Origin of the sequence: Collinsella sp. HCP28S3_G2 (assembly GCF_052065125.1) — a bacterium.
Lineage (GTDB): Bacteria > Actinomycetota > Coriobacteriia > Coriobacteriales > Coriobacteriaceae > Collinsella.
The window spans coordinates 55461-286146 of record NZ_JBQHUO010000001.1; the positions used below are offsets into that span (position 1 = coordinate 55461).

201 protein-coding genes, 6 tRNA genes, 1 other RNA gene, 1 pseudogene and 1 riboswitch (1 of these 210 running past the window's edge) are annotated in these 230686 nt (G+C 60.7%); of the genes and pseudogenes, 164 read left to right on the forward strand and 45 right to left on the reverse strand.

From position 1 onward, the window contains the following. A protein-coding gene (dapA, locus tag ACTNB2_RS00290) for a 4-hydroxy-tetrahydrodipicolinate synthase (protein ID WP_441040964.1) crosses the window boundary here: on the reverse strand, positions 1 to 2221 show its 5' portion. Its footprint begins 89 nt before the window's first position; 2221 of the gene's 2310 nt are visible here — the first part of the coding sequence; it begins with the start codon at positions 2219 to 2221; its stop codon lies beyond the left edge, outside the window. A 65-nt stretch (positions 2222 to 2286) separates the two neighbouring features. Beyond that, positions 2287 to 2455, reverse strand: a riboswitch (Lysine riboswitch). A 144-nt stretch (positions 2456 to 2599) separates the two neighbouring features. Here dapA and ACTNB2_RS00295 point away from each other — a divergent pair. The 3 genes from ACTNB2_RS00295 (at position 2600) to ACTNB2_RS00305 (ending at position 4482) form a co-directional block, all read left to right on the forward strand. After that, a complete protein-coding gene (locus ACTNB2_RS00295; RefSeq protein WP_441040963.1) occupies positions 2600 to 3787 on the forward strand; it encodes an N-acetyldiaminopimelate deacetylase in 1188 nt (395 codons plus the stop codon). 100 nt (positions 3788 to 3887) lie between these two features. Beyond that, positions 3888 to 4169: a type II toxin-antitoxin system RelE/ParE family toxin gene (locus ACTNB2_RS00300; RefSeq protein WP_427747940.1), complete on the forward strand. Its 282-nt coding sequence runs from the start codon at positions 3888 to 3890 to the stop codon at positions 4167 to 4169. Beyond that, positions 4141 to 4482: a HigA family addiction module antitoxin gene (locus ACTNB2_RS00305; protein WP_427727846.1), complete on the forward strand. Its 342-nt coding sequence runs from the start codon at positions 4141 to 4143 to the stop codon at positions 4480 to 4482. The genes ACTNB2_RS00300 and ACTNB2_RS00305 overlap by 29 nt, the downstream gene beginning before the upstream one ends. A gap of 415 nt (positions 4483 to 4897) precedes the next feature. Here the strand turns inward: ACTNB2_RS00305 and ACTNB2_RS00310 are convergent, their stop codons facing one another. Continuing rightward, the gene (locus ACTNB2_RS00310) at positions 4898 to 5191 is read right to left on the reverse strand and encodes a hypothetical protein (protein ID WP_427794863.1); all 294 of its coding nucleotides are present in this window, start codon (positions 5189 to 5191) and stop codon (positions 4898 to 4900) included. A gap of 131 nt (positions 5192 to 5322) precedes the next feature. Here ACTNB2_RS00310 and ACTNB2_RS00315 point away from each other — a divergent pair, with 131 nt between their 5' ends. From ACTNB2_RS00315 to ACTNB2_RS00330, 4 genes are all read left to right on the forward strand, one after another. Then, positions 5323 to 5817, forward strand: a complete 495-nt coding sequence (locus ACTNB2_RS00315; RefSeq protein WP_427794864.1) for a hypothetical protein — start codon at positions 5323 to 5325, stop codon at positions 5815 to 5817. A 599-nt stretch (positions 5818 to 6416) separates the two neighbouring features. Further along, positions 6417 to 6959, forward strand: a complete 543-nt coding sequence (locus tag ACTNB2_RS00320) for a DUF4352 domain-containing protein (protein WP_154517316.1) — start codon at positions 6417 to 6419, stop codon at positions 6957 to 6959. Between the two features lie 39 nt (positions 6960 to 6998). Next, positions 6999 to 7421: an XRE family transcriptional regulator gene (locus ACTNB2_RS00325; RefSeq protein ID WP_441031579.1), complete on the forward strand. Its 423-nt coding sequence runs from the start codon at positions 6999 to 7001 to the stop codon at positions 7419 to 7421. Positions 7422 to 7519: 98 nt separating this feature from the next. Beyond that, entirely contained in the window at positions 7520 to 8899 is a 1380-nt protein-coding gene (locus ACTNB2_RS00330; RefSeq protein ID WP_441040959.1) for a serine/threonine protein kinase, read from the forward strand. A gap of 37 nt (positions 8900 to 8936) precedes the next feature. On the opposite strand, the gene ACTNB2_RS00335 is transcribed toward ACTNB2_RS00330, so the two are convergent. Both ACTNB2_RS00335 and ACTNB2_RS00340 read right to left on the reverse strand, forming a co-directional pair. Then, positions 8937 to 10070, reverse strand: coding sequence for a coiled-coil domain-containing protein (locus tag ACTNB2_RS00335; RefSeq protein ID WP_441040957.1), 1134 nt, complete (start codon positions 10068 to 10070; stop codon positions 8937 to 8939). A 234-nt stretch (positions 10071 to 10304) separates the two neighbouring features. Continuing rightward, positions 10305 to 10640, reverse strand: coding sequence for a hypothetical protein (locus ACTNB2_RS00340; RefSeq protein WP_427727861.1), 336 nt, complete (start codon positions 10638 to 10640; stop codon positions 10305 to 10307). 220 nt (positions 10641 to 10860) lie between these two features. Between ACTNB2_RS00340 and ACTNB2_RS00345 the strand changes: the two genes are divergently transcribed. Both ACTNB2_RS00345 and ACTNB2_RS00350 read left to right on the forward strand, forming a co-directional pair. Then, a complete protein-coding gene (locus tag ACTNB2_RS00345) occupies positions 10861 to 12117 on the forward strand; it encodes an ATP-grasp domain-containing protein (protein WP_427748222.1) in 1257 nt (418 codons plus the stop codon). An 85-nt stretch (positions 12118 to 12202) separates the two neighbouring features. After that, a complete protein-coding gene (locus ACTNB2_RS00350; RefSeq protein ID WP_441040956.1) occupies positions 12203 to 12949 on the forward strand; it encodes an aspartate/glutamate racemase family protein in 747 nt (248 codons plus the stop codon). A gap of 195 nt (positions 12950 to 13144) precedes the next feature. Here the strand turns inward: ACTNB2_RS00350 and ACTNB2_RS00355 are convergent, their stop codons facing one another. The 5 genes from ACTNB2_RS00355 to ACTNB2_RS00375 form a co-directional block, all read right to left on the reverse strand. Next, a complete protein-coding gene (locus tag ACTNB2_RS00355; RefSeq protein ID WP_441040954.1) occupies positions 13145 to 13891 on the reverse strand; it encodes an energy-coupling factor transporter transmembrane component T family protein in 747 nt (248 codons plus the stop codon). Beyond that, entirely contained in the window at positions 13884 to 15650 is a 1767-nt protein-coding gene (locus ACTNB2_RS00360; RefSeq protein ID WP_441031568.1) for an ABC transporter ATP-binding protein, read from the reverse strand. The genes ACTNB2_RS00355 and ACTNB2_RS00360 overlap by 8 nt, the downstream gene beginning before the upstream one ends. A gap of 162 nt (positions 15651 to 15812) precedes the next feature. Next, positions 15813 to 16382, reverse strand: coding sequence for a tryptophan transporter (locus tag ACTNB2_RS00365; RefSeq protein WP_441040952.1), 570 nt, complete (start codon positions 16380 to 16382; stop codon positions 15813 to 15815). Between the two features lie 144 nt (positions 16383 to 16526). Beyond that, the gene (locus tag ACTNB2_RS00370) at positions 16527 to 16757 is read right to left on the reverse strand and encodes a hypothetical protein (RefSeq protein WP_441015732.1); all 231 of its coding nucleotides are present in this window, start codon (positions 16755 to 16757) and stop codon (positions 16527 to 16529) included. A gap of 261 nt (positions 16758 to 17018) precedes the next feature. Continuing rightward, positions 17019 to 17936, reverse strand: coding sequence for a diacylglycerol/lipid kinase family protein (locus ACTNB2_RS00375; RefSeq protein ID WP_427727874.1), 918 nt, complete (start codon positions 17934 to 17936; stop codon positions 17019 to 17021). A 98-nt stretch (positions 17937 to 18034) separates the two neighbouring features. Here ACTNB2_RS00375 and rnd point away from each other — a divergent pair, with 98 nt between their 5' ends. The 7 genes from rnd to ACTNB2_RS00410 all read left to right on the forward strand — a co-directional run bounded on the left by rnd (position 18035) and on the right by ACTNB2_RS00410 (position 25146). Beyond that, positions 18035 to 19168 carry a ribonuclease D gene (rnd, locus tag ACTNB2_RS00380; protein ID WP_154517283.1) on the forward strand — a complete coding sequence of 378 codons (1134 nt, stop codon included), beginning with the start codon at positions 18035 to 18037 and terminating at the stop codon, positions 19166 to 19168. A gap of 238 nt (positions 19169 to 19406) precedes the next feature. Then, positions 19407 to 20111 carry a zinc metallopeptidase gene (locus ACTNB2_RS00385; protein ID WP_441040951.1) on the forward strand — a complete coding sequence of 235 codons (705 nt, stop codon included), beginning with the start codon at positions 19407 to 19409 and terminating at the stop codon, positions 20109 to 20111. 115 nt (positions 20112 to 20226) lie between these two features. Continuing rightward, positions 20227 to 21678: an exodeoxyribonuclease VII large subunit gene (xseA, locus tag ACTNB2_RS00390; protein WP_441040950.1), complete on the forward strand. Its 1452-nt coding sequence runs from the start codon at positions 20227 to 20229 to the stop codon at positions 21676 to 21678. Positions 21679 to 21720: 42 nt separating this feature from the next. Continuing rightward, entirely contained in the window at positions 21721 to 21987 is a 267-nt protein-coding gene (xseB, locus tag ACTNB2_RS00395; RefSeq protein WP_006234311.1) for an exodeoxyribonuclease VII small subunit, read from the forward strand. Positions 21988 to 22142: 155 nt separating this feature from the next. Next, positions 22143 to 22478 (forward strand): histidine triad nucleotide-binding protein, encoded by a 336-nt coding sequence (locus tag ACTNB2_RS00400; RefSeq protein WP_035137921.1) that lies wholly within the window; start codon positions 22143 to 22145, stop codon positions 22476 to 22478. Between the two features lie 147 nt (positions 22479 to 22625). After that, entirely contained in the window at positions 22626 to 23804 is a 1179-nt protein-coding gene (locus ACTNB2_RS00405) for an acetate/propionate family kinase (protein ID WP_006234305.1), read from the forward strand. A gap of 163 nt (positions 23805 to 23967) precedes the next feature. Next, complete coding sequence (locus ACTNB2_RS00410) at positions 23968 to 25146, forward strand: acetate/propionate family kinase (RefSeq protein ID WP_441040948.1); 1179 nt, start codon at positions 23968 to 23970, stop codon at positions 25144 to 25146. A 553-nt stretch (positions 25147 to 25699) separates the two neighbouring features. Here the strand turns inward: ACTNB2_RS00410 and pta are convergent. After that, positions 25700 to 26680, reverse strand: a complete 981-nt coding sequence (pta, locus tag ACTNB2_RS00415) for a phosphate acetyltransferase (protein WP_427718446.1) — start codon at positions 26678 to 26680, stop codon at positions 25700 to 25702. A gap of 231 nt (positions 26681 to 26911) precedes the next feature. Between pta and glf the strand changes: the two genes are divergently transcribed. Both glf and ACTNB2_RS00425 read left to right on the forward strand, forming a co-directional pair. Next, positions 26912 to 28114, forward strand: a complete 1203-nt coding sequence (gene glf / locus ACTNB2_RS00420; protein ID WP_441040946.1) for a UDP-galactopyranose mutase — start codon at positions 26912 to 26914, stop codon at positions 28112 to 28114. Then, entirely contained in the window at positions 28107 to 29138 is a 1032-nt protein-coding gene (locus tag ACTNB2_RS00425) for a glycosyltransferase family 2 protein (protein ID WP_441040945.1), read from the forward strand. The genes glf and ACTNB2_RS00425 overlap by 8 nt, the downstream gene beginning before the upstream one ends. 373 nt (positions 29139 to 29511) lie before the next feature. Here the strand turns inward: ACTNB2_RS00425 and ACTNB2_RS00430 are convergent, their stop codons facing one another. The 3 genes from ACTNB2_RS00430 to ACTNB2_RS00440 all read right to left on the reverse strand — a co-directional run bounded on the left by ACTNB2_RS00430 (position 29512) and on the right by ACTNB2_RS00440 (position 31734). Continuing rightward, positions 29512 to 30513 carry a P1 family peptidase gene (locus tag ACTNB2_RS00430; protein ID WP_441040943.1) on the reverse strand — a complete coding sequence of 334 codons (1002 nt, stop codon included), beginning with the start codon at positions 30511 to 30513 and terminating at the stop codon, positions 29512 to 29514. Positions 30514 to 30613: 100 nt separating this feature from the next. Beyond that, complete coding sequence (locus ACTNB2_RS00435) at positions 30614 to 31195, reverse strand: Maf family protein (RefSeq protein ID WP_154517256.1); 582 nt, start codon at positions 31193 to 31195, stop codon at positions 30614 to 30616. Beyond that, positions 31192 to 31734: a DJ-1 family glyoxalase III gene (locus tag ACTNB2_RS00440; RefSeq protein ID WP_427718432.1), complete on the reverse strand. Its 543-nt coding sequence runs from the start codon at positions 31732 to 31734 to the stop codon at positions 31192 to 31194. The genes ACTNB2_RS00435 and ACTNB2_RS00440 overlap by 4 nt, the downstream gene beginning before the upstream one ends. Before the next feature lie 580 nt (positions 31735 to 32314). On the opposite strand from ACTNB2_RS00440, the gene ACTNB2_RS00445 reads away from it, so the two are divergent. From ACTNB2_RS00445 to ACTNB2_RS00455, 3 genes are all read left to right on the forward strand, one after another. Next, entirely contained in the window at positions 32315 to 33295 is a 981-nt protein-coding gene (locus ACTNB2_RS00445) for an EamA/RhaT family transporter (protein WP_441044764.1), read from the forward strand. A gap of 123 nt (positions 33296 to 33418) precedes the next feature. Next, the gene (locus ACTNB2_RS00450) at positions 33419 to 34849 is read left to right on the forward strand and encodes a 6-phospho-beta-glucosidase (RefSeq protein ID WP_441044763.1); all 1431 of its coding nucleotides are present in this window, start codon (positions 33419 to 33421) and stop codon (positions 34847 to 34849) included. Between the two features lie 31 nt (positions 34850 to 34880). Further along, positions 34881 to 36329: a PTS transporter subunit EIIC gene (locus ACTNB2_RS00455; protein ID WP_441044762.1), complete on the forward strand. Its 1449-nt coding sequence runs from the start codon at positions 34881 to 34883 to the stop codon at positions 36327 to 36329. 252 nt (positions 36330 to 36581) lie between these two features. Here the strand turns inward: ACTNB2_RS00455 and rlmD are convergent, their stop codons facing one another. Together rlmD and ppk1 are read right to left on the reverse strand one after the other, a co-directional pair. Further along, on the reverse strand, positions 36582 to 37910 hold the full coding sequence (rlmD, locus tag ACTNB2_RS00460; RefSeq protein WP_441044761.1) for a 23S rRNA (uracil(1939)-C(5))-methyltransferase RlmD: 1329 nt from the start codon (positions 37908 to 37910) through the stop codon (positions 36582 to 36584). Positions 37911 to 37996: 86 nt separating this feature from the next. Further along, the gene (ppk1, locus tag ACTNB2_RS00465) at positions 37997 to 40405 is read right to left on the reverse strand and encodes a polyphosphate kinase 1 (protein ID WP_441044760.1); all 2409 of its coding nucleotides are present in this window, start codon (positions 40403 to 40405) and stop codon (positions 37997 to 37999) included. A gap of 548 nt (positions 40406 to 40953) precedes the next feature. On the opposite strand from ppk1, the gene arcA (ACTNB2_RS00470) reads away from it, so the two are divergent. The 32 genes from arcA (ACTNB2_RS00470) to ACTNB2_RS00625 all read left to right on the forward strand — a co-directional run bounded on the left by arcA (ACTNB2_RS00470) (position 40954) and on the right by ACTNB2_RS00625 (position 77560). After that, entirely contained in the window at positions 40954 to 42195 is a 1242-nt protein-coding gene (arcA, locus tag ACTNB2_RS00470; protein WP_427719164.1) for an arginine deiminase, read from the forward strand. A 262-nt stretch (positions 42196 to 42457) separates the two neighbouring features. Next, positions 42458 to 43582, forward strand: a complete 1125-nt coding sequence (locus tag ACTNB2_RS00475; protein WP_441044759.1) for an aminotransferase — start codon at positions 42458 to 42460, stop codon at positions 43580 to 43582. A 579-nt stretch (positions 43583 to 44161) separates the two neighbouring features. Next, complete coding sequence (gene arcA / locus ACTNB2_RS00480) at positions 44162 to 45403, forward strand: arginine deiminase (protein ID WP_427719164.1); 1242 nt, start codon at positions 44162 to 44164, stop codon at positions 45401 to 45403. A 104-nt stretch (positions 45404 to 45507) separates the two neighbouring features. Further along, positions 45508 to 46503 carry an ornithine carbamoyltransferase gene (gene argF, locus ACTNB2_RS00485; RefSeq protein ID WP_154515223.1) on the forward strand — a complete coding sequence of 332 codons (996 nt, stop codon included), beginning with the start codon at positions 45508 to 45510 and terminating at the stop codon, positions 46501 to 46503. A gap of 138 nt (positions 46504 to 46641) precedes the next feature. Continuing rightward, a complete protein-coding gene (locus tag ACTNB2_RS00490; RefSeq protein ID WP_370450555.1) occupies positions 46642 to 48129 on the forward strand; it encodes a YfcC family protein in 1488 nt (495 codons plus the stop codon). A gap of 500 nt (positions 48130 to 48629) precedes the next feature. Beyond that, positions 48630 to 50111: a DUF1846 domain-containing protein gene (locus ACTNB2_RS00495; protein WP_154515227.1), complete on the forward strand. Its 1482-nt coding sequence runs from the start codon at positions 48630 to 48632 to the stop codon at positions 50109 to 50111. A gap of 193 nt (positions 50112 to 50304) precedes the next feature. Then, positions 50305 to 50688 carry a hypothetical protein gene (locus ACTNB2_RS00500; protein WP_441044758.1) on the forward strand — a complete coding sequence of 128 codons (384 nt, stop codon included), beginning with the start codon at positions 50305 to 50307 and terminating at the stop codon, positions 50686 to 50688. A 180-nt stretch (positions 50689 to 50868) separates the two neighbouring features. Further along, positions 50869 to 52530, forward strand: coding sequence for a CTP synthase (locus tag ACTNB2_RS00505; RefSeq protein ID WP_441044757.1), 1662 nt, complete (start codon positions 50869 to 50871; stop codon positions 52528 to 52530). Between the two features lie 2 nt (positions 52531 to 52532). After that, positions 52533 to 53474, forward strand: coding sequence for a site-specific tyrosine recombinase XerD (gene xerD / locus ACTNB2_RS00510; protein ID WP_441045689.1), 942 nt, complete (start codon positions 52533 to 52535; stop codon positions 53472 to 53474). A 464-nt stretch (positions 53475 to 53938) separates the two neighbouring features. Next, complete coding sequence (locus ACTNB2_RS00515; protein WP_441044755.1) at positions 53939 to 54373, forward strand: division/cell wall cluster transcriptional repressor MraZ; 435 nt, start codon at positions 53939 to 53941, stop codon at positions 54371 to 54373. Positions 54374 to 54393: 20 nt separating this feature from the next. Continuing rightward, complete coding sequence (gene rsmH / locus ACTNB2_RS00520; RefSeq protein WP_154515233.1) at positions 54394 to 55359, forward strand: 16S rRNA (cytosine(1402)-N(4))-methyltransferase RsmH; 966 nt, start codon at positions 54394 to 54396, stop codon at positions 55357 to 55359. Positions 55360 to 55449: 90 nt separating this feature from the next. Further along, complete coding sequence (locus ACTNB2_RS00525) at positions 55450 to 55920, forward strand: hypothetical protein (protein ID WP_441044754.1); 471 nt, start codon at positions 55450 to 55452, stop codon at positions 55918 to 55920. 260 nt (positions 55921 to 56180) lie between these two features. Beyond that, a complete protein-coding gene (locus tag ACTNB2_RS00530; RefSeq protein WP_427727628.1) occupies positions 56181 to 57803 on the forward strand; it encodes a peptidoglycan D,D-transpeptidase FtsI family protein in 1623 nt (540 codons plus the stop codon). A gap of 124 nt (positions 57804 to 57927) precedes the next feature. Continuing rightward, on the forward strand, positions 57928 to 59352 hold the full coding sequence (locus tag ACTNB2_RS00535; protein ID WP_427719184.1) for a UDP-N-acetylmuramoyl-tripeptide--D-alanyl-D-alanine ligase: 1425 nt from the start codon (positions 57928 to 57930) through the stop codon (positions 59350 to 59352). Between the two features lie 3 nt (positions 59353 to 59355). Then, positions 59356 to 60375: a phospho-N-acetylmuramoyl-pentapeptide-transferase gene (gene mraY / locus ACTNB2_RS00540; protein ID WP_154515238.1), complete on the forward strand. Its 1020-nt coding sequence runs from the start codon at positions 59356 to 59358 to the stop codon at positions 60373 to 60375. Between the two features lie 9 nt (positions 60376 to 60384). Continuing rightward, the gene (gene murD / locus ACTNB2_RS00545; protein WP_441044753.1) at positions 60385 to 61791 is read left to right on the forward strand and encodes a UDP-N-acetylmuramoyl-L-alanine--D-glutamate ligase; all 1407 of its coding nucleotides are present in this window, start codon (positions 60385 to 60387) and stop codon (positions 61789 to 61791) included. Between the two features lie 36 nt (positions 61792 to 61827). Further along, positions 61828 to 63321: a putative lipid II flippase FtsW gene (gene ftsW, locus ACTNB2_RS00550; protein WP_441044752.1), complete on the forward strand. Its 1494-nt coding sequence runs from the start codon at positions 61828 to 61830 to the stop codon at positions 63319 to 63321. Then, positions 63311 to 64426 carry an undecaprenyldiphospho-muramoylpentapeptide beta-N-acetylglucosaminyltransferase gene (murG, locus tag ACTNB2_RS00555; RefSeq protein WP_441044751.1) on the forward strand — a complete coding sequence of 372 codons (1116 nt, stop codon included), beginning with the start codon at positions 63311 to 63313 and terminating at the stop codon, positions 64424 to 64426. The genes ftsW and murG overlap by 11 nt, the downstream gene beginning before the upstream one ends. Positions 64427 to 64522: 96 nt before the next feature. Then, entirely contained in the window at positions 64523 to 65941 is a 1419-nt protein-coding gene (gene murC / locus ACTNB2_RS00560; protein ID WP_441044750.1) for a UDP-N-acetylmuramate--L-alanine ligase, read from the forward strand. Between the two features lie 5 nt (positions 65942 to 65946). Beyond that, positions 65947 to 66858, forward strand: coding sequence for a UDP-N-acetylmuramate dehydrogenase (gene murB / locus ACTNB2_RS00565; RefSeq protein WP_154515248.1), 912 nt, complete (start codon positions 65947 to 65949; stop codon positions 66856 to 66858). Between the two features lie 187 nt (positions 66859 to 67045). Continuing rightward, positions 67046 to 68080, forward strand: a complete 1035-nt coding sequence (locus ACTNB2_RS00570) for a cell division protein FtsQ/DivIB (RefSeq protein WP_441016687.1) — start codon at positions 67046 to 67048, stop codon at positions 68078 to 68080. A gap of 200 nt (positions 68081 to 68280) precedes the next feature. Next, complete coding sequence (ftsZ, locus tag ACTNB2_RS00575; protein WP_427727619.1) at positions 68281 to 69432, forward strand: cell division protein FtsZ; 1152 nt, start codon at positions 68281 to 68283, stop codon at positions 69430 to 69432. A 210-nt stretch (positions 69433 to 69642) separates the two neighbouring features. Then, complete coding sequence (locus tag ACTNB2_RS00580; RefSeq protein WP_441044749.1) at positions 69643 to 70443, forward strand: polyphenol oxidase family protein; 801 nt, start codon at positions 69643 to 69645, stop codon at positions 70441 to 70443. Further along, on the forward strand, positions 70440 to 71276 hold the full coding sequence (locus tag ACTNB2_RS00585) for a phosphate ABC transporter substrate-binding protein (protein ID WP_154515256.1): 837 nt from the start codon (positions 70440 to 70442) through the stop codon (positions 71274 to 71276). Before ACTNB2_RS00580 ends, ACTNB2_RS00585 begins: the two co-directional genes overlap by 4 nt. A 1-nt stretch (position 71277) precedes the next feature. Continuing rightward, on the forward strand, positions 71278 to 72204 hold the full coding sequence (pstC, locus tag ACTNB2_RS00590; RefSeq protein WP_441033191.1) for a phosphate ABC transporter permease subunit PstC: 927 nt from the start codon (positions 71278 to 71280) through the stop codon (positions 72202 to 72204). A 3-nt stretch (positions 72205 to 72207) separates the two neighbouring features. Further along, complete coding sequence (gene pstA, locus ACTNB2_RS00595; protein ID WP_427727613.1) at positions 72208 to 73113, forward strand: phosphate ABC transporter permease PstA; 906 nt, start codon at positions 72208 to 72210, stop codon at positions 73111 to 73113. A gap of 12 nt (positions 73114 to 73125) precedes the next feature. After that, the gene (pstB, locus tag ACTNB2_RS00600; protein WP_089571588.1) at positions 73126 to 73929 is read left to right on the forward strand and encodes a phosphate ABC transporter ATP-binding protein PstB; all 804 of its coding nucleotides are present in this window, start codon (positions 73126 to 73128) and stop codon (positions 73927 to 73929) included. Positions 73930 to 74021: 92 nt separating this feature from the next. Beyond that, on the forward strand, positions 74022 to 74879 hold the full coding sequence (locus ACTNB2_RS00605; RefSeq protein WP_427719211.1) for a phosphate signaling complex PhoU family protein: 858 nt from the start codon (positions 74022 to 74024) through the stop codon (positions 74877 to 74879). A gap of 120 nt (positions 74880 to 74999) precedes the next feature. Beyond that, positions 75000 to 75737, forward strand: a complete 738-nt coding sequence (locus tag ACTNB2_RS00610) for a YggS family pyridoxal phosphate-dependent enzyme (protein ID WP_441044748.1) — start codon at positions 75000 to 75002, stop codon at positions 75735 to 75737. A 60-nt stretch (positions 75738 to 75797) separates the two neighbouring features. Beyond that, the gene (gene sepF / locus ACTNB2_RS00615; RefSeq protein ID WP_154515266.1) at positions 75798 to 76526 is read left to right on the forward strand and encodes a cell division protein SepF; all 729 of its coding nucleotides are present in this window, start codon (positions 75798 to 75800) and stop codon (positions 76524 to 76526) included. A gap of 57 nt (positions 76527 to 76583) precedes the next feature. Continuing rightward, positions 76584 to 76829, forward strand: a complete 246-nt coding sequence (locus tag ACTNB2_RS00620; protein ID WP_154515268.1) for a YggT family protein — start codon at positions 76584 to 76586, stop codon at positions 76827 to 76829. A 62-nt stretch (positions 76830 to 76891) separates the two neighbouring features. Beyond that, the gene (locus tag ACTNB2_RS00625; protein ID WP_154515270.1) at positions 76892 to 77560 is read left to right on the forward strand and encodes a DivIVA domain-containing protein; all 669 of its coding nucleotides are present in this window, start codon (positions 76892 to 76894) and stop codon (positions 77558 to 77560) included. A 165-nt stretch (positions 77561 to 77725) separates the two neighbouring features. Here the strand turns inward: ACTNB2_RS00625 and ACTNB2_RS00630 are convergent, their stop codons facing one another. From ACTNB2_RS00630 to ACTNB2_RS00640, 3 genes are all read right to left on the reverse strand, one after another. Further along, positions 77726 to 78256, reverse strand: coding sequence for a nitroreductase family protein (locus tag ACTNB2_RS00630; protein ID WP_154515272.1), 531 nt, complete (start codon positions 78254 to 78256; stop codon positions 77726 to 77728). Positions 78257 to 78542: 286 nt separating this feature from the next. Continuing rightward, positions 78543 to 79166, reverse strand: coding sequence for a DUF47 domain-containing protein (locus ACTNB2_RS00635; RefSeq protein WP_441044747.1), 624 nt, complete (start codon positions 79164 to 79166; stop codon positions 78543 to 78545). Positions 79167 to 79232: 66 nt separating this feature from the next. Further along, positions 79233 to 80282 (reverse strand): anion permease, encoded by a 1050-nt coding sequence (locus ACTNB2_RS00640; protein WP_441016702.1) that lies wholly within the window; start codon positions 80280 to 80282, stop codon positions 79233 to 79235. Between the two features lie 285 nt (positions 80283 to 80567). Between ACTNB2_RS00640 and ACTNB2_RS00645 the strand changes: the two genes are divergently transcribed. The 4 genes from ACTNB2_RS00645 (at position 80568) to ACTNB2_RS00660 (ending at position 83636) form a co-directional block, all read left to right on the forward strand. Then, on the forward strand, positions 80568 to 80870 hold the full coding sequence (locus tag ACTNB2_RS00645; protein ID WP_195838523.1) for a hypothetical protein: 303 nt from the start codon (positions 80568 to 80570) through the stop codon (positions 80868 to 80870). Positions 80871 to 80950: 80 nt separating this feature from the next. Continuing rightward, positions 80951 to 81646 (forward strand): Bax inhibitor-1 family protein, encoded by a 696-nt coding sequence (locus ACTNB2_RS00650; RefSeq protein WP_154515280.1) that lies wholly within the window; start codon positions 80951 to 80953, stop codon positions 81644 to 81646. A 136-nt stretch (positions 81647 to 81782) separates the two neighbouring features. Then, entirely contained in the window at positions 81783 to 82898 is a 1116-nt protein-coding gene (locus ACTNB2_RS00655; RefSeq protein WP_441044745.1) for a TIGR02452 family protein, read from the forward strand. Between the two features lie 78 nt (positions 82899 to 82976). Further along, complete coding sequence (locus tag ACTNB2_RS00660) at positions 82977 to 83636, forward strand: SGNH/GDSL hydrolase family protein (protein ID WP_427747774.1); 660 nt, start codon at positions 82977 to 82979, stop codon at positions 83634 to 83636. Between the two features lie 73 nt (positions 83637 to 83709). Here ACTNB2_RS00660 and thiD read toward each other — a convergent pair whose 3' ends face one another. Together thiD and thiC are read right to left on the reverse strand one after the other, a co-directional pair. Then, positions 83710 to 84540, reverse strand: a complete 831-nt coding sequence (gene thiD / locus ACTNB2_RS00665) for a bifunctional hydroxymethylpyrimidine kinase/phosphomethylpyrimidine kinase (protein WP_441041697.1) — start codon at positions 84538 to 84540, stop codon at positions 83710 to 83712. 180 nt (positions 84541 to 84720) lie between these two features. Further along, positions 84721 to 86055, reverse strand: coding sequence for a phosphomethylpyrimidine synthase ThiC (thiC, locus tag ACTNB2_RS00670; protein WP_099431544.1), 1335 nt, complete (start codon positions 86053 to 86055; stop codon positions 84721 to 84723). A 171-nt stretch (positions 86056 to 86226) separates the two neighbouring features. On the opposite strand from thiC, the gene ACTNB2_RS00675 reads away from it, so the two are divergent. Further along, a complete protein-coding gene (locus ACTNB2_RS00675; protein ID WP_441044744.1) occupies positions 86227 to 86742 on the forward strand; it encodes a hypothetical protein in 516 nt (171 codons plus the stop codon). 40 nt (positions 86743 to 86782) lie between these two features. Here ACTNB2_RS00675 and ACTNB2_RS00680 read toward each other — a convergent pair whose 3' ends face one another. Then, complete coding sequence (locus tag ACTNB2_RS00680; RefSeq protein ID WP_427727597.1) at positions 86783 to 87592, reverse strand: YaaA family protein; 810 nt, start codon at positions 87590 to 87592, stop codon at positions 86783 to 86785. Between the two features lie 103 nt (positions 87593 to 87695). Then, positions 87696 to 89093 (reverse strand): aminopeptidase, encoded by a 1398-nt coding sequence (locus ACTNB2_RS00685; protein WP_427794724.1) that lies wholly within the window; start codon positions 89091 to 89093, stop codon positions 87696 to 87698. A gap of 166 nt (positions 89094 to 89259) precedes the next feature. On the opposite strand from ACTNB2_RS00685, the gene polA reads away from it, so the two are divergent. Continuing rightward, positions 89260 to 92010, forward strand: coding sequence for a DNA polymerase I (gene polA / locus ACTNB2_RS00690; protein ID WP_441044743.1), 2751 nt, complete (start codon positions 89260 to 89262; stop codon positions 92008 to 92010). A gap of 272 nt (positions 92011 to 92282) precedes the next feature. On the opposite strand, the gene ACTNB2_RS00695 is transcribed toward polA, so the two are convergent. Further along, positions 92283 to 93110 carry a Cof-type HAD-IIB family hydrolase gene (locus ACTNB2_RS00695; protein WP_441044742.1) on the reverse strand — a complete coding sequence of 276 codons (828 nt, stop codon included), beginning with the start codon at positions 93108 to 93110 and terminating at the stop codon, positions 92283 to 92285. Between the two features lie 554 nt (positions 93111 to 93664). On the opposite strand from ACTNB2_RS00695, the gene ACTNB2_RS00700 reads away from it, so the two are divergent. The 4 genes from ACTNB2_RS00700 (at position 93665) to ndk (ending at position 97635) form a co-directional block, all read left to right on the forward strand. Continuing rightward, complete coding sequence (locus ACTNB2_RS00700; RefSeq protein ID WP_441044741.1) at positions 93665 to 94891, forward strand: argininosuccinate synthase; 1227 nt, start codon at positions 93665 to 93667, stop codon at positions 94889 to 94891. 234 nt (positions 94892 to 95125) lie between these two features. After that, positions 95126 to 95296 carry a hypothetical protein gene (locus ACTNB2_RS00705; protein WP_441044740.1) on the forward strand — a complete coding sequence of 57 codons (171 nt, stop codon included), beginning with the start codon at positions 95126 to 95128 and terminating at the stop codon, positions 95294 to 95296. A gap of 118 nt (positions 95297 to 95414) precedes the next feature. Beyond that, positions 95415 to 96845, forward strand: a complete 1431-nt coding sequence (gene argH, locus ACTNB2_RS00710; RefSeq protein WP_441044739.1) for an argininosuccinate lyase — start codon at positions 95415 to 95417, stop codon at positions 96843 to 96845. Positions 96846 to 97230: 385 nt separating this feature from the next. Then, a complete protein-coding gene (gene ndk / locus ACTNB2_RS00715; RefSeq protein ID WP_432317366.1) occupies positions 97231 to 97635 on the forward strand; it encodes a nucleoside-diphosphate kinase in 405 nt (134 codons plus the stop codon). A 177-nt stretch (positions 97636 to 97812) separates the two neighbouring features. On the opposite strand, the gene rpiB is transcribed toward ndk, so the two are convergent. After that, on the reverse strand, positions 97813 to 98280 hold the full coding sequence (rpiB, locus tag ACTNB2_RS00720) for a ribose 5-phosphate isomerase B (RefSeq protein WP_441044738.1): 468 nt from the start codon (positions 98278 to 98280) through the stop codon (positions 97813 to 97815). Positions 98281 to 98549: 269 nt separating this feature from the next. Here rpiB and ACTNB2_RS00725 point away from each other — a divergent pair, with 269 nt between their 5' ends. Beyond that, on the forward strand, positions 98550 to 99872 hold the full coding sequence (locus tag ACTNB2_RS00725; protein WP_441041684.1) for an L-cysteine desulfidase family protein: 1323 nt from the start codon (positions 98550 to 98552) through the stop codon (positions 99870 to 99872). 366 nt (positions 99873 to 100238) lie between these two features. On the opposite strand, the pseudogene ACTNB2_RS00730 reads toward ACTNB2_RS00725, so the two are convergent. The 5 genes and pseudogenes from ACTNB2_RS00730 to ACTNB2_RS00750 form a co-directional block, all read right to left on the reverse strand. Beyond that, positions 100239 to 100409 (reverse strand): annotated as a pseudogene (locus ACTNB2_RS00730) (helix-turn-helix transcriptional regulator); the annotation flags it as partial. Between the two features lie 146 nt (positions 100410 to 100555). Further along, positions 100556 to 100909: a hypothetical protein gene (locus ACTNB2_RS00735; protein WP_441031854.1), complete on the reverse strand. Its 354-nt coding sequence runs from the start codon at positions 100907 to 100909 to the stop codon at positions 100556 to 100558. Positions 100910 to 101009: 100 nt separating this feature from the next. Continuing rightward, a complete protein-coding gene (locus tag ACTNB2_RS00740) occupies positions 101010 to 101630 on the reverse strand; it encodes a helix-turn-helix domain-containing protein (protein WP_117762863.1) in 621 nt (206 codons plus the stop codon). Between the two features lie 344 nt (positions 101631 to 101974). After that, complete coding sequence (locus ACTNB2_RS00745; protein WP_117734980.1) at positions 101975 to 102166, reverse strand: Arc family DNA binding domain-containing protein; 192 nt, start codon at positions 102164 to 102166, stop codon at positions 101975 to 101977. 64 nt (positions 102167 to 102230) lie between these two features. Beyond that, positions 102231 to 103250 carry an SPFH domain-containing protein gene (locus ACTNB2_RS00750; protein ID WP_117734981.1) on the reverse strand — a complete coding sequence of 340 codons (1020 nt, stop codon included), beginning with the start codon at positions 103248 to 103250 and terminating at the stop codon, positions 102231 to 102233. 388 nt (positions 103251 to 103638) lie between these two features. On the opposite strand from ACTNB2_RS00750, the gene ACTNB2_RS00755 reads away from it, so the two are divergent. Next, a complete protein-coding gene (locus tag ACTNB2_RS00755) occupies positions 103639 to 104889 on the forward strand; it encodes an MFS transporter (RefSeq protein WP_427719692.1) in 1251 nt (416 codons plus the stop codon). A gap of 1407 nt (positions 104890 to 106296) precedes the next feature. Here the strand turns inward: ACTNB2_RS00755 and ACTNB2_RS00760 are convergent. The 3 genes from ACTNB2_RS00760 to trpS are packed head-to-tail and all read right to left on the reverse strand — an operon-like array spanning position 106297 to position 108562. Beyond that, positions 106297 to 106629 carry an MGMT family protein gene (locus ACTNB2_RS00760; protein ID WP_441041682.1) on the reverse strand — a complete coding sequence of 111 codons (333 nt, stop codon included), beginning with the start codon at positions 106627 to 106629 and terminating at the stop codon, positions 106297 to 106299. A gap of 51 nt (positions 106630 to 106680) precedes the next feature. Further along, entirely contained in the window at positions 106681 to 107511 is an 831-nt protein-coding gene (locus ACTNB2_RS00765) for an HAD-IIB family hydrolase (RefSeq protein WP_427719690.1), read from the reverse strand. A gap of 1 nt (position 107512) precedes the next feature. Then, positions 107513 to 108562 carry a tryptophan--tRNA ligase gene (gene trpS / locus ACTNB2_RS00770; RefSeq protein WP_427719689.1) on the reverse strand — a complete coding sequence of 350 codons (1050 nt, stop codon included), beginning with the start codon at positions 108560 to 108562 and terminating at the stop codon, positions 107513 to 107515. A 298-nt stretch (positions 108563 to 108860) separates the two neighbouring features. Between trpS and ACTNB2_RS00775 the strand changes: the two genes are divergently transcribed. Continuing rightward, positions 108861 to 109250, forward strand: coding sequence for a hypothetical protein (locus ACTNB2_RS00775; RefSeq protein ID WP_118098410.1), 390 nt, complete (start codon positions 108861 to 108863; stop codon positions 109248 to 109250). An 87-nt stretch (positions 109251 to 109337) separates the two neighbouring features. Here the strand turns inward: ACTNB2_RS00775 and ACTNB2_RS00780 are convergent, their stop codons facing one another. Continuing rightward, a complete protein-coding gene (locus ACTNB2_RS00780) occupies positions 109338 to 110096 on the reverse strand; it encodes an HAD family hydrolase (protein ID WP_427747762.1) in 759 nt (252 codons plus the stop codon). Between the two features lie 313 nt (positions 110097 to 110409). On the opposite strand from ACTNB2_RS00780, the gene rpsA reads away from it, so the two are divergent. The 3 genes from rpsA (at position 110410) to ACTNB2_RS00795 (ending at position 113273) form a co-directional block, all read left to right on the forward strand. Further along, entirely contained in the window at positions 110410 to 111576 is a 1167-nt protein-coding gene (gene rpsA, locus ACTNB2_RS00785) for a 30S ribosomal protein S1 (protein WP_154515317.1), read from the forward strand. Between the two features lie 341 nt (positions 111577 to 111917). Continuing rightward, positions 111918 to 112279: RNase P RNA component class A (gene rnpB, locus ACTNB2_RS00790), an RNA gene on the forward strand. Positions 112280 to 112634: 355 nt separating this feature from the next. Then, a complete protein-coding gene (locus tag ACTNB2_RS00795) occupies positions 112635 to 113273 on the forward strand; it encodes a YigZ family protein (RefSeq protein WP_441041679.1) in 639 nt (212 codons plus the stop codon). 67 nt (positions 113274 to 113340) lie between these two features. On the opposite strand, the gene ACTNB2_RS00800 is transcribed toward ACTNB2_RS00795, so the two are convergent. After that, a complete protein-coding gene (locus ACTNB2_RS00800; RefSeq protein ID WP_154515321.1) occupies positions 113341 to 113787 on the reverse strand; it encodes a C-GCAxxG-C-C family protein in 447 nt (148 codons plus the stop codon). Between the two features lie 230 nt (positions 113788 to 114017). On the opposite strand from ACTNB2_RS00800, the gene ACTNB2_RS00805 reads away from it, so the two are divergent. The 4 genes from ACTNB2_RS00805 to ACTNB2_RS00820 all read left to right on the forward strand — a co-directional run bounded on the left by ACTNB2_RS00805 (position 114018) and on the right by ACTNB2_RS00820 (position 116814). Further along, a complete protein-coding gene (locus ACTNB2_RS00805) occupies positions 114018 to 115301 on the forward strand; it encodes an O-acetylhomoserine aminocarboxypropyltransferase/cysteine synthase family protein (RefSeq protein ID WP_441044736.1) in 1284 nt (427 codons plus the stop codon). A 141-nt stretch (positions 115302 to 115442) separates the two neighbouring features. Next, complete coding sequence (locus ACTNB2_RS00810) at positions 115443 to 115814, forward strand: hypothetical protein (RefSeq protein ID WP_441041676.1); 372 nt, start codon at positions 115443 to 115445, stop codon at positions 115812 to 115814. Further along, complete coding sequence (locus ACTNB2_RS00815) at positions 115772 to 116350, forward strand: xanthine phosphoribosyltransferase (RefSeq protein WP_427795791.1); 579 nt, start codon at positions 115772 to 115774, stop codon at positions 116348 to 116350. The genes ACTNB2_RS00810 and ACTNB2_RS00815 overlap by 43 nt, the downstream gene beginning before the upstream one ends. An 83-nt stretch (positions 116351 to 116433) precedes the next feature. Then, positions 116434 to 116814 carry a peptide chain release factor-like protein gene (locus tag ACTNB2_RS00820; RefSeq protein ID WP_441041675.1) on the forward strand — a complete coding sequence of 127 codons (381 nt, stop codon included), beginning with the start codon at positions 116434 to 116436 and terminating at the stop codon, positions 116812 to 116814. 87 nt (positions 116815 to 116901) lie between these two features. Here ACTNB2_RS00820 and ACTNB2_RS00825 read toward each other — a convergent pair whose 3' ends face one another. Together ACTNB2_RS00825 and ACTNB2_RS00830 are read right to left on the reverse strand one after the other, a co-directional pair. After that, a complete protein-coding gene (locus ACTNB2_RS00825) occupies positions 116902 to 117864 on the reverse strand; it encodes a diacylglycerol/lipid kinase family protein (RefSeq protein ID WP_441041674.1) in 963 nt (320 codons plus the stop codon). An 86-nt stretch (positions 117865 to 117950) separates the two neighbouring features. Then, complete coding sequence (locus tag ACTNB2_RS00830; RefSeq protein WP_441041672.1) at positions 117951 to 119372, reverse strand: chloride channel protein; 1422 nt, start codon at positions 119370 to 119372, stop codon at positions 117951 to 117953. Between the two features lie 210 nt (positions 119373 to 119582). On the opposite strand from ACTNB2_RS00830, the gene ACTNB2_RS00835 reads away from it, so the two are divergent. The 29 genes from ACTNB2_RS00835 (at position 119583) to ACTNB2_RS00975 (ending at position 151538) form a co-directional block, all read left to right on the forward strand. Then, positions 119583 to 120845, forward strand: a complete 1263-nt coding sequence (locus ACTNB2_RS00835) for a molybdopterin molybdotransferase MoeA (protein WP_441041670.1) — start codon at positions 119583 to 119585, stop codon at positions 120843 to 120845. Positions 120846 to 120855: 10 nt separating this feature from the next. Further along, entirely contained in the window at positions 120856 to 121335 is a 480-nt protein-coding gene (locus ACTNB2_RS00840) for a MogA/MoaB family molybdenum cofactor biosynthesis protein (RefSeq protein WP_427794485.1), read from the forward strand. Positions 121336 to 121539: 204 nt separating this feature from the next. Then, positions 121540 to 122412 (forward strand): molybdate ABC transporter substrate-binding protein, encoded by an 873-nt coding sequence (gene modA, locus ACTNB2_RS00845; RefSeq protein WP_441041668.1) that lies wholly within the window; start codon positions 121540 to 121542, stop codon positions 122410 to 122412. 115 nt (positions 122413 to 122527) lie between these two features. Beyond that, a complete protein-coding gene (gene modB / locus ACTNB2_RS00850; RefSeq protein WP_441041666.1) occupies positions 122528 to 124009 on the forward strand; it encodes a molybdate ABC transporter permease subunit in 1482 nt (493 codons plus the stop codon). 3 nt (positions 124010 to 124012) lie between these two features. Next, a complete protein-coding gene (locus ACTNB2_RS00855) occupies positions 124013 to 125083 on the forward strand; it encodes a sulfate/molybdate ABC transporter ATP-binding protein (protein ID WP_441041664.1) in 1071 nt (356 codons plus the stop codon). Between the two features lie 116 nt (positions 125084 to 125199). Continuing rightward, positions 125200 to 126228 (forward strand): double-cubane-cluster-containing anaerobic reductase, encoded by a 1029-nt coding sequence (locus ACTNB2_RS00860; protein ID WP_441041663.1) that lies wholly within the window; start codon positions 125200 to 125202, stop codon positions 126226 to 126228. A 155-nt stretch (positions 126229 to 126383) separates the two neighbouring features. Further along, positions 126384 to 127148 (forward strand): acyl-CoA dehydratase activase, encoded by a 765-nt coding sequence (locus ACTNB2_RS00865; protein ID WP_441041662.1) that lies wholly within the window; start codon positions 126384 to 126386, stop codon positions 127146 to 127148. Positions 127149 to 127218: 70 nt separating this feature from the next. Continuing rightward, on the forward strand, positions 127219 to 128268 hold the full coding sequence (selD, locus tag ACTNB2_RS00870; protein WP_441041660.1) for a selenide, water dikinase SelD: 1050 nt from the start codon (positions 127219 to 127221) through the stop codon (positions 128266 to 128268). 60 nt (positions 128269 to 128328) lie between these two features. Next, on the forward strand, positions 128329 to 128955 hold the full coding sequence (gene yedF / locus ACTNB2_RS00875) for a sulfurtransferase-like selenium metabolism protein YedF (protein WP_154515345.1): 627 nt from the start codon (positions 128329 to 128331) through the stop codon (positions 128953 to 128955). 19 nt (positions 128956 to 128974) lie between these two features. Further along, on the forward strand, positions 128975 to 129226 hold the full coding sequence (locus ACTNB2_RS00880) for a DUF3343 domain-containing protein (RefSeq protein ID WP_441041658.1): 252 nt from the start codon (positions 128975 to 128977) through the stop codon (positions 129224 to 129226). After that, positions 129223 to 130362 carry an aminotransferase class V-fold PLP-dependent enzyme gene (locus ACTNB2_RS00885; protein ID WP_441041656.1) on the forward strand — a complete coding sequence of 380 codons (1140 nt, stop codon included), beginning with the start codon at positions 129223 to 129225 and terminating at the stop codon, positions 130360 to 130362. Before ACTNB2_RS00880 ends, ACTNB2_RS00885 begins: the two co-directional genes overlap by 4 nt. Before the next feature lie 67 nt (positions 130363 to 130429). Further along, entirely contained in the window at positions 130430 to 131788 is a 1359-nt protein-coding gene (brnQ, locus tag ACTNB2_RS00890) for a branched-chain amino acid transport system II carrier protein (protein WP_441041654.1), read from the forward strand. A gap of 91 nt (positions 131789 to 131879) precedes the next feature. After that, positions 131880 to 131956: transfer RNA gene (locus ACTNB2_RS00895), tRNA-Pro, on the forward strand. A gap of 6 nt (positions 131957 to 131962) precedes the next feature. After that, positions 131963 to 132036: transfer RNA gene (locus ACTNB2_RS00900), tRNA-Gly, on the forward strand. 316 nt (positions 132037 to 132352) lie between these two features. Then, entirely contained in the window at positions 132353 to 132607 is a 255-nt protein-coding gene (locus ACTNB2_RS00905) for a hypothetical protein (protein ID WP_427727528.1), read from the forward strand. A gap of 11 nt (positions 132608 to 132618) precedes the next feature. Beyond that, positions 132619 to 132819 carry a hypothetical protein gene (locus ACTNB2_RS00910; protein ID WP_441041652.1) on the forward strand — a complete coding sequence of 67 codons (201 nt, stop codon included), beginning with the start codon at positions 132619 to 132621 and terminating at the stop codon, positions 132817 to 132819. Positions 132820 to 132858: 39 nt separating this feature from the next. After that, positions 132859 to 133698: a formate/nitrite transporter family protein gene (locus ACTNB2_RS00915; protein WP_441041650.1), complete on the forward strand. Its 840-nt coding sequence runs from the start codon at positions 132859 to 132861 to the stop codon at positions 133696 to 133698. Between the two features lie 140 nt (positions 133699 to 133838). Further along, entirely contained in the window at positions 133839 to 135296 is a 1458-nt protein-coding gene (gene selA / locus ACTNB2_RS00920) for an L-seryl-tRNA(Sec) selenium transferase (RefSeq protein ID WP_441041648.1), read from the forward strand. Beyond that, positions 135293 to 137260 carry a selenocysteine-specific translation elongation factor gene (selB, locus tag ACTNB2_RS00925; RefSeq protein WP_441041647.1) on the forward strand — a complete coding sequence of 656 codons (1968 nt, stop codon included), beginning with the start codon at positions 135293 to 135295 and terminating at the stop codon, positions 137258 to 137260. The genes selA and selB overlap by 4 nt, the downstream gene beginning before the upstream one ends. A gap of 36 nt (positions 137261 to 137296) precedes the next feature. Beyond that, a tRNA-Sec gene (locus ACTNB2_RS00930) sits at positions 137297 to 137393 on the forward strand. Between the two features lie 350 nt (positions 137394 to 137743). Next, positions 137744 to 139099: an NADP-specific glutamate dehydrogenase gene (gene gdhA / locus ACTNB2_RS00935; RefSeq protein ID WP_154515369.1), complete on the forward strand. Its 1356-nt coding sequence runs from the start codon at positions 137744 to 137746 to the stop codon at positions 139097 to 139099. Between the two features lie 133 nt (positions 139100 to 139232). Further along, positions 139233 to 140135: an FAD binding domain-containing protein gene (locus ACTNB2_RS00940; RefSeq protein ID WP_441041645.1), complete on the forward strand. Its 903-nt coding sequence runs from the start codon at positions 139233 to 139235 to the stop codon at positions 140133 to 140135. Then, complete coding sequence (locus ACTNB2_RS00945) at positions 140135 to 142966, forward strand: molybdopterin-dependent oxidoreductase (protein WP_441041643.1); 2832 nt, start codon at positions 140135 to 140137, stop codon at positions 142964 to 142966. The genes ACTNB2_RS00940 and ACTNB2_RS00945 overlap by 1 nt, the downstream gene beginning before the upstream one ends. Before the next feature lie 270 nt (positions 142967 to 143236). After that, positions 143237 to 143320, forward strand: a tRNA-Leu gene (locus tag ACTNB2_RS00950). Positions 143321 to 143408: 88 nt separating this feature from the next. Further along, the gene (tig, locus tag ACTNB2_RS00955) at positions 143409 to 144710 is read left to right on the forward strand and encodes a trigger factor (protein ID WP_370450562.1); all 1302 of its coding nucleotides are present in this window, start codon (positions 143409 to 143411) and stop codon (positions 144708 to 144710) included. 163 nt (positions 144711 to 144873) lie between these two features. Further along, positions 144874 to 145494 carry an ATP-dependent Clp protease proteolytic subunit gene (locus tag ACTNB2_RS00960; RefSeq protein WP_022095182.1) on the forward strand — a complete coding sequence of 207 codons (621 nt, stop codon included), beginning with the start codon at positions 144874 to 144876 and terminating at the stop codon, positions 145492 to 145494. Between the two features lies 1 nt (position 145495). Further along, complete coding sequence (gene clpX, locus ACTNB2_RS00965) at positions 145496 to 146911, forward strand: ATP-dependent Clp protease ATP-binding subunit ClpX (protein ID WP_427794736.1); 1416 nt, start codon at positions 145496 to 145498, stop codon at positions 146909 to 146911. Positions 146912 to 147220: 309 nt separating this feature from the next. After that, positions 147221 to 149917 (forward strand): valine--tRNA ligase, encoded by a 2697-nt coding sequence (locus ACTNB2_RS00970; protein ID WP_441041185.1) that lies wholly within the window; start codon positions 147221 to 147223, stop codon positions 149915 to 149917. A gap of 277 nt (positions 149918 to 150194) precedes the next feature. Continuing rightward, a complete protein-coding gene (locus ACTNB2_RS00975) occupies positions 150195 to 151538 on the forward strand; it encodes a bifunctional folylpolyglutamate synthase/dihydrofolate synthase (protein WP_441041184.1) in 1344 nt (447 codons plus the stop codon). A gap of 239 nt (positions 151539 to 151777) precedes the next feature. On the opposite strand, the gene ACTNB2_RS00980 is transcribed toward ACTNB2_RS00975, so the two are convergent. From ACTNB2_RS00980 to ACTNB2_RS00995, 4 genes are all read right to left on the reverse strand, one after another. Further along, positions 151778 to 152866 (reverse strand): M24 family metallopeptidase, encoded by a 1089-nt coding sequence (locus ACTNB2_RS00980; RefSeq protein ID WP_427796221.1) that lies wholly within the window; start codon positions 152864 to 152866, stop codon positions 151778 to 151780. Between the two features lie 466 nt (positions 152867 to 153332). Beyond that, a complete protein-coding gene (locus ACTNB2_RS00985; RefSeq protein WP_441041182.1) occupies positions 153333 to 153731 on the reverse strand; it encodes a DUF1667 domain-containing protein in 399 nt (132 codons plus the stop codon). Between the two features lie 2 nt (positions 153732 to 153733). After that, positions 153734 to 155155 carry an NAD(P)/FAD-dependent oxidoreductase gene (locus tag ACTNB2_RS00990; RefSeq protein ID WP_441041181.1) on the reverse strand — a complete coding sequence of 474 codons (1422 nt, stop codon included), beginning with the start codon at positions 155153 to 155155 and terminating at the stop codon, positions 153734 to 153736. Position 155156: 1 nt separating this feature from the next. Then, the gene (locus tag ACTNB2_RS00995; protein ID WP_441044779.1) at positions 155157 to 156629 is read right to left on the reverse strand and encodes an NAD(P)/FAD-dependent oxidoreductase; all 1473 of its coding nucleotides are present in this window, start codon (positions 156627 to 156629) and stop codon (positions 155157 to 155159) included. A 797-nt stretch (positions 156630 to 157426) separates the two neighbouring features. Here ACTNB2_RS00995 and ACTNB2_RS01000 point away from each other — a divergent pair. The 4 genes from ACTNB2_RS01000 to ACTNB2_RS01015 all read left to right on the forward strand — a co-directional run bounded on the left by ACTNB2_RS01000 (position 157427) and on the right by ACTNB2_RS01015 (position 161186). Continuing rightward, positions 157427 to 157858, forward strand: coding sequence for a double zinc ribbon domain-containing protein (locus ACTNB2_RS01000; protein ID WP_441041178.1), 432 nt, complete (start codon positions 157427 to 157429; stop codon positions 157856 to 157858). A 259-nt stretch (positions 157859 to 158117) separates the two neighbouring features. Continuing rightward, a complete protein-coding gene (gene thrS / locus ACTNB2_RS01005; protein WP_441041176.1) occupies positions 158118 to 159881 on the forward strand; it encodes a threonine--tRNA ligase in 1764 nt (587 codons plus the stop codon). Positions 159882 to 159939: 58 nt separating this feature from the next. Continuing rightward, a complete protein-coding gene (locus ACTNB2_RS01010; RefSeq protein ID WP_441041174.1) occupies positions 159940 to 160098 on the forward strand; it encodes a GH32 C-terminal domain-containing protein in 159 nt (52 codons plus the stop codon). Between the two features lie 95 nt (positions 160099 to 160193). Continuing rightward, positions 160194 to 161186 carry a PLP-dependent transferase gene (locus ACTNB2_RS01015; protein WP_441041172.1) on the forward strand — a complete coding sequence of 331 codons (993 nt, stop codon included), beginning with the start codon at positions 160194 to 160196 and terminating at the stop codon, positions 161184 to 161186. A 101-nt stretch (positions 161187 to 161287) separates the two neighbouring features. Here ACTNB2_RS01015 and ACTNB2_RS01020 read toward each other — a convergent pair whose 3' ends face one another. After that, positions 161288 to 161632 carry a winged helix-turn-helix domain-containing protein gene (locus tag ACTNB2_RS01020; RefSeq protein ID WP_427719637.1) on the reverse strand — a complete coding sequence of 115 codons (345 nt, stop codon included), beginning with the start codon at positions 161630 to 161632 and terminating at the stop codon, positions 161288 to 161290. Between the two features lie 193 nt (positions 161633 to 161825). On the opposite strand from ACTNB2_RS01020, the gene ACTNB2_RS01025 reads away from it, so the two are divergent. The 27 genes from ACTNB2_RS01025 (at position 161826) to ffh (ending at position 193514) form a co-directional block, all read left to right on the forward strand. After that, positions 161826 to 163337 carry an IMP dehydrogenase gene (locus tag ACTNB2_RS01025; RefSeq protein ID WP_154515410.1) on the forward strand — a complete coding sequence of 504 codons (1512 nt, stop codon included), beginning with the start codon at positions 161826 to 161828 and terminating at the stop codon, positions 163335 to 163337. Positions 163338 to 163596: 259 nt separating this feature from the next. Further along, a complete protein-coding gene (gene leuS / locus ACTNB2_RS01030) occupies positions 163597 to 166173 on the forward strand; it encodes a leucine--tRNA ligase (RefSeq protein ID WP_441041168.1) in 2577 nt (858 codons plus the stop codon). 256 nt (positions 166174 to 166429) lie between these two features. Then, positions 166430 to 166924 (forward strand): ribosome maturation factor RimP, encoded by a 495-nt coding sequence (gene rimP, locus ACTNB2_RS01035; RefSeq protein ID WP_441033500.1) that lies wholly within the window; start codon positions 166430 to 166432, stop codon positions 166922 to 166924. A 1-nt stretch (position 166925) separates the two neighbouring features. After that, a complete protein-coding gene (gene nusA, locus ACTNB2_RS01040; protein WP_154515419.1) occupies positions 166926 to 168173 on the forward strand; it encodes a transcription termination factor NusA in 1248 nt (415 codons plus the stop codon). Positions 168174 to 168264: 91 nt separating this feature from the next. Further along, positions 168265 to 170940, forward strand: a complete 2676-nt coding sequence (infB, locus tag ACTNB2_RS01045) for a translation initiation factor IF-2 (protein ID WP_427747321.1) — start codon at positions 168265 to 168267, stop codon at positions 170938 to 170940. A gap of 11 nt (positions 170941 to 170951) precedes the next feature. Then, positions 170952 to 171362 carry a 30S ribosome-binding factor RbfA gene (rbfA, locus tag ACTNB2_RS01050; RefSeq protein ID WP_006234038.1) on the forward strand — a complete coding sequence of 137 codons (411 nt, stop codon included), beginning with the start codon at positions 170952 to 170954 and terminating at the stop codon, positions 171360 to 171362. Next, positions 171355 to 172398, forward strand: a complete 1044-nt coding sequence (locus tag ACTNB2_RS01055) for a DHH family phosphoesterase (protein ID WP_441041166.1) — start codon at positions 171355 to 171357, stop codon at positions 172396 to 172398. The genes rbfA and ACTNB2_RS01055 overlap by 8 nt, the downstream gene beginning before the upstream one ends. 15 nt (positions 172399 to 172413) lie before the next feature. Next, on the forward strand, positions 172414 to 173346 hold the full coding sequence (truB, locus tag ACTNB2_RS01060) for a tRNA pseudouridine(55) synthase TruB (RefSeq protein ID WP_441041164.1): 933 nt from the start codon (positions 172414 to 172416) through the stop codon (positions 173344 to 173346). Further along, positions 173343 to 174350 carry a riboflavin biosynthesis protein RibF gene (gene ribF / locus ACTNB2_RS01065; RefSeq protein WP_441041163.1) on the forward strand — a complete coding sequence of 336 codons (1008 nt, stop codon included), beginning with the start codon at positions 173343 to 173345 and terminating at the stop codon, positions 174348 to 174350. Before truB ends, ribF begins: the two co-directional genes overlap by 4 nt. Beyond that, positions 174343 to 176451, forward strand: a complete 2109-nt coding sequence (gene dnaG, locus ACTNB2_RS01070; protein ID WP_441041162.1) for a DNA primase — start codon at positions 174343 to 174345, stop codon at positions 176449 to 176451. The genes ribF and dnaG overlap by 8 nt, the downstream gene beginning before the upstream one ends. Before the next feature lie 110 nt (positions 176452 to 176561). Continuing rightward, a complete protein-coding gene (rpoD, locus tag ACTNB2_RS01075; protein ID WP_370450567.1) occupies positions 176562 to 177905 on the forward strand; it encodes an RNA polymerase sigma factor RpoD in 1344 nt (447 codons plus the stop codon). Positions 177906 to 178246: 341 nt separating this feature from the next. After that, a tRNA-Asn gene (locus ACTNB2_RS01080) sits at positions 178247 to 178321 on the forward strand. A gap of 33 nt (positions 178322 to 178354) precedes the next feature. Continuing rightward, a tRNA-Asn gene (locus ACTNB2_RS01085) sits at positions 178355 to 178429 on the forward strand. Between the two features lie 161 nt (positions 178430 to 178590). After that, the gene (locus tag ACTNB2_RS01090) at positions 178591 to 178980 is read left to right on the forward strand and encodes an Asp23/Gls24 family envelope stress response protein (RefSeq protein WP_187361832.1); all 390 of its coding nucleotides are present in this window, start codon (positions 178591 to 178593) and stop codon (positions 178978 to 178980) included. Positions 178981 to 179007: 27 nt separating this feature from the next. Next, entirely contained in the window at positions 179008 to 180669 is a 1662-nt protein-coding gene (locus tag ACTNB2_RS01095) for a DAK2 domain-containing protein (RefSeq protein ID WP_441041160.1), read from the forward strand. A 10-nt stretch (positions 180670 to 180679) separates the two neighbouring features. After that, positions 180680 to 182857 (forward strand): ATP-dependent DNA helicase RecG, encoded by a 2178-nt coding sequence (gene recG, locus ACTNB2_RS01100; protein WP_441041158.1) that lies wholly within the window; start codon positions 180680 to 180682, stop codon positions 182855 to 182857. Continuing rightward, positions 182854 to 183498 carry a 16S rRNA (guanine(966)-N(2))-methyltransferase RsmD gene (gene rsmD, locus ACTNB2_RS01105; RefSeq protein ID WP_441041156.1) on the forward strand — a complete coding sequence of 215 codons (645 nt, stop codon included), beginning with the start codon at positions 182854 to 182856 and terminating at the stop codon, positions 183496 to 183498. Before recG ends, rsmD begins: the two co-directional genes overlap by 4 nt. After that, positions 183491 to 183988 (forward strand): pantetheine-phosphate adenylyltransferase, encoded by a 498-nt coding sequence (coaD, locus tag ACTNB2_RS01110; protein WP_154515440.1) that lies wholly within the window; start codon positions 183491 to 183493, stop codon positions 183986 to 183988. Before rsmD ends, coaD begins: the two co-directional genes overlap by 8 nt. A gap of 68 nt (positions 183989 to 184056) precedes the next feature. Then, positions 184057 to 184554, forward strand: coding sequence for an ATPase (locus tag ACTNB2_RS01115; RefSeq protein ID WP_441041155.1), 498 nt, complete (start codon positions 184057 to 184059; stop codon positions 184552 to 184554). Further along, positions 184554 to 185108: a YceD family protein gene (locus tag ACTNB2_RS01120; protein ID WP_441041153.1), complete on the forward strand. Its 555-nt coding sequence runs from the start codon at positions 184554 to 184556 to the stop codon at positions 185106 to 185108. The genes ACTNB2_RS01115 and ACTNB2_RS01120 overlap by 1 nt, the downstream gene beginning before the upstream one ends. A gap of 64 nt (positions 185109 to 185172) precedes the next feature. Further along, entirely contained in the window at positions 185173 to 185352 is a 180-nt protein-coding gene (gene rpmF / locus ACTNB2_RS01125; protein ID WP_022094017.1) for a 50S ribosomal protein L32, read from the forward strand. Between the two features lie 88 nt (positions 185353 to 185440). Beyond that, entirely contained in the window at positions 185441 to 186457 is a 1017-nt protein-coding gene (gene plsX / locus ACTNB2_RS01130) for a phosphate acyltransferase PlsX (protein WP_154515449.1), read from the forward strand. Between the two features lie 117 nt (positions 186458 to 186574). Continuing rightward, a complete protein-coding gene (locus tag ACTNB2_RS01135) occupies positions 186575 to 186817 on the forward strand; it encodes an acyl carrier protein (protein ID WP_154515452.1) in 243 nt (80 codons plus the stop codon). A 3-nt stretch (positions 186818 to 186820) separates the two neighbouring features. Continuing rightward, complete coding sequence (gene rnc / locus ACTNB2_RS01140; protein ID WP_154515455.1) at positions 186821 to 187546, forward strand: ribonuclease III; 726 nt, start codon at positions 186821 to 186823, stop codon at positions 187544 to 187546. A 10-nt stretch (positions 187547 to 187556) separates the two neighbouring features. Continuing rightward, a complete protein-coding gene (gene smc, locus ACTNB2_RS01145) occupies positions 187557 to 191093 on the forward strand; it encodes a chromosome segregation protein SMC (protein ID WP_441044778.1) in 3537 nt (1178 codons plus the stop codon). Next, positions 191093 to 192010 (forward strand): signal recognition particle-docking protein FtsY, encoded by a 918-nt coding sequence (gene ftsY / locus ACTNB2_RS01150; RefSeq protein WP_271807278.1) that lies wholly within the window; start codon positions 191093 to 191095, stop codon positions 192008 to 192010. The genes smc and ftsY overlap by 1 nt, the downstream gene beginning before the upstream one ends. A gap of 10 nt (positions 192011 to 192020) precedes the next feature. Then, entirely contained in the window at positions 192021 to 193514 is a 1494-nt protein-coding gene (gene ffh, locus ACTNB2_RS01155) for a signal recognition particle protein (protein WP_441041149.1), read from the forward strand. 116 nt (positions 193515 to 193630) lie between these two features. On the opposite strand, the gene ACTNB2_RS01160 is transcribed toward ffh, so the two are convergent. After that, positions 193631 to 194395, reverse strand: a complete 765-nt coding sequence (locus ACTNB2_RS01160) for a NifB/NifX family molybdenum-iron cluster-binding protein (RefSeq protein WP_441041147.1) — start codon at positions 194393 to 194395, stop codon at positions 193631 to 193633. Positions 194396 to 194611: 216 nt separating this feature from the next. On the opposite strand from ACTNB2_RS01160, the gene thyA reads away from it, so the two are divergent. From thyA to ACTNB2_RS01180, 4 genes are all read left to right on the forward strand, one after another. Next, positions 194612 to 195460, forward strand: a complete 849-nt coding sequence (thyA, locus tag ACTNB2_RS01165; protein ID WP_441041146.1) for a thymidylate synthase — start codon at positions 194612 to 194614, stop codon at positions 195458 to 195460. 9 nt (positions 195461 to 195469) lie between these two features. After that, positions 195470 to 195988: a dihydrofolate reductase gene (locus tag ACTNB2_RS01170; RefSeq protein WP_441041144.1), complete on the forward strand. Its 519-nt coding sequence runs from the start codon at positions 195470 to 195472 to the stop codon at positions 195986 to 195988. 109 nt (positions 195989 to 196097) lie between these two features. After that, positions 196098 to 197012 carry a TrmH family RNA methyltransferase gene (locus ACTNB2_RS01175; protein WP_441041142.1) on the forward strand — a complete coding sequence of 305 codons (915 nt, stop codon included), beginning with the start codon at positions 196098 to 196100 and terminating at the stop codon, positions 197010 to 197012. Between the two features lie 126 nt (positions 197013 to 197138). Beyond that, positions 197139 to 198488 carry an MATE family efflux transporter gene (locus ACTNB2_RS01180; protein ID WP_441041140.1) on the forward strand — a complete coding sequence of 450 codons (1350 nt, stop codon included), beginning with the start codon at positions 197139 to 197141 and terminating at the stop codon, positions 198486 to 198488. 85 nt (positions 198489 to 198573) lie between these two features. On the opposite strand, the gene ACTNB2_RS01185 is transcribed toward ACTNB2_RS01180, so the two are convergent. Continuing rightward, a complete protein-coding gene (locus ACTNB2_RS01185) occupies positions 198574 to 199059 on the reverse strand; it encodes a cob(I)yrinic acid a,c-diamide adenosyltransferase (protein ID WP_154515476.1) in 486 nt (161 codons plus the stop codon). Positions 199060 to 199151: 92 nt separating this feature from the next. Here ACTNB2_RS01185 and ftsH point away from each other — a divergent pair, with 92 nt between their 5' ends. Both ftsH and ACTNB2_RS01195 read left to right on the forward strand, forming a co-directional pair. Continuing rightward, positions 199152 to 201044: an ATP-dependent zinc metalloprotease FtsH gene (ftsH, locus tag ACTNB2_RS01190; protein WP_195838531.1), complete on the forward strand. Its 1893-nt coding sequence runs from the start codon at positions 199152 to 199154 to the stop codon at positions 201042 to 201044. Between the two features lie 75 nt (positions 201045 to 201119). Beyond that, a complete protein-coding gene (locus tag ACTNB2_RS01195) occupies positions 201120 to 201572 on the forward strand; it encodes a DUF523 domain-containing protein (RefSeq protein WP_441044777.1) in 453 nt (150 codons plus the stop codon). Between the two features lie 130 nt (positions 201573 to 201702). Here ACTNB2_RS01195 and ACTNB2_RS01200 read toward each other — a convergent pair whose 3' ends face one another. Beyond that, the gene (locus tag ACTNB2_RS01200) at positions 201703 to 202791 is read right to left on the reverse strand and encodes an iron-containing alcohol dehydrogenase family protein (protein WP_441041136.1); all 1089 of its coding nucleotides are present in this window, start codon (positions 202789 to 202791) and stop codon (positions 201703 to 201705) included. A gap of 510 nt (positions 202792 to 203301) precedes the next feature. Between ACTNB2_RS01200 and ileS the strand changes: the two genes are divergently transcribed. From ileS to ACTNB2_RS01325, 25 genes are all read left to right on the forward strand, one after another. Further along, on the forward strand, positions 203302 to 206079 hold the full coding sequence (gene ileS / locus ACTNB2_RS01205) for an isoleucine--tRNA ligase (protein ID WP_441041190.1): 2778 nt from the start codon (positions 203302 to 203304) through the stop codon (positions 206077 to 206079). A gap of 493 nt (positions 206080 to 206572) precedes the next feature. Further along, positions 206573 to 207112: a signal peptidase II gene (lspA, locus tag ACTNB2_RS01210; protein ID WP_441041134.1), complete on the forward strand. Its 540-nt coding sequence runs from the start codon at positions 206573 to 206575 to the stop codon at positions 207110 to 207112. Next, the gene (locus ACTNB2_RS01215; protein ID WP_441041132.1) at positions 207112 to 208125 is read left to right on the forward strand and encodes an RluA family pseudouridine synthase; all 1014 of its coding nucleotides are present in this window, start codon (positions 207112 to 207114) and stop codon (positions 208123 to 208125) included. Before lspA ends, ACTNB2_RS01215 begins: the two co-directional genes overlap by 1 nt. Before the next feature lie 82 nt (positions 208126 to 208207). Further along, positions 208208 to 209503 (forward strand): glycosyltransferase family 2 protein, encoded by a 1296-nt coding sequence (locus ACTNB2_RS01220; protein ID WP_441041130.1) that lies wholly within the window; start codon positions 208208 to 208210, stop codon positions 209501 to 209503. A gap of 77 nt (positions 209504 to 209580) precedes the next feature. Continuing rightward, on the forward strand, positions 209581 to 210003 hold the full coding sequence (locus tag ACTNB2_RS01225; RefSeq protein ID WP_441041128.1) for a prepilin peptidase: 423 nt from the start codon (positions 209581 to 209583) through the stop codon (positions 210001 to 210003). Positions 210004 to 210034: 31 nt separating this feature from the next. Then, entirely contained in the window at positions 210035 to 211282 is a 1248-nt protein-coding gene (locus ACTNB2_RS01230; protein ID WP_441041126.1) for a deoxyguanosinetriphosphate triphosphohydrolase family protein, read from the forward strand. 60 nt (positions 211283 to 211342) lie between these two features. Continuing rightward, positions 211343 to 212692, forward strand: a complete 1350-nt coding sequence (locus tag ACTNB2_RS01235) for a replication-associated recombination protein A (protein WP_441041124.1) — start codon at positions 211343 to 211345, stop codon at positions 212690 to 212692. Between the two features lie 100 nt (positions 212693 to 212792). Then, the gene (locus ACTNB2_RS01240) at positions 212793 to 213383 is read left to right on the forward strand and encodes a hypothetical protein (protein WP_441041122.1); all 591 of its coding nucleotides are present in this window, start codon (positions 212793 to 212795) and stop codon (positions 213381 to 213383) included. Beyond that, positions 213376 to 213753: an ATP-binding protein gene (locus ACTNB2_RS01245; protein ID WP_154515503.1), complete on the forward strand. Its 378-nt coding sequence runs from the start codon at positions 213376 to 213378 to the stop codon at positions 213751 to 213753. Before ACTNB2_RS01240 ends, ACTNB2_RS01245 begins: the two co-directional genes overlap by 8 nt. 1 nt (position 213754) lies before the next feature. After that, positions 213755 to 214546: an RNA polymerase sigma factor SigF gene (locus ACTNB2_RS01250; RefSeq protein WP_427717298.1), complete on the forward strand. Its 792-nt coding sequence runs from the start codon at positions 213755 to 213757 to the stop codon at positions 214544 to 214546. Then, a complete protein-coding gene (locus ACTNB2_RS01255; protein WP_441041121.1) occupies positions 214543 to 215955 on the forward strand; it encodes an AI-2E family transporter in 1413 nt (470 codons plus the stop codon). Before ACTNB2_RS01250 ends, ACTNB2_RS01255 begins: the two co-directional genes overlap by 4 nt. A 440-nt stretch (positions 215956 to 216395) precedes the next feature. After that, positions 216396 to 219053, forward strand: a complete 2658-nt coding sequence (alaS, locus tag ACTNB2_RS01260; protein ID WP_441041120.1) for an alanine--tRNA ligase — start codon at positions 216396 to 216398, stop codon at positions 219051 to 219053. Between the two features lie 17 nt (positions 219054 to 219070). After that, positions 219071 to 219499 (forward strand): Holliday junction resolvase RuvX, encoded by a 429-nt coding sequence (gene ruvX, locus ACTNB2_RS01265; RefSeq protein ID WP_441041118.1) that lies wholly within the window; start codon positions 219071 to 219073, stop codon positions 219497 to 219499. After that, on the forward strand, positions 219492 to 220925 hold the full coding sequence (mltG, locus tag ACTNB2_RS01270) for an endolytic transglycosylase MltG (RefSeq protein WP_441041116.1): 1434 nt from the start codon (positions 219492 to 219494) through the stop codon (positions 220923 to 220925). Before ruvX ends, mltG begins: the two co-directional genes overlap by 8 nt. A gap of 2 nt (positions 220926 to 220927) precedes the next feature. Then, positions 220928 to 221425 (forward strand): YqeG family HAD IIIA-type phosphatase, encoded by a 498-nt coding sequence (locus tag ACTNB2_RS01275; RefSeq protein WP_117646451.1) that lies wholly within the window; start codon positions 220928 to 220930, stop codon positions 221423 to 221425. Between the two features lie 8 nt (positions 221426 to 221433). Further along, positions 221434 to 221967, forward strand: a complete 534-nt coding sequence (locus tag ACTNB2_RS01280) for a shikimate kinase (protein WP_154515515.1) — start codon at positions 221434 to 221436, stop codon at positions 221965 to 221967. Further along, entirely contained in the window at positions 221964 to 223073 is a 1110-nt protein-coding gene (locus ACTNB2_RS01285) for a hypothetical protein (RefSeq protein ID WP_441041114.1), read from the forward strand. Before ACTNB2_RS01280 ends, ACTNB2_RS01285 begins: the two co-directional genes overlap by 4 nt. 132 nt (positions 223074 to 223205) lie before the next feature. Continuing rightward, a complete protein-coding gene (locus tag ACTNB2_RS01290; RefSeq protein ID WP_154515521.1) occupies positions 223206 to 224336 on the forward strand; it encodes a M24 family metallopeptidase in 1131 nt (376 codons plus the stop codon). Positions 224337 to 224495: 159 nt separating this feature from the next. Beyond that, on the forward strand, positions 224496 to 225059 hold the full coding sequence (efp, locus tag ACTNB2_RS01295; RefSeq protein WP_154515524.1) for an elongation factor P: 564 nt from the start codon (positions 224496 to 224498) through the stop codon (positions 225057 to 225059). 24 nt (positions 225060 to 225083) lie between these two features. Next, positions 225084 to 225446 (forward strand): Asp23/Gls24 family envelope stress response protein, encoded by a 363-nt coding sequence (locus ACTNB2_RS01300; protein WP_154515527.1) that lies wholly within the window; start codon positions 225084 to 225086, stop codon positions 225444 to 225446. Between the two features lie 3 nt (positions 225447 to 225449). Beyond that, positions 225450 to 226034, forward strand: coding sequence for a transcription antitermination factor NusB (gene nusB / locus ACTNB2_RS01305; protein WP_427717322.1), 585 nt, complete (start codon positions 225450 to 225452; stop codon positions 226032 to 226034). A gap of 2 nt (positions 226035 to 226036) precedes the next feature. After that, on the forward strand, positions 226037 to 226303 hold the full coding sequence (locus ACTNB2_RS01310) for an exodeoxyribonuclease VII small subunit (protein ID WP_441041112.1): 267 nt from the start codon (positions 226037 to 226039) through the stop codon (positions 226301 to 226303). A gap of 8 nt (positions 226304 to 226311) precedes the next feature. Then, positions 226312 to 227115: a TlyA family RNA methyltransferase gene (locus tag ACTNB2_RS01315; RefSeq protein WP_441041188.1), complete on the forward strand. Its 804-nt coding sequence runs from the start codon at positions 226312 to 226314 to the stop codon at positions 227113 to 227115. After that, positions 227112 to 227972, forward strand: a complete 861-nt coding sequence (locus ACTNB2_RS01320; protein ID WP_441041111.1) for an NAD(+)/NADH kinase — start codon at positions 227112 to 227114, stop codon at positions 227970 to 227972. The genes ACTNB2_RS01315 and ACTNB2_RS01320 overlap by 4 nt, the downstream gene beginning before the upstream one ends. Further along, positions 227962 to 229590, forward strand: coding sequence for a DNA repair protein RecN (locus ACTNB2_RS01325; RefSeq protein WP_441041109.1), 1629 nt, complete (start codon positions 227962 to 227964; stop codon positions 229588 to 229590). The genes ACTNB2_RS01320 and ACTNB2_RS01325 overlap by 11 nt, the downstream gene beginning before the upstream one ends. Before the next feature lie 220 nt (positions 229591 to 229810). On the opposite strand, the gene ACTNB2_RS01330 is transcribed toward ACTNB2_RS01325, so the two are convergent. Continuing rightward, the gene (locus tag ACTNB2_RS01330) at positions 229811 to 230668 is read right to left on the reverse strand and encodes a MurR/RpiR family transcriptional regulator (RefSeq protein ID WP_441041108.1); all 858 of its coding nucleotides are present in this window, start codon (positions 230666 to 230668) and stop codon (positions 229811 to 229813) included. Positions 230669 to 230686: the final 18 nt, after the last annotated feature.

The window sequence follows — 230686 nt, forward strand, 5'->3', positions numbered from 1 at the left end:
CCTCGATCATACCCATCTGGGCGAGCGCTTCCTTGACGGGGATGGGGTTGACCTCGCTAAAGAGGGCATTGATGAGCGGCTGGCCGGCAATCTGGATATCGCGGGCACGTGCCACGTCACCGTCCAGATAGGCGCGGCACATGTCATGTACGAGCTGCGGCTGCACGTCGGCCCACACGCTGATGGTGCCCGAAGCACCCAGACTCATGAGCGGCACGGTGAGCGCGTCCTCGCCCGAGTACATGCGGAAGTCGTCGGACAGCAGGTGGGCGATCTTGGCAGCGTAGGCGACGTTGCCCGAGGCTTCCTTAATACCCATGATGTTGGGGTGCGCGGCCAAGCGCTCCACGTTGCGCTCGCTGATGCCGCAGCCACAGCGGCCGGGGATGTTGTACAGGATGCAGGGGATGTCTACGGCATCGGCGACGGTCTTAAAGTGCTGGTAGATACCCTCTTCGTTGGATTTGTTGTAGTAGGGGGTAATGAGCAGCAGGCCGTCGGCTCCCAAGCCCTGGTAAGTGAGCGACTTGGTGAGCATGGTCTGCGTGGAGTTGGAGCCCGAGCCGGCGATGACGGGGACGCGTCCTGCAACTTGCTTGACCACCGCGGCGACGACGGAGTTGTCCTCGTCGTCGGTCATCGTGGCGCTCTCGCCGGTGGTGCCCAGGGCGAGGATGGCGTCGGTGCCATTTTGCAGGTGGAAATCGATAAGGCGCTCGAGCGCATCAAAGTCGACACTGCCGTCCTTTTTAAACGGCGTAACCAGGGCGACGATTGAGCCCTCGAGATTGCGGATGTCCATGTTCTTCTCCTTCGCTTCGGCGATCTGGATGCGCTTGTTCCATTGGGCGGCGACTGCTAGGCGCTCGTCTTGGGCGCGGTGGCGGGCACTTTCGGCGCGCGACTTGGCCAACAGCTCTCGGCCGCACGGCAGCACGTCGAGCGTGGCAAAGTAATCGCCCGGGCGCTCCGCGCGGCGGATGAGGTCGGCCGCGCCATCGGGGCGCAGCAGGACCTCGGCGGAGCGCAGCCGTCCGTTGTAGTTGTAGCCCATGGAGTAGCCATGCGCACCGGTATCGTGGATTACAAGCAGGTCGCCCATGTCGATATGCGGTAGCTCGCGATCGATGGCGAACTTGTCGTTGTTCTCGCACAGATTGCCCGTGATGTCATAGGTGTTCGTGACGGGCGCTGTGCCCTTGTCGGCGCCGCCCGGCTGACCCATCACCGTAATGTGGTGGTAGGCACCATACATGGCGGGGCGGATCAAATCGACGGCGCTTGCATCGACACCGATATAGTCCTTGTAGATCTGCTTCTCGTGGATGGCCTTGGTGACCAGGCAGCCGTAGGGGCCCATCATAAAGCGGCCCATCTCGGTGTAGATTGCCACATCGCCCATGCCTGCGGGGACCAGGATCTCGTCGTATGCCGCGTGCACTCCCTCGCCGATGGCGTGAATGTCGTTGGCCTGCTGCTCGGGCAGGTAGGGGATGCCGACGCCGCCGGATAGATTGATGAAGGCGACGTGTGCGCCGGTCTCGCGCTCCAGGCGCACGGCAAGCTCAAAGAGGATGCGCGCGAGCTTGGGGTAGTAGTCGTTGGTGACGGTGTTGCTGGCAAGGAAGGCGTGGATGCCAAAGTCCTCGGCACCCTTGGTCTTGAGCATACGGAAGGCCTCGAAGAGTTGCTCGGTGGTCATGCCGTATTTGGAGTCGCCGGGGTTGTCCATGATGCCGTTGGAGAGCTGGAACAGGCCGCCCGGATTAAAGCGGCAGCTGACCGTCTTGGGGATGGGTCCCGCAACACGCTCAAAGAACTCGATGTGGCTGATGTCGTCAAAGTTGACGATGGCACCCAGCTTGTCGGCGAGCTCAAAGTCCGCAGCCGGCGTGTCGTTGGACGAGAACATGATGTCGTGTCCCGTGATACCCAGCGAGCGGGCGATCATGAGCTCGGTATAGCTCGAGCAATCGCAGCCGCAGCCGTATTCGTTGAGAATGGAGATGAGTGCCGGGTTGGGGTTGGCCTTGACGGCAAAGTATTCCTTAAAGCCCGGGTTCCACGCAAAGGCGTCGCGCACCTCTTGCATGTTGCGGCGGATGCCCGCCTCGTCGTATAGATGAAACGGCGTGGGGAACTGCTCGACGATATGCTCGAGCGTCTCCTTGTCCACAAACGGCTGCTTGGCCGCATATGCCTCGTTGGGGGTCAATGCCATGTCCCGTAAACCTCGCTATCCAGACGGCGCCATCTGCGCATCGAATCCGCATAGCGTGGACCCAATGTCCGGATAGCGCTCCCGCATTGCTGCAGACAGTCCTGTGGGTGTTTCCCACAGGCCCACCAGGTTGTTCGTGCCCGAAAAACCCAGTTCGGCGGGTTTCGCCTCCCCGCGGGGTCAAAGCCTGCCGGCTCACCCGCGGCTCTTCGTGCCCGCGCCTCTATCAAGTGGTAAAGACCCTATCACGTTGCACTTTACCAAACAAGAGTATTCGTATATAACGTTTAAAAAATGCAGGGATATGCTGGAAACATGTGCGCCACAATCCTGTATCACAATAAGTTGCAACAAATGTGCCTCACGAAGGGATCCTCTATGACCGAGCTCCAAGAACTCCGTCGCTATCGCCGCGATCTCCATCGCATTCCGGAGCTCGATTTCGATCTTCCGCAAACCATTGCCTATATCGAGGGCGTGCTGGCACCGCTCACCTGCGAAGTGACCCATCCGTGCCCCAGCTGCGTCTGCGCTTTCTTCGACGCCGGCGTTGATGCCGCGCATGCCACGGCGATTCGCGCCGATATGGATGCGCTGCCCATTGAGGAGGCGACAGGGGCGGCCTTTGCCTCGACCCATCCCGGCAAGATGCACGCTTGCGGACATGACGGTCACATGGCCATGGCACTTGCCGCCGCGACGTATGTCGACCGTACGATTCGCGAGCAGCCGGGCGCCATGAGGCGCAACGTGCTCTTTGTGTTCCAGCCGGCCGAGGAAACGACCGGTGGTGCCAAGACGGTATGCGAGAGCGGCGTGTTCGAGCGCTATGGGGTCGACCGCATTTTTGGCTTCCATGTGTGGCCCGATCTGCCTGCCGGCACGTTGGCGAGCTGTTCCGGTCCGCTGTTGGCGCGTTCGAGCGAGACGCATATCTATATTCACGGTACGAGCATCCATATTGCTAAGACCTATGGCGTGCCGGTCGAGGAGTCGCACGATGCCGCGTTGGCGGCAGCGAAGTTTTTGGTTGCCGAGCGCGAGCTGATGGACGAACTGGGCACCGACGAGCCCTGTATCGGCAAGTTTGGTCTGCTGCAGGCCGGTACGGTTTGCAACGCGGTGGCGGGGGAGGCCCATGTGGCCGGAAGCCTGCGTGTGTTTACGGACGACATGTTCGACCGGGCGCGCGAAGGCGTGCGCCGCGTGCTGGACGATGCCTGTGCCGCAACGGGCTGCACGTACGATCTCGACTTTGCCGAGGGCTATCCGCCGGTCGACAACGACCCCGAGTTGTTTGCCAGCGTCGCGCCTGCCTTGCCCGGCCTGCAGCTTGTGGAGGAGCCGCTGTTAATTGCCGAGGACTTTGCGTTCTATCAGCGCCATCTGCCGGGCGTGTTCTTCTTGCTGGGCACGGGTGTGCCAGAGGGTCAAGAAAACCCGAGCGATTCGGATGGCTGTCCTGCCTATGCCACGAGCGCCCTTCACACCGATACCATGCTCTTTGACGAGGAAATCCTACTCAAGGGCCTCGATGTCTACAAACGATTGCTTTTGCTTGGTTAATCGGCGCGGGCGCATGTTCTAGAAAATACGAACAAATGTACGGTATAATAGAGATGTATGTCTGTAGAAACGTTTGACGTTATTAACGTAAGGCGATACTATGATTGCATCGTACAAAGATGAGGATACCGAACGTTTTGCAATGGGTGTGCGGGTCAGGAGGTTCGTGCCCTTTGAGCGGGTCGCATTGAGGAAGATTCGTCAACTGCAGGTTTGTGCTTCACTTGATGACCTTCGCGTTCCTCCGGGCAATCGTCTTGAAGCGTTGAAGGGCGATCGCGCCGGCCAATATAGTATCCGTGTTAATGAGCGCTATCGGGTCTGCTTTGAGTGGAGACAGGGGATGGCTTGGAATGTCGAAATCGTCGATTATCACAAGTGATGAGACCGCGCCCGATTTGCTGTCACCGGTGACTCCTGGTGAACTTCTCAAAGAGGAATTTCTTGTTCCTATGGGCATTTCTCAATATCGTCTTGCTAAGGAGACCGGGATTCCGGCACAGCGTATTGGGCAGATTATTTTGGGGAGGCGTCGTGTTACGGCTGACACCGATCTTCGCCTTTGCCGCTACTTTGGCCTAACGGATGGTTATTGGCTGCGCGCCCAGATAGCGTTTGACCTCGAGGCGGAAAAGAGGCGCATCGAGCCGGAACTGGATAAGATCGTTCCTGTTCAGCAGGCTATCGCATTGTAGTGTTCAAAGATGTTGAGGTTGGAGTGACGATGGGGCGACGCCGACAGTCTGCCGTTTATAGTCCCGGTTGGTGTGGATGCGGCTTGTTGTTGCTTCCGGTTATTGCTGTGAGCATTGGCGTTATGTTTGCGCTTGCCGGGTTGGCGGCAGCGGCAGTTTGCTGTTGATCGTGGCTATTGGCGTGACGATTTGGCTCTGCCGCAATCGTGAGCAACGCCGTGCCGACGGTAAAACCAATGTCGGCGGGGGTCGTCTTCCTGATTATTGCGTACCCGCTGAGTGTCAGCTGCCTGGTGTTCTTTGTCCTGTTGATGATCAGTGCCTTTACCGGGGAATCCGTAACGGTGGGGTAGGCTTCGACGAGCTTCTTGAGGATGAAGCGAGGGGGCGGACCCTGAATGAACCGCGCCCCGCATCAACAAGTTTCATTCGTTGTGTAGCAATCCGAATGCGCAAGCGTTTGGCGCGAGAGCACCGCCGCCAGCAACACGGGGATGCAGGCCGCAATCGCCAGCCCCCATGCCAGCCCATCGCAAAAGCGCGTCAACGTCGAGCCTGACCACGGCCATTTCCTGCTCGAGTTTGTAGGCTCGCTCGATGTGAGCTCGTCGATCTTGAGCTCCATAACCGCGCGGCTGCGCGAGTTGGACTCGACCACTCCGATCGGTGTTGCAGTGACGCCGATGAGCGTCACTGCAATAGACTCCACTGGATCTCCTGGCAGGACATAGGTCAACTTGCGAGTGCATTATCCGCTGTGGTCACAAATCAGCTGGCAACTGAGTAATCGGCCTAAAGCACGGGGTAAAATACGCCAAAGAGGAAGGAATGGAGGCTGAAATGGAAGAGTTCGAGTTCAAGGACGAGCAGCAGGAAGAGAGCGTGAAGACAACGCTGACGGAAACCGACCTTGAGCTTGACGATGCGGAAAAGAAGCCTCTCATGCAGGCCACCCGAGAAAAGGTGGAAGCCATTCCCGATATCGTTAAGGAGGGCGCAGCGAAAGCCGTCCAATTCGTCAAAGAACATAAGAAGGGGATTGCCTGGGCGGCTGCCATTGGGGCTGTCGCCTACGTTGCCAACAACTCGCATGAGAAAGATCAGCTGCTGGAAAAGAATACTCGGCTGACGGAAGAAAACGCTCAGCTGTCAGACGATCTCGTAATAGAGCGCGAGGTCTCAGACCGTTTGGCATCGCGAGTGGTGGAGCTCGAGAATCTCTGCGATGAGAAAGACGACTATTTCCGAGAGACGATTTCGGACGGACTGCGTCATGGAAGTTCCCTCGCCGGAAAGCACATGGCCGACCGAAGGCAATATCTCAATGAGGGGTAGGCCGGTTCTTGCTACGCGCCATTACGCCCAACGCCTAGCCTGCAACGCTGGGGCGGCGCACTCATTCCCGGCAGCAGCGCAGGAAAGACGTCTGCGCAGCCGTCAGGGGTGCTATTTGGTTCAGTTCCAAGCCTCATCCAGCCGTCAGCTAACCCGCCTGCCCCTCGCCGTCGTCGCGGCGTATCGCGCCCATCGTCTGCTTTGAGCCGCAGGCCGTGTCATTGCCGCCCACGATGGCCTTGTGGTTGTTGAATGTGGTCGGGCCCATGCGACCCTTGGGCGGTTCTCAGCCCGCATCTACCAGGATTCTGTCGAGCTCGTGCGAGCATCGAGCGTGCAGGGCATGCTCGAGAGCGTCGTCGTCCGTATGGACCACGCCGTGCAGGTTCGCCATGTCGGAAATCGAGGCAAGGCGCTGCAGGCGTAGAACCAGTAGTTCAAATCGATGTTGGTAAGCCTCGAGGTGTCATCGGCGATGGACACGCGCTTCATGCTCTTCTATATGGCAACCTTAGCTCTCAGCTAATGAATTCAAGTTTAATCCTTCCTACGATGTGCTGTGTACCGGCGCGGTAGCCGGATCGTAGGAAGGATGCATAATGAAAAAGCTCGAAAACGAAGTGCTGCTGAGCCGTCGCGCTGCACTTGGCGCATTCGCCACCGTCGCCTTGGGGACTGCCGGTCTTCTTGCCGGTTGTGGTAGCGATAAGGCGACCGTCACCGAGGACGCTGGCGATGGCGACAAGAAGGAAGAGGCGAAGAAGGAAGAGCAGCCTACGACTGACCTGGCGGTTGGCACGACGGTGACCACAGCTGCCGGTCTTTCCGTCGTCGTCGATTCCGTCCAGCCCGGCCTTACAAATTATGACGGTTCGACCATGACGGGCATTCACGTCACGTACGTCAACAATGGCGATGAGGGCGCAGATTACAATATCTACGACTGGAAGGGCGAGGACGCCAACGGTGCCCAACAGAATCAGGGTTACTACAGTGAGGGCTCCGATGAGCTGCAGTCTGGTACCCTTTCCGCCGGTGGCTCCGTGGCGGGCAATATCTACTTTGATGGCGATATCAAGAAGGCACTGTATTTTGCCAACATGTTTGATAAGTCTGCCACTGCAAGCTGGGTGCTGGCCTAGCATGTCGCTACCGTTGCGCCGGATGGGAGGTGAAGTCGTATGCCCGATAAAAAGCTGACCGAGGAGTTGCTCAATGAGCTTCTCGATGCGCCGAACATCGATGGCTATATCAGGGAGCACGACTTTGCCGCCCCGTCGCTTTCGGATTACCTGAAGCAGCTACTGCAGGAAAAGGACTTGGAGCGCTCGCGCGTGGTTCGTATGGCCGATCTCAATGAGACCTTTGGCTATCAGATCTTTACCGGTGCGCGTCATCCGAGTCGCAATAAGGTGCTGCAGATTGCCTTCGCGATGGCGCTGACGCTCAAAGAGACCAACCGTGCGCTGACGGCTGCCGGGGTAAGCGTCCTTAACTGCAAGGACCGCCGCGATGCGATTATCATCTTTTGCATCGATCGCGGGTGCAGCCTCCAAAAGGTCAACGAGGAGCTGTATCGCTTTGGCGAGGAGACGGTGAATTAGCCGCTGATATCTGAGCCGGCGGAGCTGTCGAACAACGATGTAAACGAACGGGGCGCGGATGCCATGGGGTGTCTGCGCCCTGCGCTATGATGGAGGCTATGGATACTCAGACCCCAACATATTCCAATGACGAGCTGACCGCAGCGCTTGCCGAGCACCTGGCGTCGCTCGATCGCGACGACAGCTATCGCGTGGAGCGTGTACTTAAGCGCTCGTCCGTTGAAACAACCGAGCTCGTGTACTTTGAAGGAACCGGCGGTGGTTCGCTCGGTCCCTTTGTCCGTAAACGCATCGATGCTTCGGCTCAAATCGGCGGGGCATACGAGCGTCTGTTTGCCGCTCAGCGGGCAGGCAGGCGTTTTGAGCACCTGCCCAGAATCGTCGATTGTCGTCGTGCGGGCGACGAGCTCAACGTGGTTATGGAATACATAGAAGGGGAGACACTCGGGGCACTGGTGGACCGTCTGGGATCCGCTCCCGATTATGCGCGTGAATTGTATCCTGTCCTTTGCGACGCCGTGGGCGAGCTCCATGCCGGTTTTGCAATGGCGGGGGAGGCTTCGGCGCCGGTGATCCATCGCGACCTCAAGCCGTCGAATATCATCGTGACAGGTGCCAACTATACGCCTGATGACGGCCTGACGTTTTCATCGATGGTGATTATCGACTTGGGGATCGCGCGCGTGTGGCGCGATGGCGCCGATGCCGATACTGTCAAGTTTGGGACACGGCCCTATGCGCCGCCCGAGCAGTATGGGTTTGGGCAGACGAGCGTGCGAAGCGACGTCTACGCGCTCGGTGCCCTGCTGTTCTTTTGTTTGACGGGAGTCGACCCTAAACCAGGGCTCGACATGCGCGAGCAATGCGAGGTGCGCGGCATTCCCACTCCACTTGCCGATGTCGTTTGCATGGCGATGGCGCTCGATCCGGCCAAGCGTTTTGCGAGTGCGGAAGCATTGGGACGGGCGACGCGCGCGGCATACGATCTGAGTCGCCCCGTGCGGCCTCCTGCGCCTGCGCCTGTCCGTACTCCGGCCTCGGAGACGTTGTTGACGCCCCAAGGGCTCCAGAACCCCGCAAGGCTTCCTAGGCCTGCCACCTCCGCTGCATGCGGTCTGCTCTCTCGCGTTCCGGAGTCCCTGGGGCGCATTTGGAATACGCTCGTCTGCTTCTCGCTGCTTGTGTTCTTTGCCGGAAGTCACTTTGCCGTCTTTCAACCCACGGGAGCAAACCAAAGCTACCCGACGTGGCTTCTCATAATCGAGTATTTTTTCTTTGTCGATGGCCTTATGGCGCTTACGCATTTTGCGCTGCTCGATAAGCGCCGTCTTCGTCGGCGATTCGCACTGCTCGACAGCTATCGCGGCAAGAAGCTCGCGAAACTCTGGCTCAAGGCATTGGGTGTGCTGCTCCTATGCATGATCGTCATAGTCGCGGTTGCCAATGCGACCGGCGTCGTCGATACCTCCGCTACCTAAAAGAAAAGGGCCCCATTGGGGCCCTTTGCAGTTGCACTTAGATGCGGTTCATCTGAGCGGCGACTTTGTTGTACCAGTCCTGCCACGTGGGTGGGCAGTACTTTTTGGCCGCAGCCGGGGTAAGGGTGGAGCCGTAGTTGGCGCCCAGATAGGCAACGTGAGCGAAGATGCCCTCGCTCCAGCTGCCAAAGCTGCGCCAACCGCCGCCACGTGCACTCCAGCCCCAGGCGTTGTAAGAATTGGCGCAATAAGCACCCTTGGTGCTCTCGATGCAGGCGATGGCGGGGGACCAACGGGGGTCGACGCCGGTATTCCAAGCGGCGACGGCAAAGTTATAGCCCTGGCCTGCCATAGGGGAGCCGGCGAGGTAATTGTCGATGCGGCTCGTCCACTCATTAATGAACGAATCGTAATCGGAACTACCGGTGTTGGCGTTGTTCACCGTGGTGTCGATGGTGGTGTTGGCGTTGGTGGCCTGGCTGCTGGAATTGCTGCCGCTCACGCCCTCGCCCGAGAGCTTCTCGGCGGCAGCGGCCTTATCGGCCTCAAGCTTGGCAAGCTCGGCGGCATTTTCCTGCTCGGCTTTTGCCTGTGCCTCGCTGCGGAGCCGCTGGGCCTGCGCCAGCGCATCCTCGGCGTTTTTCTGCTCTGCCTCAAGCTGAGACTTGGCCTGCTGGAGCTCGGCCTTGTTCTGCTCGAGTTCGGTTTGCATGTTATTGAGCTCTTCGATCTCGTCGACGCTCGAGCTTGTGATCTGGTTGGTGTATTTGCAGGTCGTGATGAACTCACCCAGGCTCTGTGCGTTGACCAGGAAGCTCACGATGGGGTTGGTGCCCTTCTGGTACTTGTACAGATCGCGCATGGCGGTGCATGCCTTTTCCTGCTGATCGGGAAGCTTCGCCTCGATCTTTTCGATACTTGCCTCGTTGGCGTCAATCTGCTTCTGCAGATCGCCGAGCTTGGTGCGGGCATCGTTGTAGGCGCTCGTGGCGGCTTCGATCTTCTGCTGGGCGGCGGCAAGCTGATCCTGCGTTGCCTGCGAGGCGGCATACGCCGCGACGGGGGAGAGCATCGGCGTGGCCGTCAACGCAACGGCGAGCGCGGCGCTCGTGATGATACGAGCCGGCTTCGACGCGATGAGCGCTGCGGTGCGATGATTCGAATGCTGCATCCAGTCCCTCTGCAATCAATCGTAGGTTATTGTTCCTCAGGTATTCTACTACTGCTTTCGACCTCAACTTGAACCTTAAAGGTTTTAAAGGGTCAAGTTGAACTTGAGACTTTGGCTTTGACCTGCAGTTATATCGAATTGTTGAGAAACCATAGAGTTCAACTTTAACGTTACGGGGGCCTGTTTGGGACGGGCTTTGGACTGTGAAGGCTATCTCAACGTTGGGGTTTGTGGCTATAAGGTCCCATTGCGGCGAGCTTGCCCTACTTCGTTGAGCGCCTGGGCGGGGGTGAACGAACAGGTGCCGTCGCCGAGTTTGATTACCCTGATGTTGTCCCCGGCGTGGGCATCGGAGACGAGGCCAAACTGCTCGATGGCGGTATCGTGTCCGCCGGCGACGGGCGTCTTGCGCGTGCCTTTGTGCGCCGATGTATCGATGGAGGTGATGTAGGCGGCACCGTCGTAAGCGTCGTTTGCGGTGCGCAGAGGAGCAGTCGCTTGCGCGCGCGGCGCCAACTCGCGTTTTGCGGCATCGAGGATGGGGTTATCGGTTGGAAGGTCCTGGAGCACGCGTGCGCCTTTCACTCGGGGGTATCAATATGCTGAACCCTACAACAACGGTGGGTTCATTGCCGTTTGTCATACGGCGGTGAGTGCGGCCTTCATGCTGGATAATTGCGTTGATTGTCATAGATACAGTGGAGCTTTAGGAGGAAACGGTCCGGCACGCTAAAATAAACAGGTTGCATAAAGACCGCCCGTCGTGGGCAGTTCTAGATAGGAAGTTTCCATGGCATTGCAGTTTACAGAGCGCGAGTTTATCCCCGTGCTGCTCGGTGGCGACATCAACGCCTATTCGGTGGCGCGCGCCTTTTACGAGGAGTATCAGGTCAAGAGCCTGGTCTTTGGCAAGTACCAGACCGGTCCTGCGTACCGCAGCCAGATTATCGACTACACGCCCAATGTTGATATCGACACCATGCCGGTCATGATCGAGACCATTAACGGTGTCGCGCAGGCCAATCCCGATAAGAAGATTATTCTCATGGGCTGCGGCGACAACTATGTCGCGCTTGCCGCACAGGCTCAGGATGCCGGCGAGCTTGCCTCAAACGTCATCGCGCCCTATGCGCCCTACAGCATGCTCGAACAGTGCCAGAAGAAGGAAATCTTCTACGAGCTGTGCGAGAAACACGGTGTTCCCTATCCGCATACGTTTACCTTTACCATGGCCATGCTCAACGCCCAGGGCGAGGCTCCTGCCGAGGTGCTCGACCAGATCGATTTTCCCTTCCCGATGATCCTGAAGCCTTCCGACGGCATCATGTGGTGGGAGCATGAGTTCGAGGGCCAGAAGAAGGCCTACGAGATCGCCGATCGCGCCGAGCTGGAGCAGGTCATTCGCGATGTATATGCGAGTGGCTACACCGATGATCTGATCCTGCAGGATCGCGTGCCCGGCAACGACGAGTACATGCGCGTGCTTACCAGCTATTCCGACCGTAACGGCAAGGTGCGCATGATGTGCCTGGGCCACGTGCTGCTCGAGGAGCACCAGCCTCACGGCGTTGGCAACCACGCCTGCATCATCACCGAGCCCAATGACGAGCTCATGGGCGGCGTGCGCAAGTTGCTCGAGGACCTCAAGTTTACGGGCTTCTCCAACTTTGACGTCAAATACGACGAGCGCGACGGTTCGTTTAAGTTCTTCGACTTCAACACTCGCCAGGGCCGCAGTAACTACTACGTCACCAACAGTGGCTTTAACGTTGCCAAGTACGTAGTGGACGAGTATGTGTACAACCGCCCGTTTGAGCCCGAGTTTGTGACGGCGCAGAACGAGGCACTGTGGATGGTTGTCCCCATGGGCGTGGTCGATAAATACGTCAAGGATCCCGAGCTGCGCGCTAAGGCGCATCGCCTGGTCAAGGAGGGTAAGGCCGCCGACCCCTCGTTTATGAAGGGCGACTTTGTCTTTAACCGCTGGCTGCGCATGTGGCACACCAAGCTGCGTCACTTTAAGCTGTTTAAGACGTATTACAAATAGGATGAACGTCGCGCCCGCCCGGTTTGTATCGGACGGGCGCGGGTATGATACGCGCAATGGTGCGAGCGTCACCAAGGAGGCGGCGATGGAAAAGCTGGGAGTTATCGGCGGTATGGGCGCCGAGGCCACGTCGTATTACTACGACCAGGTGGTGCGTCACACGGCGGCCGCCCGCGATCAGGAACATATCGACATGGTGGTGCTCTCTAAGTCGACCATGCCCGACCGCACGCTGGCCATTAAGACCGGCGACCATACCGAGCTGCTGGCGACCATGAAGGAATGTGCGCAGGCGCTCGAGACGCTGGGCTGCGCGCACATTGCCATTCCCTGCAACACGTCACACTACTTCTACGATCAGATTCAGTCGTTTACCTCGGTCCCCATCATCCATATGCCGCGCGAGTCGGTGCGCTATGCGCTTGCCGGCGTGGTGATGGGGGAGTGTGAGTTCGACCCCAACTTGAGCATGCCGGCCGAGCCGGTGCGCAAGATCGGCATCATGGGTACCGATGGCACCGTGGGTGCCGGCGTCTACGGTCGCGAGTGCGAGGCGGCGGGCGTCGAAGTCGTTTATCTCAGCGAGAAGCGCCAGGCCGATGTGATGTCGCTGATTTACGATGACGTGAAGGCAGGACGCGAGCCCGATATGGATAAGTTTGACCGAGTGATGTGGGAGTTTGCCCGCAGCGGCTGCGACCGCGTCATTCTGGCCTGCACGGAGCTTTCGGTGCTGCAAAAGTATCGCGAGATGCCCGAGATCACCCTCGACGCCATGGACGTTTTGGTACGCGAATCCATCATCCGCAGCGGCGCCCCCTACCGCCTGTAGCTCTCGACCTGCCAAAAAGGGACAGGTTTATTTTGGTAGGTTTTATCTGGGAAAACAGTAAAGGCCTCGGCTCGTTTAATGCGAGCCGGGGCCTTTTGCATTTTGCGGTTGCTGCTTGGTGCTGGAGCTTAAAGGACGAGACTGACATTTGCCCATATAAAACCGACCAAAATAAACCTGTCCCTTTTTGGCAGGTTAGAACAAGAATCCGAGGACGATGAGGGCAATGCTGGCAATAAGTATGGCAATGTCCATGCCCTTAATGGGATAGCGCTTGTACGAGCTCGCGCGCGTACGCAGATAAAAGCCACGTTGCTCGGCCGCCAGGGCAGTGGCATCGGTCTTGCCCACGGAGCTCACCAGCAGCGGCACGCAGAGCGGTAGCATGAGCTGGATCTTCTTGAGGGGGTTCTTGGTGTCGTATTCAACGCCGCGTGCGGTCTGCGCCTCCATGATGGCGTTCATCTCCTGGCTAAAGACCGGTACAAAGCGCAGTGCCGTGGTAAACGTGAACGCATAGCGGTACGGCACGTGCAGCACCTCCACGCAAGCGTTAGCGAGATCGCCGAGCTGCGTGATGGTGAGCATGAGGATGAGCGGCAGCGCCACGCCGAGCAGGCGAAGCGCCGCCTTGGTGCCGGTGATAAGACCATCTGTGGTAATCCAGGCAAAGATGGGGGCTCCGGTGCGGATAAAGGCGGTCTGCAGGACCAGCATGATTAGTGAGAGCGGCACCATGAGCTTGACGAGCGAGACGAGGCCTGCGGCCGATTTGGCGTAGATGCCCAAGATAAAAGTCAGCACAAGCAGGGCGATCAGGAGCACATAAGTGTCGCCGAGGAAGGTCGCCAAGATAATAGCCGCGGCCAGGGCTAGCTTGGTCACGGGGTTCAGCCGGTGCAGCAGTGAGTCTCCGGGCACGTAGTCGATCACGTTAGTCATGCTTGAGCATCTCCTTTACCAGGTCGACCAGATCGGAGACCTGACTGATTCCGGCGAATCGGGGCGAAACGTCGCGCGCGAGTTCTTTGGACAGGGCCACAACCTGCGGTGGCTCCACGTAGGCGGCGCGCATGAGGGCATCGTCGGCGAAGATCCGGTTCGCGTCGCCGCGCTCGAGGATGCGTCCGTCTGCCATGACTACCAGGCGCTGGGCAAAGTCCGAGACGACCTCCATGTCGTGGCACACCATGATCACGGCGCAGCCGCGCTCGGCCATCTCGCTCACCGTCTCCATCACGGTCATGCACTCGCGGTAATCAAGGCCGCTCGTGGGCTCATCGAGCAGAACCACCTGTGGGTCGAGCACAACCACGGACGCTAGGGCGACCATCTGTCGCTGTCCGCGCGAAAGCGAGAACGGCGATTCGTCCAAGGGGAGCCCAAAGCGCTCCGCCGCCACCCGTGCACGCTGGCGGGCCTCGTCGGTGCCGACACCGTGCAGTTCAAGACCAAAGGCAACCTCGTCGAGTACGGTGTCGCGGCAGAGCTGGCGGTCGGGGTTCTGGAACAGCGTCGCGCATTTTGCAGCGATCGCGCTGGTGGGGACGTCGGCGGTGTTCATCCCCGCCATACGCACGGTTCCCGACGCTGGATGTAGAAGGCCGTTCAACAGCTTGGTGAGCGTGGTCTTGCCAGCACCGTTCTGGCCGATGATGCCTACGAGCTCGCCGGGATAGACGCACATGTTGAGGTTGCTGACCGAGGCACCGCCATGGGGGTAGGCAAAGGTCACATCGGTGAGTTCGACTACTGGCTCCTGATTGACGCCGCGGGGGACCGCCGGGATATGGGGAGAGGTCTCGGGCACATCGGCGGGCGCGTCCTTGCTCGTTGCATCCGCAAGTAAGGACGAGATAAGCTGGTGCGCTTCGGAAACATTGAGGCAGGGCGCCTGATCGCTCGGCAACAGACCCACTTCTGCCAGGCTGTTCGCGATGCGCGCGACGCGGGGACTGTCGACGCCCATCTGGCGCAGCTCGCTTGCGTGGGCAAAGACCTGGTGAGGTTCGCCGTCAAACGCGAGCTTGCCGTCTGCCATGACGAGGACGCGGCTGCAGTATTTCGACAACAGCGCGACCTTCTGCTCGATAACAACCACGGTGATACCGTGTTCGCGGTTGATCTGGCGCAGCGTGTCAAAAACGAGCGTGGAGCTTGCCGGGTCGAGCGCTGCCGTGGGCTCGTCGAGCACGAGCACGTTGGGCGCCATGGCGATGATCGCGGCGATTGCGACTTTCTGCTTCTGCCCGCCCGAAAGCGTGGCAATCTCGCGGTGGCGCAGGTCGCTAATGCCGACGGTCGTCAGCGTCTGGCTGATGCGCTCCTCGATTTGATCGTGCGGTATGCCAAAGTTCTCGAGGCCAAAGAGCATCTCGTCTTCAACGATGGGCGCAACCATCTGGGCATCGATGTCCTGCAGCACGCTTCCCACCACGCGCGAGATATCCGTGAGGGTGATCTCGCAGGTGTCGCGGTCATCGACGAGCGTGGCTCCAAAGAGCTGGCCGGTGTAATGGTGGGGGATGGCTCCGCTCATAACGGCGGCAAGCGTCGATTTGCCGGCGCCTGAGGGGCCGATGACGCCCACAAACTCACCCTTTTCGATGGCGAGTGAGACGTGATCGAGGGCATTCTGCGCCTCGTGCCCATAGGAAAATGAGACGTCATCGAGCTTGATGATGGTATTGCTGGAGCTCATGGGGGCCTTTCTATCGTAAAAGAGCACCGGCCGCAAAACGACCGGCGGTCTACATGGTAGCAAGTATTACTACTTGGAGAAGACCTTCTTGAGCGGAACGCTGAGGGCCTGGACCAGGATGGCGTTGAAGACGGCGGTGCCTGCGTGTGGCTTGTCGGCTACTTAGTCGTTGAGCTTGAGGGCCTTCTTGATGGGGATGTAGAGGGCGGTCACGATGATGGCGTTGGCAACACCGGTGGCGGCGACGACAGGAGCCATGACGCCCATGAAAGCCGGGTTGTTCATGACGCCAAAGGAGAAGATCGCCGCGTAGATCATGCCGGAGATGAAGGTGACAACAAAGGTGCTGACGAGCGGGAGCAGGCCCTTGACCTTGGAGTCGGCGAGCACGGAGACGAGCAGAGCCATGACCATGGCGGCGACAGGCTCGGCGATCAGGTCGGGGCCCTTGACGGAGGCGGTGATTTGGATTACCACGCCGGCGAGGAGGCCGATAATCGCGGATTGGCCGATGTTGGGCTTGACGATGAGAATCTCGAGGCAGAAAGCCGCGATGATGAACTCGGGCGAGAGGAAGCCTCCGGTGAGGCCGCTAAAGAACTTGGAGACGGTCATGTTGAGGACGAAACCGGCGGCGAGGAGGATGGCATAGAGAGTGAGTGCCTTGAGGTCGAGTTTGCCGCGGTCAGTGGTCTGGGCGGTGCGGGGCTGGGCGGTGGTGTTCTGAGACATGTTGAAAATCCTTTCGGAAGGGGAGTGCAAGGGAAAAGCGGAGGCGCGTGATGCGAATGCGATCGGGCTCGAGATAGAAAAAGGCCCCCGGTCGAAACCGGAGGCCTTTCAATCACCTAGAGCGCAAAAACAGGCGTGAGGGACTCACTGTCGACCGATCGTATTCGCATCACGCCACCACCAGTTGTTGAGGGACTTCATCGCGTTCTTCATCTTGGTGGCTCCTTTCGTGATGCCATGGCGCAGTCGCACCTTGTTTCTGTTGCGTTGCACTATAGCACAGCAAAGTGTTTGCGGGGAATCTTTTTTGAAAGATTTCAGCGACGTTTCCCGCCGGTCGAAGGGGCGGGCTGAGCGGGGGGCGACCTTGGCCATCCCGCCCGCGCCTTAAGGTGTGGGGTTCTTAGGCCTTCTTGCGACGATAGATCACGAAGCCACAGACACCGATGATGATGGCGCCAACACCCATGGCGGCCATGTTGTTGCCCTTGGACTTCTCCTCGGTGATTGGATGAATATCATACCAATGTGGATTTACTTCTTTCGGCGGTGAATCAGGTTGATGGCGTAGCCCACGAGCAGGGCCAGAACGATGACGATAAAGCCAAGGATAGGGTTGTCGTTCACGGGGTTCTCCTATTTTCCGAGTGGTGAGAATTCGTCGACGATGAGGTCGAGGCATTGCGGAAGCGCGCGGGCGCCAAAGACACCGGAGTTGCTGGAGATGATCTCGCCATCGAACTGCATGCCCAGCGACGGCGTGCAGGTAATCTTGGCTTCCTTGGTCTGGATAATCTTAAACTGCGGGCGGCCGAGCACCTTGCCGGCGGGGTCGAGCGCGGCGGTGATCACCGTGGGGAGCAGCTGCACCGTGCGCACGGGTTCAATAACGACGATGTCGACCATGCCGTCGTTCATGCGGCAGTTGGGGAACAGGTTGATGTCGTTTTGGATGACTGAGGTATTGCCCGCCATGCAGCAGATGCCGTCGAGCTCCTCGACCATGCCGTCGTGTTCAATGGTAAAGTGCGCCACCGTGGGGTTGGGCGTGGCGAGCGCGGAGAGGAAGTAGGCGATCTCGCCAATGTCGTTTTTGGTGGGGGCGGCCTTCATCATGATCTCGGCGTCGAAGCCCGAGCCGGCGATGATGATAAAGCCGTGGCGCTTCTCGTTACCGTTCTCGTCGATCCAAAAGAGCTCACCCATGTCCACCTTGACCGTGCGGCCGGCGCGGCAAGCCTTGGCAAGCGCCGCCGCCTCGGGGGCATTACCGATGTTGTTAAAGAACAGGCAGGCCGTGCCGGAGGGGAAGATGAGCGTAGGGACACCGCACCCGCGCATCTGGTCGAGCACGTTGGAGACGGTGCCGTCGCCGCCCGAAACGACTACGCGGTCGAACTCACGAACGTCCGCTACCGCGTCCTCGGGCTCCATGCCATCGCCGATAAAGCGCATTACGACCTCGTCGCCGCCCTGCGCAAGAGCGTGCGTGAATGCGTAGATTTCATCGGAGCTGGGACCCGATGCCGGGTTGTGGATGATAAGGCAGCGCATACTTACGTTCCCGTTCTGTGACTAACCGAGTATAGTTGTAGGGCAATGCCGATATCCTACCCGTGTTTTTCGGGCCTAACCTTATTCGATGGGTTGATATGTACATTTCCACACATCAGGCTCTACTCGACTTTTGTCAGCGCGCTCGTGAGTTCGATGCGATTGCCGTCGATACCGAGTTTTTGCGCGAGCGCACGTTTCATCCGCGCCTGTGCCTGGTTCAGATTGCCACCCCTGCCGAGAGCGTCGCGGTCGATCCGTTGGTGATCGACGACTTATCGCCGCTGGCCGAGCTTATGGCCGACGAGAGCGTGGTCAAGGTCTTCCACGCCTGCTCGCAGGATATGGAGGTCATGCTCCACACCGTGGGCGCGCTGCCGCGACCGATTTTTGACACACAGGTCGCCGCCGCCTTTTTGGGCGAGCGCCAGCAGATTTCCTACGGCGCGCTCGTTCAGACGTTCTGCGGCGTATCGCTGCCCAAGACCGAGTCGCTGACCGATTGGTCGCGCCGCCCGCTGAGCGATAAGCAGATTGAGTACGCGATCGATGACGTCAAGTATCTGATCGTCGCCTATACCGAGATGATGAGCCGCCTGCGCGAGCTTGGCCGCGTGGACTGGGTGCTCGACGAGTTGCGCCCGCTGGCAGACGAGTCGCACTACCGCGCCGACCGGCATGAGGCATTCCGCAAGGTCAAGCGCATCAACTCGTGTAGCCGCCATCAGCTGGGCATTGCGCGCGAGCTTGCCGCCTGGCGCGAGGACCGCGCCGAGCGCCGCAACATCCCGCGCAAGTGGGTCATGTCCGACGACACGCTGCTGGCGCTCGTCAAGCGCAATCCTGTGCGCGTTGAGGAGTTCCGCAGCATCCGCGGCACCGATCAACTGGGGGAGCGCGATGTGGACGGCGCGCTCATGGCCATTAAGCGCGGCGCGAGCTGCCCGCACGATCGCCTGCCGCTCATGGTGCGCGGACATCGCCAGATCTCTCCGGAGCTGGAGAGCGTGACGGATCTCATGTACGCGCTCATTCGCCTGGTTGCCGAGCGTTCGGGCGTGGCGACCTCGGTCATTGCCTCGCGCGATGACCTAGCCGACTATATTGAGCATCCCGAGCAGAGCCCTTTGCGCGAAGGTTGGCGCTTTGAGCTTGTGGGCTCGCGCCTGGACGATCTGCTCTCGGGCAACATGGGGTTGACGGTGAAGGACGGCAAAATCGAGCTCCTGTAGGTATATGGTTACGCGGTTTTACCAAACCGCGTAACAGCTCGACGCTGCAAACAGCCGAGAGTGGCAATCTGACGTTCAATCGTCGCTCGCGTACCAAAGTACGCGTCGCTTCTCTTTCACGTCACCTTGCTCGCTCTCGGCCGTTTTCGCTGACATTGCCAATACATCGATGCTGTCTCGTTGGCTGGGCGAGTGGGTAGAATGCCTCCAACGTGTAACTCGATTCGGAGGAATTCGCATGCCCTATTACTATGGTTATGGCTTTGGCATCGACCCGCTGTACCTGCTGGTCGTCCTTGTTTGTACGGTGCTCGGTCTTGCCGCGCAGAGCTATATCAACTCGACGTATAAAACCTGGTCCAAGGTTCGCTCGGACGGCGACACGGGCGCTGCGGTCGCGCGCCGCATGCTCGACGCCAGCGGTTGCAATGCCGTGGGTATCAAGGGCGTCGCCGGTGAGCTCACCGACCATTACAACCCGCAGGATAACAACCTGTATCTCTCGGATGCCAACCGTTCGGGCGGATCGGTCGCAAGCGTTGCCGTCGCCTGCCACGAGGCGGGCCACGCCGCCCAGCGCCAAAGCGGCTATGCCATGATGAAGGTGCGCACTGCCCTGGTCCCGGTCGTCAACTTTACCCAGAACACCTGGACCATCGTGTTGCTCTTGGGCCTGTTTATGAACATCGCGGGACTCACGACCCTCGCGCTGATCTTCTTCTCGTTTAGTGTGTTGTTCCAGCTGGTTACGCTGCCGGTCGAGATTGATGCCAGTCGCCGCGCCGTGGCGTATATCGAGCAGTCGGGCATGAGTTCCAAGCAGGTCAACGGTGCCAAGAAGGTCCTGACGGCAGCCGCGCTTACCTATGTGGCCGCAGCGCTCACCTCGATCATTCAGCTGCTCTACCTGATGGCTCGCTACAACAGAAACTCCAACCGATAACAAATTGGCTTGACAGGCGCCGCGGGGATTTGTGTCCCCGCGGCGCTGTACTATGTGTTGGACTTGAATTTGCGCAGGGCTGGAGCCTTTGTGCACGATAACGAAAGGAGGCTGCGTGGCAGGCTGGAATCTAACCGGCAATGCTGTTTCCGCCGAGTTTGACGGCTCGGACGATCAGGAGCGCAAGGAACTCAGCGTGAGCCAGGCGGTGGAGATCGCCGCCGGTGCACTCGATGCTATTCCGCAGCTGAGTGTCTTGGGCGAGGTCACGGGCTTCCGTGGCCCCAATGCCCGAAGCGGCCACTGCTACTTCCAGATTAAGGACGATTCGGCCGCCGTTGACTGCATCATTTGGAAGGGTGCCTATCTCAAGCGCACGTTCGATCTGCGCGACGGCATGCAGGTGAGCTTTAAGGGTAGCTTCAATCTCTATAAGCCCACGGGCCGCATGAGTTTTGTCGCCCGCTCGTTTTCGCTGGCGGGGGAGGGTCTGCTGCGTCAACAAGTGGCACAACTGGCCGAAAAGCTGAGCCGCGAGGGCCTGATGGACGAAGCGCGCAAGCGCCGCATCCCGGTGTTCTGCTCGCGTGTGGCGGTCGTCACCTCGCTTTCGGGTGCCGTAATCGATGACGTCAAGCGCACATTGCGTCGTCGCAACCCACTCGTCGAGCTCGTTTGCGTGGGTGCCAAGGTTCAAGGCGAGGGTGCGCCGGCAGAGCTCATTGAGGGTTTGCGTCGCGCCGCTTCCATTACGCCGGCGCCCGATTGCATTTTGCTGGTGCGCGGCGGCGGTTCCTTCGAGGACCTCATGACCTTTAATGACGAGGAGCTTGCCCGCGCGGTGGCGGCTTGTCCTGTGCCCGTGGTGACCGGCATTGGCCATGAGCCCGATACCTCGATCTGCGACATGGTGAGCGATCGCCGCGCCTCCACGCCCACGGCGGCGGCCGAATCGGTGGCGCCGGCTATGACGGAGTTGGCCGACGTGCTTGAGACGCGCCATCAGCGTCTGGGCGCCGCGATGGCTTCGATGATCGGGTCGGATCAGGTCGATCTGGAAATGCTCGACCAGCGCGGTCGCCGTGCCTGGGACACCTATACAGCTCGTCTGGGCGACGCGCTCGATGCGGCCGCGTGCCGCCCGTGCCTCAACGATCCAACATTTATGGTCGAGCGTCGCGAGTCCGAGCTTGCCCTGACTGCCGATCGTCTGTCCGGCGCTGTAACGCGTTCGGTTGGGGCCTTCCGCTCCAACTTTGAGCGTCTGCCCGAGCGCTTGATCGCAAGCACCTCGGGGCTCGATGGCAAGCGCCATGCGCTCACGCTTGCGAGCTCCCGTCTGGAGCATCAGGGGCGCACGATGTTCAGCAAGCCCGCGTCCGACCTGGGCCGAGCTGCTGCGTCGCTCGATGCCTTGTCGCCGCTCAAGGTGCTTGCCCGCGGTTACTCCATCGCGTACAGCGAGGACGGTGTGGCTACGAGCGCCAAGACCTTTAAGCCGGGCGACGCTATTCGCGTGCGCATGGCGGACGGCAACGTGGCAGCAACCGTCAACGCGGTCGAGTAGACCTCGTTTCACAGTGATAGACCCTTAGGAAAGGAAACAGATATGGCAGAGAAGACCCCGGTCGAGCAGCTTACGTACAAGCAGGCCTCGCAGGAGCTGGAGCTCATCATCCGCAGCCTGGAATCGGGCGACATGGAGCTCGAGGAGTCGCTCGAGAGCTATACCCGCGGCGTCGAGCTCCTCAAGAGCCTGCGTACCCGCTTGTCCGATGCCGAGCAGAAGGTCTCGGTGCTCCTGAAGGACGTCGACGGCAACGACGTGCTCGCCGACGGCGAAGCCGCCAACACCGACGACAACCTCTCGTTCTAACCACCTCGCAGCCTACTTTGGGGTAGTCTTTTTGGGACGGGGCTTTTTTGACTACTTTTTCGCAAGCGCAGGCACCTGGCGAGCCGTCGCGCAAGGGTAGTCAAAAAAGCCCCGTCCCAAAAAGACTACCTTGGTCTGTGAGAAAGGAACCAACCATGTGTGATTGCATCTTCTGCAAAATTGCCAATCATGAGATCCCCTCGACCGTCGTTTACGAGGACGATCAGGTCATCGCCTTCGACGACCTCAACCCCCAGGCGCCGGTCCACACCCTCGTGATTCCCAAGAAGCACTACAGCGACATCGCCGACAACGTACCTGCCGAGACCATGGGCGCCATGGCTCACGCCATCCAGGAGGTCGCTAAGGCCAAGGGCTTGGAGGACGGTTTCCGCGTCATCTCCAACAAGGGCGTCAACGCCGGTCAGACCGTCATGCACTTCCACATGCATGTCCTCGGCGGCAAGAACCTGGGCGAGAACCTCATCTGAGGGCGCTTCTTCCGTGGGATGAGGCGAAAGCTTAGGCACCGATAACTTATATATCAACGCAATAAACCCGAGCGCGAGGGCGTTTGGGTTTATTATTGAAGCGTATGTAACCTGGCGGCGCCACACCGCCTGTTAGTAGGGAGACACATGAACGTTCTGGTCGTCAACGCTGGATCTTCGACCCTTAAGTATCAGGTCATCGATACCAAGTCCCACAAGGTGTCCGCAAAGGGCTCCTGCGAGCGCGTCTGCTTTACCGGCGGTACCTTCACCCACGCTGCCAACGGTTCCAAGAAGGTGACCGAGAACATCGAGTTCCCCGACCACAAGGTCGCCATCGAGGTCGTCCTGAAGGACCTCGAGGCCAACGGCGTCAAGATCGAGGGCATCGGCCACCGTATCGTTCAGGGCGGTTGGTACTTCGGCGATTCCTCCCTCGTCGACGAGGACGTCCTCGCCAAGATCCGCGAGGTCGCTCCGCTCGCCCCGCTGCACAACAACCCCGAGGCCAACGTTATCGAGTACTGCCTCGAGCAGTATCCCGACCTGCCCAACGTCACGGTCTACGACACTGCTTTCCACTTCAATATGCCCGAGGTCGCCAAGACCTACGCCCTGCCCAAGGACGTCTGCGACAAGCTGCACATCCGTAAGTACGGCGCCCACGGCACCAGCTACCGCTACATCTCCAAGAAGGTTGCCGAGATGACCAACGGCGAGGCTCGCAAGGTCGTCGTGTGCCACATCGGTTCCGGCGCTTCCCTGTGCGCTATCGAGGACGGTAAGTGCATGGACACCACCATGGGCTTGACGCCGCTCGACGGTGTCATGATGGGCACCCGCTGCGGCTCCATCGACCCGGCTACCGTGTGCTACCTGCAGCGCGAGGGTGGCTACACCTTCGACGAGGTCGACGAGATGATGAACAAGAAGTCCGGCCTTTTGGCTGTGACCGGCGGCAAGACCAACGACTGCCGCAACGTTGAGGAGCTCGCCGCTGCCGGCGACCCCGAGGCCCAGCTCGCCTTCGATATGTTCGTCTACAAGATTGCCGCCAAGGCCGCCGAGATGGCCACTTCCATGTGCGGCATGGACACCCTGGTCTTTACCGCCGGCATCGGCGAGCACGCTCCGGCCGTTCGCGCCGGCGTGGCCGATCGTCTGGCCTTTATGGGCGTTAAGATGGATCACGCCCGCAACGCCCTGCGTGGCGACGGCGCCTGGTGCCTGTCCGCCAAGGATTCCAAGGTCAAGATCTTCGTCATCCCCACGGACGAGGAGTTCATGATCGCTTCCGACGTCGAGCGCATCGTCAACGGCAAGTAATTGCAAGAGGGGAGGGGCTGGACGACCGAGCGCCGTTCGGCCCCTCTTTTGCGCTCGTTGGGCGATATGCCTGATAGCTATTTATCAAGTTGTGATAACTCTTATTAACATACGGCCACCTTAAGGGGTCTGCGCCGACCATATCGCACTGCAAAGGAGTCTCATGAACGTACTTGTTGTCAACGCCGGTAGCTCAAGCCTTAAATATCAGCTTTTGGATACCGATACCCGCAAGGTTTTCGCCAAGGGCAACTGCGAGCGTATCGGATCGGACATGGGCATCTTTGGCCACTCCGAGAACGGTGGCGCCAAGCAGACCGAGGAGGTCCCTTTCCCCGATCATCGCTCTGCTATCGCTCGTGTGCTCGAGGAGCTTGAGAAGACCGACTTTACGATTGATGGCATTGGGCATCGTATCGTTCAGGGCGGCTGGCACTTCGATGATTCCGCGGTCGTCGACGACGAGGTTATGGCCAAGATTCTTGAGGTGGCACCGCTTGCTCCGCTGCACAACTACGGCGAGGCCGCGGCAATCGAATATTGCCGCGAGAAGTATCCGGAGCTGCCCAACGTGGCCGTCTTCGACACCTCGTTCCACATGACCATGCCCGAGGTCGCCTACACCTACGCGCTGCCCAAGGACGTGTGCGACAAGTACCACGTGCGCAAGTACGGCGCACACGGTACGAGCCACCGCTACGAGTGGATGATGGCCAAGGAGATCCTGGGCTCGCGCTGCCACCGTCTGCTTTCGTGCCATCTGGGCAACGGTGCTTCGCTCGCCGCCATCGAGGACGGCGTGTGCCGCGACACCACGATGGGCCTCACGCCGCTCGATGGCCTGATGATGGGCACCCGTTGTGGTTCCATTGACCCGGCCACCGTGTGCTACCTCCAGCGCGAGGGCGGCTACAGCTATCAGGAAGTCGATGACATGATGAACAAGCAGTCTGGTCTGCTTGCCATCTCGGGTATCTCCAACGACGCCCGCGACATCCGCACGCGCGCCTCCGAGGGCGATGAGCGCTGCCTGCTCGCCTTCGACATGTTCGCCTACAAGGCCATGCAGCAGGCCGGTTCCATGATCGCATCCATGGCGGGCGTGGACACCATCACCTTTACCGCCGGTATCGGCGAGAACGACTGGTCGATCCGCAAGGCCATCTGCGACTGCTTTGAGTGGCTGGGCGTACGCATCGACAACAACAAGAACCGCGAGGCCGTGGGCAACGGCCCGCAGGTCATCAGCGCCGCCGGTTCCGCCGTCACCGTCATGGTCATCCCCACCGATGAGGAATACATGATCGCCCACGACGTCGAGCGTCTGACCAAGAACAACTAACGCGCGCATTTGCATTTAAACGAAAGGCCTCCGAAGCAACAGCTCCGGAGGCCTTTTTTACTAGCAGAAGGACAGCGGAAACTCCATCCCGTTTCGAGCACAAATTCTGGGACACGCTTTCCGGTTGAGGCACGTTGCGGAAAGTGCGACCCACAATAAAGCAAAATTCCGTCCCACAGTTTCCCAAACAAGCCCCAAGCGGAAGCTGCATCCCACAATCCGCCTTCAAACCGGGACACACTTTCCGGCAGAATGGCCGCCGAGGCCCTATAAGCCTTTCAAATCCAAAGTGACCATATCCGCATCGTTTGCCCCCCAGCAACGGCACCCATCCATTCAGATTCTCAGCCCCTGCCCGTAGCCAAGCCGCCGTCCACTCCAGATGCCCTGATTGCTGCGTTGCGGTAGAAGGCCGTACGGGCTAACCCCTGAAAACAATCCGCAGACCAGAAACGCCCCCGTTCGTAGCTCCGAAGGAGCAGAACGGGGGCGTTTCATTGGTCGAGGACGTTTTCAGGGGTTAGCCCGTACGGCCTTCGGGCGAGTGCGTCCGCTACTCAGCCATCTGAGCCTGGACGGCGGTGATGGCTACGACACCCACGATGTCGTCGGCAGAGCAGCCGCGCGAAAGGTCGTTAACCGGCTTGGCGATGCCCTGCAGGATGGGGCCGTAGGCGTCGGCGCCGGCGAAGCGCTGGACCAGCTTGTAGCCGATGTTGCCGGCCTCGAGGTCGGGAAACACGAGCACGTTGGCCTTGCCGGCAACGGAGGAGCCGGGAGCCTTGAGCTGGGCGACGTTGGGGACGATGGCGGCGTCGAGCTGCAGGTCGCCATCGATGGCGAGCTCGGGGGCCTTCTCCTTGCAGAACTTCACGGCCTCCTGGACCTTCTTGGCGACTTCGCCGCCGGCGGAACCCATGGTGGAGTAGGAGAGCATGGCCACGTGCGGCTCAACGTTGCCCATGAAGGTGGACCAGGAGTGAGCGGAGGCGATGGCGATCTCGGAGAGCTCATCGGAGGACGGGTTGATGTTGAGGCCGCAGTCGGCGAAGATCAGCGTGCCGTCGGTGCCGAACTGCGGGGTGTCGGTGCACATCACAAAGAAGGCCGAGACCAGCTTGGTGCCCGGGGCGGTCTTGAGGATCTGCAGCGCGGGGCGCAGAGTGTCGGCGGTGGAGTGGCAGGCGCCGGAGACCAGGCCATCGGCATCGCCCATCTTGACCATCATGGTGCCAAAGTAGGTGGCGTCCATCACCTGGGCGCGAGCCTGCTCGATGGTGACGCCCTTCTTGGCGCGGAGCTCGGCAAACTTCTGCGCGTACTCCTCGTGCTTCTCGGCATTGCGCGGGTCGATGACGGTAGCGCCGGGAACGTTGATCTCGTCGGGGTTGCCCAAGATGACGATCTTTGCCAAGCCCTCCTCGATGATCTTGGTAGCTGCGATGATGGTGCGCGGATCTTCGCCCTCGGGCAGGACGATCGTCTTAAGGTCGGCCTTGGCAGCAGACTTCATACGGTTTAGGAAATCGCTCATGTTACTCCTTACAAGCGTTTCGCTAAGCTCCAGGCACCCGGCTGTCCACGAATAAACCCGCTGCTAGCGGGTTTACCTTTTAAATATGTACGCCGGGGTGCTTGAGCTTTCCTTGTGTGGCAAGCTCATTATAGGACGCATTAGCGCTATAATCGCTCTGATAAATATGTCTCGAAGAATGTTCGAGAAAAGCCCAGCTAACGAGCCCGTGGCTTTTGACAAGGAGTATCGATGCAGATTACCTCAGGCCTGCCTGAAGGCTTTAACGCCGGCGCATACGACATGATTGTCGTCGGTGCCGGGTATGCCGGTGCCGTTTGTGCCCGCCGTCTTGCCGAGACTATCGGCTATCGCGTTGCCGTTTTGGAGCGCCGTGGCCACATTGCGGGCAATGCTTACGATTGCTTTGATGAGGCCGGGATCCTGGTCCACGAGTATGGTCCGCACATTTACCATACCTTTAACGAGCGCGTCCACAATTTTCTGTCGCGCTTTACCAAGTGGACGGACTACCAGCACAAGGTGCTCGCCAACATCAACGGCACCCTTATGCCCGTGCCCTTTAACCACGCGAGCCTCAAGCTCGCCTTTGGCGATGAGCGCGGCGAGGAGCTGTATCAGAAGCTCGTGGAGACCTTTGGCAAGGACGTCAAGGTGCCCATCATGGAGCTGCGCAAGAAGAACGACCCGGATCTTGCCGAGGTCGCCGATTACGTCTACGAGAACGTCTTTTTGCATTACACCATGAAGCAGTGGGGCCAGACGCCCGACCAGATCGATCCCTCGATCACCGGCCGCGTTCCCGTCTTTGTGGGCGACGATGACCGCTATTTCCCGCAGGCCCCCTTCCAGGGCATGCCGCAGGACGGCTATACCGCGTTGTTCGAGCATATGCTCGACCACGATCTGATTGATGTGTTCTGCAACGTGGACGCCCGCGACCTCTTTGAGATTGACGAGACCACCGTCAAGATCGACGGCAAGGTCTATGGCGGCGAGATCGTCTACACCGGTCCGCTCGACGAGCTGTTCAACCTCGACTTGGGCGCTCTGCCGTACCGTACGCTCGACATGAAGTTCGAGACGCTCGATATGGACCAGTTCCAGCCCGTGGGCACCGTCAACTACACCACGAGCGAGGATTACACGCGTATCACCGAGTTCAAGAACATGACTGGTCAGGTCCTGCCCGGCAAGACCACCATCATGAAGGAGTATTCCAAGGCCTATACGCCCGGCTCGGGCGAGACGCCCTATTACGCCATTCTGGAGCCCGAGAACCGCGAGCTCTATGAGCGCTATCTTGAGCGCGTCCAGAACCTGACGAACTTCCACCCGGTGGGTCGCCTGGCCGAGTATCGTTACTACGATATGGATGCCGTGACCAACTCTGCCCTCGATCTTTCGGATGAGATTATCGCCTGCCATGCATAAAGTCATATCATTCGGTATTCCCTCGTATAACGCCGCCAAGGACATGGACCATTGCATCACCTCCATTCTGGAGGGGAGCAATTACGCCACCGATATCGAGATCATCATCGTCGATGACGGTTCCAAGGACGAGACGGCAGCTAAGGCCGATGAGTGGGAGGCGCGTTACCCCGGTATCATCCGCGCGGTGCATCAGGAGAACGGCGGTCACGGCATGGCCGTCCTCTCGGGCCTGCGCGAGGCGCAGGGCACCTACTACAAGGTCGTCGACTCGGACGACTGGCTCGACGGTGCGGCGCTTTCGACCATGCTTTCGATTCTGCGTGGCTTTGAGGAGCGCGACCAGCGCGTCGATCTGTTTATCTCGAACTATGTGTACGAGAAGGTTTATGAGGGTACGCATACCGCTATTGGTTACAAGTTTGCCCTGCCGCGCAAAAAGATCTTTACCTGGGACCAGATTGGCCATTTCCGCCCGGACCAGAATTTGCTCATGCACAGCCTGTGTTATCGCACGGATGTGCTGCGCGCGTCCAATCTGCCTATGCCGCCGCACACGTTCTATGTCGACAATATCTACGCCTATGTGCCGCTGCCGCGCTGCAAGACCATGTACTACGCCGACATCGACCTCTATCGTTACTTTATCGGTCGCGAGGGCCAGAGCGTCAACGAGGCCACGATGGTCAAACGTCTGGACCAGCAGTTTCGCGTGACGCGCATTATGATGGAGTCGTTCCATCTGTACAGCGATGTCGAGTCGTCGCGTCTGCGCGCGTACATGATGGGCTATTTCACCATGATGATGGCAATTTGTTCGGTGCTTACCAAGCTTTCCGATGAGGATTGCGCCGACGAGCGCCTGACGACATTGTGGAGTGATTTGAAGGCCTACGACGAGCGTATGTATCGTCGTGCACGCTACGGTGTGATCGGCTTCTTTACCAACCTGCACGGGCGGGCTGGAGACAAAACCACACTCGGCCTATACCGTCTTGCCTCAAAGATCTTCAAATTCAACTAGCTGTTGAGTAATCGCTGCTGATAGGTTGACTGGGCCCCTTGGCCTTTAGTTTGCTACTGCGAACAGTCCTGATCGCACGGAAAGCACATTAAGTGCTTTCCGGCTCGTGCGGAACTTGTATCAAACTAAAGGCCAAGGGGCCTTTGCTATAAGAATCGATTGTCAGGCTGCCTGAATTTGAAGATCTTGGACGCGCGGTACACAGGGGCCTGGGCTGAAAGAGATCTTATTGAGTAGGTTGCCCGGTTGGTCTTGGTTATGTTTGTCGCGAGTTCCGCACGAGCCGAAGAGCACTTAATGTGCTCTTCGTGCGAGCCAGGACTGTAGAGCAGCAAACATAACCAAGACCAACCGGGCAACCGGACGAGCTAGTTTACTTCGCAACGCCGGGGATGCCGTGGGATGTTTTGGCGGTTTTGGCTCCGTTTACGATGGCGGTTTCCAGGGCCCTTACGGCGAGCATGCCCAGCAGGTCTAGGGGAACGGCGGCGCTTGCCTGGCTGCCCAGCTTGCCGCTGGCAAGGGTGTAGATGGTGTCACCGTCGTTGGTGGTGTGTGTGGGGCGGATGGCGTGTGCATAGGCGTCTGCGGCCATCTGGGAGACCTTGGTGGCCTGTGCCTTAGTGAGCTCCACGTTGGTGACGATGCAGCTGATGGTGGTGTTGGTGCGGTCGAGTGGCATTTTCATAGAGCCGGCGGCGGCAAGGGCGGCGAGCTCCATGTCGACAATCTGGTCGCTATCGGCTGCGGCGCGCATGCCGGCCACCCACTCGCCGGTGGTCGGGTCGACCACGTTGCCACAGGCGTTGACCGAGACCACGGCGCCCACCTTGACGGTGCCGAGTGCCACGGCAGCAGCTCCCAGGCCAGCCTTCATGCAGGTGGCGGGCCCCATGAGCTTGCCTACGGTGGCGCCGGTGCCGGCACCTACATTGCCCTGCTCGAGTGTGGTGGGGGTATGGTCGAGCGCCTCGCGCACGGCGGCGATACCGGCCTCAATGTCGGGACGCACGGTGGGATCGCCAAAGGCGAGGTCGAAGATGCAGCTGGAACAAACGATGGGCACCTGCGTGGGGCCGACGGGCAGGCCGATGTCGCGGCTCTCGAGTTCGCGGGCCACGCCGCTTGCCGCTTCGAGACCAAAGGCCGAACCACCCGAAAGGCAGACGGCGTGGACCTTATCGACGGTGTTCTCGGGACGCAGCAGATCGGTCTCGCGCGAAGCGGGAGCGCCACCACGCACGTCAACGCCGCCGGTGGCACCCTCGGGCGCCACGATTACGGTGCAGCCGGTGCCGGCCTCCTCGTCTGTATAGTTGCCAAAGCAAAAGCCATCGACATCGCAAACGTCAATGGCTTCGAACAGTGTGTCCATGTTTTCTCCTATCGGTTTTCCGCCGGGCCTTATGCTCGGTCGGGATCCGTACGGTACGGCAAAATTGTAGGCGCCGGGGGATACCCAGCGCCAGATGCAATTACGAGAGTTTTTGAATCGCGCGTGCGACGCGAGCGATGGGTAAGCCCACCACGTTGTAGAAGTCGCCCGAAATGTCATGCACGAGCATGCGGCCGCCTGTGCCCTGGATACCGTAGGCTCCGGCCTTGTCCATGGGTTCGCCGGAGGCAACATAGTGCCCGATCTGCTCCTCGGTAAGCTCATAGAACGTCACGTCGGTCACATCGACAAACGACAGACTTTCGGCGGCATGCGGAGCTGCAGCGTCGCCGGCTTTAACGATGCAGACGCCGGTTGCCACCTGGTGCGTGCGGCCCGAAAGCTCGCGGAGCATGGTGCGTGCCTCGTCTTCGTCTGCCGGCTTGCCCAAAATTTGCCCGTCAAAGGTGACAATGGTATCGGCTGCGACAGTCAGTTCGTTGGGTTCGGCGTGCTCGGAGGCAACGGCAGCGGCTTTGGCGCGTGCCAAACGTTCGACAAGCGTAAGCGGAGCTTCGCCATCAAAAGGCGTTTCGTCGATATCTGCGGGAATTACGCGAACGTCATAGCCCGCCTCGCGCATCAGCTCTATGCGGCGCGGCGATTGCGAAGCCAAAATCATAGCTGGATGCCCTCGGCAACCTTCTCGACGGCCTTGTCGCCGGCGAGTGTGCGCAGCAGCTCCAAGGCAAAGGGAAGTGACTGTGCCATGCCGCTGGCAGTGATGATGTTGCCGTCTTGCGTGACCTTCTCGCCGGTATAAGCACCCTCGGGGAAGCTCTTCTCAAAGCCGGGGAAGCACGTGGCTCGGCGTCCCTCGAGCAGACCAAGCTCGCCCAGGATAAACGGGGCGGCGCAGATGGCGGCAACGTGCTTGGTTGCGGCGAACTCACAGACTACATCGCAGACACGCTGGTCGGCGCGCAAGTTGGTGGCTCCGGGCAGGCCGCCGGGCAGCACGATGCAGTCGTACTCCTCAAAGTTGATTTCGTCAAAGAGCGCATCGCAGGTCACGGGAATCTGCAGCGAGCTCACGACCTCGCGTGTGGGCATGATCGAGACGAGCGTGGCGCGCACGCCGCCGCGACGCATGACATCGACCATGGTCAGGCATTCAATAGTTTCAAAGCCATCGGCGGCGAGAACGGCAACGCTGGGCATGAGAGTTCCTTTCGTAAGGCGGATACAATTAGCCGTCTTATACCCCGAAGACCTATGCTTGCCACGCTCGATTTCCCAATGTTTAAAAAGGGACGGGGCTATTTTAGCTACCCTCACCCATCCTCAACAATCTCAATCTGTAACATCTAGACCCACTTTTGACCCCTAACTGTTACAGATCAAGACAAACGGAAACCGCCCCGACAAAACGTCTAAATCTGTAACATCTACGGACTAAAACCGGATCTTACTGTTACAGATCGAGACAGTCCCCAACGCACCGCCCCGTTCGGGGAACGACCGCCACAGGTACGGCGGGCAGAGACTCACTATTTTCCTCGGTTTTTCTTGACGGAATCTCACCTGTTGTAGTATTTTGTCTCAGTCTAAAAACGCGTGGACTTTTCTGGGCGCTAGCCACCTTTTTGCCACGCAACCGAGCAGTCGGTTGCGTGGCTTTTTTCGTCTTGGCAGCAGGTGCCACATGCACCGCCAGAAGACCGCACGAGCCCACCTTCCGACTGCAGGGAACAGACGCACGAGACGTGCATCTGCAAGACAGCAGATGGAAGGGAGCCTAATGGCAGGAACAAACACAATCAAGCAACAGGCCGCCGAGGCAGGAGCCACGGGCGCGGGACAGGCCAAGGCGGCGCTCCAGGTCTTTGCGGGCGGCGCCTGCTACGGCGCGATGGCCACGACCTACAAGCTCGCCTACGCCGCGGGCTTCACCTCGGCGCAGGTGGTGGCGAGCCAGGCGTGGTTCGGCTGCCTCTTCTTCGCTCTCGCCACACTCGCGGGCCACGCACTCGGGCACCGATGGCAGCGCGTGGGCTGGAAGCTCGCCCTTAAGCTCATGGGCCTGGGAGCCCTCACCTGCCTCACCTCAATCCTCTACTGCTACGCCATGAGCGTGCTGCCCGCCCCGGTGGCACTCACGCTCCTCTTCCAGTTCACGTGGCTGGGGCTCCTGTGGCAGACCGTCATGACGCGCCGACCGCCGAGGGCCCTCCAAGTGGTCTCCGCCTTGGTCATCGTCTTCGGAACGGTGTTCGCCAGCGGCGTTTACAAGACCGGCATCACCGGGTACGACCCCGTGGCCCTGCTCTGCGCGCTGGGGGCGGCCGTGTCCTGCTCCCTCTTTGTCACCCTCTCCGGCAAGGTCGAGGCCCCCTGCTCGTCCGAGCAGCGTGGCGTCATCGTATGCGCGGGCTCCGTGGTCATGTCGCTCACGGTGTGCCCGGACTACGTCGTCTCGGGCGTCCTCGCCCAGGGCATCCTGCCCTTTGCCGTCATCGCCGGCTTCTTTGGCATGCTCTGCCCGGTCCTGCTCTTCGGCATGGGCTCTCCGCACCTGCCCGCGGGCCTCTCCACTGTCATGGCCGCCGCGGAACTCCCTGCCGGCCTACTCATCGCCATGATCGTCCTCGGCGAGCCGCTCGGCGTCGTCGAGTGGCTGGGCGTCGCCATCATCCTCGCCGGCGTGTGCCTGGCGCAGGTCCCCTCCCTGCTTGGAGGCCGGGAGGCACGTCGCGCCGCCGCAGGACAAGCCGTCAGCTAGTCATCCCTTCACAGGCGGCCCGCGCGCATCAGGGAAAGGGCCACGGGCCCGGCGCGTGAGGTCGCAAGGACGTTATTAAAGCGTCCCCCGCAGAGGTGGGGACGCCAGAGAGAAGGAGGCACCATGCCATTTCCAAAAGGGTTCCTTTGGGGAGGAGCCACCGCCGCCAACCAATGCGAGGGAGGTTATGACGAGGGCGGCCGCGGCCTTGCCAATGTCGACGTCATCCCACACGGGCCGGAGCGCAACGACGTGAGTCGCGGCCTGAGGCGCATGCTCGACTTCGAGCCCGGGTACTACTACCCGGCCCAGACGGGCATCGACTTCTACCACCGCTACCGCGAGGACATAGCCCTCTTCGCGGAGATGGGCTTCAAGGTCTTTCGCCTCTCCATCGCCTGGAGCCGCATCTTTCCCAACGGCGACGAGGAGGAGCCCAACGAGGCCGGGCTCGCCTTCTACGAGGACGTGTTCCGCTGCTGCCGCGAGCACGGGATCGAGCCCCTCGTGACCATCACGCACTTCGACTGCCCCATCCACCTCGTCAAGAAGTACGGCGCCTGGCGAAACCGCACCCTCATCGAGCTCTACAAGCGGCTCGTGACGGTGCTCTTCAACCGCTACCGCGGCCTCGTGCGCTGGTGGATCACGTTCAACGAGATGAACATGATCTTGCACCGTCCCTTTATGGGTGCCGGCATCGTCCTCGAGCCCGGGGAGAACGCCCGCGAGGCCGAGTACCGCGCCGCGCACAACGAGCTCGTGGCCAGCGCCTGGGCCACCAAGATCGCCCACGAGGTCGACCCGGAGAACAAGGTGGGCTGCATGCTCGCCGCGGGAAGCTACTACCCCTACTCCTGCCGCCCCGAGGACGTCCGCGCGGCGCAGGTCAAGAACCAGGAGGACCTCTTCTTCGTGGACGTGCAGGCGCGCGGGCACTACCCCGGCTACGCGCTCAAGATGCTCGAGCGCGAGGGCATCGACGTGGGCATGACCGCCGAGGACGAGCGCATCCTTGCGGAGAACACCGTCGACTTCATCTCGTTTAGCTACTACTCCTCGCGCTGCACCGCGGGCGACCCCGATTCCGTGGGCGGCGTCGCCGAGGGCAACGCCTTCGCCGGCGTGGAGAACCCCTACGTGCGCACGAGCGACTGGGGCTGGGTCATCGACCCGCTGGGATTCCGCATCACGATCAACGACCTCTGGGACCGCTACCAAAAGCCGCTCTTTGTGGTGGAGAACGGCCTCGGCGCCTATGACGAGGTGCTTCCCGACGGCACGATCGAGGACGACTACCGTATCGCCTACCTGCGCGAGCACATCGAGGCCATGCGCGACGCCATCGAGCAGGACGGCGTCGAGATGCTCGGCTACACCACCTGGGGGCCGATCGACCTCGTGAGCGCGGGCTCCGGCGAGATGGAGAAGCGCTACGGCTTCATCTACGTGGACCGCGACAACCTGGGCAACGGCACGCTCGAGCGCAGGCGCAAGAAGAGCTTCTACTGGTACCGACAGGCCATCGCCACCAACGGAGGCGACCTGGGCTAGCCGCCCGGGCAATATCACTAAGGAGAAAATAATGGCTGAAAAATACGACGATCTGGCCAGATCCATACTCGAGAACGTAGGCGGCGCCGAGAACGTCGCCAGCGTCGCGCACTGCATCACGCGTGTGCGCTTCAAGCTCAAGGACGAGTCCCGCGCCAACACGGCCAAGATAGAGGCCCTCAAGGGCGTCATCCAGGTCATCCAGGCCAACGGCCAGTACCAGGTGGTCGTGGGTAACATCGTCGAGGACGTCTACGACGCGGTCCTGGAGGCCGGTAACTTCTCGGGCGGCGCAAGCGCCGACGACGAGCCCCAGGGCGATAAGACCGTTGCCTCCGTCATCATCGACCTCATCTCTGGCATCTTCCAGCCCATCCTGGGACCGCTTGCCGCCGCAGGCATCATGAAGGGACTGCTTGCCCTCATCACCTACTTCGTCCCGGCCTTTGCAAACGACGGCCTCTACACGCTGCTCTACACCGTGGCTGACGGCTTCTTCTACTTCCTTCCCGTCGCCCTGGCGTTCAGTGCCGCGCGCAAGTTCCGTATGAACGAGTTCACCGGCGTGGCAATCGGCGTGGCGCTCCTCTACCCGACGATGGTCGCCCTGACCTCGGGCGAGGCGCTCGGCAGCATCGACCTCGGCGTGGCCGGCACGTTCTCGTGGTACGCCACCGCCCTCGGGGTCCCCATCATCATGCCCGTGTCCGGCTACGTGAGCTCGGTGATTCCCGTCCTTCTCATGGTGTGGTTCGGCTCTATCATTGAGCGCTGGCTCAAGAGCTGGATGCCGGCTGCGCTCAAGATGTTCCTCGTCCCGCTCGCCACGATGACGGTCTCCATCGTCTTGGGCTACCTCGTCATCGGCCCGGTGGCCACCCTCATCACCAACCTGCTGAGCGCGGCGTTCTCGTTCATTTTCCAGCTTCCCGTGGTTGGTTCCGTCTTGGGCAGCGCCCTGGTCGGCGGACTGTGGATGTGCCTTGTCATCTTTGGCTTCCACTGGAGCCTCATCCCCATCTCCATCATGAACCTGAACACCCTCGGCCACGACAGCGTGCTCGCCGCCACCGTCGGCCACGGGTTCGCGCTCGGAGCGGTTATCTTTGCCATGTATCTCAGAAACAAGGACGAGCGCTTCCGCGGCATCGCCCTTCCCGCGATGATCTCCGCCTTCTTCTTCGGCGTCACCGAGCCGGGCATCTACGGCATCGCCCTCCCCAACAAGCGCGCGTTCGTCGTGGCATGCCTGAGCTCCGCCGTGGGCGGCGCCATCGTGGGAATGACGGGCGCCCTCATGTACATCTCGGGTGGCCTCGGTGTCTTCAACCTGCTCAACTTCATCGACGGGACCCCTGGTGGCGCCGGAATCTCCCACATGATCTTCGCGATCATCGCCTCGCTCGTCTCTGCCGTCCTGGCCTTTGTTATCGAGTTCATTACCTACCGGCCCAACGACGACGAGGAAGGCGCCCGCTAGCTTGGGCCCTTCTCGACCAGCTCTATGTAGTTGAGGGCAGTTGAGGTGGGTGAGGGCCGAGGACGGTTGAGGCGGCCGCCCTCGGCCCGGGACAACCTGCCAGAAGGCGTTTAGCTTTCTCGGGCGGCAGTTCAATGTCCAAGAAATGGGGGGCGGTTTAATTTCGGGACGGGGATTAAATAATCATTCGGAACAAATTTATTTTTATCCCCGTCCCAGAAAAATCATCGGGTGTGGTCTTGGGCAAACAGTCTAGTTGCGCTTGAGATGGACGACGGTTTCGCAGTGGAAGGTTTGCGGGAACAGGTCGACCGGCGTGATCTTGACGGGGGAGAAGGTACCTTCCTCGACAAAGCGCTTAAGATCGCGTGCCAGAGTCGCCGGATCGCAGCTCACGTAGGCCACGTCGCGGGCACTCGTGCTGGCGATGAGATCGATTGCCTCGGGTGCCAGACCTGCACGCGGCGGGTCGACCACCAGGACATCGGCATCCTGGTCGGGGAACTCGCGCACGGCATCGCCGCCGATGACATCGACGTTATCGAGCTTGTTGATCTCGAGGTTGCGGCGCAGGTCGCGCACGGCCGGGCCGTAGGCCTCGACGGCGGCAACAAAATCACAGCGGCGGGCGAGCGGTAGGGTAAAGGTGCCGGCGCCGCAGTACAGGTCCATGGCAAGCTCATCTTCTTGCGGGTCGAGCGCCTCCATGACAAGCTCGATCAAAATCTCGGCGCCCTTGGTGTTGACCTGGAAAAACGATGGGGCAGAAAGGCGCATCTGGCCGTCGGCGATGTTCTCGGTCCAGGAGCCCTCGCCGGCGAGCATCTCCACCTTGGAGACGCGGCGGGCCTTCTTCTCTCCCTTGCTCATGACGCGCACTACGCTCGTGGGGCGAGCGGCGTCTGCCAACACGCGCGAGACCTGCGAGCGCGGGAAGGAGCCCGTGGGCGTCCAAAGTGCGACCTCGAGTGCCTTGGTGCGACGCGAAGCGCGAATGCCCACGCGCTCCAGACCCAGATCGTGACTGCCGCTCAGATAGTTGAGCGCGCCGACGACCGATTTGAGCGCCTTGGGAAAACGCTTATCGAACAGCGGGCACGAATCTACGGTGACGATCTTGCTGGGATCGACGCCGTGCATGCCAAGGCGAACGCGGCCGTTAACGAGGGTGGGCTCCAGCTCAATCTTGTTGCGGTAGCCCCAGTCGTCCTTGGTGTGGCGGATGGGCTGGACAAGATCGTTGACCTGCTCGGGGGCGAACTTGCCAATGCGCTCGAGCGTGGAGCGCAGGTTTTGCTCTTTGGCGGCAAGCTGCGCGATGCGCGAGAGATTGCCCCACGAACAACCGCCGCAGACGCCCACGAAGGGGCAGGGGGGCTGAATGCGATCGGGGCCCGGCTCCAGAATCTCGGTCGTGCGGGCGCGCATAAACGACTTGCCGTCCTGCACGATCTCGGCCTCGACGGTGTCGCCTGCCACGGCGCCCTGCACAAAGACGGCCTTGCCGTTGTCGGCGTGCGCCAGTCCGTCGGTGCCGTAGGTCATCGATTCTATGGTGAGCTTCATGTTCCTGCCTGTCATTCGCGGTATTGTTCGCAACCATGGTAGCAGTGAAAAGCGCCCCGTATTTGGGGTATTCCTCAAATACGGGGCGCTTCTACAAACGTCTATTTCGTCTTGCCGGTAATGAGCGTCTTAAGGCCTAGGCCGATCAGGCCCAGTCCCATGCGCACGCGACCGGGGCGATGGCGCTCGATGGTCTTGGTCTTGCCAGCGGGCTTCTCGCGGCGGGCGCCCTTCTCGGACGCGGGGTTGGCCGTCTGCGGTTGGGGCCGAGGAGCAGGCTCGGACTCAGGCTCTATGACGGTTGCCTGAACCTTCTGGACCTCGGGTGCGGCCGGCTGCGGTTCGAGCTCAGGCTTGGATGCGAGCGTAGGTTCTGTCTTGGCGACGGCCTCGGCGTTGCGATAGGCATGCTCCAGCAGAGCTTCCTGCGAGTTGAAGGGCTTCTCGCCTTCTTTGCGCTCCACGGGAATCCAGGTGCCGTCACTCGTCAGACTGCGTGCCTTCACGTTGTCGCGCAGCTGCATGCCCATGTACTCGTGCACCTGGGCGCGGCAGGTGGGGTCGAGCACGGGGAAGGCGATCTCCACGCGGTGCTCGGTGTTGCGCGTCATCATGTCTGCCGAGCTCAGGTAGATCATATCCGAGTCCACGCCAAAGGCATAGACGCGCGCATGCTCCAAAAAGCGTCCGACGATGGAGCGCACGTGCACGTTCTCGGTCTTGCCCGGAACACCGGGCTTGAGGCACGAGATGCCGCGGATGATCATGTCCACGCGCACACCGGCACACGATGCCTCGGCGATCTTGTCGATGACCTCGCGGTCGGTAAGCGAGTTGAGCTTAAAGAACACGCGGGCGGGCTCGCCGACAAGGGCACGCTGAATCTCGCGGTCCAGGCCGCGCATGATGAGCGGCTTGAGGCCCACGGGCGCCACGCCCAGGAAGCGGTAGTCGCCGCGCAGGTTGCCCAGCGACAGGTTGCGGAAGAACAGGTTGGCGTCCTCGCCGATGCCGGGATGCGCGGTCATGAGCATAAAGTCGCTGTAGAGCTTGGCCGTCTTCTCGTTAAAGTTGCCGGTACCCAAAAGCGTCAGACGGGTAAGCGCCATGCCCTCGCGATAGGTGAGCTGGCAGATCTTGGAATGGCATTTAAAGCCCTCGGAGCCGTAGATAACGGTGCAGCCGGCCTCTTCCAGCCGCTCGGCCCATTCGATGTTGTTTTGCTCGTCAAAGCGGGCGCGGAGCTCCATGAGCACTGTAACCTCTTTGCCGTTTTCGGCAGCATCGATGAGCGACTCGCACAGGCGGCTTTGTTTGGCCACGCGGTAGAGCGTGATGCGAAGCGAGATGCACTCGGGGTCGTAGGCTGCTTCGTGCACCAGGTCCAAGAACGGGTTCATGGTCTCGTAAGGGTAAAAGAGCAGCTTGTCGTGCTGCAGCACCTGGTCGCGGATGGAGCGGGTCATATCGATGGTGGGGTTGGGCTGCGGCCTAAACGGCGTAAAGAGCAACTCGTTTCGTAGATGCTCGGGTATTTTGCCCTCAATGCTAAAGACATAGCCCAGGTTGAGCGGGATATCGCAGGTAAAAACCGAGCGGCGCGAAAGCTCGAGCGCTTTGCGGATGGTCTTGAGCGTTGGCTTTTCGAGCGAGCCCGATACGGCGAGCACCACCGGCTGCAGGCGCAGGCGCTTCTTGAGGATGCGCTTCATGTGCTGGCGGTAATCCTCTTCCTCCTCGACGCCTTCGCCGTCCGGATCGATGTCGGCGTTGCGGGTGACGCGGATGAGCGCGCGGTCGAGCGGCTTATAGGAGCCGAAGCAGCTGTCCAGGCAGGCGAGGATGACGTCCTCGAGCAGAATGTAGGAGTAGGTGCCGGTGGGCGAGGGGATTTCGACCACGCGGTTCATCGAGGCGGGAATCTCGATAAGGCCCAGCAGGCTCTCCTCGTCGGTGATGCCGTCCAGGCCACAAGCCAGATAGAGCGCGCCGTTGCGCAGGTTGGGGAAGGGATGGCGCGGATCGATGACCAGCGGCGAGATGACCGGTGATACGTAGGCCTGGAAGTAGCGGGTTACAAAGGTATGTTCCTCGGGCGTAAGCGAATCGATGCGGGCGCGGTGAACGCCCAAAGCGTCGAGCTTGTCCTCGATGCTCTTAAAGATCGACTCCCAGCGGGTAAGGAGCCCGGGCAGCTCTGCCATGACAGCATCGACCTGTTCGGAGGCGGTCATATTGCTCTTGTTGTCGACGGGCTGTTTTTTGAGCTCCGCCAGATCGGACAAGCCGCCCACGCGCACCATGAGAAACTCGTCGAGGTTTGACTCGAAGATCGAGACGAACTTAAGGCGCTCGAACAGTGGCACAGACTCATCGAAGGCTTCGTCGAGTACGCGGTTATCAAAGCGCAGCCAGCTAAGCTCTCGATTTTGCGTATACGAGAAATCGCGCGGTTTCTTGCGCAGCTTGGCGGCGTTCTGCTTCTTTTCGATTTTGCTCGGCATATGCATCTGTCCGTTCAGTCCCCAAAGGGACGGTAGCCTAACACTGTTTGCTATTGTCTCAATTTAGTCGACCTATGGCGCGGACGTATCGCGCGAACGGTATCTTTACCTACTTATTACGCTGACGATCCGAAGCACTAACGTCCGGTGCTTTGAACAAGCGATCTATATCCTCACTCAACTGGTGAGAATGTATGAATAAGAATGATAGCAAGCTGAATATAATCGAATTTAGGTCGAATCGAGGACAAGCGTCATTTATATGCAGAAAACCGTTTTCGCTATGCAATTTTGAATCATGGATAACTTTGAGTGTTCAATCTTGATTTCCTAGAAAAATAACGTTTACCTAGGAAAATCTGCTTTACGAAACTGAAGTGCATCATGGGAAATCATATGCGATATACCGTTCATCGTACTTTGTTGACCGTTCGGGGGCGAGGTGGAATTGCGGGTGGAAATTGGATATAACTAGAGCTGTCAGCAAGCAGCGCTCCATACGGAGGGGCGCTGATACATTCGGCCAGTAAGGCCCGAAAGAAAGGTAGGAGGCCATGACGAAAGGTCTGCACGTGCCTTCCGAGATCGGCAAGCTCAGGAAGGTCTGCCTGCACCGTCCCGGCGACGAGCTCCTCAACCTGCCGCCCGACGAGCTCGAGCGGCTCCTGTTCGACGACGTCCCGTTCCTGGAGGTCGCGCAGCAGGAGCACGACACCTTCGCCCAGATCCTGAGGGACCAGGGCGTCGAGGTGCTCTACCTCGAGAACCTCGTCGCCGAGGTGTTCGACCAGGTCCCCGGCGCCCGCGACGAGTTCACCGACCAGTACATCGCCGAGGCCGGCATCCGCGGGAAGCACATGCCGCAGATCGTCCGCGAGAAGCTGGACTCCATCGAGGACAACCTCGAGTTCGTCAAGAAGACCATGGCCGGCATGACCAAGGCCGAGATCGAGATGCCCCTCACGGCCTCCACGACCCTCGACTCCCTGGTCAACTCCGAGTCCGAGTCCGACCTGATCATCGACCCGATGCCCAACCTCTACTTCACCCGCGACCCGTTCGCGGTCGTCGGCGAGGGCGTCAACCTCAACCGCATGTACTCGGTCACCCGCAACCGCGAGACCCTGTACGGCAAGTACGTCTTCAAGTACCACCCCGACTACAAGGACGTCTCCCTGTACTTCCGCCGCGACTGCCAGTTCCACACCGAGGGCGGCGACGTGCTGAACATCAACGAGAAGACCCTCGCCGTCGGCATCTCCCAGCGCACCCAGGCCGCCGCTATCGACGTCATGGCCCAGAACATCTTCTGGAACTCCGACTCCAAGGTCGAGCGCATCCTGGCCTTCGACATCCCGGTCTCGCGCGCCTTCATGCACCTCGACACGGTCTTCACCCAGATCGACGTCGATAAGTTCACGATCCACCCCGCCATCATGGGCACCCTGCGCGTCTACGAGCTGACCGCCGGCAAGAACCCGGGCGACGTGAACATCCGCCTGATCGAGGACACCCTCGAGCACGTCCTGGAGGACGCCACCGGCGTCGACCAGGTCAAGCTGATCCCCTGCGGCGGCGGCGACCCGATCGCGGCCTCCCGCGAGCAGTGGAACGACGGCTCCAACACCCTGTGCGTCGAGCCCGGCAAGATCTGCGTCTACGCCCGCAACACCGTCACCAACGACGTGCTGTACAAGGAGGGCCTGGACCTTCTCGTCGTGCCCTCCGCCGAGCTCTCCCGCGGCCGTGGCGGCCCGCGCTGCATGAGCATGCCCTTCTGGCGCGAGGACCTCTAAGGTTTTCAAAGACCCGTACAGGTCTTAAAACAAACATCTAGCTGCCATTAGATGTCTCCCATTGGGGCGGTGCGGATCTTTCGCACCGCCCCATTCTTGTTTAATGAAGCTTAATTAACATCAGATAAGGCGGCCCATATGACTAGGGGCAGTCACGTTGATACCCCCCAACGGTGTCGGCTTCTTTGCCTTTTGGGCATCATCTCCATTCCCATGACCTTCGCCGGCATCATCCCCGTGTTCTAGCGATTGGAGCCTAGCCATGGATATCAAGACAATCGGCGTTGAGGAATGGCTCAACGTTTGGGAGAAGAGCGCCACGTGGGATATCGCCCAGTCGACGATCTCGTCGCTTACCATGGGTGAGCTGCGCGCGCTCGACGAGCAGGACGGCGCTACCTTCTACGAGCGCCTGGATCGCGAGAAGATGAACTACGGCTGGATCGAGGGTTCACCGGAGTTTAAGGCTGAAGTCGCCAAGCTCTATCGTCGCGAGGTCAATCCCGATCACATTCTGCAGACCAACGGCTGCACGGGTGCCAACCTCAACGCCATCATGGCCGTGGTCGAGCCCGGCGATCATGTCATCGCCGAGTGGCCTACCTATGCGCCGCTCTACGAGATCCCGCGTACACTGGGCGCCGAGGTCGAGTATTGGGAGCTTCGCGAGGAGCTTGGCTGGAAACCCGATATCGAGGAACTCAAGCGCCTGGTTCGCCCCAACACGAAACTCATCTGCATCAATAACGCATCGAACCCCATTGGTACGGTGCTTGATGCCGATACGCTCGGTCAGATTGCCGAGATTGCCCGTTCAGTGGGCGCCTACGTGCTGTGTGACGAGGTATATCTGCCGCTCGAGAACACCGAGTCCTTTATGTCGATGGCCGACGTGTATGAGAAGGCCATTGTCACCAACTCGGTATCTAAGACCTATTCGACGCCTGCAGCCCGCGTGGGTTGGGTCGTGACCGACGAAGAGGTGTCCAATCGCATCCGTACCTATCGCGATTACACTATGATCTGCGGCGGCGTGTTCAACGATGCCCTGGCGACCTATGTGCTTGAGCACAAGGACAAGATTCTCGAGCGCAACCGCAAGATCGTGTCTGGCAATCGCGATATCGCGCAGGCTTGGATCGATACGCAACATCGCGTTTCCTGGACGGCCCCGCAGGGCGTGTCTACCTCGTTTATCCAGCTTGATATTCCCGAGGACGACGAGGAGTTCTGCAAGCGTCTGTTGTCCGAGAGGGGAGTGCTGCTGGTGCCCGGCAGCCGTTTTGAGCTTCCCTGCGGCGCACGCCTGGGCTACTGCGCGAGCGAAAATGTTCTTCGCAAGGGCTTGAGGCTTCTGGGCGATGCACTGGCCGAGTTCGATCGCTAATCCCTTGAGGCCCTCGAAGGCCTAAACCTTACTTGGCCCTAGGTGTACCGAATGCAGACCCGCCCCTTTTGGGGAGCGGGTCTGCATGTCTTTGCCGCCGGAAAAGTCAAGTTGTTACAAATGGAGACGCAAGATCGATCGGGTATTCGACGGGCCTTATACTAAGCTTCCGGTGAACGGTATCCAACGTCTGGTAAACGGTAATCTGTTTGCTAAAAATGAATAGGACAAACTTTTTTATGAATAAAAATCAAAATGGTTGAGACACAGCAAGAATTGCGAATTCTATTCATATCGTTGCACGAAATATGCAATCTGAGGGTGGTTTAATAAAGTTTAGTTCCATTTGATTTTTGGATTGAAAACGCGTTTAAGCACGTAAATACACTTTATTAAGATGAAGTGTGCCATGCGTGAAGTATATGTGTATGCCGTTCACCCCCTATAAAAAACCGTTCGGGGGCAAGGTGGAAGTATGGGTTGATTTTGGATATAAATATGTCGTCAGCAATAACGCCTCACACGGAGGGGCGCTAACGAATCGGCCCTGACAAGGGCCCGAAAGAAAGGTAGGAGGCCATGACGAAAGGTCTGCACGTGCCTTCCGAGATCGGCAAGCTCAGGAAGGTCTGCCTACACCGTCCCGGCGACGAGCTCCTCAACCTGCCGCCCGACGAGCTCGAGCGGCTCCTGTTCGACGACGTCCCGTTCCTGGAGGTCGCGCAGCAGGAGCACGACACCTTCGCCCAGATCCTGAGGGACCAGGGCGTCGAGGTGCTCTACCTCGAGAACCTCGTCGCCGAGGTGTTCGACCAGGTCCCCGGCGCCCGCGACGAGTTCACCGACCAGTACATCGCCGAGGCCGGCATCCGCGGGAAGCACATGCCGCAGATCGTCCGCGAGAAGCTGGACTCCATCGAGGACAACCTCGAGTTCGTCAAGAAGACCATGGCCGGCATGACCAAGGCCGAGATCGAGATGCCCCTCACGGCCTCCACGACCCTCGACTCCCTGGTCAACTCCGAGTCCGAGTCCGACCTGATCATCGACCCGATGCCCAACCTCTACTTCACCCGCGACCCGTTCGCGGTCGTCGGCGAGGGCGTCAACCTCAACCGCATGTACTCGGTCACCCGCAACCGCGAGACCCTGTACGGCAAGTACGTCTTCAAGTACCACCCCGACTACAAGGACGTCTCCCTGTACTTCCGCCGCGACTGCCAGTTCCACACCGAGGGCGGCGACGTGCTGAACATCAACGAGAAGACCCTCGCCGTCGGCATCTCCCAGCGCACCCAGGCCGCCGCTATCGACGTCATGGCCCAGAACATCTTCTGGAACTCCGACTCCAAGGTCGAGCGCATCCTGGCCTTCGACATCCCGGTCTCGCGCGCCTTCATGCACCTCGACACGGTCTTCACCCAGATCGACGTCGATAAGTTCACGATCCACCCCGCCATCATGGGCACCCTGCGCGTCTACGAGCTGACCGCCGGCAAGAACCCGGGCGACGTGAACATCCGCCTGATCGAGGACACCCTCGAGCACGTCCTGGAGGACGCCACCGGCGTCGACCAGGTCAAGCTGATCCCCTGCGGCGGCGGCGACCCGATCGCGGCCTCCCGCGAGCAGTGGAACGACGGCTCCAACACCCTGTGCGTCGAGCCCGGCAAGATCTGCGTCTACGCCCGCAACACCGTCACCAACGACGTGCTGTACAAGGAGGGCCTGGACCTTCTCGTCGTGCCCTCCGCCGAGCTCTCCCGCGGCCGTGGCGGCCCGCGCTGCATGAGCATGCCCTTCTGGCGCGAGGACCTCTAAGTCTTTCCGTTTCCGGTGCGGTCCCCCTACAACCGCACCGGTTTTGCCCGTCAAACGGGCAACACGAATACTTGCGTAATTCATTTTTCGAAAGGAAACGAACCATGGGTGTTAACCTCTCCGGCCGTAGCTTCCTCAAGCTCCTCGACCTCACCACCGAGGAGATCGAGTACCTGCTCAAGCTCTCCAAGAACTTCAAGGACATGAAGCGCGCTGGCGTTCCGCATCGCTATCTCGAGGGCAAGAACATCGTTCTGCTCTTCCAGAAGACCTCCACTCGTACCCGCTGCGCCTTCGAGGTCGGCGGCATGGATCTGGGCATGGGCGTCACCTACCTCGATCCGGGTTCGTCGCAGATGGGCAAGAAGGAGTCCATCGAGGACACCGCCCGCGTTCTCGGCCGCATGTATGACGGCATCGAGTTCCGTGGTTTTGCCCAGGACGACGTCGAGGAGCTCGCCGCTAAGTCCGGCGTGCCCGTGTGGAACGGCCTGACCACTGAGTGGCATCCCACCCAGATGCTCGCCGACATCCTGACCGTCCAGGAGAACTTCAACTACGACATCAAGGGCAAGACCCTCGTCTTCATGGGCGACTGCAAGAACAACGTTGCTCGCTCCCTCATGGTTGTCTGCTCCAAGCTCGGCATGAATTTCGTGGCCTGTGGCCCCGAGGAGTGCATGCCCGCTGACGACGTCATCGAGGCCTGCAAGCCTATCGCCGAGGCTAACGACTGCACCATCAAGCTGACCACCGACGTCAAGGACGGCGTCACCGGTGCCGACGTTATCTACACCGACGTGTGGGTCTCCATGGGCGAGCCTGACGAGGTTTGGGCCGAGCGCATCGCTCAGCTCACCCCGTATCGTGTCACCTCCGAGGTCATGGCTATGGCCAACCCGGGTGCCATCTTCCTGCACTGCCTGCCCAGCTTCCACGACACCAACACCACGATTGGCGCCGAGAAGTGCGAGCAGTTCGGCATTACCGAGCAGGAGGTCACCGACGAGGTCTTCGAGAGCCCCGCTTCCAAGGTTTTCGACGAGGCCGAGAACCGCATGCACACCATCAAGGCTGTCATGTACGCAACGCTCAAGTAAGAGCCTTTAAGCATTTCGCTCGGGGTGTATTGCTGCACACCCCGAGCGGTTTGTCTGGTAAATATCTTGCGTCGGGCGGTGGGCACGGCACGGAAGATCCGCTTCGCGCGAGAAAGTTAAATGATTTATGAAGGGGGGATGAGAACTATGACTGAGACCGCTAAGAAAAAGCGCGGTATGCCTTCATCGTTCACCATTCTTCTAGCTCTGCTGGCAATTGTTGCAGTGATTACCGTTATCGTCTCCGGCACGTCCGGCGGCGCTGTTACTGCAGCCCGTCTGAGCGATTTCTGCACCGCCCCGATCCTGGGCTTCGCTGACGCTCTGCCCGTCTGCCTCTTCGTTATGATCCTGGGCGGCTTCCTCGGTATGATGACCGAGACTGGCGCTCTGGACAACGGCATCGCCGTTCTGGTGCAGAAGCTTAAGGGCAACGAGATCATGCTCGTTCCTGTCCTTATGCTCATCTTCTCCCTCGGTGGTACCACCTATGGTATGTGCGAGGAGACCGTTCCCTTCTACGCCCTGCTCGCCGCTACCATGATGGCTGCCGGCTTCGACCCCATGGTCGGCGCCGCTACCGTCCTGCTCGGCGCTGGCTGCGGCTGCCTGGGCTCCACGGTTAACCCGTTCGCCGTCGGCGCTGCCGTCGACGCTCTGACCGGCGTTGGCATTGAGGTCAACCAGTCCATCATCATCGGCCTCGGTGCCGTCCTGTGGATTGTTACCACGGCCATTTCCATCTTCTTCGTCATGGGCTATGCCAAGAAGGTCAAGGCTGACAAGGGTTCCACCATCCTGTCGATGCAGGAGCTCAAGGACGCCGAAGAGGCTCACGGCAAGGCTGCTTCCGAGGTTAACAAGGAGGTCAAGCTCACCGGTCGTCAGAAGGGTGTTCTGATCGCCTTTGCCTTCACCTTCGTCGTCATGATCGTCGGCTTCATTCCGCTGGCCGACCTCAACGAGGGCGTTGCCAACTTCTTTGACGCTGGCGCTGTCTACGATGCCGACGGTAACACCGTCGTCCAGGGCTGGTCTGCCCTGATCACCGGCCTGCCCATTGGCCAGTGGTACTTCGACGAGGCTTCCACCTGGTTCTTCCTCATGGCTATCCTGATCGGTATCATCGGTGGCCTGTCCGAGAAGCAGATCGTTAACACCTTCATCACCGGCGCTGCCGACATGATGTCCGTTGTTCTCGTCATCGCCCTCGCCCGTGGCATCTCCGTCCTCATGGCCAACACCGGTCTCGACGTCTACGTCCTCGACGCTGCCGCCAGTGCCCTGGCTGGTCTGTCCGGCGTGATCTTCGCTCCCATGAGCTTCCTGGTCTACTTCGGCCTGTCCTTCCTGATCCCGTCGACCTCTGGTATGGCTACCGTCTCCATGCCCATCATGGGACCGCTGGCTGTTAAGCTCGGCTTCTCGCCCGAGGTCATGGTCATGATCTTCTCCGCCGCCATCGGTGTCGTGAACCTGTTCACCCCGACCTCCGGTGCCATCATGGGCGGTCTCGCCCTGGCCAAGATCGAGTGGACGACCTGGCTCAAGTTTGCCCTTAAGCTCATCGTCGTTCTCTCCGTCGTCTGCGCCATCATCCTGACCGTCGCCTGCGTGTTGATCTAAGTACCCAACGGGTGCCCCACGGAAACCTTGACGATCCTGTAGAGGATCACTTGGTCATCGTCTGTCCGGTGGGGTCAACCCACCGGTAGACTCCTACCTTTAGCCCCCTCCCGTTCCGTGCGCGGGAGGGGGCGCTCTTATGTTGCGCGGTTCTACGAACCGCGCAACCAGTTGACGCTGCGCGCCGCCCAGAACGACAATTTGTCATTCAAAAGGCAAGGCATGACCAAAAGGTCTATGCCTTGCCTTTTTCATGCCAACTTGTACGTTCTGGACGGCGCTCGCTGACTTATGCTCAACCTGCGATGTTGCCATTGTTGGTGCAGGGGAAGTGCGTTTGGGGCAGCTAATTTGGGACGGGGCTTTTTTGACTACCCCCACATAAAGGGTAGTCAAAAAAGCCCCGTCCCAAATTAGCTGCCCCGGCCTCGTCGGTGGGGGAGGGTCTGCTCCGCTATAATCGCCTAGGACATTAAATGGAAACGGGACGGGAGCCATACATGCGCCAGGGTTTCGACAACGCGAAGTATATCGAGCTGCAGGCTGCTCACATTAAGGAGCGCATCTCGCAGTTTGGCGGCAAGCTGTATTTGGAGTTTGGCGGCAAGCTGTTCGATGACTATCATGCGAGCCGCGTGCTGCCGGGTTTTGAACCGGACAGCAAGTTCCGCATGCTCAAGAGCATTGCCGACGACGTCGAGGTCATCATCGCAATCAATGCGAACCATATCGAGAAGAACAAGGCCCGTGGCGACTTGGGCATTACCTATGACGAGGACGTCCTGCGTCTGGTCGATCTGTTCCGCGGGAACGGATTTGCCGTTGCCGCCGTGGTCATCACGCAGTATGCCGGTCAGCCCGCTGCCGACGTCTTCCGCAATCGTCTAAACGCGCTCGGCATTCCCGCCAAGCTGCACTATCCCATCGAGGGCTATCCGCACGATGTTGACCTGATCGTTTCTGATGAAGGCTACGGCAAGAACGAGTTTGTCGAGACCACGCGTCCGCTCGTTGTCGTGACGGCGCCCGGCCCTGGCTCGGGTAAGCTCGCCACCTGCCTGTCGCAGCTGTATCACGAGCACAAGCATGGCACCGCTGCCGGCTATGCCAAGTTCGAGACCTTCCCGGTCTGGAATCTCCCCCTTACGCATCCGGTGAACATTGCCTATGAGGCTGCCACGGCAGACCTCGATGACGCCAACATCATCGACTCGTTCCACCTTGAGGCATATAACAAGACCACGGTCAACTACAACCGAGACGTTGAGGCGTTCCCGGTTGTTCGCGCCCTGATGGAAAAGATCTTGGGCGAGAGCCCCTATCAGAGCCCTACGGACATGGGCGTCAATATGGTCGGTTTTGCCATTACCGATGACGATGCATGCCGAGATGCCTCCAAGATGGAGATCGTGCGCCGCTATTTTGCCGCGGTTGAAAGCGTGCGCCGTACTGGCGTGGGCGATGAGCAGGTCGACCGTCTCAAACTCATTATGAAAAAAGCCGGCATCGACAAGAACTATTCGCCGGCACGCTCGGCTGCTCTCACCAGGGAGCAACTGACGGGCGGTCCCGTGGGTGCCATGGTGATGCCGGACGGTTCGGTAGTGACCGGAAAGACCTCAACGCGTCTGGGTGCCGCGAGCTCGCTCATCATGAACGCGCTTAAGCATGTTTCGGGCGTCGATCTTGAGCTCGAGGTCATCAGCGATGAGGCGATTGAGCCTATCAGCAAGCTCAAGACGCATTTCCTTGGCAGCAAAAACCCGCGTCTCCACACCGACGAGACGCTCATGGCGCTCTCTATCACCTCGGCCACGAGCGAGACGGCTACTCGTGTTCTTTCGGGTCTTGAGCAACTGCGCGGCTGCGATGCCTTCTTTAGCGTGATTATCTCGCCTACGGACGAGACGGTGCTGCGCAAGCTGGGCATTAACGTGTGCTGTGAGCCCAAGTTTGAGCGACGCGGTTTCTTCCATCGCTAAGATTGAGATGAGACGCCGCATCGGAGTGCGCACCCGATGCGGCGCTTAGGGGTATTTAGGGCTTAATTTGCCGAAATTTAGGCCGTTTACCTGCCCAAAAGCGATTTGCGCGGTATACAATTACCTCAGTGGATACATCCTTTGCGGGGCTACCCATGATGGATGTTGCCGGCCATCGAGGGATGCGCCGGTCATGCGCGGTGCTTTTGATGCTCGTGCTCGGTTTGAGGAGGCTGCCATGGCGGGCAAGGGTCGTGCGAGTGTCAACGATATGAAGCGTGTCGAGGTGCTGGTGCTGATGGAGATCGATCGGCAATCTAAGGGAAACGGTGTGCCGTACGGTTTCTCGCGCAAGACACTCTCCGAGTGCGTAGGGGTTTCGCCGTATCGTGCCCGCGCTGCAATCGACCGTTTGGATTCTGATGGCCTTATCGAGGTCGTTTCTCGTTATAACGATGATGGCGGCCAGCTTGCAAACGGCATATGCCTGACCGGGCGAGGCGAGTGGTACCTTAAGGGTGTTCGTGCCGGCATGCTTGTTCAAGATATGTTGAAGGATGAGACTGCCGATCGGTAACAACACGGCAGTTTCGACGAGCCTGCACCGCCCAAAGCTACTTGGGCGGTGTTTTGTTTCGAGATGGAGAAATGCGGGCATGCGGGTGAAAAATAGCGAGCGGCTTGCTTTTCGAGTATTACAATGAAGACCCGTAAGATGTGAATGGAAAACTTCTACGGGAAGCGCAGGTAATTCAATATGACCAAGCATGTGTTTGTAACCGGCGGCGTAGTTTCGTCCTTGGGTAAGGGCATCACCGCGGCCTCGTTGGGCCGTCTGCTCAAATCGCGCGGCTACAAGGTGACGATGCAGAAGGCCGACCCGTATCTGAACGTCGACCCCGGCACCATGAGCCCGTTTCAGCATGGTGAGGTCTTCGTGACCGAGGATGGCTACGAGTCCGACCTGGACCTGGGCCATTATGAGCGCTTTATTGACGAGAATCTGACCCGTGATTCCAACTTTACGACCGGCGCTATCTACAAGAGCCTGATTGCCCGCGAGCGTCGCGGTGACTTTTTAGGCGGCACCGTTCAGGTGATTCCGCACGTCACCAACGCCATTAAGGATAAGTTCCGCCGCATCGAGGAGCAGACCGGTTCCGACGTGGTCATCACCGAGCTGGGCGGCACGATTGGCGATATCGAGTCGCAGCCGTTCGTGGAGGCCATCCGCCAGTACCGTAAAGAGGCCGGTCCCGAGAACGTCTGCTACATCCACGTGTCGCTCGTCCCCTATATCGCCGCCGCGCACGAGGTCAAGACCAAGCCCACGCAGCATTCGGTCAAGGAGCTTCGCAGCTTTGGCATTCAGCCCGACATCATTGTGCTGCGTTCTGATCACCATATCGACGATGCCATCCGTGGCAAGATCGCAAGCTTCTGCGACGTCGATACCGACTGCGTCTTTACCAACGAAGATTGCGCGAGTATTTACGATGTGCCGCAGCTGCTCGCCGAGCAGGACTTTGACCTGCGCATTTGCGAGCGCCTGGGCTTGGACCCGCGCGAGCGCGACATGAGCGAGTGGAACGAGTTCCTGCGCAAACAGAATCATGCCAACCACCATGCCGACAAGGTCAAGATCGCCGTTGTGGGCAAGTATACCCAGCTCCCCGATGCCTACCTGTCGGTTATCGAGGCCCTGCATCATGCAGGCGTTTTCTATGATCGTCATGTGGACGTGCAGCTGGTCGACGGCGAGAGCCTCGACGAGCAGAACGTCTCCGAGGTGTTAGGCGACGCATCGGGCATTTTGGTGCCCGGCGGCTTTGGCAAGCGTGCCCTGGAGGGCAAGATTCTTGCTGCCGAGTTTGCTCGCGAGCATAAGATTCCGTATCTGGGCATTTGTCTGGGCATGCAGGTCGCCGTGTGCGAGTTTGCCCGCAACGTGGTCGGCCTTGCCGGCGCTAGCTCCTCCGAGTTCGATCCGGACGGTCCGTTTAGCGTAATTGACCTGATGAGCTCGCAGGAGGACGTGACCGAGAAGGGCGGCACCATGCGCCTGGGCGCCTATCCGTGCAAGCTCGCCGCCGATACCCTTGCGCGCGAGGCCTATGGCGAGGAGCTTGTCTATGAACGCCACCGTCATCGCTTTGAGTTCAACAATGCCTTCCGCGACCAGCTCGAGGACGCGGGTTTGGTTATCTCGGGTCTTTCGCCTGACGAGCGTCTGGTCGAGATGGTCGAGCTGCCGCGTGACGTGCATCCGTGGTATGTGGCCACCCAGGCCCACCCCGAGTTTAAGAGCCGTCCGACCAAGCCGCAGCCTCTGTTCCGCGAGTTCGTGCGCGCTTCGATTGGCCAGCACGAGGGTATCGATCGCCTGCAGGTGACGCCCATGAACCTCGCGACGGACTAAGGGTGCCAGCGAACGAAAGACATACCGAAGATACTCCCTCGTTGCTCGATACGGTGGCGGGGGAGTATCTTGATTACCTTGCGGTCGAGCGAGGCTTGGCGCGCAATACGATCGCGGCATATCGTCGTGACTTGACGACTTACTGTTCCTACCTGCAGCGGGCCGGTGTTGAGTCCTTTGAAGGCGTGAACCGTCAGATAATAGAGGGTTTTGTCGGTGATCGGCGCGACGGGGGCTACTCCGATGCCTCGGTGGAGCGTGCAGTTGCGGCCGTGAAAGGTTTGCATGCCTTTTTGGTTCGCGATGGGATCGTCGCCCAAAACCCGACGGCTGCACTGCGCCTGCCCAAAAAGGCGGAGCGCCTTCCGGAGTATCTCTCGGTAGGGGATGTCTCGGCGCTCCTCGACCAAGATTTCCCGGAAGGGGAGATGGGTTTGCGGGACCATGCCATTTTGGAAGTGCTCTATGGATGTGGCCTGCGCGTGAGCGAGTTGGTGGGGCTCGATGTGGGCGACGTCCATTTTGACGACGGCTTTGTGCTGGTGCGCGGCAAGGGCTCGAAGGAGCGGCTTGCCCCACTCGTGGGAAGTGCCGCACGGGCTATGGCTCAATATATTGCTGATGGGCGTCGGCGCCTGGCCGCTCATGCCCGCGGGTCAAAGACGCCGGCAGTCTTTTTAAATAAGAACGGTGGTCGCCTGTCGCGTCAGAGTGTTCATGTCATATGCGAGCGATACGGGCGTCAGGTGGGACTGGTGGGACTTCATCCTCATACCTTGCGTCACTCCTTTGCGACCCATATGCTTGCGGGCGGTGCCGACCTGCGCGTGCTACAGGAGATTTTGGGACATGCCGACATTTCGACCACACAGGTCTACACGCATGTCGACCGCACGCAGCTGACCGAGGTCTACCTGGCGGCTCATCCGTTGGCGCATCGCTAGCGACTCTTTGACCTGCATATTTACAACTAATGGGGGACGGACCCCAGGTTGTCGTGACGCGGTTTTGTGCGCGTATCGGCAATCTGGGGTCCGCCCCATCTTTTGTCTTGCGCCGATGCGCCGGTGGGTCGCGTGTGACGTTGGTGGGGAAGTTTGGGGGGGCGATGTGAACGGCGCGTAAAGGGACACAAAATTCGCCTCAAGGTCAACTTGAAGGTTGAGGTTGAAAGCCGGGCTGCTACAGATGGCATCTCGGCTTTGCTGTAAACACAACATATTGTGTTTTCGAACATATGAACGAGGGTGTTTTACAGCATATAGAGGGTGGAGTGGTGGGGTGTTGTGGGGGAAGGTGTGGGGAAAGATGTTGAAAAATGGGGCAGTTCCCCATATTATTAATGACGTCGACAGGCGGGGTGGTTCCCCGCGTACGTGCCATCTGAGTAACCGAGGGGAGGGCGCACATGGGAATGACGGGTGCATACGAGCGCAATCTCGATGCAAAAGGTCGTCTGTCCCTGCCTGCACCCCTTCGCGAGGAGCTTGGAGAGCATGTTCGCGTGTTCAAAGCCCTGGATGTCGATGCTCTGTACGTGTTCTCTGCCGAGGCCTTCGATAAGTGGGTCGAAGGACTCTTCGCGGGTCGTGAGGGCCACGAGGGTTTTAACCCGCGTGACATCAACGACCAGAAACTCATGAGGGCGATCAACAAGCGCACCACCTCGATGGATGTGGACAGCGCCGGTCGTATCGGTCTTTCTGAGTCTCTCCGCAAGCAGGCGAAGCTCGACCGCGAGGTCACGGTTGTGGGCAACTACGACCACCTCGAGGTTTGGGACCGTGCTACGGCCGATGAGGACGATGACGATGAGGCTCTGCTGGACCTCTTCTTCTCGTAAGGGCAAGGCATGAGTAACGGATGGAGCGTGGGATCTTGACACAAGAATATCGGCATGAACCTGTCATGCTCGGCGAAGTGCTTGAGTCGCTGCAGCTAAAGAGCGGATCTGTCGTCTGCGATTGCACCCTTGGCGGTGCCGGTCATTCGGTAAAGATGGCCGCGCAGGTGGGGGAGACGGGTCTTTTGCTTGGCGTCGATCAGGACGACATGGCCCTCGAGGCCGCTGGTGCCCGTCTGGACCGCGAGGTCCCCGGTGTCCCGCATCAGCTGCTGAAGGGCAACTTTGGCGACTTGGACGAGCTGCTTTGCTCGGCCGAGGTGCCCGGGGTCGATGGCTTCCTGTTCGACTTGGGCGTTTCGTCACCGCAACTCGATATCCCTGGCAGGGGCTTTTCGTATAACGAAGATGCCCCATTGGACATGCGGATGGATCCGGGTAACAACACCCTAAACGCAGCTGAGGTCATCAACACCTATAACGAACACGACCTCGCCCGGATTCTACGCGTCTATGGCGAAGAGAAGTTCGCCTCGCAGATCGCACGCGAGATCGTGCGTCGCCGCGAGTCCGAACCGATTGAAACCACCGGTCAGTTTGTCGAGATCATCAAGGCTGGCATTCCGGCTGCCGCTCGTCGGCATGGCGGACACCCGGCCAAGAAAAGTTTCCAGGCCATTCGCATCGAGGTCAATCATGAACTCGATGTGCTCGAGAGAGGACTTGACGCCGCCACCAGGTGGCTCAACCCGGGCGGACGCATCTGCGTCATCTCGTATCACTCGCTCGAGGACCGTATCGTAAAGAATCACTTTAAGGAGATGAGCCAGGGGTGCACGTGTCCGCCGGAGATTCCGGTGTGCGTGTGCGGCAACGTGCCGATACTCAAGGTCATCACCCGCAAACCCTTGGTTGCCCAACCCGATGAGGTTGCGCGCAACCCTCGGGCGAGATCAGCCAAAATCCGCGTGGCGGAGCGCTTGTAGCGTTACGCGCGCGATATTGGACCTCCCGCTCGCACCATAAACGAAGCTTAAACACACTACCAACGTACTCGGGATGGGAGGCGGCATATCATGGGCTACAACACCTCAAACGCAGCACTCGCCTATGATATGAACGCCATGCCCGCCTACCGCGAGGCACCGCAGGCGCCCGCTGCTCCTCGTGAGCAGCGCACACCGCGCTTTGATGTCTACACGGGCGCGGGCCGTCAGGCAAACCAGGCGGTAAGCCCGGTTTTCATGAGCGTTCTTAAAACGTTTTGCATCATTGCGGCTATCTTCATGACGATTGGCGTCGCCCGCGTGGCGCTTGCAAGCGTTACGGCCCAGGTGCTCAACAGCAACGCCGAGCTTACCAGCACGCTCGAGAAGGCGACCGATGAGAGCTCTGACCTTGAGGTCATGCACTCTGTTTATGGTGCCGATACGCGCATTCGCGATCTTGCGGGCGCTTATGGCATGGTGGAGCCCAGCGAGAGCGTTACACTTGATTTTTCGCAGGATGCAGCCGCGGGCGCTAGCTCGGCTGCGGCTGTCCAGTAATAAGACGGTAGCTGAGTATGACAAATGATTATCGCCGCGGTCCAGACGGGAGTCGCGGGCAGGGACGTCCCTCTTCGCGGGGACGTTCTGGTTATCAAGGATCGGGTCGGTCATCTTACAACTTGGGGCCGAATCGTGGCAACGACCCAACGTCGCGCCTTCGCGGCTCGGATGACCCTCAAGTACGCAATAGCAGATCGAATAGACGATCTTCGACCGAATGGCTTACGGGGACGCCATTGCCTCGCCGTAATGTCGTCATGGGTTGTATCGGTTTGGGCCTGGCTGCGGGCGCCATCCGCCTTGCCGACTACCAGATCGTAAATGCCGATGAGTTGCGCGGGCGCGCCGATGCTCGACGCCTGCTTGCGGAGACGCTTTACGCCAAACGCGGCACGATCTACGACCGAAACGGCAACGTGCTGACGTCGTCGGTCGAGTGCAGCAATGTCGCCGTGAATCCACAGCTGATTGAGGATGTCGACAAAACGGTATCGGCCTTGGTTAAGGCGACTGGAATCGATAAGAAGACTTGCCGCAAGCTGGTTCAGTCCGACGGCACCTGGGTGTATATCAAGCGCCAGGTGGACGAGGACGATGCCGCGGCATTGAAGAAGAAAAATCTGCCCGGCGTGCTCTTTGAGCAGGCGATGAAGCGGGTGTATCCATACGGCAATCTGGCTTCGCAGGTTCTAGGCGTGGTGAACGTTGACAACGTGGGCCTAACGGGCCTTGAAAAGCAATATGACAAATTGCTGACCGGAACAAACGGCACGCTGGTACGAGAGCGTGCGAGGGACGATAGCTATATTGCGGGTGGCGCCTATAAAAAGGTTGCCGCCATCGATGGCGTTGACATCGTGACGACGCTGGATGTCAATATCCAGCGTGCAGCAGAGGACGCTCTGGCGGAGGCGGTCGAGAAGACCAAAGCCAAGAACGGTTCGGCTTTGGTGACAGACCCTACTACCGGCGAGATTCTGGCCGCCTGTTCGTATCCGACCTACGACCCGACCAATTTGGAGAACGCCAAGACCGAGGATATGAACTTGCGCTTGGTCACCGATGCGTATGAACCCGGTTCGGTCTTTAAGACGCTCGTTGCAGGTGCGGGTTTCGACTTGGGCGTCGTGCGCTCGAGTACGTCGTTTGAGGTGCCGGCGAGCATTAAGGTCGGCGACGATACCGTCACCGATGCCGATAAGCGTGACTACGCCATGACCATGGATGTGCGCGAGATGATGCGCCGCTCATCCAATGTTGGCTTTGTATTGGTCGGGCATAAGATCGGCGCGGACGATTTTGCCGCGTACGTGGACAAATGGGGCGTTGGACACAGTTCGGGCATCGATTTTCCCGGCGAGAGCCTTGGCATTGTCAAGGAGCGTGACCAGTATGACGGTGCCACGTTGGGCTCGATGAGTTTTGGCCAAGCGCTGTCTGTCTCGCCGATCGAGATTGCGCGCGCCGTGGGTGGCATTGCCAACGACGGCGTGATGATGACGCCGCACTTTTATAAATCCAGCAAAGGCGAGGAGAAGGACTGGGGCGAGGGCGAGCAGGCGATTTCTGAGGATGCCGCCGCCCAGGTGACATCGTGCATGCAGACGGTCGTTTCCGAGGGCACGGGTGTCGGGGGCGCCGTCGACGGTTACGACGTGGCGGGTAAGACCGGTACGGCCGAGCGCGCCGATGAAAAAGGCGGCTACCTCAAAGCGAGCTATATGTCGTCCTTTATGGGGTTTGCCCCGGCGCAAGCACCCAAGGTTTTGTGCTATATCACGCTCGACGGAACGCCGAGCGGTTCGGATGCCGCCGCCGTGCCGTTCCAGGTCATTATGGCTAACGCGCTCGATGTGTTGGGTATCCCACGCACCAAGTAGGGGGTTACAATCCTGAAAAGGGCTGTCGATTAATCTGGAGGGTGTTCACATGCCCTGCACCACGCATGCGCGGCGCTGGGATACAATACGCCGATAGCATTATTAGGTTTACAGGGGAGCTGCAATGATAGAGATCGCCGTCAACAACCTCGCGGCCGCAACAGGGGCCCGGACCGTGACGGGAGAAGCCGATCGGGTATGCCGTGGGTGCGTTATCGACTCGCGCCAGGTTGAGGAAGGCACGATTTTTGTTGCCTTTCCGGGTGAAAAAGTCGACGGCAACGATTTTGCTTCCCGCGCCATCGAATCGGGCGCCGGCGCTGTTGTGATGACGCGCGAGCCCAATGCCGAGCTTGTATCGCTGGCTCAGCGTAAGGGCTGCGCCATCCTACACACCGATGATCCCGAGGAATTTTTGCTGCGCCTGGCACATGCCTATCGCACGCAGCTTGGCTGCCTAGTAGTTGGCATTACCGGCTCTATCGGTAAGACGACGACCAAGGATGTCCTTGCGGCAGTGCTTGCCAAGCGCTATCGCGTTTGGGCCACCAAGGGTAATTTCAACAATCTGATCGGTATGCCGCTCACGGTTTTGGCCGCTCCTGCCGACACCGAGGTGCTGGTTCTCGAGATGGGTATGAACCATTTTCACGAGATCGAGCGCCTTTCTCGGTCCGCCAATCCCAACCTTGCCATCGTGACCAAGATCGGCACCTCTCATATTGGAATCCTGGGAAGTCGCGAGAATATCGCCCGCGCTAAGTCCGAGATTGTTGGGGGCATGTGTGCCGCCGACGACCTTCTCCCGTTGCTGGTTTTGGGCGGCGAAGACGACTTCACCCCGTTCATTCGTGAGACGTTTGCCGAGCCCGCGGGTATCGACGTGATGCTGGCGGGTGTTTCGGATGTTGATGAGGTTTGCGCCCGCGGCATTCACATTGATGATGAGGGTCGTCCGGTCTTTACGCTTGACTTTGGTATGGGTGAGTCCGTTGACACCATGCTCGCCATTCCCGGCGTCCAGTCCGTTCCCAATGCCGTTAAGGCCGCCGCAGTTGCCTATCGTTTGGGTGTGACCCCCGAGCAGATCGATGCTGCCTTTAGGGGTATCGCGATTACCGGTCATCGTCAGGAGATCAAACACGCCAAGAGCGGTGCCCGCATTATCGACGACTCGTATAACGCCAGCGCCGAATCCATGGCTGCTGGCCTTGACCTGCTGTGCTCGCTTTCGTGTTCTGGCTCTCGAATGGCGATTCTGGGCGAGATGGGCGAAATGGGCGACGAGGCCCCCCGCATGCATGAGCTGGTGGGCGCCTATGCCGCGGCTAAGAAGCTCGATATGCTGGCGTGCGTGGGCGGTGAGCTGGCCGCTCGTATGGCCGAAGCCGCGCGCATGATGGGCATGGACGAGGACCGCATCCAGGTGTTCTCCGATTATCAGCAGGTGCTCGACCGTATGGCCGGCGCACTTGAGAAACATGATGTTGTGCTGGTCAAGGGCTCTCGCTTTGTCGAGCTCGACCGCTTTGTGGAAGGTGTGTGCTAGCCCATGTTCGGGAACCCCGCGTATCCTACATACCAGGCCTTTTTGGGACTTGGCATCGCCGCCGCCATTGCGCTGCTGCTCATGCCGTGGTGGATCAAGCTTCTTAAGGTCGAGGGTATCGGCCAGCAGGTCCGCGCCGATGGACCCAAACGCCACCTGATTAAGCAAGGCACGCCCACCATGGGCGGCGTTGTCATTCTCGTAGCCGTTTCGCTGACGTGCCTTTTGATGGGCAAGCTCACCACCGAGCTTGTGCTCGTGCTGCTTGCCACGCTTGCAACCGGCGTTCTGGGCCTTATCGACGATTTGACCTCTGTCACGCACGGTCGTTCGCTCGGCCTGACGCCCCACGCCAAGATGATCGGTCTCACCATCATCTGCGTCACGTTTACCGTGCTTGCCGTCAGCTGGTGCGGCGTTGCCCCCGAGATTCGTTTTCCCGGCGGTCTGACGATTGACCTCGGTATCTTCTCGACCACCATTGGTGGCCTTACCTTTCCGTGGCTCTACATCGTCTTTTGCTGGTTGATGATCGCCGGTCTTTCTAATGCCGTGAACCTGACCGATGGCCTGGACGGCCTTGCCGGTGGCACCTCCATGATTGCCATGCTTGCCATGGCTGCCATGGCGTTTTTGCACGGTGACGTAAACCTGTCTATCTTCTGTACCGCATGTGCTGGTGCTTGCCTGGGCTTCCTTTGGTTCAACTGCTATCCGGCGAGCATCTTTATGGGTGATACCGGCTCTCTTGCCTTGGGTGCGGCCTTTGCCTGCACGTCCATTATGACCAACACCGAGGTCGTCTCGCTCATCATCGGCGGCCTGTTTATCGTCGAGACCCTGTCGGTCATGATTCAGGTCGTCTACTTCCACTTTACGCATAAGCGCGTCTTCCTTATGGCGCCCATTCATCATCATTTCGAGAAGAAGGGATGGGCCGAGACTAAGGTCGTCATCCGTTTTTGGATTGTCGCTGCCGCTTTTGGCGCTCTGGGCCTTGCCCTGTTTTTCCAGTTGGGATAGTGGTTTTTCATGCCTCTTGCAGATTCCTTTAGCCTGCTCGTCTTGGGCCAGGGTAAGTCCGGTCTTGATGTCGCTCGCTGGGCGCTTGCGCACCCCGAGCGCGTGAGTACCGTTACCGTGTACGGTGGCGGCACGTCCGAGCCCAATGATGCCACGCGCTCGCTCGAGGCGCGCGGGGTATCGTTTGTCTACGGAACCGAGCAGGTCGAGGGCGCGTTTGATGTATGCGTGACGTGTCCGGGCATCTCGGAGTTCTCGTCATTCTTTAAGGCTGGCCGCGATCACGCTGTCCAGATCATGGGTGAGCCCGAGTTTGCCTACCGCCTGTCTCCCCAAAATTGGATCGCCATTACGGGCACCAATGGCAAGACGACCACCACGTCGCTGACCGACTACCTGCTTAAGGCAGCGGGCGAGGCGAGCGTTGCTGTCGGTAATATCGGTGAGCCTCCGGTGAACGAAATCGACGACCGCGCGCATAACGAGTGGTTTGTAGCTGAGCTTTCGAGCTATCAGATCGCAACGACCCAGGAGCTTCACCCCCGTGTGGCGGTGCTGCTCAACATCACCCCCGACCATCTGGGCTGGCACAAGAGCCATAAGAACTATGCGCTCGCCAAGATTAAGCTCTTCGAGAATATGGTCGATGATGACCTTGTGGTTATCGACGTCGAGGATGCCGGTATCCATGAATTCGATGAGTATGTCTACACGCCGGGTCGTCGCATCTGCAAGGTCGCCTTTGACGAGCCTGCGGGCGAGGACGCCGCATTTGTGCGCGATGGCAAGATGGTCATTCGCCTGAAGGGCGTCGAGGCCCCGCTCATCGCCACGTCCGAGCTCAAAATCTCCGGACATCACAATGTCATCAATGCCCTGTGCGCTGCCACGGCTGCCCTGGCCGTCGGTGCCGATGTCGACGGTGTGTGTCGCGGCCTGGCCTCATTCCAGCCGCTGGAGCACCGCGTTGAGCCCTGTGGCGAGATCGATGGCGTGCGCTACGTCAACGATTCCAAGGCAACGAACACCGATGCGGTCGAAAAAGCCCTGACGGCGTTTCCCGACGACGACGTGATCTTGCTGCTCGGTGGTCACGATAAGGGCACGCCACTCGAGTCCTTCGCCCGCGTTGTCATGGACAACGTGCGATCGGTCGTCTGCTTTGGCGATGCGCGCGAGCGCTTTACCGCCGCTATGGACGAGGCCGATGTCGATGGTGATGTTGATATCGCTCAGGCAGACGACCTGCGCGACGCCGTCGACGTTGCCCGTTCGCTGTCGAGCCGAGGCGACGTGATCCTGCTTTCTCCCGCCTGTTCTTCGTTCGATGAGTTCTCGGGCTACGAGGAGCGCGGCCGCGTGTTTAAGGACTACGTGGCCCAGCTTGCCGCCGCAGCGAAATCGCAAATGGAATAGGGGCCGCCGGTGAGAGAGGAGAGCCCCCGACAAGGTATGAGGAGGCCCGACTCGGACCGTGCTTCCTCGCAACGCAGTACGCCGCGTTCCGGTCGCGGCGGGCAGACGCTCAGCGAACGCTATATTGCCGGCGTCCCCGCCCGCATCATGCGCCCTCGTTTGATATTCATGGCGTGCCTGTTTACTTTAGTGTGCTTTGGTCTGCTGATGGTGTACTCGGCGTCATCGGTCGAGGCATTGCACGAGAACGGCTCGGCGACGTTTTTCCTGGTTCGACAGGCTACCTTTGCCGGAGTTGGCGTGCTTGCCATGGTTGCGATCGTTCACGTCTTGCCGGACAGCTGGTTTGGGGAAAATGTACTTAGGATCTTCCTTATCGGCATGATTCTCTTGCTGTTTGCGGTATTTCTTGTCGGCAGTGGCAGCCGTGGCGCCACGCGCTGGCTCAACATCGCCGGTATTCAGTTCCAGCCTTCTGAGTTTTTAAAGCCGTTTGCCATCGCGTATTCGGCCATCATACTCGACCGTTTCTTTTCGCCCGGTGGCAACATCAACGAGTTCCTTCGTAAGATGGTCGTCTACTTGGGCATTTCGCTCTTTTTGATCTTTATCCAGCCCGATTATGGCACCGTCTTGATCATCTCACTGACCCTCATGTGTATGGCGTTATTTGCGGGCCTAGACCCCAAGTTTATCATCGGCGTGATCATTCTCGTCATTGTCATGAGTGTGTTTGCGCTTGTTGCAGAGCCGTACCGCATGGTGCGTGTTCAGGTTGCCCTGAACCCTTGGGCCGACGAGTATGGCGATGGCTATCAGGCAACGCTTGCCATCATGGCGTTTGCTTCGGGCGGCTTGTTCGGCCGTGGCATCGGTAACTCCACCATGAAGTATTCGTATCTGCCCGAGGCACACAACGACTATATTCTGGCCATTATCGGCGAGGAGGTCGGTTTTGTCGGGACCGCGCTGCTCTTCCTGGTCTTTGCGATGCTGATTTACTCAGCGTTTCGCATTGCCGAACAGGCTGCGGACCGTCGCGGAGCGCTCATGGCATCGGGTTCCGCAGTCATTCTCGCGGTACAGTTTTTGATCAATGCGCTGGGCATCCTCAACGTGTTTCCCATGACGGGTAAGCCGCTGCCGTTTATCAGCTACGGCGGTTCGTCGATTATCGTATCGCTTATGCTTGCGGGGCTGATCTTGCGCGTCTCGCACGAGAGCGCCCGTCGTGATGAGTACGACCGTCGCCGCGAGAGCTTTGCCGTTATGGACGAGAGCACCGCCGGCGTGCCCCATGTGCGCGGCGATCGCCCTTCGCGCAACGGTTTTACCGTCTTGGATGGCTCTGCGTCCGAGCCGTCGGCTCGTCCGCGCCCGCGAACGGCTCCGCAGGGGCGTCCCCAACGCCCGAACCCCCGAAGCTCGGGCGGCGGATATAATCGAATCAATTTGAATTCGGACCCATCGGCGCGTCTGCGCACCGACGATCAGGGACCGCGCGTACGAAGGGATTTTCATGACCGATAAGATGACCGTTGCTATCGCAGCCGGCGGCACGGCGGGACATATCAACCCTGCGCTTGCCTTGGCTGAGGAGTTGCACGACCGCGGACATCATGTTGTGTTCGTGGGCCAGTCGCACAAGCTCGAGGGTCGTTTGGTTCCCGAGGCCGGGTTCGATTTTATACCTATCACGGTCACGGGCTTCGACCGCTCCCGTCCTTGGACCGCGCTGAGCTCGCTGTGGCGCGTCAATAAGGCCAAGCGCTCGCTCGCCAGCCATTTCTCAAAGGTTGTCAAGCCCGATGCTGCCATCGGTTTTGGTGCCTACGTCGAGGTCCCGCTGCTGGGCTGGTGCAAGGATGCGGGCGTTCCGTATCTGCTGCACGAGCAGAACTCTGTTCCGGGCCTGGCCAATAAGATGATGAGCTCCCATGCCGCCCGCGTGTGTATCTCGGTGCCGGCTGCGCGCTCTGTCTTTGAGCGCGGGGGCGACCCCGAGCATGTGCTCATGACCGGTAATCCGGTGCGCCGCTCGGTCATTGAGGGCGATCGCGCCCGCGGCCGCGAGGCACTTGACGTGCCCGAGGATGCGACGCTTCTGCTCGTCTTTGGTGGTTCGCTCGGTGCCCAGCATCTCAACGAGCGCGTAGCCTCGCTCAAGAGTGAGCTGCTGACCCGCGAGAATCTCTACATTTTGCATTCGACGGGAGCCGACGGCTTTGAGGACACCGAGCGTGCTTTGGCGCTGACGTCCGATGAGACGAAGCGCTATCGCGTCCAGCCCTACATTGACAACATGGGCGACATGCTAGCTGCAGCTGACCTGGTGCTCTCGCGCTCCGGCGCCTCGAGCGTGGCCGAGATTGCCGCCCTCGCCGTGCCTTCGGTGCTCGTGCCGTATCCGCATGCCACGGCCGACCACCAGACGACCAATGCGCGTTATCTGGTCGATGCCGGCGCCGGCGTGCTTTGTGCCGATGCCGATATCGATGCTCCGGCGTTTGCCGAGGAGCTGCTGCATCTGGTCGATGACGCCGCAGCGCGCGATGCCATGCGTCAGGCGGCGCGCGGGTTGGCTCAGGACCGCGCCGCCGCACTTTTGGCCGATGCGGTAGAGGGTTTGCGTTAGTTAGACGGGATATCGAGCTTGCGCTCGCGCGGATGAGGTAGGTGCGGTACAGTTAACGGGTTACAGGCAGTGTTTACGCAAGGAGTACACGAGCACATGGCTGATTCCCAGACTGCAACCTCCGCGCCCGAGTTCAAGAGCGCCCACTTTATCGGTATCGGTGGCGCCGGCATGAGCGGCATCGCTCTCGTTTTGCACGAGCGTGGCTATGCCGTTACCGGTTCCGACCTTAAGACCTCGCGCTACATTCGTCAGCTTACCCGTGCTGGCGTGAAGGTTCATGTGGGCCACGAGGCCGCCACGATCGATGAGGTCAAGCCCGACGTGGTCGTGGTCTCTACCGCTATTCCTGAGTCCAACCCCGAGCTTGTGCGTGCTCGCGAGCTCGGTATTCCTGTGTGGCCCCGCGCCAAGATGCTCTCGGCTCTGGGCCACGGCTACACCACCATCGCTGTTGCCGGTACGCACGGCAAGACCACGACGTCCTCGATGTGTGCCACCATGCTCGACCGCATGGGTCTGGATCCCAGCTTTTTGATCGGCGGCATCGTTGAGGGTTACGATACCAACGGAAAGAACGGCTCGGGTGACTACTTTGTCGCCGAGGCCGATGAGTCCGACAGCTCGTTCCTGTTCCTGAACCCCAACGTGGTCATCGTGACCAACGTCGAGGCCGACCATCTCGACCACTACTCGGGCATCGAGGAGATCGAGGCCACCTTTGCCAAGTTTATGGGCCTGGTTGGAGAGAGCGGTACCGTCATCGTTTGCGGTGAGGACCCGCATCTGGTCGAACTCGCCAAGTCGACGGGTCGCCACGTGCTTTCCTATGGCTTTGCCGAAACCAACGACGTCGTCTGCGTGCATCCGGATGTCAAGGGCATTCAGAGCGACTTTATCGTTCGCCTTGAGGATGGGACCGAGCATGCTGTCGAGATCAAGAGCAACCCCGGTCGCCACAACATGCTCAACGCCACGGCAGTGCTAACCGTTGCCCATGTCCTGGGTCTCGACGTCGATGCCGCAGCCGAGGCGCTTTCGAGCTTTGAGGGCGTCCGCCGCCGCTTTACCCATGTGGGCGATATTGACGGCATCACCGTGGTCGATGACTACGGCCATCACCCCACCGAGATCAAGGCGACGCTTGCCGCCGCCTCGTCGCTGGGCTATAAGCATGTTGACGTCGTGTTCCAGCCGCACCGCTATTCGCGTTTGCAGGCGCTGTGCGATGACTTTGCCGATGCCTTCGCCAATGCCGATAAGCTGCTGCTCATCGATGTGTTCTCTGCCGGCGAGATGCCGATTCCGGGCGTTACCTCCAAGATGCTCGCTGATACTGTGCGCGCCAAGCACCCTGGCAAGGAGGTCGTGTACTGCTCCAGCCGTCTCGAGCTCAATCGTGAGCTCGAGAAAATGGTAGGTGAGGGCGATCTGCTGCTTACTATGGGCGCCGGCGACGTTACGACCGTTGGCCCTGAGTTCATCGAGTATCTGACTGCCAAGAAAGACGCTTAGCCCCTATGGGTCTGTTTAACGCCGTCATGGCGCTTTCGGGCATGATTGACACGGATGTAGTCGAGGATGAACGCCTTGCGCGTCATACGAGTTATCGTATCGGCGGCAAGGCCGACCTCTTCGTGACGTGCCATAGCTATCATGCCCTTCGTCGTGCCGTGGCAGTACTCGACCGTGAGCAGGTGCCGTGGGTCATTATCGGCAAGGGATCTAATCTGCTCGTTGCCGATGCGGGCTATCGCGGCGCCGTCATTTCGCTGGGGCGTGAGTTTCAGCGCACCGTTGTTGCCGAGGACGGTTGCACGCTGACCGTTGGCGCGGGCGTTATGTTCGCACGTTTGGTCAACGATGCCCTGTCGCGCGGGCTTTCGGGCCTTGAGTTTGCGGTTGGCATCCCCGGCTCGGTCGGCGGCGCCGTATCTATGAACGCCGGTACGCGTACCGAGTGGATAGGTTCGCTTGTCGAGGATGTGGTCACGTTTGACCCGGCATCCGGCATTAAGCATTATGCGGGGTCCGAGATTGCCTGGGGCTACCGTGAGTGCAGCCTGCCGCGTAACGAGATTATTCTCGAGTGCGTGCTTAAGCTCAAGCCTGCGCCTAAGGCCGACATTCGCGAGCGTATGGAGCGGTACCTGACGAGGCGCAAACGCACGCAGCCCATGGGTCGCGCTTCTTGCGGGTCGGTCTTTCGCAATCCACCCGACGCGAGCGTTGGCAAGCTGATTGAGGATTGTGGATTAAAGGGTTTTTCGGTTGGCGGTGCGGAAGTTTCGCCCGTACACGCTAATTTTATCGTTAATAACGGTACCGCCTCGGCCGATGACGTGGCCGCGGTTATCAGGCATGTGCACGGAAAGGTGAGGGAGGCGTATGGCATCGAGCTCAGACCGGAAGTCAAATTCCTCGGCTTCTAGAGCATCGAAACCTACCTTCCGCCGCGCCGGAGGGCGTTCCGGCGCACCCGTCCAGCCTCAACGCAAGCCCCCTGTGTCCTCCAAGCCCGCTGGATCCGTACGGTCCGCCAAACGTCCGGTCGTCGGCTCGCAACTTGGTGGACGCCCTGCCGCAAAAAAGACGGTTCACCCGGCTCCGCGCCCCTCGGTGACGTCTAAGTCGGCGATGGGTGCCAAGCCCTCTCGCCCCATAGTGACGCCCAAGCCCTCGCTGGGGGCTAAAGCGACGCATCCCGGTCGTACGTTGGGCGCTGCCAAGCCGCGCTCGTTGACGTCGGTGCCCGCCACTAAGGCACCTGCGACCAATAAGGGTATCAATCCGCTGTCGTCGCTTGGCGCCATGGCGAGTAAGACGTCCGAGGCCGCCTCTGCCGTTAAGGGCAAGGGCAAAATCGTGGGCGGAATCTTGGCGGCTGTGGCCGTGCTTGCCGTCGTTGCCATCGTCGTTATCAATTCCGGCCTGTTTGCCGCTACCGATATTCAGATCGAGGGCAGCGAGCATGTGACCAAGCACGATGCCATGCAGCTGATCAGTCTGCCCGAGAACACATCGCTCTTCAACGTAAATCCCGACCAGATCACCGAAGATCTCAAGCAGAACCCGTGGGTTTCGGGCGTGGACGTTCAACGGCAGTTTCCCCACACGCTCGTCATTACGCCGACGGAGCGCAAGGTCACCGCGATCGCTTATATAAGTTCCGACGATCTTGCCTGGGCCATCGGCGACGATGACACCTGGATCGCACCGCTTTCGACCTCTGTGGAGGTGGACGACCAGGGAAATGTCGTCACTTCGGGTGAGGGCGCCAACACATTGAGCGGTATCGATGCTGCGTTGGCGCTGGCCAAGCACTACGGGGCCGTGCTGCTTACCGATGTCTCGGCTGATGTCGAGCCGGTCTCGGGGCGGGCTGTTTCTTCCAAGGCCGTTAAAGCGGGCCTGGATTACGTGCGTGGTTTTTCCGGCGAATTCTTGGCGCAGATCAAGGATATTTCTATACCTTCGGTCGAGGCCATCTCGGCGAATCTTGATAATGGCGTTGAGGTCTCACTGGGCGATTCTGATGATATCGCCAAGAAGGAACGCGTCGTGACCAAGCTTCTGTCGCAGGTAGAGGGCGTAACCTACATTAACGTTCGGTCTCCCGGCAACTATACGTTTAGAAACGCACCGACCGCTTAGCGTCGGTGCGTGGCTTTGTTGAGGGGCCATACCACGCCGTTTATCTGGTTTGTTTGGTTTTCACGGTCAATTATTTGACTGATACGTTCATAATGTGCAAACATAATACGGTTTACCTTTGCATTTACTTTCAACCTGAAGGTTAATGTGCGCAGGGGTCAACCCATGCTATGGCTATAACCTTTGTTCGGAGGACCGACATGCACGAGACAGAGATCAACAACTACCTTGCCGTCATTAAGGTGGTCGGCGTCGGCGGCGGCGGTACCAACGCGGTCAATCGAATGATCGAAGAGGGCATTCGTGGCGTCGAGTTTGTTGCCATCAACACCGATGCTCAGGCGCTCGCGATCTCTGATGCCGATATCAAGGTCCACATCGGTACCGACCTTACCCGCGGCCTGGGCGCTGGCGCCAACCCCGAGGTTGGTCGCAAGGCTGCCGATGAGTCCCGCGATGACATTGCCGAGGCGCTCGCTGGCGCCGACATGGTGTTCATCACCTGCGGTGAGGGCGGTGGCACCGGCACCGGCGCCGCTCCCATCGTTGCCGATATCGCGATGAACGAGGTCGGTGCGCTGACCGTCGCCGTCGTGACCAAGCCCTTCACCTTCGAGGGCCGCAAGCGTAAGAAGAGCGCCGAAGAGGGCATTAAGACCCTTTCCGATTGCGTCGACACCATGATCGTTATCCCTAACGACAAGCTGCTCGACATCGCCGAGAAGAAGACCACCATGCTCGAGGCCTTCGCGATTGCCGATGGCGTCCTTTCCCAGGGCACCCAGGGCATCACCGACCTCATCACCGTCCCGGGCATCATCAACCTGGACTTCGCTGATGTTAAGACCATCATGAAGCAGGCCGGCACCGCCATGATGGGTATCGGTACTTCTTCTGGGGACACCCGTGCCGTCGACGCCGCCCAGCAGGCTATTTCCAGCCCGCTGCTCGAGAGCTCTATCGATGGTGCTACGCGCGTCCTGCTCTCCATCGCCGGCTCCAAGGATCTGGGCATCCAAGAGATCAGCGACGCTGCCGACGTTGTCGCCAACGCCGTCGATCCCGAGGCCAACATCATCTTCGGTACCGTTGTCGACGAGTCCCTGGGCGATCAGGTGCGCATCACCGTTATCGCTACGGGCTTCTCCGACTCTAATGTCAACCGTCAGGACGAGCTCTTCGCTGCCCAGCAGTCCCAGAGCAAGGCTTCCGTTGCCGAGCCTCAGCGTACCGCTCCCGCTGCAAGCTCGGCTCAGTCTGCCCCGACCCGCAATGTCGGCGGTACGGAGCTTCCCAATTTTGGTAACGACCAGTTCGAGCTTCCCGACTTCCTTAAGCGTGGTAGCTTCTAGTTCGTTTTTCTCAACAACCTGCACGGGGTGTGTCCATTTGGATGCACCCCGTTTTGTTTCTCGTTTGTAAACGAAAGTCTCCAATCTCTTTACGTTCCCCTTACGTTTGGTCCCTACCGCTGCGGGTATCCTTTTGTAGAAGTATGGCAGCCGTATGGCACGGACTGCTGCGGCTTGGCCGCGATACTCGTGTTATTAGGAGGCTTTAGTATGGCAGCACGTGCGGACAACGTTTCGCGTGTCGACCATGATGGAGTTACGTTGGTAGAGGGCGCGACGCACGATGTCCGCTTTGCCTTCACCGAACGCACTGGCGGTGTTTCCGAAGATGCGTACTCCTCACTCAATCTGGGCTCGCATGTTGGCGATGACCCCTTTGCCGTTCAAGAAAATCGTCGCCGCGTACTCGAGGCCATGGGTGTTGCCGAGTGCGAGCACAACCTGCTTGTCCCCAATCAGGTACACGGTGACAATGTCGTGACGGTGACCTCGAACGGCGCCGATGATCTCGAGAACATTCGCGAGCAGATTGCCGAGGGCTGCGATGCCCTCGTCTGCACGGCGCATGAGGTGCCCGTGATGCTTTGCTTTGCCGATTGTGTTCCCGTTGTGCTGGTGGCTCCCGGCGGCTTTGCCGTGGTGCATTCTGGCTGGAAGGGCACGATTGCGCGCATTTCCGCCAAGGCGTGCCAAGCGCTCTGCGAGGCGGCTGGCTGCAAGCCAGACGACATCTCTGCCTATATTGGGCCCCATATCCTGGGTGACGAGTACGAGGTGTCCCAAGAACTTATGGACCGCTTTGCCTCCGAGTTCGCGTGCATCGATGCTGCCGCTTCTCGTATGATCGATCTTTCCGCCCCCATTCGCGAGGCGCTGATGGACGCCGGCGTCGAAGCGAACGGCATTGTGGACACCAAGCTCTCCACCGTTCGTCAGAACGACCGCTTTTATTCCTACCGCAACGAGGGCGGCACCTGTGGGCGCCATGCTGCGATCGGCGTGATGCTATGAGAAAGATCGCATCGGTCCTAAGCGCGGCAGTGCTCACGCTTACGCTGTGTGCCTGCTCCTCGGGATCTTCCACGTCTTCTATCACCGTGGCCGGCTCGACCACCTGCCTTCCCATTGCCGAGATTGCGGCCGAGGGCTTTAAGGAGGAGACCGGCACCGACGTGCTCGTCTCTGGCCTTGGCTCTTCTGCCGGTATCGAGGCCGTCAGCAACGGCACGGCTGACATCGCCAGCTCGTCTCGTGGCCTCAATGCCGACGAGCAGAATCTGGGCCTGACCCCGATTGTAATCGCGCACGACGGCATCGCAGTCATCGTGAACGACGATAATCCGGTCGACAACCTCTCGACCGAGCAGCTTCGCGACATATACGCCGGTAAGATTACCAACTGGAAGGAAGTCGGCGGAGAGGACCTGAAGATTCAGGTTATTAACCGCGATGAGGCGTCCGGTACGCGCGAGGCCTTCCGTACCATCGTGATGGACGGCACGCCGTTCGATCGTCGCTCTGCCGTTCTTTCGGGCACGGGCCAGGTACGCGATGTCGTGTCCCGTTCGCGTGGTGCCATTGGCTACATCTCGCTGGGTTTTGTCGAGAGCCTCAACGCTAAGACTTCGGTTAAGGCTGTTTCGGTCAACCATGTCGAGGCATCCGAGAAGACGGTCGCAAGTGGCGGCTACCCCATCTCGCGCGACCTTTACTTCTTTGTGAAGGGTACGCCTTCGCAGCGTGCGCAGGACTACATTGACTATGTGACGTCCGAGAAGATGGACAAGCAGATTCGCGAGGCGGGCTTTATTCCCGTCACCAACGACGGAAAGGGGAGTGAGTAGCATGGAAGCGCAGGAAACCCCCCAGATTGAGCGAGAGGCTCAGGCGCCCAAAAAGCGTGAGTTGGCGTTGGTGTCGCGCAGCACCTATCTCAAAGAGAAGGCGCTGCAGTGGATCTTCTTTGCTTGCGCGTTCTTGGCGGTCGTCACCGTCATCCTGATTTTTGTCTTTACCACGTACTCGGCGTTGCCCGTCTTTACCGACATCGGTTTGGCGGACTTCTTTAGCTTTACGTGGGCGCCCTCCGAGGGCCATTACGGCATTATGTCGCTGCTGGCGGGCTCTGGTCTGGTGACGGTCGGTGCGCTCGCCATGGGTGTGCCCCTGGGTGTGGGCACGGCCGTGTATCTGGTCGAGATCGCCGGCAAGCGCGTGCGCAGTCTCATCAGCCCCGCCGTCGACCTGCTGGCGGGTATCCCCTCCATCATCTACGGTTTCTTTGGCATGGTCATCATCCGTCCGTTTATCGCGCAGCTGACCGGCGGTCTTGGCTTTGGTGCGCTGACAGCGTGGCTCGTGCTCGCCATCATGATCGTTCCCACCATCACCACGCTCACCATCGATGCCCTCAATTCCATTCCCATGGGCATTCGCGAGGCATCCTATGCCATGGGTGCCACCAAGTGGCAGACCATCTACAAGGTCGTGCTGCCTGCAGCCAAGTTGGGCATCGTCGATGCGATTGTCTTGGGCATGGGTCGTGCCATCGGTGAGACCATGGCCGTGCTCATGGTCGTTGGCAACGCTCCGGTCATCCCGGACAGCATCTCGAGCCCCATCTCGACACTCACGAGCCAGATCGCGCTCGATATGAGCTATTCCTCGGGCCTGCACCGCTCGGCTCTGTTTGGCATGGGCGTGGTCCTGTTTATCATTTCCGCCGCATTGGTGGGCATCGTCCGTCTGATTTCCAAGAAGAAGAGGGGGTAGGCTATGTCCGATTCCGTTGACACGACGGTCGATACGACCTCGTCGCGCGAACGCATCAAGCGTGCCCTTTCCCATGGTAAGAAGGGCCGCATCAACAAGGATCTGTCCAACAAGATTATGCTCGGCGTGTTTCGTGCCGCGGCCTATATCACCACGCTGGTGCTGGTCGCCATCATCGCCTATGTAGTTATCAACGGTCTGCCGCACATCTCGCTCGACTTTATCTTTGGCTGGCCGCAGGGCGTAAACGCCGAGGGCGGCATTTGGCCCACTATCGTCTCGACCGTCTACGTGACGGCGCTCGCCATGCTCATCTGCACGCCGGTTGCCGTCTTGGCTGCGGTCTATCTGGCTGAATATGCCAAGCAGGGCAAGGTTGTCGACATCATTCGCTATGCTGCCGATGCCCTGGCCTCGGTGCCCTCCATTGTTATGGGCCTTTTTGGCTACGCCTTGTTTGTCGAGGCCATGGGCCTGGGTCTTTCGATGGTTTCGGCCGCCCTGGCGCTCGCACTTCTGATGCTGCCCATTGTCATGCGTACCACCGAGGAGGCAATCCGCGCCGTTCCGCGCTATATCCGTTGGGGCGCATATGGCCTGGGTGCCACCAAGTGGCAGGTCGTCTCCAAGATCGTGCTTCCTTCGGCTTTTGGCCGCATCGCCACCGGCATCGTACTTGCCATCGGCCGCGCCATCGGCGAGACCGCCGTGGTGCTCTACACCATGGGCCAGGCCATCAACCTGCCTATTTCGCCGCTCGATTCCGGTCGCCCCATGACCGTTCACCTTTATCTGCTTGCCAATGACGGCATCAACATGAACGCAGCCTACGGCACCGCGCTTTTGCTGATGGCGATTATTCTGGCCTTCAACCTGTTTGCGCGTTATCTGTCGCGCAAACGCCGCTAGTTAAGGAGTCCCATGTCCGTCTATCAGTCCGCTCCCACGCTGGAGCAAGCGGCCATCACGGCCAAGGATTTCAACTTTTGGTACGGTGACTTTCATGCGCTGACGGGGCTCGACCTCAACATCGCCAAAAACGCCATTACCTCGTTTATCGGCCCTTCGGGCTGCGGCAAATCGACGTTTTTGCGCTGTATCAACCGTATGAACGACCTTATCGAGGGCACGCGCGTCGAGGGCACCATGACGCTCGACGGCAACGATATCTATGCCGAGGGCGTCGACCCGGTCGACCTTCGCCGCCGCGTGGGCATGATTTTTCAGCAGCCCAACCCGTTCCCTAAATCCATCTACGAGAATGTTGCTTTTGGCCCTCGTCTGCAGGGCGTGACTAGCAAAAGCGACCTCGATGACATCGTGGAAGAATCGCTCAAGCGCGCCAACCTCTGGAAAGAGGTATCCAATCAGCTCAACAAGGATGGTTTGGCGCTTTCGGGCGGTCAGCAGCAGCGTCTGTGCATCGCGCGTGTGCTCGCGGTGCAGCCCGATGTCCTTCTGATGGACGAGCCCTGCTCCGCCATCGACCCCACGTCCGTCTCCAAGGTCGAGGATCTGATGGCTGAGCTGGCGCCCGAGATGACGATCATCATCGTCACACATTCAATGCAGCAGGCAGCTCGCATTAGCGACTACACCGCCTTCTTCTTGCAGGAGGTTGCCGGCGAGCCCGCCACGCTCATCGAGTATGGTCAAACCGACGCGATCTTCACCAGCCCGGTGGATTCGCGGACGGAAGACTATATCACCGGCCGCTTTGGCTGATCGGTGCGACTAGTCCCAAGCCGATCGGACCTGGTCCGGTGCGTATTCACTGTGCGGGCGGCATGACCGCACCCAACTGATTGGAGTGAACCATGCGCAAACTGTTTTCCCGTCAGCTCGTCGAGGCTCGTCACGAGATGTTGAGCATCTACGAGGCTGTAGACCTGGCTCTTCACGACGCCGTGAAGGCCTATGTGACCGACGACCGCAAGCTCGCCACCAAGACCAAGAAGCGCACGCTTTCGATTGACGCGCGCTGCGCCAACCTGGAGGCCGTGTGCTACAACCTGATCGCTACACAGTCGCCGGTCGCCTCCGACTTCCGCTTGCTGCAGACAATCATCTACGTCGACTTTAACCTGCAGCGCATGACCGATAAGGTTCGCCAGATCTGCCGCGCCACGCGTCATATGGTCAAGGCCGATATCTCACTGCCCCAGGAGCTCGTCGGTACGGTTGAGGCCGAGGCCGAAGCCGTATACCAGGTGCTGGGCTCGTCGCTTTCCGCGCTTGTCACCAACGACATGTCCATCATCTGCAACTTGGCCGTCGAGGACGAGCCGGTGCATGCGGCCTATGAGAAGTTCTTCCGTACCTTCAACCGCATGGACGCGGGCGAGTTTATGGACGACGACAGCAACTATGACGATCTGCGCCGCGCCATCATGGTTTCGCGCTACCTCGATCGCATCGCCTCGATTTCCATCGATGCCGCCTGCCGTCTGACCTTCCTTTTGACCGGCCAGCGCATGAACGCCGGCGATATCGCCCGTACGGACGAGGATGAGCTCGAGAGCATGCGCGTACCTTCGGGCGAGGGCGTCATCATGAGGCCCGCTGTCGATGCGCGCTTTGTTGCCAAGGTGCCCGCTAACGAGGTGAGCGAGGGTCTTCGCTACCTGCTCGAGCACCTCGAGGACGAGGACGATACCGAGGATGACGAGGAGTAGGGTAGCTCCGTTCGTCGAAAGATTGTAAATACCTAAGTGAGCGCGGCCTTGCACATGCAGGGCCGCGCTCTTGCGTTAGCATGGGACTACTTGTACGTCTGTCTGCGGAGGCGATTGGCAATGGATAATTATTTGAACGTGATGCGCGCTCGCCGCGAGCAGATTCTCGAACGCTTTTATGCCGCACTCGATCGCGCGGGCCGTTCTCACGATGCCGCACGTCTGATTGCCGTCTCCAAGACCGTTGGCGTCGATGAGACCGTTGCTGCCATCCAGGCAGGGTATCGTCATTTTGCCGAGAACCGTCCGCAGGAGCTTGTTCGCAAGCTTACGGGGCTGGCGGAGCATCCGGAGCTGCCCGAGGTGCGCTTCGATATGATCGGTAATCTTCAGACCAACAAGATCAATGCGGTGCTGGGTGCGGCCGAGCTGATTCATTCGGTGGGGTCGCTTCATTTGGCGCAGGCTATCTCGAGCCGTGCCGTCCGCAAGATGAAAGCGGGCGAGCTATCTGCTCCTCAGCATGTGCTGATCGAGGTCAATGTAAGCGGCGAGGAGTCCAAGGGCGGCTTTTCGCCCGATGAGGTTCGTGCCGCGGCTGGCGAGCTTGCGGAGCTTGAGGGAATTTGTGTGCAGGGGCTTATGACCATGGCGCCCCGGGGGAATAAGGATGTGGCGCGCCGCACCTTTGCCGGGCTGCGTGAGTTGAGGGATGAGCTGGAGACGGCACACCCCGATCTGTGTCTGCCTGAGCTATCTTGCGGCATGAGCGAGGACTTTGAGCCTGCCCTTGAGGAAGGCTCGACGCTTGTTCGCCTGGGCAGGGTAGTATTTAGCCCGGAGTTTGAAGTAAAATAAGAGCCTGAAGTGCGCGCTGATTATCAGAGCGCCTGCATTAGACCGTGAGAGGACACAACCATGGGTTTCCTTGACGAAATTAAAAATAAAATGCACCTAGGCGGCCAGCAGGGTTATGACCAGGGTTATGGCCAGGATGATGACTACGGTTACGATGACGGCTATGACGACGGCTATCAGAACAACGGCTACAGCGGTGCTTCGGGCGAGGGCTTCTATACGCAAGATGAACCGAGCAATGGACTGCTGGGGCAGACACGCCGCGGAGAGGCTGAGTCGGTTGCTGTGTACACGCGTTCCGGTCAACTGATCGGTGACGACTCCCGTCACGCTACGACGTACAATCCGCCTTCGCGCTCTCAGGATGCCGCTGCGGGCGGTTATCGTCCCGGCGCCTATGACACGCCGTCAAGCTACGCCGAGAACGCTCGGGTCCGCGCTGCCGCTGTGCCCGCTCCTGCTTCAACGCCGAGCGATGCCTCTGCCTATGCGAGCAATATCATCAACGCCACGCCTCAGTTGCCGGCCTACGTTCTTCGTCCGGAGAGTTATGACGACGTGGAGACGGTCGTGCGCCGCGTGCGTACCAAGCAGCCTGTCGCGCTGATCTTTGTGGGCGTTCGCACCGAGGTCGCCAAACGCGTCCTGGACTTTAGCTATGGCTTTGCCTGCGGCCTGGGCGCTTCGGTCAAAGAAGTGGGCGATCGCGTGTTTATGGTGCTGCCCGCCGGCTGCGAGGTCAAGGATTCGGATCTTAAGAAGCTTCGCGCCGACGGCTATCTCAAGTAAAGACAAGGCGAGGAGATTCCCATCAACATCTACACCATCGTTCAGCTTGTCAACACGCTGTTTAATTTTTATTCCACGTTGATTGTGGTCTACTGCTTTATGACGTGGATTCCCATGAAGCAGGGTGGTTTGCTACAGGATATCGCGGCGGTGCTCGACAGCGTTTGCGGCCCTTGGCTCAACCTGTTTCGCCGGTTTATGCCGCCGATGGGCGGTATCGATTTTTCACCGGTCGTTGCGATTATTGCGTTGCAGTTGGTGCAGAAGCTCATTCTGCAGCTACTTATAGGTATACTCGTATAGGACTGGCTCAGTAACCTATGTCGGGCGCTTAGCGCCAAGGCGATGATAAAGGAGAACTTGTTATGGCTATTACCCCTGCTGACATCCAGGCTCAGACCTTCTCTGAGGCCAAGCGCGGCTACGATCCCGCCGAGGTCGACGTCTTCCTGGAGACCCTGTCCTCCGAGGTCGACGCTATGCTTGCCAAGATCGTTGATCTTAAGGGTCGCCTGACCGCCACCGAGCAGCAGCTTGCCGATACGCAGGCTCAGCTTGCGCAGGCCCAGGATTCTGCCGCTCAGGCTGCCCCTGTCGCCACTCCCGCTCCCGATTTCTCCGCTCAGGAGCGTCAGATTTCCGCCGCTCTCATTGCGGCTCAGCAGACCGCCGAGGCGATTGTCAACGACGCTAACGAGAATGCTGACCGCATCCGCAACGAGGCCGACGCCAAGGCCCGCGAGGTCATCCGTCAGGCCCTGACCGAGAAGCAGGCCGAGCTCGAGGAGATTGACCGTCTGAAGGCTTCCCGCGAGGAGTTCAAGGCCGAGTATCTCAAGCTCATTCAGCACTTTATGGACGATGCTCAGAATTCCTTCCCGGCCGATCTGCTGGCTTCTACGCCGGTTGGTTCCGCGGCTTCTCCTGCCGTGACCATGCCTGCCGCCGAGCCGCTGCCTGTCGCTGATCCGGTTGTCCCCGTGGCCGATCCCTTCGCCCCGATTGACAACTTTGCCGCGGACGACCTGGACTAGCGCCAAAACTACAATCTAGCTCTTAAAAGGAGCTCGCGCTTGCGAGCTCCTTTTTTGTATCTGTATACGGGTTGGGAAACAAAACGCCGAGCTCTGCGTGCGATAGGGCAGAACTCGGCGAACGTTTGAGCGGTAAAAGGTAGGTTTTAGGGCATGGGCCAAAAACTACTTGAGGAGGAAATTGGATAGGGGAATGGTGCGGGCCTCGCGATGCTCGGGGTCGGCGATATGGTCGGCGGGATAGCCGCAGACGAGCATGTGGTAGGGATAAACGCCCTCGGGCAGGTTGAACTGCTCGCGGGCTAGCTCGGGCTTAAAATGGCATACCCAGCACGTTCCCAGGCCCTGTTCCTCGGCCTCCATCATCATCTGATCGCAAACAATCGAGGTGTCGATAGCGCTGGAGTTCATCTGGTCATAGGGACGCACCCAAGCATCGTTGGTAACGCTGCAAACGAGGAAGATGAGCGGAGCGCCAAAGATGGACCCATCACGAGCAAACCGAGGCTGACAAGCAGCTGCCTTTTCCAGAAGCTCAGGTGTATCCAACACCATCACGCGGGTTGGATGATTATTGCAAGCAGAAGGAGCAATGCGCCCAGCCTCAACAATGGTATCCACCACAGCCTGCTCAACAGAACGATCCTCAAACAAACGACAAGAATACCGAGACCGAGCCAGATCCATATACGACATACAAGCCCTCCAACAATTAAAAATCAAACAAACCCAAAGTAACCTAAAGAGTACCCAAAGCAGCAATCAGTCAAACGCTCACCAAGGGCCAAAGTGTCCGAGCGGGTACCAAAGGTCCCTTCAGCCAAACCCCCATTGCGCTAAAACTATCAGCCAAAGTTCCAATGGTGGTACACAAGGGAGCGGGCCCGACCACTGATAACCTTTTGAACGACTCTGCTTGCAGCCGGAGTGAAAAAAGGTTATCAGTGGTCGGGCCCGCGACCGGTGGGACGCGTACCCCCAATTAACTGTTCTTCATGACAATCGAATCCACGACATCGGCCACATTCTCGCAGCAGTCGGCGCAGTACTCCAAGAAGGCGTACACGTCACGCCAGGCGATGACCTCGAGCGGGTCCTTGCCGTTGACGTGCAGGTTACGCATGGCGTTGATGTAGAGTTCGTCGGCCTCGGACTCGATGGTGTTGATCTGGATGACGAGCGCGCGCAGCGTTTTGGACTTGCGGTAGTTGGGCAACTCGACCATCAGGTCCTTCATGGCGCGGCAGGCGTCGGTCACCTTGTGGGCGATCACGATGGCATCGGGGTGGATGCTCTGGATGTTGGTGAAGTAGAGGCGCTGCACGACACCCTCAATACGGTCGAGCACGGTATCGAGCGAGCAGCTCATTAGGTTAAGGTCCTCGCGCTCAAGCGGGGTGATAAAGGCCGTGAGCAGGGCGTCTTCGAGCTCATGGTGCTTCTTGTCTGCTGCATGCTCAATCGCATGCATCTTCTCGAGCATGTCGTGGATCTGCGCGGGGTCAAAGTTCTCAAAAATCTTGGTGAGCAGCTCGGCTGCCTGAACGGCGAAGTCGGCGCAGGCGACGTAGTTGTCAAAGTAGAACGAATCGGGTTTCTTTGCCATGAGTGATCCTTTCGGGGCGAAGACGGGTGGGCGAGGTAATGCGATCCGGATGGACGTTCGGTTTGACTAGAGGAACATCATGAACAGCCTGGCCATAACAAAGCTGATGAGTCCACAGGCGGGGAAGGTGAAGAACCACGTGAACATCATGTCCTTGACCACGCCGAAGTTGATGGCCGAGAGGCGCTTGACGGCGCCGACGCCCATGATGGCGCAGGTCTTGATGTGCGTGGAGGACACGGGGATACCGGTGAGCGTGGCAAGCAGCAGGTTTGCGGCTCCTGCCAGGTCGGCAGAGAAGCCCTGATACTTCTCGAGCTTAACCATGCTCTGGCCGACGGACTTGATGATACGCTCACCGCCCACGCTGGTGCCGATGCCCATGGTGGCCGAGCACAGCAGCATGATCCAGATGGGGATGCCGGCGTCGCCGACGCCGGTCTGTCCGTTGGCAAAGGCGACACCTAAAAAGAGCACGCCGATGAACTTTTGTCCATCCTGCGCGCCGTGCATAAAGCTCATGGCCGCGGCGCTCGCGATCTGAGCATATTTAAAGAAGACGTTGGCACGTCGCCTGTTGGCGGCAGCGAAAAGAATCGAGACGAGCTTGCACAGGATCCAGCCCATGACAAAGCCCAGACCGATGGAGAGCGCCAGGCCGTAGATGACCTTCATCCACTCGTGGACATTGACGCTGCTGGCGCCGCCGAGGGCGATGGCAGCGCCGGTCAGGCCGGCGATGAGGCTGTGGCTCTGCGAGGTGGGGATGCCAAAACGCGATGCCGTGGCGCCGTAGACGACGATGGAGAACAGGGCCGCGCAGAGGCACGCGAGCGCCATGGTGCTGTTTCCGCCAAAGTCGACGATATGGGAGATGGTGTTGGCAACGCTGGCATTAAAGTGCGTCATGATGAGCACGCCCAAAAAGTTGAACGCGGCACTCATGAGAATGGCGGCGCGGGCGGGCATGCAACGCGTGGTGACACAGGTCGCGATGGCGTTGGGCGCGTCGGTCCATCCGTTGACGAAGATGGCGCCGAGCGCGAGGAACACGGTGACGGCAAGGACTGGGTTCGAAACAAGTTGGCCGAGGAAGGCTGAGAACGTTACGTCCATATATGGGCTTTCTCGAAGTTTGCAGAAACGTTACAAAAACATGATAAATCGTATCACCTCCTGCGGGTTTCTTTACCGAGTTCTGACGGGAGAAGTGAATTTTTTGGCACTAAAATTAAATATTAGCCCTGTTGACCGCGGGTGTTCTTTTTGCTAACACGCCGTGAGGACACGTGCGCTCGCTCCGACACCCCAAAACCACAGTCTGTTCGCTTTACAATATGCAAACATGCGTTCGATAATAGGGGCATGGAATATCGACAGACAGATGGCAAAACTCGGCGCGTGCACAAGCAGTATGTGGACGTCGTGGCCCGCATCCTCGCGGGCGGACAAGTTGTGCCGGTTACCGTCTGCTGGGTCGACGGTCGCTGCTTTACGATTGACGAGATTGTCTCGTCTACCGGTTTTGGCCTGACGGTTCACGGCATTCGTACGGCAACCTATAAGGTTCGTTTTGGCGGACATACGACCGAGCTGTATCTGGAAGACCAGGCGCGTGAGCGACCGGATGGCTCGCAGGCTCATCTGATGCGGTGGTGGGTGTGGGCGTTCGACCGCACACTCGAGAGTGAGCGCCGCGGGTAAGAGTGCGCGCCATTCGGGTACAATGGCAGGAATCTTGTCACCTACGGCGCTGTCGCGGCGCTTTTTGAAAGGACGAAATTATGAACGATATCCAGGGCTATCAGAACGGCCCCATCGAGACCGGCGCAAGCCGTGCCAAGGAGATGTCGCCGCGCGCGTACAACCTTGCCATGTCTGCCCTGATCTTTTTGGGTTTTTGCGCTATGGGCGCTGGCGCCTACTTTACGGGCACCATGTCGTTTGCGCGCATGATGATGAGTGGCGCCGCCCTGCCGCTGGTCTTTGGCTCGTTTATCCTGACCATTGTCGGCATCGTCATGATGTCGGCCGCCGCCAGCAAGCAGTCCGTGGGCCTGTCGCTCGCGGGTTACGCGATCTTTGCGAGCACCTTTGGTCTGACCGCGTCGTTTGGCCTTGCCAACTACGACCTGCCCACCATCAACACCGCCTTTATCGCCACTGCCGCCATCACCTTTGTCTTTGGCGCACTGGGCGTGACCTTCCCCAAATTCTTCCAGCGTGTGTATGGCATTGGTTTTGGCATTCTGCTTGCCACGATTCTGGTCGAGATCGTGCTGATGTTCATGGGCGTCTCGCAGACCATCACCGACCTGATCGTGATTGTGGTGTTCGCCGGCTTTATTGGCTACGACACCTATGTGGCCACGACGGTGCCGCCCACGCTGCCCAACGCCGTGCTCATGGCGTCCAACCTGTTCGTGGACATTATCAACGTGTTCCTGCGCATCCTGAACATCCTTGGTCGTCGCGACTAGTGCCAGATTGCAGCGGTGCTTGCCGCGCGCAAATCGATGCGAAAGGCGGTCCTTCGGGGCCGCCTTTTTTGTACGCGGCGGGGTATCATGGATGGGAAAAGCCGATAGCGGCAGCGACCGAGAAAGGTGACCACTTATGGCAGACGTCGACAACAGGAACCGTAACCGTAGGCCCAACCGCGCGGGACAGCCCAATCCCAAGCGCGAGGCCCGTGCCAAGGCCGCCGAGCGTCACGTGGCGACTGTGTCCGAAGCGTGCGCAAAGGATATCGAGCGCTCGCTTGCCGGCGTGCGCGAGTTCGAGGGCATGCCTGCCGGATTTGTCGCGGCGATGAAGGCTAAGGCCCAGGTGGCTGCTGCCGAAGAGCAGGTTGCCGATGAGTCTGAGGCCACCGAGGTTGCGCCTGCCGAGACCGAGGTCGTGGCCGAGCCTGTGCCCGCAGAGGAAGCCACGGAGACCGAGCCCGCGCCTGCTGCCGAGGAGCCCGCTCCGGTCCTGCCCGAGGTCACCGTGCTCGACGCCTCTGCCACGCAGGCCATTCTGGATAACGGCCGAGGCTACGCGCAGTTCTGCGACATGGCCGTGCTCGCCTTTGCCTCGTTCACCAACCCGGGCGGTGGCTACATCCAGGGCTATCTGGGTCAGGAGGCCACGCTCTGTGCCGATTCGTATCTGTACAATGTGCTCGATAAGCAGCGCAAATGGTACGGCGAGAACCGTCGCCGCAACATCAACTGTGAGCTGTACCGCAACCGTGCGCTGGTGGTGCCTGCGGTGCGCTTCGACCGCAACCACGTGCATGCGTACGCCGACGTGATCGTTGCCGCTGCGCCCAACGCCAAGCGCGCTCGCCAGGAGTATCGCGTGGGTGACGATGCCCTGCTGGACGCCCTGCGCGATCGTATCCGCTTTGTGCTGGCCATCTGCGACGAGCTTGGTCGCGAGAAGCTCGTGCTGGGCGCCTGGGGCTGTGACAACAACGGCTTTGACGCCGAGGCCGTGGCCGAGCTCTTCCGCAAGGAGCTCGCATCGGGCGACTTTAAGGTCAAGCAGGTCTTCTTTGCCGTGCCCTCTACGCGCTGGGATGAGGATTTTGCCAAGTTCGAGCACGTGCTGGCAAGCTTCCCCGAGCGCAACGAGGAGTCCTATGCCCAGGTTGCCGCCCGTGCCGCGGCCGCCCGTGCCGCCGAGCAGGCTCATGCCGCTGCCGAGGACGACGAGGATGATGACGACTGGCGCAAGTATCTGTAATCGGTGCGCGCTGACAGATAGGTCGAGCCGGCGGGAGGGGCTGCTCCCGTCGGCTTCTTGCTGAAGGAGGGGCTTGCGATGAAAAACGTCCTGTGCTTTGGTGACAGCAATACCTATGGCTACGATCCGGCGGGCATGCGCGATGGCACCGCGGTGCGCTATGCGCACGATGTGCGCTGGTGCGGCGTGGCCCAGCGCGACCTGGGCGAGGGCTGGCATGTGATTGAGGAAGGTCTAAACGGCCGCACGACGGTGCGCGACGATATGTGCCATCTGGACACCAATCTCAACGGCATCCGCGCGTTGCCGATGCTGCTCGAGGCCCATAAGCCGCTGGACGCCATTGTGATCATGCTGGGCACCAACGACTGCAAGACGGTCTTTAACGTGACAGCTTCCGATATCGCCCGTGGCGCCATGGCGCTGATTCGCGCCGTCCGCGCGTTTCCGTGGACCGACGCTGCGCCCTGCCCGCGCATTCTGCTGATGGCGCCTATCAAGATTAAACCGCAGATCGCCGATGTGTACATGACCGACTTTGACGAGCGCTCCGTCGAGGCCTCGGAGCATTTTGCCGAATACTATGCGTATGTCGCTGAGCAGTTTGGCTGCGACTTTTTGAATGCCGCCGATTTTGCCGAGCCGGGCGATATCGATTATCTGCACATGATGCCCGAAAGCCACGAGAGCCTGGGCCACGCCGTGGCAGCCAAGCTCCAAGAGATGCTCGGTGAGTAGCGCAGCCCCAAACCACCACAAAGGGACGGGCGCCTTTGTGGTGGTTTGTGCGGTGGTTTTGGCTGCTGGCTTTTTAGTACTGCCACATGTGGTTGACGGGGCCGGAGCCCTTGCCCATGTTCAGGCCGGCGGCGAGAGCTCCTGTTAGGTAGGCCTTGCCGGCGTTGACGGCATCGGCAAGATCCATGCCCTGGGCCAGCGCGCAGGCGATGGCGGACGAGAGCGTGCAGCCGGTACCATGCGTGTTGTCGGTCTCGATGCGTTTGTGACGGAACCACGTGGTGAGCGGATCGCCCAGGTGGTTGCCCTCGTCATCGAGCGGCGCGGGCTCTGCTAGCACATCGTTGGCCTCGTTGACAAAATGCCCGCCCTTAACGAGGGACGCGCAGCCAAAGCGGCGGGTGAGGAGCATAGCAGCGTTTTGCTGTGTGCGCTCGGAATCGACCTCGTAGTCGAGCAGCGCCATGGCCTCGGGAATATTGGGCGTGATGACGGTCGCCAGCGGGAACAGGCGGCGTGTAAGCGCTTCGGCGGCGTCCTCGGCGATGAGGCGAGCGCCCGAAGTGGCGACCATGACGGGGTCGACGACGATATTTTGTGCGTCCCAGGCGCTCAGGCGGTCGGCTATGACTTCGATAATCTCGGCAGAAGAAACCATGCCGATCTTGACGGCACTGGGGCGGATATCGTCAAAAACGGCATCGATCTGCGCCGCGACAATTTCCGGGGAGATGTTCTGCACGGCGGTGACGCCTAGGGTGTTCTGTGCGGTGATGGCCGTGATGACCGTCTCGGCATACAGGCGGTGCGCCGTGATGGTCTTGATGTCGGCCTGAATGCCGGCACCGCCGCTGGAATCGGATCCTGCGATGGATAGAACGGCTGGTACCTTACTGCGATCCATGTTCGCTCCCTTGTTCGGTCGGATTCAAATGGGTCTCCTGCCCACATTATAAAGTTGCCCGGGCCGGCTGTATGCCGATCCCGGGCGGGTGTGCAATCTTTACGTAAATGTAAGAAAATGTTCACAAGTTAACAATTGGCAGGTGCTGCGGCAAGCCTATAGGCGATCGCGGCGATAAGGCTAGTCCTCCATGCCGAGGTCGATCGTCGTGCCCTCGAACACCTTGTTGACGGTGCGGACGGCGCACATCTTGCCGCACATGGTGCAGGTGCCCTCGGTGGCAGCAGGGGATTCCTCGTAGCGCTTCTTGCCGGTGACCGGGTCGAGCGCGCACTTCCACATGGCGTCCCAGTCGAGCTTGCGGCGTGCCTGGCCCATCTTGTCGTCCATGTCGCGGGCGTGGGGCACCTTTTTGGCGATGTCGGCGGCGTGTGCGGCAATCTTGGTGGCCATGAGGCCGTCGAGCACGTCCTGGGCGTTGGGCAGGCACAGGTGTTCGGCGGGCGTCACGTAGCACAGGAAGTCGGCGCCGGAACTGGCGGAGATGGCGCCACCGATGGCTGCGGTGATGTGGTCGTAGCCCACGCCGATATCGGTCACCAGCGGCCCGAGCACGTAGAACGGGGCGTTGTGGCACAGGCGCTTCTGCAGTTTCATGTTGGCGGCGATCTCGTCGAGCGCCATGTGCCCCGGGCCCTCGACCATGACCTGGACGCCGGCGGCCCAAGCGCGCTTGCACAGCTTGCCCAGCTCGATCATCTCGGCGGTCTCGGTGGCGTCGTTGGAGTCGTAGAGGCAGCCCGGGCGGCAGGAGTCGCCGAGCGAAATCGTCACGTCGTACTCGTGGCAGATCTCGAGCAGCTCGTCAAAGTACTCGTAGAAGGGGTTCTCGTTGCCGGTGACCTCCATCCAGCCAAACAGCAGTGAGCCGCCGCGGCTGACGATGTTCATGAGACGGCCGGTCTCCTTAAAGGTTTTGGTGACCGACTTATTGATGCCGCAGTGGATGGTCATAAAGTCCACGCCGTCCTCGGCGTGCGCGCGCACGACCTCGAACAGGTCGTCCTTGGTAAGCTTGACAAGCGGCTTTTCCATGTAGCCGATGGCGTCGTACATGGGGACGGTGCCTACCATGAGCGGCGTCTCGTCGATGAGCTGCTGGCGGAATTGGCGCGTCTTGCCCGAGTTGGAGAGGTCCATGATGGCGTCGGCGCCAAAGTCCTCGGCGATCTTGACCTTCTTCCATTCCTCGGCGGCATCGGCCTTGTCGCCCGAGATGCCCAGGTTGACGTTGACCTTGGTAGACAAGCCCTCGCCGACACCAAAGGCGCGCATGCCCTTTTTGATATGCACGATGTTGGCGGGAATGGCGATGCGGCCGTCGGCCACGCGCTCGCGGATGTACTCGGGGTCGCGATGCTCGCGCTCGGCAACCTCCTTCATCTGCGGTGTGATTTGCCCGGCGCGGGCGAAATCGATTTGCGTGACGAGCTTGGGCTCGGTCTGTGTGCTCATTGGCACGGCTCCCTTCGTTGGCATTACCCATATCAGGTTTGCGGGTCAGGGCGGGCGCGCCCAGTCTCAGCCTGCCGTCTTGTCCTGCAAGCTCCCCGTTTATGTGGCGGGCTCAAGTATAGCTCGAATGGGTACGATTGACGCGACGAGCATGCCCGCGGGGAGGCGAACATGGAAGACAAGCATCTGTATCGAGAGACGCAGTGGGATGTGTCGGCCGAGGAGAGCCGCGCCCATCATGGGCTGGTCGCAATTGGTTTCGCGATTCTTGTCGTGATGGTGATTGCCTGTTGTATCTGGACGTTTGGCGGGCGTGGGGGAGTTTCCTGGACGTTTGAGGCGGACGATAGCCTGCCGATTATGACGGCGAAGGTCGCGGGTGGCAATACTGTTGCCGCGCCGGGCGACTATTGGTATCCGCGCGACAAGTTTGTGCAACTGCAGCTGAGCGGTGGTTCCATTCCTGGTGAAGAGATCGAGCGTGTGACCTTCGATGCGTCGCTTAGGACGCTGTCGGTCGAGCTCAAAAATCAGGGGGATGTACCCACGACCATGGATATAGCCCTGACGGAATGGCGCCTGGAGCCTCCGTCGGGTGTTGAGGCGTCCGAGGTGGAGCACGTTAAGGTTACCTACCAAGATGGCTCGACGACCGAGATTGCAAAAGCCGACGGCCTGGCGGAATAGACGCCGTGCCTAGGCAGCACATTCAAAAGTAGTGGTAGTCCTACAAGGCCTGTTCGTTCAGGAAGACCAAAGTGTTTTTATTTGAAAGCTCGGGAAAGTAACGATAACCAACGTCGAACGCGGTGAGCCCGCTTACATCCTCGAACTTGTTTTCTGCCATCCAGCGCACCATGGAGCCGCGCGCTTTTTTGCTGGCGGTCGAGCGTTGGATGGGCTTGCCGTTGCGGATGCCTTCACCAAAGAGACATGTGACGACCGTGGTGTCGGTGGTGAGGCGGGTCAGAACGGCTTTGGCGTATTCCGCGCTGGCGAGGTTGACGATCGTGGCGTTGGAGCCTGCCGGAGCGATGACCCGTGCGAGCTTGTCGCCCCAAAACGCGTAGAGGTCTCGGGCATCGTCGACGGCAAGCTTCGCGCCCATCTCCAGCCGATACGGTTCAACGGCATGAAAGGGGCGTACGCATCCGTAAAGGCCCGAGAGGATCCACAGATGGTCTTGCAGCCATGCGAGCTGTGCGGAATCCATCACCTCGGGCGCCATGCTTTGGTATTGAATGCCGTGATAGGACATGACGGCAGGGGAGAGGTGACGGGCGAGTGCGGGATTGTCGAGATCGCCGTTTTGCAAGATGGGCTCGAACTCATGCAGGGTGTTGAGGCAGGGCCCCAGCAGTTTGTCACTCACGTTCCACAGCGCCTGCAGGCTGCCGCTGCCTTCATTCCGCTCGATATCTAGCAGTGCGCGGTGGAGGCGAGCCGTCTCGCGCACAAAAGGTGGAATGCCCAGGACTTCAAAAGCATCTTGGGCCGCGCGCATCTGCTTGGCGGGCGAAATGATGACCTGCAGCATGGACTCTCCTCTGTCAAAAAGGAAGTTGCGGTGTAATACGGTCTGTTTTGGCCGTTTATGGGCCAGTTTAGTCCGTATCTCACCGCAACTGATGAAGGGTTGATTAGGCGCGCTCGATGAAGGCCTTGTAGCCGCGATAGGCCTCGTAGATATCGGCCTTGTTGGCGACCTCCCACAGGGCGTGCATGGACAGGACGGCAACGCCGGAGTCGATGACGTTCATGCCGTACTTGGCCATGATGTAGGCGATGGTGCCGCCGCCGCCCGCGTTGACGCGACCGAGCTCGCAGGTCTGGAAGTCCACGCCGGCCTCGTCCATAATGTCGCGGATGAGGGCCATATACTCGGCGTCGGCGTCGTTGGAGCCGCCCTTGCCGCGGCTGCCCGTGTACTTGTTAAAGCACAGGCCGCGACCCATAAAGGCTGCATTCTTGGTCTCGAACTTGCCGGCGTAGCCTGGGTCGAAGCCGGCGGATACGTCAGAGGAGAGCATGCGGCTGCGGGCGAGTGCGCGGCGCAGGGCCAGCGGGCTGCCCTCGCCGGCGAGCGTCATGATCTCGGCGACGGTGTTCTCGAAGAAGCGGCTTGTCATGCCGGTGGCTCCCACGGAGCCAATCTCCTCCTTGTCGACGATGAGCGTGATGCTCGTGCGCTCCACGTTGGCCACATTGATCTGGGCGAGCATGGAGGGGTAGGCGCAGACGCGGTCGTCGTGGCCATAGCCCAAAATCATGGAGCGGTCGAGGCCCATGTCGCGGGCGGGGCCGGCGGGCACGACCTCGATTTCGGCGGAGAGGAAGTCCTCCTCCTCGACGTCGTACTGCTCCTTGAGGATATCCAGGAACATCTGCTTGACGGGCTCGGTGGGGGCGTCCTTGTCGTCCTCGTCAAATTTTACGGGTCGGCCGCCCACGATCACGTCGAGGATCTCGGCGTCGACGGCGTCCTTGGCGGGCTTGGACATCTGCTCGCTCGAGAGGTGGATCAGCAGGTCGGAGATGGTAAAGACCGGATCGTCGGCCTTGTCGCCGATGTTGATGTCGACGGTGGTGCCGTCCTTTTTGCAGATGACGCCCACGAGTGCGAGCGGGGAGGCCACCCAGTGGTAGCTCTTGACGCCACCGTAGTAGTGCGTGTCGAGGTAGGCCATGTCGCCGGCCTCGAAGGCGGGATTTTGCTTGAGGTCCAGGCGCGGCGAGTCCACGTGGGCGCCCAGGATGTTAAAGCCCTGCTCGAGCGGGGCGGTGCCCAGGTTGACGAGCATAAGATCCTTGCCGTGGTTGGCGGCGTACACCTTGTCGCCTGCCTTGAGCTCGCGGCCTTCGGCGATCACGGTCTCCAGGTCGACGTATCCCGCCTCCTCGGCCATCTTGATGCCGGTCTTGACGCACAGGCGCTCGGTCTTGTTCTCGCTCAAAAACTGCTTATAGCCGCGGCAAAGCTCCTCGAGCTCCTCGATTTGCTGTGGCGTGTACTTTTTCCATGCGCAGGGACGCTCCATGACGCAGGCTCCTTTCGGATCGATCGTGCTGGTTGTTGTACCGTGAGCCATCGTATCACTCGGGAACGCGCGGTGGCGGGGGAGCTTGATGTGCGGTGGCCGCGGGGCGGGGAGCGTGTAAACTGGAGTGAGCAAGCCGTGCCCAGTCCAAAGCGAGGTATTCAATATGTCTGACAAGCGCCGCACCTTTGCCGTTATCGACGGCAACTCGCTCATGCACCGCGCCTTCCACGCCGTGCCGCCGACCATGAACGCACCGGATGGTCGTCCCACCAACGCGATCTTTGGCTTTCTGAACATGTTTCTTAAGATGATCGATGCCTTTAGTCCCGACGGTGTGGTCGTGGCGTTTGACAAGGGCAAGCCGCGCGTGCGCATGGAGATGCTGCCGCAGTACAAGGCGCAGCGCCCGCCCATGGACCCCGGTCTGCATGCGCAGTTTCCCATGATTAAGGAGCTGCTCACGGCGCTCAACGTGCCAATTCTGCAGTCCGAGGGCTGGGAAGGCGACGATATCCTGGGAACCATGGCACGCCTGGGTGAGGAGGCCGGCTGCGACATGCTGCTGGTGACCGGCGACCGTGACATGTATCAGCTTGTGACCGAGCACGTCAACGTGGTCTCGACTCGCAAGGGCCTGTCCGACGTGGCGATCATGACGCCCGAGAGCGTGGACGACCTGTATCACGGCATTACGCCGGCGCTCGTGCCCGATTTTTACGGCCTGAAGGGCGATACGTCGGACAACATTCCCGGCGTACCGGGCATCGGCCCCAAAAAGGCGAGCGCGCTCATCGCGCAGTACGGCAGCTTGGACGAGGTCATTGCGCATGCTGACGAGGTCAAGGGCAAGATGGGCGAGAACCTGCGTGCACACATCGACGATGCGCTGCTGAGCCGCAAGGTTGCGACCATCCGCACCGATGCACCTGTCGAGCTCGACTTTGACGCGACGTCCTTCCCATCGTTTTCTGCCGATGAGGTGTCCGCGGCGCTGGGCGCACTTGGCATTACGGCCATGCAGAACCGCTTCCTGGCGCTGATTGGCGGCGAGGGCGGGGTCGTGCCCGCTGCCAGCGCGTTCGAGATACCCGCGGTTTCGCGTGCCGCCGCCGGCGACGCTGAGGCACTTGCTGCTGTGGCGGCCGAGATCTCTCGCGCGATTGATGCGGGCGAGTGGGTCGCCGCCGTGGTGGACGATGACAAGGAGGAGGGTGCGCTCTTTGGCCTGACGCGTACGCTGTGGCTGGCGACGCCCAAGGGGCTCTTTGCGCTCGAGGAAGCCGATGACGGCACGCCTGCCGCTGTCGAGGGCTTCAATTCTGCCCACGGCGTTATCGCTGGCGTGCTCGCGCGCCTGTTTATGGAGGGCCGCGTGGCGAGCCCGGACATGAAGGCGTTGCTGCATGAGCTTTCGCCCATCGATTCTTCTGAGCCCGAGCTCATGGACCCGCTGGCAGTCGATTCCGTGCGCATCTTTGATACCGTGGTTGCCGCGTACCTGTTGGATTCCGACCGCTCCGAGTTTGACGAGGCATATCTGGCCGATACCTATCTGCAGATGGCGCTGCCTGCGGCGCGCGGTGCGGATGGTGCTGGCGAGGACGCTCCTGCTCCTGCTGCCCGTACCGCGGCGTTGACGCTGGCACTCGTGGCGCCGCTTCGCGACCGCATGGCCCGCGAGAACGCCGCCAACGTGTTCGATGGCATTGAGATGCCGCTCGTGCCGGTGCTTGCCAAGATGGAGCGCGCGGGCATGCTCGTAGATCCCGACCGGCTGCACAGCCTGTCCGAGGGCCTGGCGACCCAGATCACCGAGGTCGAGCGCAGCATTCGCGACCTGGCAGGTGATGAGACGTTTAACATCGGCAGTCCCATGCAGCTCTCGCACGTGCTCTTTGACGTTATGGGGCTTCCGACCAAGGGCCTCAAAAAGACCAAGCGCGGGTACTATTCGACCAACGCCAAGGTGCTGAGCGACCTTGCCCGTGACCACGAAATCGTGCGCCTGATTTTGGACTGGCGTGAGAAGTCCAAGATTAAGTCGACCTATCTGGACACGCTAGGTCCGCTGCGCCGTGGTGACGGTCGCGTGCACACCACGTACAACCAGACCATCACGGCAACGGGTCGCCTGTCCTCGAGCGACCCGAACCTGCAGAACATCCCGACGCGCTCTGAGCTGGGCCGTACCGTTAAGACGGCGTTTTCGGCAGGCGAGGGCAGCGTCTTTTTGGCGGTGGACTACTCGCAGATCGAGTTGCGTCTGCTGGCGCATCTCTCGGGTGACGAGCACCTGGTGCGCGCCTTTAACGAGGGCGAGGACTTCCATGCCGAGACGGCCGCGCGCGTGTTTGGCGTTTCCGTGTCCGAGGTAACGCCCGACCTGCGCAGTCGCGCCAAGGCCGTGAACTTTGGCATTGTGTATGGTCAGCAGGCGTACGGTCTGTCGCAGTCGCTACATATCTCGATGGCCGAGGCGCGCGACATGATCGATCGCTACTACGAGGCCTACCCGGGCGTGCGCACGTTCCTCGACAACGTGGTGGCGCGCGCCAAGCAGACGGGCTATGCCGAGACCATGTATGGCCGTCGTCGCCATATTCCGGAGCTCAAGGCCAAAAACCCGCAACTCCGTGGCTTTGGTGAGCGTACGGCCATGAATCACCCCATGCAGGGCACCGCCGCCGACATCATCAAGATCGCCATGGCCCGCGTAAGCCGCCGCCTGGAAGAAGAGGGCTTTGCCGCCCACATGATCTTGCAGGTGCACGACGAACTGGACTTTGAGTGCCCCGTCGACGAAGTCGAGCGCCTGACCGCCATGGTCCGCGACGTCATGGAGCACGTAGTAGACCTCCGCGTACCCCTCATCGCCGAAGCCAGCACCGGCATAACCTGGGCCGACGCGAAATAGGAAAGTAACCACAGTTCCAAAGTAACTAAAGGCAGAAGGAGGCTCCTTGCCAACAAGGAGCCCCCTTCATTCCAAAAAATCAGCCAAGTATCTAGACACCCAAGACGCCATCTAGGCGGCAAGCAAGTCAACATAGCCATGCCCGGGGCCGGCCGTTTGATTTTTGTAGATTCCGCACGAGCCGAAGGCCACTTAATGTGGCCTTCGAGCGAGCCCAGGACCTGACCGAGCAAAAATCAAACGGCCGGCCCCGGGCATGGCGACGAGATAGATTACCGAGCCGCCAAGATGGCGTCGATGAGCGTCAGTACGCCCCCGTCGTTGTTGCTCGGAATGCGCCATTTAGCATGCGCGTTCATATGCTCCTCGGCATTGTCCACGATAAAGCTATGCCCGACGCGCTCGAGCATAGGGATATCGTTGTAGGTGTCGCCCACGGCGGCGGCATCGGCGATATCGATGCCCAAGTGCTCGCACAGGTGCGCGACGCCGGCGCCCTTGTCGACGCCCAGGTTCATAAAGTCGATCCACTCGCGGCCCGCATTGGTGACGTAGAGCTGATCCGAGAACGTGGGGTTATAGGTCTCGCGGAACGCAGGCTCAGCGTCGTAGGCGGGGAAGAAGATCGAAATCTTGTTGGACTCGAAATCAATGCCCTCAAAGCTGTCGACGTAGTTGATTGTGTTGTAGTAGACGCTGATCTCGTCGTGGTATTGATGGTCGCGGGCAAGCACGTAGAACTCGTCGAAGCAGCACAGGACGGGAACGGCGCGAGAATCCTCCGAGGCACGAGCGAGCACCTGTTGATACAGCGCCACATCGATATTGCTCTTATAGATATAGTTGCCGCGATATATCACGCACGCGCCGTTATCGGGGCAAAAAGCGATGCGGTTCTTGATGCCCTCGAACATCTCCTCGAGCTTGGGGGCGGGACGTCCGCTGGCGGGGCAGAATACGATGCCGGCTTCGGCGAGCTTGTCCAGGCGTTCGTCAAGGCCTTGCGGCAGCACGCGCTCGTCGGTCAGCAGCGTCTTGTCCATGTCGACGGCGATGAGCTTAATGTTTTCGATATTGGCGTCCGATTCGTAAGTTTGCATAAAAGCGAGCCTTTCGTTTCGAAATTGTTTCAGACGTTATAACCAACAACTCGTAACCAGGCGTATTTTCGCAGGAACGGAGCGTATTTGCACTGCATTTCACAAACTAATGAAAAAACTTTTCAGATATTTGAATTTGTCGCTTGTGCAGCGGGCACTTTAGCGTAATATAGCGACCATCGAAAACGGAGACGGCAAAAGAGCCGCTTACCGAGGAAAAGGTACCGTTTGCGATATTAGAATTGCGCCCGGCGATGTGTGAAAGGAGAGGCAGATGCAGTTCGTAAAGATCATCACCACTGCAGACAATGCCATCCGACGCCAGCGCGCAATTTCCCGACGACGATAACAATCGTCTCTGTCCGCATGGGGCGAATTGCCTCAACAGAGTCATTTTAAGGTCGTTGGGTTTTAGCACGACATTGCTGCATGTTTCTAGGGCATGTATGTGCTGATTTTTGCTATTTAACCTGATATTGCACGGTACGTGACCTTGAAATGACTTGCAACTGACCGATGTTCTAACTAGCTACCAAGGGCGAAAGGAAACAGCCATGAGCAAGGAAAAAGTCGTTCTCGCATATTCCGGTGGACTTGATACATCCGTATGTGTCAAGTGGCTCCAGGACGAGAAGAATCTCGATGTCGTTTGCGTCTGCGGCAACGTGGGCCAGGAGGAGACCGGCCTGGATGCCAAGAAACAGAAAGCGCTCGACCTGGGCGTTCTTGATTGCCAGGTGCTCGACCTGCGCGATGAGTTCTCCGATGAGTTCCTGACCAAGGCCATCGCCGCAAATTCCATGTACGAGAACAAGTACCCGCTGCTTTCCGCTCTGTCTCGCCCGCTGCTCGCCAAGAAGCTTGTCGAGGTCGCCCACGAGTTTGGCGCGACCTACGTCGCCCACGGCTGCACCGGCAAGGGTAACGACCAGGTTCGTTTTGAGGCTGCCGTCAAGGCCCTCGACCCTGAGCTTAAGGTTATCGCCCCGGTGCGTGAGTGGGATCTGAAGTGCCGTCCCGACGAGGTCGCCTATGCTCACGCCCACAACGTGCCGGTTCCCGAGGGCGCTAACGACAACCCCTATTCCATCGACGACAACCTGTGGGGTCGTGCCATTGAGTGTGGCCACCTGGAGGATCCCTGGAACGAGCCGCTCGACGACGCCTGGGTTATGACCAAGAATCCCGAGGACACGCCCGACACCCCGACCTACACCGAGATTGAGTTTGAGGCCGGCAAGCCCGTCGCCGTCGACGGCAAGAAGATGAAGCTCTCCGAGATCGTCATCGCCCTCAACAAGATTTCGGGCGATAACGGCTTTGGTCGCCTGGACCTGGTCGAGGATCGTCTGGTGGGCCTCAAGAGCCGCGAGTGCTATGAGGTTCCCGGCGCCCTGACGCTTATCACCGCCCACAAGGCACTCGAGGATATTTGCGTCGAGGGCGACCTGCTCAAGACCAAGATTAAGCTCGAGCAGGATTGGGCCACCGCCGTGTACAACGGCCAGTGGTACAGCCCGCTCAAAAACGCACTCGACGCCTTTATGGCCGATACCCAGAAGTTCGTGACCGGTACCGTCCGCCTGAAGTTCTTTAAGGGCAGCTGCCATGTTGTCGGCCGCAAGAGCCCCTTCAGCCTCTATGACTACGGTCTGGCCACCTACGACCGCGACACTACGTTTGACGAGAAGGCCAGCGCCGGCTTTATCGAGATCGACACGCTGTCGCTCAAGACGTGGGCCAAGGTCCAGGGTCCCAGCTCTGCTGCCGCCCAGGCTTAAGCCTTTCTCCCTTGGTATCCGCGCGGCCCATCCGCGTGATACATAACGGGCGCATGGGGTCCCTACCTTTCGTTATGCTTGCTGACACTTCTTAACATCGGTGGCCCCTACATTCCGCCCGCATATATGATGCCGCGCCTGCGGCTGAGTCCGAGCCCCGCCGGGGTTGTCCGGCGGGGCTCCTTCTATCAATTTGGCGGCTCTGCGCCTATATATATCTGAGGAGTATCCATTATGTTCAATGCTATCGCGCATGCTTTACTTGCCCTCGCGCCCGAGTTCGATGCTGCAAAGGGCGAGGATGTCCCTATGAGCCTGAAGGCATGGATTGACGGCTCGGCGAGCAACGGCTGGCGGGAGTCGATGGGCGCCAAGTGCCTGGTGCGTCACTTCTTTGCAAATTAGCCACATGGCCTCGCGCACGGCGGGGAATGTGCAAAACTAGCGGTTGATAAATCGCTTTAGCGACATGGCGCTTTGCTTTGGGCGCTTGTTTTGGTATTTGGAGAAAGGGGACGGTTCCATGGCTCTTTGGGGCGGTCGTTTTGAGACAGGCGTGGCCGAGGTCACGCAGGAGTTTGGCGCGTCGCTGCCGGTCGACAAACATCTCTATAAGCAGGATATCGCTGGCTCTAAGGCACATGCCAAGATGCTGGCGGCCCAGGGCATTATCAGTGCAAAGGACGAGCAGGCGATTGCCGAGGGTCTGACCGCAATCGAACAGGATATCGATGCCGGCAACTTCACCTTCGATATCAACGACGAGGACATTCATATGTCCATCGAGAGCGAGCTGACCCGTCGCATCGGCGAGGCGGGCAAGCGCCTGCATACCGGGCGTTCGCGCAACGACCAGGTGGCGACCGATACGCGCCTGGGCGTCAAGGCGCTGGCCAAGGAGCTCATGGAGGCCAATCTTGAGCTGCGCCACGTGCTGGTGGATGCGGCCAAACAGTACAACAAGGTGATTCTGCCGGGTTACACGCACATGCAGCATGCTCAGCCCGTGCTGCTGTCGCATCATCTGCTGGCGTATTCTTGGATGTTCGCGCGCGACTTTACACGCCTGAAGGCCGCCTTTGATGCTGCCGACAACTGCCCGCTGGGCGCTGCCGCGCTTGCCGGTACGAGCTATCCGCTCGATCGTCAGATGACGGCCGCCGAACTTGGCTTTGCGGGCGTGATTCCCAACTCGCTCGATGCGGTTTCCGACCGTGATTTCCTCCTCGATCTGCATTACGCCGGCTCCGTCATGGCGATGCACCTTTCGCGTCTTTCCGAGGAGATCGTGCTGTGGTCGAGCTCCGAGTTTGGCTTTATCACGCTTTCCGACTCGTATTCCACTGGCTCGTCCATCATGCCGCAGAAGAAGAACCCCGATTTTGCCGAGCTTATCCGCGGCAAGAGCGGCCGAGTCTATGGCAACCTGGTGCAGCTGCTCGTGACCATGAAGGGCCTGCCGCTCGCTTATAACAAGGACTTGCAGGAGGACAAGGAGGGCGCGCTCGATACCGCCCATACGCTCATGCAGTGCCTGTCCGTTATGGCCGGTATGATTTCGACCTGGACCGTCAACGAGGATGCCATGGCGCGCGAGTGCGGCGTGGGGCACCTTGCCGCCACCGATGTTGCCGATTACCTGGCCAAGCGTGGCCTGCCGTTCCGCGAGGCCCACGCCGTGGTGGGCCATTTGGTCCTGATGTGCGAGAAGCGCGGCTGCAATCTTGAGGACCTGCCGTTTGAGGTGTTCCAAGAGGCAAGCCCGCTCTTTGAGCACGACATTACCGAGGCGCTCGACATTCCGTCGATTGTCGCTGCACGCACGACCGAGGGCGGTACCGCCCCTGCCGCCGTTGCCGTGCAGCTGCAGCGTGCCCAGGCACAACTCGTTGCCGACGAAGGTGTGCTTGGATCGCTGACCAAGGTCGTCGAGATGGGCCACGGGGCAAAGTAAGGGTTTAGTTGAAGCGGCTTTGGCCATTTATTGATAAATCGTTTTTGCTTTTACGGGCGTCTGCTGCAGCGGACGCCCGTATTTTGTTGCAATGGGAAAGGGGCTTGTCGATAACTTCTGTAGGACCTTTGGGCAGGTTGTGAAGGGGCTACGTTCACGGGCGGCAACCGACCGTCCACTCGGTTCGGTGCGGTTGATGCGCGGTCGGATGGTACTCTAATCGGGCTTCGAAACAGAAGTGACACATATGGAACGTTTTAATAAATTGTAGTGTTTCAATAAACAGTTTTTTGTTTAACTGCAGCTAAAACTCTGTTACGATGCAGTCCAGGCGGGTGCCGGAATGGGACTTGGGCACGCGCGAACCTACTTGAAAGGCTACCTTATGGCTATCGAGAAGACCTTCATTATGATTAAGCCCGACGCTGTGCGCGATCGCAAGATCGGCGAGATCGTCGCTCGCATTGAGCGTAGCGGCCTTGTCATCGAGCGCATGGAGATGACCACGCTCGAGCGTGCTACCGTCGAGGAGCACTACGCCCATCTGGCGGACAAGCCCTTCTTTGGCGGTCTCTGCGACTTTATGACGAGCGGTCCGGTCGTCAAGATGGTCGTTTCCGGTCCCTCCGCTGTCTCCAAGATGCGCACCCTTATGGGCGCTACCAACCCGCTTGACGCTGCCCCCGGCACCATTCGCGGCGACTTCGCTGTCGATGTCAACGCCAACGTGATCCACGGCTCCGACTGCCTGGAGAACGCCGAGATCGAGATCAAGCGCTTCTTTGGCTAAACCAGCTTTGACTCCTCAAAGCTGTTAGCGTGTGGCTTTGGCGCCGCGGAATTCCATCCGTGGCGCCCTTTTTATTCCAGTAGATTTCTAGGTATATCCCAAAAATCTAATAAAGAGCCCCCGCCCGGATTTGCGTTCCGGACGGGGGTTTTCGTTGGCGTATGGCGTTGTAGGTCTTTAAGCTTCGTCGACGACCTTGAGGCCGCGGGTCTGGTCGATCTCGTTGAGGAGATTGACGCGACGCTCGTGACGGCCGCCCTCAAACTCGGCGTCGAGCCACTCGTCGACGATCATCTTGGCGAGCTCGGAGCCCACGACGCGGGCGCCAAAGGCGAGCACGTTGGTGTTGTTGTGCATGCGCGAGAGCTTGGCGCTGAAGGGCTCGGAGCACACGACGGCACGAACGCCCTCGACCTTGTTGGCGGCCAAGCTAATCCCGACACCGGTGCCGCAGATCAGGATGCCCAGGTCGACGTCGCCGTTGGCAACGGCCTTACCCACCTTGTAGCCGGAGATGGGGTAGTCAAAGCTCTCGGAGGTGTCGGTGCCAAAGTTCACGACCTCGCAGCCGCGCTCCTTCAGGTGCTCGGAGATGATGTTCTTGAGCTCGACGGCGGCGTGGTCGTTACCGATACCGATCTTCATGGATGCTTCCTCTCTGGTCTGTGCGGCGAGATTGCTAAAGGTTTTACCGCGTTCGACTGCATGATAGCGCGACTTTTGTTTAAACGCTCGGGCGTTTTTTGCTCAAACGCTTTAGCATGCAATAAGACCGGCTTCTCATGAATAATGCCGCTAATTTGTGCTCGAGCGCCGTCCGCCGGAACCATGGTTGTGGTTTTTGATGCATTGTTATCAAATAAAATAGCGAACTATTTTGAGAGCCCAGCCCGTTATACAAGTAGGAGATACCTATGCCTGCCGATTCCCTTCGTGATACCGCGTTTTGCGATGTTTTGAACCGCGAGCTTGTCTGTGCGCTCGGCTGCACCGAGCCCATTGCCGTTGCCTATGCAGCGGCGCTGGCGAGCCAGACGCTCGGCTGCGAACCCGATCATATGGATGTTGCCTGCTCGGGCAACATCATCAAGAACGTAAAGAGCGTGACCGTGCCTAACTCGGGCGGTATGCATGGTATTGAAGCCGCGGCCGTGCTGGGTGCCGTGGGCGGCGACGCCAAGAGCGCGCTCGAGGTGCTCGAGAGTGTTGACGATAAAGACCGTGCTCGCGTGGCCGAGCTCCTCGCCGATGCCGGCTACTGCGATGTGTCGCTTGTCGAGGGTGTGCCCAACCTCTACATCAAGGTGACTGCCACAGCCGGGGGGCATACCGCGGTCGTCGAGATTACCGACCACCACACCAATGTTACGTGCCATACACTCGACGGTATTCCGGTATGCGGCAAGTCGGTGGGGGAGTGTGCCGCCTGCGCCGAGCGCGTGGTGGCCGAGCGCGCGGCAGATAGCGCCGACACGCCCATGTCGATTGAGACCATCATCGACTTTATTGAGGACGGCGATGTTGAGGGTGCTCGCGCTGCCGTTGAGCGTCAGATCGAACTGAACGGCGCCATTAGCGCAGAGGGCTTGGCGCACGCTTGGGGCGCCGAGGTGGGCCGTACGCTGCTGGGCGCTCGTGCCGATGACGTCGCCTGCCGTGCCCGTGCCCGTGCAGCCGCCGGGTCCGACGCCCGCATGAACGGCTGCGCACTGCCGGTCGCCATTGTGTGCGGCTCGGGCAATCAGGGCATTACCTGTGCATTGCCCGTTATGGAATATGCCGAGTACCTGCGCTGCGACCACGAGCGCCTGGTGCGCGCCGTGATGCTGTCCGATCTTATTGCCGTGCATATCAAAAGCTATATTGGTGCACTTTCGGCGTTTTGCGGTGCTATTTGCGCCGCATGCGGCGCCGGCGCCGCGATTACCTGGCTGTGCGGTGGCACGCGCGAGCAGATTGGCGCGACGGTTTCGAACACGCTCGGCAACGTGGGCGGCATCGTGTGCGATGGCGCCAAGGCAAGCTGTGCCGCCAAGATTTCCGCTGCCGTCGATGCGGCGATTCTGGGCCACGATATGGCCATGCAGGGTCGCGGCTTCCGTGCCGGCGAGGGCCTGATTCAGGATACGGTGGAAGAGACGATCGCCAGCATGGGCTATGTGGGCCGCGTTGGCATGAAGGATACCGACGTCGAGATCCTCAACATCATGATCGGCAAGACTATCGTCGACTGCTAGGGGCTCTGGGGCACTGCATCTTGTTGTTGAAACTATCGCGCTTGTGGCTGTAAAGCACCTGTCTGCATTGCGGACAGCGAGGATCTCGCGGTATGTCACCAGGTCGTTCTCGCGCTTGATGCGCTCGAGGACGGTCGCGACAACAAGCGCCGCTATCGCCGGCAGGAACGCCGCAGCCGCGGCGACGCCGGCGCCCCAGGTGCCCTCCATCCAGTTAAACGCCGGCGACAGTATCAGTGCGAACGCCACCGCCAGCAACGCGAGCATCAGCACGGCCAGCCATAGCATCCGCGTTCCCATGCGCTTGCGATCTCTTTCGACTGCCTCTTCCATAACGGTCACGTCTCCCTTCACGAGCGTGTCTATGGAGGTGTCGAATAGGATGCTCAGCATGAGCAGACTCTGGACGTCCGGATACGTCTTGTCCCGCTCCCAGTTGCTGATCGTCTGACGCGATACATAGAGCTTCTCGGCAAGTTGCTCTTGCGAGAGGCCCATCGCCTCGCGCCGCGTCTTGATCTGGTTGCTGATGTCCATCGTCACCTCCCGGTCGTGAAGGAGCGTCCCGCGAACACGCCGGGTGCGCTATCGAATCTGTTGTACATCATATGCGGCAAGGCTTGCCGGGCGCTGCAAAAACTGTTTTGCACGGGGTTTACCTGCATGATTGTTGCTGCGATGGCTTAGCGATGTTGTCGAGCAGTCATCCAAGTGTACAGGCCCATGGCGGCGTAGCCGATTGCGGTATAGGCAACCCCATGGAACGCAAGGTCCTGGCTGCCCTCGACCTTGAGGGGAAACAGGACCGCGGGTCCGATTCCGAGCGCCGCGGGTACCCAGAAGAGCGTCCTCGCGGAGTTCGCGGCGAGCAGGCCGAGGGTGATTGCAGTTGCGGGGAGCACGGGGTAGATCAGCGCCATCATGGCGATCATGCCGGCATCGGGTGGGACGACCCTCACCAGGAGGACGGGGATTGCCCAGCAGGCGCCAACGATTGCGATCAATGCGATGAGGGACGCGCGTACGGTGACGTTCATGGGGCACCTCCTAACGGGAATCGCCCCCATTCTGGCATACATCTTCAGAATGGGGGCTAAGGGGGATACCATTTCGGGGAACGGGTGCGTACCCGCGCTTTTAACTCAGCATCTTGGCGAGCATGCCGATGCCGACGCCCACCAGTCCGCCGGCGATGGCGCCGATGATGATCTGCACCGCGTTGCGCGTGCCCTTGACCCAAGGGTTCATCTCGCGCTCACGGCGCCCCTCGAGCGTGTCGCGATCGACCTGCTCGCCGCGGCTAAACGCCAACACCTCGCGGTACGTGACGAGGTCGTGCTGCTTCTTCATGCGTTCCATATACACGAACGCCACGAGCATCACGACGAGCGCCACGGCGGCAAACGCCGCGGTGGGCGCGATGTGCATGCCCCAGCCCCATTCGAACTGGAACGCCGCCCACGCGCTCAGCACCAAAAACACGACCGCACTCACGACCGTGATTGTGGATAGGGCGTTGTACTTCTTGACCGCTTCGTTCATTACCTGTGCCATGGTTTCCACATCTCCTTTGATGAGGGAGTCCACGGTCACCCCGAACACGTTGGAAAGCAGCAGCAGGCTCTGGACATCCGGATACGTACGGCCGCACTCCCAGTTGCTGATGGTCTGGCGCGACACGTAGATGCGCTCCGCCAGATCGTCTTGGGACAGTCCGAGCTCCGTGCGATGCTCCTTGATGTGCGAGCCCAGCTCCATGCGTTTGCTCCCTAGAGGGTCGGGGTGACCCCTGTCGAGAGCCACCATGTCATTGACGCGAGCATCGTACCATCAAAGGTCTTTATATTTGACCCCCACGGGGCAAAATCGAGCTGTCAAAAGGCTTTATATACGACATCTAGCTGGGAAAAGAACGGTCCCCAAAGGCGGATGCCTCCGGGGACCGGTTGGTGCGTATAGAGGGGGGCGAGCTTGCTTTGGGTTGGTGTTGGCCCCGCCGTTCGGCTCGACTTTGGAGCGGCGGGGCTCAGCTCTGCCTCGACCGCGGCGCGGGGCGCGGCTTTGTCCCGACGTCGGCAGCGGCCGAGCCCTGTCTTCCCGGCTTAGCCCTCTTCGCCTTTGGGCGTGCCCTTGAACGAGGGCTCTTTCTTCGGCAGCCTTCCCGCGCGTTTGAGGGCGTCTCGCAAGATCCATTCCACCTGACCGTTGGCGCTGCGCATCTCATCGTCCGCCCAGCGTTGGACGGCCTCCCAGATAGCGGGGTCTATACGGAGTGGATACTGCTTGCGTGCCATGACGTGCCTTCTTGTCGAATGTGCAATTTTGCACCCGTCCCCAAATTACTCATTGGTGTTGGGGTTAGTACAGCGAGCCTGCGTTGAGCACCGGGTGCGCCTCGGATTCACCGCAGAGCACCACCATGAGGTTGCTGGCCATCTGCGCCTTGCGCTCGTCGTCGAGCTCGATGGTGCCGCCGGCAGCCATCTCCTTCACGGCCATGTCGACCATGGAGACCGCGCCCTCGACGATCTTCTTGCGTGCGGCGATGACGGCCTCGGCCTGCTGGCGGCGCAGCATCGCCTGGGCGATCTCGGGGGAGTAGGCGAGGTGCGTGAGACGTGCATCGTCGACCTCGACGCCGGCGGGCGCCAGGCGCATCGCGAGCTCGCGGCGCAGGGCTTCGGAGACCTCTTCCACATTGGCGCGCAGCGTGATGGCGCCGGCGGCATCGGACTCGTCCTCCAGGTGGTCGTAGGCGTACACGCTCGCCACGTGGCGCAGCGCCGTCTCGGCCTGCATGGCGACATAGCTCTGGTAGTCGTCGACGTCGAAGAGCGCCTTGGCGGTATCGGCGACGTGCCACACCACGACGGTTGCGATCTCGATGGGGTTGCCCATTTTGTCGTTGACCTTCAGGCGCTCGCCATTCAGGGTGCGCACGCGGGTGGAGATGGTGGTGGGGTTGCCCTTGGCGGCCTTCTGCGCCGCGGCCTTGGCGGCCTTGGAATCGCTCATCTCGAGCTCGATCATCTCGCCGATCCCGGCCGATCCGCCCATGCTCTTGCTAAAGAACGGGTTGGCCCAGAAGAAGCCCTCGTCGCGGACGGTGCCCACGTACTTGCCGAACAGGATGCACACGCGCGCCTGGCCGGGCTGCAGCGAGAAGAATCCGTTGAGTGGGATGAACCACAGGCAAAACGCGAGGATGCTGAGGCCGAGCCCCCATCCGTAGACTGCGGGCGCGTCGACGCCGTCGGGCGTGCTCGCGAGCCCGATGGTGCTCCAGATAAAGAGGCCGATGATGGCGATGAGCGCCACCGCCACGGCGACGAGCATGCCGTAGCCCGACTTGGCCTTGAGTTGCTTTTCCACGCTCATTGTGAGTTCCTTTCACGACTGCGCCGGCGTTTGCGTGACGTCCCCGGCGCCGCGCTCCAGATTGCGATGGGGAGGAGGCGAGTCCCCGAGCAGTCCGTGCGACTGCTGATTGCATTGTGATATCACATTGAGACCAAGTCAAGGAGAATCGGATGCCGTCTCTCATGGCATAAGTGGTTCGGGGCGCCCGGCATCTACGCTCCGTAGAGGTCTTCCTGTTGCATCTTGGCTCGCAAGTCCCTATAATAGCTCCACTCACGGCTGAAGGTTTACCTCTAGATTTGGAAAGGGGAGCTGCACCATGCTTGCTTCCATTTGGCTCTAGCCACGGTCGCGTGAGCGACCGGTACTTCGCTGCATACCACCGATCGCATCAAAGGATTATTCCATGACACAACCGAACCCCTGCGCTTCTTGGAAGCGCTCGCTCGCCATCGTCTGGATCGGCGAGTTCTTCTCCGTGCTCACGAGCTCCATTCTGCAGATGGGTCTCATCTGGCACGTCACCCTCACCACCGGCTCCGCGAGCGCCCTGTCGTTCGTGAGCCTGGCGGCCTTCTTGCCCATGGCGCTCCTCGGCGCCTTCGCGGGCACCATCGTGGACCGCACGTCCATCAAGCGTCTCATGATCGGCGCCGATCTCTTCATCGCGGCCGTGAGCCTCACGCTTGTCTTCGGCTCGCTTCGGGGCGACCTTTCTGTCGCCGTTGTGGCGGCGGTGCTGTTCGTCCGTGCGCTGGGCAGCACGCTCCATACGCCCGCCTTCAACGCGCTCACACCGCTCATCGCCCCGCCCGAGGTGCTCGGCAAGCTGGCGGGCATGCTGCAGTTCATGCAGTCGGGTAGCTATATCATCGGCAACGCCATCGCCGCGGCGGTCTACCCGGCGTTTGGTCTGACTTTCATGATCGCGCTCGATGTCGCCGGGGCGGTGCTCGCGAGCATCGCGGTGGCGACCTCCGGCATCAAGACGCCGGCGCCCGAGCGCCATACGCCCGAGGAGAACGCCGAGGCGTCGCACCGCGCGGTGCGGGCCTTCCTATTGGAGACGGCCAACGGGTACCGCGAGCTCAAACGCCATCACGGTCTGTTCGCCATGCTCTGGATCGGCTTCGCCTTCTCGGTCCTGTTCTCGCCCATATCCGCGCTGTTCCCGCTCATGGTGTTCGACCATTTTGGGGGCACCACTACGCAGTCGGCTATCGCGGAGATCGCGTTCTCGGTCGGCATGATCGCGGCGAGCGGCTGGATCGGGGCGACGGGTGGCCTTAAGAACCGCGCTCTTTCGTGCACGCTGGCCATCGGCCTCATCGGAGCCGCCGCGCTCGCGGGCGGCCTCGTGCCCCCTTCCGCGCTCGTTGTGTTTCTGGGGCTTACGTTCGCGATGGGGGTCTCGAGTCCGCTGTACAGCGCGCCGCAGATGGCGCTCATGCAGGAGCGCGTCGATCCCGAGTGCATGGGCCGCGTCTTCGGTCTGTACGGAGCGGTCTGCAGCTGGGCTATGCCCGTGGGGCTCGTCGCATCGACCTTGTTCGCGGACGCCATCGGCGTAAGCGCGTGCTTCGTGCTCATCGGTGCTGCAATGGTGATCCTAGCAGGCATCACCTGGGCGATCCCGAGCATCCGCAAGATTGGGTAGCGCTCTGGCGGAGTGCGTTTCGTTTCGGACGGCTCGTAGGGTCGCTGCGACGTGAAGGGTGGTCGACGGTGCGCCTGCGAGGGCGCCGTCGACCACCCTTTTGTTTAATTCGTCTGGCCCGGCGCCGATCATCATCTGTTCGCCGGGCGATTGCGATGCCGCCGCTTGCCGATACGCGGCTCCTTACGTTGTGCGCATCCCATCGTTCTGGCAGCGTTTCCTGCAGTTAATCTCCAGAGCTCGAGGCGGTGGCCCCTATGAGTAATCTGCTCGAATCCATTCTGCGCGTCGGTATGACCGTGTTCATCGTCGGCCCGCTCACTGCATGGGTCGCCCGCCGCGGCGCGAGCGAGCGCAGCGAGGCAACGGACAGCCTCGATTGCTTCACGGTGCGCATGCCCGCAGCCATCCGCACGATCATCGCCTGCTGCGCCGTCGCGTTCGAACTGCTCATGCTGGGTGTCTACGTCTGGCAGGGCGTCTCGCTGGGCGAGTGGGACCACGAACTTGTGTGGTTCGGTCATGCCATGGCGCTCGCGGGTATGGCTATCTGGGCCTTGCTGAGCATCCCGCGTATCGACGTGGACGGTGGGCGCATTCTCTCGCGTAACGCCTTCGGCATCCGCAAGGAGACGACGTTTGGCAACATCACCCGTGCAACGCTTCACGCGCAGATGATGAGGATCGACCTGTTCGAGGGCGACCGGAAGTTCTGCTCGATAAGCCTCGAGGGGGTGTGCTCGCTCAACCTCCTCGCCCGTCTGGAGGAGGAGGGCATCGAAGTCTCGGACGCCGTCGACGGTCCCATGACCAAGGCGGGCCTGTGTTGGTCTGCCATCAAGCCGTTGACGATTGTTTTCAACGGCATGGCCCTCGTCTTCTCGCTCGTCCTCGCCTTCATGGCGGTCTTCACCGACGAGGTTGCGCGCCTGCTCGTGCTCATCCCGTTCCTGTTCCTGTTCATAGGGGGGTTCCTGCCCCTGCTCATGCTCGGCATGCCGGCCCGCGGCATCCTCGAGATCGGCAGGCAGGAGCGCGCGCTCGGTTTCTCCTTCTCCGAGGAGATGGCAAGCCGAGGTGCCACGGGTACTTCGCTTGTCGATGACGATTGGTTCATCGAGATCAGCAACGCCCGCGTCGTGGCGTTTCGCCGCGATTACCTCAAGAAGATCACGGCGCACGAGAACAGCGAGAGCGGCGACCGCTGCACGGTGACCACGAGGGGTGGTCGCAAAATCAAGGTGTATGCAAGCGGGCAGCACGCTCGAGGACCTGCGCACGTGGTTCAAACAGGGTGCCAAGGTCAGAAGCACACTCGACCGCGCGGGGGACGCACTCGAGGCGACCGTTTGATTGGGTTGCCTGCCAAGGATCCAAAACGGGAAGGGGCGCTGTCGGCGCCCCTTGTCATACCAGGCCCGCTGGCCAGCGAGAGGCCTGCAGGTCGACATGTCCGTTGGCGAGGAAGGCAACGCCTTCGTCCTCGAGCAGTGTGCGCTGCGCCTCGGGCCCACCGAAGGCGAACCCCTCCGCGAGGCGGCCGTCGGCAAACACGATGCGATGGCAGGGGATGACGCCCGGTTGAGGGTTGACGTGCAGGGCATATCCCACGTAACGGGCTCGCCTGGGCTCGCCGACGAGCTTGGCGATCTGCCCGTAGGTGGCGACCATGCCCGCGGGAACCTGTGCGACCATCTCGTAGACGCTCCCGAAGAAGCTCTCGCGGTTGCTATCAGCCATCACAAACCTTTCAGTGCGCGGGTATCGGCGCGCCCGCGAGCAGCGGACGCGCTACGCCTCCAAATACCTCTCGACAAGCTCCTCAAACGCGCCGTCCATGCCCGTGGTCTCGAGCGCGCCGTCGCAGTGGGGGCGCACGTCGTCGGTGACGTTCGCCACGCCCACGCCGAGTCCGGCGGCCTGGATCATGGAGAGGTCGTTGGCGGAGTCACCCACCGCGATGACCTCGCTCATGGGGATACCGAGCATCTCGGCCAGGCGCATCAGGCCGACTCCCTTGTTCACGCCTGCGGGCATGAACTCGAGGTAGCGCTTCGAGGAGAACGTGATCTCGACGCCAAGGCGCTGCGCCAGGGGCTCAAGATCGCCCCCGAGCTTCTGCAGCGCGTCAAAGTTCCTGTTCACAAACAGGATCTTCACGATGTCGCGCCCATCCAGGAAGGACAGGTCGGGGTGGTCTGCGCTCGAGATATGCGTCACGCCGCTGATCGAGGTGAGGTACGCACGCTCGTCGTCGTCCGCATCGGGCACGAAGACGTGTCCGTCGGCGACGTTGATGTGCATGCTAAGCCCCAGCTCAAGGCCCTTTTGATAGAGCTGCTCGGCACAGTCGCGCGAGAGTCCGCAGGTGGTGAGCGGGCAGGGGTCGCCCACGCGGTTGATAAACCCGCCGTTGTACGACAGAACGTATCCGCCTTCGAGCAGCGACGCATCGACGGCCGCGAAATTGTGCATGATGGACGAGTACCAGCGCCCGCTTGAGGGGACGAACAGAACCCCCAGCTCCTTCATGCGCTTGAGCGCGCGGATGTTCGCCTCGGGGATGGCGTGATTGGAGTCGAGAAAGGTCTCGTCCATATCGCTTGCAACAAGGCGGTACATGCTAGTACACCATGCCCATGGCCTCGCGCACCTCGGCGAGCGTGGCCTCGGCGACCTCGTTAGCGCGGCGGTTGCCCTCGTGCAGGACGTCCTTGACGTAGTCCATATCCTGCACGAGCTCCTCGCGGCGCGCGCGGATGGGGGCGAAGTGCTCGTTCACGCTCTCGGTGACGTACTTCTTGAGCGCGCCTGCGCCGCCCATGCCGATCTCCTCGGCGATCTCGACCTCGGAGCGGCCGGTGCAGATGGCGGCGGTGGAGAGCAGGCCGGACACACCGGGACGGGCTTCGGGGTCGAACGTGATCATGCGCTCGCCGTCGGTCTGGCTCTTCTTGATGCGCTTGGCCGTCTCCTCGGCGGTCATGGAGATGTTGATGGCGTTGCCGTAGGACTTGCTCATCTTGCGCCCGTCAAGGCCGGGCAGCAGCGGCGTATCGGACAGCAGCGCGTCGACCTCGGGGAACACCTTGCCGTAGCGGTTGTTGAACTTGCGTGCGATGGTGCGGGTGAGCTCGATGTGCGGCAGCTGGTCGCGCCCGACCGGCACCACGTTGCCCTTGCAGAACAGGATGTCGCACGCCTGGTGCACGGGGTAGGTGAGCAAAAGGCCGGTGAGCTCATGACCGCTGGCCTCCATCTCGGCCTTGACGGTGGGGTTGCGCTGCAGCAGGGCCTCGGAGACGAGCGACAAGAACGGCAGCATAAGCTGGTTTGCCGCGGGCACGGCGGAGTGCGTGTAGATCATCGTCTTGTCGGGGTCCAGGCCGCAGGCCAGGTAGTCGATGACCATGTTGTAGACGTTGTCCTGGATGTTATCGGTGCTGTCGCGGTCGGTGATGACCTGGTAGTCGGCGATGAGCACGTTGGTGTGCACGCCCATGTTCTGCAGCTCGACACGGCTCTTGAGCGTGCCGAAGTAGTGGCCCAGGTGCAGACGGCCGGTGGGGCGGTCGCCGGTGAGCATGGTGTACTTCTCGGGGTGCTGCGGCAGGTCGGCGCGGATCTGGTTGCTGCGCTCGAGGCTGACCTCATAGCTGAGCTCGTTGGGCATGCTGTGTCCTTTTGGGTTAAGTGCCTGGCCGGCATTGTCGGTCTGGGTTGAAGATGAAGGTACCAGAGAAACGGCGTCTCTTGCCGGAATCAACGATGGTTTTCGCCGTGTCGTCCCGCAGGGTCGTTTCCCTTCTTGGGAAGGAGCCCCTCGATATGCTCGAGCCGCTCCTCATGGGCCACGTGCGCCGCGCGTTCCTCGGCGGCGAAAGCGGGGTCTTCGGGCGTGACGGTCTCATCTCGCTGTCGACTCCGGTAACACCGCGACGGCGCTCCTGAGCCTGCTCGTCGACAAGCCGGTGACTATCTACACCACCAACGGCTATGCATGTCGGTTTACGGGCGAGCTTGCTGCTAAGGTGGTGGTAATTGGCGGCGACTTCAACCCCGTTACCTGCTCGCTCACCGGTCCTATGGTTGAGAGCGCGCTGCGCGAGCTGTACTTTGACCGGGCGTTTATAGGTGTCAACGCGGTGGACGAGGACCGCGGCATCATGACGCCAGGTTATCCCGAGGCTATCAAAAAACGTATCGTGATGCAGAATTCCCAAGCGAGTTACGTACTCGCCGATAGCTCCAAGTTCCACGTGTTTTCAAATGTAAAGGTGTGCGACCTGGAGGGCTTTACTGTTATTTCCGACAAGCGCGACGCCAAAATCGGCGAACGCGTCAAAATGATCACGGCCTAGGACACTGGGGCATCGCATCTTGCCCTCAAGCCGTTGCCCACGTAACGAAGCGTGGGGCAAATGTGCGCCCCATTCCTGATTTGGGGACTAGCTTAGTTCGTCGGCTATTTGGTGCTCGTAGAAGGCTTCTACTACGGCGTTAAAGTCGCGGGCGAAGTCTTCCATGGTTCCACGCCAGGTGGCTCGGCCGGGCTTTCCTTGGCCCACATAGGCGGTTTGAATGCCGCAGTCGGGGCTGGGGAAGTCGCGCTTGGGGTCGTTGCCCACCATAAGGACCTCGTGCGGTTCGAGCCCCATGGCCTGCAGCTGCTCCAGGTAATAGGTGGCATCGGGCTTGCAACGGGTGGCGTTTCCCATGTGCGTCACGAGCTCAAAGGGGGCGTCGGCCAGGTCACCCCAACCCATGCGGCATTCGATGGCCCCCTGGGGAAAGCTGGGGTTGGTAAAGAGTGCGCAACGCAGTCCTGCGTCCCGTACAGCCTGGAGTGCGGCGTGTGCACCCGGCATGGCGTGGGCATTGATGGCATCGTCATTCTTGTACGGGAGAACTTCGCGTTCATAGTAGGTAAAAGCCTCATAGATGAGTGGGTCCGAGAGGCAGATGCCGCACCTGCGCTCGACCTCGGTGCGGTAAAACTCAAGATTGGTGCGATTGTCCGTGCCGCTTCGGCGATTGGCGTTGAGGTCGACCAGGATGGTGCCGAGGCGTGCCATCGTGCCACCGCGGCTGCATCGTCCGATATCCGCGAGCATTGACGAGACATCCTTAAAATAGCGAAGGATAAACGCGTTGAGATTGATGCTGAGAAGCGTCTCGTCCATATCGAAAACGACTGCTTTGAGCACGCGGGCACCTTTCTCGAAAAATTGTTTAGAACGTTGGCTCCGGATACTTTACCCCAAAGCCGTATACTCAACTGCTTATCGTCAACTTATGGAGACGGTCGTTCACAAGATTGCGAAAAAGTCTCCATACGAGTAAAAAATCGCAGTTCACGCTTGAAATCGAAGTGATTTCCACGTAACCTATACGAACGTGATTGCATAAGCGTCACATTAGTATCTGTCGGCTCCCGAGTGTTCCTAAACGTTGTGTGCTTGTCGCACCCTTCTGTAGGTCCTAGCAATCGGGGCCCCGTAGTTCGAAAGGGGTCCACCTTTGAGTGAGATTCAGAACTCGTCCATTTTCTCTCTTGACGATGTCAACGAGGAGGAGATGAACAACCTCATCGACGGTACGATTACCGACTTTGATGAGGGCGATCTCGTTAACGGTACTGTCGTTAAGATCGAGCATGACGAGGTGCTCGTTGACATCGGATTCAAGTCCGAGGGCGTTATCCCGGTCCGCGAGCTGTCCATCCGCAAGGACGCTAACCCTGCAGACATCGTTGCACTCGGTGATTCCATCGAGGCCCTGGTTCTCCAGAAGGAGGACAAGGACGGTCGTCTGGTCCTTTCCAAGAAGCGTGCCGAGTACGAGCGTGCTTGGAACCGCATCGAGGAGAAGTTCAACTCCGGCGAGAACGTCGAGGGCGAGGTTATCGAGGTTGTCAAGGGCGGCCTGATCCTCGACATCGGCCTGCGTGGCTTCCTGCCCGCTTCCCTCGTCGACCTCCGTCGCGTCAAGGACCTCACCTCCTACATGGGCACCCGCATCGAGGCCCGCGTCATCGAGATGGACCGCAACCGCAACAACGTCGTTCTCTCCCGTCGCGTCGTGCTTGAGGAGTCCCGTAAGGCCGAGCGTTCCGAGATCCTGTCCAAGCTCAAGTCTGGCATGCGTCTCCAGGGCACCGTTTCCTCCATCGTCGACTTCGGCGCCTTCGTCGACCTCGGCGGTATCGACGGTCTCATCCACATCTCCGAGCTCTCCTGGAACCACGTCAACCATCCTTCCGAGGTTGTCAAGGTCGGCCAGGAGGTCGAGGTCGAGGTTCTCGACGTCGATCTCAACCGCGAGCGCATCTCCCTGGGTCTCAAGCAGACCACCGAGGATCCGTGGCGCGCACTGGTCAAGAAGTACCCCGTCGGCGCTATCGTCGAGGGCACTGTGACCAAGCTTGTCCCGTTTGGCGCTTTCGTCGATCTGGGCGAGGGCATCGAGGGCCTGGTGCACATCTCCGAGATGGCCAACAAGCACGTCGACCAGCCTTCTCAGGTCACCCACGTGGGCGACAAGGTTCAGGTCAAGGTCATGGAGATCGACCTCGACCGTCGTCGTATCTCCCTGTCTATGAAGTCCGCTGCTGAGACTCTGGGCGTCGAGATCGAGGTTACCCCGCTGCCTTCCGAGAAGAAGGACGAGGAGACCGACGCCGAGTAAATCGGTTTGACGATCACTTGCTTTAAGGGATCCGTCCGCAATGGACGGGTCCCTTTTTGCGTTTGCCGGTGAGGTGCGCAATGCTACTCGTGCGCAATGCTGTCCGGGCTGTTCACAGGCTATTGGGTTGTCGGTGCATGAAAATGCCGACATCCCGCCTCGGGGAGGAGGCGGGAACGCACCGAGTAGACGGAGGGGTGCGGAGCGCGGTCGCGTCTCGACTGGCGACGTTGCCCATCGACAGCCCTATTGTACTGCATGGCATGGTTCTTGGTATATCGTGTCGAACGCTTGTGTTGTGCCTTTGCCTGCGGCAACGGTGTGTTACACTCTTGCACTGCTGAGTGGGCCAGACGGTCGCGCGATGTGCTGCTTGCGGCACGCGTGAGGAAAGTCCGGGCTCCAGAGGGCGGGATGCCGGCTAACGGCCGGGCGGAGTGATCCGACGGAAAGCGCCGCAGAAAAGAAGACTCCCACCTGCGCCGCAAGGCGTAAAGGGAAAAGCTGAAACGGTGGTGTAAGAGACCACCAGCGTCGTGGCAACACGGCGGCTTGGCAAGCCCCATCCGGAGCAAGCGCGAATAGGAACGCTATGGGCCGGCCCGGTCCGCGTTCGGGTAGCGTGCGTGGAGCTGCACGGTAACGTGCAGACAAGATAAATGACCGTTCACGACAGAACCCGGCTTATAGGCCCACTCGGCACTTTGTTGACGCTGCGAACCCGTCAGCGCGACAATCTGCCTTTCAAGCCTTCGGGCATGACCATAAGGTCAATGCCCTCGTCTTTCAAGGCACCTTGCTCGCGCTGACGGGTTCTCGCTTTCGTTGACGGAATCATCGGCGGTTCCGTTCTTGGCATCTCGCTGTTTTTGCCTGGTCATCGGCAGCCTCATTTCTGTTGCAATCTCGTCTTTCAAGGCACCTTGCTCGCACTGGCGGGTTCTCGCTGTTGGTGACGGCATCATTGGTGTTTTCGCTCTTGTTGGCGAGGACAACGGTGCTGTCTTTGCCGTATTATTGAGGCTGTTTGTTGCCGCGCTTAGTTTTGTTGAGGGGCTTTGTTGGACAGCTATTTTACCCTGCGATCGAATATTGAGGCTTCTGGCGAGTTTGTGGATCGCAAGAGCCGGTTTATTGCCCAGCTGGTCCATATTGAATCCGAGGATGAGGCGAATGCCTTCATCGAGATGGTTCGCAAGCGTCATTACGACGCTCGACACAATGTTCCCGCGTGGATTTTGGTCGATGGACGCGAGCGTCAGAGTGATGACGGTGAGCCGAGCCGCACGAGTGGCATGCCGACGCTCGAGGTGTTGCGCGGCGCTGGGCTCAAAAATGTTTGCTGCGTGGTGACGCGCTATTTTGGCGGCACGCTGTTGGGGCCCGGTGGCTTGGTGCGCGCCTATACCGCGGCGACGCAGACGGCGGTGACAGCTGCTCAGGAGGCAGGGCAGGTCGTTGAGATGACGAGCGTCGTGCCTGTTGACGTGCACGTGGCCTATCCGCAGTATGAGCAGGTGCTTCGTTTGGCGCAGGATTCGGGTGCCAAGGTTTCGGATACCGATTACGCGGATGCCGTGACGATTCATTTGGTGTTTAAGGCGGGGGAGCAGGAGCCGTTTTGCGCTAAGATGCGCGAGCTTATGGCGGGGCGCGAGGAGCTTGAGGTCGGCGCTCCCAAATTTGCCGAGTTCTAACGGCGACGGCCGGCGTGCTTTTGGATGAATCCCAAGCACGCCGGCCGTCGTTTTCTGTTGCCGCCGTTTACTCGGCGAGCTGCTTTAGCACATCGCAGGCGATCTCGATGGCGTCGTCGATGCAGCCGGGGCAGCTGCGGAGCGGACCATTGTCCGATCCGATGCCCTTGAGCGTGCCGCAGACGGTCGTCGTGTTTTTCGTTTTAAAACGCTTGGCGATTTCGCGCGACAGCTTGTAAGTCTGGCCCTTGGTCTTGGGGTTATCCATGCCGTCGCTCATTACAAAGCCCATGATGGCCACGGCGCCCGAGATGGCGCCGCAGGTCTCGGTCATGCCGCCCATGCCGGCGCCAAAGCCCTCGGTGAGGATAAAGGCGGTCTGGGGGTCGAGACCGACGGCGGGTGCGAGCGTGCAGGCGACGGCCTGTGCGCAGTTAAAGCCACGGGCGTGGTATTCGGCAGCCTGAGCCTGACAGGCGGTGATGTCGAGCTGGGCAGTATCGATTTGCTTCATCGTTGTCTCCTCGGTAACGGTGTACTCGCTTATAGTACCCTTGCCGATGCATTTGTTTATCGAAAGCCTCATGTATGCCTCATTTTTATCTATCGAATAAATGCCAAGATCTGCGATACATGCCCCCGGTTGATTTGTCCCATAACCTACCTTGGGGATGGGTTGAGAGGGGTGCGGGGTAGCGGTATCGTGAACCGGATAAAAATGTAACCCAGGCAAGGGAGCTAGATATGAGCGAGCAGACCATCGGTACTACATGTGTTCAGGGCGGCTATCACCCGGGAGACGCGGAGCCGCGCCAGGTGCCCATCTACCAGTCCACCACGTGGAAGTATGACACGTCCGAGCACATGGGCAAGCTGTTTGACCTGGAGGAGTCTGGCTATTTCTACAGCCGTCTGCAGAACCCTACGTGCGATCTGGTTGCCGCCAAGATCTGCGAGATGGAGGGCGGCACCGCTGCGATGCTCACGAGCTCGGGCATGGCTGCGAACTTCCTCGCAATCTTTAACGTGGCCGGCGCCGGCGATCATGTGGTCGCAAGCTCGGCCATCTACGGCGGTACATACAACCTGCTTGCCCATACCATGGGTCGTATGGGCGTTACCTGCACGTTCGTTGCCCCCGATTGCACCGATGAGGAGCTCGAGGCAGCCTTTGAGCCCAATACCAAGCTCGTCTTTGGCGAGACGATCGCCAACCCCGCCCTTGCCGTGCTCGATATTGAGCGCTTTGCCAAGGCCGCGCATGACCACGGCGTGCCGCTGATGGTCGACAACACCTTCCCGACGCCCGTGATGTGCCGTCCCTTTGAGTGGGGCGCCGATATCGTTACGCACTCCACCACCAAGTACATGGATGGACATGGGGCCTGCCTGGGCGGCGTGATCGTCGACCACGGCCAGTTTGACTGGATGGCCCATGCGGACAAGTTCCCGGGTCTCACCACGCCCGATGAGAGCTACCACGGCGTGACCTATGCCGAGAAGTTCGGTCGCGAGGGCGCCTTCATTACCAAGGCAACCGCTCAGCTCATGCGCGACCTCGGCCCCATGCAGAACCCGCAGGCGGCGTTTTTCCTGAACAGCTCGCTCGAGAGCCTGCATGTGCGCATGCCGCGTCATTGCGAGAACGGCCTGGCTGTTGCCAAGTTCCTGCAGAGCTATCCCAAGGTGCGCTTCGTGAGCTATCCGGGTCTGGAGGGTGACAAGTACTATGACCTAGCTCAAAAGTACATGCCCAACGGTACCTGCGGCGTTGTGAGCTTTGGCTTTAACGGTGGTCGCGCGGCGGCCGAGACCTTTATGAAGAGCCTCAAGCTCGCTCAGATCGCCACGCATGTGGCCGACGCCCGCACTTGCTGCCTGCATCCCGCTAACGCCACGCACCGCCAGATGAACGATGAGGAGCTTATCGCCTGTGGCATCTCTGCCGACATGGTGCGCCTGTCGTGCGGCCTCGAGGACACGGCCGATCTGATTGCCGACCTTGAGCAGGCGCTCGAGCAGTGCTAGGCTAGCGTTCGTGCAAGGCGCCGATGCCGGCAGAAAGCTTCGGCGACCTTTAGTCCCGATACCGTAGGCGGGGCCCCAATCGCGACTGTTTGCAGGCGATTGGGGCCCCGTTTTTGTGTTGCGCCACTCGAAAGGATGGATATGGAGAAAACCGCAGAGCAACTGCGCCGCGAACACATCGCTCTTGAGGGAGACACCCATGGCAAGAACAAATGGGCGATTCTGTTTACGGTGCTCATCATGACGTTTATGGTGTGTCTGGATTCGACCGTCGTGACCGTGGCGCTGCCCGTGATGCAAAAGGGGCTGGGCGTGGGCCTCGATCGCATTCAGCTGGTAAGCTCGGTTTATCTGCTTGCGGCTTTGCGGTGCGATGCGGCTTGTGGGGCGGGCGGGGGTCGGTCCGTGGTAGACTATCGAGCAACGTTTATTAATCGCGCGGTATCGTTGCCGCGAGAAGGGGTTGCGCCATGCAGGAGCTTGAGGACCGTATTCGCCATGACGGCATCGTAAAGGCCGGTAATGTCCTTAAGGTTGATGCTTTCCTCAACCACCAGTGCGACGTTGAGCTGTTTGACCACATGGGCGCCGAGTGGGCCCGTCTGTTCGAGGATGTCGAGATTAACAAGATCCTTACGATCGAGGCTTCGGGCATTGGCATGGCCTGCATCGCAGCCCAGCATTTTGGCGGCGTGCCGGTGGTCTTTGCCAAGAAGGCGCAGTCCATCAACCTCGACGGCGAGCAGTATGCCACGACCATCTACTCCTTTACCAAGCAGAGGGAGTACCCGGTCATCGTTGGCAAGCGCTTCCTGTCCGAGGGCGACAAGGTCCTGATTATCGACGACTTCCTGGCCAACGGATGCGCGCTCGAGGGTCTTATCAAGATCTGCGAGGCTGCGGGTGCCGAGGTTGCCGGCATTGGCATTGCGGTGGAGAAGGGCTTCCAGGGCGGTGGCGATAAGCTCCGCGAGCGCGGCTTCCGTGTTGAGAGCCTGGCCCGTATCGCCGATATGGACTGTGAGAACGGCGAGATCACCTTCGCCTAAGCGCGCAACACAAGCGATTGGTATGCGATGTGACAAAGGGACTGTCCCTTTGTCACATTTTTTGTATGAGGGGAGGTGTTGATATGGATGAGAACAAGATGGGATGGCGTGAGTATGCGCGCTATGTCGAGATGTCGGTCGAGGAACTGGCGCGCGATTGCGAGGTGCAGGTGTTTCGCGCGACGGGTCCGGGCGGGCAAGGCGTGAACACGACGGACTCGGCGGTGCGCATGAAACATGTCCCTACGGGGATTACCGTGACGGCGCGCGAGAGTCGCAGTCAGTTCCAAAATCGTAGCTGCTGTTTGCGTAAGCTACGCGCTGAGCTTGAGCGTCGCGGGCGTCCACCGCGTCGACGCGTAAAGACCAAGGTGCCTCAGCGCTCTCGCCAGCGCAGACTTAATGACAAACACTTCAACGCCATTAAAAAGGCCAACCGCCGCAAGCCGGGCGGGGAGGAGTGATCTTCTCGATAAGTTGCGGTGAAATAGGGGCTGTTTTGCGGCTTTACCTGCATAAACAGTCCCTATTTCACCGCAACTTAGGGGTGGTTAGCGGGTTGGACGCCAGACTTGGAGGGCGCCGGGTAGGATGTCGACTTCGATGCGCGAGGCGATAACAGGTTCGCCGTCGGCCTGGATGGGGTAGTCGGGCTCCTCAAAGGTGAGCTCGGCATGGCGGCAGCGACGCATGCAAACCGGCGGCAACTTGGTATGGTGGCCGTCCTTGGCCGAAAGGAACATGGGAAGCGCGACCGCGCGCGGAACGGGGCCGCAGGCGTAGCAAACGTCGAGCATGCCGTCGCACGGGTCCGCGTCGGGACAGATGCGATAGCCCGAGCCATAGGTGGGGCCCAGCTGAATCGCCATGATGATCGCCCTCACGCGCTCGGCGGGCGCGCCGTCAAAGCTGACTGTCATGGGGTAGTTGCGATAGCGCAGGCCAAACTGTTCAAGTCCCGAGAGGGTGTAGAGCGGAGCGCCGGTGAGGCCCGTCTTTTTGCGCAGCTCGGTGGTGCCCAGGCCGATGGCGGCGTCAATACCGACGGAGAGCGTCTGGTCGTAGTACTCAACGCAAGCCTCGCCGCTACCGCTTGCGGGGTTCCATGAGCGAATGCGACCGATGTCCTGACGCTGCAGCTCGCAGGTGAGCAGCGTGCCAAAATCCTTGCCGGAGAAATCTTCTATACCGAGCGTTTGGGCAAAATCGTTGCCGGAACCCACGGGTAGGATGGCAAGAGCGGGGCGGGGGTTCTCCTTTTGTGCCATAAGTCCGTTGACGACCTCGTGGATCACGCCGTCGCCGCCAAGGGCGATAACGGTGCGATAGCCCTGAGCCTGTGCGGCCAGCTCCTTGGCGTGCCCCATACGCTCGGTCAATACCAGGTCAAACTGGGATGCGCGTGCAGTCATGTCCAAAAAGCGTTGCAGGCGCTCGGCAACTTCGCGCGCCGCACCCGATTGGGCGGCGGGGTTGGCGATGATGAGCGTGCGACCAAAATCAGTTGCGTGCATGGGCGACTCCCGGCGTATGGCGTGACGGTGCGGTCGCGCTCGGGTCGAATTGCCCCCGATTGTGGCTGCACGGCGAATACTTACGTCTACTCTATCAGGTCGTTGTGGCGCTCGATAGCATCCGCTACCGTACCGCCCTCGTCCACTATAAGCGAACGGCGCTTGGGTGAGATGATGCGCTGGGCAGGGTACACGCCGCGGTGTCCGCCGGCGAGATAGCTGATAAAGGCCACGATGACAAAGAACCCGGCGGCCGTGCCGTGGAACAGGTCGATGGCCATCATGCAGGTGGTGATGGGCACGTTAAGGCCGGCACAGAACACGCCGAGCATGCCGAGAGCCGCCAGAAAACTGGGGTCGAGCCCGGTAAGGCAACCGATCCAGCCACCGAGTGCCGCACCGATGCCAAACAGGGGCGTGACCTCGCCGCCTTGGAAACCGGCACCCAGAGTGAGTGCCGTTACGACGAGCTTGATGACGGCGTCGGCGAGGGTGGTGTTGCCGGCAAACCCGGCGCCCGAAAGCCACGTGGAAAGGCCGGCGTAGTCCCAGGCGTCGAGGAGGGCATAGACAGCCAAAACCACGAGTGCGCCTATAAGTGCGCGAACGAGGTAATTGGTGATAAAGCGACCGTACAGGCTCTTGACGGTTCGAACCGACCAGGCAAAGAGGCGTGCCGTCAGACCGAAGATAATGGCGCTGATAACAACGATAACGACCGTTTTGGGCGTCATGGCGGGAACGCTGGCGATGGCATTCGCTTCGTACTCGGTACCCAGGGCGAGTGATGTAAAGTAGCCGGTAAACGAGGCGACCAGGCAGTAGATCCCTGCGGTGTAGTCGATCTTGCCGATAAAGCACATCTCCATGCCAAAGAAAGCTCCGGCAAGGGGCGAACCGAATACGGCGCCAAAGGCCGACGAGATGCCGGCGAGCATGAGGTCGTGGTGGTCATGCTTTTTGAGGTGGGCGAGGCTTGAGATGTTGCTGGCGATGGTGCCGCCAATCTGCACCGCGGCCCCCTCGCGACCGGCCGATCCGCCCGTTAGGTGCGTGAGCGTGGAGCAGACGAAGGTGAGGACGGCCATGCGCTTATGGATGAGGCGTGTGCCCAGAGCGGAGTCGATGACCAGGTTGTTACCGCGTTTGGCGGCAAGACCGTGGTTTTTGTACACCCATGCGGTGGCAACGCCCACAACGGGAAGCATGGCGTAGGTCCACGTATGGTGCTCGCGATAGTCGGTCGCGATATTCAACGAGGCCAAAAACGCCCAAGCGGCAACGCCCATGGCGAGCGAGACGATGACGACGAGTACGAGCAATTTAGCGCTCGCGAGTAGGTTGTGGGCATTGCGGCGCGTGTCGGCAGCCAAGAGATGCTCGGAGCGGGTGAGCTGTTGCCTGCCTGCCATGATGACGTCGTTCAGGGAGAAAAAGCCGCCGTCGTCGAGCGGCTGGGAATGATCTTGCGCCTCGTTTGCGGTTTCGGGTTTGTCGGTAAAAGCCATACGTTCCTCTTTTAGGTTGCAACACGAGCATTATAGAACGTGCCAAACGTGACAAACCGGCAGGTTGGTTTCGGTCCTGTTTCGCGGCTTGCGGCCGACAGATGTATTCGAGAACGTGGGTCGTTTCGCCGTCGTGCGGCAGGGGATTATACTGAGACAAGCATAAAGAATTGGCGCCCCCGTTGTGCGCTGTGGCATTAAGAGGTGCATATGGCAGAGAAACTCATTCCGCTGGAGGACGCGCAGTCGATTGTTCTGTCGCACGTTGCTCCGACCGATCTCGTCGAGATTCCCGTGTGGCAGGCAGCCGGTCTTCCCTTGGCCGAGGACGCGGTGGCCGATATCGACATTTCGCCGTTTGCCAACAGCGCTATGGACGGATATGCCGTGCGCTCGGCGGACTTGGTGCAGGCATCTGGCGAGGTGCCCGTGACGCTTTCTGTTGTAGGGCACGAGGCAGCGGGCCATGTCTTTGAGGGCGCAATCGGCGCGGGCGACACGGTTCGTATCATGACGGGCGCGCCGGTACCCGAAGGTGCCGATGCCGTGGTGAAGTACGAGATCGTCGATGTGCTCGACGGTGACGGCAACGAGGGTTCGCGTGTGAGATTCTCGGCGCCGGCCAAGGTGGGGGAGAACGTTCGATCGGCTGCTGAGGAAGCGCATACTGGCGACGTCGTGATGTACGCTGGAGAGGTTGTGGCTCCGGCGGGCGCCGGCTTGCTGGCGAGCGCCGGGTATGCGAGTGTGAAGGTGCATGCCGCGCCGCGCGTGGGCATTATCTCGCTGGGGACGGAACTGGTAGCACCGAGTAACGTGCCGGCGCGCGGGCAGATTCGCGACTCCAACTCGTCGGCGTTGATGGCCGAGGCGCTCGATGCAGGAGCCGAGCCCGTGTTCTACGGCATTGCGCCCGATGATGAGCAGGCGATTGCCGAGTTGGTGCATCGCGCCGCGCAGGAGTGCGATTTTGTCATTACGAGTGGTGGCGCCTCTGCGGGTGATTACGACTATGTGACGGCGCTCGTTCGGCGCGAGGGCGAGGTGCTGTTCGACCGCATCTCGATGCGTCCCGGCAAGGCCATCACGTTTGGCCTGCTGGGGGGCAAGCCATATTTGGGACTTTCGGGCAATCCCGCGGCGGCGTATGTGGGCTTTGAGATGCTCGCCCGCCCGGCGATCCGCAAGATGCGCGGCTTTGCCGAGGGCGTGCGTCCCGTGCAGCAGGCGAAGCTCACACACGGCGTGAAGAAGCGACAGCATCGCCGCTTCTTCGATCGTGCCACGGTTTTGCGCGACCCCGAGACCGGTGAGCTGTTGGTGACCGAGGCCAAGACGCAGAATTCGGCGCTGCTCGGCACGATGCAGCGGGCCAACTGCCTGCTGCGTATTGACGAAGGCCCGTGTGACCTCAAGGCGGGCGACGTCGTGGATGTCGTGCGTGTCGACTTGCCTGAGGGCACGGTGCTATAGGAGGAATGCTATGGAGCTGAAGATATCGATTGTGACGTGCTCGGATACGCGCGATCTTGCCCAGGACGAGGCGGGTGCTGCGCTCGAGGAACTCATCGCGGCGCAGGGCTGGACGGTCGCCTCACATGTGGTCGTGCGCGACGACGTCAGCGAGATCGGTGATGCCATTGTGGAAGCGGCCGATGAGTGCCACGCCAATGTCGTGCTCACCTGCGGCGGCACGGGCCTTTCGATGCGCGACGTGACGCCCGAGGCGACGCGTGCCGTCTGCGACCGCGATGTACCGGGCATTGCAGAGGCAATCCGTGCGTACTCCATGACCAAGACGCGCCGCGCTATGCTTTCGCGCGCCGTGTGCATGCAGCGTGGGCATACGCTTGTCATCAACTTTCCGGGATCAACGAAAGCAGCCCGCGAAAGCTGGGAGGCTGTGAGCGACCAGCTGGAGCACGCAGCTCAAATGACGGCGGGCGGCGGGCACGCCAAATAAGCGCATTACCTGCGGCGGAGTGACCTTACGGGCTGCTCCGCCTTTTTATGCAGCGACAGTGCGGGCCGTCTCGTGGTTATCGGTAAAAGAAAGTTATTAGACGAGAAACATTTATCACAAACACTATTCGCGCAAAAGTATAATCTAGTAACAGAATAAAGCTTGCGGCGGGGTGCCCGGGCGTAGCGTTCGAAAGGGTTGAACATGTTCGATACGGTTTCTCGTCGCGGGTTCGTTTCACTTTCCGCTGTCGCCGCTGCCGGCCTTGGGCTTGCCGGCTGTTCCGGCAACAAGACGTCTGGGCCGACTGGCTCCGATGCCGGCTCCGCCAAGATTTCGTCCAAGAAGGCTGTCGAGCTGCAGGTCTTTGCTGCCAACTCGCTCGAGAAGGCCCTGCCCGAGGTTCAGAAGCTCTATACCGACCAGACCGGCACCACGTTTGCTGACACGCAGTTTAAGGCGTCCGGCGACCTTGTCGAACAGATGCGCGCCGGTGCCGCGGTCGACGTACTCATCACGGCCTCCAAGGGCGCCATGGACGACGCCGAGGCCGCCGAGCTCGTCGACGCCGACACGCGTGAGGACATGTTCGTCAACGACCTCGTGATCATTCGTGCCGAGGGCTCCGACACCAAGGTCGAGGCCATCGCCGACGTCGCGAACCTGGACGGCAAGATCGCCATCGGCGACGCCAAGATCGTTCCCGCCGGCAAGTACGCCAACCAGGCGCTGGCTTCTGTGGGCCTCTACACCGGCACCGAGGGCGACGACGGCGAGTATGCGCCCGATCTCGCCGACAAGGTGGCTCTGGCCGACAAGGTCGGCACCGCTGCGTCTTACGTCTCTACGGGCGACTGCGTGGCCGGTTTTGTCTACAGCTCCGATATCTTCCGCTACGACGGCATCGAGGAGACCTTCGTGTGCCCCGAGGACTCGCACAAGCCCATCGTGTATCCCGGCGCTGTCGCCGATAGCTCCGAGTACGCCGACGAGGCCAAGGCGTTCATCGACTTCTGCCTGACCAACAAGAAAGCCCAGAAGATTTGGGCTAAGTACGGCTTTGAGCTTTCCGCGTAGTTCGCAACATCGCTGCATAACGATATGCTTGAGGGCGGGCGTTCTCGCGATCGCCCGCCCTTTTGATTGAACCGGCGTGTCCGCGCGCCGTTGCCCTGTGTTTGAGGAGTCGCCCGTGCCAAGGAAAACGATTCGCCTGCTCGCCGTGCTGGCTGCGGTTCTGTGCGTGCTGACCGCACCGCCCGGGGTTGCTCGGGCCGAGGCGCTCTTCACCACCGCCGATGGCCGCCAGGCGACCGAAGATTCCGCGCTTATCGATGGCGTCGGGTTTGGCCTCAACGCGTTTGAGCGCAATGCCAAGGGCACGGCCCGTTCGTTTGCGGGTCAGCCCGAGGGCTACCGTTTTCCTATCTACAAGAAGACGACCCTCGTGACGGTGACGACGCCTGAGAGCATCGTGGTCTGGCTCGACGCCCATGCCGCCAAAGACGCGGGGCTCGATATCTCAAAGGCAGATGACCAAAAGGCGCTCAAGAAGATGCTCGTGGGGCTCGACAAGTCGCACTCCATGGGCGGTGCGTTGCTGGAGGACTCTAATCTCGAATGGGTCTTTACCTCGGATAACGCGCTGGTGCAAAGCGATTACCGCTATCAGTTTAAGGTGAAGGGCGGCAACGGCGATTACTACACGGTAGTGAATGCCGCCGACGCCGCGAATGCCGAGCTAGATTTGGGTGACGGCGTCCTGTGGAGCGATAACGCCGCCCTCGTGCGGTACGCGGACGTGTCGACGACGGTGCCGCCGTCGCTGGCGGAGCGCGCCGCAGCCTTCTTGGGCGACATCGACTATCGCCCGTTTTGGGTGTCCATTAAAACGAGCGGCCTTGCCCTGCTGATCTCCTTTGCGCTGGGGCTGTTCGCCGCGTGGAAGACTATGGGTACCTCGAGCCACATCAAGGGCCTGCTCGATTCGGTTTTTACGATTCCTATGGTATTGCCGCCCACGGTCTGCGGCTTTCTGCTCCTCATGCTGTTTGGCCGCTCGACCGGGGTGGGCCAGTGGCTCATCGCGCACGGCATCTCGATTGTCTTTACGTGGCCGGCGGCGGTGATATCTGCCGTGGTTGTGTCGTTTCCCCTGGTCTACCGTACGGCACTTGGTGTCTTCGAGAGCCTCGACACGCAGATGCTCGACGCCGCGCGAACCTTGGGATGGTCCGAACGTCGTATCTTTGCCAAGCTCATGATGCCGCTCGGCTGGCCCTCCATCGCCGCCGGCACGGTCCTCGCCTTTGCCCGCGCGATGGGAGAGTTTGGCTGCACGCTGTTCTTTGCGGGCAACTACGCCGGTATTACGCAGACCATTCCCATCGCCATTTACTTTGAATGGATGGGCGGCAACACGTCGGTGGCCCTCTTTTGGGTCGTGGTCGTGATCATGTTCAGCTTCCTGGTCATCCTGTTCATCAACATGTACACGGCGCATTCGCAAAAGTACCGCGAGCGGGGCCTTTCCCGTGCGGAGCGCAAGCAGGCCAAAGATCTCGCCGGACAGGGCGATTCGCTCGACCCGGCGGGCGGCGATGCCTTGCGTATCGATCGCGAGGCGCTGGCCGAGCTCATGCGCGATGATGCCGCTTTGCAGGGAGGTCGATAGGCCATGTCGCTCGTTTTGGATATCAAAAAGCGCTACCCCGGGTTTACGCTCGACATGCAGCTTGAGGCCGGCGAGGAGCGTGTGGCGCTGCTGGGCGCCTCGGGCTGCGGCAAGAGCTGCACGCTGCGCTGCATTGCCGGCGTGGAGACGCCCGACGAGGGCAAGATCGTCGTCAACGGTGTAACCTTCTTTGACTCGGCGGCGGGCATCAACCTGTCGCCCCAGGAGCGAAAATGCGCCCTGCTGTTCCAAAACTATCAGCTGTTTCCCAACATGACGGTGGCCGATAACGTATGCGCCGGCATAAAGGATGCGGGCGACGCCGCCGCGCGCAAAAAGCTCGCCGAGCGCTATCTGGGCATTTTCGGTCTGGCCGATTTTGCCGACCGCTATCCCGCGCGACTCTCGGGCGGCCAGCAGCAACGCGTGGCGCTCGCCCGCATGGTGGCGGCGCATCCGGGCATCTTTATGTTCGACGAGCCTATGAGCGCGCTCGATTCCTATCTTAAGAGCGCACTCGAGCAGAACATGCTCGACCTGTTCGACGTCTGTAACCGCACCGTGCTCTACGTGAGCCACGACATTGACGAAGCGTGCCGCCTCTGCCAGCGCATCTGCGTGATGCATAACGGGCGCGTCGAGGAGATCGGTTCTGTCGAGGACGTGGTTCGCCGTCCGCAGACGCTGGCGGCGCTGCGCTTGACGGGGTGCAAGAACACAAGCCGCGCACGAAAGATCGGGCCCGAGGAAGTTGAGGCGCTCGACTGGGGCATGACCTTTAACGTGGGTCGCGAGGTTCCCGATAATGTGGTGTACCTGGGCATTCGCGCAAGCTACTTCCATGTTGACAATCGCGCGGAGCGGGGCCGCAACAGCTATGATTTGCACGTGGCCCGAGTGAGCGATTCACGTTTTGAGCGCCTGGTGCTGCTGGACGTGCCGCGCGTCGATGCGCCCACGCGCCTGCAGTGGAAGGTCAACAAGGTGGGCGTGCCTGTCGACGGGCTGCCGCAAGCGGGCGAGACGCTGCGCATGCATTTTGATGCCAGTAGGATCCATTTGGTCTGTCGATAGCGCCGGGTAATGCCGTCGGGGATATAAGTCTCGGCGGCTTTGTCTTGCCGTTCGGCGAATGAGGGATGACAAACTCTTATCAATCAAGATAATTATTTATTAAACGACGGCACACGATGCTGTCGTACGACGATGCCGCGGGGGCTGCAAGCGTGGCTCTGTGTGGTACGTCCGACGAGGTGATTCCCGAGGGCGAGAAGGTGCTGCCGGCAAATCTGTGTCCGCTCATCAAGTCGACGTACGTCTTTGCCTACTCGCAAAAGTGCCCGTTTACGTACTTTAGCGACATGATCATCGGCGAGACCACCTGTGACGGCAAGAAGAAGATGTACGAGCTGCTGGGGGAGCTCAAGCGCACGCACATTCTGCATCTTCCGCAGGGTCGCGATCGCGCCTACGAGCGTGAAGGCTGGTACGAGGAGTGCCGCCTGCTCAAGGAGGAGCTCGAGGGCTTCTACGGCATCACGATTACCGACGATGACCTGCGCGCTGCCGTCCGTCGTCGCAACCGCTTGCGTGCGGCCCAGCTTGAGATGTTTGCGCTGCAGGCTAACCAGCCGGCGGCCATGAGCGGCGTCGACCTGATGAGCACCATGTTTGCCGGTACGTTCAGCTTTGATATCGAGGCCTATACGCAGCAGTTGGAGCAAAAGGTTGCCAAGCTGCGCGAGGCCTACAACGCGGGCGAGCGTCCGGTCGCGGCGGATGCCAAGCGCATTCTGATCACCGGCTGCCCGGTGGGCGGCGTGATCAACAAGATCGGTCGCACCATCGAGTCCAACGGCGGCGTGGTCGTGTGCATGGACGATTGCTCGGGCGAGCGCACGGCGGCCATGATGATCGACCCGGATGCACCCGACATGCTGCGCGCCATCGCCGACCGCTACCTGGATATCAACTGCTCGGTCATGACGCCCAACGAAGGCCGCATGGAAAATACGCTGGCCATGTGCGAGAAGTACCACGTCGATGGCGTAGTGGAGAGCGTGCTGCAGGCTTGTCACACCTTTAACGTGGAGAGTGCACGCATGCAGGAGGCCGTTGAGGGCGCAGGCATTCCGTATATGAAGATCGAGACCGATTACAGCAATGGCGACATGGGCCAGATCGAGACGCGCATCGCCGCCTTCATCGAAACCCTCTAGCTTCTTCAGGCACCGGATCTTGCCCCTCAAACCGTCGCTTGCGTACCCAAAGTACGCTGCGCTCCTCTTTCGGGGCAATCTCCGGCACCTGAGAAACCTAGAGCTAAGGCGCCTGAACGCGCCGCTACCTTTGATGTTTAGATTAGGAGAGAGCCATGATAGGGATCGGGATCGATATCGGGTCTACGGCGGCTAAGGCCGCTGTGGTCGATGGGGAGGGTTTGGTGGCATGGACGTGCGTGCAGCCAACCGGGTTCTCGTCGGTCGATGCGGCCGAGCGTCTGCGTGGCGAGCTTGCCGCGGCTGGCTATGACGTGGCTGCCGACGATGTGCGCGTGGTCGCGACCGGATATGGTCGTGTCGCCGTGCCCTATGCACACAAGGTTGTGACCGAGATTACCTGCCATGGTACCGGTGCCGTGCGTCTGTTTGGCGACCATGGCACGGTGATTGACGTGGGCGGCCAGGATACCAAGGTCATTACGATCAAGGGCGGCCGCGTGGCAAAGTTCGCCATGAACGACAAGTGCGCCGCCGGTACGGGGCGCTTTTTGGAGATCATGGCCGACCGCCTGGGCATTACCCAGCAGCAGATGGCCGACCTGGCGCGTTCCGGCGAGCCCACCAAGATATCCAGCATGTGCACGGTGTTTGCCGAGAGCGAGGTCATTAGTCTGATCGGCCGCGGCGAGCCGCGCGAGAACATTGCGCGTGGCGTGATCGACAGCGTGGTCTCGCGTGTGGCGACCATGGCCTCGCAAGCCGCGGGCGCCCCGTACTATCTGACCGGTGGTCTGTGCGAAAACGCCTATGTCGTCGAGCGTCTTGGCGCATTGGTGGGCTCGCCGGTCACCACCTCGCCCCAGGCCCGCTTTGCCGGTGCCATCGGTGCGGCCATTCGCGCACAAGCGCTCAATTAATGCATCCGTTGTAGGCTCGCATTCATGCGTATACTGGGAGGAAATGATTGACCGATGAGAGGAGGTATCGATGGCTGACGATCTCATGAAGCTCACGCAGATGACTGCCGCGAGCGGTTGAGCCGCTAAGTTGGCTCCTGGAGCCCTCGCCCAGGTCCTGGGCGACTTACCCAATGTGCATAACGACAACCTGCTCGTGGGGTTCGATACCTCCGACGATGCGAGCGTCTTCCGCGTTGGCGATAACTTGGGCCTCGTGCAGTCCATCGACTTCTTCCCACCGATGGTCGATGACCCGTTCCTGTTTGGCCAGATCGCCGCGGCAAACTCGCTGTCGGACATATACGCCATGGGCGGACGGCCGAGCCATGCCATGAACCTGCTTTGCATACCCAGTTGCCTGGGCGTTGAGGTTGCCGGCCAGATTCTGGCGGGTGGCGCCGACAAGTGCGTCGAGGCCTGCTGTGCCATCGCGGGCGGCCACACCATCAACGACGACGAGCCCAAGTACGGCCTGTCCGTGAGTGGCTTTGTCGCGCTTGACCGTATGCTCACCAACAGCGGCGCACACGTGGGCGATGTTCTGCTGCTGACCAAGGCGATCGGCTCGGGCATCATCACTACGGCCATTAAGGGCGAGCTCATCGAACAGGACGAGGCCGCAGCCATGTTCGACTCGATGCGGACCCTCAACGAGGCTCCGATTCGTCTGGCCGAGGACCTCGAGCTTCATGGCTGCACCGACATCACGGGCTTTGGCCTGATCGGACATGCGTGCGAGATGGCCGAGGGCTCGGGCGTGCAGATTGAGCTTGTGTCGGGGGCGGTGCCGCTCTTTGACCAGGTGCTCGACATGGCACGCCTTGGCATTATCCCTGCCGGCGCCTACCGTAACCAGGACTTTTTTGGCCCGCGCGTGGCAGTCGACGATGGTCTGGAGCCGGGGATGCTCGACGCGCTGTACGATCCGCAGACCTCGGGCGGCCTGCTTATCGCGGCGCCTGCTGCCGATGTGGATGAGCTTGCGCGCCGTCTGCATGCCGAGGGGCGCGTTGCCGCCGTCGTCGGTCGCGTGTGCGAGCCGGTGCCAGGCGGTCCTGCCGTCCACGTTGTCCGCTAGCCCGCACGTTTATGTAACTGTTTACCGTTCTCTAGAACGGTTCTTTCGAAAGGAAAAGCTATGTCTACCAAGATTGAAGTCAATGCCATGGGCGATGCCTGCCCGCTGCCCGTCGTCAAGACGCTTAAGGCGCTCAAGCAACTCGATGGCGAGGGCGTTGTCGTGACCTCGGTCGATAACGAGACCGCCGTCAAGAACATCTCCAAGATGGCGCAGGAGAAGGGCTGCACGGCCTCGGTCGAGAAGGTTTCTGACGCCGAGTGGCACGTGACCGTGGCGACCGCCGGTGCCGTGGCCGTTGCGGACCCCGAGCAGGACGGTGCTGCTTTCTGCGACGCCAGCGCCGGCAAGGGCAAACTCGTCATTTCCGTCTACACCGACTGCATGGGCCGCGGCGACGACGAGCTGGGCCACAAGCTCATGAAGGCCTTCATCTTTGCCGTGACGCAGCAGGAGGAGCTGCCCGCGACCATGCTGTTCTACAACGGCGGCGCCAAGCTCACCGTCGAGGGTTCTCCGGTGCTCGATGACCTGAAGGGCCTGGCCGAGCAGGGCGTCGAGATTCTCACCTGCGGTACCTGCCTGGACCACTTTGGCATCAAAGACCAGCTTGCGGTGGGCGAGGTTACCAACATGTACGTGATCGTGGAGAAGATGGAGCAGGCCGTGCGCGTCGTGCGCCCGTAGCGTATTGGTTGGAGTTGCCATGAGGGAGAAGCGCCCGGCGCTTGTCATCACGTTTCCCACCACGGCGGCCGCCATGGGGTGCGAGACCCTATGCATCGAGCGCGGCCTTCCCGGGCGCACGATTCCCGTGCCCGGGGAGGTCGCTGCCAGCTGCGGTCTGGCGTGGAAGGCGTTGCCTGCCGATGAGGAGCTGCTGCGCGCCGAGCTTGCCGCAGCTGGTGTTCCCACCGAGGGCTTTACGGTGATTGACATGTGGGAGGTCGTGCGATGATCTATCTGGATAACGCGGCGACGACCATGCATAAGCCGCAGACGGTCATCGATGCCGTGACGCAGGCGATGTGCTCGCTCGGCAATGCCGGGCGCGGCGCCACGTCGGGTGCGCTCGACGCGGCGCGTACGATTCACGGTTGCCGTGCCAAGCTCGCGCGCTTGCTGGGCTGCCCACGTGCTGACCATGTTTGCTTTACGCCCAACTCCACGGCTGCGCTCAACACCGCCATCTGTGGCGTGGTGCGCCCCGGCGACCGTGTGGTCACGACGGTGCTCGAGCACAACTCGGTGTTACGCCCGCTCAATCGCCTGGCAGCGGAGCGGGGTGTGGCGGTTGAGCATGCGGGCTGCGACGCGAACGGCGTGCTCGACTACGACGAGCTCGAGCGGTTGGTGACGCCGGACACGCGTGCTGTGGTGGTGACACACGCCTCCAATGTGACCGGCAACGCGGTCGACATTGCGCGCGTAGCGGCCATGGCCCATGCGGCAGGTGCGCTGGTGATCGTCGATGCCTCGCAGTCTGCCGGCACGGCGAAGATTGACATGGATGCCATGGGGCTCGACGTGGTGTGCTTTACCGGCCACAAGGGGCTCATGGGACCTCAAGGCACCGGCGGCCTGGCCGTGGCGGAGGGCATTGACGTGGCGCCGTGGACCATGGGCGGCACGGGCGTGCACAGCTTCGATGCGCTGCAGCCGCTTGAGTGGCCCACGCGCCTTGAGGCGGGCACGCTCAACGGTCACGGTATCGCGGGCCTTTCTGTCGGCCTCGACTTTATCGAGGCACAAGGCGGGGTCGAGGCGATTGCGGCGCACGAGCGCTCGCTTGCAGAGCGCTTCCTTGCCGGCGTGCGCGAAATCCCCGGCATTGCGCTCTACGGTGCCTTTGACCAGCCCGTGCGCTCGGCGATCGTCTCACTCAACGTGGGTGATATCGACTCTGCCCAGATTTCGGACGCGCTCATGCAGGGGTGGGGGATTGCGACGCGCCCCGGCGCCCATTGTGCCCCGCTCATGCACCGCGCGCTCGGGACTGAGCGTCAGGGTGTCGTTCGTTTCTCGTTTGGGTATTTCAACACGGACGGGGAAGTCGACACCGCGATTGACGCGCTCCGCGATTTAGCCTGCTAGAGCGTATATACTTGCGGGACGGGTCTTTTGCCCGTCCCGTTTTTGTTTCGACCCGAAAGGTGGTCCCATGGCCTCATCCGCCCCGCGCGGCCTGCGCTCCGACCATGTCGTTACCGTCGGCATCGCCCTGTTCTCGATGCTCTTTGGCGCCGGCAACCTCATCATTCCGCCGCTGCTGGCGCTGCAGGCAGGCTCTGCCACGCCGCTCGCCATGCTCGGCTTTCTCATCGCCGCCATCGGTCTGCCCGTCATGGGCTTTATCGCCGTGGCGCTTGCCGGAACGGCGCGCGAGCTGGCCGGGCGTGTGCATCCTAAATTTGGAGAATTCTTCGTTGCGGCGGTGTATCTAGCCATCGGCCCGTGCCTGGCTATTCCGCGCACGAGCTCCACGGCCTTCGAGATGCTGGTACCGCTGCTGCCGGAGGGCGTCTCGCTCGGCACGGCTCGCCTGGTGTTTGCCGTTGGCTTCTTTGTCGTCGCGTTTGCGCTCACGCTGCGTCCGGGCGTTATCACGCGCGTGCTCGGCCGCATTACGGGCCCCGCGCTCATTGCGCTCATCGTGCTGGTCGTGGGTGCCGCCGTGGTCTCGCCGTTGGGTCCCGCTGGCGCGCCGCAGGCTCCCTACGACGCAGGCGCTGCCGTGCAGGGGTTTTTGACCGGCTACCAGACCATGGACCTGCTTGCGTCGCTCGCCTTTGGCATTATCATCGCCGAGACCATCCACGAGCTGGGCGTGACCGATGACAAGCGCGTGGCCTTCGAGATTTCGCGTTCCGGTGTGATCGCCGGCGTGCTCATGGCCATCATCTACTGCGGCCTGGCGCTTGCCGGCATGCAGCTCGGCACGGTTGTGCCCGATGCCACCAACGGCGCCGCCATCCTTGCCCGCTCTGCCTCCATACACTTTGGTCTTGCCGGCACGATCGTGGTCTTTGCGATCTTTTTCCTCGCCTGCATGAACGTGTGCATCGGCCTCATCAGCTGCTGCTCGCGCTACTTCTGCGAGACGTATGTGGTCGAAGGGGGAGCGGAGGCTTCCGAGGAGGCTATGCGCCGTCCCTTTGCGGTTCTCGCCTTTGTGTTCGCGGCGTTTTCTTGCGTGCTCTCCAACGTGGGTCTCGACGCGATCCTCATGTTCTCGGTGCCCATGCTCAACGCCTTGTATCCCGTTGCCATCGTGCTGGTGCTTATGGGCCTGGTGCACGGTTTTTGCGATGCGCATCCGCGGGTGTGGGTTTGGGTCGGCGGCGTCGTCGCGGTGCAGAGCGTAATCACTTCGGTCCGTGATGCGTTCTTTACGGGCGCGTGGCTGCCGTTCGATGCGCTGCCGCTGGCGGATATTGGAGCCGCGTGGGCGCCGGCCGCCGTTGTGGCGTTTGTGATTGGCCTGCTCCATAGCCAGTTTGTCACACATTCGAGGAGCTAGGGTATCGTCGCTTGCACAGGAGAGAAGTCTCCCCTATAATTTCCTTCGCTTTGGGACACGCAAGGTTTAGACCTTAGCTGCTCAACACCTTCGGGACGTGGCGCAGTTTGGTAGCGCGCCTGCTTTGGGAGCAGGATGTCGCAGGTTCAAATCCTGTCGTCCCGACCATATCTTGCGGGCGTAGTTCAATGGTAGAACCCCAGCCTTCCAAGCTGATGACGCGGGTTCGATTCCCGTCGCCCGCTCCATAGGATAGTTTTAACGGCTTTGGCTCCATTTGGTGCCAGAGCCGTTTTCATAAGCGTGCCGGGCGACGGGAATCGAACCCGGCAGGGTGCGAAGCTGAGAAAATGCGTGAGCATTTTCCAGCGCAGCACGCAAGGGCCAATGGCCCGCAGCGAAACAAGGGTTTGCGAAGCAAACCCTTGGACTTTCCGTCGCCCGCTCCATAAGATTGATGAATGGCTCTGCTTCCTTTTGGAAGCAGAGCATTTCCATATACCTGCCGTGGACCCCACATCCCCTCCTAAGTTGCGGTGAAATACGGACTGTTTTCCGGCTTTTATGGCCCATGTAGTCCGTATTTCACCGCAACTTGCACCTGAGCTTCAGGTTGAGATTGCTCGGCCAGGAAACGCCGGCTATTATCTGGCAGATTATGGTTGGCACGTGCCGTCGCTACTCGAGGCCTGCGATGCGCTGCTCGACGAGCGCGGTTTTCGCGGGTCGGCCAAGGCCGGCATCTCGGTGTTTGACGACGACTTTGGCCTGCATGCTCAGCAGGTGGCACCATCCGCCTGCTCGACAAACGCGACGTAGCCCGCAAGTCGATGTTCACCACGCATTCGCTCCCTTTGTCGATTCTGATCGAAGAAATCGAGCAATCGTGCGATGATATCTTCTTCATAGGGATTCAGCTGGGCGACACGGAGTTCTACAACCCCATGTCCCCGGAAGTCTTTGACGCCGTGTACGACGCCGTGGCCGCCAACGACTTTTCCCACTTTGTCCGCTTGGGACAGGAGCTGTAGCAGCGCTTGTCCCTGGTGATTAGGAAAGAAGTGATTGACATGGCAGATTCCAAGGTGGAGTACCCTGCTCCCGATTGCCTGGCGCCCGCCGCGATCGAGGCCAAGACCGAGGCCGCCGGCGTGACCAAGGCTAACCTGCCGGTCGATAAGGCCTTTCTGTTGGCAATGTTCGCCGGTGCGTTTATCGCCTTCGGCGGTCTGTTCTTTACGGTGTTTTTGAGCGACAGCACGCTGGGCTGGGGTGCCCAGCGCGTCGTGGGCGGCCTGTGCTTTTGCCTGGGCCTGGTGCTGGTGCTGGTGTGTGGCGCCGAGTTGTTCACCGGTAATTCGCTTATGGTCTGCGCTCTCAAGAGCAAAAAGATCACCCTGGTCCAGATGCTCAAGGCTTGGGTCGTCGTGTGGCTTGGCAACTTTGCCGGTGCCCTGTTCATCGTCTTTTTGGTGTACATGGCCGGCGTTTACAAGCTCAACGGCGAGGCGGTCGCCAATTCCATGGTGAGTGTCGCCGCCGGCAAGGTGACGATCGACTGGCTGACGATCTTCTTCCGCGGCATCCTGTGTAACATCTTTGTGTGCCTGGCCGTGTGGATCGGTACCGCCGGCAAGACCGTGGTCGATAAGGTCGTGGGCATTCTGCTGCCCATCGCCGCCTTTGTGGCCTGCGGTTTTGAGCACTGCGTTGCCAATATGTACTTTTTGCCCATGGGTGCCGTGATGCACGCGTGCGGCTATGGTGCCGACGTCGCCGGCGCCGATGCGCTCAACGCCGCGGGCATTGCGTTTAACCTGTCCGCCGCCACGTTGGGCAACATCGTGGGCGGTGCGGTTCTGGTCGCGCTCGGCTACTGGTTTATCTACGCCAAGAAGTCTGAGGCGTAGGGTACCGTCTGTTTGACGTTGGACCTCCCGCGGGGCGTCGCCGTGCGAGGATAATAGCGATTGATTGACTCAGCCGATCGAATCGGCCGATAGTTTGACGTTCGAACGATTGATTCACCTTTGGTTTTGAAAGGCCGCACATGAGCGATAGCCAGAACATGTCCGATGAGGTTCGCGCCCGCCTGCGCGCCATTCCCTCCGTCAACGAGCTGCTCGCCGAGTGGCCGGTAGTGAAGGCGGCGGGGGAGACCTGCGACGCGGTGGTGCATGCCGCCGTCACGGCCGAGCTCGACGAGGAACGCGCCGCCATTCGCGCCGGTGCCGCCCCGCGCTCTAAGCGCGACCTGGCCTCGGCGATCGAGTGGCGTGCGCACCGCTCCGCGCTGCCGAGCCTGCGCCCTGCCGTCAACGCCACGGGCGTGGTCATCCATACCAACTTGGGCCGCGCCCCGCTCGCGGAGTCGGCGGCAAAGGCCGTGGCCGAGGTTGCGCGCGGGTACAGTACGCTCGAGTACAGCGTGGACACCTGCTCGCGCGGGTCGCGCAAGGAACACGCCGCGCATCTGATCCGCTCGCTCACCGGTGCCGAGGACGCGCTTGTGGTCAACAACAACGCCGCCGCGGTGCTGCTGGTGCTGGCGACCCATGCCGCAGGCAAGGAGGTCATCGTTAGCCGCGGCGAGCTTGTCGAGATCGGCGGCAGCTTTCGCATCCCCGATGTCATGGCGTCTTCGGGCGCCAAGCTCGTCGAGGTCGGCGCCACCAACCGCACGCACCTAGCAGATTATGAGCAAGCCATCACGCCCGATACGGCCATGATTTTCAAGGTCCATCCTTCCAACTATCGCATCGAGGGCTTTCACGAGGAGGTGAGCTCTCGGGAGCTTGCGGCGCTTGCTCACAAGCATGGCCTGCTGTTCTATGAGGACCAGGGGTCGGGCGCGCTCCTGCCCGATGACATCCTGGTGCGAGGTGGCGAGGAACCCACGCCGGCTTCGGTCGCGGCGGGGCTCGATATCGTGTCGTGCTCGGGCGATAAGCTGCTGGGCGCGGCGCAGGCGGGCATCATCATGGGCCGTCGCGATCTGGTCCAGGCTTGCGGCGCACATCCGCTCATGCGCGCTCTGCGTCCGGGCAAACTGGCTCTGTCGGCGCTCGAGGCCACGCTGCGTATCTACATGGACGGCGCCGATGTTGCCCATCGCGATATTCCGGTGCTCAGCATGCTTACGCTGCCGCAGGCCCATTTGGAGCGACGTGCCCGCAAGCTGCGCGATCGTATGGTCGCCGGGCTCGATAAGGCCGGTTGCCCGTGCGCCGTTCAGGTGGAGATCGTCGAGGAATCGTCGACCCCCGGTGGCGGCTCGCTGCCTACCATGGAGCTGCCCACGATGTGCGTTGCCGTGCGTCTTGTTGACGCGCGCCTGACGGTCGATGCGCTCAAGCGCTCGCTTGTCCAGGACTTCGACACGCCGGTCGTCACGCGAACCTCGCACGATCGCATTTTGTTTGACGTCCGTACGCTCGTGGGCGACCGCGATATCGAGACGGCGGCGTCGACGCTTGCCGCATGCGTTGAGAAGGCGCTTGCTCGATGAGTGAGGTCCACGCGCTGGTGGAGTGTCCCGTTATCGTTGGCACGGCGGGCCACGTCGACCACGGTAAGTCGGCATTGATCGAGGCACTGACCGGCAAGAATCCCGACCGTCTGGAGGTTGAGCGTCGTCGAGGTATGACCGTTGAGCTTGGCTTTGGCGAGCTGGCGCTGCCGAGTGGCAAGATTGTCGGCCTGGTCGACGTGCCTGGCCATGCCCACTACCTGCGCGCCATGGTGCAGGGCGCCACGGGTATCGACGTGGCCGTGCTGGTGGTTTCGGCCGTCGAGGGCGTGATGCCGCAGACCCGCGAGCACGTGCATGTGCTGGAGCTGCTGGGCGTTACGCATATGGTGGTCGCGTTGACGATGTGCGACCTGGCCGATGCCGAGATGACCGAGCTTGCCGAGCTCGATGTCGATGACTTTTTGTCGGGTACCGTGTTTGCGGGCGCGCCGATTGTGCCCGTGTCGTCCAAGACGGGCGAGGGGATCGACGGGCTGCTTGCGGTGCTCGACGAGCAGGTAAGTGCCTGCTGGGATGCTTGCCGCGACCGTTCCGATCGGAGCGATGCCGCGTCTCGCCTGCCGATTGACCGCTGCTTTACGATCAAGGGTGTCGGCACCGTCGTTACGGGAACGCTGCACGATGCACCGGTTGCTGTGGGCGACGAGCTGATGGCTTTGCCGTCGCGTACGGTCTGTCGTGTGCGCGGGATTCAGGTGCATGGCGATACGCCGCGCGCGCTGCCTGGGCAACGCGTGGCGCTTAACCTGGTCGGTGACGGTGTCGCGGCGCTTGACCGTGGTGAGATGCTGGGCGTGGCGGGTCGCTTTGGTCAGACGTTGCGCTTTATGATGACGTTTACCTACCTGGGCCGCGAGGGCGCCAAGCCGCGCGTGCTCGAGTCGGGCGCGCGCGTGCACGTGATGGCCGGCACGGCCGAGGTCATCGGCCGCGTCATGCTTTTGGAGGGCGAGGCCCCCATGGCGGTGGGCGAGACCCGTACCGTGCAGGTGCGCCTGGAGGAGCCATTGCCGCTGCGCGCCGGAGACCATGCCGTGGTGCTGTCGTATTCGCCCGTTATGCTCATCGGCGGCGGGCGTGTGCTGCTTTCGCGCTGCCGTCGCTCACGCGAGCTTTCGGCCGGCGAGCGTGCGCTGTTTGCGGCGCTTGAAGCCGGCGATGCCGTTGCTGGCGTAGACGCGTGGCTGGCGCTGCAGGCGCTGCCGGTTGCGGCGGCTGATGTTGCCGAGGCGCTCGATCTTGTTGCCGGTGAGGCCGATGCCGCACTGGGCGAGTTGGTGGCGCGAGGTGTTGTTTGCGAGCTTGCCGGCTCGGGCGGCACGTTGTATGCGAATGGCGCCGTGCTCGATGCCGCCATGGACGTGCTGGCGGCGACCCTGTCTGCCATGCACGCGGCGGCTCCCAAGGAGACGGGTTTTACGCCCGGCGCCGTTGCCCATGCTGCGTGGCCTGCCGCCGATGAAGACGTTGCCGCGGCTCTGATTGCCGAGGGCTGCTCGCGTGGCGTGTGCGCCGCCGAGGGCACCGAGGTGTTCGACCCGCACTCCGCTGCTGCCGCGGCGCGTGTGGTGCGCGAGGCGTGTGAGCGCATTGTGGCGCTGCTCGACGGGGCCGGCCTCGATGCGCCGACGCTGCCCGAGGTGGGTGAGCGACTGCAGCTCGACCGCGACACCATGACGCGCGCCCTGCGCGAGCTTTCGCTCAACCGCTCGATCGTTAAGGTCGAGCGCGACGTTGCCCTGTCTGCCATCTCGGAAGCCCATGCGCGCGAGCTTGTCGCCGCTGCCATTGAGGCAGCCGGCGGCGCTGCCACCACGAGCGTGCTGCGCGAGGCGCTGGGCGTGTCGCGCAAACGTGCCATCAGCATCTTGGAGCACCTGGATGCCGTGCGCTTTACGGTGCTCGACAAGGAAGCCGGTGGCCTGAGGTCCCTGCGCTAGACTGGCTGCTCGGTTTGGTAAAATACCGCCGCACTTGGGAACGGATGGGCTCCGGTGGGCTCCGCGGTCCTCAAAACCGTTGCGAGGCGTGCAAAACGTCTTGGATGTGTTCGATTCACATACGTTCCCGCCACACTCCTACCAGCGCTTTTGTGCTCGCGGTCTTGCTGCGTGCCGCAAAGGCGCTGTTTTGTTTTTGTGCGGGTCGGCCGTGTCGTCTGTCTTGCCGCCGGTGTGCCCGGGCGCATCATGTGTCCCCAATGTGGTGGTTTGGAACATGTGGACGAAACAGCTTCGAAACACGCGATTTGTACGTCGGGTGCTCAAAAACGCTTCTACCTGCATCGTAATCAAAACGAAACATCTGCTCGTCGGCTTATGCGAAACTTTGCTGCAACAGTGCGATATTATCCATACACGATAAAGTTCGCGGCGCATAGGGTGCCGTGACCGACATTTTCGTTTCCCATCATTGGAGGAAGCATGAGCTACACGCAGAAAGTTCTCGAAGAGCTCAAGGCCCGCTATCCCGAGCAGCCTGAGTTCATCCAGGCCGCGACCGAGATCCTCGGCACCATCCAGCCGGCGCTCGATGCCCACCCCGAGTACGAGGAGGCCGCCCTGCTGGAGCGCCTCGTCGAGCCCGAGCGCATCGTCATGTTCCGTGTTCCCTGGGTCGACGATCAGGGCAAGGTTCAGGTCAACCGCGGTTACCGCGTCGAGTTCAATTCTGCCATTGGACCCTACAAGGGCGGCCTGCGCTTTAACCCGACGGTCACCCTGGGTATGCTCAAGTTCCTGGGTCTGGAGCAGATCCTCAAGAACAGCCTGACCACCCTTCCCATGGGCGGCGGCAAGGGCGGCTCCGACTTTGACCCCAAGGGCAAGTCCAACAACGAGATCATGCACTTCTGCCAGTCCTTCATGACCGAGCTCTATCGCCACATTGGCCCCAACACCGACGTTCCCGCCGGCGACCTGGGCGTTGGCGGCCGCGAGGTTGCCTACATGTTCGGTCAGTACAAGCGCCTGACCAACGAGTGGACCGGCGTCCTTACCGGCAAGGGCCTCTCCTTTGGCGGCTCGCTCGCCCGTACCGAGGCCACCGGTTACGGTCTGGTCTACTTTGTGGATGAGTACCTCAAGAGCCGCGGCGACTCCTTCGAGGGCAAGAACGTTGTCGTTCACGGCTCCGGTAACGTCGCTATCTACGCGGTCCAGAAGGTCGCTCAGCTCGGCGGCAAGGTGCTCGCCTGCTCCGATACCCACGGCTGGGTCGAGGATCCCGACGGCATCGACTACACCGTGCTCGAGCACGTCTACAACAAGAAGCGCTCCGGCCACGACAAGGGCGTCACGCTCGCCATGTATGTTGACGAGAAGCCCAACGCCGTGTGGCACGAGGGCGACGGCCGCGGCGTGTGGCAGCTGCCCTGCGATATCGCGCTGCCCTGCGCTCGCGAGAACACGCTGCTGCTCGAGGACGCCCAGGCGCTCGTCGCCAACGGCTGCAAGGTGGTCGGCGAGGGCGCGAACATGCCCACGACCATCGAGGCCACGACTTACTTCCAGGAGAACGGCGTCGCCTTTATGCCCGGTAAGGCTGCCAACGCCGGCGGCGTGCTCGTGTCCGGCCTGGAGATGAGCCAGAACGCCGAGCACCTGTCCTGGACCTTCGAGGAGGTCGACGGCAAGCTCGAGCAGCTCATGCGCGGCATGTTCCACAACGTGGACGACACCGCCAAGGAGTACGGCCAGGAGGGCAACTTTGTCATGGGCGCCAACATCGCCGGCTTCCTGAAGGTCGCCGACGCCATGCTCGCCCAGGGCGTCTGCTAAATCTTCGCTCGACATAGCATGTGATGAGGCTCCCAGCCATCAGGCTGGGAGCCTTTTTCTATGGTGGCGAGGGCTGTGCTCCCTCGTTTGGTACACTTAGAGGTACTGGACAAGTGAAGAGATGGGGGAGAACGTGCTCAAGTTCGGTACCTACGTTCGCGTTGGAAACGCGGCCGAAGCCTATGAGCTCTTACAGAAGAACCGCAACAACAAGATTGTGGGCGGCGGCATCTGGATGCGCCTGGGTTCGCGTCGCGTGGCGACGGCGATTGACCTTTCGGCCTGCGGACTCGATCAGATCGAGGAGACCGAGACCGAGTTTCGCATCGGTGCCATGTGCACCCTGCGCCAGCTCGAGCGCCATGCCGAGCTCAACGCGCTTGTCAACCATGTCTTTGAGTTCGCCGTCCACGATATTGTGGGCGTGCAGCTGCGCAACACCGCCACGGTGGGCGGCAGCATCTACGGTCGCTTTGGTTTCTCGGACGTGCTCTCGGCCTTTTTGGCGCTCGATTCGTACGTTGAGCTGACGGGTGCCGGCCGCGTGCCGCTCGCCGAGTTCGTGGATATGGGCTACGTGCGCGACGTGATCGAGCACGTGGTGGTCGTTAAGCACGATTACCGTGCAAGCTACGAGGCCGTGCGCAAGGCCGCGACCGACTTCCCCTCCTTAAACGTCACCGCCGCCTGGTGGGACAACAGCTGGCATGTCACCGTGGGTGCCCGCCCGCTGCGCGCGACCCTGCTGCAGGGCGAGGCATGTGGCCTGGTGAGCGAGCAGCCTTCCGAGGACGAGCTGCGCGCCCTGGCCGCGTCCGTACGCGCGCTGAGCTACGGCACCAACCTGTGGGGCTCGGCCGACTATCGCCGTTGCATCTCGGCGCCGCTTGCCGTGCAGGCCGTGCGTCGCGCCGCCGGCATCGAGCTTTCGGCCTCGCTTGCCCGCGAGCTCGAGGGCGTGCAAGTGCCTAAGTTTGCCACGGACGAGTATTCCTGCCGCCGCGTGCCCGGCGTCGATTCTAGCGAGGTGCGCTAATGGCTGCCAAACTCATCGATCTTTCCTTTACGCTCAACGGCCGCAAGGTCAAGGTTCAGATTGCCCCCGACACCATGCTCTTTGCGCTGCTGCGCGAGCAGGGTTGCGCCTCGGTGCGCTGTGCCTGCGAAACCACCAACTGCGGCCTGTGCACGGTGTGGCTCGACGGCGACCCGGTGCTGAGCTGCTCGGTTCCCGCTGCGCGCGTCGAGGGCCGCTCCGTCACCACGCTCGAGGGTCTCAAGGCCGAGTCCGAGGCGCTCGCCCACGCAATGGCTGCCGAAGGTGCCGAGCAGTGCGGTTTTTGCGCCCCCGGCCTCATCATGAACGTGCTGGCGCTTGCCCGCGCTGCCAAGGAGGACCCGAGTCTCGTCGCCACGCGCGAGGAGCTCTCGCGCCAGCTCGCCGGCAACCTCTGCCGTTGCAGCGGCTACGAGAGCCAGCTGCGCGCCATCGTCCGCTTCCTTAACGAGTCCGGCGTGCAGGTGGGCTTTGAGATGCCCGAGCTTCCGGTCAACGACACCAGCTGCGATGGCGTCTCGTACAAGCAGATCACCCATAAGCAGCCCAAGAAGGACTCGAAGGCCCTGCTCGAGGGGCGTCCCGTCTACACAGGAGACCTGGTGCCCGCCGGCGCCCTTATCGTCAAGCTCAAGCGCAGCCCGTATGCCCGTGCCAAGATCCGCTCCATCGATACGTCGCGCGCCCTGAAGGTGCCCGGCGTGGTGGGCGTCTACACCTACGAGGATGTGCCCAAGCGCCGCTTTACCATCGCCGGCCAGAGCTATCCGCAGCCGAGCCCCTACGACCGCCTGATCCTCGAGAACCTGGTGCGCTACCAAAACGAGGAGGTGGCGATCGTCGCCGCCGAGACCGAGGAGGCCGCCGACAAGGCACTCAAGCTCATCAAGGTCGACTACGAGGTGCTCGAGCCCCTGCTCGACTTTACCCAGGCGCTCGATAACGACATCGTGGTCCACCCCGAGGGCGACGTGACCTTTATGTTCCCGCAGGGCGGCGACGTTGCTCGCAACCTGGTGTGCAGCGGTACCAGCGATTTTGGCGACCTGGACGAGGCCTTCGCCCAGAGCGACATCGTCTTTGAGCGCACTTACACCAGCCAGGCCACGCAGACCGCGCCCATGGAGACCTTCCGTGCCTTCGCGACGACCGACGCGTTCGGCCGCATCTCGGTGACCACCTCCACGCAGGTGCCCTTTCATGTGCGCCGCATGGTCGCGCAGTCGCTCGACATTCCGCAGTCGCAGGTGCAGGTTATTAAGCCGCGCATCGGCGGCGGCTTTGGCTCCAAGCAGACGGGCTGCTGCGAGATCTTCGTGGCGTTCGTGACGCAGCAGACTGGCCGTCCGAGCTATTGCTGCTACACCCGCGAGGAGACCATCACTGCGGGCAACTCGCGTCACCAGATGCAGATGACCGTCAAGCTGGGCGCCATGAAAGACGGCACCATCACGGCCATCGACCTGCACACGTTGTCCAACGCCGGCGCGTATGGCGAACATGCCACCACGACGATCGGCCTCTCGGGCCACAAGAGCCTGCCCATCTACAACCACGTGAAGGCGAGCCGCTTTAGGTGGGACGCCGTCTACACCAACACCAACCGCGGCGGTGCGTATCGCGGCTACGGCGCCACCCAGGGCCAGTTTGCCGTGGAGAGCGCCGTCAACGAGCTCGCCGACATGCTGCACATGGATCCCGCCGACCTGCGCCTTAAGAACATCGTGCGCGAGGGCGAGATTATGCCGCAGTACTACAACGAAAAGCTCAACGCCTGCGCGCTCGACCGCTGCCTGCTGCGTGCGATGGACATGATCGGCTGGCGCGACAAGCCGCTGGCCGTGGACCTGGGCGACCGCGTGCGTGCTCTGGGCTGCGCGCTCACCATGCAGGGCTCGGGCATCTCCAACGTGGATATCGGCGGCATCGACATGCGCCTGGAGGAGGACGGCTTCATTACCATCGGCACCGGCGCCACCGATAACGGCATGGGTGTCGACACGATCCTGGCGCAGATTGCCGCCGAGGAGCTGGGCGTGGAGAGCTCGCTTATCGTGGTGCGCGGCGTGGACACCGACGTCTCGCCGTTCGATGCCGGCTCGTACGCGAGCTCGGGCACGTACGTGACGGGCCTGGCAGCCAAGAATGCCGCGACCGAGCTGCGCGAGAAGATCTGCGCCAAGGCCGCCCAGATGTGGGACGTGGACGCCGCCGACGTGGTCTTCGACGGCCAGTACGTGCGTCTGTCTGACGAGCGCGCCGCTCTCGAGTGCGGCCGCTACCTCACGCTGCGCGACTTTGCCAACCTGTGCGTCAAGAACATCGCGGGCGGCGACGCGCTCACCTCGCATGCTTCTGCCTGCCTGCCCGTTTCGCCTCCGCCGTTTATGGCCGGCATTGCCGAGGTCGAGGTCGACAAGGCCACCGGCAAGGTGACTGTGGTGGACTATGCGGCGGCTGTGGACTGCGGCACCGTGATCAACGAGGCACTCGCGCGCGTCCAGGCCGAGGGCGGCATTGCCCAGGGCATCGGTCACGCACTCTACGAGATTGTCGAGCACGACGACCGCGGTCGCCTGCGCACCGGTAACTTTATGAGCTACAAGCTGCCCACGCGCCTGGATATCGGCAGCATTCGCGTGGCCTTTGAGCCGAGCTACGAGCCGACGGGCCCGTTTGGCGCCAAGTCGATCGGCGAGGTCGTCATCAACACACCGCTCGCCGCCGTTGCCTCGGCCGTGGCGCACGCCACCGGCCACCAGGTTCGCTCGCTGCCGATCACGCCCGAGAAGGCCCTGCTGGGGGAGTAGGCGAGGCGCGGCAGCCGCCGGTCTTTGGCAAGCCCGAGGAAACTGCAGCCCACTTTTCAACCGAATTGTGGGCTGCGGGAGATAGCCGATGGGGGTAGCTAATTTGGGACGGGGCTTTTTTAGCTACCCCCACAAGCGGGGTAGCTAAAAAAGCCCCGTCCCAAATTAGCTACCCTGTTCCGCTGTAACTCGTGGTGAGGTCGTGGGCCTAAAAAGGTGTGCGTGCGCTTGCCGTTCGTATCTGCTATCATTCCTAGTCTGTGCGCTCATGCGGGCGTGGCGGAATTGGTAGACGCGCCAGATTTAGGTTCTGGTGGGATTCCCGTGAAGGTTCGAGTCCTTTCGCCCGCACCAACGCACCTGCGTCGGCCTCGGCCGTCGCGACACTTTGTTGCATAAAGGTACCAGCACCTCAGATAAGCTGGGCAGTATGAGGAGGAACGTGTTGAACATCACCGCTTCTGACGTCAAGGACGCCAAGCTCACCGCTACGGTCACCATTCCGGCCGCCGACGTCGACGCCGCGATCAAGAAGGCCTACAAGGACACCGCCAAGAAGTACCGCTTCCCGGGCTTCCGTGCCGGCAAGGCTCCCCGTCCGGTCATCGACGCTGCTCTTGGCGCCGAAGCCACCCTCGCTCAGGCCACCAACGATCTGATCGCCGCCAACGAGCCCGCCGTCCTCAACGAGCTGGACATCGTCCCCACCAAGAACGGTGACTACAAGGAGCTCGACCTCGCCAAGGATCACGAGGACTACACCTACACCGTCGAGTTCTCTCTGCGTCCTGCCGCCGAGCTCTCCTCCTACGACGCCGTCGAGATCGAGATGCCTCCCGCGGAGGTCACCGAGTCCGAGATCAACAACCAGGTCGAGATGCTCCTCAACTACCGTGCCACCTTCGAGGACGTCGAGGATCGTGCCGTCGAGGCCGAGGACTACGTTACCGTCGACCTCAAGGCCGTCGAGAACGCCGACAACTTCGCTGCCGAGGGCCGCATGCTCATTGCCGGTAGCGACAGCAACCCCAAGGAGTTCAACGAGGCTCTGATCGGTGCTAACGTCGACGACGTCAAGACCGTCACCTGGACCGACGAGGTCGAGGATGGCGAGGAGGCCGAGACCCACACCGTCGAGGTCACCGTCAAGGGCATCAAGGTCCGCAACACCCCCGAGCTCACCGACGAGCTTGTCAAGTCCGACTTTGGCTTCGACAGCATCGACGCTATGCGCGACGCCATCAAGCTCGAGATCGAGCAGGACAAGGCTTCCCGCCTTCCGGCCGAGAAGGAGAACCGTTGCGTCGCCGCTCTCGCCGAGCGTCTGCAGCTCGAGGAGATGGACGCCGACTACGAGCAGTCTGTCTTTGAGGAGCTTGGCCAGAACTTCCTGTCCAACCTCGCTGCCCGCGGCATGACGCTGGACACCTGGCTGCCCGCTTCCGGCCTGACCATGGAGCAGTTCATCGGCGACCTGCACAAGCAGGCCAACGACGTTGCCCGCGAGTCCCTGGCGCTCGACGCCCTCGCCCGTGAGCTCAAGATCGAGGTCACCGAGGACGACGTCAACGCCGAGTTCGAGAAGGCCGGCGTCAAGGACGTCGAGGCTTCCAAGGCCGAGTTCATCGCCGATGGACGCATGCCTGCCGTCCGCGAGTCCATCCGTCGCTCCAAGGCCGTCGACCACCTGGTCGAGAACGCCAAGGTGACCGAGGTCGACGAGACCGCCAAGGACGCCGAGTAATTCTCGCCACCTTTCCCGCGAGCGCATGCAGGCGCCCGTGATGGGGTAAAGTTATAAACCGGTTATTCGGTTGCTTCGTACGGTGCCAGCCAATGCATAGCATGCGGGCACCGTTCGTTTATCTAGAACCAATTTGGTCCGCAAGAGAGAAATGGAGATGCGTATGATCGCTAAGTTCGATTCCGCCCTCGTGCCATACGTTATCGAGCAGACGCCGCGCGGCGAGCGCAGCTACGATATCTATTCGCGCCTGCTCAACGACCGCATCATCTTCTTGGGCGAGGAGATCAACTCCGTCAGCGCCAACCTGGTCGTTGCCCAGCTGCTGCATCTTGAGAGCCAGGATGCCGAGAAGGATATCTCGCTCTACATCAATTCGCCCGGTGGCGAGGTCTACTCCGGCCTGGCGATTCTGGACACTATGAACTTTATCAAGCCGCAGGTCTCCACCATTTGCGTCGGTATGGCCGCGTCTATGGCCGCCGTGCTGCTTTCGGCCGGCGCCAAGGGCAAGCGCTTCTGCCTGCCGCACTCCAAGGTCATGATTCACCAGCCCAGTGGCGGTGCCCAGGGTCAGCAGACCGAGATCGAGATCGTGGCCGAGGAGATCAAGAAGACCCGTCGCGAGCTCAACCAGATCTTGTCCGACGCCTCGGGCCAGCCGATCGAGAAGGTCCAGGCCGATACCGAGCGCGACAACTACCTGACCGCTGCCGAGGCGCTTGACTACGGCCTGATCGACCGTATCGTCACCTCGCGCGATCTTGCCGCGAAGGACGCCTAGGATGGCCGGTAACATGCAGGACAACTTTGACGAGAACGGCAACCCCATCCGCTGCTCCTTCTGCGGAAAAGAGCAGGGTCAGGTGCGCCGCCTTGTAAAGGGCCCCACCAACATCTTTATCTGCGACGAGTGCGTTGCCGCCTGCTCCGAGATCTTGGAGGAGTCGCTGGCTTCGGACTTTATGGATGCCGCCTGCAACGGCAAGCTGCCGGGCTTCCTCAACGACCACGGTCAGGCTGCCGGGCAGCCTGCCATGGATCCCGAGCCCGAGGGCTTTGAACTCGAGGACGACGTACGTCAGGTCATCACGCACGTGCCGACCCCGCACGAGATCTATGACGAGCTTTCGGCCTATGTCATGGGTCAGGAAGACGCCAAGCGCGCCATGTCGGTTGCCGTGTACAACCACTACCGTCGCGTGATCGAGGGCGGCGCCGCGCTTTCGGCCTTTGACGAGGCCTCGGGTGCGGGTTCGCGGCTCGACGACGATATGGACGAGGTGGAGCTCGCCAAGTCTAACATCTTGCTGCTCGGTCCCACCGGTACCGGTAAGACCTTGCTCGCCCAGACGCTCGCGCGCATCCTCGAGGTGCCGTTTGCCATCGCCGACGCCACCGCACTCACCGAGGCCGGTTACGTGGGCGAGGACGTGGAGAACATCCTGCTCAAGCTCATCAATGCTGCCGATGGCGATATCGAGCGTGCGCAGGTCGGCATCATCTACGTGGACGAGATCGACAAGATCGCCCGCAAGGCCGAGAACCTCTCCATCACCCGCGACGTTTCGGGCGAGGGCGTTCAGCAGGCGCTGCTTAAAATCCTTGAGGGTACGGTGGCAAGCGTTCCGCCCACCGGCGGCCGCAAGCACCCCCAGCAGGAGCTGCTGCAGATCGACACGACCAATATCTTGTTTATCTGCGGCGGTGCCTTTGTGGGTCTGGACAAGATTATCGCCGATCGCGTGGGCAACAAGGGCGTGGGCTTTAACTCCGAGATCGCCGGCCCCACCTCGGTCGACGAGAACGACCTGCTGCGTCAGGTGCTCCCGCAGGACCTCAACGCCTTTGGTATGATCCCCGAGTTTGTGGGACGTACGCCCGTCGTCACCCAGACACAGGCGCTCGACGAGGACGACCTGGTGTCGATCCTGACCGAGCCAAAGAACGCCGTTGTGCGTCAGTACCGCAAGATGTTCCAGCTCGAGGACGTTGAACTTGAGTTTGAGGACGCCGCCCTGCACGAGATTGCCCGCATGGCGCTTGCCCGCAAGACCGGCGCCCGCGGCCTGCGCTCCATCTGCGAGGACGTGCTGCAGCAGACGATGTTCGACCTGCCGAGCGAGGAAGGAGTCGCCAAGGTCATCGTGACCGAAGCCTCCGTAAAGGGCACGGAACAGCCCCAGCGCATCTACGGGTAAACCTGCCAAAAAGGGACAGGTTTATTTTGGCAGGTTTTATCAGGGAGAATGATGTTTGCCCATATAAAACCGACCAAAATAAACCTGTCCCTAAATGGTAGGTTTCGCAAATGCGAATTTGAATAGCCTCCGACCACCCGCGGTCGGAGGCTATTTTATATATACGCAATAACCCCAACTACCTGTGTTATTCTGTGTGTTTGTTTAAGCCTCAGCAAAGTCGTATCAGACTGAAGTAATCGATACCTAAGGGGAGGAATGCAGACCCTGGCGGGCCTACATTCCTCCCCGGTGGGACGGGAGAGATATATGGAAGAGATGCCCAAAAACTACGATCCGTCGACCAACGAGCCGGCGATCCTGCAGAAGTGGCTCGACGGCGGCTACTACAAGCGCCGTGAGGGCGTGGGCGACTGCACTGTCACCATTCCGCCTCCCAACGTGACCGGCAAGCTCCACATGGGTCATGCCACCGACGACTCCATCCAGGATGCCATCATCCGCATGGCCCGCATGCGCGGCAGGTCCACCCGCTGGGTGCTCGGTACCGACCACGCCGGCATCGCCACGCAGACCAAGGTCGACAAGAAGCTCAAGAGCGAGGGCATCAGCCGCCTGGAGATCGGCCGCGATAAGTTTGTCGACGCCTGCTGGGATTGGACCCACGAGTACGGCGGCATCATCGTCGAGCAGATCAAGCGTATGGGCTGCTCCGTCGACTTTGATAACGAGCGCTTTACCATGGACGAGGACTACGCCCAGGCCGTGCGCAAGGTGTTCTGCGACTGGTACCACGACGGCCTGATCTACCGCGGCAAGCGCATCGTCAACTGGTGCCCCAACTGCACCACCGCCATCTCGGACGACGAGGCCGAGTACAAGGACGAGAAGGGTCACCTGTGGCACCTGCGCTACCCGCTGACCGAGCCGGTCAACGGCCAGGACTACATCGTCGTCGCCACTACGCGTCCCGAGACCATGCTCGGCGACACGGGCGTGGCCGTCTCCCCGAAGGACCCCGAGAAGGCCGCCTTTGTGGGTAAGACCGTCAAGCTCCCCATCGTCGACCGTGAGATCCCCATCTTTGAGGATTGGCATGTCGACGCCAACTTTGGCTCCGGCTTTGTCAAGGTCACCCCGGCCCACGACCCCAACGATTACGCCATGGGTCAGGCCCACGACCTGCCGCAGATCAACATCTTTGACGAGCATGCGGTGGTCGTCGAGGGCTACGGCGAGTTTACCGGCATGACCCGCGAGGAGTGCCGCGAGGCCGTCATCAAGTGGTTTGAGGAGCACGACCTGCTCGATCACGTCGAGGATCACGATCACTCCGTCATGCACTGCTACCGTTGCGATGCCGCACTGGAGCCGTGGCTGTCCGAGCAGTGGTTTGTGGCCGTCGACAAGCTCAAGGGGCCGGCGCTCGATGCCGTCAACTCCGGCAAGGTGACCTTCCACCCCGCGCGTTGGACGCAGACCTATACCACCTGGATGGAGAACCTCAAGGACTGGTGCATCAGCCGCCAGCTGTGGTGGGGCCACCGTATTCCCGTGTTCTACTGCGAGGACTGCGGCTGGGAGGATGCCCTTACCGAGGACACCGACGTGTGCCCTAAGTGCGGCGGTCATCACGTGCATCAGGACGAGAACGTGCTGGACACCTGGTTCAGCTCGCAGCTGTGGACTTTCGCCACGCAGGGCTGGCCGCAAAAGCCGGAGCTGCTCGAGGGGCATCACCCCACGACGGCACTCGTCACCGCGCGCGATATCATCGCGCTGTGGGTCGCCCGCATGGTCATGAGTTCGCTGTACTTCCTGGACGAGGTGCCGTTTAAGGATGTCGTCATCTACCCGACGATTCTTGCCAAGGACGGCAGCCGCATGTCCAAGTCCAAGGGCAACGGCGTTGACCCCATGGACCTCATTGGCATGTACGGTGCCGACGCCATGCGTTACAACCTGCTGACGCTCTGCACCAACAACCAGGACGTCAAATTTGACGCGAACATCGATAAGAAGACCAAGAAGCTTATCGACAGCCCGCGTACCGAGCAGGCCAAGTCGTTTGTGACCAAGATTTGGAACGCCAGCCGCTTCCTGCTTATGAACATGGAGGGCTACACGCCCGGCGAGCCCGTCGTAGAGACGCCGGCCGACGCCTGGATGTTCAGCCGTCTGGCCAAGGCCGTCAAGATGGTCACCGAGGGCATCGAGAACTACACCTTTGGCGACATGGCCCGCGGCGTTCAGCAGTTCTTCTGGAACGAGGTCTGCGACTGGTACGTCGAAGTCACCAAGGCGCGCCTGAAGGGCGAGGGCCGTCTGCAGGCGCAGCGAAACCTGATCTTTGTGCTCGATACCTCTATTCGCCTGATGCACCCGCTCATGCCGTTTGTCACCGAGGAGATCTGGGACAACATGCCGGCGAGCGTGCTCGACCTGGACGCCGAGGGCGACGTGGACCGCGCCGAGGCGCTCATGATCGCCAAGTGGCCCGAGCCCGCCGACTATGTCAAGTATGTCGACGAGGACGCCGAGCGCGCGTTTGAGCTGTGTCGCACCGTCGTTTCTGCCGCCCGCGCCACGCGTTCGCGTTATCGCCTGAGCCCCAAGGCCGAGCTCGACGTGGTCGTGCGTGCCGGTGCCGAGGACATCGAGAAGCTCGAGAGCCTGCGCTCGACCATCGAGCCGCTGGCCAATACCGCCTCGCTGGTCATGGGTACCGATGTTGAGAAGCCGGCTGCGAGCATCGCCGTGGTCGACAGCGGCGTCGAGGCCTTTGTGGTACTCGAGGGAAAGGTTGACCTTTCGGCCGAGAAGGCACGTCTGGAGAAGGAGATTGCCGCGGCCCAGAAGGAGCTCGCCGGCTGCGAGAAGACGCTCGCCAACGAGGGCTTTGTGGCCAAGGCCGCGCCCGCGGTGGTCCAGAAGAAGAGGGACCGTGCAGCTGAGCTCAAGGAGATCCTGGAGGCGCTGACTGCTCAGGTTGCTGACTTCTCGTAGGCGTTACTGGGGGACGCGGTTTGGGGCATTGCTCGCTACTGCGGACAGTCCTGCTCGCACGAAGGCCACATTAAGTGGCCTTCGGCTCGTGCGGAACTTGTATCGAGCAAAGCCCCAAACCGCTCCCAGGTCGTTTACGTGGTTGTTTGCAACTGGTGGGTTAGGCCACTTGGCTGTGGCCTTGATTCTGCTGCAAAGCGGTGTTTGGCTGATATTTTGAATGGGAAGGGCTCGTTGTTGATTCGGGCCTCTTTTTATGTTGAGGGGACTTTGGGTTATGGCTAAGCGTTCTGGGTCGTATGTCGTTCCTTTCTCGTTTGATTTGCTTTCGTTTAGTGAGGCTGTGGGGCTTGCTGCCGATACGGGGCGGATTTCTGGGGATGCTGGTCCTCTGCTCGAGACAGTTGTCGATATGCTCGATGAGCTGGGGCGGCCGGACGAGTACTTTGATTGCATTCAGGTTGCCGGTACCAATGGCAAGACTTCGACCACGCGTTTTTCGGCTGCTATCCTTCGCGGCGAGGGGCTCAAGGCTGCGCTTTATACGTCGCCGCAGCTTGTTCGCTATCCCGAGCGCATGGAGGTCGATGGGCGCGTCGTGAGCGATGAGACGTTTGCCCGTGGCGTTTCTGCTGCTGTTGAGGCGGGGCATCGAGTGAATGCGCGCCGCGTGGTGGCGGGGGAGCGTGCCTATACCATCACGCCGTTTGACCTGCTGACGGCCGCCGCGCTTGTGGTGTTTGCCGAGGCTCGCGTGGATGTCGCCGTGCTCGAGGTCGGCATGGGCGGTCGCTGGGACGCCACGAGCGCGACCGATCCCGTTGCCGTTGCCATCACGGGCATCGGACTCGACCACACGCGCATTCTGGGCGATACGCTCGAGGCCATTGCGGGGGAGAAGGCCGCCGTCATTAAGCCCGGACGCCTGGTTGTGCTGGGCGAGGGCACGCATGAGCCGAGCGTTCAGCGCGTTATGGACAACCGTTGTCGCGAGTGTGGTGTGGTGCCGCTGGTGGTGAGCCACGCCACGACCAAGGTGCCGGCGCATGTGGGCGATACGGTTGAGTTTAGCTGTACCACGCCGCGTGCGATTTATACGTCGAGCATGGTTAAGCCGGCGTATCAGCCGCAGAATGCCGCGTGCGCGATTATGCTCTGCGAGGGGTATCTGGGTCGCGAGCTCGACCACGAGGCGCTTGATGCTTCGCTTATGGGCTGCCCCACGCCGGGCCGTTTTGATGTGTTGGGAACCGACCCGCTCAAGCTGATCGACGCCTGCCATAACCCCCAGAGCTGCGAGAACTTTGTGAGCGCCTTGGACGAGATCGATCCGTGCGTAGAGAATCGCCCCACGTTGCTGTGCGCCGCGCTGGCAGACAAGGACGTGGCGGGTATTGTCGACGTGCTGATCCCGGCCTTCCCGCGCGTGGTCGTCACACAGACCGATTCCGATCGCGCCCTGCCGGCGGAGGAGCTTGCTGCCCTGGTGGACTCCGATAAGCTCGCAGGCGTGTACCCCAGCGTGTCCGAGGCCCTCGCAGCCTTTGAGGCCGCAGGCGAGCCCTTCGTAGCAGCAGGCACCATCACCCTGGCCGGCGAAGTTGCCGGTCTGCTCCGCTAGATCCCTTCCGCAGGGTAGCTAGTTTGCCTGCTCGCCACGAAATGGGCCTATCTACTACGTTTGACCGGCTACCCTCAACCATGCCGAGAATCGCAAAATCAAAGCCGCAGGTAGAAGGCTTGTAAATTTTCAAAAAATACCCGCATGGTCGCCCCATGCGGGCTAAACGTAGTAGATAGGCCCATTTCGTGGCGGCATTCATGTGATGCGGCAAAGGGGCTGTCCCTTTGCCGCATTGCCTAGTCTAGGCGGACTGGGTCGTGGGGGTAGGCGTTGAGGATCTCGACGCCGCTCTCGGTGACCAGGGCAAGGTCCTCGATGCGGACGCCGGTGCGGCCGGGGAGGTAGATGCCCGGCTCGATGGAAAACGTCATGCCCGGCTCCACGACCTGCTCGTTGACGAGCGAGACGTCACCCGGCTCGTGGTCTTGCAGGCCGATCGAGTGTCCCAGACGGTGCGTAAAGTACTTGCCATAACCCGCGTCCTCAATCACGTCGCGCGCGGCACGGTCCAGGTCGCACATGCGCACGCCCGGGGCGATGAGCGCCTCGGCGGCCTCGTTGGCGCGGCGCACGATGTCGTAGATGCGTGCCGTCTCCTCGTCCGGCTCGCCCCAAAAGAACGTGCGCGTCATGTCCGAGCAATAGTTGCGGCGACGTCCGCCAATATCGAACAGCACCACGTCGCCACGCTTGAGTACCGTATCGTCTGGCTCGTGGTGCGGGTCGCCGGCGTTGGCGCCAAAGCTCACGATGGGCGGAAAGCTAAAGCCCTCGCAATCGTGCTTGCGATACAGGCCAAGCATCTGGTCGGCGATCTCGCGCTCTGTCACGCCTTCGTGGACGAGCTCGATCGCGTCGGCCATCACGGCGTCGTTAGCGGCCGAGGACACGCGCATAAGCTCCTGCTCGCCGGCGTCTTTGTAGGTTCGCGCGGCGGTCACGGCAAAATCGCCGAGGAAGAATTCGCTCGCGGCATGGCGCTCCATGAGGGGCATCAAGAAGCCGGAGCGCATGACGGTGTCGATGCCGAGCGGTTTGGTCGGATCAACCTCGCGAGCGATGGCGTCGGCCACGACGTCGGTATCGGTGTGGTACGCGACGCGGGCATTGTCATACTCGGGCAACTGATGCAGCGCGTTGACCAAGATCACGGGCTCGCTACCGCGTGCGAGCAGTACGCCGCAAAAACGCTCGAACATATCGGCATAAAAGCCGGTCAGGTAATAAATCGACCACGGGTCGTTTACGAGCAGCTGCGCGCCGGGGTGCTGAGCCTCGAGCGCATCGAGCACGCGTGCCACGCGCTGGTCATCGACATGTGCCATACATCGTCCTTTCGTTAGGTTGCCACCATGGTATCCCCAATGCCAGGGTAGTCAATTTGGGACGGGGCTATTTTAGCTGCGTCAAACATGCGAGCTGATAGGTAAAAGTAGTCAATATGGTCCCGTCCCAAATGGGCTGGTTTCAAAACTATGGCGGATTACGGGGCTGGACCTGTATTACTTGACCATGGGAAAAATAGCGAAATTAAAACCGCAGGTAGAAGGCTTATCAAAAATCGAAAATTGCCGGTATGGATGGGGGTCTCCGAATCAGCCCCGTAATCCGGCATAGTTTTGAAATGGCACTAAAGTAGGCACAAGCTAATTACCGATCCCAAGGCAAGTTGCGGTGTAATAGTTCCGTGATGCCGGGGTTTTGGCGGAAATCGGGAATTATTTCACCGCAATTGAGGAGGGGCGGGGTGGATGCGGGGTAGCTAAAAGAGCACCGTCCCAAACGAGCTGCTTAGGCCGGGTCGATGTCCATGCTGGCGATGAGGTCGGTACCGGTGTCTAGGAGGTTGGGGAGGACTACATCGCCCATGCGGATGGGGGCTTTGACCACTAGGCCGCGGATGAGGTCCATGGTCTGGGCATGGAGTTCGAGCGGGATGGCCTCGGCCGTGCGGACGGGCAGCAGCGCCTCGTCGCCGCCTGATACCGCCACGGTGGTAGTGAGGACGCGCATGGGGCAGGTGAGCTCCTGATGTGCGAACTGATCGCCGCGCGGGCAGCTGTTGCCGGTCACGGCGTGCACCGTCGCCACGCGGTCGTCGGCCCTGCGCTCCACTTCCACCGTAAGGAGGCACTCGGATGGGCAGGTGGTGCAGTTGAACTGTAGCGTCTCGATTGCATTTGTGCTCATGGCTATGCCTCCTCGACGGGCTCGACGGAAAGGATAATCTCGCTGGCACCCAGGTCGAGCGCTCGCTGTATCACCTTTGCCGGCAGCGGGAAGCTTTCCATAACGCTCGGTTTAAACGCGCGGACCTTGCCCGTAAGCAGTTCCTCGTCGTCCGCCAGAATGCGCACGCGGGCGGCATCGACCGGCCGGCGCACGCGGAAGTTGAGCCTGGTGAGTGCCACGGCCGTAATGCGTCCCGGCAGCGCGTAGCCGGCGATGCCGGCAGGGGAGACCGTGAGCTGGCAGCCAGCGCCCGTCTCGACATCCGCGCCGGTCCCCAGCGCGTACGCCGCCGCGGCTGCGCCGGCACGCTCGGACTCGGTCGTCACGTTATCGGCCAGGTCGTGCACGTGCAGCACGTTGCCGCAGGCAAAGATGCCCGGCACGCCCGTCTGCAGGCTCTGGTCCACCACGGCGCCGCGCGTGCGCGGGTCAAGCTCAACACCCGCGCCTACCGAAAGCTCGTTCTCGGGAATCAAACCCACCGAAAGCAGCAGTGTGTCGCACGGAACGATGCGCTCGGTCCCCGGAATGGGCGCCAGATTTTCGTCGACCTGGCTCACCTCGACGGCCTCCACGCGGTCGTGCCCAATCACGCGTGTGACGGTGGTGGACAGGTGCAGCGGAATGCCAAAATCGTCCAGGCAGTTCTTCACATTGCGGCGCAGGCCGTTGGCGTATGGCATAAGCTCGTACACGCCCTCGACCGAAATCCCCTCGAGCGTGCAGCGACGCGCCATGATGAGCCCAATGTCGCCCGAGCCTAAAATGACGGCGCGCGAGCCGGGCTTGAGGTTGTCGATGTTGATGTATCGCTGCGCCAGGCCGGCGGTAAACACGCCGGCGGGGCGGCTGCCGGGAATCTTGATCTCGCTGCGCGTGCGCTCGCGACACCCCATGGCAAGGACGACGGCGCGCCCGGTGAGCTGCAGCATGCCGGCGGGGCTCATGAGCGTGACGGTGTGTGCCGAGGCTTCGCTCGCCGCGCCACTTGCGCCCGCGCCTGCGACTTTGTCCTCGCTTGAGTCGATCCCAATCACCATGCTGTCCAGGAACAGTGCGATATCGGTTTCGCGCACCTGGTCGATAAAGCGCTGTGCGTACTCGGGACCGGTCAGTTCCTGCTTAAAGTGTGAGAGGCCAAAGCCCGGGTGGATGCACTGGCGCAGGATGCCGCCCAGGTGCTGTTCGCGCTCCACGATGGCCACGCGCGCTCCGGCCTTGTGTGCGGCAAGTGAGGCCGCCATGCCGGCAGGTCCGCCGCCGATAACGACTACGTCGAACGCCTGTGTCTGCACGGCGCCGGCAGCAATTGATACCCTGTCGGCATCTGCGCAAGTGCACTCGACGCCCGATACCGCACCCATATCGATACTCGTCGCCATCCTAGCGCACCCCCTTCAACGGTCCCTCTACCAGCCAGGAGCCATCGTCTTCCAACGGTACCTCGCTGGGGTCGCAGCCCAGCTCGCGGGCCAGAATCCGCACCACGCGGCTCTGGCAAAAGCCGCTCTGGCACCGACCCATGCCGGCGCGGCAACGGCGTTTGACGCCTTCGACCGAAACCGCACCCGGGCGGCGTCGGATCGCGGCCACGATCTCGGCCTCGGGCACCGTCTCGCAGCGGCAGACGATCTGCCCCCACGCGGGGTCGGACTCGATCAGCTCTTCCTTGCGCGCAAGCGGCGCACGGTCGAAGTCGTCCGGCGCGCGACGAATCGGATCCCAATCGGCCCGCTCGCGCAAAGCAACGCCCGCCTCGCGCAGCACCTGCTCCATGCGCTCGGCAATGGCCGGAGCGCTCGCTACGCCCGGCGACTGAATGCCCGCCGCCTGGAACAGCCCCGGCACCACGGCGGACTGTCCAATAAAAAAGTCGTTCGTTCCCTTAATGACCGGACGCCCGCCGGCAAACGCTCGCACCACGCGGCGCGTGTCCAGATCGGGCACCAGTTTGCGCGCGCCGCCCAACAGCGCGTTTACATCGCTCGCATAGGTCTGCGTGTCGCCCGCCTCGCGCACAGCGGCCGTCGCGGTGATCACCGTGTTGCCGTGGACGGTGCCCGTAACGATGACGCCCTTGGAAACCGGCGTGGGAACGGGGTAGAGCGGCATGAGTGCGCGCGGCTCCTTGTCCAGCACCACAATGTTGCCCTGGCGCCAGACCATCTGGAACTCCTCGGCGCCCGCCATATGCGAGATGTCTGCGGCGCCGTTGCCCGCCGCGTTAATCAAATAGCGGCAGCGCACATCACCGGCCGGTGTTACCAGCGTAAAACGAGCGGCCCCGTCACCGCTCATGTCGCCAGCGCCGGGAGCTACCTCGATCGTCTCCACCGGTGCGGAGCGCACAAACGTCACGCCGTTGGCGACCGCGTTCTCCATCGCGGCGATGGCGACCTCAAACGGATCGACATAGCCGGTCGAGGGACACCACAGCGCGCACGTGGCCTGGGCGCTGGCGCGCGGCTCCAACTCGTGGATGCGCTCGGCCCCGATGATCGCCAACTCGGGTACGCCGTTTGCCAGCCCGTTGCTTTGCAGCTGCTCCAGCTGCGCGCGGTCTTGGTCGCTAAATCCCAGCACCATGGACCCGGTGCGGCAAAACAAAAAGCCCAGCTCCTGGGCCCACGTGCCATATAGCTCGCAGCCGCGGGCGTTGACCTGGGCCTTAACCGCGCCCGCCGCCGGATCGTAGCCGGCGTGCACCAGGCCGCCGTTGGCCTTCGACGCGCCCAGGGCAATGTCGTTGGCCGCATCGACCACGCAGATGGACAGGTCATAGCGTGCGAGCTGCCGCGCGATGGCGCATCCGGTGATGCCCGCGCCCACAATCGCGATATCAAACGTTTCTGTCACAGTGCCTCCAAGACGAGTTGACAGGCTGTCAATAAGGCTATCCTACGGTGTGCGCATCCCCCGCGCTGCGGCAATGCGGCGAATAGCACCGCTGCATCCGCCAACGGCAGGCGAGGGGAGACTCAGGTCAATCGGTGACCTCGTCTGGCACCCCTGTTGTCAAAGGTTTGTCTCGTTCTGTAACGGTAAGCAGAAGAGTTGGGTTCCAGATGTTACAGATCGAGACGTTTGCCAGGCGGGCCCTCTGTTTGTCTTGATTTGTAACAGTAAGAGTAGAAAATCGGTCCTATGTGTTACAGATTGAGATTTAAAGTCAGGGAGAGGTCATCTGTCTCGATCTGTAACATCTCGGGACCGTTTTGGGGTCTAGATGTTACAGATTTAGATGAACCCATCAGTCGGTTTCGAATGTCTAAATCTGTAACAGTTAGACCTGTTTTTGCCGAGTTGTTGTTACAGATTGAGATATTGGGATTGGACATTTTCCTTTGTCTTGATCTGTAACAGATAGAAGGGTTTCTGGCCCCTAGTTGTTACAGATTGAGATATTTAACGGGGGGCTCACCGTTCATCTTGATCTGTAACAGTAGGGACTGATTTTGGAGTCAAGATGTTACAGATTGAGATTTAAGTCTGGGAGAGAACGGTTTGTCTAATTATGTAACATCTGGACCTGGATTCCGCTCTCACCTGTTACAGATTGAGATGTTTCTATCCGCCCATGCCTGCGACCTGCCAAATCGTTAACCCCCGTGTTACACTAACTCGAGTTGTAACTACCCCGAAAGGTACCCGTAATGTCCAAGTACATCTCCGAGCTCATGTCGCCGCAGCTTATGGGCGTCATCTATGCCTTTGTTGGCTTTATCATCGCCCTGTACGTGCTGTCGGTCGTCTATGTGTTTATTGACGCCCGCCGCCGCGGCGCTAGCGCTTACGTGGCATGGAGCATCATTGCCCTCGTCCCGTTTGTAGGCCTTATTGCCTACCTGGTCCTGCGTCCGCACTCCTATGCGGCCGACCGCGAGGAGCAGGAGCTGGACATGGCCCTGCGCGAGCGCCAGCTTGCCCAGTACGGCACCTGCCCGCAGTGCGGTGCGCCCATCGAGAAGGACTTTGTGGTCTGCCCGGTGTGCGACACCCAGGTTCGCAACGTGTGCCCCAGCTGCCATCGCCCGCTCGACGCGCACTGGAAGGTCTGCCCCTACTGCCGAACTCGCATCCAGTAGCGCATCCATCGCCGGGCCGGCCGCAAGCCACGGGCACGCCGCGCGCCACGCGAACGCCGCGCGCTCCGCACGCGCCCCACGCGATGAAGCATGCGTAGAAATTCGCCCGCCGTGCCATTCAGGTGCGGCGGGCGCTTGTATACCTAGGTAACCTGCCTATAATGATGCAAGTCAAAACGCACGCGCCGGCAAGCGCAATGCACACCGCACGGCGCCAAGCAGCACTTGCACCAGGCATCCGAGAGGAGAAAACATACCCATGAAGGCACTCTACAATGACGGTTCGGTGGCCGAGCTCCCGCAGGACGAGGTCACGCACGTCATCCGCCACTCCGCCGCGCATATCATGGCGCAGGCCATCAAGCGCCTGTACCCCCAGGCCGATTTTGCCTACGGCCCCGCGACCGACAACGGCTTTTACTACGACGTCGACCTGCCCGAGGGCGTCAAGATCAGCGAAGACGACTTCCCCGCGATCGAGGCCGAGATGAAAAAGATCGTCAAGGAGAACCTCAAGTTCACCGTGTACGAGAAGTCCCGCGCCGAGGCCATCGCCCTTATGGAGGAGCGCGGCGAGAAGTACAAGGTCGAGCACATCGGCGATCTGGACGACGACGCCCGCATCACCTTCTACCAGCAGGGCGACTACATCGACATGTGCGTTGGTCCTCACATCTGCTACACCAAGGCCCTCAAGGCCTTTAAGCTCACCGGTGTCTCGGGCGCCTACTGGAAGGGCGACAAGGACAACAAGATGCTCACCCGCATCAACGGCGTCGCCTTTGCCACCAAGGAAGAGCTCGACGAGCACATGCACATGCTGGAGGAGGCCAAGAAACGCGACCACCGCAAGATCGGCCGCGAGATGGACCTCTTTATGATGCGCGACGAGGCCCCTGGCTTCCCGTTCTTCCTGCCCAACGGCATGATCCTTAAGAACACGCTGCTGGACTACTGGCGCGAGATCCACCACAAGGCCGGCTACGTGGAGATCTCCACGCCGCTCATCATGAACAAGCAGCTGTGGAAGACCTCGGGCCATTGGGACCACTACAAGGACAACATGTACTCCACCGTCATCGACGACGAAGAGTACTGCATTAAGCCCATGAACTGCCCGGGCGGCGTGCTGGTGTACGCCTCCAAGCCGCACTCCTACCGCGAGCTGCCCATCCGCGCCGGCGAGATTGGCCTGGTGCACCGCCACGAGCTGCGTGGAGCCCTGCACGGCCTGTTCCGCGTGCGCTGCTTTAACCAGGACGACGCCCACCTGTTTGTGCGTCCCGACCAGCTGACCGACGAGATCGTGGGCGTGGTCAACCTTATCGACTCTGTGTACCAGAAGTTTGGCTTTAAGTATCACGTTGAGCTTTCCACCCGCCCCGAGGACTCCATGGGTTCTGACGAGGACTGGGCACGAGCCGAGGAGGGTCTGCGCACCGCTCTGGAGAAGCTGGGCATGGAATACGAGGTCAACGAGGGCGACGGCGCCTTCTACGGCCCCAAGATCGACTTCCACCTGGAGGACTCGCTCGGCCGTACCTGGCAGTGCGGTACCGTGCAGCTCGACTTCCAGATGCCGCTCAACTTTGATCTGGAGTACGTGGATGCCGACGGCACCAAGAAGCGCCCCATCATGCTGCATCGCGTGTGCTTTGGCTCCATCGAGCGCTTTATTGGCATTCTGATCGAGCACTTTGCGGGCAAGTTCCCCACCTGGCTGGCTCCCGTGCAGGTCAAGGCGCTTCCGGTCTCCGAGAAGAGCCGCGACTATGCCCACGAGGTGTGCGCCAAGCTGGAAGAGGCCGGCATTCGCGTCGTCTGCGACGATCGCGACGAGAAGATCGGCTACAAGATTCGCGAGGCCCGCAGCATCGACCGCGTGCCCTATATGCTCATCCTGGGCGAGAAGGAGGTCGAGGCCGGCAACATCTCCGTCCGCGATCGCTCCAACGAGACCGTTCAGATGAGCGTCGATGAGTTTGTTGCCAAGGTGACCGAGGAGATTAAGACTCGCGCCTAGCACAAACAATACAAGAAGCAATAAAGGCGATCGTCCTCGCGGGCGGTCGCCTTTATTGTTGTGCAAAAAGGTACGCATTGTCGGCGATGCTTCTTCGGCCGAGGTGTTTGTCAACGAAGGTGCGCTCGTGTTCTCCACGCGCATCTACCCTGCGACCTATGGCGTGTCCGTTGACGCCGCTGGCGCGAACGTGACCTACCACGCGCTCAACATCTAGGCGACTCGTCGCATATTGGCGCTATACTGCAGCCGTTGCCCACGATGCGGGAAACATCCGCATCGTGGGCTTTTGTTTTGAGGGGACGGTGCCACGTGGACGTGCAACAGCTAGAAGAGGCTTGGGCTGCAAGGGCCAACGCACGTGAGGCGCGACTGGTTGCAGCCTCGCATGCGCCGGCAGCGCTTGCGCTGTTGGGGACTGTGCGCCCCGGTGACCGCCTGGTGGCCTTTGCGGATGACTTTGCCAAAGCTTTTGTGCGCGGCTTTGATGGCTGCGACATGGCTATGGTGGGGGAGCCGTCGGTTGCGGCGTTTGCTGCCGCGTCTGAGGGCTTTGATGCTTCGCCTGATGCCGAGGGGCCGCACCTGTGGTGGTTCGTCAACTCCATCGGCGGGCATGGCCTTCGTGTGCCCGATTTGCGCGCTCTGGGTCGGGCGGCTCGCGAGGTCCATGCGCTGCTCGTGGTGGATAACACGGTGGCGTCGGCTTTTGGCTGCAATCCGCTGCGCTTGGGCGCCGTGCTGTCGCTCGAGACACTCGACCGCGTGTGTGCCGGTAAGGCCCCGCGTAAGCTCGTTGCCGCTTCGGTGGCGCGATCGCAGCTCAAGCGCCATCGTGTGGATGCCGCGGCTGAGTGCGCGCATGCATTGTTTGCGGGCTGCGGTGCGTCGGCGCTCGATCTTTCTGCTGAGGAGGCCGACGTGCTGGAGCGCGGGCTTTCCTCGCTTAACGCTCGCATGCAGGCTCACTTCGATCGAGCCCGTGCGCTGGCCGAGTATCTGGCCGCGAACGAGATGGTGCGCAACGTGCGCTATCCCGGGCTGAGCTCGCATCCTGACCACGCGGTTGCAACGGGGATCCTCGAGCATGGCTTTGGCCCGGCAGTTGAGTTTGACCTTATCGAGCGTAGCGCGGGAGAGTTGTTCGACGCTTTGCCGGGGGAGTTTCGCACATCGCCTGCCGGCGGCGCAACGACGCGCCTTTCGGCCCCACGTGGCAAGCAGGGGGACACCATCCGCCTCTTCGCCGGCACCGACGACCCCCTGACGGTAGCCGCCGCCCTCGATAACGCCCTCCGCAAGTAGCTAATTTGGGACGGGGCTTTTTTAGCTACCCAATGTCAATTTTTGGCTATGAGTTAAGAATGCTCTAGATGGGTAGCTAAAAAAGCCCCGTCCCAAATTAGCTACTCTTTGATGGTGTCGATCAGGTCGTTGGCCCTTGCGGCTATGACTTCGTTGATCTCTGCCTGCAGCTCCTCGTAGGCCGCTATGGCTCGCTCGCCGGCGGGGGTGAGCGAGCTCCCGCGGGCGCCGTCGCGCTCGATGAGCTTGCACCCCAGCTGCCCCTCGGCCTCGTTCACAATGCGCCATGCCTTGGAATAGGCCATGCCCATGCTCTTGGCGGCGCGGTTGATCGAGTGTTCGCGGGCGATACCCTGCAGCAGCAAGACGCAGCCGTGGCCGAACACGCCCGGCAGATCTTTGTCGCACGACTGAATGACCAGTTTTGCCGTCGTCTTGTACTCCATGCGCTCCACGTCTCTCCGCTAAAGTGTTTGCTGGGCAAACGCAAAGCCTGCGTTAAACCCTCGTGTGCTCTTCTTAAGTCATGCATTGTAGCAGTCAAAGTGCGTTAAGATACTTGCCCAGTATTGGGCGCCCAAGGTTGGGCTGGGTCCTACGAGGCCTGCAGCCGACCGGTCGCATGGAAAAAGGAGAAACATGGCTACGTTCTTTCCCGGTGAGTCCCACACGTTTTCGGAGTATCTGCTGGTCCCTGGTTATTCGTCCTCGCAGTGCATCCCCAACAACGTCTCTCTTAAGACGCCGCTAACCCGCTTTAAGCGCGGCGAGAAGCCGGCAATCACCCTGAACATCCCCATGGTTTCCGCCATCATGCAGTCCGTCTCGGGCGTCGACATGGGTGTCGCGCTCGCTACCGAGGGTGGCCTGTCCTTCATTTACGGTTCCCAGACCCCCGAGTCCGAGGCCGCCATGGTCAAGGCCGTCAAGGATCACAAGGCCGGCTTCGTTCAGTCCGATTCCACGCTGACCCCCGACATGACCATGGAGCAGGTCATCGAGCTCAAGGAGAAGACCGGTCACTCCACCATGCCGGTCACCGACGACGGCACTCCCAAGGGCAAACTCCTGGGTATCGTTACCAGCCGTGACTATCGCCCCAGCCGCGATGACCACCAAAAGAAGGTCTCCGAGTTCATGACCCCGCGTGAGCAGCTCATCGTGGGCGACAAGAACATCAGCCTCAAGGTTGCCAACGACGTCATCTGGGACAACAAGCTCAACGCCCTGCCCATCGTCGACGACAACGATCACCTCATGGGCATCGTCTTCCGCAAGGACTACGACAGCCACAAGACCAATCCCAACGAGCTGCTCGACGGCGACAAGCGCTACATGGTCGGTGCCGGCATCAACACCCGCGACTATGCCGAGCGCGTGCCGCTGCTCATCGAGGCCGGCGCCGATGTCCTGTGCATCGACTCTTCCGAGGGCTTCAGCGAGTGGCAGAAGCGCACCATCGAGTGGATTCGCGCCAACTACGGCGAGGATGTCAAGGTCGGTGCCGGTAACGTCGTTGACGCCGAGGGCTTCCGCTTTTTGGCCGACTGCGGTGCCGACTTTATCAAGGTGGGTATCGGCGGCGGTTCCATCTGCATCACCCGCGAGACCAAGGGTATCGGCCGTGGCCAGGCCACCGCGCTGATCGACGTCTGCCGCGCTCGCGACGAGTACTACGAGGAGACCGGCGTCTACGTGCCCGTGTGCTCCGACGGCGGTATCGTCTACGACTACCACATGACGCTCGCTCTTGCCATGGGTGCCGACTTTATGATGCTGGGCCGCTACTTTGCCCGCTTTGACGAGAGCCCGACCGAGCGCGTCAACGTCAACGGTCAGTACATGAAGGAGTACTGGGGCGAGGGTTCTGCGCGTGCCCGCAACTGGCAGCGCTACGACCTGGGTGGCGCCGCAAAGCTCAGCTTTGTCGAGGGCGTCGACTCCTACGTTCCCTACGCCGGCTCCCTTAAGGACGGCGTGGGCGGCACGCTCTACAAGATCAAGTCCACGATGTGCAACTGCGGTGCCCTCTCGATTCCCGAGCTCCAGAAAAAGGCACGCCTGACCCTGGTGAGCTCGACCTCGATCGTCGAAGGCGGCGCCCACGACGTAGTCGTCAAGGATTCGCAGCAGTCTGTGTCTTATCGATAGGATAAGAGCCGCACATAAAGGTTGAGTTCCAACCACGTTATTAAGATAAAGCGAGATGCCTGCAAGTCGTAGGCATCTCGCTTGTCGTATTTGCTATCATCAGTCAAGTTAACCTTAGGGTCGGTCGGCTTGGCTTTGTTCGCTACAAGTTCCGCACGCAAAGAAGAGCACTTAATGTGCTCTTCGTCTTGCGGAGGACTGTCCGCAGTAGCGAATAAAGCCAAGCCGACCGACCCCAGCTAAGATTAAAGGAGCTGATATGTGCGATTGCACAGATCATAAGGACGAGATCCCTGCCTACGACGCGCAGGCCATTGAGTCCAAGTGGATGAAGGCCTGGGAGGACTCCAACCTCTTTGCCGTCGACACCGACGCCAGCAAGCCCAAGAAGTACGTGCTCGAGATGTTCCCGTATCCTTCGGGCGACCTGCACATGGGCCACGCGCGCAACTATACCATCGGCGATGCCATGGCCCGTCAGGCCCGCATGCGCGGCTTTGACGTGCTGCATCCCATTGGCTTTGACGCCTTTGGCCTGCCCGCCGAGAACGCCGCCATCAAGCACAACACGCAGGCTGCCGCCTGGACGTATAAGAACATGGACCAGGCGCTCGCCACGATGAAGCGCATGGGCTTCTCCTACGATCTGGATCGCATGGTCAAGACCTGCAGCCCCGACTACTACCGCTGGGGTCAGTGGATCTTTGAGAAGATGTGGGAAAAGGGCCTGGTCTACCGCAAGAAGAACCCGGTCAACTGGTGCCCCAACTGCAAGACCGTTCTGGCCAACGAGCAGGTTACCGAGGGCAAGTGCTGGCGCTGCGGCACCGAGCCCGAGAAGCGCGACCTTGAGCAGTGGTACTACAAGATTACCGAGTACTCCCAGGAGCTGCTCGACGATCTGGAGAAGCTCCCCGGCTGGCCCGAGCGCGTTAAGCAGATGCAGGCCAACTGGATCGGCCGCTCCGAGGGCGCCGAGGTCGACTTTACCCTGTGTGATGCCAACGGCGATCCCATCGAGGGCGACGAGGGCAAGATCACCGTCTTCACCACGCGTGCCGACACGCTCTTCGGCGTCTCCTTCTTTGTCCTGGCTCCCGAGTACGCTCGTCTGCACGAGCTCGTCGAGGGCACGGAGTACGAGGAGGCCGTGACCAAGATCGTCGAGGACTCCAAGCATATCTCTGCCGTCGAGCGTGCCCAGGGCACCCTCGAGAAGCACGGTGCCTTTACGGGGCGCTACGTGGTTAACCCCGTCAACGGCGAGAAGGTTCCCGTGTGGGTTGCCGACTATGTCGTTGCCGATTACGGCACCGGCGCCGTCATGGCCGTTCCCTGCGGCGACCAGCGCGACTTTGAGTTTGCCCGCAAGTACGACCTCCCGATCGTCCCGATCATCCTGGACGATGACGACCGCGCTGCCGTCGAGGCCAGTGGCGAGACCATCGATACCTTCCATGCCGAGACCGTCGACTGGGATTGCGCCCACGCTGCCGAGGGCACGCTCGTCCAGTCCGGCAAGTACACCGGCATGCGCGGCGGTAAGCACTCCGAGGGCGAGGCTGCCATCGTGGCCGACCTCGAGGCCATGGGCTGCGGTCGTCGCAAGGTCGAGTTCCGCCTGCGCGACTGGCTCATCAGCCGTCAGCGCTATTGGGGCAACCCCATCCCGGCCATCCATTGCGAGCACTGTGGTATTGTGCCCGTGCCCGAGGACCAGCTGCCGGTGACGCTGCCCGAGAACCTGGACCTGGGCGCCGGCGAGACCCTCGCCGAGTGCAAGGACTTCTACGAGACTACCTGCCCGGTCTGCGGCCGCCCGGCCAAGCGCGAGACCGATACCATGGACACCTTCACCTGCTCCAGCTGGTATTACCTGCGCTATACCGACCCGCACAACACCGAGCTGCCCTTCTCCCGCGAGGCGGCAGACCGTTGGATGCCCGTCGATAACTACATCGGCGGCATCGAGCACGCCATTTTGCACCTGCTCTACAGCCGCTTCTTTACCAAGGCGCTGCGCGACCTGGCTCTGCTCAGCGTGGACGAGCCCTTTACCAACCTGCTGTGCCAGGGCATGGTCAAGGACGAGAACGGCGACACCATGTCCAAGTCCAAGGGCAACGTCGTGCCTCCGAGCTCGGTTATCGAGCCCTACGGCGCCGACACCATGCGTCTGGCGATCCTGTTTATCGCCCCGCCCGAGAAGGACTTTGACTGGGATCCCAAGGCCGTCGAGGGCGCCAACCGCTTTATCAAGCGCGCCTGGCGTATCGTGTGGCAGCTTGTCCAGTCGGGTGACGCCAACGTTGCCTTCGACAAGTCCGTGCTCGACGAGACCGCGATGAAGCTCTATCGCGAGCGTCACCGCACCATCGCCAAGTGCACCGAGGACTTCGATCGCGGCCAGTTTAACACCGCGATCTCGGCCGTCATGGAGCTCGTCAACGCGGCGAGCGCCTACCTCAACGCCACCGAGGGCGCATCGCGCGACAAGGCACTGTGCTACGGCGTGGCCAAGGACATCGTGAGCGTCCTTGCCCCCATCTGCCCGTTCTGGGCCGACGAGCTGTGGCACGAGGCACTCGGCTGCGAGGGCAACGCCTACACCGCCGCCTGGCCCGAGTTTGACCTGGCCGAGTCCATCGAGGACACGGTGCAGATCGTGGTCCAGGTGCTCGGTAAGGTCCGCGGCCGCATCGATGTGGCCCGCGATGCCTCCAACGAGGAGATGCAGGCTGCCGCCGAGGCCGCTGTTGCCAAGTGGCTCGAGGGCAAGACGGTCGTCAAGGCCATCTGCGTGCCCGGCAAGCTGGTCAACCTGGTGGTTAAGTAAACCTCGCGCATATAGTTGATGCACAATAGACGAGGGGCGATCCGGCTGGGTCGTCCCTCTTTTTGGATATGGATACTTGCGACTACATCCAATTATCTATTTCTTGTGGAGAACCTGTGCTCACGCTGACCTGCGGGTTTGTGCTATGGTTGCACGTTTTCGCAGGTATTGGTATAGTTTGCCTGTAAATGAAGTTGTAATTGAAAGAAGTGGGGTTTCGGCCCCGCTTCTTTTTTGTATGGATGGAGGTGCCGCAATGGTCAAGACCAAGACCGAGCAGGCGATCATCGACGCGCTCGAGGCCGTCGCTCCCCAGCACGATGTCGATATTGTCGACGTTGAGCTCGTGGGTGCCACCAAGGCCCCCTGCGTGCGTGTGCGTATCGAGGGTGCCGAGGGTCAGAGCCTGTCGCTCAACGACGTCACGGCCAACACCAAGTGGGTCGGCGACGTGATTGAGGAGCTCGACCCCATCTCTTCGAGCTATACGCTCGAGGTGTCGAGCCCGGGTATGGCGCGCCCGCTGCGCCGTCCGCGTGACTTTGCCCGCTTTGTGGGCGAGGACTGCGAGCTTTCCTCCACCGCCACCGAGGGCCGTCGCAAGTACTCCGGCAAGATTGCCGCCGCGACCGAGACCAACGTAACCCTCGAGCTCGAGGACGGCGAGTCTGTCACCCTCGATTTTTCCGATGTTAAAAAGTGCAAGTTGAAGCCCGTCTATGACTTCAAGCCCGCGAAGGAAGGAAACTAACATGGCAGCATCCGACATGATGTCCGCCCTGATGGAGCTTTGCCAGGAGAAGCACATCGACCAGCTCTACCTGATCGACCGCCTGGAGCAGTCGCTCGCCAAGAGCTATGCCGAGATCCTGCATCTTGAGTGGGGCGCCAAGGTGACCATCGACCGCACCACCGGCAAGATCTATGTCTACCGCCTGGAGCCGATCGACGATTCCATGGACGAGGAGGGCAACTTCACCGAGTTCGAGGAGATCGACGTCACCCCCAAGAACACCAGCCGCATCGCCGCCCAGCACGCCAAGGCCGAGATCAACGCCATCGTGCGCAACTCCGCCCGCGAGCAGATCTACGAGGAGTTCTCCGGCCGTATCGGCGACCTCATCAGCGGTACCGTACTGCAGTCCACACCCGACTTTACGATCGTCAAGATCCGCGAAGGCGTCGAGGCCGAGCTTCCGCACTTTGATCAGCGCCGCTACGAGAACGAGCGCAACGAGCGCCCCATGGGCGAGCGCTATCTGCACAACCAGCACATCAAGGCCGTGATCATTGACGTTCGCGACCCCAACTCCACGCTTCCGCCGGTCCGCGGCGAGCACAGCCGTCCGCCGATCGTTATCTCGCGTACCCACCCCGAGCTCATGCGTCGTCTGTTTGAGCAGGAGGTGCCCGAGATTTATGAGGGCACCGTCCAGATCAAGTCGATCGCCCGCGAGCCCGGCCAGCGCTCCAAGGTCGCCGTCCACTCGCTCGATGACCGCCTGGATCCCGTGGGCGCCTGCGTCGGCCCCAAGGGCAGCCGTGTGCGCGCCGTCGTGGGTGAGCTGCGCGGTGAGCGCGTCGACGTCATCCTTTGGGATGCCGATCCGGCCGTCTACGTCGCCAACGCCCTGTCGCCCGCCAAGGTCACTCGCGTCCTTATCGACGAGGAGAAGGCCTATGCCGGCGTCATCGTGCCCGACGACCAGCTTTCGCTCGCCATCGGCAAGGAGGGCCAGAACGCCCGCCTGGCCGCACGCCTGACCGGCTGGCACATCGACATTAAGTCCGAGACCCTTGCCGCCGACATCCTCAAGAACGTTCCCGTTCACGAGGAGCCTGCCGCCGACCTGATCGGTGACGAGGAGGATGACGACGCCCGTCGCTGCGAGTACGTGTCCGAGGACGGCATCCAGTGCCGCAACCAGGCCCGTCCCGGTTCCCGTTTCTGCGGTGTCCACGACACCGACGCCTTCGATGATGCGGAGGACCTGATCTAGCGCGCGGTTGCGCTGGACAGGTTCCGGCGCACATCCCACGCTCGTTCAGTCTCTAGGCACCCAAGGTGCCAGAAAGGGTAGGTGAAGTCATATGGCAAAAGTCCGTGTGTCCACCCTGGCCAAAGAGTTCGGCATGACCTCCAAGGAACTGATGGGTCACCTCGCCGAAATGAAGATTCCCGCTAAGTCTGCTTCCTCCGCACTGGAGGACGCTTATGTTGCCATGGTCCGCAAGCAGCTTGCCTCGGTGATCGAGGCCCGCGCCCAGGAAGTCGAGGCCGCCAAGCAGGCCGAGGAGGAGGCTGCCGCCGCCGAGGAGGCAGCGCGTGCCGCCGAGGCCGAGCGCGAGCGCATCGCCGCCGAGAAGGCACGCGAGGAGGAGCGCCGCCAGTTTGCCGCCGCCCAGGCCGCCGAGGAGGCAGCCCGTGCCGAGGCCGAGGCCAAGAAGAAGGCCGAGCAGGAGCGCCTTGCCCGCGAGAAGGAGGAGGCTGCTCGCGAGGCCCAGCGCCGCGCCGTTCCCGCTTCCGACTCCGGTTCGCGCTTCCGTTCGCTGCTCGATCAGATCGCCGCACAGGAGACCGTGCTCAAGGAGAAGAAGGACGCCGAGGACAAGGCCAAGGCCGAGCGCGGCAACCGTCGCGGCGGCAACAGCGATCGTCGTGGCGGCCGTCGCAACGACCGCAACGCCTCCGAGAACCGCCCGCACAGCCATCGCACCAACGCCAGCAACAATGTCGCTGCCGGCATGGATTTCCCCAACCCCGATAAGCAGGGCAAGGGCAAGAAGCGCAAGGGTGGTCACAACAGCGAAGAGGACCACTACAGCCGCATGGCGCGCGAGGCCGAGGAGTACAGCCGCGAGAAGGTTCTCGAGGAGGCCCGTGCCGCCGTCGAGGAGGCCTCTCGCGAGTCCACCGGTCGCCGCAAGAAGCGCAAGGAGAAGCGCGAGCGCGAGGCCGCTAGGGCTCAGGAGGAGCGCAAGATTGAGGAGGCGCTGGCCCAGGGCGTGAACCCCGAGGAGCTCGACGCCATCAAGGTCTCCCAGGGCGTTACCGTCCAGGAGCTTGCCGAGGCGCTCGACGTTCCGGCCAACGACATCATCAAGCGCCTGTTCCTGCTGGGCACCCCGCTCACCATGACGCAGTCCATGTCCGACGACCTTGTCGAGCTTGTTGCCGACGACTTGGGCCGTCAGATCAGGATCATCACCCCCGAGGAGGAGAACACCTTCTCGTTCTACGACGATCCCGCTGACCTTAAGCCCCGCGCCCCGGTCGTCACCGTCATGGGTCACGTCGACCACGGCAAGACGAGCCTGCTCGACGCCATCCGCCACACCGGCGTCGCTGCCGGCGAGGCTGGCGGCATTACCCAGGCCATCGGCGCATCGCAGGTCATGATCAACGACCGCAAGATCACCTTCATCGATACCCCGGGCCACGCTACCTTTACGGCCATGCGTGCCCGTGGCGCCAAGGTGACCGACATCGTCATCCTGATCGTCGCCGCCGACGACGGCGTCATGCCCCAGACGGTCGAGTCGATCAACCACGCCAAGGCCGCCGGCGTTCCCATCGTCGTCGCCGTCAACAAGATCGATAAGCCCGGCGCCAACCCCGACCGCGTGCGCCAGGAACTCACCGAGTACGGCGTCATCCCCGAGGAGTGGGGCGGACAGAACATGTTCGTCAACATCTCGGCCAAGCAGAAGATCGGTATCGACGACCTTCTGGAGACCGTGCTGCTTCAGGCCGACGTGCTCGAGCTCAAGGCCAACCCCGATACCTTCGCCTCGGGCAACGTCCTCGAGGCCAAGCTCGACAAGGGCCGCGGCTCGGTCGCTACCGTGCTCGTGACCCGCGGTACCCTGCACGTGGGCGATACGCTGGTCGCCGGCCTTACCTATGGCCGCGTTCGCGCCATGCTCGACCCCAAGGGCCGCGCCGTCACCGAGGCCGGTCCCTCCGACGCCGTCGAGATCCTGGGCCTGCAGTCCGTCCCAAACGCCGGCGACGAGTTCCGCGTGTTCGAGGACGAGCGCGAGGCGCGCGCCCTGGCCGATGAGCGCTCGCTCAAGGCCCGCATCGAGGAGCAGAGCCGCGTGAAGCACGTCACGCTCGAGAACCTCTTCGAGACCATCGCCGACGCCGAGGTCAAGGAGCTCAACCTGATCATCAAGGCCGACGTCCAGGGCTCCATCGAGGCCCTTCAGGACTCGCTCGACAAGATGGATCAGTCCGAGGTCCGCATCAACACGATCCACTCCGCGGTCGGTGCCATCAACGAGACCGACGTCGTCCTGGCCGACGCCTCCAACGCCATCATCATTGGCTTTGGCGTGCGTCCCGACGGTAAGGCCCGCTCCGCTGCCGAGCGCGAGGGCGTCGAGATCCGTTGCTACGACGTTATCTACAAGTGCCTCGAGGAGCTCGACGCTGCCCGTATCGGCATGCTCAAGCCCACCGAGGTCGAGGTCTCCACGGGTACCGCGACCGTCCTGGACACCTTTAAGGTGCCCAAAGTCGGTATCGCCGCCGGTGTCCGCGTCGAGGAGGGCGAGATCGCCGCGACCGATTCCGTGCGCCTGGTGCGCGACGGCATCGTTGTCTTTAACGGTAAGATCGCCTCGATGCGCCACTACAAGGACGAGGCCAAGAGCCTCAAGAGCGGTTCCGAGGGCGGCATTGGCCTGGAGAACTTCCAGGACATCAAGCCCGGCGACCAGATCGAGGGTTACCGTATCGACCAGGTTGCCCGTACCGAGTAGGGGGTAGCGCTATGAAGCAAACGCAGGCAACCCGCCGTCTGGGCGAGCAGCTTCGCGAGAAGCTCGGTTATATCCTTCTCTTTGAGGTTTCCGATCCGCGTCTCGACCTGGTCACCCTGACCGCGGTCGAGGTCGCGGTGGACCGTTCGTTCGCGCGCGTGTACGTGTCATGCGATGCGAGCCGCTACGATGAGGTCATGGAGGCGCTCGCCAGCGCCAAGGGCCGCATTCGCAGCCTGTTGGCTCGCTCGCTCGATTGGCGCGTTACGCCCGAGCTCGATTTTCGCATCGATCGCTCGACCGATGAGGCCGAGCGCATTACGCGTGCGCTGGAGAATGTCCCGGCCACGCTGGCGATCGAAAAGGACGAGGACGGCTATCCCATAGCGGATGCCGCCCAGGAGGCAGCTTTAGATGACTAATTCCGCCGACCTCGTCTCGTGCGAGTCTGCAGATATTATACGACGCATCCTCGAGCTTATCGAGGGTGCGTCCTCCATTGCGATCTCGGGTCATACCTCTCCCGACGGCGATGCCCTGGGCTCCGTGTTGGGCCTGGGTCTCTCGCTCATGAAGGCGTTCCCCGACAAGGACATCGCGCTGCTGCTCGCAGACGACGATCCCGTTCCGCGTATTTACCGCTTTATGGAAGGCGCCGATCGTCTGGTGCCGGCTTCGAGCTTTACGGGCGATCCCGACCTGTTTATCTCGGTGGATGTGCCGGTTGTCGAGCGTCTGAACAACTCGGCCGACGTGCTCCGCCGCTCCAAACATGTGGTGTGCTTTGACCACCATCCGGCGCGCGAGGAGTTTGCCGAGGTAAGCCTGAGGCGTGTCGATGCTGCGGCGTGCGCCATGATCATCGACCACTTTTTGGATGATTGCGGCATTGTCGTTCGCGATCGCATCGCCACCTGTCTGCTCTGCGGCCTGGTTACCGATACCGGTCGTTTTCAGTATCAGAATGCCGATGCCGCTGCGTTCCATGCGGCTTCGCGCCTGGTGGCGCACGGTGCCGACCCGGCGCGTGTCGCGCTCGAGGTCTATCAGAGCATGCGCGTCGAGTTCCTGCACCTCAAGTCAATCGTCATGGGCCGCATCAAGACGGTCGCGCACGGGCGCGTGGCGTATAGCTACGCGTACGAAAGCGACCTTAAGGAATGTGGCGTCACCTCGGATGAGTGCGACGGCTTGGTCGATGTGGTGCGCTCGGTGATGGGTGTCGAGGTCTGCCTGTTCCTTAAGGGCATCGAGGGCGATACCAAGGTGCGCGGAAACCTGCGCTCCAAGGGCGACATGGATGTCTCCGAGATTGCGGCCAACTTTGGCGGAGGCGGACATCACGCTGCTGCCGGCTTTACCAATAACGGAACGATTTTCGAGACGCTCACCGCGGCACTTCCCATGCTGGCCGAGCTGGTGGGGGAGGATCCCGCTTCGGTGACCGTCGAGCTCTAACTTTTTGGATGGTACATGGCTCGTCGTACGCCTTCTCAATTGAATATGCTGCTCGCCGTCGATAAACCGGTGGGCTGCACGTCCCACGACGTGGTATCGCGGTGCCGGCGCGCCCTCCATGAGCGGCGCGTCGGTCATGCCGGCACGCTCGACCCCATGGCGTCGGGTGTCATGGTGGTGGGCGTGGGCCAGGCTACGCGTCTGCTGGGCATGCTTACCCTCGATACCAAAAGTTACGTCGCCGATATCTCGTTTGGCGCCGAGACCAATACCGATGATGCGGAAGGCGAGGCCGTCCGTACGGTTGCCATTGCACCCGAGCTGCGCGATCCGGCCTATGCCCGTGAGCGCTTGAGCGCCATGCTGGGCCCTCAGATGCAGGTTCCGCCGGCGTTTTCGGCTATTTCGGTCAACGGCGTGCGCGCCTATAAGTCTGCACGTGAGGGCAATGCCGTTGAGTTGCCTGCGCGCCCGGTCGAGGTATATTCTGCCGACCTGATCGCCGTGAGTGGCGAGGGCGATTCCTGCATTTGGACCGTTGCCTTCTCGGTGAGCAAGGGCACCTATATCCGTGCGCTCGCTCGCGACCTGGGTCGCGCCTGCGATAGTGCCGCGCATATTTCCGCGCTGCGCCGTACCGCTTCTGGCATTGTCTCCATCGGTGCCTGCCATGCGGTCGAGGAGCTTTCTCCCGAGTCCGCTGCCGGCTTTGCCTTGGACCCCATTGCGGCCCTCGGCGCCACGCGTGTCGACTTGCCGGGCAATCTTGCGGAAGATCTGCTGTGCGGACGTCGTATTCCTATTGATCGCGCGCTCGCCGGCTTCGATGCGTCGAAGGCACCGTTTGCGCTGGTGCTCGATGGCGGGCTCAAGGCTTTGGCTCGTATCGAGGATGGTCGCTTTGTGATGGAGCACGTCTTTCCGCAGGCGATCGGCGGTGTTCGATGATGCTGGACCCTCGCGAGCTCGCGCGCACATTTTTTGTGGGCGCGGCGGCGGAGGCCCGCATCGTTTTGGCTGATGCTTTTGGTGACTGCGAGTCTATGGGTGCCGCCTCGATTGCCATCGGCGTGTTCGATGGCGTGCATAGGGGACATCGTGAGCTGATCGACGCGGTCATTCGCGATGCGCGCGTCCACGGCTGCAAAGCGGTAGTCGTAACGTTTGACCCTGATCCAGATGTTGTGGTGAGCCCTGCGCCCGCTCAAAAATTGATGACGACGGCCGACCGCCTGCATGCCCTGACTCAGACTGGGGTCGATGCCGTGGTGGCTGTTCCCTTTACGCCTGTGGTAGCGTCGCTCGACCACGTGGGCTTTCTTGAGCTGTTGGCGCATGTTGTCGACATTCGCTCCATTCGCGTTGGCAGCGATTTTAGGCTTGGCCGCGGCGGCGCCTCGGGCGTTGCCGAGATGCAGGCATGGGGCGCTGAGCGCGGTGTTGACGTGTATGGGCACAATTTGCTGTGCGAGGCCGGCGAGGCTATCTGTGCCACCCGCATTCGACGTGAGCTGAGCTTGGGCCACGTTGAGCTGGCAGCCGATCTACTCGGCCGTCCCTATATGGTGCGTGGCAGTGTGATCCGCGGCCGTCACGAGGGCTCCGATATGGGATTTCCGACGGCAAACCTGCTGGTGCCAAACGGAATTCAGCTGCCTGCCGATGGCGTCTACGAGGGACTTGTGCTGGTCGACGATACCGTGTGGCCCGCTGCCGTCAACGTGGGCCTGCCGCCGACGTATGCCGACGATGCCGCTTCGGCGCATCTCGAGGCCAACTTGATCGGGTATGCGGGCGACCTGTATGGACGTTCGGTTTCGTTGGCGTTTACGCGTTGGCTGCGTCCTTCGCGCGTGTTTGATTCGCTGGACGAGCTTATCGCGACCGTCGAGGGTAATATTGACGATATCCGTCATAACTTGGGTGAGCAGGGGGTGGGCATCCGTGATTAGCGATGAGGAGAAAGACCAGGTGCGCGCTGCGTCCGACCTGGTTGCCATTGTGCAGGAAACGGTTGAGCTCAAGCCCCGCGGCCATGAGTTTTGGGGTTGCTGCCCCTTCCATGGCGAAAAGACCCCATCGTTTCACATTATCCCCGCTACGCAGGTGTGGCACTGCTTTGGCTGTGGCGAGGGCGGCGACGTCTTCACCTACATCATGAAGCGTGAGAACCTGAGCTTTCCCGAGTCGATTCGCTACCTGGCCGATCGTGCCGGCATTGAGCTGCACGATACCGGCGCGCAGCGCGATCGCGGCACCAAGCGCGCCCGCATCTACGACCTGTGCGCCGAGACGGCCCAGTTCTATCACACCATGCTCATGCGCGGTAAGGACAGCCGTCCGCGCGAGTACTTTGCCAGCCGCGGTATGGGTGGAGACGTCTGCCGTCGCTACTGCCTGGGCTTTGCGCCGGGTCGCAATATGTTGGTGGCCCATCTGTCGCAGAAGGGCTTTACCCCGCAGGAGATGATCGACGCCAACGTGGCCGTGAGCCGCGGGCGCGGACAGCTTGCCGATCGTTTTTACGACCGCGTGATGTTTCCCATCTTTGACGAACAGGGTCATAACATCGCCTTTGGCGGTCGTATTATGGGCGACGGCCAACCCAAGTACCTCAACACCGCCGAGACGAGCGTGTTTCATAAAAAGAGAAACCTCTACGGCTTTAACTGGGCCAAGGAGTTTATCGTCGCGCAGGATACCGCCATCGTGGTGGAGGGATATACCGACTGCATCGCCTGCTGGGAGGCGGGGATCAAAAACGTCGTCGCCACGCTGGGTACGGCGCTGACGGAACATCACGTAAAGACGCTCACCCGTTTTGCCAAGCGCATCGTGTATATGTTCGATGGTGACGCCGCCGGTCAAAAGGCCGCGCGCCGTGCGATTAAGTTTATCGAGCAGGACTCGATGGACCTGCGCTGCGTGGTGCTTCCCGACGGCAACGACCCTATGGAGTTCATCACGGCGCATGGTGGCGAGGCACTGCAGGCGCGTATCGACGCCGCCGAGCCCCTCATGGACTTTGTGTACCGCTCACTGCAGGAGTCGAGCGACATTACCACGCCGGGCGGTCGTGCCAAGGCGCTCGAGGATGCGCTGACGCTCATCTATCCGCTGCGCGATAGCTACATGGTCGATACGTACTTTATCCAGATCGCCGACCTTCTGGGCCTGGATTTGGAGACGGTGCGCTCGAGTTCGGGCCGTGTGTTTCGCGATGTCGCCAAACGCGAGGACGCCGAGCGTCGTCGCGAGCAGAACTACGAGCGCCAGCGGGCGCAGGCCGAGCGCGCAGGCGGCGCGGGCGGTCGGGCGTCCGGTCCGCAGGGGGCATCTCGCGGCGCCTGGGCGTCGGGGGCGACGCCGCCGGTATCCACACCGGTCGAGGAGGAACCGTACGACTATGTGCCGCTCGAGGCCTACGGGGCCGCGCCGGTCGAGGTCGTCGACGATATGCCGCCGATCGATGTGCCTGCTGGCATGGACGCGGCGCCCGCGGGGTCTGCTTCGAGCCCTTCCGTTCCGGCGACGCCGATCGTGCTGACCGATCTGGAGCGGAAGTCTCTGGCGGGGGAGCGCGAGCTGTTGACGATGCTCACCAGCTACCCCGACCTATTCCGCACGTACGCCGATCGCATCTGCTCGATCGAGTGGGTAGACCCCCGTCACGAGTCCATCGCGTGGGCCGTGCTCGCGACGCCGCCGGGCACCGATCCCGCGGCGTGCATGGATGCCGCGCGCGCGGTGTGCCCCGATGCGGCTTCGCTTGTCAGCGCCGGGCGCATCTCGGCGACGAGCAAGCACCCCACCGAGACGAACATCGTCTTTATGCTCGATACGCTTGAGCTTTACACCATCAAGCGCCGTATGCGGGCTGCTCAGGCCAAGCTGCGCCAGGACCGGTCGCTCGACGATGACGCGCGCCGTGCATTGACCATGCAGGCCGCGCAGGATTCTTTGCGCCAGCGCGAGCTCCAGAAGTCGATTGGCGGTGTGGCCGATCCGTTCCGGTTGATTGGTTTGGAGACCGCGGGTCCCGATCAGGCCTAGATGTTGTGGTCAATCGGCATGTTATCTGCTATATCCAGTCTGAATTTTGGGTATAGACGTGTAAGTGTGTGCTAAAGTAATGTGTCCTGTGGACTACGAAGGGAGAATCTGTGCCAAATAAGACTGAGAGCACGGGTACTGGGCTGGAATCCTACGTTGCTAAGCTCATGGGCAACGGCTCAAACAGGACTTCGGTAACCGAGGACGAGATCCAGGTCGTCCTGAAGGATATCGATGTTTCTGACGAGCAGCTCAACGCGGTCTATTCCGCGCTGCGCAACAGCGGCATCCAGATTATCTCCGCGAGCGGAAACGACGACGCCCCCATGGACGTCGACGATGACGATAACGATACCGACGATTTCGATGACGACGAGGAGCACGATTCCGGCTCGCTCGACGATCATGAGCTTAAGATGGCCCGTCAGGCGGATGCCGAGATGGGTTCTTGCAAGAGCAAAAAGAAGCGCACCGTCCGCACGTCCCGTTCGCGTTCTCGCGTGCGTGGCATCGATGCCTCCACGGTGATGCTGACCGGTGACCCGGTTCGTATGTACCTTAAGGAGATCGGCAAGGTCGACCTGCTGACTGCCTCCGAAGAGGTCGATCTGGCCATGAAGATCGAGGCCGGTCTCGAGGCCACCGAGAAGCTCGAGGCCGCCGAGGCGGGCGAGATCGAGCTCACTCGCGCCGAGATGCGTCGTCTGACTCGTATCGAGAACGTGGGCCTCGAGGCCAAGCAGGCGCTCATCAGCGCCAACCTCCGTCTGGTCGTCTCCATCGCCAAGCGCTACGTCGGTCGCGGCATGCTGTTCCTGGATCTGATCCAGGAGGGCAACCTCGGTCTGATCCGCGCCGTCGAGAAGTTCGACTACCAGAAGGGTTTCAAGTTTTCCACGTACGCCACGTGGTGGATCCGTCAGGCCATCACGCGCGCTATCGCCGACCAGGCCCGTACCATCCGTATTCCCGTACACATGGTCGAGACCATCAACAAGCTTGTCCGCGTGCAGCGCCAGCTCCTCCAGGATCTGGGTCGCGACCCGACCCCCGAGGAGATCGGTGCCGAGATGGACATGAGTGCCGACCGCGTCCGCGAGATCCAGAAGATCTCGCAGGAGCCCGTGTCGCTCGAGACTCCTATCGGCGAGGAAGAGGATTCCCAGCTGGGCGACTTTATCGAGGACTCCCAGGCCATCGTTCCGCCCGATGCCGCCAGCTTCTCCATGCTGCAGGAGCAGCTCACCCAGGTGCTCGACTCGCTTGCCGATCGTGAGCGCAAGGTTATTGAGCTGCGCTTTGGACTTGTCGACGGACATCCCCGCACGCTCGAGGAAGTCGGCCGCGAGTTTGGTGTCACGCGCGAGCGCATCCGCCAGATCGAGTCCAAGACCCTGGCCAAGCTCCGCCACCCCAGCCGCTCCAGCAAGCTCAAAGACTATATCGAAAGCTAGTCAAGCAAGAAGCGCCCTCAAGCACATCCGCTTGAGGGCGCTTTCATGTAACAAGGGCCGGCAGTTGGGGCACGGGTAGTCTTTTTGGGACGGGGCTTTTTTAGCTACCCAATCTGGGGCCTTTAAAGCTTGAGCTGCTCATTGAGATAGGGTAGCTAAAAAGCCCCGTCCCAAAAAGACTACCCTGGGCGTCTGGTTGATTAGTCGTTGGGGACGTTCTTGAATGACTAGTCGTTTAAGAACGTCCCCAATGACTGGGTCGGAAAAATTCTCAAAAAAGTTCTTGCCCTGAGCTGATTCGTCCGTATAATAAACTTCGTTGCTTGAGAGCACGCACCTATTCCTCGGTAGCTCAATGGTAGAGCACGCGGCTGTTAACCGCGCTGTTGTAGGTTCGAGTCCTACCCGGGGAGCCAGAATTTCTCGGCCCAATCTGCTGGGCTTTAAATTCCTCGGTAGCTCAATGGTAGAGCACGCGGCTGTTAACCGCGCTGTTGTAGGTTCGAGTCCTACCCGGGGAGCCAGATTGTAAAACCCGTCGCTTTTGCGGCGGGTTTTTTCATACCGCGATTGCTTAACACAAACGTTGCCATATCAACATTTCGTGTCGAGGATGTAATCCCGCGACCCACCACCTCAACATGGCGCGGTCGTTGTAGAATATTGCAATGATTGCTCCCACGACATGGTGCCGCGAGCACCAGATAAGGAGATTCTTGTGTCTGAGACCATTAACGGCAGCCTGAGCGTCTCGAACGACGTTATTGCCGATATTGCCGGTTATGCCGCGATGACGTGCTATGGCGTCGTCGGTATGGCCGAGCAGCTCCAGGGCGCCGAGAGCGTGCGCCTGCTTGCCGGTCAGCGCCTCCGCAAGGGCGTGCTTGTCTCCGCCGACGAGAACGGCCTTACGGTCGACCTTCACGTCGTGCTCGAGAACGGCGTCAACATGAAGTCCGTCTGCCACAATCTTTCGAGCTCCGTTGCTTTCACCCTGCAGGAGATCGCCCAGATCGATCCCGCCAGCCTTAAGATCGGCATTCACATCGACGCGCTCAAGAGCCGTCTGAACTAGCATCCGAAAACGGAGATTCAAATACTCATGATTGTAAAGACCATTCGCACCTGTTTTCCGATCGCTGCGGCTGCCGTTTCCGACAAGGCCGAGGAGATCAATAAACTCAACGTCTTTCCCGTGCCCGACGGCGACACCGGCACCAACATGTCGCTCACGCTCGCCTCGGTGACCAAGGAGCTTTCCGCCCTTCCCGCCGATGCCGATATGGAGGCCATCGCCGGCGCCATCACCCACGGCTCCCTCATGGGCGCCCGCGGCAACTCCGGCGTTATCACCTCGCAGATCCTGCGCGGCGTGGCCGAGGGCCTCGTCTCTGCCGATGAGCCCATCACGTCTGCCGACATCGCGCATGCTTTCCGTCGCGCCGTCAAGGTCGCCTTCCAGGCCGTCCGCAAGCCCATCGAGGGCACGATTCTTACGGTCCTGCGCGACGTCTCGACCAAGGCCGACGAGTGCGAGAAGAAGAAGTTCTCGGCCGAGGACGCGCTCGACGCCATCGTCGTCGAGGCCTACCAGTCTGTGGCTCGCACGCCCGACCTGCTGCCCGTTCTGAAGGAGAACGGCGTGGTCGACTCCGGCGCCTTTGGCTTTGCCATCTTCCTGGAAAACTTTGTTGCCGCTGCTCTGGGCCGCAGCACCGTTGTCGAGGATTTCTCCACCACGTTTGATTCCGCTGGCTCTGCCCGCGATGCGGCCCTCGGTCGCGTCGAGATCGAGGCCAACGACGACTGGGAGGGCTCGGAGTTCCGCTACTGCAATGAGTTCCTCTTTAAGGCCGACGCCCCGTTTGACGAGGACGAGTGCCTTAAGTTCCTGGGTTCCATGGGCGACTGCGAGCTGCTCGTGGGCGCCTACCCCGACTACAAGATCCACGTGCACTCCAACACCCCCAACCTGGTGCTCGAGCACATGCTGCAGCTTGGCCAGATCTACGAGGTCTTTATCCACAACATGGAGATGGAGGCCCACGACCGTACCGCCAAGATCCACGAGGACCAGGAAAAGGCCGCCGAGCCCGCCAAGGCCCTGGGTTTTGTCGCCGTTGCCGCCGGTTCCGGTGAGGCCGACATCCTCAAGTCCCTCGGCGTCGACGTAGTCGTTTCGGGTGGCCAGACCATGAACCCCTCGACCGCCGACCTGCTGGGCGCGGTGGACCAGGTCAACGCGACTTCGGTCATCATCCTGCCCAATAACGGCAATATCCGTATGGCTGCCGAGGCTGCCGCTTCTGCCTGCGCCGACAAAAAGGTCGCCGTGGTTCCCACCAAGACCGTTCCGCAGGCGTTCTCCGCTCTGTTCGCGGTGCTGCCCGATTCCGAGCTCGAGGACGCCGTCGCCGCCATGGTCGATGCCATCAGCGAGGTTCGCGATGGCGAGGTCACCCGTGCCGTGCGCGATTCCAGCGCCTCTGACGGCTCGCCGATTCACTCCGGTGACGTCATGGGTATCATTGCCGGCTCCATCGACGTGGTCGGCTCCGATGTGAAGCAGGTCACGCTCGACTGCATCAACCGCATGCAGGAGGAAGAGGAGGGTGACGCGCTGACGATTCTGGCCGGCGAGGAGCTGTCCGATGAGGCCTTCCAGGAGATCGTCGACGCCATCGAGGAGGCTCAGCCCGACCTGGAGATTGACGCCCATCGTGGCGAGCAGCCGCTCTATCCCGTGATCTTCTCGATCGAGTAGGCATCTGCCCATGTCCGAGCTGTGCTCCGTGCCGCGCGTCTCGGAGCGCTTTGCCCAGAGCAATGCGCTCGACGAGGATATCGCGCGACTCAAATATGTTTCGGGTAAACGTGAGGAGGCCCTTCGCCGTCTGGGAATTAGGACGGTGGGGGACCTCCTTCTCCATATCCCTCATCGATATCTGGACTTTACACGCTCCTGGTCCATCGAGATGGCGCCTATCGGTACGGTGTGCACGATCGTCGCCACGGTCGATCGTATCGTTCAAAAGCAGCCCCGCCCGCGTATGCAGGTTACCGAGGTCTCGCTTGTGGACGAGACGGGCGTGCTGCAAGTCGCTTTTTTCCGCCAGCCCTGGATTGCCCAGCAGCTCAAGCAGGGCGACCGCCTGGCCGTGATGGGTAAGGTCGAATTTGCCTATGGCTTTAAGCAGATGGCCTCGCCGCATTTCGAAAGGCTCGAGGACGGGCGTGCCGCGGGCACCATCCTTCCGGTTCACTATGTGAGCGACGGTGTGAGCCAGGCTTGGATGCGCCGTATCGTGAGCGGCGCGCTCGAGATTGTCGGCAATCCTTTCGACCCGATTCCCGCGCCCCTGCGCGCCAAGCGACGCCTTATGAGCAGCGCCCGTGCGCTGCGTTCGATTCACTTTCCCTCGAGTATGGCCGAGCGCGATATCGCGCGCGCACGGCTTGCCTATGAGGAATGCCTCTATCTTCAGCTGGCGCTTCGTCTGCGCAACGACGGCGGTATGGTCGAGGTGGTTCCCTACACCCATACCGCGGGTGGTCATTTGACGGCGCTTAGGCGGGCCCTGCCGTTTTCGCTGAGCGACGAGCAGGAGGCCGCGTTCCAAGACATCCTGCATGACATGTGCGATGGCGACCACGTGATGAACCGCTTGCTGCTGGGCGATGTCGGTACCGGCAAGACCGCCGTCGCCGCCTGCGCGCTGGCAGTCGCGGCCGATTCGGGTACCCAGTCCTGCGTCATGGCACCCACGGGCGTGCTGGCGCGTCAATATGCCGATAAGACCGGCCCTTTGCTCTCGCAGGCCGGTATGTCCTGGGCGCTCCTGACGGGTGCTACCCCGGCCGCCGAGCGCGAGCGCATCCATGCACAGCTGCAGTCTGGTGAGCTCGATGTGCTCTTTGGTACCCATGCGGTCCTTTCGGATAACGTAACGTTTAAACATCTTTCACTCGTCGTTATCGACGAGCAGCACCGGTTTGGCGTGGGGCAGCGCAATGCCCTGCGTGCCAAAGGCCCAGGTGCGGACTTGCTCGTTATGACGGCCACGCCTATTCCGCGCACACTGGCGCTCTCGGTCTATGGCGACCTGGACACGTCCATCATTCGTCATCGCCCCGTTCCCGGGGCCGGCGTCTCGACGCGCGTGCTCACCGAGTCGAGCCGCGACCTGGCTTACGGTGCCATACGCGAGGCGCATGCTCAAGGACAGCAGGCTTACGTTATCTGCCCGCTTGTGGAGCCGAGTGACTCCGCGGACGATTTGGAAGACGTTCCCGGCATTGCTCGCGACGATGAAGGTCGTGTGACGGTGCCCGTGCCGTTACACGACACCGCGACCGAGCTCGACCGCCTGCGTCTGGCATTGCCGGGGCTTTCCGTCGAGCGTCTTCACGGCCGCATGCCGGCGGGGGAGAAGGACCGCGTGATCGACGCCTTTAAGCGCGGCGAGATCGACGTGCTCGTCTCGACTACGGTGGTCGAGGTGGGCGTCGACGTGCCCAACGCCACCGTCATGGTTATCGAGAACGGCGAGCGCTTTGGCTTGGCGGCCCTGCATCAGCTTAGAGGCCGCGTGGGCCGCGGCAGCGTGTCGGGCACGTGCCTGGTCATGACGCATTCCAAGGGCAATGGCGGTGTGTCTGCTGCGCAAGACCGCCTGCGGGCGCTCGAAAAGACCTCTGACGGTTTTGCACTTGCGCAGATGGACTTGCGTTTGCGCCACGAGGGCGAAATCTTGGGTTATCGCCAACATGGCGGTGTGACCCTGCGTTTTGTGGACCTGGACGCCGACGAGGATCTTATCGAATGGGCCCATTTGGACGCGGTCGAGCTCTTGCGGTATGCTTGCAACCTTGACTCCGTGGCGACGCGTCCCTTGCGCGATGCGGTCGCCACGCGTTATCGACATATCTTCAAGGAGGTCAGCGGAGGATGAGAATCATCGGCGGTGAATGGCGCGGCCGCAAGATCGAAGAGCCGCGTGGGCGCGATGTCACCCGTCCCACGACCGACCGCGTGCGCGAGGCATGTGCGTCCATGGTCATGTCGGCATTCGATTTCGATCTGGAGGAGGTCCGCGTGCTGGATGCCTTTGGCGGCTCCGGTGCCCTGGGAATCGAGATGCTCTCGCGCGGCGCTCGCACGCTCATCACGTTCGAGATCGATCGCAATGCCGCCCGACTGATCACTAAGAATATCGAGTCGCTGTGTCGCGACCGCTCGCGTTGGCGCGTCGTTACCGGCGATGTGTTGGCGAGCGCCTCGCGCGGCCGTGTTCCGGGCGGCCCCTTTGATCTGGTCCTGCTCGATCCACCCTATGCCTTTGGTGCCGAGCCGGTCGAGGAGCTGCTGCGCAATCTTGCCCAGCAGGGCTTGCTGGCACCAGGGGCCTTTGCCCTGTTTGAGCATGCCGCAAGCGACGCGGGCGCTCATCCGGCTGGTTTTGAGACCGTGCGAGAGAAACGCTACGGCATTACCTCGGTTGACTTGCTGCGCTGGGTGGCCGCGGACGAGTGCGACCATGCTAATGACAGCGATATTGACGAGGACGTGCCTTTGGAGGATACCCATGAATGACACTATCAACCGCGTGATCGTTCCGGGTACGTTTGACCCCATCACGTTTGGTCACATCGATGTAATCCGCCGCGCCCGCCGCATTTTTCCCAGCGTGATTGTCGCCGTGGCGGAGTCGCAGGGCAAAAACGGCGTGGGCACCACCTTTATGCTCGATGAGCGCGTGGCGTTGGCCCGCGAGGCCCTGGGCGATATTGACGGTGTCGAGGTACTGCCCTTTACCGGCCTGTTGGTCGATTTTGCCCGTGAGCAGGGTGCGGGCGCTGTGGTCAAGGGCCTGCGCGCCATGACCGACTTTGAGTACGAGCTGCAGCAGGCGGACCTCAACTATCGCCTGGACAACGAGCTTGAGTCCATTTTTGTCATGAGTGCGCCGCAGTACGGCTATATCTCGAGCTCGGTGGTTCGTCAGATCGCATCGCTCGGAAGCGATGTGTCGACGTTTGTGCCGCCCAATGTGGTCGAAGCGCTTAAACATCGCTTTTCGTGACGTTTCATATTGCCTGATGGCATGTGGTAAACTAACACGATGACATGTTACCTATGAAAGGAGACCGGATGCCGGGCGAGAATTTTCCTGGCGACAGGATCGTGAGCCTTGTCGAGGAGCTCGAGGGGCTCATCGAAGAGGCTAAGACGCCGTTCGGCAAGAATGCCCAGATGAAGGTTATCGATGCCGACGTCTTCTTTAACATCCTTGACGAGATCCGTATGAGCTATCCCGAGGAGTGGCAGAAGTCCCGTCGCATCCTCAAGGAGCGCGACGAGCTTATGGCTTCCGCCGCCGCTCAGGCCGATTCCATCATTGCCGATGCTCAGCAGCAGGCACTCACCATTGCCGGTGAGCAGGAGATCGTCCGCTTGGCGCAGCAGCAGGCCGACGATATCCTTGATCGTGCCCAGCAGTACGAGCGCGAGACGCGCTATGCGGCCGAGGATTATGCCGAGCAGGTCTTTACGCACCTCGAGGAGAACCTCAAGAGCCTGACCGGCACCGTTACCCGTTGCCGTCAGCAGCTCAACGAGGGTGCCGCCCAGCAGAACGGTCAGTGGTAATGGCTGAGTTCCCGAGCGTTACCGTCGATCTTTCCGAGCAGCTCGAGTTTCCCGGAGACTCGTATCCGCTGACCGGCAAGGTCGATGTTGCCACCTACACGGTGGGCGAGAAGGAGTACCAGCTGCAGGACGGCATTGCTTACGACGTGGTTTTTACCAATGCGGGCACCGGTGTTCTGCTCTCCGGCATGGTTCGAGCGCACGTCACCGGCGAATGCGACCGCTGCCTTGAGCTCGCCTCGTTTGATATCGCCGGCGAGATCGAGGAGTTCTATCTCTTTGAGGAGCCCGAGGATCCCGAGGCCTACGAGGACGGTTACGAGCTTTTGGGCGAGGACCGCATTGTCGATCTGGGGGAGCCCATTAACGACGCCGTTGTCATGGACACGCCGTTTGTGGTGCTCTGCAAGCCCGATTGCCGCGGCCTGTGCCCCACCTGCGGCATCAATCTCAACGTCGAGCAATGCGATTGCGCCGCCCAGGCCGAGGCCGAATGGGCCGCTGCCACGGAAAATCCATTTGCAGCATTGAAGAATCTCAATCTTGATGAGTAAAAATGTGGTAGTATCGCTACTTGCGCGTAATCGCCACACTGGATAGTTCATAAGGAAGGTCACTATGCCCGTACCTAAACAAAAGCAGGGTCGTATCCGTACCCATACCCGTCGTTCCGCCAACATGAAGATCTCGGCTGCGGCTCAGTCCACGTGCCCCCGTTGCGGCGCTGTCAAGCTCCCGCATCACGTGTGCCCCAGCTGCGGTTTCTACAAGGACCGCGAGGTTATCGTTACCGAGTAACTATATACTCTGGATACGATGCCGTTCCAACTGGAACCACAATGGCCGGCTCAATGAGTCGGCCATTTTTGTATAAGGAGCACTTGAAATGAGTAACGTTCGCGTTTGTGTAGACGTTGTGGGCGGAGACGAGAAGCCCCAAGTTGTTCTCGACGGTATTGAGGCCGCACTTGCCGCCGATCCCGATATCGAGGTCATTGCTGTTGGCCCCGCCGATATCGTCAACCCCTTTGCCGCGGCGCACGCGCGCGTGGAGGCTCTGGAGGCCCCCGATGTCATCGCCATGGACGACGATCCCATCCGCGCCGTGATGACCAAGCGTAAGTCTTCGATCGTGCTTGCCTGCCGTGCTATTAAGAAGGGCAACGCGGACGCGTTTTTCTCCGCGGGGTCGACCGGCGCCATGACGGCTGCCGCCACCGCCTACGTGACGCCGTTTAGATATTTGGTAGAGGGTAAGAAGCAGCCGGTGCGCCCATGCCTCACCAATGCGCTGCCCAACCGCGCCGGTGGCCTTACGGTACTGTGTGACATGGGGGCCAACCCCGATGTCGAGGTCGACGACATGGTTCGCTTTGCCCAGATGGGTGCAGCCTATGCCCGCGTGGTCTTGGGCATCGAACATCCGCGTGTGGGCCTGCTTGGCAACGGCACCGAGGACGAGAAGGGTTCTAACTTTACCAAGGCGTGCTTCCCGGCTATGAAAGCCGCGGTCCCCGGTTTTGTGGGCAACTGCGAGGGCACCGATCTTACGTCGGGCAATTTTGACGTTGTGGTCGCCGACGGCATGTCGGGCAATATTGCGCTCAAGGCAACCGAGGGCGCTGCCAAGTTTTTGCTGCAAGAGCTCAAGGGCGCCTTTATGTCTTCGCTCGGTACCAAGATCGCCGCGCTGCTCATCAAAAAGCAGATGCGCCAGATGAAAGCCAAGCTCTCGGGCGATGCCAAGGGCGGCGCGATCCTGCTGGGCCTTCGCGGCGTCGTTTTGATTGGCCATGGCGCCACGTCGGCCGAAGCCGTTAAGAACGGTACACTCGCCGCGGCTCAGGCCGTTCGAGCCGGGCTTATCGAAAGCATTGCCAATTCCATGGAAGGTATCGTTTAGCAAGAGCTCCGTTACGTGGCTCAAGCTATGCATCGTGGGGTAGAATCGGAGCCGTGCTGCAATGCGGCTTCCGCCCGCGCGACACATTGTATTCCACGACGTATGAGAGGATGCGCTATGGATCGCTCCGAAATCTTTGACAAGATCGCCGAGGTCGCTGCCGACGTGCTGGGCGTCGACGTTGCCGAGATCAGTGATGAGACAACTTTTGACGACCTCGATGCCAATTCGCTCGAGCGCCTGCAGCTGGTGACGGCCATCGAGGACGAGTTTGACCTCGAGATCGATGACGAGACCCTGTTGTCGCTCACCTCCGTTGCCGACGCCGTCGACGCTATCGAAAACGCCAGGGAGGCCTAGGTCTTGGCTTTATCTCAACGACTCACGCGCGCTCAGGAAATCCTGGGCCATGAGTTTAATAACAAGGTGCTGCTACGCGCGGCGCTCACCCACCCCTCGGCAGTAGAGGGGCAGCCGGTCTCTGCCAGCTATGAGCGGCTTGAGTTTTTGGGTGACTCCATTCTGGGCGCCGTGGTTGCCCGTTCGCTCTTTGAGTCTTATCCCGAGTTCGATGAAGGCAAGCTCACGCGTCTGAAAGTATCGCTTGTTTCGGGTGCCACGCTGTCCGAGGTTTCGCACGAGCTGGGCATCGACGACATCATCATCTTTGGCGCCTCCGAGACCGGTACCGGCGCGCGCGGCCTTAACTCGGCGCTCGAGAACGTCTATGAGTCGCTCGTGGGTGCGTTGTACCTCGATGCTGGCTGGGATGCGGCGGCGGAGTTCATCCATCGCACGCTTAAGCCCCATTTGGCCTCCGAGCGTGCCGAGCACCCCGCGAACCCCAAGTCGTTCTTGCAGGAGTGCGTGCAGGCAGACGGTCACGAGCCCCCGGCATACAAGCTGGTAGGCTCCGAGGGCCCGGCACATGCGCCCACCTTTACCGCCGTGGTGCTTGTCGACGGTATCCGTCAGGGCCGCGGCACCGGCGCCTCTAAGAAAGAGGCCGAGGGAGCCGCTGCACTCGAGGCGCTCGACCGCATGGGTTACACCACCAACGGTGTGATTCTCAACAAGAAGCCCGTTTAAGCGAGGAACCGTGTATCTCAAGTCCCTTACGCTCAAAGGGTTCAAGTCGTTTGCCGACCGTGCCCATATGACGTTTGAGCCGGGCCTGACCGTCATCGTCGGTCCTAACGGCTCGGGAAAATCGAATATCTCCGATTCGATTCTGTGGGTACTGGGTGAGCAGAGCGCCAAGCAGCTGCGCGGCCAGGCCATGGAGGACGTCATCTTCTCGGGCTCGTCGGCGCGCAAGCCGGTGGGCGTTGCCGAGGTCACGCTGGTGCTCGATAACTCGGACCATGTGCTGCCTGTCGACTTTGATGAGGTTGCCATCACCCGCCGCATGTATCGTTCGGGCGAGAGCGAATACCTCATCAACTCGAGTCCGTGCCGCCTGATGGATATCCAGGACATTTTGCACGATTCGGGCTTGGGTAAGGATACGCATTCCATTATCAGCCAGGGCAAGCTCGATGCCATTTTGCAGAGCCGTCCCGAGGAGCGCCGCGTCCTTATCGAGGAGGCTGCCGGCATTTCCAAGCACAAGCGCCGTAAGGAGCGTGCGCTCAAAAAGATTAAGTCGATGGACGAGCACCTTACTCGTGCCCGCGACATCAATAAGGAGATTGCCCGTCAGCTGCGACCGTTGGAGCGTCAGGTCGATCGCGCGCGCAAGTACAAAGAGCTGTCCTCGCGCGCGAACGAGCTTACGCAGATGCTGGCCGTTGACGAGCTTCGTTCGCTGCAGTCGCAGTGGAACGATCTGGAGAGCCGTTCCAAAGAGGGTGCCGCCGAGCTGGAGCTTGCGCAGTACCGCTTGGGCGAAAAGGAGCGCGAGCTCGAGAAGCTCCAGGTGATGCTCGAGGAAAAGGGCCTGTTTGTGGGTGACTTGGGCGAGCAGCGCCGTCATATGCAAGATGTGGTCGGCCGTATTAACTCCGATATGCGCCTGCTCGAGGAAAAGGGCCACAATATGGTGTCGCGCCTGTCCGATATGCGCGGCCAGATTTCGAGCTCCGAGCATCAGCGTCGTCGCGTGGTCGAGGAGCTCGAGGATGCACGTGCCCAGCTAGAGGAAGTGACCGGTGCGCACATGCAGGCCCAGGACGACGTTGACGCCGCCGGCCCTGCCGCCGCCGAGCTCCACGAGCGCCGTGTTGCGCTCGACAATCAGATTTCGCAGCTTACGCGCGAGCAACGCGATGTGCAGCGCGTGGCCGACAAGGCTGCGCTCGAGCTTGCCAAGGTGAAAGACTCGCTGAGCAATGCCGAGGTCGAGGACAACATGTACGCCTCGCGCCTGGAGCAGATTGACGAGCAGCTCGAGGAGGTCACGGCCTCGCTCGAGAGTCGTCGCGACCGTGCCGAGGAGCTCGACGGCGCGCTCGATCAGGCTCGCCAAGCCCAGGCCGATGCGCGCCAGGCCACCGAGGTCGCCCGTGCGGCGTTGAAGGACTTGCGCGCCCGTGAGAGCGAGTCGCGCAACAAGCTGTCCGAGGTGCGCTCTGAGCTTGCGAGCCAAAAGAAGCTCGATGCCCGTATGGCCGATAGCTCGCCGTTGGTGAGCCGTCTGGTAGGGGCATTGGGCGATGACGTAACGGGCCGTCTGGGCGACGTGCTCGAGGCGCCGCGTGAGCTTGAGGGCCTGGTCGAGCAGCTGCTTGCCGGCGATATCGATGCCCTGTTGTTTGATGACGCCGCCACGCTTGAGCGTGCCGGTCGTGCGGCTTTGGACCAAAAGAAGGCCTCGGGCGAGGCACTGCTGGTGGCGCGTGGTGTGAGCGGCTCTGCTGCTGCCGAGGGCGCTGCCGGTTCGCGTCTGGTTGATCGCCTGTCCGTGCGTGCCGGTTATGGCCCGATTGTCGAGGCGCTGCTCGGCGGCTATTACGTGGTCGATGACTTGCCTTGTGCGCTGGCGGCGCCAGTCGTTGACGGTGTGACCTATGTGACGCCCGATGGCGCTCGCGTGAGCTTTGGTGGCCTGGTGCGCGTGGGGCTCGATGCCGGCGAGGCCTCGGGTGCCCTGGAGCGGAAGCGCCGCATTCGCGAGCTCGAAGGCCTGGAGCCCGATTTGGCTGCCGTTTTTGAGCATGTGTCGAACCAGGTTATCGAGGCCAATGCGGCCGTCGAGGAGGCGCGTGCCGCCGAGGGTGATGCCGCCGGCGAGATCGCCCGTCTTGAGGGCGAGCGTCGCTCGCTGCTCTCCGAGATTGGCCGCCTGGAGCAAAGCGCCAACAACGCCGAGGTCGAGCGTGCGCGCATCTCCAGGCGCCGCGAGCAGGCGGCGGAGGCCGTTCGCGCCGCGCGCCCGCGCGTTGACGAGCTCACCCGTTCGCGCGACGAGGCCCGTGCGCAGGCAAGCGACCTGGGTCTCCAGATTGCCGAAGCCAACGACGAGCTCGATCGCGTGCGCCGTGACGATTCCGAGGCAGCCGGTAAGCTCGCCGATGCCAAGGTACGCCTGGCCCAGACGAGCGAGCGCCTGCGTTCGCTGAAGGGCCGCGTGCCCGATCTGGAGCATCGCCTGGAGGGCATTGACCGCCGTATCCGCGGAACACGTCAGGCTTCGCGCTCGCTCGAGCTGCTGCGCCTGCGTGTCGATCCCATGCACGAGCGCTATTCGGCCCTGCTGGAGCGTGCATCTGATTGGGCCGCGCGCCTGCGTGACCAGGCCTCACTCGAGGAGGCAGACTCGGCTTCGCTCAAGAAAACCATCGAGGATGCCAAGGCCGAGGTCTCCCGCGCCAAGGAGCGGGTCGATGCCGCCACGGCGACACAAAACGAGTTCAAGGTCGCGCGCGGCAAGCTCGAGGTGCAGGTAGAGGCGGCCATCAAGGCTATTACCGCCGATGGCACCACCGTGCTCGAGGAAGCGCTCATGCTTCCTGCTCCCACCGATCGCGACGCCGCCGAGCGCGAGCTCAACCAGCTCGTGCGCCAGATCAACAACCTGGGCCCTGTGAACCAGGTTGCCATGGAGGAGTACGAGCAGCTCAAGCGCCGCGCCGATTACATCGAGGAGCAGCTGGCCGATCTGGAGAGCGCGCGCAAGGCGCTCTCCAAGATTACCGTGGCCATCGACCGCAAGATGCGTAAAGCCTTCCTGGTGACCTTCGAGAAGGTCGATGCGAACTTCCGCGAGATCTTCGCCATGCTGTTCCCGGGTGGCCAGGCACATCTGGAGATGACCGACCCCGAGCACCCGGCCGAGACGGGCATCGAGGTCGTGGCGCAGCCGCGCGGCAAGCGTATCACCAAGATGATGCTCATGTCGGGCGGCGAGAAGAGCCTGACGGCGCTCGCCCTGCTCTTTGCCGTGTATCGCACGCGTACGGTGCCGTTCTATGTGCTGGACGAGGTCGAGGCGGCGCTCGATGACGCCAACCTGTCCAAGCTCATTGGCGCGCTTGACGTGCTGCGTTCCGATACGCAGCTCTTGGTTATCTCGCATCAGCGCCGTACTATGGAGGACGCTGACGTCCTCTACGGCGTCTCGATGCAAGCTGACGGCGTCAGTCGCGTCGTCTCGCAAAAACTCGATCGCGAAACCGGAAAGGTCGTGAATGCATAATGGGATTCTTCGATGCTCTCTCGCGCGGACTTGAGCGCAGCCGCGAGGCCCTCAACGAGGTCTTTTACTTTGGCGGCGAGGTCGACGAGGATTTTTGGGAGGACCTAGAGGACACCCTCGTCATGGGTGACATGGGTGCCGAGGTCGCCATCCAGGTCTCCGACGACCTGCGTGATGCCGCGGCCAAGAAGAACCTCAAGACCGCCCCGCAACTACGTCGGGCCCTGGCCGAGCAGCTCGAGCAGCATTTTGTACCCGTCGAGCGCGATCCGTTCGCCGACACGCCGAGCTGCGTGCTGTTTGTGGGCATCAACGGTGCCGGCAAGACCACTACGGTCGGCAAGATCGCGAGCGCCATGGCTGCCCGTGGCAAGAACGTCGTGATCGGCTCGGCCGATACCTTCCGCGCTGCCGCCATCGAACAGCTCGATGTGTGGGGCCAGCGCGCCGGCGTCCCCGTCATAAAGCGCGACCGCGGCTCAGACCCGGCAAGTGTTTGCTACGACGTGCTCGACGAGGCCGATAAGCGTGGCAGCGACCTGGTGCTCATCGACACCGCCGGTCGTCTGCACACGAGCCCCGAGCTCATGCGCGAGCTTGCCAAGGTGGTCAACGTGACGCGTAAGCGCGCCGCCAATATGGCCGCCGGCCCCATGCCCGTCTCGGTCGTCCTCGTGATCGATGCCGCGACGGGCCAAAACGGCCTGAACCAGGCGCTCGAGTTTAATGAGGCGCTGGGTCTGGACGGTATTATCATGACTAAGCTCGACGGCACGGCAAAGGGCGGTATCGCCATGGCCGTGGCCGAGAAGCTCAAGCTCCCGATCCTGCGCGTGGGCGTGGGTGAGCAGGTCGATGACCTGCAGGAGTTTAATGCCAAAGATTTCTGCCGCGCCCTGGTGGGCGAGTCCAACTAAGGAGTGACCAGTGTTTGATTCTCTGAGCGATCGCCTCAACGACACATTTGACCGCCTGCGCGGCAAGGGCAAGCTGACCGAGGCCGATATCACCTCGGCCATGCGCGACATTCGCATGGCGCTGCTCGAGGCCGACGTCAACTTTAAGGTCGTCAAGGAGTTTGTCGCCAAGACCAAGGAGCGCTGCATGACCGCCGAGGTCATGGAATCGCTGACGCCGGCGCAAAACGTCGTCAAGATCGTGCTCGACGAGCTCACCGAGATGCTCGGCTCCACCGAGAGCAAGCTCGTCTTTAGCAACCGCATTCCCAACGTCATTATGCTCGTGGGCCTGCAGGGCTCCGGTAAGACCACGGCGGCTGTAAAGCTGGCATACCTGCTCAAGAAGCAGGGCCGCTCGCCGCTGCTCGCCGCGTGCGACGTCTACCGTCCCGCCGCTGCCGACCAGCTGGCCACGCTTGGTGGAGAGATCGGCGTGCCGGTCTTCCGCGGTGACGGCGAGCACCCGGTCGATATTGCCAAGGGCGCCATCCAGGAGGCCGTCGACCACCTGCGCGATGTGGTCATCGTCGATACCGCCGGTCGTCTGCAGATCGACGAGCAGATGATGCAGGAGGCCGTGGACATCAAGAAGGCCGTCAAGCCCGATCAGGTGCTGATGGTCGTCGATGCCATGACCGGCCAGGATATCGTCAACGTTGTCTCGACCTTCGCCGAGCGCACCGACTTTGACGGCGTGATCATCTCCAAGCTCGACGGCGATGCCCGTGGCGGCGGCGCGCTTTCGGTGCGCCAGGTGACCGGCAAGCCCATCAAGTTCGTGAGCATGGGCGAGAAGCCCGATTCGCTGGAGCCGTTCTATCCCGATCGCATGGCCAAGCGCATCTTGGGCATGGGCGATGTCGTCGGCATTATCGAGAAAGCCCAGGAGGCAGCCGATGCCGAGCAGCTCGAGGCTGCCGAGCGCATGCTGCGCGAGGGCTTTACCATGAACGACATGCTCGACCAGATGAAGGCCGTCAAGAAGATGGGCGGTATGAAGGGCATTCTGGGCATGCTTCCCGGCGGCCAGCGCGCGCTCAACCAGATGGGCGGCAACCTGGATGAGGGCATCTTCGATAAGAACGAGGCCATCATCATGTCGATGACCAAGGAGGAGCGCCTGCGTCCTTCCATCATCAACGGCCAGCGTCGCGCCCGCATCGCCAAGGGTGCCGGCGTGACCCCCACCGAGGTCAATAGCCTTATGAAGCAGTGGGGCGAGATGAACAAGATGATGGGCCGCATGCGCTCGATGGCCAACCAGGCGCAAGCCGGCGGCAAGAAGGGCAAGAAGGGTAAAAAAGGCAAAAAGATGCGCATGCCCAATATTCCCGGTCTGGATGCCATGGGCCTGGGCAGCATGGGCGGCCTGGGTGGCCTGGGTGGCATGGGAACAGGTGGTCCCAAGTCCGATATGGACCTGCTGCGCCAGATGGAAGCGCAGATGCGTAATAAAAAGTAACGACTGGTTGAGTCGAGTATGGCGAAGGCCGCCTGGATGGTACTCCAGGCGGCCTTCGCCGTTCGTTCGCAGGTTTTCTCACGCGCGCAAGCGTGTTGACGTTGAGGTGCTTGCCACTAGTGGCAGCCGCAGCCCTCGTGCCCATCATGGTCGTGGTGGCCGTGGCAGCCGCAGGCCTCGCCATGCTCGTGGGCGTGCTCGTGGTCGTGCCCATGGCAGTCGCAGGTGGCCTCGCCGGTCTGCGCGAGCGTGCCGGCAATGAGGGCCTCGATGCAGGCGTCGCAGCTGCCCTGGGCGCCCGCATAGACCGTGATGCCCGCCTGGGTGAGCGCGTTGATGGCGCCGCCGCCGATACCGCCGCAGATGAGCGTATCGACGCCACCGTTGGCGAGCAGACCCGCTAGGGCGCCGTGACCAGTGCCGCCGGTGCCTACGACCTGCTCGTTGAGCACCTTGCCATCCTGGATGTCATAGATTTTGAACTGCTCGCTGCGGCCAAAGTGCATAAAGATGTTGCCGTTGTCGTACGTCGTTGCCACCCTCATGGTGCCGACCTCCTTTGCTGGCCATATGGCCGTCGTCGTAGGTGTAGGGGAGTATGCGATATTGCCGCCCTCGATACTAAGTGCTCGCCCGTTGACCAGCGCGTTTGCCACCTTGCGATGCGCGCGGCTGCAGATGGCCGCCACGGTGGCACGGGCGATGCCCATTTGCTGGGCGACGGCCTCCTGATTGAGGCCTTCCAGGTCGCAAAGCCGTAGGACTTCGAGCTCATCGACCGTCATGTCGATGGCGTCTCCGCTGGCAAGGCCGTCAGGGGTAAAGCCGCGATATTCGGGAATGATCCCAACGCGGCGCAATTTTTCGCGTCTTCCTGCCATACACTCTCCAAATCTGACATATGTCAACAATAGGATAGCGCGTATGCGGAGCCGCTCAAGCTATTTTTGGCATATGTCAAAAAAGCTAAAGGTGCAGCATTTGCGAATGCGGCGCCGTACTGCCGTGCATTGCGTGTGCCGCCCCAAGTGTGCAATTCGATGCTGCGCGCCTGGGCTACAATAAAAATCGCTTATAGGCGACTGACAGGAGGGTCAATGAGCAAAGCTGATCAACAGTTTGTAGCCATGTGCCGCGATATTCTGGACCATGGCACCACTACCGAGGGCCAAAAGGTTCGTCCGGTGTGGGCGGACGGCACCCCTGCCTATACTATTAAAAACTTTGGTGTCACGGCACGCTACGACCTGCGTGAGGAGTTTCCGGCGCTTACCCTGCGTCGTACGGCCCTCAAATCTGCCATGGACGAGATTCTATGGATCTATCAAAAGAAGTCCAATAACGTGCATGACCTCAACAGTCATATTTGGGATGAGTGGGCCGACGAGACCGGTTCCATCGGAAAGGCCTATGGGTACCAGATTGGCCAGAAGAGCCATTATGCCGAGGGTGACTTTGACCAGATGGACCGTGTGCTGTACGACCTTAAGCACACGCCGTACAGCCGCCGCATCATGACCAACACGTATGTGTTTAGCGACCTGTCCGAGATGCACCTGTATCCGTGCGCCTACAGCGTGACCTATAACGTTACGCAGCGCCCGCAGGACGATAAGCCAACACTCAACATGATTCTCAACCAGCGCAGCCAGGACATTTTGGCCGCGAACAACTGGAATGTGTGCCAGTACGCCATTTTGCTGATGATGGTCGCGCAGTCGGTCGATATGATCGCGGGCGAGTTGCTGCATGTGATCGCCGATGCCCATATTTACGACCGTCATGTCGATATCGTCCGCGAGCTTATCGAGCGTCCGCAGTTTGCCGCGCCCAAGGTAACGCTCAACCCCGATGTGCATGATTTCTACGCGTTTACGACTGATGATCTGATCGTTGAGGGCTATGAGCACGGTCCGCAGGTCAAGAACATCCCCATTGCGGTGTAGGTGACGCGCATGACGTGTAAGCTTTCTGCCATTGTCGCCGTGTGCGATGACTGGGGCATTGGGTGCGAGGGTGACATGGTCGTATCCAACCGTGCCGACATGCGCCATTTTGTGGCGTGCACCAAGGGTTGTCCGGTCATTATGGGACGCAAGACCCTGCTGAGTTTTCCCGGCGGGCGTCCGCTTAAGAACCGTCGCAACATTGTGCTCACCCGCGACGAGGGCTTTGCCCCCGAGGGCGTCGACGTAGTGCATAGCGTTGACGAGGCCTTGGCCGCCGTGGTCGATGAACCTGTTGCGTGGGTGATCGGTGGCGGCGAGGTGTATCGGCAATTTTTGCCGTACTGCGTGGAGGCCGAGGTCACGCACAACCATTGCACCCATGACGTGGACACGTATTTTCCCAATTTGGATGTCGATCCTGCGTGGGAAGTTGCGCGGCGCGACGGGGTTGCCACGATTGCCGCGGGCGAGGGTGACGAAGGCCTCGATTATGAGTTCGTGACGTATCGTCGTGTTGATGCTTAAATCGTCTGGCGTGAACGGTATCACCGGGTTGATTGAATGCATGGGGCGGCGCTTAGCGTCGCCTCGTTTGGTATAGATGTGCTGTAAAGAAGGGTACGGGCTGGCTGCTATGACTGATGCCGTTGAGGTGCTGCGAATCGATTCCCTTAATGATGAGCGGCTCGACGCCTACGTGCGACTGACGGAGCGCGAGCTGCGCTGCGTGCTGGAGCCGCAAAAGGGCATCTTTATCGCCGAGAGCGCCAAGGTCATCGAGCGCGCGGTGCGTGCCGGATACGAGCCGGTGAGCTTTCTTTTGGGTGAGCGCTGGCTCGATCAGATGATGCCGCTGTTCGAGCGTCTGGTTGTACGCGAGGGCGCAGGTCCGGTTCCTGTGTTCGTGGCCTCCATGGAGCTCATGGAGCAGTTGACGGGCTTTAACGTGACGCGCGGTGCGCTCGCGGCGTTCCGTCGCCCGCGTCAGATTCCGGTTGATGAGTTCTTGGACGGCGTCGTCGAGGTGGCGGGTGAGCGCCCGGTGCGCGTGTGCGTGCTCGAGGGTATTGTCGACCATACTAATGTGGGTGCGATTTTCCGCTCGGCGGCAGCGTTGAATGTCGATGGCATTTTGGTAAGCCCCACTTGCTGTGACCCGCTGTACCGCCGCTCGGCCCGCGTGAGCATGGGCACGGTGTTTCAGGTGCCCTGGACGCGCATTGGCAGCGAGGCGCGCGTATGGCCGCATGATGGGCTGGCGGCGCTGCACGATGCCGGCTTTTCGTGTGCCGCCATGGCATTGACGGATGATTCGGTGCCGTTGGACGATCCCGCGTTGCGGGCGATTGACCGGTTGGCGATCTTTATGGGTACCGAGGGTGCCGGCCTGGGCGCCAAGACCATCGCGGGCTGTGACCGGGCTGTGCGTATTCCGATGGCGCACGGGGTCGATTCGCTCAACGTGGCCGCGGCGAGTGCTGTCGCTTTTTGGCAGTTGTGTCCGCACGTGAGCAACGAGTATCACTACCAGCCGGGACTGTATCACTAGGCAGATATTTTGCACCGGGCTCTGATTCCGTGTGTTTCGGTTGACGCCGGTCGGTGCTAAGCTGGTGTCGGCTTTGGTCATAAAATTGACGTTTTGTTGTTTGACGTGCGCTGGTGGGGAGGGCGTGTGGCTAAGAAATCTACGGCTATCGATGTAACACAGGGTGTTATTTGGCAGCAGTTGCTTTCGCTGTGCGTTCCCATCTTTTTTAGTTCGTTTTTTCAGCAGGCCTACACACTTATCGGCACCTATATCGTCGGTCAGTTTGGCGGCAAGCTCGCGTTGGGCGGCATCCAGGCCACGATGGTGCTCACGGAGCTCTGCATCGGTTTTTGCGTCGGTGTGGGTGCTGGATGTGCTGTTATTACGGGTCAGTATTTTGGCCAGCACGATGATGAGCGACTGAGTCGTTCGGTCCATACGGCCATGACGCTCGCTCTGGTGGGCGGTATCGTCGTCTCGATTCTGGGCATAGTGTTCGTTGAGCCCATGCTGGTGCTTATGAATACGCCGCATGAACTATTGGCCGAGGGTGTGGCCTATGCTCGCTGCTATTTTGCCGCCATGGTTGCGGCGCTGCTGCTCAATATGGGAACGGCACTGCTGCGCGCCGTGGGCGACACGCGTGGACCTGCCGTGATCATCGCTTCCGGCTGCCTCGTTAATGTGGTGCTGGATATCATCTTCGTTGCCGTGCTGCATATGGAGGCTCTGGGCTGCGGCATTGCGGTGGCGCTGACCATTTGCTCCAACGCCACGATGATCGTGATTCGCATGATGCGCGCACCGGGTGCGTGGCGGCTTTCACTGTCCAAACTCGGCATTGATCCTGTTATTTGCAAGAGCATGATCTCGTGTGGTCTGCCGCTTGGCTTTCAGTCTGCTGCGTATTCGATTTCCAACGTCTTGATTCAGGTGTCGGTCAACTCGTTTGGTGCCGATGTCACCACGGCTTGGGGTCTTTCGGGCCGCTTAGATGGCATTGTCTGGATGGTTACCGAGGCGCTTGGCGTGTCGATCACCACGTTCTCGGCACAGAACTTTGGCGCGCGCAACTACGAGCGCATGCGCAAGGGCTACCATACGTCGCTCGTGCTGTCGTTTATGCTCATTGGTGGCCTGTCTGCCGTGCTGCTGGTGTTCTCGGGTCCTCTGTCGCGTCTGTTTGTCGACGATGCTTCGATCTCGGCCTACACCACGACCATCATCCATTTTATTGCGCCGTTCTATGCGATTTTCTCGATTATCGAAAACGCGTCGGGCTCCATTCGCGGTGCCGGCGTGAGCTTGCAGCCCATGATTCTCACGATTTTCGGCACCGTCGTGCTCAGGGTGATCTGGGTGTTTGCGATCATGCCTTTCGATCCGTCGCTTGAGCTCCTGCTGCTGGTTTACCCCGTAACCTGGCTCATCACGGCCACGATGTTCACCATCTACCACCACAGCGGCAACTGGCTAGGCCGCGCCACTGCCTAATGATCCGTGTGAGACAGAGGAAAACGGATCATTGCTTTCCGTGGTGATGTCGATGATTCGTTTTCCTCCGTCCCCTTTGGATCAATTAGTATTCGATGCCTTGGCGGGCTAGGAGGCCTTCGTCGAAGTAGTGTTTGACGGGGCGCATTTCGGTTACGAGGTCGGCAAGGTCGGCGAGGGGCAGCAAGCCGCGGCCAGTGAGCACGAGCTCCGTGGTGGTTGGTTTCATCGCGATCAACGCTTCGACATCTTCGCGCGTCACAAAGCCCCGTCGCATGGCTTCTCCCAGCTCATCCAAGATCAGCACGTCGACTTGGCTAATCTGCTCGCGCGCCAGCTCCATGATCTGTGCGGCACAGGCTTCGGGCGTGTCGCGGTCGGCTTGTACGATGCAAAGCCCCAATCGAGGAGCTGCGTCATGTTCGGCGCAGTGCAGCTTCTTGGCAAACTGAAGCATGAGCACGTTAAGTCCATAGCCCGTGGCGCGCAGCGCGAGCCCCAGCGCAGCCGTCGTCTTGCCCTTGCCGTCGCCCGTATAGATTTGAACCTTGCCGACTTCCAGTGATGCCATCTCTGTCCTTTCGTGCCCGGTGTCGGTTTATCGCCGGCCGGGTTGGGTATTCTAGTTAGCATTATCAACCCCAGTAGATGGAGTTCAAGCAGATGGAGATGGATGACAACAAACGTAGACGGAATATGATCCTCTACGTGCTCATCGCCTTCGTCGTCTACCTCGTGCTCTCGACCGTTCTGTTCCCCAACATCGGTCACACGCAGCAGATTACGAAGACCGATTACTCGACGTTTGTCAAAGCGCTCGACAAGAAGAGCGTCGATAAGGTCGAGTACAACACGGACGATTACTCGATTTATTACACCAAGAAGGGCGAGGACGAGAACATCGCCTACAAGACGACCGGTGTGCCGAATGATGCGGGCTTTACCGATCGCGTGCTTGAATCTGGCGCCTCGCTTGAGTCGGTCGTTCCCGATAAGAACTCGGGTCTGATGACTTACTACCTGCTCACCCTCATTCTTCCTATGGCGATTTTCTTCCTGATCGGCTGGTGGCTCAACCGCCGCATGAAGAAGGCCATGGGTGATGACGGCCCGTCGATGAACTTTGGCGGCGGCGGTTTTGGCGGCGGTGGACTGGGCAAGTCCGGCGCGCGCGTGATTGCCTCCAAGGATGTGGGCGTGACCTTTAAGGATGTCGCTGGCCAGGAAGAGGCCAAGGAGTCCCTCAAGGAGGTCGTCGACTTTCTGGAGAAGCCGCAGCGCTACGAGGAGATTGGCGCCAAGCTGCCGCGCGGTGCCCTCCTTGTCGGCCCTCCGGGTACCGGTAAAACCCTGCTTGCCAAGGCTGTGGCCGGCGAGGCGGGTGTGCCGTTCTTTAGTATTTCGGGCTCTGAGTTTGTTGAGATGTTCGTCGGCCGCGGCGCCGCCAAGGTTCGCGATCTGTTTAAGCAGGCCAAGGAAAAGGCCCCGTGCATCGTCTTTATCGATGAGATCGATACCATCGGCAAGAAGCGCGACGGCGGCGGCTTTAGTGGCAACGACGAGCGCGAGCAGACGCTCAACCAGCTGCTGACCGAGATGGACGGCTTCGATAACCACAAGGGTATCGTCGTCCTCGCTGCCACCAACCGTCCCGACAGCCTTGACCCGGCCCTGTTGCGCCCCGGTCGTTTTGACCGCCGCATTCCCGTTGAGCTGCCCGACCTGACCGGCCGTAAGAACATTCTTGAGCTGCACGCCAAGAGCGTGAAGACGCAGCCGCCGATCGATCTGACCGCGATTGCCCGCGCCACGCCCGGTGCCTCGGGCGCCGACCTGGCCAACATTATCAACGAGGGCGCCCTGCGTGCCGTCCGCGAGGGTCGCAAGCGCGCCACGCAGGACGACTTTGAGGAGTCGGTGGAGGTCGTCATCGCCGGTCAGCAGCGCAAGTCCACGGTGCTGTCCGACCACGAGAAGCAGGTCGTTTCTTATCACGAGATCGGTCATGCCATCGTTGCCGCACGCCAGAAGGGCTCTGCGCCGGTCACAAAGATCACCATCGTGCCGCGCACGAGCGGTGCTCTGGGCTACACCATGCAGGTCGAGGAGGACGAGCGCTTCCTGACCACGCGCCAGGAGATCCTGGACAAGCTCGCCGTCTATTGCGGTGGCCGTGCTGCCGAGGAGCTCATCTTTGGTGAGATGACGACCGGCGCCGCCAACGATATCGAGCAGGCCACCAAGCTTGCCCGTAACATGGTGACGCGCTTTGGTATGTCCGATGAGTTTGGCATGATGGCGCTCGGTACCGTGCAGAACGCGTACCTTAACCAGGATACGTCGCTCACCTGCGCCCCCGGTACGGCCGAGCGCGTGGACGCGATTGTCGCCAAGCTGATCGAGGATGCTCACGACCGCGCTCTGCAGATCCTGAAGGAGAACAAGTTTAAGCTCCACGAGCTGGCTCGTTATCTGTACAAGAAGGAGACGATCACGGGCGAGGAGTTTATGAATCTCCTCACCCGTGAGAATCCGCTGATGCCAAAGCAGCAGTAATACTAGTTGCGCAGTGCTTTCGCCCCATTTGAGTGTCCACCTCAAATGGGGCGTTTTGCTTGGGAAGAGTTGTATATGAAGATCGTGGTAAGTGCCTGCTTGATGGGCGAGAGCTGCAAGTATAACGGGCTCGATAATTACCATCGCGAGCTGGTCGAGGCTTGCGAGCGCACGGGAACCGAGGTGCTCCTCGTGTGCCCTGAGGTTTTTGGCGGCCTGCCCACGCCGCGCAAGCCGTCCGAGATTGTGAACGGCGAAGTCCGTACCTGCGAGGGCGCCTCGGTCGATCGTGAGTTTCGCCTGGGTGCCGAGCGCGCACTCGACATGTGCGAGCAGGCGGGCGGGCCGGAAGAGATCAGCGCGTGCATCTTACAGGACCGTAGCCCCTCGTGCGGTGCAGGTCGCGTCTACGATGGCACCTTTAGCGGCACGCTCACCGCGGGCAACGGTGTCTTCGTCGACCTGCTCCTGCGCCACGGGTATCGCGTGATTCCCGCAAGTGAATTTGACCCGAGCATGTTGGAATAGCAAATGAAAGGGGGCGGCCATCGAGTAGATGGTCGCCCCCTTTACTGGCAAGCTAAGCAATTTCAACAGATGTTCAATGGCGTTTGCCCAGATAAAACCTGCCAAAATAAACCTGTCCCTTTTTGGTAGGTTAGGCGAGGAGGGTGTGGCCGTAGGCGTTGGCGGCCTTGATGGCGGCGGCGAACTTCTCGTCGGTGAAGGGCTCGGGGTTACCCTGCTTCCACTCGTTGGTGGCGTGCGCGTACTCGCACAGGGCAGGGATATCGGCCTCGGAAAGCCCGACCTGCTCAAGCGTCACGGGCAGGCCCATCTGCTTGTTAAAGGCGGCATAGCGCTCAAGGTTCTCGGTGTCGCCCGTGTAGGCGAACAACACGAGCACGCCCAGGCTTACGACCTCGCCGTGCAGGTAGGTGCCCTCACGCGGAATGCTGCAAGTGGCGTTGTAGAACGCGTGCGCCACGCTCGAGTTGTAGTAGTAATCGTTCTGGTTGGTCAGGTTCGAGACATATCCCGTGTTGACCACGATGTCGAGCGCGATCTGCTTGACGGCCTCGCTCGACAGATTCTGGCGCACGTCCTCAAGACCCTGGACGCCATAGGTAAACAGCGGCTCGGAGCAGGTGTGGGCGAGTGCCAGGCCAAGACCGGCGGTGTGCTCCAAATTTCCGGCGCTCGTGGCGTACTCGACCTCGGGCTGCTTGGACAGGGCATCGCCTACGCCGGCCCAGAAGTACTCTGCCGGTGCCTCGGCGATGATCTTGGGGTTGATGAAGATGTGCGCGGGGCGGTTGGGGTACGAATAGCCCTCGAGCGATCCGTCGTCGTTGTAGACAACGGCAATGGCGGTCGCGGCGGAGCAGTTGGAGCAGATCGTCGGCACCGTAAAGACGATCTTCTTGAGCTCGATAGCTGCGGTCTTCACGGTGTCGAGCGCCTTGCCGCCGCCGCAGGCGATAAGCACGTCGGCTTCCTGGCAGGCGGGGGAGTTTACGACCTTGGCGATATTGGCGCGTGTGCTGTTGGTGCCGTAGACGCGCGTCTCCAGAACCTCGACGCCGGTGCCTGCCAGCGCGGCTTCGATGCCGGGAAGTGCTGCAGCCAGTGCTCGCTTGCCACCGATGATTGCGACCTTGGTCGCACCGTATTCGGCCAGCGCGCTGGGCAACTCGTCGAAGCAGTCCTCGCCGACGGTATAGTCGCTCATTCCGATCGTGCGCATAGCAACCTTCTTTCGTCCGATAAAGTGCTTTCAGGTATTTTGCTCCTAGAGAAGGTCCACAGCCTCGAGAAATTTCGAACGTATAAAACCAGTGTTGAGGGTTTTTCGTCGGCGCGGAACGTGCTAGCATACTCCGCATAAGCGTTGATGGGGACGAGTAGTCGGCCGTCCGCATGCTACAGAGAGCGGGGAGCGCTGAGAACCCGTGCATGCGACCGATGAAAATCACCCCGGAGCTGCGGTCCCAACGGACGTGCCGCCCAGGCACGTCTTAGTAGATATCGCCGAGATGGTCGTCGATACAGGCCAGCCGAGTAACGGATGCGAGCGCGCGGCGACGCGGGCGAGGGCATCTAAGCTGGGTGGTTAAGCGAAGAGCTTTTACGGGCAGACTGCCTGTCTTGTGGCGCTTCGTCCCAGCTTGCAGGGACGGGCGCTTTTTTGGTGCCCAGAGGGCGTGCGCGCCCATGACAAGAAAGGGGTACCGTGGCAAACGAGTACAAGCAGACGATGAATCTGCCCAAGACCGGTTTTCCCATGCGTGCCGGTCTTTCCAAGTCCGAGCCCAAGCGACTCAAGGACTGGCAGGACAACAAGGTCTACGAGCAAGTTCTAAAGAAGAACAAGGGTCACAAGAAGTTCGTGCTGCACGACGGCCCTCCGTATGCCAACGGCCCGATCCACATCGGCCACGCCATGAACAAGATCTCTAAGGACATGATCAACCGTTACTGGATGATGCAGGGCTACGAGGTTCCCTATGTCCCCGGTTGGGACTGCCACGGTCAGCCGATTGAGCACAAGGTCGAGGAGAAGCTCGGCACCGAGAAGTTCAACCAGACCTCCACGGCTAAGATCCGCGAGCTTTGCAATAAGTTCGCTGTCGAGAACATCGAGCTGCAGAAGGCCGGCTTCCGTCGCCTGGGCGTGCTTGGCGACTGGGACAACCCGTATCTGACGCTCTATCACCAGCATGACGCCGCCGACATCGAGGTCTTCAAGGCCATGTTCGACAAGGGCATGATCTATCGTGGTCATAAGCCCGTCCACTGGTGCAAGCACTGCCACACCGCGCTGGCCGAGGCCGAGATCGAGTACTCCGACGAGACGAGCCCGTCCATCTTCGTGCGCTTTGAGATGACCACTAAGCCTGCCGGTCTCGAGAGCTTCGACGGCCCGGTTGACTTCATCATCTGGACGACCACGCCGTGGACCATCCCCTCCGACCAGGCCGTTTCCCTTAAGCCCGGCGCCGCCTATGTTGCCGTTGAGCACGATGGCCGTGCCGAGGTTATGCTCGAGGACCTGGCTCCCAAGTGCTGTGAGGAGTTTGGCTGGGAGTACACCCCGGTCATGGTCGACGGTAAGCCCTATGTGGTTCCCGCTGAGACCTTCCACCACATCCACTACAAGCAGCCGATCTTTGACGGTGTCGAGGGCGTGGCACTGCTGGCCGATTACGTCGGCGTCGATGACGGTACCGGTATCGTCCACAACTCGCCCGGCCACGGCGTCGACGACTACTTCGCCTGCCTCAAGGAGGGCATCACCGATATCTGCATGCCGGTCGATGACGACGGTAAGTTCTACTCCGGCGAGGAGTTTGGTACCGGTGGCCCCTTCAGCGGTATGGATACCGACGAGGCCAATCCGCACATCATCGAGTTCCTGCGCGAGCGCGGCACCCTGGTCCTCGAGAAGAAGATCACGCACAGCTATCCGCACTGCTGGCGCTGCAAGCACCCGGTGCTCTTCCGTGCTACCGACCAGTGGTTTGTCTCGATGGACAAGACCGGTTTGCGCGAGCAGGCTGGCAAAGAGATCCGCGAGAACGTCAAGTGGTATCCGGCCCACGCGGCCAACCGCATCGGTGCCATGGTCGAGCAGCGTCCCGACTGGTGCATCAGCCGTCAGCGCAACTGGGGCGTGCCTATCCCCAGCTACACCTGCGCCGACTGCGGCGAGAAGGTCATGAACGACGCCACGCTCGACGCCGTCATCAAGCTCTTCCACGAGAAGGGCTCCGACGCCTGGTTCACCGACGCTCCCGAGAGCTACCTGGGCGAGGCTTGCGTCTGCCCCAAGTGCGGCGGCCATCACCTCAAGGCCGATAAGGACATCCTCGACGTGTGGTGGGATTCCGGCGTCTCCTGGAAGGCCGTCTGCGAGTATCGCCCCGAGCTTGAGTACCCGGCGGATGTGTACCTCGAGGGCTCCGACCAGCACCGCGGCTGGTTCCAGAGCTCGTTGCTCACCTCGGTGGGTGCCAACGGCCACGCTCCGTACAAGGCGGTCGTCTCGCAGGGCTTCACGCTCGATGGCCAGGGCCGCAAGATGTCCAAGTCGCTCGGCAACGTCATCGACCCCAACAAGGTCTGCGACGAGATGGGCGCCGATATCATCCGCCTGTGGGTCGCCTCGGTCGATACCAGCTCCGACGTCTCCATCGACCACGAGATCCTTGCTCGTACGTCCGATGCCTACCGTCGTTTCCGCAACACGCTGCGCTTCCTGCTCTCCGAGCTCGAGGGTCAGTTTGAGCCCGAGACCGACGGCGTCGCCTTTGCCGACCTGCTGCCGCTCGACAAGCTCATGGTTGCCCGTCTGACCCAGGTCCAGGCCGAGGTCGACGACGCCTACGCCAGCTACGAGTTCCCGCGCGCCTACCGTGCGCTCTACGACTTTGTGGTTACCGAGCTTTCCAACGTGTACCTCGACGCCTTGAAGGACCGTCTGTACTGCGACAAGCCCGGCTCGCTCGAGCGCCGCAGCGCCCAGACCGTGCTGGCTGAGCTCTTCTCGATGCTCATGCGCGACCTGCAGCCGATCCTGTCCTACACGGTCGACGAGGCCATGGCCTATGCGCCCGCCGGCTGCGTCGATCACCAGAGGTACGCCGCGCTGCTCGATTGGTATAAGTCGCCCATCACGGTCGACGAGGCCAATGAGTTCGAGGGCGTGCTCGAGGCCTCGCTCGAGCTCCGTAGCGCTGTGACCAAGGCCCTTGAGGATGCCCGCTCCGCCGGCACCTTCACCAAGAGCCAGCAGGTCCGCGTCAAGGCGGTCGTTCCCGCCGAGATGTATGCGCTGCTGACCGGCGACAAGGCCGTCGATCTGGCCGAGTTCTACATCGTCTCCGATGTTGAGCTAACCCAGGGCGAGGAGCTTTCCGTTGCTATTGAGGCCGCCGAGGGCGAGTGCTGCGACCGTTGCTGGAACTATCGCACCACCGTCGGCGAGTACAACGGTCACGCGCATATCTGCGAGCGCTGCGCGAATGCCTTGTAGTTACGCGGTTTTACCAAACCGCGTAACAGGTTGACGCTGCAAACCCGCCAGAGCGGCAATCTGCCTTTCAGCTTCGGCGGCATGACCAGAAGGTCTATGCCGCCTTGCTTCAAGGCACCTTGCTCGCTCTGACGGGTTTTCGCTGTCGTTACCAAATACGCGACGTTTTCATTGCCGGACAATAGGTAGACGTTGGGTAGTCTTTTTGGGACGGGGCTTTTTTAGCTGCCCTACCTCAAATAAGGACTTAATCTTCGAAAGCGCTGGACTGGGTAGCTAAAAAAGCCCCGTCCCAAAAAGACTACCCGGTGAAGGGACAAGGGGACAGCCCCTTTGTCGCATTGGTGGATATGTCGTGCGTTCTGCGTATGGCAATATAAGATGGTTATTTGCGTTAAATGGAATTCGACGTCCTTGAGGGTAGGGGATTGATTTGGGTCGTACTGGGGATATGACGCCGCCTTTGCGTTGGCGGTTAGGTGTTGCTGGTGGGGTGGCGCTCTTTGTGTTGCTTGTTGACCAGCTGACCAAGATTGCGGTTCGTGCCGTGGGCGACACCCTGCATATGACCGCTATCCCCGGCGTGATCGATTTTGTGTTTGTCCGCAATATCGGAGCTGCCTTTAGCATGGGCGAGGGCCATGGCATAGCGTTTGCCGTGCTGGCGCTTGCGGCCATTGCCGCCATTGCCGTGTACTTGCTCCGTGCTCCTCAGCTCGCTCGCCTAGAGGTCGTGGGTATGGCCATGGTTGCGGGCGGCGCCATCGGCAACGCGATCGATCGCCTGGCCATGGGCTTTGTGACTGATTTTATTGCCACTACCTTCATTGATTTCCCCGTCTTTAACGTGGCCGATATCGGCATTACCGCCGGTGTCGTGCTGGCGCTCATCGGATACATGTTCTTGAGTCCCGCCGCTCGCGAGGTCGATGCGACCGCCGAGCTCAACGCCCGTGACGAGGCCCGCGCCAAACGTAAAGCTAAGCAGCGTGGGGAGCGTGCCCGCAAGATTCGCGAAAGGAATGAGCGCTAATGGCCGACATCCATATTCTCGTTGCCGACGATTGCGCCGGTCAACGCCTCGACGCCTATCTGGGCGCCAACGATGGCTGCCCCACGCGCTCTGCCTGCGCGCATCTGATCGAGGGAGGCGCCGTTGCCGTCAACGGCGAGACCTGCCTATCTAAAAAGTATGCCGTAAGCTCCGGTGACCGCATCTCGGTCGACCTGCCCGAGCCGCATGACCCGACCGACGTGATCCCCGAGGCCATCCCGCTCGACATTCGCTATGAGGACGACTATCTCATGGTGCTCTCCAAGCAGCGCGGCCTGGTGTGCCATCCTGCGCATGGTCATGAGAGCGGCACCCTTGCGAATGCCCTGGTCTATCACTGCGGCATCGACCATCTGGGTACCGTGCAGGGCGAGGACCGCCCCGGCATCGTGCATCGTCTGGATCGCGATACCTCGGGCCTTATGCTCGCGGCTAAAGACGACGACACCCAGCGTGCGCTTCAAAATCTCATTCGTACGCGCACGCTCGACCGTCGCTACATTACGCTCGTTCATGGGCACATCGCCATGGACGAGGGCACTATCAATACTGGTATCGCTCGCTCCACGCGCGACCGCGTGAAGATGGCGGTTTCCGATGACCCCTTTGCGCGCCAGGCCATCACGACCTTTAAGGTCCTTGAGCGCTTTGATTCCACGCGCTTCGACGACGGCTACACGCTTGTCGAGTGTCACCTGTTTACCGGCCGCACGCATCAGATTCGCGTTCACATGCGCCATATCAACCACGCCTGCGTGGGCGATCCACTCTATGGCAAGTGCGATGCTCGTGCCGATCAGGGTTTGACCAGGCAGTTCCTGCATTCCTGGCGTGTGGCGTTCGATCATCCCGTGACGGGGGAGCACATCGAGTGCCGTGACGAGCTGCCATGGGATCTTGCGGCGGTTCTGGATGATCTGGCCCCGCGTTCGCTCGGCCGCACTGCCGCTGGCAACGAAATCGTCCCTCAGCTCGGTCTGCTCGAGGCCTAGCCAGTATTAGGTGGTTTCTTGAACTCCGTAAGCCTGCGGTAAGATATACGGTTGTTTACGTCACGCGTTCCTGGGAGCCTGCATGCTCGCCTTTTTACAAACCAACACACCTATCGTGGTCTTCAACCAGATTGTCGTCACGCTGCTTACGGTCTGTTTTCTGTACCAGGTGGTCTTCTTTGTCATCGGTGCTCTTCGTGGTGAGGTCGCGCCTCCCAAGGCCAAGAAGCTCCATCGTTATGCCTTCTTTATCGCGGCGCATAACGAGGAGGCCGTGATCGCCAACCTCGTGCGCTCCATTAAGGACCAAGATTATCCGTCCGAGCTTATCGAGGTCTTCGTGGTCGCCGATGCCTGCACCGACAACACGGCGCAGCTCGCGCGCGAGGCGGGCGCCGTCGTCTATGAGCGCAATGACTTGGCCCGTAAAGGCAAGAGCTGGGTCATGGACTATGGCTTCGACCGCATCCTTAACGAGTATCCCGATACGTTTGAAGGCTACTTTATCTTCGATGCCGATAACGTTATCGCCCGCGATTACGTGTCCAAGATGAACGATGCTTTTGACCAGGGCTTCCATGTTGTTACGAGCTATCGCAATTCCAAGAACTTTGGCAGCTCGTGGATCTCGGCAGCTAATGCCACGTGGTACCTGCGCGAGGCGCGCTTTCTCAACAACGCGCGCAACATCTGTAAGACGTCTTGCGCCGTTTCGGGTTCGGGCTACCTCATCTCCGCCAGCGTTATCGAGGGTATGCACGGCTGGCAGTTCCACACGCTGACCGAGGATATTCAGTTCACCACGTTCTGTGCCATTCACGGCATTCGCATTGGCTATGCGCCGGCGGAGTTCTTTGACGAACAGCCCGTGACGTTTAAGGCATCCTGGAAACAGCGTATGCGTTGGACCAAGGGCTTCTACCAGGTGTTCTTTACGTACGGTAAGCACCTGGTCAAATCGACCTTCCGCTATCATCGCTTTGCCGCCTACGACATGTTTATGACGATCGCACCGGGCATGCTGCTCTCTCTGATCTCGATGCTCGCTAATGCGACGTTTCTCATCGTGGGCGGCCTTTCGCACGGTTTCTTGGCTACCGAAGTCGAGATGCAGGCGTGTGCCGCTTCGCTCATTATGACCTTCGCTATGATGTATCAGACTTTCTTTATCCTGGCGCTGCTCACGACTATCTTTGAATACAAGCATATTCACTGCGCGCAAAAGTGGCGTCTGGTAACCAACCTGTTTACCTTCCCGATCTTTATGTTCAGCTATATCCCCATTACGGTGGCAGCGCTGTTCTTGAAGGTCGACTGGGTGCCGACGCAGCACGCCGTAAGCGTTACCCTCGACGAAGTCATGCAGGGCGCCAAATAACCACCATCAAAACCACCACAAAGGGGATAGAACCTTTGCGGTGGTTTTACGTTTGAGCGCTCAGTTGAGGGGTTTCGATGTTCTATATCCCGTTTTGGATTTGCATCTTTGCCGGCGCGGCGATTGATGCCCGCGAGCGGCGGTTTCCCAATGAGCTTGCCGGCGCGTGTGCGGTGGCGGCGTTTGCAGGCGTCTGGCTCGACAAGGGCGTTAACATGGCGCTTGACCACGCCGGTCTTGCGGTCATCGTCTACCTTGCCCTTGTGCTTACTGAGTCACTCTGGCGTCGCCTTCGCCATGCCCCCGGCATTGGCATGGGGGATGCCAAGGCGCTCTTTGCCCTTTGCACCTTCGATCCCCTGGGCGGCGTCGTCGCGTTTGCGGTTGCGCTCCTGACCCTTGCCGCTGCCTGTCTCATCGTAAAATCGCGCTCGCTGCCTTTGCTGCCGTTTTTGGTGCCAATATTTGCCATAATCGAGTTCGTGGGTAGTACGCTGTAACCGTTTGCGCGCCCTTTTTAAGGAGCATGCCATGGCAATCAATCAACAGACAGCCGCCATCAAGGCGCGCCTGGATCGCATTCCCGCGGCGTTGTCGCCCGAGCTGGTCGAGCGCATTGCCGCCGACCGCGCCTCGGGTGTCGTTAATCCCTATCGATACGGTGACGACCAGGCCATCCGCCGTGTCGATCGGGCCGCAGACGAGGGCACGCTTATGCGTCCGGCCTTTATGCGCGATATCGAAAAGATTCTTCATCTGCCAGCATACACACGTTATGCAGGCAAAACGCAGGTCTTCAGTTTTCGCAGCAACGACGATCTGTCGCGCCGCGGCCTACACGTGCAGCTTGTCTCGCGCATCGCTCGCGATATCGGGCGTGCTCTGGGCCTCAACTGCGATCTGATCGAGGCGATTGGCTTAGGCCACGACTTGGGCCACACGCCTTTTGGCCATGCCGGTGAGCGTTTCCTCAACGATATCTATCACGAGCGCACGGGGCGTTATTTTTTCCATAACGTACAATCCGTTCGCGTGCTCGACGCGCTGTACGGCCGCAACGTGTCGCTCCAGACGCTCGATGGCGTACTGTGCCACAACGGCGAGTACGAACAGCGTGTTTTTGAGCTTTCGGACATGGGTTCCTTTAACCAGTTCGACCGAACCGTCGAGGAATGCATTGCCACGGGTTATAGCGCAATTGAGCACCTGCGCCCCATGACGCTCGAGGGCTGCGTGGTTCGCATCTCGGATATCCTTGCCTACGTTGGGCGCGATCGCCAAGACGCCATTGCGGCGGGCCTGCTGTCACCCGACGCCTTTGACGATGACCTGGGCGGTGCATACAACAGCTGGATCCTTACGCATGCCTCTATCGATATCGTCGAGCACAGCTATGGCAAGCCGCGCATCGAGATGAGCGAGGACCTGTTTGAGGAGATCCGCCGGGCCAAGCGCGAGAACTACGAGAAGATCTATAGCAAGGGCGGCATAGAAGGCGACTCCGAAGCGGAGCTGCGCGAGGCCTTCGAAAAGCTCTATGACCGTTGCCTGCGGGACATAAACGAAGGCGACGAGTCCTCGTATATCTTTAAGCACCATATTTCTCGCATTGAGCAGCAGCTTTCCTACTACGATCGCACCTATGCATGGCAGGACGATAAGGACCAGACGGTCGTGGATTACATTGCGAGCATGACGGACGGTTATTTCTGCGAGCTCACGAGCAAGCTGTTCCCGGGATTGATGTTTCCGCACCGTACCTATATTAACGAACGGTAGTTCGTATATATTCGGTATACTGTTCATGGAAAACGTTTTTGATTGATGCACGGGATGGCTATGGACGACCTTTTTTCTGCTTCGACGCGTGAGCGTTCCTTTCAGAATGCGCCGCTTGCGGTGCGCATGCGGCCCAATTCGCTCGACGAGTACGTGGGCCAGCAAAAGGCCGTCGGTAAGGGCTCGTGGTTGCGTGCCGCGATTGAGCATGACGTGCTGTCGAGTGTGATTCTGTATGGGCCGGCCGGTACGGGCAAGACGACGCTGGCCCACATTATCGCCAACCATACCAAGAGCGAGTTTGTCGAGGTCAGCGCCGTGACGGGCACTGTGAAGGACCTGCGCCGCGTGATTGACGAGGCCAAGACGCGCCTGAATACGTACGACCGTCGCACCATTCTTTTCATCGACGAGATTCACCGCTTCTCCAAGTCGCAGCAGGATGCCCTGCTGCATGCGGTTGAGAACCGTACCGTCATTATGATTGGCGCCACGACGGAGAATCCGTACTTCGAGGTCAACTCGGCGTTGCTCTCGCGCGGTCGCGTGGTGGAACTTGAACATTTAAAGGACGAGGATATCGCCACGCTTATCGAGCGTGCGCTCGAGGCGCCGCAGGGTTTGAACGGCAAGTTCTCGGCCGATGAGGATACGGTTAAGACCATCTGCGCGCTGGCTGCGGGTGACGCTCGCTCGGCACTCACGACGCTCGAGCTTGCGAGCGAGATTGCCGTCACGCGTCCCGATACCGAGGGAACGCCAGCGCCGGCGGCGGGGGAGCGTTATTCCATTACCGTGGATGACGTAAAGATTGCCAATCCGCGCCGTGGTTTTTCGTATGACAAAAACGGCGACATGCACTACGACATCATCAGCGCGTTTATTAAGTCTATGCGCGGCAGCGACCCCGATGCCACGATCTATTGGCTCGCGCGCATGATCGATGCGGGGGAGGATCCTAAGTTTATCGCTCGCCGTATTATGATTCAGGCTTCTGAGGATGTTGGCAACGCCGACCCGCAGGCGCTATTGGTGGCGCATGCCGCGTTTAAGTCTGCCGAGGTCATCGGTTATCCCGAGTGCCGCATTAACCTGGCTCAGGCTGCACTCTATGTGTGCTTGGCGCCAAAATCCAACGCGTGTGAGGCCTCGATTGATGCGGCGTTGGCCGATATTCATTCAAGTGGGCTGCGCGAGGTGCCGAGCTATCTACGCGATCGTCATCGCCCGGGCAGCGACGAATACGGTGTGTATAAGTATCCGCATGATTATCCCGAAGGCTGGGTCGATCAACGCTATTTGCCCGAGGGGCTGGAGCGCGGCGCGTTTTGGCAGCCTGCCGGCCGCGGCTGGGAAGAGTGGCGTGTAGAGCAAAGCGAGCGCGACCGTAGCGGGAATGCACCGAAGTAGCTGCTGGTAATTTTGTCTCACGTTGCTGCTCTTGGCATGTTCGGTCCCCTTTGGGGTACCATGAACAGCGTCTGTATTTCGATTCCTTCGGGAGGCTTGTATGAGTCCCATCCAAATCGCCCTGCTGCTGCTCGCCGTTGCCGGCGTGTGGGCTGTCATCGAGCTCGCGCTCACGCTGCGAAAGACCCGCACTGTCGTTGATTCGCTCGACAAGACGGTGAGCGGCCTTAACAACACCATCGCCGAGGCTCAGCCCGTGGTAGCAAAGCTCGATGGCGCCGTCGATGAGCTCACCCCCGCGCTGGCGCAGGTTGAGCCGCTCCTCAAGTCGAGCAAGACCGCCGTCGACGCCCTTACCTCCAATCTCGTAGAGGTCGAAGCCGTGGTTCGCGACATTTCCGAGGTTACGGGCAGCATGGCCGAGGCCAGCAATGCTGTGTCGAGTGTGACCGACTCTGCGGCCGGTGCCGTTCAGAAACTCTTTAACAAGGTGAAGGCTCCCGCGGTCGACGCCGAGCATAATCTTTCCGCTGCCGCCGAAGCCGAGCAACCGACCGAGCGTGTCCTGATTGGCGAAGCCGGGGACGATGCCGCTGCTGGTGACGATGATGCACAGAAGCCTGCTGCTAAAGCAGCCCGGTATTACACCTACACGCCCGCCGAGACCTCTGAGGAGTCCAGCGATGAGTAGTGAAGCAACTTGCTCTATCACGCTGACTGTTGCCGGGGATCCGCGTCTGGCACGCTTGGTGCGCATGACGGCGGCTAATGTCGGCGCGCTCTGTTCCATGTCCGTCGATCGCATCGAGGACATTCGTATGGCTGCCGAGGAGGCCTTCATCTTTGGCTGCACGGCCGTTGATTCTGACGTTATCTCGATCAAATTCGATGTCGACGAGTCTCACGTGGGCATGACCTTCACCTTTGGCGACCAGGCGACTGTCGATGAGGATGACCAGGCCGCCGTATATGCCGAGCTCATTCTGGCAAGCGTGTGCGATTCCTACGAAAAGACTGCGGCGCCCCTGACGCTTTCCCTCGATCTCAAGGCGGATATCTAATATGACCGAACGTTCCCGGAGCGGTAAGACCGCTTGGGACAAGGAGAAAACCCGCGAGCTGTTTCGTCGCTACAAAGAGACCGGTGATCCGGACGCCCGCGAGCAGCTCGTCATGTCCCATATGAACCTGGTAAGGTTTCTTGCCAACAAATTTAAGAATCGCGGCGAGCCGCTCGACGACCTCATGCAGGTCGGCTATCTGGGTTTGCTCAAGGCTATCGACCGCTTTGACCCCGAGCGCGGACTTGAGTTCACCACGTTTGCCACGCCCACCATCTTGGGTGAGATCAAGCGTCACTTCCGCGACAAGGGTTGGAGTGTGCGCGTTCCGCGTCGCCTACAGGAGCTCTCTGCCAAGGTTAACCAGGCCACCGACAAGCTCACTAACGAGCTGCAGCGCTCGCCTAAGGTTGAGGAAATCGCTGAGTACCTAGACGTGACCGTTGACGAGGTGCTGGAGGCCATGGAATCGTCCTCGGCCTATACCTCGGTGCCCATCGAGGCCCCCGGTGCGTCCGATTCTGACGACGCGCCTTCAATTCTCGACCGTTACGCCGACGACGACAACGAGCTCGACTTTACCGATGACCGCCTGGTGATTGAGGAGGCCATCCGCGATTTCTCGCCGCGCGAGCGCGAGGTTATCGAGCTGCGCTTCGTAAAGGGCATGACCCAGATCGAGATCGCCAAGAAGCTGGGCATCTCACAGGTGCAGGTCTCGCGCCTGCTGCGCCGTACCCTTAAGAAGGTTCAGGATAAGATCGACCCCGACGGAGTGATGGTTCGTTCATGAGTGAACACCCCCAACAAACCGATCGCGCGCTGCGCGATACCCGTATTCTGACGCTTCGCATTTGGGCCGTCGTCGGCTGCATTGTCATCGCCGCCGTCATCTTTAACCTTATGGGTATCTTGGCGCCGGTTATCGAGTTTCTAGCTGTCGGTTCCATCATCGCTTTTGTGATGTCGCCGATTACTAACTGGCTCGAGCATCACGGCGTCAACCGTGGCATTGGTTCGCTTATCGCGCTGATCGTGGTCGTTGCCGTGCTCGTCGGCGTCGTTTGCATCTTGTCGCCGATTCTCTTTGGTCAGATCATGGAAGTCTTGAGCCGCCTGCCTGAGCAGCTTCGTGTTGCGGGCGGTGATCTCAACGAGATGGTCTCGCATGCCAAGACGCTCAACAACACGCCGCTCAAAGAGTATCTGGACGATAATCTTTCTTCGCTGGTTACCGTGGCGTCCAAGTATGTATCTCAGATTGCCGCCGAGCTTGGTCGCGGTGTATTCCCGTTCATTACCAATACGGCCTCGCAGCTGTTCGTCATCTTCCTGGGTCTGGTGCTTGCCTATTGGCTGGCCTGCGACTATCCCCGCATGCACCACGAGGTCTGCACCATCATTGGTCAGGAAAAAGAGACCTCGTACCGCTTTATGGTCGCGATTCTTTCGCGCTCGGTCGGCGGTTATATGCGTGGCATGGTCGTGACGTCCATCTGCGGTGGCATCCTGGCCTTTATCGGCTTTACGCTCATTGGCCATCCCTACGCGGCACTCATGGCCATCTTTACGGGCATTATGCACTTGGTCCCGGTTGTTGGCCCCTGGGTGAGCGCGGCGATTGCTACGGTGCTCGGCTTTATGTTCAGCCCGATGCTGGCTTTGTGGACCTTGGTCGTGACCATGGTGGCACAAAATGTCACCGACAACGTCATTTCGCCTAAGGTCATGCAGAGCTCGGTGCAGGTGCATCCCATCATGAGCCTGACGGCACTCGTTATTGGTTCGGCGCTTATGGGCGCCATCGGCATGGTTATCGCCATTCCGCTGTGCGCGGCCCTCAAGGGCATTTTCGTCTACTACTTTGAGAACGAGACCGGCCGTCAGCTTGTGGCATACGACGGCGCCGTGTTTAAGGGCACGCCGTATCGCGATGCCGAGGGTAACCCGGTTGCCGCCTACGATGCGCTTGGAGACGATACGTTCATCTATGAGTCCGAGCTCATCGGTAACGAGACTGCGCCCGAGGCCCAGGCCATGCCCAGGCCCGAGCTCGATAACCCCTGGATCAAGCTCTCGGGCCTTCAGCCCGATGCTACGGGCTTTTTCAAGAATCCCTTCGCCAAGGACGACGATTCCAACTCGGATGACGACACCAAAACCGGCATCGACGGCTCCATGGACGATTCGGATTCTAAATAGGTTCTATTAACGTTTCTTGAAGTTGTAAATGACAAGAAACGCGACCAAAGCGATTGATAAGGGGCCAGCTACATAGAAAAAGAGAACGTCAATTGCGCGCAGAGTGTAATAAGCCTTATCGCCGGACATTACTGTATACAATACGTATCCAAATGATGGTTGGTTTGCGTACCAGCATGAGAAGGCTAAGAGCGCTAAAAGTACTACAACCAGAAGTGCATTCAGGACAAATCGTTTGCTTTTCATCGATCGCTCCTTCCGGGTGAATCTTATATGTAATTCTACAGCAGTCCTTTTTCAAAGGATCGCGCAGTACTAAATAACGTGCACTTTCGCTGGAGGGTCGCTGTTTGGCGGCCCTCTTTTTTGCACTTGCGCGGTGGGATGGTAATATCGTTACGTTTGAACTGTTTCGATGTGAAACCGAGGAGATTCCCTCTATGAGTGCTGACTACCCGTCAATGACTACGGCTGAGATTCGCTCTAAGTTCCTCAACTTCTTTGAGGAGCGCGGTCTTAAGCTCTATTCTTCTTCGTCCCTCGTCCCCGACGATCCTTCGCTGCTGCTTGCCAACGCCGGCATGAACCAGTTTAAGGAGTATTACCAGGGCAAGAAGACCATGAAGGAGATCGGCGCTATCTCCTGCCAGAAGTGCGTTCGCACCAACGACATCGACTGCATCGGCGAGGACGGCCGTCACCTGTCCTTCTTTGAGATGCTCGGCGACTTCTCCTTTGGCGGCGTCTCCAAGCAGCAGGCTTGTGCCTGGGCCTTTGAGCTCATCACCAAGGAGTTCAAGCTGCCGCTCGACCGCCTGTACTTCACCGTCTTTACCGAGGACGACGAGACCCACGACGTGTGGCGCTCTCTGGGCGTTGCCGAGGATCACATCTCGCGTCTGGGCGAGGACGACAACTTCTGGGCCGCCGGCCCCACCGGCCCCTGCGGTCCGTGCTCCGAGATCTACTTTGACATGGGCGAGGAGGTCGGCTGCGGCAGCCCCGACTGCAAGCCCGGCTGCGACTGCGACCGCTTCCTTGAGTTCTGGAACCTCGTCTTTACCCAGTACGACCGCCAGGAGGACGGCTCCATGCCGGAGCTGCCGCACCGCAACCTCGATACGGGCATGGGCCTGGAGCGCATGGCCGCTATCATGCAGCACAAGACCGCCAACTACGACGGCGATCTGATGCAGCATCTTATCAAGCTTGGCGAGGAGATCAGCGGCAAGACCTATGACGCCGACGATTACTCCGGTGCCAGCCGCTCGCTGCGTATCATCGCCGATCACTCCCGTGCCGTCGACTTCATGATCTCGGACGGCATCCTCCCCGGTAACGAGGGCCGCGAGTACGTCCTTCGCCGCCTGCTCCGCCGCGCCGTGTTCCACGGTCGCCTGCTGGGTATCGAGGGCGCCTTCCTGACCAAGTTCATCGACGAGGTCAACGCTCAGATGGGCGAGGCCTATCCCGAGCTGCTCAAGAACGTCGCGCTCGTCAAGGGTATCGTCGCCTCCGAGGAGGAGCGCTTCTCCACGACGCTCGATAACGGCCGCGTCTATCTGGACGAGGCCCTGGCAGCGCTTGCCGAGGGCGCCGTGCTTCCGGGCGATGTTGCCTTTAAGCTGCACGACACCTTTGGTTTCCCCATCGACCTGACCGTCGAGATCGCCGGCACCGCTGGCCACGACGTCGACATGGACGGCTTTACCGCCTGCATGGAGGACCAGAAGGCCCGCGCCCGCGCCAATGCCAAGGGCGACGCTTGGGGCAGCTTCAACGACGTGTGGGTCGAGCTTTCCGACAAAGTTGCCGCGACCGAGTTCGACGGCTATGACAACGACGTCATCGAGGGCGCCAAGGTTGTCGCCATTGTTCGCAACGGCGAGTCTGTAGAGTCCGCCGCTGCGGGCGAAGATGTCGAGGTTGTGCTCGACCGCACCCCGTTCTATGCCGAGATGGGCGGCCAGCAGGGCGACGCCGGTGAGCTTTCTGCCGAGGGCGTTGCGCTGACGGTTTCCGATACCAAGAACCACAACGGCCTGTATGCCCACGTCGCCCACGTTGCCGAGGGTACGCTTACCGTCAGTGCCACCGTGACCGCCGCGCTCGACGCCGAGCGCCGTGGCCTCCTGCGCCGCAACCACACCGCCACGCACCTGCTCGACGCCGCCCTTAAGCAGGTCCTTGGCGAGCATGTCTCCCAGGCCGGCTCGCTGGTGACGCCCGAGCACCTGCGCTTTGACTTCACGCACTTTGAGGCCCTGTCCTCCGAGCAGCTCAAGGCTGTCGAGGACCTGGTCAACCAGCAGATCTTCGCTTCCAAGCCGGTCGTTACCCGCGTCATGGGCATCGACGAGGCCAAGGCCGCCGGCGCTGTCGCCCTCTTTGGCGAGAAGTACGGCGACGTTGTCCGCGTTGTCTCCGTGGGCGCCGAGGACCAGCCGTTCTCCCGTGAGCTTTGCGGTGGCACCCATGCCGCCAACACCGCCGAGATCGGTCTGTTCAAGATCATTTCCGAGTCCTCCACGGGCTCCAACGTCCGCCGTATCGAGGCCGTGACCTCTAAGGGTGCCCTCGACTACATGGCCGACCGCCTGGCACTCGTCGACGCCGCTGCCGCTGCGCTCAAGTGCCGCGTCGACGAGGTTCCCGCCCGCGTGGAGAACCTGCAGGCCGAGCTGCGCGAGACCGCCGGCAAGCTCAAGAAGGCGCTCACCGGTGGCTCCTCCGACGCCATTTCCAGTGCCATCGACGGCGCTGTCGAGCTCGATGGCTACAAGCTCGTCGTCGCTGAGCTCCAGGGCCTTGAGGCAACCGATTTGCGCAACGTCTGGGATACCGTGCACCAGAAGGTCGCTGGCCCTGTTGCCTGCGTCGTCGCCAGCGTGACCGAGAAGGGCACCCCGGCCCTGCTTGCCGCCGGCTCCGATGACGCCGTCAAGGCCGGTTTCCACGCCGGCAACGTGATCAAGCAGATTGCGGGCCTGGTCGATGGTCGCGGTGGCGGCCGTCCCAACATGGCCCAGGCCGGTGGCAAGAACGCCGCCGGTATCGCCGATGCCCTCGCGGCCGCTAAGACCGCGCTGGGCGCCTAAGAACCGAAGTAGTCGTTGTGGTTACGCTCGCGCTGGACATAGGGGAGACCAGGATCGGCATTGCCGTCTCGAGCCGTGATGGCAAGATGGCAATGCCTGTCAAGGTACTTCCGGCCGCCGAGGTCACCGGTATGGCCAAGACGTTCCGTTACCTGGTCGAGGACTATGAGCCCGACATCCTGGTAAGCGGACGTCCCTTGACCATGGCCGGCGAGCCCGGCCCCCAGGCTGAGCGCGTTGCCGCCGTGGCACAAAAGATCGCCGACGAGCTCGATCTTCCGTTGGAGTTTGAGGACGAGCGTCTGTCCTCGCGAGAGGCAAAGCGTATCTTGCGCGAGCAGGGCCTCAACGAAAAGCAGATGAGGGGCAAGATTGACATGATTGCCGCCAGCCTGTTTTTGCAGACGTGGCTCGATCGTAAAAACGAGGAGGTTTCGCATGCCTAGCGCTTCCGATCCGCGCCAGCCGAATCGTACACGTCAGCCCGCGTCGCGCCCTGCCCAGCCTGGCCAGCGTCCGGCACAGCCGACGCAGCGCGCAGCTCAGCCTGGCGCGCGCCCGGTGCAGTCCTTCGCTCGTTCGGCCCAACCTGCTCAACGGACGGGTCAGCAGCCTTCTGCTCGTTCGGTTCAGCATCCGGCTTCTCGCGCGGCTCAGCAGCCCACTGCTCGTACGGCCCAGCCTGCAGGCGGTACCCGCTTTAAGCAGCAGGCGCCTGTCCGGCGAACGCAGGCTACCCAATCGCATTCGCATCATGCTCGCGGTTTGCATGGCGTTGCTCCGGCGACCCGCTCGAGCTACGACACGCGTGCTCGACGCGGTGCTCAAAAGAAGAGTTCTCCGGTTCCCATGATCATCGGCGTTGTGGTGGCGGTGCTCGCGCTTGCTGCGATCGCTTTCTTTGTCGTGCCGGCCGTCAAGGGCTTCTTTGCCAGTGAGGATACGAAGGTTACGGCTGGTCAGCAGGTTACGGTGACCATTCCCGACGGTGCTTCGGGCGACACCATCGCCTCGATCCTCTCCGAGAACCATATCGTCGAAAATCCCAAGGATTACTACGCTGCGGTCAAAAAGCTCAATGCCGATATGTCGCTCAAGCCTGGTACCTATTCGTTCACCACATTCATGGATGCGACCAAGGTTGTTCAGCAGCTCATGGAAGGCCCCAATGCGGGCTCCAATGCGCTTACTATTCCCGAGGGTCTAACGGTCGATCAAGTCGCCGACCGTGTGGCCCAGGCCTACGACAGCATCTCAAAGGAAGACTTCCTCAACCAGGCCAAGGCCTCCAACTACGTGGACGACTATAGCTTCCTTAAGGGCGCCGCCAACGATTCGCTCGAGGGTTTTCTGTTCCCCAAGACCTATTCGCTGGGCAAGGACCCGAGCGCCGATGACGTTATCCGCGCCATGCTCGATCAGTTCAACACCGAGTACAAGTCTCTCGATTTTGCCGGGTGCGAGGCCAAGATCAAAGAGCGTTACGGCGTGGAGATGTCCGATTACGACATCATCAATCTCGCTTCCATCGTTGAGCGCGAGGGTCTCAACGCCGAGCAGCGCGCACATGTCGCCTCGGTCTTCTACAACCGCCTTGCCGGCAAGCTCGACGGTCTGCGTTATCTCAACAGCGATGCGACCATGATGTATGTCACCGGTGGCGAGGTTTCCGCCGACGACCTGCAGAGCGATAGTCCGTACAACACCTATAAGCACGAGGGTCTGCCACCCACGCCCATCTGCTCCCCGTCGCTCGAGGCACTCAAGGCCACGCTTGAGCCGACCGACTCCGATGACCTGTATTTCTACATTACGCAGGACGAGGAGTACTTCTCGCAAACCTACGAAGAGCACCAACAGTCTTGGAATTAAACATGAGGATTTTCAGCCCCAAACGATATGTTGCATCCGTCGACCGCATCGACCTTGATACCCTGTGGGCCGACGGCAAACGCGCCATTCTGCTCGATCGCGATAACACCCTGGTGCCGCGTGACACCGAGCAGGTTCCCGCCGCGGTTTCCGCTTGGCTCGACGCCGCCCGCGCCAAAGGCTTTAAGCTGTGCATGGTGTCTAACAACTGGCATCGCGACCAGGTCATGAGCTCGGCACGCGAGCTGGGACTCGAGGCCATTAGCCACGCCATGAAGCCGGCTCCTTTTGCCCTCAAGGCGGGCCTTAAGCGCCTCGGCGCCACGGCCGACGAGGCGGTGCTGATCGGTGATCAGCTCTACACGGACGTGTGGAGCGGCAATTTCGCCGGCGTCGATACCATCCTGGTAAAGCCGCAGGCCACTCAGGACCTGTGGTATACGCAGATCTTCCGTATCTTTGAGCGCCGGGCCCTGCGCGACCTTCCCTGCGAGGAATAGGTCTCGCTATGTCCCAGCACACCAAACACGGCTGCGACCATATCTTCTTTATCGGCTTTTTGGGCGCGGGCAAATCGACGCTTGCGCGCAACGTGGGCACTATGTTCAAACGTCGCTTTATCGATACCGACCGCCTTGTCGTGCGTCGTTGCGGTAAATCGGTGACCGAGATTTTTGAGACCGAGGGCGAGGAACGTTTTCGCGAGCTCGAGACCTCGGCGCTCCGTTCGCTCCAAAGCGAGCGCAGCCTGCTGGTTTCCTGCGGCGGAGGTATCGTCGAGACTCCGGTGAATATTGAGCTTATGCACCAGATGGGTATCTGTGTGTATCTCGAAGGCGACTTTGAGGATTCGATTCGCCAGATTCGTCGGTCCGACACGCGTCCCGATTTCCGTTCGCCCGAGCATGCCGCGCGCCTGTTTGAGCATCGCCGTCCGCTATATCGCCAGGCCGCCGATATTACCCTTGATATTCGCAACAAGTCCTTCGAGGACGTTTCCTACCTTTGTGCCGAGATGCTTTTGGAGCGTGGGCTGCTATGATTCGCCGTCAACTGATCAATTTCCAAAACCGCAGTGTCGATGTCCGCGTCGGATTGGGTGCGTTCGAGGAGCTGTCGCGCATGTTTGCCTCGGCTGTGGGCAAGCCTAAGCGCGCGTTGGTGGTTTGGAACGACGCCACGTCAGAGCGTTTTGGCGAGGTCGTCGAGCATGCGCTGGTTGATGCCGGTTTTGTCGTGTCGCAGCTCCCACTCGAGATTTCGCCTGCTGGTGCCACGCTGGCCGATGCCGATGCCATCTTTGGCGCCCTATCTGCCAACGGCATTACCTGCGACGATCTGGTTGTCGCCGTTGGCGATGCCGCAACCTGCTCGGTTGTTAGCTGGTGTGCCAACCAGTGGTGCGGTCGCACCGAGTGCGCCTTGCTGCCGACAACGTTCGACGCCATGCTCACGGTCGCGACGACCATGAAGCCGCTCGTCGCCTCGTCGTCGAATGCGCTTCCCGCTATCGCGTTCCGTCCCGAATCGGGCTTGGTCGTGTGTGACCTCGACCTTGTTCGCGGGGCGGACCCCGAGGATCTCAAGCTCGGCTATGTGGTGCTTGTTGGCACCATGCTTTCGAGCAGCAAGTCCCGCTGGAATCAGTTTACCGAGACTGTTCCCGAGATTCTTTCCGGCGAGGAGGTCGCGCTCGTCAATGCTGTGCAGTGGTCCCAGACCGCGCGCAAAGACGTGCTCATGGCCACGAACCCCAGTGCTCGCCATGCACTCGATTTTGGTAAGACAGGGGAGCGCACCCTTCGCGCCTGCCTGGGCGAGGCCGCGGCTAACGTTCCCGCATACCAGCTCCTTTCCGAGGGTATGCGCTTTGAGGCGCGCCTAGCACATGATGCCTGCGACTTCGATATCGACAATGTGTTTGATCTCGACGATTGCCTGGAGGACTTTGGCATCGAAGAGCTTGCCTTCGACTTGGAGCCCACCGCGTTTATCGAGGAGTTCCGCAAGCAGCAGTTTGCCCGCTCAAACCGCAGCATGCTGCCGCTGCCCGCGGCGCTCGGCGCCATTCGCCTGACAAATGTCGAGGACGAGATTCTCGAACGCCATGCGCAGGCGTATCTGGCTTCTCGCAAGAAACTTTTTTAACTTTATTGACATCCATCGTCTTTCGTATCATTTTGAGGGACGGGTTTTCAATCGGTTGCGAATCGCTTGTGGTTCGGCTATTCGTTTGAAGCCCGTCCTGCTCTTTTTGAGGACAATAAGAAAGGAATCTGAATGTCTGAGTTTGCTGCCGGTCCTGCCGGTCGTATCGAGCGTGTCCGTGCCCTGATGGTCGAGCGCGGCTACGATGCTATCGTCGTGCGCGATGAGGCCAACCTCCGTTGGCTCACGGGTGTGAAGGGCGTCTTCGATTACACCTTCGAGTTTCCGCACGCCGCATTTATTACGGCCGATCAATGCCTGTTCCATACCGACTCGCGCTATCTCAACAGCTTTGAGGAGAACACGCCCGCCGGCAGCCCCTGGGTCTACGACATGGACGAGGGCACCATCCCCGGTTGGGTTGCCGGCAAGATCGCGGCCAACAAGTGTCGTGTCTGCGCCGTCGAGGATGACATGCAGATTAACTTCTACCAGGGTATTCAGCGTGGTCTTGAGGATCGCTCCGTCGCCTGCATGCTGCCGCTGATGCATGACGACATTCGTAAGATGCGCGCCATCAAGGATGCCGAGGAGATCGAGCTCATGCGACACGCGCAGTCGATCACCGATGCCGCCTTCCAGCACATGCTCGGCTTTATTAAGCCCGGTATGACCGAGAAGCAGGTCCGCAACGAGCTCGAGAACTTTATGTTCGCCAACGGTGCCGACAGCTTGGCCTTTGGCTCCATCGTCGCGAGCGGTCCCAACACCGCCAACCCGCATGCCGTCCCGAGCGACCGTGTCATCGAGAAGGGCGATTTCGTCCTTATGGATTATGGCGCGGGCTACTGCGACTATCGCTCCGATATGACTCGTACCGTCGTGATGGGCGAGCCCACGCAGGAACAGCTCGACCTGTACGAGCTCGTGCGCCGCACCCACGAGGAGTGCGTCGCCGCTATCCATCCGGGCGTCGAGGGTAACGATATCTTCAAGCTTTCCAAGAAGATCATCGGCGATGCCGGTTATGGCGATTACTACAACCATGGCCTGGGCCATGGTGTCGGTATCGACATCCACGAGCTGCCCAACTTCAACCGCAGCAAGAACATCATCGAGGTCGGCTCGGTTGTCACCATGGAGCCTGGCGTCTACCTGCCCGGCGTGGGCGGCGTGCGCTTGGAGGATTACGGTGTTGTCACCGAGAACGGCTATGAGCCCTTCACCAAGACCCCGCACGACCTGCACGTCATCGACTGCTAAGCCATTCAGTTCGATTTTGGAAGCGGGGCGTCCGAAATGATTCGGGCGCCCCGCGTTCTCTTTTTATGCGCTCGCCGCAGGCGCCGCCTGCAAGTGTATAATTTCGCTCGTATGTAATTTGGACGCTTGTGCGTTCTACCCATAACAAGAAAGGTCGCTATGCCTACCATTTCTACCGCCGACTTCAAGAACGGCCTCGGTCTCCGCATTAAGGACAAGGTCTACACCATCGTCGAGTTCCAGCACGTCAAGCCGGGCAAGGGCGGTGCTTTTGTGCGCTACAAGACCCGCGATATCAAGAGCGGTCGTGTCGTCGAGAACACCTGCAACGCCGGTACCAAGTTCGAGAGCGTCATGCTCACCACCCGTGAGTTCCAGTACCTCTACAACGACGGCGCCGACTACATCTTCATGGACAACGAGTCCTACGAGCAGGTTCCCGTTCCCGAGGACATGGTGGGCGAGAACTCCAAGTGGCTGCGCGAGAACGACACCTGCCAGCTGCTCTTCGCCGACGACGAGCTCATGGGCGTGACCCCGCCGATGTTCATCGAGACCACCATCGTCCAGACCGACCCGGGCTTTAAGGGCGACACCGTTCAGGGTTCCACCAAGCCGGCCACCATCGACACCGGTGCTGTCATCCAGGTCCCGATGTACCTCAACGAGGGCGAGGTCATCAAGGTTGACACCCGCGACGGCAAGTTCGTCTCCCGCGTCTAGCAACCAACTCTTCTAGGAGGACTCATGCCCCAGGAAATCAAGATTGACGGCATCGGTATTTCGCCCGATGTTCTGACCGCCATCGTCTCGCGCGCCGTCACGGATGTCGAGGGCATCGCCTCCGTGGGCGTCAAGGACCTTGCCACCAACCTTGTCTCCATGATGCTTTCGTCCAAGGCCCCGGCTTCCGAGCCGCCGGTAGAGGCCGAGGTCATCGGCGACAAGCTCGCACTCACCGTGCGCGTCGTGGTGTTCTTTGGCTATCCGTTCAAGAAACTCGCCGAGGCCGTTCGCTCCGCCGTGGTCGCAGCTATCGATGCCCAGGTAGGCGTCGAGGTCGAGCGCGTTGACGTTTGCATCGACGGCCTCGTTTTCCCCAAGGAGTAACCTTTGAGCCTTAAGGTTTATCGCGGGCGTACGCTTGCCCGCAGTCAGGCGCTGCAGCTGCTGTTTCAGGCCGAGGCGACGGACAGCCCGCTCGAGCGCGTCCTCGAGGGCGATTTCCTGATCTCGAAGGGTCCCCTCGACCCCTACGCTCTGGAGCTGTGCCGCGGTGCCTACGAGTATATCGACCGCATCGACTGCGCCCTGCGCTCCATCGCCAAGAACTGGGATCTTATGCGCATGCCCGGCGCCGATCGCAATCTGCTGCGTATCGCCGTCTATGAGATGCGCTTCCTCACCGACGAGGAGGTCTCGGACGCCATCGTGATCAACGAGGCTGTAGAGCTTGCCAAGGCCTATGGCACCGACCAGTCCGCGTCGTTTGTCAATGGCGTGCTGGGCAAGATCGCGCGTAGCGAGGAGCTGCCGGGCGAGGACTTGTATCAGGAGCTGCTGGCCGAGGACCGCGCCCGCGAGGAGGCCCAGGCCGCCGAGGCTGCCGCCAAGGTTGCCGCCGCTCAGGCTGCGGCCGGCGTTCTCGACGAGGGTGCCGAGGTCGCCGAGGTCGAGACTGGTACCGTCGAGGAGTAGCCATGCCAGAGGGTTCCGTCCGCAACTTCGACGAGATCTCGGACCGCTTGGACCAGATCATCGCTACCGTTCGCTCCAAGGATACGTCCTTGGAGCGTTCGCTCGATTTGTTTGACGAGGCGATCGAACTTGGCTCCCGTGCGGTCGATATGGTCGACATGTTTGAGTTGACGCCTCGTGAGGCCGATAAGCTCGAGCAGGAATACGATGAGGATGCGGCAAACGAATCCCAGGATAGCCAGGCCGCGTCTCCGGATACGAATGGTTGATGGCATTCATGAAACGCGTGCGTCTCGATGACGAACTGATTTCACAGGGCATCTGCGCCGATCGCGCGGATGCCCTTCGCACTCTTATGGCCGGCTTGGTCTCGAGTGGCGGCGAGCGTTTGACCTCGCCGGGCCTTAAGGTGACGCCCGGTCTGCCCTTGCACGTGAAGGGCCATATTCCCTACGTGGGGCGCGGCGGGCTCAAGCTCGAGGGCGCGCTCGATGCGTTTGGGATCGATCCCATGGGCCTTGCTTGCCTCGATGTGGGCTGCTCCACGGGCGGCTTTACCGATTGCCTGCTCAAGCGTGGCGCCGCAACGGTCGTTTCGGTCGATGTGGGTCGCGCTCAGTTTGATTGGTCGCTGCGCCAAGACGAGCGCGTGAGGCTCCATGAGCGCACCAACGTGACACAGCTGCCCGAACTTGGATATGGCGGCGCTATCGACTTGGCTGTCTGCGATGTGTCGTTTACGAGTATCGCGAATATCATCGACGCCGTGTTGGCGTGCCTGAAGCCTTTGGGTTCGTTCTGCACGCTCGTAAAGCCGCAGTTTGAGGCGCCGGCTGCGCTGGTGGGCGAGGGCGGTATCGTGACCGACCCCTCCGTCCGCCGCGATACGCTTGTGGCGGCGATTGAGCTCTTTGCCGCCAAGGGCCTGTTTCCGCTCGACGTGTGCGTGTCGCCCATCCATGGCGCCAAGGGCAACGTCGAGTTTTTCCTGTACGGCACGAGGTTTGCCTCTGGCGAGCGTGCCGACGATGAGCTGCAATCACAGGTAACGGCTTTGAGCGAGAAAGCTGCAACGCTATGAAGGTCTTTCTGGTTCCCAATTACTACAAGCAAGAGGCGGTCGAGAGCGGCCTGATGCTCGAGCTTTGGCTTTCGCGCCAGGGCTACGAGGTCGCATGGGCTGCCGATCAGCGTTCCAAGATCCAGAGTGCGCCCGATGTTGACGATGCCGACTTGGTCATTACGCTCGGCGGCGACGGCACGCTGTTGCGTGCCGCCCGCATTCTCAACTACCGCGAGATCCCCATTTTGGGCCTTTCCTATGGTCATTTGGGTTTTTTGACGGCTGCGAGCCCCGAGGATCGCGATATTTTGCAGGTCGTGAGCGATGCCCTTTCCGGTGAGCTCCATGTGAGTCGCCGTGCCACCCTCGCCGCGGATATCGTTTCGGTGCGCGAAGATGGCACGAAGGATGTCGTGCGCACGTTTGCCCTTAACGATATGGCGCTTACGCGCGGGCCCCTGTCCGATATGGTTGAGTTCGACATCACGGTGTCCGGCCATCATATCGACCGCCTGCGCGGTGACGGCGTCGTCGTTTCGACAGCGACCGGTTCCACCGGCTACGCGCTTTCCGCCGGAGGCCCCATCGTCAGTCCCGATTACACGGGCATGGTTTGCGTGCCCATCGCCCCACATACCATTCAGGCTCGCGCCTTTTTGACCTCGCCAAGCGATGTCGTCGAGATCTTTATGTCCGATGACCGCCCGAGCGTGCCTGCGATCGCCATCGATGGACAGTTTATTGCCTGCGATGGCACGGTCGAGAGCGTGGCTGTGCGTCGCGGTCCCGGCGATGTTCTGCTGCTGGATTACGGCCCCGAGAGCTTCTATAACTCGGTGAGCCGCGTGTTCTACGGAGTTCGTCATGATCGATGAGCTGCAGGTTTCCAACATTGCCCTCATTCGCGAGGCGACGTTGGTTCCGAGCGCGGGCTTAACGGTTCTGACCGGAGAAACCGGCGCCGGTAAGACTGCGTTGCTCTCGGCGCTTAAGCTCATTCTGGGCGAGCGCGCGGATTCGTCGACGGTGCGCGAGGGCGAGACGCTTGCCAACGTCGAGGCGCGCCTGTTTGACGGTCCGCACGACACGGAGGGCTTCACCGTGCAGCGCAGCCTTTCTGCCGAGGGCCGTAGCCGCGTAAAAATTGACGGCCGCATCGCCAGCGTGCGTGAGCTTTCGGAGCGCGTCGGCGTGATGATGGATCTTTGCGGCCAGCACGAGCACCAGCGCCTGCTCGACCCTGCGCATCATGTTGCCATGGTCGATGCATGGGCGGGGCGCCCGGCGCTCGAGGCGCTCGATCGCTATCGTGCTTGCCTTAAGGCATCGCGCGCGGCTGCCAAAGAGGTCCGTCGCGTCGAAGAGGCTTCACGCGCGCAGGGGAGTCGTGTCGAGGAAGCGCGCTTCGCTCTGGAGCGCATCGCCGAGGTCGACCCCAAGCCGGGTGAGTATGAGGAGCTCGAGGAGCTGTTGCCACGCTCCGAGCATGCCGAGGTGCTGGTGGCAACGGCCAACGATGCCCATGCGTCGCTTGCTGCCGAAGGGGGAGCACTCGATGCCGTGAACAGTGCCGTCGCGGAGCTTTCGCGCATGGCTACTGTCGATCGCAAGCTGGGTGATATCGCCGATGCGCTTTCGGATGCCTGCATCTCGCTCGAGGATTGTGCCAACGAGCTGCGTGCCTATCGAGATGGGGTCGCCTTCGACCCGCGCGAGCTGGCTCGTATGCGCGAGCGGTATTCCGACCTTAAGGGACTTTTGCGTCAGTGGGGTCCCACCATGGACGACGTTTTTGCCATGCGCGATAGCTCGCGAGAGCTGTTGTCGCTGGTAGACGATGGTGATGAGCGGATTAAGAAGGCGCGCGAAGCGCTTGGCGCGGCGGAGCGCGAACTGTTCGCCGCCGCCAAGGCACTTAAGCGTGCACGCAATACGGCAGCCCCGCGCTTTTGCCACGAGGTTGGCCGTCAGATGGCGCGCCTGGAGATGGGCGGCGCCGAGCTCGTTTGGGACTCGCGCGATCTTCCGCGCGCCGAGTGGACGCCGGCGGGCCCGTCGAGCTACGAGCTTTTGTATCGTAGCGGTGCCGGATTGACGCCGCGCCCCCTGCGCCGCATTGCGTCTGGCGGCGAGCTGAGCCGTGTCATGTTGGCGAGCAAGGTTGTTTTGGGTAACGCGGACGGCGTGGATACGTTGGTGTTCGACGAGGTCGATGCCGGTGTTGGCGGCTCTACTGCACGCGCCCTTGCGAACGTTCTGGCAGATCTTGCCGCAACGCATCAGGTGATTGTCGTAACGCACCTGGCGCAGGTCGCCGTCATGGCCGACAAACATTACGTGGTGAGCAAAGAGCCCGGCGACGTTCCCCAAACCCATCTGGATGAGGTGACCGGGGACGCCCGTACCGCAGAGATCGCCCGCATGCTGAGCGGCGATCAATCGGAGGCGAGCTTGGCCCACGCTAAGCAGATGCTCGAGGAAGCGCGTGCTTAGGCCGAGCCGTTACATGTATGTTCGACCCGGCCGCCACGAAACCGGCCCATCTACTACGTTTAATAGGCTATCGGCAACCACGCCTTGAATTGCAAAAAGAAAACCGCAGGTAGAACGCCTGCGGTTTTTCTATTTTCGGTATGTGGTTGGGCCATACTGATAAAACGTAGTAGATGGGCCGGTTTCGTGGCGAGTGGCGTTTGTCGGCTCGCCAAAATTTCTATTCCACGACCTTATCCGGCTGGATAAGCTCCTCGTAGTAGCTAATGTGCTCTCGGGCGTCCTCGATTTCGGGCAGCAGGAAGTTGTAGATAACCTCGATGATCATCGTGGCGCTGATCTTGGAGAACGCAAAGTCGCCCGTGGTGAGCAGCGCCTCGTGGTTCACGGTATTAAAGGTGTAGTCGGCTAGGCGAGCAAGCGGAGACTTGCTGTCGCTGCTGATGACGACTACGGTGGCACCACAGCCTCGAGCCGCTTTTGCCATGCGATTCAGTCGACGCGACTTGCCAGAGTTCGAGATCAGCACGATAACGTCGCCGGGGCGCAACGTGAGCGCAAAGCCGATTGATGTCTCGCTGATGGTGCTTGACATACAGCGAAGGCCCAGTTGCGAAAACTTAAACGTCGCGTCAAGCGCAACGGCGTTGGTATTACCTACGGCTGCAAACTCGATAGCCCCTGCGTTCTTAAACGCGTGCACGACGGCTGCCAGTGTATTGTGATCAATGCCATCGATGGTCGCATTGAGTTCACTGACCTTTGCGGCGAGGATGTTTTTGAGGCTCTGCTCCATATTATCGAGCGAGACCTCGTCTGTGAGGCCTTCACTGCGCTGACTCTCCAGATCGCGCGCCAGCGAAAACTGAAAGCTGCGAAAGCTTCCAAAGCCCAGCTTGCGGCAGAAGCGCGAGACGGTGGCCTCGGAGGTTGCGGCGGCGCGCGAGAGTTGCGCGGCTGTTAGGAGCGGTGCCTCGGACTGGTGCTCTAGGATATAGTCGACAATGCGCTGCTCGGACTCGCTGTATCCCTTGTGCGTGCTAATAAGGGAGAGTGCGCTCTTGCTGCTATCGGACATGGATGACTCCTGGTTGGC

Bases quoted from the DNA above. Each gene is read 5' to 3' on its own strand.
- brnQ (WP_441041654.1), top strand. From the start codon at position 130,430: ATGGCCTCATCCGCCCCGCGCGGCCTGCGCTCCGACCATGTCGTTACC.
- clpX (WP_427794736.1), top strand. From the start codon at position 145,496: ATGGCCGGTAACATGCAGGACAACTTTGACGAGAACGGCAACCCCATC.
- murB (WP_154515248.1), top strand. From the start codon at position 65,947: ATGGGTCTGTTTAACGCCGTCATGGCGCTTTCGGGCATGATTGACACG.
- ACTNB2_RS01285 (WP_441041114.1), top strand. From the start codon at position 221,964: ATGATTCGCCGTCAACTGATCAATTTCCAAAACCGCAGTGTCGATGTC.
- ACTNB2_RS00840 (WP_427794485.1), top strand. From the start codon at position 120,856: ATGGAGCTGAAGATATCGATTGTGACGTGCTCGGATACGCGCGATCTT.
- sepF (WP_154515266.1), top strand. From the start codon at position 75,798: ATGGGTTTCCTTGACGAAATTAAAAATAAAATGCACCTAGGCGGCCAG.
- plsX (WP_154515449.1), top strand. From the start codon at position 185,441: ATGAGTAACGTTCGCGTTTGTGTAGACGTTGTGGGCGGAGACGAGAAG.
- ACTNB2_RS01000 (WP_441041178.1), top strand. From the start codon at position 157,427: ATGTCCAAGTACATCTCCGAGCTCATGTCGCCGCAGCTTATGGGCGTC.
- ACTNB2_RS00970 (WP_441041185.1), top strand. From the start codon at position 147,221: ATGGAAGAGATGCCCAAAAACTACGATCCGTCGACCAACGAGCCGGCG.
- ACTNB2_RS00960 (WP_022095182.1), top strand. From the start codon at position 144,874: ATGATCGCTAAGTTCGATTCCGCCCTCGTGCCATACGTTATCGAGCAG.
- ACTNB2_RS00605 (WP_427719211.1), top strand. From the start codon at position 74,022: ATGCGCAAACTGTTTTCCCGTCAGCTCGTCGAGGCTCGTCACGAGATG.
- ACTNB2_RS00825 (WP_441041674.1), bottom strand. From the start codon at position 117,864: ATGCACGCAACTGATTTTGGTCGCACGCTCATCATCGCCAACCCCGCC.
- ACTNB2_RS00445 (WP_441044764.1), top strand. From the start codon at position 32,315: ATGGCAGGAACAAACACAATCAAGCAACAGGCCGCCGAGGCAGGAGCC.
- ACTNB2_RS00630 (WP_154515272.1), bottom strand. From the start codon at position 78,256: ATGTCGTATATGGATCTGGCTCGGTCTCGGTATTCTTGTCGTTTGTTT.
- ACTNB2_RS01195 (WP_441044777.1), top strand. From the start codon at position 201,120: ATGAAGATCGTGGTAAGTGCCTGCTTGATGGGCGAGAGCTGCAAGTAT.
- ACTNB2_RS01250 (WP_427717298.1), top strand. From the start codon at position 213,755: ATGACCGAACGTTCCCGGAGCGGTAAGACCGCTTGGGACAAGGAGAAA.
- ACTNB2_RS01235 (WP_441041124.1), top strand. From the start codon at position 211,343: ATGGACGACCTTTTTTCTGCTTCGACGCGTGAGCGTTCCTTTCAGAAT.
- ACTNB2_RS00350 (WP_441040956.1), top strand. From the start codon at position 12,203: ATGGAAAAGCTGGGAGTTATCGGCGGTATGGGCGCCGAGGCCACGTCG.
- ACTNB2_RS00640 (WP_441016702.1), bottom strand. From the start codon at position 80,282: ATGGACGTAACGTTCTCAGCCTTCCTCGGCCAACTTGTTTCGAACCCA.
- ACTNB2_RS00830 (WP_441041672.1), bottom strand. From the start codon at position 119,372: ATGGCTTTTACCGACAAACCCGAAACCGCAAACGAGGCGCAAGATCAT.
- ACTNB2_RS00530 (WP_427727628.1), top strand. From the start codon at position 56,181: ATGGGTTGTATCGGTTTGGGCCTGGCTGCGGGCGCCATCCGCCTTGCC.
- ACTNB2_RS00385 (WP_441040951.1), top strand. From the start codon at position 19,407: ATGCCCTATTACTATGGTTATGGCTTTGGCATCGACCCGCTGTACCTG.
- ACTNB2_RS01025 (WP_154515410.1), top strand. From the start codon at position 161,826: ATGGCTACGTTCTTTCCCGGTGAGTCCCACACGTTTTCGGAGTATCTG.
- ACTNB2_RS00685 (WP_427794724.1), bottom strand. From the start codon at position 89,093: ATGGAGCGTCCCTGCGCATGGAAAAAGTACACGCCACAGCAAATCGAG.
- xseB (WP_006234311.1), top strand. From the start codon at position 21,721: ATGGCAGAGAAGACCCCGGTCGAGCAGCTTACGTACAAGCAGGCCTCG.
- efp (WP_154515524.1), top strand. From the start codon at position 224,496: ATGCCTACCATTTCTACCGCCGACTTCAAGAACGGCCTCGGTCTCCGC.
- ACTNB2_RS00945 (WP_441041643.1), top strand. From the start codon at position 140,135: ATGGCTGCCAAACTCATCGATCTTTCCTTTACGCTCAACGGCCGCAAG.
- ACTNB2_RS00915 (WP_441041650.1), top strand. From the start codon at position 132,859: ATGGCAGATTCCAAGGTGGAGTACCCTGCTCCCGATTGCCTGGCGCCC.
- ACTNB2_RS01215 (WP_441041132.1), top strand. From the start codon at position 207,112: ATGGCCGACATCCATATTCTCGTTGCCGACGATTGCGCCGGTCAACGC.
- ppk1 (WP_441044760.1), bottom strand. From the start codon at position 40,405: ATGCATATGCCGAGCAAAATCGAAAAGAAGCAGAACGCCGCCAAGCTG.
- ACTNB2_RS00655 (WP_441044745.1), top strand. From the start codon at position 81,783: ATGGCAGACGTCGACAACAGGAACCGTAACCGTAGGCCCAACCGCGCG.
- ACTNB2_RS00535 (WP_427719184.1), top strand. From the start codon at position 57,928: ATGATAGAGATCGCCGTCAACAACCTCGCGGCCGCAACAGGGGCCCGG.
- ACTNB2_RS00580 (WP_441044749.1), top strand. From the start codon at position 69,643: ATGGCAGCACGTGCGGACAACGTTTCGCGTGTCGACCATGATGGAGTT.
- pstA (WP_427727613.1), top strand. From the start codon at position 72,208: ATGTCCGATTCCGTTGACACGACGGTCGATACGACCTCGTCGCGCGAA.
- leuS (WP_441041168.1), top strand. From the start codon at position 163,597: ATGTGCGATTGCACAGATCATAAGGACGAGATCCCTGCCTACGACGCG.
- polA (WP_441044743.1), top strand. From the start codon at position 89,260: ATGTCTGACAAGCGCCGCACCTTTGCCGTTATCGACGGCAACTCGCTC.
- yedF (WP_154515345.1), top strand. From the start codon at position 128,329: ATGTCTACCAAGATTGAAGTCAATGCCATGGGCGATGCCTGCCCGCTG.
- ACTNB2_RS00675 (WP_441044744.1), top strand. From the start codon at position 86,227: ATGGAAGACAAGCATCTGTATCGAGAGACGCAGTGGGATGTGTCGGCC.
- rpmF (WP_022094017.1), top strand. From the start codon at position 185,173: ATGCCCGTACCTAAACAAAAGCAGGGTCGTATCCGTACCCATACCCGT.
- argH (WP_441044739.1), top strand. From the start codon at position 95,415: ATGGCTCTTTGGGGCGGTCGTTTTGAGACAGGCGTGGCCGAGGTCACG.
- glf (WP_441040946.1), top strand. From the start codon at position 26,912: ATGCAGATTACCTCAGGCCTGCCTGAAGGCTTTAACGCCGGCGCATAC.
- trpS (WP_427719689.1), bottom strand. From the start codon at position 108,562: ATGCCCAACGAGCTCAGCTATGAGGTCAGCCTCGAGCGCAGCAACCAG.
- ACTNB2_RS00410 (WP_441040948.1), top strand. From the start codon at position 23,968: ATGAACGTACTTGTTGTCAACGCCGGTAGCTCAAGCCTTAAATATCAG.
- ACTNB2_RS00440 (WP_427718432.1), bottom strand. From the start codon at position 31,734: ATGCCCAGCGTTGCCGTTCTCGCCGCCGATGGCTTTGAAACTATTGAA.
- pta (WP_427718446.1), bottom strand. From the start codon at position 26,680: ATGAGCGATTTCCTAAACCGTATGAAGTCTGCTGCCAAGGCCGACCTT.
- ACTNB2_RS00295 (WP_441040963.1), top strand. From the start codon at position 2,600: ATGACCGAGCTCCAAGAACTCCGTCGCTATCGCCGCGATCTCCATCGC.
- ACTNB2_RS00425 (WP_441040945.1), top strand. From the start codon at position 28,107: ATGCATAAAGTCATATCATTCGGTATTCCCTCGTATAACGCCGCCAAG.
- ndk (WP_432317366.1), top strand. From the start codon at position 97,231: ATGGCTATCGAGAAGACCTTCATTATGATTAAGCCCGACGCTGTGCGC.
- ACTNB2_RS01200 (WP_441041136.1), bottom strand. From the start codon at position 202,791: ATGCGCACGATCGGAATGAGCGACTATACCGTCGGCGAGGACTGCTTC.
- ACTNB2_RS00705 (WP_441044740.1), top strand. From the start codon at position 95,126: ATGTTCAATGCTATCGCGCATGCTTTACTTGCCCTCGCGCCCGAGTTC.
- ACTNB2_RS00305 (WP_427727846.1), top strand. From the start codon at position 4,141: ATGTCGAAATCGTCGATTATCACAAGTGATGAGACCGCGCCCGATTTG.
- ACTNB2_RS01330 (WP_441041108.1), bottom strand. From the start codon at position 230,668: ATGTCCGATAGCAGCAAGAGCGCACTCTCCCTTATTAGCACGCACAAG.
- ACTNB2_RS00980 (WP_427796221.1), bottom strand. From the start codon at position 152,866: ATGGCACATGTCGATGACCAGCGCGTGGCACGCGTGCTCGATGCGCTC.
- rpiB (WP_441044738.1), bottom strand. From the start codon at position 98,280: ATGAAGATCGGTATCGGTAACGACCACGCCGCCGTCGAGCTCAAGAAC.
- rsmH (WP_154515233.1), top strand. From the start codon at position 54,394: ATGGAGCGTGGGATCTTGACACAAGAATATCGGCATGAACCTGTCATG.
- ACTNB2_RS00635 (WP_441044747.1), bottom strand. From the start codon at position 79,166: ATGGCAAAGAAACCCGATTCGTTCTACTTTGACAACTACGTCGCCTGC.
- ACTNB2_RS00975 (WP_441041184.1), top strand. From the start codon at position 150,195: ATGGCTAAGCGTTCTGGGTCGTATGTCGTTCCTTTCTCGTTTGATTTG.
- ACTNB2_RS00450 (WP_441044763.1), top strand. From the start codon at position 33,419: ATGCCATTTCCAAAAGGGTTCCTTTGGGGAGGAGCCACCGCCGCCAAC.
- alaS (WP_441041120.1), top strand. From the start codon at position 216,396: ATGAGTGCTGACTACCCGTCAATGACTACGGCTGAGATTCGCTCTAAG.
- murD (WP_441044753.1), top strand. From the start codon at position 60,385: ATGCCTCTTGCAGATTCCTTTAGCCTGCTCGTCTTGGGCCAGGGTAAG.
- rsmD (WP_441041156.1), top strand. From the start codon at position 182,854: ATGAGAATCATCGGCGGTGAATGGCGCGGCCGCAAGATCGAAGAGCCG.
- ACTNB2_RS01255 (WP_441041121.1), top strand. From the start codon at position 214,543: ATGAGTGAACACCCCCAACAAACCGATCGCGCGCTGCGCGATACCCGT.
- ACTNB2_RS01185 (WP_154515476.1), bottom strand. From the start codon at position 199,059: ATGGCATCACTGGAAGTCGGCAAGGTTCAAATCTATACGGGCGACGGC.
- ACTNB2_RS00695 (WP_441044742.1), bottom strand. From the start codon at position 93,110: ATGCAAACTTACGAATCGGACGCCAATATCGAAAACATTAAGCTCATC.
- ACTNB2_RS00400 (WP_035137921.1), top strand. From the start codon at position 22,143: ATGTGTGATTGCATCTTCTGCAAAATTGCCAATCATGAGATCCCCTCG.
- ACTNB2_RS01090 (WP_187361832.1), top strand. From the start codon at position 178,591: ATGGTGCCGCGAGCACCAGATAAGGAGATTCTTGTGTCTGAGACCATT.
- truB (WP_441041164.1), top strand. From the start codon at position 172,414: ATGGCTCGTCGTACGCCTTCTCAATTGAATATGCTGCTCGCCGTCGAT.
- ACTNB2_RS01095 (WP_441041160.1), top strand. From the start codon at position 179,008: ATGATTGTAAAGACCATTCGCACCTGTTTTCCGATCGCTGCGGCTGCC.
- ACTNB2_RS01240 (WP_441041122.1), top strand. From the start codon at position 212,793: ATGAGTCCCATCCAAATCGCCCTGCTGCTGCTCGCCGTTGCCGGCGTG.
- ACTNB2_RS00660 (WP_427747774.1), top strand. From the start codon at position 82,977: ATGAAAAACGTCCTGTGCTTTGGTGACAGCAATACCTATGGCTACGAT.
- ACTNB2_RS00360 (WP_441031568.1), bottom strand. From the start codon at position 15,650: ATGAGCTCCAGCAATACCATCATCAAGCTCGATGACGTCTCATTTTCC.
- ACTNB2_RS00855 (WP_441041664.1), top strand. From the start codon at position 124,013: ATGTCGCTCGTTTTGGATATCAAAAAGCGCTACCCCGGGTTTACGCTC.
- ACTNB2_RS00515 (WP_441044755.1), top strand. From the start codon at position 53,939: ATGGGAATGACGGGTGCATACGAGCGCAATCTCGATGCAAAAGGTCGT.
- ACTNB2_RS00805 (WP_441044736.1), top strand. From the start codon at position 114,018: ATGAGCGAGCAGACCATCGGTACTACATGTGTTCAGGGCGGCTATCAC.
- gdhA (WP_154515369.1), top strand. From the start codon at position 137,744: ATGAGCTACACGCAGAAAGTTCTCGAAGAGCTCAAGGCCCGCTATCCC.
- ftsY (WP_271807278.1), top strand. From the start codon at position 191,093: ATGGGATTCTTCGATGCTCTCTCGCGCGGACTTGAGCGCAGCCGCGAG.
- ACTNB2_RS00755 (WP_427719692.1), top strand. From the start codon at position 103,639: ATGACACAACCGAACCCCTGCGCTTCTTGGAAGCGCTCGCTCGCCATC.
- arcA (WP_427719164.1), top strand. From the start codon at position 40,954: ATGACGAAAGGTCTGCACGTGCCTTCCGAGATCGGCAAGCTCAGGAAG.
- rnd (WP_154517283.1), top strand. From the start codon at position 18,035: ATGTACATTTCCACACATCAGGCTCTACTCGACTTTTGTCAGCGCGCT.
- ACTNB2_RS00745 (WP_117734980.1), bottom strand. From the start codon at position 102,166: ATGGCACGCAAGCAGTATCCACTCCGTATAGACCCCGCTATCTGGGAG.
- ACTNB2_RS00370 (WP_441015732.1), bottom strand. From the start codon at position 16,757: ATGGCCAAGGTCGCCCCCCGCTCAGCCCGCCCCTTCGACCGGCGGGAA.
- ftsZ (WP_427727619.1), top strand. From the start codon at position 68,281: ATGCACGAGACAGAGATCAACAACTACCTTGCCGTCATTAAGGTGGTC.
- ACTNB2_RS00610 (WP_441044748.1), top strand. From the start codon at position 75,000: ATGGATAATTATTTGAACGTGATGCGCGCTCGCCGCGAGCAGATTCTC.
- ACTNB2_RS00585 (WP_154515256.1), top strand. From the start codon at position 70,440: ATGAGAAAGATCGCATCGGTCCTAAGCGCGGCAGTGCTCACGCTTACG.
- arcA (WP_427719164.1), top strand. From the start codon at position 44,162: ATGACGAAAGGTCTGCACGTGCCTTCCGAGATCGGCAAGCTCAGGAAG.
- ACTNB2_RS01160 (WP_441041147.1), bottom strand. From the start codon at position 194,395: ATGGCAGGAAGACGCGAAAAATTGCGCCGCGTTGGGATCATTCCCGAA.
- ACTNB2_RS00455 (WP_441044762.1), top strand. From the start codon at position 34,881: ATGGCTGAAAAATACGACGATCTGGCCAGATCCATACTCGAGAACGTA.
- ACTNB2_RS00725 (WP_441041684.1), top strand. From the start codon at position 98,550: ATGCCTGCCGATTCCCTTCGTGATACCGCGTTTTGCGATGTTTTGAAC.
- ACTNB2_RS01290 (WP_154515521.1), top strand. From the start codon at position 223,206: ATGTCTGAGTTTGCTGCCGGTCCTGCCGGTCGTATCGAGCGTGTCCGT.
- ACTNB2_RS00835 (WP_441041670.1), top strand. From the start codon at position 119,583: ATGGCAGAGAAACTCATTCCGCTGGAGGACGCGCAGTCGATTGTTCTG.
- ACTNB2_RS00365 (WP_441040952.1), bottom strand. From the start codon at position 16,382: ATGTCTCAGAACACCACCGCCCAGCCCCGCACCGCCCAGACCACTGAC.
- murC (WP_441044750.1), top strand. From the start codon at position 64,523: ATGGCTGATTCCCAGACTGCAACCTCCGCGCCCGAGTTCAAGAGCGCC.
- ACTNB2_RS01275 (WP_117646451.1), top strand. From the start codon at position 220,928: ATGAGGATTTTCAGCCCCAAACGATATGTTGCATCCGTCGACCGCATC.
- recG (WP_441041158.1), top strand. From the start codon at position 180,680: ATGTCCGAGCTGTGCTCCGTGCCGCGCGTCTCGGAGCGCTTTGCCCAG.
- infB (WP_427747321.1), top strand. From the start codon at position 168,265: ATGGCAAAAGTCCGTGTGTCCACCCTGGCCAAAGAGTTCGGCATGACC.
- ACTNB2_RS00375 (WP_427727874.1), bottom strand. From the start codon at position 17,936: ATGCGCTGCCTTATCATCCACAACCCGGCATCGGGTCCCAGCTCCGAT.
- ACTNB2_RS00820 (WP_441041675.1), top strand. From the start codon at position 116,434: ATGGATGAGAACAAGATGGGATGGCGTGAGTATGCGCGCTATGTCGAG.
- ftsH (WP_195838531.1), top strand. From the start codon at position 199,152: ATGGAGATGGATGACAACAAACGTAGACGGAATATGATCCTCTACGTG.
- ACTNB2_RS00750 (WP_117734981.1), bottom strand. From the start codon at position 103,250: ATGAGCGTGGAAAAGCAACTCAAGGCCAAGTCGGGCTACGGCATGCTC.
- rimP (WP_441033500.1), top strand. From the start codon at position 166,430: ATGGTCAAGACCAAGACCGAGCAGGCGATCATCGACGCGCTCGAGGCC.
- pstB (WP_089571588.1), top strand. From the start codon at position 73,126: ATGTCCGTCTATCAGTCCGCTCCCACGCTGGAGCAAGCGGCCATCACG.
- ribF (WP_441041163.1), top strand. From the start codon at position 173,343: ATGATGCTGGACCCTCGCGAGCTCGCGCGCACATTTTTTGTGGGCGCG.
- ACTNB2_RS00430 (WP_441040943.1), bottom strand. From the start codon at position 30,513: ATGGACACACTGTTCGAAGCCATTGACGTTTGCGATGTCGATGGCTTT.
- ACTNB2_RS00475 (WP_441044759.1), top strand. From the start codon at position 42,458: ATGGATATCAAGACAATCGGCGTTGAGGAATGGCTCAACGTTTGGGAG.
- argF (WP_154515223.1), top strand. From the start codon at position 45,508: ATGGGTGTTAACCTCTCCGGCCGTAGCTTCCTCAAGCTCCTCGACCTC.
- ACTNB2_RS00800 (WP_154515321.1), bottom strand. From the start codon at position 113,787: ATGAAGCAAATCGATACTGCCCAGCTCGACATCACCGCCTGTCAGGCT.
- ACTNB2_RS00815 (WP_427795791.1), top strand. From the start codon at position 115,772: ATGCAGGAGCTTGAGGACCGTATTCGCCATGACGGCATCGTAAAGGCC.
- ileS (WP_441041190.1), top strand. From the start codon at position 203,302: ATGAATCTGCCCAAGACCGGTTTTCCCATGCGTGCCGGTCTTTCCAAG.
- ACTNB2_RS00300 (WP_427747940.1), top strand. From the start codon at position 3,888: ATGATTGCATCGTACAAAGATGAGGATACCGAACGTTTTGCAATGGGT.
- ACTNB2_RS00740 (WP_117762863.1), bottom strand. From the start codon at position 101,630: ATGGAGCTGGGCTCGCACATCAAGGAGCATCGCACGGAGCTCGGACTG.
- ACTNB2_RS01225 (WP_441041128.1), top strand. From the start codon at position 209,581: ATGTTCTATATCCCGTTTTGGATTTGCATCTTTGCCGGCGCGGCGATT.
- ACTNB2_RS00345 (WP_427748222.1), top strand. From the start codon at position 10,861: ATGGCATTGCAGTTTACAGAGCGCGAGTTTATCCCCGTGCTGCTCGGT.
- mltG (WP_441041116.1), top strand. From the start codon at position 219,492: ATGCCTAGCGCTTCCGATCCGCGCCAGCCGAATCGTACACGTCAGCCC.
- ACTNB2_RS00990 (WP_441041181.1), bottom strand. From the start codon at position 155,155: ATGGCGACGAGTATCGATATGGGTGCGGTATCGGGCGTCGAGTGCACT.
- ACTNB2_RS00680 (WP_427727597.1), bottom strand. From the start codon at position 87,592: ATGCTGCAGGTCATCATTTCGCCCGCCAAGCAGATGCGCGCGGCCCAA.
- nusA (WP_154515419.1), top strand. From the start codon at position 166,926: ATGGCAGCATCCGACATGATGTCCGCCCTGATGGAGCTTTGCCAGGAG.
- murG (WP_441044751.1), top strand. From the start codon at position 63,311: ATGACCGATAAGATGACCGTTGCTATCGCAGCCGGCGGCACGGCGGGA.
- ACTNB2_RS01175 (WP_441041142.1), top strand. From the start codon at position 196,098: ATGACTGATGCCGTTGAGGTGCTGCGAATCGATTCCCTTAATGATGAG.
- ACTNB2_RS01320 (WP_441041111.1), top strand. From the start codon at position 227,112: ATGAAGGTCTTTCTGGTTCCCAATTACTACAAGCAAGAGGCGGTCGAG.
- ACTNB2_RS01310 (WP_441041112.1), top strand. From the start codon at position 226,037: ATGCCAGAGGGTTCCGTCCGCAACTTCGACGAGATCTCGGACCGCTTG.
- ACTNB2_RS00315 (WP_427794864.1), top strand. From the start codon at position 5,323: ATGGAAGAGTTCGAGTTCAAGGACGAGCAGCAGGAAGAGAGCGTGAAG.
- ACTNB2_RS00985 (WP_441041182.1), bottom strand. From the start codon at position 153,731: ATGAGCACAAATGCAATCGAGACGCTACAGTTCAACTGCACCACCTGC.
- ACTNB2_RS01055 (WP_441041166.1), top strand. From the start codon at position 171,355: ATGACTAATTCCGCCGACCTCGTCTCGTGCGAGTCTGCAGATATTATA.
- ACTNB2_RS01300 (WP_154515527.1), top strand. From the start codon at position 225,084: ATGCCCCAGGAAATCAAGATTGACGGCATCGGTATTTCGCCCGATGTT.
- ACTNB2_RS00335 (WP_441040957.1), bottom strand. From the start codon at position 10,070: ATGCAGCATTCGAATCATCGCACCGCAGCGCTCATCGCGTCGAAGCCG.
- thyA (WP_441041146.1), top strand. From the start codon at position 194,612: ATGAGCAAAGCTGATCAACAGTTTGTAGCCATGTGCCGCGATATTCTG.
- ACTNB2_RS00435 (WP_154517256.1), bottom strand. From the start codon at position 31,195: ATGATTTTGGCTTCGCAATCGCCGCGCCGCATAGAGCTGATGCGCGAG.
- pstC (WP_441033191.1), top strand. From the start codon at position 71,278: ATGGAAGCGCAGGAAACCCCCCAGATTGAGCGAGAGGCTCAGGCGCCC.
- rbfA (WP_006234038.1), top strand. From the start codon at position 170,952: ATGAAGCAAACGCAGGCAACCCGCCGTCTGGGCGAGCAGCTTCGCGAG.
- ACTNB2_RS00500 (WP_441044758.1), top strand. From the start codon at position 50,305: ATGCGCGGTGCTTTTGATGCTCGTGCTCGGTTTGAGGAGGCTGCCATG.
- ACTNB2_RS01315 (WP_441041188.1), top strand. From the start codon at position 226,312: ATGAAACGCGTGCGTCTCGATGACGAACTGATTTCACAGGGCATCTGC.
- ACTNB2_RS00505 (WP_441044757.1), top strand. From the start codon at position 50,869: ATGACCAAGCATGTGTTTGTAACCGGCGGCGTAGTTTCGTCCTTGGGT.
- rlmD (WP_441044761.1), bottom strand. From the start codon at position 37,910: ATGACAGGCAGGAACATGAAGCTCACCATAGAATCGATGACCTACGGC.
- ACTNB2_RS01280 (WP_154515515.1), top strand. From the start codon at position 221,434: ATGTCCCAGCACACCAAACACGGCTGCGACCATATCTTCTTTATCGGC.
- ftsW (WP_441044752.1), top strand. From the start codon at position 61,828: ATGAGGAGGCCCGACTCGGACCGTGCTTCCTCGCAACGCAGTACGCCG.
- ACTNB2_RS00910 (WP_441041652.1), top strand. From the start codon at position 132,619: ATGTTCACCACGCATTCGCTCCCTTTGTCGATTCTGATCGAAGAAATC.
- ACTNB2_RS01325 (WP_441041109.1), top strand. From the start codon at position 227,962: ATGATCGATGAGCTGCAGGTTTCCAACATTGCCCTCATTCGCGAGGCG.
- ACTNB2_RS00735 (WP_441031854.1), bottom strand. From the start codon at position 100,909: ATGAACGTCACCGTACGCGCGTCCCTCATCGCATTGATCGCAATCGTT.
- selB (WP_441041647.1), top strand. From the start codon at position 135,293: ATGAGTGAGGTCCACGCGCTGGTGGAGTGTCCCGTTATCGTTGGCACG.
- ACTNB2_RS00625 (WP_154515270.1), top strand. From the start codon at position 76,892: ATGGCTATTACCCCTGCTGACATCCAGGCTCAGACCTTCTCTGAGGCC.
- ACTNB2_RS01170 (WP_441041144.1), top strand. From the start codon at position 195,470: ATGACGTGTAAGCTTTCTGCCATTGTCGCCGTGTGCGATGACTGGGGC.
- ACTNB2_RS00765 (WP_427719690.1), bottom strand. From the start codon at position 107,511: ATGTACCGCCTTGTTGCAAGCGATATGGACGAGACCTTTCTCGACTCC.
- modA (WP_441041668.1), top strand. From the start codon at position 121,540: ATGTTCGATACGGTTTCTCGTCGCGGGTTCGTTTCACTTTCCGCTGTC.
- ACTNB2_RS00810 (WP_441041676.1), top strand. From the start codon at position 115,443: ATGGAGAAAACCGCAGAGCAACTGCGCCGCGAACACATCGCTCTTGAG.
- ACTNB2_RS00700 (WP_441044741.1), top strand. From the start codon at position 93,665: ATGAGCAAGGAAAAAGTCGTTCTCGCATATTCCGGTGGACTTGATACA.
- thiC (WP_099431544.1), bottom strand. From the start codon at position 86,055: ATGAGCACACAGACCGAGCCCAAGCTCGTCACGCAAATCGATTTCGCC.
- ACTNB2_RS00320 (WP_154517316.1), top strand. From the start codon at position 6,417: ATGAAAAAGCTCGAAAACGAAGTGCTGCTGAGCCGTCGCGCTGCACTT.
- ACTNB2_RS00860 (WP_441041663.1), top strand. From the start codon at position 125,200: ATGCTGTCGTACGACGATGCCGCGGGGGCTGCAAGCGTGGCTCTGTGT.
- ACTNB2_RS01220 (WP_441041130.1), top strand. From the start codon at position 208,208: ATGCTCGCCTTTTTACAAACCAACACACCTATCGTGGTCTTCAACCAG.
- ACTNB2_RS00355 (WP_441040954.1), bottom strand. From the start codon at position 13,891: ATGACTAACGTGATCGACTACGTGCCCGGAGACTCACTGCTGCACCGG.
- ACTNB2_RS01230 (WP_441041126.1), top strand. From the start codon at position 210,035: ATGGCAATCAATCAACAGACAGCCGCCATCAAGGCGCGCCTGGATCGC.
- ACTNB2_RS01020 (WP_427719637.1), bottom strand. From the start codon at position 161,632: ATGGAGTACAAGACGACGGCAAAACTGGTCATTCAGTCGTGCGACAAA.
- ACTNB2_RS00865 (WP_441041662.1), top strand. From the start codon at position 126,384: ATGATAGGGATCGGGATCGATATCGGGTCTACGGCGGCTAAGGCCGCT.
- ACTNB2_RS00405 (WP_006234305.1), top strand. From the start codon at position 22,626: ATGAACGTTCTGGTCGTCAACGCTGGATCTTCGACCCTTAAGTATCAG.
- ACTNB2_RS00490 (WP_370450555.1), top strand. From the start codon at position 46,642: ATGAGAACTATGACTGAGACCGCTAAGAAAAAGCGCGGTATGCCTTCA.
- ACTNB2_RS00880 (WP_441041658.1), top strand. From the start codon at position 128,975: ATGAGGGAGAAGCGCCCGGCGCTTGTCATCACGTTTCCCACCACGGCG.
- thrS (WP_441041176.1), top strand. From the start codon at position 158,118: ATGAAGGCACTCTACAATGACGGTTCGGTGGCCGAGCTCCCGCAGGAC.
- ACTNB2_RS00650 (WP_154515280.1), top strand. From the start codon at position 80,951: ATGAACGATATCCAGGGCTATCAGAACGGCCCCATCGAGACCGGCGCA.
- ACTNB2_RS00495 (WP_154515227.1), top strand. From the start codon at position 48,630: ATGCGCCAGGGTTTCGACAACGCGAAGTATATCGAGCTGCAGGCTGCT.
- thiD (WP_441041697.1), bottom strand. From the start codon at position 84,540: ATGGATCGCAGTAAGGTACCAGCCGTTCTATCCATCGCAGGATCCGAT.
- selA (WP_441041648.1), top strand. From the start codon at position 133,839: ATGAGCGATAGCCAGAACATGTCCGATGAGGTTCGCGCCCGCCTGCGC.
- ACTNB2_RS00760 (WP_441041682.1), bottom strand. From the start codon at position 106,629: ATGGCTGATAGCAACCGCGAGAGCTTCTTCGGGAGCGTCTACGAGATG.
- ACTNB2_RS01115 (WP_441041155.1), top strand. From the start codon at position 184,057: ATGCCGGGCGAGAATTTTCCTGGCGACAGGATCGTGAGCCTTGTCGAG.
- ACTNB2_RS00330 (WP_441040959.1), top strand. From the start codon at position 7,520: ATGGATACTCAGACCCCAACATATTCCAATGACGAGCTGACCGCAGCG.
- ACTNB2_RS00325 (WP_441031579.1), top strand. From the start codon at position 6,999: ATGCCCGATAAAAAGCTGACCGAGGAGTTGCTCAATGAGCTTCTCGAT.
- ACTNB2_RS00905 (WP_427727528.1), top strand. From the start codon at position 132,353: ATGGCCCATGTAGTCCGTATTTCACCGCAACTTGCACCTGAGCTTCAG.
- ACTNB2_RS01245 (WP_154515503.1), top strand. From the start codon at position 213,376: ATGAGTAGTGAAGCAACTTGCTCTATCACGCTGACTGTTGCCGGGGAT.
- mraY (WP_154515238.1), top strand. From the start codon at position 59,356: ATGTTCGGGAACCCCGCGTATCCTACATACCAGGCCTTTTTGGGACTT.
- ACTNB2_RS00885 (WP_441041656.1), top strand. From the start codon at position 129,223: ATGATCTATCTGGATAACGCGGCGACGACCATGCATAAGCCGCAGACG.
- ACTNB2_RS01135 (WP_154515452.1), top strand. From the start codon at position 186,575: ATGGATCGCTCCGAAATCTTTGACAAGATCGCCGAGGTCGCTGCCGAC.
- coaD (WP_154515440.1), top strand. From the start codon at position 183,491: ATGAATGACACTATCAACCGCGTGATCGTTCCGGGTACGTTTGACCCC.
- ACTNB2_RS00525 (WP_441044754.1), top strand. From the start codon at position 55,450: ATGGGCTACAACACCTCAAACGCAGCACTCGCCTATGATATGAACGCC.
- ACTNB2_RS01120 (WP_441041153.1), top strand. From the start codon at position 184,554: ATGGCTGAGTTCCCGAGCGTTACCGTCGATCTTTCCGAGCAGCTCGAG.